This window comes from Kribbella pittospori, from assembly GCF_004331465.1.
Lineage (GTDB): Bacteria > Actinomycetota > Actinomycetes > Propionibacteriales > Kribbellaceae > Kribbella > Kribbella pittospori.
Genome location: NZ_SJKB01000012.1, coordinates 1 through 225,570 on the forward strand (window position 1 = coordinate 1; position 225,570 = coordinate 225,570).

Sequence of the window (225,570 nt, forward strand, 5' to 3'; positions counted from 1 at the left end):
CTCAATCACCTGACGCTCCCGCACGTCCAACCGCCTACCCGGCATCACTACCTCCAGTCACCACACAAAGATCATGTGCAACAACCGGTTGAGGCCAAGGGCGATGTGGCGACCAACCGGTGCACAAGGTCGGCTTGTCGGACTACGGGGTGAGGTGGGGGGATAGGCGGTCGGCGATCAGGTGGTAGCCGTCGGGGCCGGGGTGGAGGTCGTCGGCGTACAGGGCGAGGGCCTCGGTCCTGGTGAGGATGTCGCGGCCCTCGATGAGGCGTACGCCGGGATCGACCCGGGCGCCGCGCTCGACGCAGTCGCGGATGTCGTCGAGGGTCAGGCCGACCGCATTGGGTTTGCCCTCGAGGTTGGGGGCGAGCAGGGGAGTGATGACGACGATCGGCGTCTTCGGGTGACCCGCACGGACGGTCGAGACGAACGACTCGACCTGGCCGGGCAGCGTGCGGCCGCTGAAGGTCCCGCCGCCGTAGATGTTGACGCCGAGGCACATCGAGATCAGTCGCGCCGGAGTGTCCCGGATCGTGCGGGCCGCGATCGGATCCAGGTGGCACTCCCCGGCGAAGCCAAGGGCCACCAGGTCCCAGCCGTGCCGACGGGCGACCAAGGCCGGCCAAGTCTCCGAGGGGCCGTAGGCGCCGCTGCACTGAGTGATCGAACTGCCGTAGGTGATCCAGCGCGGTCCGCTGGGGGCCACCGGCTCGGCATCGCCGTCGAACGTGAGCCCGCGGAAGCCGATCATCCCGGCCTGGGGCAGCCAGATCTCCACCTCGGCAGGCCGTCCCGGCAGGTCGGCAGTCAGAGTCTGCTCGCCCTCCCGGACCTCGCAGCGCCGATGCAGCTCACCGTCGACCAGGACGTCCACCGGTGCCAGATTCGCGTAGATGCCGAGCGCCGCCCGGATCTCCAGTCGCACCGAGGAGGCCGTCGTACTCCAAGAGGCCCGGACGCCCGCGGGCGTGGCAGCGCGGTCCCAGAGGCGGTGGCCCTCGCGGTCCGGATACCCGGTCCAGTCGGTCAGGTGGAAGTCGTGGCCGCGCGGGTCGAGGCGCCAGAACGTCGTCCAGCCGTCGGAGTCGGCCTCACGATGCTGGTACCCGGTCCAGAGGGCCTCGGTCATGTTCGCGCTCCTCGGATGCCCCGGAGTGACCGGGCGACAGGCTGTGCGGCGGCGGACGTGAGGCGGGCGACGGCGCGCGCACCGAGGCTGGCGTCGACGTGGGCGAGCATGACCGCGGCGGCCGTGGCGGCGTCTCCGGCCGCGATCGCGTCGACCATCGCGAGATGCTCGGCGTGGGTGCGGTCGAGGTCCTCCTCGGTCCGGCCGTCCTCGAGGGCCAGCCTGCGGTACCGGTCCGCTTTGTCCCACAGCCCGTCCAGCGTCTGGACCAGCAACTGGTTGTGCGAGGCCGTGTAGATCGCGATGTGGAACTGCCGGTGCGTCGCCAGCTCGGACGACTCCGGGTCGGTACGCAGCGGCAACAGCTTGTCGGCCGTCTCCCGGATCCGGTCCAGATCCTGCCGGGTACGACGCTCCGCCGCGAGGCCGGCCGCCAACGGATCCAGCGACCGCCGGATCTCGACCAGGTCGCGCGCCTCCTCGGCGGTCAGCCGGGTGACCCGGGCGTCCCGGTGTGCGTCGAGCTCCACCAGGCCCTCGGTCATCAACCGGCGCAGCGCCTCGCGCAGCGGCGTCGTACTGATGCCGAGATCGCGGGCCAGCGCAGCCTGCTGGATGACCGATCCGGGCACCAGGTCGCCGCGCAGGAGTTGGTCGCGGACGAGCTCGTAGGCGACCTCGGCCTTGGTGGCCGTCTTGACCTCGGACACAGGCGAACCTCCGTGGTTATAACAGGGCTGAGGCAGAGAATACCTTGAGATCAAGCCTTGAGACGATCCCTCAGGAGATCTTGACGTAGAAGGTTATAACGACTCACACTCCTTCTCATGGCTGATCACTACCGGCTGGGCGTGCTGCCCGGCGACGGCATCGGACCCGAGATCGTTCCCGCGGCCGTCCAGGTGCTCGACGCGGCGCTGGCCGCCACCGGTGCCGAACCCGTCGAATGGGTTCCGCTCCCGGTCGGTGCGGCGGCGATCGAGACGCACGGCAGCGCGCTGCCCGACGTCACGGTCGAGACGCTCGACAAGCTCGACGGCTGGCTGCTCGGCCCGCACGACAGTGCGGCGTACCCGGCCGAGCACCGGGCCAAGCTGAACCCGAGCGGGTTCCTGCGCAAGCACTTCGACCTGTTCGCGAACATCCGCCCGGCCAAGGCCTTCGAGGGGACGCCCGCGCTGGTGCCCGGCCTCGACCTGGTCGTGGTCCGGGAGAACACCGAGGGTTTCTACGCGGACCGCAGTACCTATCGCGGCACCGGCGAGTTCATGCCGACCGCCGACGTGGCGATCGCGATGGGCATCTTCACCCGCCCGGCGATCGAGCGGATCGCGCGCCAGGCCCTCGAACTGGCGAGCCGCCGGCGCCGGCACCTGACGATCGTGCACAAGGCCAACGTGCTGCGCACCAGCACCGGCTTCTTCCTGGAGATCTGCCGCGAGCTCGCCGCCGGGTACCCCGAGGTCGAGGTGGACGACTTCCACATCGATGCGATGACCGTGCACCTGGTCCGGCACGGCGCCGACTTCGACGTGCTGGTGACCGAGAACATGTTCGGCGACATCCTGTCCGACCTGACCGGCGAACTGGCCGGCTCGCTCGGCATCGCGCCGTCGATCAACGCATCCAACGACCGCGCGATGGCCCAGGCCGCGCACGGCTCGGCGCCCGACATCGCCGGCCGCGGCCTCGCCAACCCGACCGCGATGATCGCGTCCGGCGCGATGCTGCTGGACTGGCTCGGCAGCGAGCACGCCAAGCAGGCGGCGACGCTGGTCGATCGCGGACTCCGTACGGCGGTCGCGAGCGGCGTCCGTACCGCGGATCTCGGCGGCACGGCCGGTACGGCGGAGTTCACCAACGCTGTCGTTGCTGCCATCAACGAGTCGGCATGACCGCCCGGACCCAGTCCCTGCGGGGCGTCGCTCCCGATCACCTGCCGCGGACTCTGCGCATCCTGCTGGAGAACGCACTGCGGCACGGCACCGCGAGCGACGTACTGCGGAACTGGGAACCGGGTGCGGTCGGTGAGCTCGAGGTGTTCCCGTCCAGGGTCTTCCTGCACGACACGAACGGCGTTCCCGTGCTGGCCGATCTGGCCGCGATGCGGGACGCGATGGTGGCTAGCGGCAACGATCCGGCGCTGGTCGATCCGCTGATCCCCGCTGAGTTGGTGGTCGACCATTCGGTGATCGCGGATACGTTCGGCCGGCCGGACGCCCTGTCGTTGAACGTCGCGCTGGAGTACGAGCGGAACGCCGAGCGGTATCGCTTCCTGCGCTGGGGTCAGCGCACGTTCCAGCAGCTGAAGGTGGTCCCGCCCGGCGCCGGGATCATGCACCAGATCAATCTCGAGCACCTGGCCCGCGTGGTCGAGGAGCGCGACGGCTGGGTGTTCCCGGATCTTTGCCTGGGCACGGATTCGCACACCACGATGGTCAACGGGCTCGGCGTACTCGGCTGGGGGATCGGCGGCATCGAGGCCGAGGCCGCGATGCTCGGTCAGTCCGTGTCGATGGTGCTGCCACCGGTTGTCGGCGTCCGGTTGTCCGGCGCGCTGCCGATCGGGACGACCGCGACCGACCTGGTGCTGACGATCACCGAGACGCTGCGTGCGCACGGCGTGGTCGGCAAGCTGGTCGAGTTCGGCGGTCCCGCGCTCGCCGGTCTCCCGGTGCCGGACCGGGCCACGATCGCGAACATGAGCCCGGAGTTCGGCTCGACCGCGGCGTACTTCCCGATCGACGACCGCACGCTGGAGTACCTGCGCTTCACCGGCCGCCCGCCGGAGAAGGTCGCGCTCGTCGAGTCCTACGCCAAGGAGCAAGGCCTCTGGCACGACCCTTCCGTTGAGCTCCGATACGACGAGTACGTCGACATCGACCTCGGCTCCGTGGTCCCGTCGATCGCTGGACCGCGCCGGCCGCAGCAGCGCGTCGCCCTGGTTGACGCCAAGCAGGCAGCGGCCTTGGAACTCCCCGTCGGTCCGCGTACGACGGACGTCCCGGGTCACGGCGCTGTCGTCGTCGCGGCGATCACCTCGTGCACGAACACGTCCAACCCCTCGGTGATGGTCGCCGCCGGGTTGCTGGCCCGGAACGCCGTGGAGCGCGGTCTCACCAGCAAGCCCTGGGTGAAGACGACCCTGTCGCCTGGTTCGCGGGTCGTGATGGAGTACCTCGGCGCGGCCGGACTCACGCCGTACCTGGAGAAGCTGGGGTTCCACCTGGCCGGGTTTGGCTGCATGACTTGCATCGGCGCCTCGGGTGCGCTGATCGACGAGGTCGGCGAGGCGGTTCGCTCGCAGGATCTCACCGTCGCGGCCGTGCTGTCGGGGAACCGCAACTTCGAGGGCCGGATCCAGTCCGACGTCCGATTGAACTACCTCGCTTCGCCGCCGCTCGTGATCGCCTACGCACTCGCGGGCCGGATGGACATCGACCTGCTCACCGAACCACTCGGCACCGACCCGTCGGGACAGCCCGTCTACCTGAAGGACATCTGGCCGACCGGCATCGACGAGGTGATCGGCGCGACCGTGACTCCCGACCTCTTCGACCACGCGTACGACGACCTGTTCGCGGGCGACGAGCGGTGGCAGGGACTGGACGCGCCGGCTGGGGAGACCTTTGCGTGGGGCTCCTCGACTTACCTACAGCAGCCGCCGTACTTCGGTATGGAAGCGAGTCCTGGTGACCTGATCGGTGCCCGTGCACTCGTGCGGTTGGGTGACTCGGTCACGACGGATCACATCTCGCCCGCTGGGGCGATCCCGCCGGACAGCGTTGCCGGTCGATATCTAGGGGTGCCGCGACACCAGCTGAACACCTACGCGTCGCGGCGCGGCAATCACCTGGTGATGATGCGTGGTGCCTTCGGCAACGTCCGGCTCCGCAACCAGCTTGCCGAGGGCGCCGAAGGTCCCGTCACCCGTGGACCCGACGGCGAGCTGACCTCGATCTACGACGCTGCCGAGGCCTACCGTGCGGCCGGCGTACCGATCGTCGTTGTCGCCGGCAAGGAGTACGGCACCGGATCGTCTCGCGACTGGGCGGCGAAGGGTCCGGCGCTCCTAGGCGTCCGGGCGGTGCTGGCGCAGTCGTTCGAACGCATCCATCGGTCGAACCTGGTCGGCCTCGGCATCCTGCCGCTGGAGTTCCTGCCGGGCGAGGGTGACGACCTGACCGGCGACGACCCGATCGACATCCGCCTCGGCGAGGACGGCTTCGCCACCGCGTCCTCCGCGGGCAAGACCTACCGGCTGCGGATCCGTCTCGACACGCCGCGTGAACACGACTACTACCTCCACGGCGGCGTGCTGCCGTACGTGCTGCACCGCCTGAGCGAAGGACAAGCCCAGTGATCGTCTCGATCAACCCTGCCAGCGGCGAGCAACTCGCCACCTTCGACCCGTACGACGCGGACCGTGTCGACCGGATGCTCACCGCCGCGGTGGTTGCCCAGAGCAACTGGCGGTGGGCCGAGGTTCAGCGGCGTACCGAACTGCTGGAGTCCCTGGCCGCGACGCTGCGGGACCGCAAGGCCGAGCTGGCCGCGCTGATCACCAGCGAGATGGGCAAGCCGTTGGCCGAGGCGGCCGCCGAGATCGAGAAGTGTGCGATCAACTGCGAGTACTACGCGACCAACGCCCAGGGGTTCCTGGCCGCGGAGACGATCACCGCGGAAGGCCGGGTCGAGGCCGACCCGCTGGGCGTCGTACTCGCGATGATGCCGTGGAACTACCCGTTCTGGCAGTTCTTCCGGTTCGTCGCTCCGGCACTGGCCGCGGGCAACGGCGCGATCCTCAAGCACGCCAATTCGGTCCCACGCTGTGCGCTGGCGATCGAGTCGGTACTGCGGGATGCCGGAGTACCGGATGGTCTGGTCGGGGTGCTCCTGGTCGAGACCGACCAGGTGGCCGGTCTGATCGCGGACGACCGGATCGCGGCGGTGACGTTCACCGGTTCGACCGAGGTCGGCAGCATGATCGCCGAGCAGGCTGGTCGGGCGCTGAAGAAGCAGGTGCTCGAACTCGGCGGCTCGGATCCGTTCATTGTCCTGGCCGACGCCGATCTGGAGCTTGCCGCGACCACCGCGGTGACCGCGCGCTTCCTGAACACCGGCCAGAGCTGCGTCAACGCGAAGCGGTTCATCGTCGAGGAGTCTGTCGCCGACGAGTTCGTCGCCCGCTTCTCTGCCGCCGTCGGGCGGCTGGTCCTCGGTGATCCGGTCGACGATGGGACCACGATCGGCCCGCTGGCTCGGGCTGGCCTCCGTGACACGTTGCACGACCAGGTACGCCGTACCGTCGACGCCGGAGCGACTCTCGTGCGTGGCGGGGAAGTAGCCGATCGGGCTGGCTTCTACTACCAGCCGACCGTGCTCGACCATGTGCTGCCGGGGATGGCGGCGTTCGACGAGGAGACGTTCGGCCCGGTCGCGGCGATCACGCGGGTGCGCGACGCCGACGAGGCGATCCGGCTGGCCAACCAGACCGAGTTCGGGCTGGGCGCGTCGTTGTGGACCACGCAGGAACGGGCGTCCGAGTTGGTCCGTCGCCTGGATGCGGGCGCGGTGTTCGTGAATGCGATGGTCGCGTCGGATCCGCGGCTGCCGTTCGGCGGGACCAAGCGGTCCGGCTACGGCCGCGAGCTCGGCGCGCACGGGATGCGCGAGTTCATGAACCTCAAGACCGTCTGGTCGGCCGACCCGGCGCCGCGGCTGGTGATCAAGCCGGACGACGTCGAGGTCTTCGACCGTGGCAGCGGCGTACGGACCGTCCCGTACGTCGGCGCCTGGAACAGCGAGTCGAACAAGATCACCACCGGTACGACGGTCTTCGCGGTCGGCACCCGGATCCCGCTGCACTCGCACAACGTCGAGGAGTCCGTGCTGGTGTTCTCCGGTCAGGCGACCGCGGTGATCGGCGACGAGCGGATCGACCTGGAGGCCGGCGACGCGACCTGGGTGCCGGCCGGCGTACCGCACCAGTTCACCAACCGCGGCGACGGCGAACTGACCATCTACTGGGTGTACGGCGGCCGCGCGGTGACCCGGACGATGACCGCGACCGGCGTCACGGTGGCGCATCTCTCAGCGGCCGACCGCGGAGCCGTTGCCGCTTCAGGAAAGTAACGAATAGACTCATGTAACAGGTGATGCAGATTAACCAAGGTTACGCTCACCTTACCCGGAAGGACGTATGGAGATGACCGCGGAAGTTGCGGAGACACCGTCGGAGATCCACCACTCGCACCGCGACGTGACCGGTGGCTGGCTGCGGCCGGCGACGTTCGGCGTGATGGACGGCCTGGTGTCGAACTTCGCCCTGGTCGCCGGTGTGGTCGGCGGCGGGGCGACCGGCAAGGTCGTGATCATGACCGGGCTGGCCGGCCTGGTCGCCGGGGCCTGTTCGATGGCCTCCGGTGAGTTCACCTCGGTCTCGTCGCAGACCGAGCTGATGAAGGCCGAGATCGAGGTGGAACGGCGCGAGCTGCGGATCCACCCGGAGGAAGAAGAGCGCGAGCTCGCGATGATGTACGAGGCGAAGGGTCTGCGCCCGGAGCTCGCCGCCCAGGTGGCGCGCGAGCTGACCGTCAACGCGGATGTGGCGCTCGACGTCCACGTGCGCGAAGAGCTCGGCGTCGACCCCAACGACCTGCCGTCGCCGTGGGTGGCGGCAGGGTCCTCGTTCGCCGCGTTCGCCCTTGGTGCGCTGGTTCCGCTGATCCCGTTCCTCTTCGGCGCCGCATCCGTCCTGCCCGCGCTGGTGCTGAGTGCGATCGGTCTGGTCGTCACCGGCGGGATCGTCGGCAAGATCACCGCCCGCCCGTTCTGGTACGGCGGTGGGCGGCAGCTGCTCCTGGGTGGCTTGTCGGCCGCGGTCACGTTCGCGATCGGACTGGCGGTTGGGACCGGGTTGTCATGAACCTGCTCGTCACGGCCCTGGTGAAGCAGGTGCCGAAGGGTGATCACAGTGGGCGCCTCGACGCCGACGGCCGGCTCGATCGGGCCGGCGCGATCACCGAGATGAACCCCTGGTGCCGCCGGGCCGTCGCTCAGGCGGTCCGGCTGGCCCGGGAGTCCGGCGGGCGCAGTACTGCGGTCACCATGGGTCCGCCCGTGGCGGCCGACGTACTGCGTGAGGCTCTGGCCTGGGGAATCGACGACGCCGTGCATCTGACGGATCCTGCCTTGGCCGGATCGGACTGTCTTGTCACGGCTCGCGCGCTCGCGTCGACTGTTGCGCTGCTCGATGAACCGCCGGACCTGATTCTCGTTGGCGCCAGCTCGGTCGACGGCAGCACCGGAGCGGTCGGTGCGATGCTCGCGGAGATCCTTGGTCTGCCCTTCACTGGCCCGGTCCTGACTCTAGAGCCGGACTCCAGTGGTAAGCAGCTGCGGACCACTGTCCAATACGACACCGGCACTGAGTCCGTCGTAGTAGACCTGCCTGCCGTTGTCGCGGTCGCTGAACGCTCCTGCGATCCCTGCAAGGCGCCGCCCGAGACCTGGTCGCCGACGGCCGTGATCCGCCAGGTCACCACCGCCGACCTCGCCCCAGCCGACTGGGGCCTCACCGGCAGCCCGACCAAGGTCGCCCAGGTCCACCCCGCCCCCCTTACCCGCGACCCCGTCATCTTCCGAGGCAACCCCCAAACCCAAGCCACCCGAGCCATCACAGAACTCCTCTCCCGAGGCTCCTTCACCCCCAAAACCGCCGCCCCGTCCGCTTCCGCAACCGTCCCCGACGCACCCCACCAGGCGGGAGCTGAGGTGGTGGTGTTGGTCGGGCCGGGACCGGAGGCGGGGACTCGGGCGTTGCTGGGCGCGGCGGCGGCTCTTGCAGCTGAGGTCGGTGGAACTGTCACCGCAGTAAGAACAGCCGACAGCACCGACGACCTCGCGCGGTGGGGAGCTGACTCGGTGGTCATGCTCACCGGCGACGAGCCCCGACCTGTCGCCGCAGCACTCGCGAACTGGATCGCGGACCGTGAGCCATGGGCGGTACTCGGCGCCGCGCTCCCGTGGGACCGCGAAGTGCTCGCCCGACTCGCGGTCGCCTCCGAGGCCGGGCTGATGTCGGACCTGATCAGCCTGAGCGTCACCAGTGGTACGACGCCACGCCTGGCCGGACTGAAGCCGTCAGGCGGCGGCACCCTCGCCGAGATCATCAGCCACGGCTCACCCCAGATCGCCACCCTCCGGACCGGCCTGCTCCCACTGCGCACCCCGCGAGCCGACCGCACACTCAAGGAACACACGCTCCCCGTAGCCGAGGACCCCGCGCTGCGCCGAGCAGAACGCCGTACCGGCAACGAAGGTGACGCGCTGGACCGGGCCGAGGTCGTCATCAGCGTCGGCCGAGGCGTCTCACCCGACACGTACGCCGAACTGGAGCCGATGCGCGTCCTCCTAGGAGCCGAGCTCGCCGCCACCCGGAAGGTCACCGACCAAGGCTGGATGGCGCACGGCCGGCAGATCGGCATCACCGGACGCAGCGTCGCACCACGGATGTACGTCGCGGTCGGACTGTCCGGAAACCTGAACCACCTGGCCGGCGCAAGCCGGGCCGGGACAGTAGTGGCCATCAACACCGATCCGGCGGCGGAGGTCTTCGCGCACTGCGACGTCGGTCTGGTCGCGGACTGGCGGGAGGTGATGCCGTTTCTCGTCGAGGGGATCCGGAGTCGTGTCAGCGGATAACCTGTCCGGCATGGCAACCCGTCGTACCAAGCCCAAGAGTCCCGCAGCGGAGAGCTGGCTGCTGCTCATCTACAAGGTGCCGAGCGAGTCCTCGCGGGCGCGGGTGGCGGTGTGGCGGGAGCTGAAGCGGCTGGGCGGGTTCTATGTGCAGCAGGCGGTGTGCGTGCTGCCGGACCGCGACGAGCTGCGTGCCGGCATGGAGAAGGTGCGGGAGAAGGTGACCGAGCTGGGTGGCTCGAGCGTCTTCCTCACCCTGACCGATGTCGACGACGACGCCCGCGAGCAGTTCGTGGACGGCTTCCGCGGCCAGTCCGCGAAGGAGTACGCCGAGATCGTCGAGGAGTGCGAGACCAAGTTCGTCAAGGAGATCGAGTTCGAGCGGTTCCGGGAGAACTACACCTTCGAGGAGGCCGAGGAGATCCGGCAGGACCTGGAGAAGCTCCGCCGCTGGCTGACCAAGGTGGAGGGCCGGGACTGGATGGATGCCGAGGGCAAGGACCTGGCCCGGGCCAAGGTGGCCGACTGTGAACGTCTGCTGGAGGAGTTCGAGGCGGACGTCTACGAACGCACCGAGGGCACGGTCTAGGCGCTCTCGGTCCGGTTGGTGCGCTTGCGGGCGCGCCGTTGGGCCGGCAGGTTCAGGGCCACCTCGTCGGCACGGGAGAAGCCCATCAGCTCCTCACGCAACTGGTTCATCCGGTCGGTCGTCTCCAGCGAACGGTTCTGGTCCCGTGCCGCCACGGCGATCACCAGTGCCTCGAGCAGGATCAGCACGGTCGCCTGGCTGGTGAACGTCCCCGGACGGCTCATCGGCGCCGACAGCACAGCGTCGACCTGCTCGCGCAATGCCTCACCGAGAGTGTCGGTGATGAGGATCGCGCGGGCACCGACCTCGGCGCACAGGTCGAGGATGACGCGGGTCTCCACGATGATCCGGTTGTGCGCGATCACGATCACCACGTCCTCCGGGCCGAGCATCAGCAACCGGTCGGCCAACCGGTAGCCGGTGTCGGTCGCGGTCCGTGCGCGGCGGCCGATGCGGGTCAGGTGCGTCGCGGTGTACGCCGAGATCCCGTCCAGGCCGGCGAAGCCGCAGATCACCGTCTCGCGGGCCCGGTCGATCAGCTCGACGGCGTGCTCGAACGCCTGCGGGTCGATCGAACGTTCGGCTTGCTGGAGCCGCTCGACGTGGTCGCGCAGGGTCGCGGTGAGGATCCCTTCGGCGCCGTCGTCGAACGACTCGAGGCTGTTGCTGAGCCGGTTGGCGGGCGTCAGCAGGGCCTGCAGTTCGCCCTGTAGCGATCGCTTCAGGCCCGGTAGGCCGTCGAAACCCAGCGCCTTGGCGGTCCGGACGACGCTGGCGTCGCTGGTGCCGGTGGCTCGCCCGAGCTCCTCGGCCGAGGAGAACGCGGCCTCCTGGGGATGGGCCGACAGGTACTCGGCGATCCTGCGCTCGGTCGCCGTCAGTGCGTTGATTCGGCTCGCCACCCGCTCCGGCAGGGTGGGTGCCTTGGTCTTGGCCACGGTGGTCCTCCGGCTCCCAGTTGTGCCTGTCAGTACGCAGATCATGTCACCCGGATCGGTTTGTCACCGCCAGGTAAACGATGACGCGACCCGTTGACAGCGATTGTAGCAATCACTACCGTCAGACGAATATTCGTAGTGAACACAACGAACAAACGGTTCGAGTCAAGTTCCGTCCACTCCCTGGAGCGACTTCCGTGTCACAGCTTCCGACGATCGACATCTCCGGCGCCGACGCCCGCGACCGCGGCCGGCAGTACGGCGAGGGCGCGCGTTCGCTGATCGAGCGCTCGCTGGCGTTCTACGCCGAGTCCGTCCCCCGCGCCACCGGGCTGCCCTGGGCCGAGGTGCTGGAGCGGGCGCCGCGCTGGGTCCCGGTGATCGAACCGATCGCGCCCGACCTGCTGGACGAGGTCCGTGGCATCGCCGAGGGGTCCGGACGCACCTTCGCGGAGATCCTCGCGCTGAACAGCCGCGGCGAACTGACCCGGGGCAACCCGTTCGAGGACAGCGCCGCGACGGAAGAGCGTGACGATGGCTGTACGTCGTTCGCGATCCTCCAGCAGGCCAACCCGCTCGGACACGTCTGGGCCGGACAGAACTGGGACCTGTGGGCCGGAGTAGCGGACACCGTCGTGCTGCTGCGGGTCTCGCAACCGGGCAAGCCGACCGTGATCGGTCACGTCGAAGCCGGCCAGCTGGCCCGGCACGGTGCGAACTCGGCCGGCCTCGCACTGAACGCCAACGGTCTCGGCGCCGGCTTCGGCTCGGGCCTCAACGTCCCCGGCACGTTCGTACGCCGGATGGTGCTGGAGAGCTGGGACATGTACGACGCACTGCAGGTGGTCTTCAACGCCAAGCAGAGTCTGTCCAGCAACCTGCTCCTCACCCACCGCGACGGGTTCGCCATCGACGTGGAGACGACACCCGGCCGAAACGGATGGATGTATCCGACCGACGGGTTGCTGGTGCACGGCAACCACTTCCAGGCCTTCGTCCCGCCCCAGATCAATGAGACCTACAAACCGTTCTCGGTGGATTCGCTCTACCGGGTGCCGCGCGTCGAGGAGGGCCTGCGTCAGGTCCGCACCGACGGCACCACCGAGAAGGCTGTCGAGACCATCGTGCAAACGACGATGAGCGACCACTTCAGTCACCCCAACGCCGTCTGCCAGCACGTCGATCCGCGCCGGCACGAGCTCGACCGTTACGCCACGATCGTGTCCAGCCTGGTCGATCTGACCACTGGCGCCTACCGGCTGACCCCCGGCCTGCCCTGCAGCAACAGCTACCAGCAGGCTCCCTGGAACCTCTACGACGGACCCGGTCTCTCCGACCGGCCGGACGTCGACGACCCGGCGCTGTCCCTCGCCGTGGCCGGATGAAACCCACCCCTGCAAGGCATTGTCGACATCAGGAGCGAATGCCATGGTCCACCGATCCTCGAGCTTGCGGCGCATCCTCGCCGCCGCCACTCTGACCGCTGCTGCTGCCGCGGTCGCCCTGTCCGGCTGCGGCGCCGCGGCCTCACCCTCCACCGGCGCGGCGCCGAACGCCGACCGCGCCGCGGCTGCCGAAGGCGTCAGCCCGGATGTCAACCTGGAGCAGTGCGGGAAAGCGACCCGTACCGTCAAGCACGACCTCGGCACCACCACGATCACGGGCAACCCGGTCAGGGTGGTGGCGCTGGAGTACTCCTTCGTCGACGCCTTGGTCGCAGTTGGTATGTCGCCCGTCGGTGTCGCCGACGACGACCAGCCGAAGCGGATCATTCCCGCCCTGCGTGACAAGGTCGGCGAGTACAAGTCGGTCGGCCTCCGGGCGACACCGAACATCCAGGTGATCACCGCGCTGAAGCCGGATCTGATCGTCGCCGACAGCGGTCGGCACAAGGCGATCTACGCCCAGCTGTCCAAGATCGCGCCGACCATCGCCTACGCCAGCCTGAACGGCAACTACCAGCAGGTGCTGGACAGCGAGATGTCGACCGCCATCGCGCTGAACAAGTGTGACGAGATGAAGACCCGGCTCGCCGAGCACGCCAAGTTGATGACCGACCTGAAGGCCAAGGCGCCCGAGGGCGAGAGCCGCAAGGCGCTGTTCGTCCGCGCCTCGGAGAAGGGCTTCACCGGGTTCCCGCCGAAGGGCTACACGCCGGGCGTTCTGTCGGTGATCGGGATCAACTCGTCGCTGCCGGACGACTCCGGTGACGCCTCGGTCTCGCTGACCCTCGAGACGCTGGTCGCGAACAAGCCGGACGTCATGTTCATCGCCGCCAACGACGGACCGACGCTGCGGGACCAGTGGACCAAGAGCCCGCTGTGGAAGGAGATCCCCGCGGTGAAGAACAACGCGACCTTCGACGTCGACCCGAACGAGTGGTCCCGGTCGCGCGGTCTGATCGCCTCTGAAGTGGTCGCTCAGGAAGCCGTCAAACTCCTCTACGGGAAGTGACATGTCCTTGTCCGTGGGCACTGCGCCCAAACCTTCCGAGGACGCCGTCCACAAGCGTCCGAAGATCGTCACCAACAAGCAGCGAGTCACCTGGGTGACCCTGGTGCTGCTGGTGGTGGTCGCGGCCGGCGTCGCGTGGGGACTGTCGATCGGCAGTCAGCACATCTCGCTGGCGCGGCTGCCGGGGGCGCTCATCAAGGCCGACCAGCCCGATGAGCTGATCCTCCAGTCGATCCGGCTGCCGCGGGTGGTGCTGGCGCTCTGCGTCGGCGCCGCCCTGGCGGTGGCGGGCGCGTTGATGCAGGCCGTCGCGGCGAACCCGCTCGCGGCGCCGGAGATCATGGGCGTCAACGCCGGTGCGGTCTTCGTCGTCGTCCTGGCGATCACCGTGGTGCCGTCGCTGAGTGGTGCGCCGACGATCCTGCTGGCGTTCGGCGGTGCGGGCGTGGCCGGTGTGTCGGTGATGTTGCTGGCCGGTTCGGGCAGTGGCCGGGTCAGTCCGGTCCGGCTCGCGCTGGCCGGTGTCACGGCCAGCAGCCTGTTGATCTCGCTGACGCAGGTGCTGATCATCTTCGACGAGAACTCGACCGACAGCGTGCTGTTCTGGCTGGTCGGCGGCGTCAACTTCGGTACCTGGCAGGACGTTCGCAACCTGCTGCCGTGGTTGGTGCTGGGCTTGATCGGTGCGTTCGCGATGGCACGGCCGCTGAACCTGCTGGCGCTGGGCGATGACATGGCGCGTGGTCTCGGCCAGAACGTCGAGCGGACCCGGATGCTCGGGTCGGCGCTGGTGATCGTGTTGTGTGGCGCGGCGGTGTCGGTGGCCGGCCCGGTGGCCTTCATCGGACTGATCGTGCCGCACATCATGCGCCGGATCGTGGGTTCCAGCTACACCGTTCTGCTGCCGCTGTGTGCGGTCGGCGGCGGCGTGCTGGTCCTGTACGCCGACATCCTGTCCCGCTACGTCAAGCCGCCGTTCGAAGTACCGGCGGGTGTGGTGACCGCCCTGATCGGCGCACCGATCTTCGTGTACCTGGCCCGTCGGCAGAAGGTGACGACCTCATGAGCAGCACGGCGATTCTGGCGCAGCACGTACGCCGTACCTCGCTGGCCAAGCGGCATCCGGCTGTCCTGATGGGGTCGCTCGGTGTGCTGGCGATCGTGCTGAGCTTCTACAGCCTCAGCGTCGGTGCCACCGACGTCTCCATGGGTGACGTCTTCAACGCGGTCATCGGTAACACGAGTGACCAGGCAGCGCAGATCGTGGTGCAGTTCCAGCTGCCGCGAGTGTTGCTGGCGTGGCTGGTCGGCATCGCGCTGGCCGTGTCCGGCGGCGTCATGCAAGGCGTCATCCGCAACCCGCTCGCCGCACCCGATGTCGTCGGTGTCACCAAGGGAGCCGGCTTCGCGGGCATGCTGTTGCTGCTGGCGATTCCCGGTCTCCCGGTGTTCGCAGTCGTCCCGGCCGCCTTCGTGGGTGGCCTGGTCGCAGCGGCGTTGGTGTACCTGCTGGCGTATCGCCGCGGGGCGACGCCGGTGCGGATCGCGCTGGTCGGTATCGCGGTCAGCGCCGCTTTCGAGGCCGGTATCCGGTTCCTGCTGGTGCGGAACCCACTGGATGTGAGTGCCGCGTTGATCTGGCTGACCGGCAGCTTGTTCGGACGGTCGATGAGCTCGGTGCTGCAGATCCTCCCGTGGGTGCTGGTACTGGTGCCGCTGATCGTGATCTGGGCGCGCAAGCTCGACGTCCTCGGCCTCGGCGACGATCTGGCCGCCGGACTCGGCGAACCGGTCGAGAAGACGCGCCGGGTCTTGCTGCTGTTCGCGGTCGCGCTGGCCTCGGCCGCGGTGGCGGTGTCCGGCACGATCGGCTTCGTCGGACTGATTGCTCCGCACATGGCTCGCCGCGTGTTCGGCGGCCGGCACCTGGCGTCGATCCCGTCCGCCGCGTTGTTCGGCGTACTGCTGATGCTGGTCGCGGACATGATCGGCCGCGGCCTCGCACCGCCCCTCGAGATCCCGGCCGGCCTGGTGACAGCGGTCGTCGGTGGCCCGTACTTCCTCTACCTGCTCGTGAAGACCGGAAAGTAGGAACCGCCATGCGTCTGCAGGCACAAGGCGTCCAGCTCGCCTATGACCAGAAGGTCATCGCCCAGGACCTGACCCTGACCATCCCGGACGGGAAGGTCAGCGTGCTGATCGGTCCCAACGGCTCCGGCAAGAGCACCGCGCTGCGGGCCCTGGCCCGGTTGCTGCCACCGGCCAAGGGGAGTGTGATCCTGGACGGGAAGTCGATCCAGGACACACCGACGAAGGAGGTGGCCCGGCTGCTCGCGATCCTGCCGCAGGTGCTGGTCACGCCCGAGTCGATCTCGGTCGAGGACCTGGTCTGGTTCGGCCGCCACCCGCACCGCACGTCACTCAAGGTGCCCAGTCAGGCCGACAAGGAGACCGTCGAGTGGGCGATGGAGGTGACCAGTACGGCGGAACTGCGGCACCAGCACGTGGACCAGTTGTCCGGTGGTCAGCGCCAGCGCGTCTGGATCGCGCTCTGCCTCGCGCAGGGCACGGACCTGATCCTGCTCGACGAGCCCACGACGTACCTGGATGTTGCCTACCAGCTCGAGGTGCTGGACCTGTTGCACCAGCTCAATCAGGAGCAGGGTAAGACGGTGGCGATGGTGCTGCACGACTTCAACATGGCGGCGGAGTACGCCGACCACGTGTTCGTGATGAAGTCCGGGAGCCTCGTCACCCAGGGCACGCCGGAGGACGTGTTCACCTGCGACACCATCCGGGACGTGTTCGGGGTGGAGTCGAAGGTGGTCCCGCACCCGGTCAGTGGCAAGCCGATGTGTATCCCGCTGCGAGCCGGCCTCCGGGCCCAGCTCTCAGTGGCAACCGGATAAGGAGTACTGCATGACGTTGAGCCCCGCGGAAGCGGCCGAGCGGTCGGAACGGGTCGCACCGAAGCTGCGTGAGCACCTGCCGCTCACGCCGTTCGTCCGCTACGGCGCGTTCAGTGACGAGCTCGGCGCCGAGGTGCTGGTGAAGTCCGAGCACCTGCAGCGCACCGGCTCGTTCAAGGCACGCGGTTCGATGGCGAAGATCCTGACGCTCACCGACGAGCAGCGCCAGGCCGGTGTGGTGACCGCCTCGACCGGGAACCACGGACTCGGTGTCGGCAACGCGCTCGCGACCCTCGGCGGGCACGGCATCGTCTACCTGCCGGAGAACGCGTCGCCGAGCAAAGTTGCCGCGCTACGCCGGCTCGGCCTGGAACTACGGGCCGAGGGCAACGATTCGGGCGTGCTCGAACCGAAGGCCCGGGCGTACGCGGACGAGCACGGCCTGACCTACGTGCCGCCGTACAACGACCCGGACATCATCGCCGGGCAGGGCACGGTCGCGGTGGAGATCCTCGAGCAACTCGGCGGTGAACCGCTCGACGCGGTGGTGGTCGCGGTCGGTGGCGGCGGACTGATCAGCGGCGTCGCGTCGGTGCTCAAGAAGCACCTGCCCGGCATCCGCGTGTACGGCGCTTCGCCGGTCCGCGACGACGCGATGGCGGCGTCGGTCCGAGCCGGCGAGATCATCCAGGTTGACGCCCAGGACACGCTATCCGACGGTACGGCGGGCAGCGTCGAGCCGGGCAGCATCACGTTCGAGCTGTGCCGCGAACTGGTCGACGACTGGGTGCTGGTCAGTGAGGACGCGATCAGCGCGGCGCTGCGGATGGTGATCGACACCGAGCACCAGCTGATCGAAGGCTCCGCCGCGATGGCCTTCGCCGCCACCCGGGCCCGGCGTACCGAACTCGAGGGCAAGCGCGTCGCCGTGGTGTCCTGCGGCGGCAACATCTCCGCGTCCACGCTGGTGGCCGCGCTGGCCTGACCCTCCCCGCCGATGCACCCGAGGTGACTCCCTGATCACCTCGGGTGCTTCGGCATGCCCGCGGCCGGGTGCAGCCCGACGGACGAGACGTTCCGTTGACACTCCCGGATCTGTGTAACTATCGTTTCGTGCAACAGATGTTGCAACTGACTGAGGGATGGTGAGAGATGGACGCGGCAACGTGGGGGTTGATCGTCGCGACGTTCGTCGCGTGTTTCGTGGAGATGGTGGAAGCCACCACGATCGTCATGGCGATGGGCTACACGCGGAGCTGGAAGTCGGCGCTGGTCGGTACGTTCGCAGCGCTCGGTGCGCTCGCGGTGGTGACCGTGGCGGCCGGCTACGCGCTGGCGAACTGGCTGCCGGAGTCGGCGCTGCAGTTGGCGATCGGCGGCCTGCTGCTGATCTTCGGCCTGCAGTGGTTGCGCAAGGCGATCCTCAGATCGTCCGGGCGCAAGGCGGTCCACGACGAGGACGCGATCTACCGCGAAGAGGTCGAGGCGGCGAAGGCGGCCGGTGAGAGCAAGGGCGGCCTGGATCTGTTCGCCTTCATGGTCTCGTTCAAGGGCGTCTTCCTGGAGGGCATGGAGGTCGTGTTCATCGTGCTCACCTTCGGCCTGAACGCGGACAACATCCCCGGCGCCAGCCTGGGTGCGGCCGCGGCCGTGGTGATCGTGCTCGGCATCGCGATCGCGCTGCGCCGGCCGCTGTCGATGATCAACGAGAACCTGCTCAAGTACGGCGTCGGCCTGCTGCTCGCGTCGTTCGGGACCTACTGGGCGGTCGAGGGCATCGGCATCTTCCGTGACGGCCGCGAGAGCCTCGACTGGCCGGGTCACGACCTGATGATCCTGGTCCTGCTGGCCGCCTGGCTGCTGCTCAGCCGGATCTTCGTGAGCGTACTGCGCAAGCCCGCCGTACCGGCGCCGGTCGTGGCCGGCGACATCCCTGTGGAGGTGAAGAAATGAAGTTCCTGAAGGCCTTCGGCCAGTTCTGGTACGACTTCATCATCGGTGACGACTGGAAGATCGCGGTCGCTGTCGTGCTGTCGCTCGTCGTCCTGTTCGCGGCCATGACGGCCGGACTGTTCGGTGACACCGGCCTGACCCTGCTCGGCGGCGCACTGATCGTCGTCGCGTTCAGCATCAGCCTGGCCATCGACGTACGACCGAAGAAGCGCTGAAAACCCAAGCCCTGTTGACGATCGGCCCCGGCCGCGCCTGTGCGCGACCGGGGCCGTCGTACGTCCGAAAGCAGTGCTCTGTAGCAATCACAACACCTATTCAAAATCTCGTAGTATCTGCTACGGTGAGGCGAGGCGCCGATCCATCCGTCCCCGAACCGGAGGTCCGACCGTGACTCCTTCCCAACCTGAGCAGGTGAGCGTGCCGTGATGCGCGACACCGCCGAGACCGTGCTGGCGCTGCTGCCCGCGGACGTGCAGTACGGCGACATCCGGGTGGTCCGGCGCACCCACGAGCAGGTCCTCGTCGAGCTGGACGGTCCGGGCGAGGTCGGGTACGACGACTCGCTCGGCCTCGGGCTCCGGGTCCTGATCGGCGGCCAGTGGGGCTTCGCCGCCACCCACCGGCTGGACCCCCGCGGCCTCGACGCCGTGATCGCGCAGGCGGTCGGCCAGGCGCGGGCGACCGGCGGAGGCGGCCACGTGAACCTCGGTGAACCGGTGACGACCCGGGCCACCTGGTCGTCGCCGATGCGGATCGACCCCTTCGAGGTCCCGCTGAGCACCAAGCTCGACCTGCTGTCCGCCACCGTGAAGGAGGCGTCGACCGCGGGTCCGCTGGTCCAGCAGATCGAGGCCTCGATCGACTTGTACCGCGACGAGAAGGTGTTCGCGAACACCGACGGCGCCCTGATCGAGCAGACCCTGACCGAGAGTGGCGGCGGCCTGATGGTGAACGCCGGCAACGGCGACGACCTGCAGCGCCGGTCCTTCCCGCAGGGCGTCCCGCGACAGATCCGCGGCCAGCGTGGCGACTTCGCCACCGCCGGCTGGGAGCACGTCGAGTCGCTCGGCCTGGTGGAGAACGCGGCCCGGGTCGCGTCCGAGGCGGTCGCGCTGCTGACCGCTCCGCAGTGCCCGGACGAGGTCACCACACTCATTGCTGGAGGCAACCAGTTGGCCATGGTGCTGCACGAGTGCGCCGGCCACCCGATGGAGGCCGACCGCGCGCTCGGCACCGAGGCCAGTCTGGCCGGCGGTACATACGCGACGCCCGAACGCCGGGGCAATTTCCGCTGGGGCTCGCCGATCGTCTCGGCGTACGCGGACGCGACCATCCCCGGTGGCCTCGGCTCCTTCGGGTACGACGACGAGGGCGTGCCGGCGCAGCGCACCCAGTTGGTCAAGGACGGCATCTTCCTCGGCTACATGTCCGGCCGGGAGTCCGCGGCGGCGCTTGGCGATCAGCCGACCGGAGCGTCCCGGGCCGACGGCTGGCAGCGGCTGCCGCTGGTGCGGATGACGAACATCTGCCTGGAGCCGGGGGAGTCCTCGCTCGAGGAGATGATCGCGGGCACCAAGCGCGGCATCCTGGTCGACACCAACCGCGGCTTCTCGATCGATGACCAGCGGATGTCGTTCCGCTTCACCACCGAACTCGGCTGGGAGATCCGCGACGGCAAGCTCGGTCGGCTGCTGAAGAACTGCAGCTACCAGAGCGTGACCCCGGAGTTCTGGGCCGGACTCGACGCACTCGGCGGACCGGACGAGTGGAAGGTGCACGGCGTCCCGTCGTGCAACAAGGGCGAGCCGCTGCAGGTGGCTCATGTCGGTCACGGCACCGTGCCGGGACGTTTCCAGAACGTGCAGGTGGGACGATGAGCATCGAGCGGACAGACATCGAGCAGGCCCTGGAGATCCTCGGCCCCGGCAGCCGGCTGGACGTGCTTGGCGAGAACGCCGACCTGCTCCGGTACGCCGAGTCCGAGATCACCGCACAACACAGCGAACGCAGGCTCCGCGTCCGGGTGAAGGTGAACCGGGACGGCCGGATCGCCGGTGGCACGCTGGAAACCCTCGACCCGGAAGCCGTGCGTGTCCTCGCCGATCGGCTGAACGCCGCCCTCGCCGAGCTCCCGCCGTCCGACTCGACGGACAGCGCGTCCGATCAGCCGGTAGCGGATGGTGAGCAGGTGCCGGTCGAGCCGGCGAAGTCCATTGTCGACTGCGACCCCGCCGTACGGCATGAGTGGTTCAGCACCGTGCGCGACGGTCTGGATCCGGCCGCGCGCCTCGGCGGTGCGATCCGGTACGACGTACTGGACCGTGTCGTTGCCGACTCGACCGGGCTGTTCCGGTCCGAGACGTTGACCAAGGCATCGATCCAGGCGATCGCCAAGCAGGACGGGCAGTCCGCGAGCGTCAAACTGGTGCACCGCGATGCCGACCTGATCCCGGTCGGCGACATCCCCGGTCGGCTGCGTGAGGCGTTGCGCCCCTTGCCGGTGCGCGAGAAGTTCCAGGGCAGCTGCCGCGTGCTGCTCAAGCCGTCGGCAGTGAACACGCTGATCGCGACCTTCGGACTGTGGGCGCTAGGTGCGCAGCACTACGCGAGTGGGCGGTCGGTGCTGACCGGGCGGTTGGGCGAGCAGGTGGTGAGTGAGAACCTCACACTGGTCGACGATGCCACTGATGCATCCGGGCTGCTCAGCGGGTTCGATGCTGAGGGCAACGTTCGCCGCCGGACGCCGCTGATCGAGCGCGGGGTGCTGACCGGACTGGTATCTGACCGGCGGCGCGCTGGCCTGACCGGGGGAGTTCCGACTGGTCACGCCGTACCGGATGGTTGGCGGTTCGGCGGTGACCCGGTTCCGTCACACCTACTCCTTGACGCCGGTGACGCGACCGAGGACGAGTTGCTTGCCGAGTGCGGTAGCGGACTGGTGGTGAACCGGCTCGACTACCTACGGGTGCTGCACCCGAAGCAGACCCTCGTCACCGGTACGACGCGAGACGCGACCTACTGGGCCGAGGACGGCAAGGTCGTCGCATGGCATCCGCAGTTGCGGTTCACCTTCCGCATGGACGAGGTGCTGAACGCCGTACTGGCTGTCGGCGCCGTCCGCGAGATCGGCGACCAGACCTTCATGGACAGCGTGGTAACCCCGTCTCTGCTGATCGAGGCCGGACCGCTCGTCCTCACCTGATCCAGCAGCGCCCCGTGTGTGTACGTGCTCAAACCGCGGGGCGCTGCTGCTCCACCTCCTGGAGGCTTCATGCCGACGGTGACCACGCTTCTGACCGGTCACTTACTGACCTCGAACCAGGGCAACCCGGCGTTCTGCTCGGTGCTTCTGGTCGAGGACGGAAACCAGCGCGTCCTGTTCGACTTCGGGCACGTCGGCCGTCGCCGGCACCTGCTCGAGGCGCTGGCGAACCGGGGCCTGGCGCCAGGCGACCTCGACCAGGTGGTGCTGTCGCACGCGCACTGGGACCACGCGCAGAACGTCGACCTCTTCGCCGGTGCGCAGGTCTTCGTCCATCCTGCCGAGCTGAACCATCTGCCCGACGCTCCGATCGTTCCGCGCTGGACGAAGGCGATGTTCGATGGTCTGGAGCTCCGCGAGGCGGTCGAAGGGCATCAGGTGATGCCGGGCGTCGAGATCGTGGAGCTGCCGGGGCACACTCCGGGCTCGATCGGGCTGTCGGTCTCCACCGCCGAAGGAACCGCCGTACTCGCGGCTGATGCGGTTCCGACTCTGGCCGTCCTCCGAGCCTGCCGGGCATCGGGCAGACCGTACGATCAAGAGCGCGCGGATGCTTCCGTCGAACGCGTCGCGGCGCTGGCCGACATCGTGTACCCGGGTCATGATCAGGCGATCCGCGTCGACGAGAGCGGCGAGTTCTCCTACGCGGAGGAGCCGATGCCGTTGGAATTCAGGGTCCCGTGAGCAGAGGAGTTGCCGTGGACACCATCCCCGAGCGGACGCCGAGCATGCTCGAGGATCCGCCTGAGCTCGACCTCGGTACGGCGGCGCGACTGCTGCGGTCCGAGTACGGCCTCGACGCCGAGGTGACCGAGCTGCGCAGTGAGCGCGACCGGAACTTCCTCGCCGACGCCGACGGGCAGCGGCTCGTGGTCAAGGTGTCGAACTCCGGCGACGATCCGGAGCAGATCGCGATGGAGTGCGCGGCGATGGACCACGTCGCGGTGGTCGATCCCGGTCTGCCGATCCCGCGCGTGGTGCCCAGCATCGACGGCCGCGCGGTGGTGATGGTCGACGCCGCTGACGGCCGCAAGCATCAGGTCCGCGTGATGACGGTGATGCCTGGCCAGGTCGCCGATCTCGCCGCGCTGCCCGAGTGGTTCGCGGCCGACTTCGGGGCCGTGGCTGCTCGGCTGACCCGCGCGTTGCAGGGCTTCGGACATCCAGCGGCGTACCGGCGGCTGGACTGGGATCCGCGGATCGTCACCAGCCTTCGCGCGTACGCCGATCGGCTGCCGGAGGAGCATCGCCGTGAACCGATGCTGAGACTGCTCGATCGCTTCGACGGACTCGATGCGGCGACGCGGGCGCTGCCCGGATCGGTGCTGCACGGCGACGTGACGTTGAGCAATGTGCTGATGCAGGACGGCGGCATCACGGGCGTGATCGACTTCGGCGACATGCACCACACCGCACGTGTCGCCGAGTTGGCGATCAGCCTGACCTCGTTGCTGCGGGAATCCAACGATCTGTGGGCGGACGCCGGCCGCTTCCTGGACGGGTATCAGCGAGTGCTTCCGCTCGAGCCGGCAGAGGTGGAGCTGATCGGTGAGCTGGTGCTCGCCCGGTCCGCAGCCAGCGTGCTCATCTCGGCTTGGCGTGCGCCGCTCTATCCGGCCAACGAGGAGTATCTGACCAGCTTGGTAGCAGGAAGCTGGCGGATCCTCGACCTGTTGAGCGCTGTGGAGCCAGCCGAACTCGCGCAGCGCTTCCATCGCCTGTGCGGCACCTCGCGGGTCGCTTCCGCACAGGCCGCCGATCCCACCTTGCAGGTGCGACGCGAGGCCGCGCTCGGCGGTGAGTTGTCGCCGCTGTTCTACCGGCAGCCGTTGCAGGTCGTGCGGGGTGAGGGCGCGTGGATCCACACTGCCGACGGACGGCGGTATCTCGATGCCTACAACAACGTTCCCGTCGTCGGGCATGCGCATCCGGCCGTCGTACAGGCGCTTTCGCGGCAGGCCGCCGTACTGAATCTGAACTCGCGGTACCTGCATCCGAACGTGGTCGAGCTGGCGGAACGGTTGGTCGCGTCGATGCCTGCCGGGTTGGACACCTGTGTGTTCGCGAACTCGGGGAGCGAGGCGAACGACCTGGCCTGGAGGATGGCGCGAGTGGTGACCGGTCGTGACGGTGCGATCGTCGCGGATCTCTCGTACCACGGGGTCAGTGAGGCGACGGCGGCGTTCTCGACGAACACCTATCCGGCGTCTGCGCGGCCGGCCCATGTGGCTGTGTTCGAAGCGCCTCGGGATCCTGCGGATGACGGAATGGCGGCTGCACAGCGAGTCCGGAGCGCGCGCGGTGAGCTGGGGCGGGCGGGCCACGACCTGGCGTTGCTTGCGGTGGACAGTGTGTTCAGTGGTGCGGGGATTCTGATGCCGGGGTCGTCGTTCATGCGGGGGTTGCAGGACGAGGCGCGGGCGTCCGGCGGGTTGTTCCTCGCCGACGAGGTGCAGGCCGGATTCGGTCGCGGCGGGCAGAACCTGTGGCGGTTCCAGGACTTCGGGCTGACGCCGGACTTCGTCACGCTCGGCAAGCCGATGGGCAACGGGCATCCGGTCGCGGCGCTGATCACCCGGCGCGAGATCGCGGAGGCGTTCGTCGAGGTGGACGAGTACTTCAGCACCTTCGGGGGAAACCCGGTGTCATGCGTCGCCGCGCTGACCGTGCTGGACGTGATCGAGCAGACCGGCCTGGTTGCTCGCTCCGGTGAAGTCGGTGCGCAGTTGCGGGCCGGGTTGGAGTCATTGGTGCCGGATCTGCCGGTGCGCGGGCAGGGGCTGATGGTCGGAGTGGAGATGCCGGGTGCCGGCGACTTCGCCGAGCGCTTGCGGGACAACGGCGTACTCGTCGGGACCACGGGGCCTGGCGGGGGAGTGCTGAAGATCCGGCCGCCGCTGATCTGGGAGTCGTCGCACGTGGAGGTATTCCTGTCGGCATTCGAGGCGGCGCTGCGTTAGCTTGGGCGGGTGCGTGAACTCGTTGTGCTGGGCACCGGAAGCCAGGTGCCGTCTCGCGAACGCACGCAGAACGGGTACTTCCTGCGCTGGGACGACGAGGGATTCCTCTTCGACCCGGGCGAGGGGACCCAACGGCAGATGCTGTACGCCGGGGTCTCGGCCGGTGCGATCACGCGGCTGTGCGTCACGCACTTCCACGGCGATCACTGCCTCGGCGTACCGGGGATCGTGCAGCGGCTGTCACTCGACGGGGTGTCCCATGCGGTCCACGCGCACTATCCGGCGTCCGGGCAGACGTACTTCACCAGGCTCCGGTACGCCGCTTCGTTCTTCGAGCGGGCCGAGTTGCTCGAGGAACCGGTCGAGGACGACGGGCTGCTGTCGGTCGGGTCGTTCGGTCAGCTCTGGGCGCGGCGTCTGGAGCATCCGATCGAGTCCTTCGGCTACCAGTTGATCGAGCCTGATGGGCGCCGGATGCTTCCCGACAAGCTCGCTGCTGTTGGCATCGCAGGCCCCGCCATCGGCCAATTGCAGCAGGCCGGTTCGCTGGACGTCGACGGACGGGTGATCCGGATTGAGGACGTCAGCGAACCTCGCCCGGGCCAGCGCTTCGCGTTCGTCATGGACACCCGGCTCTGCGACAACGTCCTCCGCCTCGCGGACGGCGCGGACCTTCTGGTGATCGAGTCGACGTACCTGTCGTCGGAGACAGAACTGGCCCGGCGCTTCGGCCACCTGACTGCGCGTCAGGCCGCCCGGGTCGCAGCCGAATGTGGTGTGCGGAAGCTGGTCCTCACCCACTTCTCCCAGCGCTACCTGGAACCCGAACGCTTCCACGAGGAAGCCGCCGCCGAGTTTTCCGGCGAGATCGTGGTCGCCTCCGACCTCAGCCGGACCGTGGTCCCGTCCCGCCGCTAGCTCGGGCTTGGGCGAACAGTGCGTGACGAGCTGGCAAACAGGGCTCGGCTCCGGTGACGGCGGTCCTAGCATTGCCCGCGAAGCATTGCTCACCAATGGAAATTGCCGATCACCCAGGAGCGACCCCTCGTGCGCACTCCCCGTCCACTGCCGGCGGCGATCGCACTGGTCGTTGTTGGCGCGGTGGTGGCGGTGGCGGTGTGGCGGCCCTGGTCAGGCTCCGCCGACGCGGCCGGTGGCCCGCCCCAGATCACCGTGTCCCGCAGTCAGTGCGGGCAGGGCTGGAGCGGCGCGAAGACCGGCCGGCAGACGATCGTCGTACACAACACTGGCGACGCGGCCGCAGAGGTCGACCTCGTCGAGGTCCGCAGCAACAAGGTGTACGGCGAGGTGGAGGGCCTGGGCCCGAACACGAGCGCGCCGATGGACGTGCAGCTCGCCGCCGGGCAGTACGCGATCCGCTGCCTGATCGAGGACACCGACGCCATCACCGGTCCGACGGTCACTGTCGCGGGCGACGCGAAGGGCGGTCCGGCCGTGGTCGCCGTCACCAAGAACGACATGTTGCCGCTGGTGAAGCAGTACGAGGCCGCGGTCGCCGGCGGCGTCGCCGATCTGGCCGTCAAGACGGACAAGCTGCGCGCCGATGTGGATGCGGGCAACCTGGCCGCCGCCCGGGTCGACTGGCTGCCTGCGCACCTGGCGTACAACTCGCTCGGCGCGGCCTACGACGCGTTCGGCGACTTCGCCGACAAGATCGACGGATCCGCCGGCTTCCATCCGTTGGAGAAAGGCCTGTGGCGCAACGCTTCCGCCGCCTCTCTGAAGCCGATCGCGGACCAGTTGGCCGCCGACGTCCACGGCTTGCAGCATGACCTGCCCAACGAACAGGTCGATCCGAACGATCTCGGGCTGCGCGCCCACGAAATTATGGAGAACGCCCTCCAGTTCGAGCTGACGGGCGAGAACGACCAGGGCAGCGGTACGTCGCTGAACACCGCGCTGGCCAACCTGAACGGTACGGCGAAGGTGCTGGCCATCCTCGACCCGGTGCTCGAGCCTCGTGACCCGGACCTACCCCAGGTGCAGAAGTGGGAGGGGCGGGTGCGCGCGCTGCTGACCGCGCACCGGAGCACGGCGGTCGCTCAGCTGGACCAGACCACCCGGGAACAGCTCAACGGTGCGGTTGGCGAGCTGCTGGAGCTACTCGCGCCCGTCGCCGCCCTCTGCGAAGTACGGAGAAGTTCATGACCGGCGTCGGCCGTCGATCCTTCCTGCGTGGCGCGCTTGCCGGGGCCGGCGCGGCTGCGGTGACCGGGCTGACGGTGTCCGCCGACGCGGCGACGTCGACTTCCGTGGCGTTCCACGGCGTACACCAGGCCGGTATCACCACCGACCCGCAGAAGCAGGCGATCTTCGCGTCGTTCGACGTGATCGCCGCCAACAAGGGCGAGCTCACCGACATGTTCACGATATTGACCGACCGGGCGCGCCTGCTCACCGCGGGCGGTGCGCTGCCGCCGCTGGGGATCACCGCCCCGCCGGCCGACTCCGGCGTACTCGGCCCGGACATGCCCGGCGACGACCTGACGATCACCGTCGGCGTCGGGGCGTCGCTGTTCGACGAGCGGTACGGCCTCAAGGATCGCAAGCCGGCGAGGCTGACGGCGATGAAGGAGTTCCCCAATGACAGCCTGGACGACAGCCAGTGCCACGGGGATCTGAGCCTGCAGTTGTGCGCGTCGGAGACCGACACCGTGCTGCACGCGCTGCGGGACATCGCCCGGCACACCCGCGGCGCGATGCAGTTGCGCTGGCGGGTCGACGGTTTCCAGAGCCCGCCGCGGCCGTCCGGCACGCAGCGCAACCTGATGGGCTTCAAGGACGGCATCGTCAAGCCTTCGTTGGCCGACCATGACAAGCTCGTGTGGGTCGGCAAGGCCAACACTGAGCCGGCGTGGACCGAGGGCGGCAGTTATCAGGTACTGCGCCAGATCCGGATGCTGGTCGAGTTCTGGGATCGGGTGTCGGTCGGCGAGCAGGAGAACATGTTCGGCCGGCGGCGGGATTCCGGCGCGCCGCTGGACGGCAACAGCGAGAGCGACATCCCCAACTACCCGGCCGACCCGACCGGCGGCGCGATCCCGTTGACCAGCCACATCCGGATGGCCAACCCCCGCACCGCGGACACGGCGGCCAGCCAGTTCCTGCGCCGCGGCTACAACTACGACAAGGGCACCGACTCGGTCGGGGACCTGGACATGGGACTGCTGTTCTGCGCGTACCAGCAGGACATCGCCCGGCAGTTCGAGGCCGTGCAGACCCGGCTGATCGACGAACCCCTCGTCGACTACATCCGGCCGGTCGGCGGCGGGTACTTCTTCGCGCTTCCCGGTGTACGGGACAGCAACGACCACTTCGGGCGGTCGTTGCTCGCATGAGTTACTCAGGAGGAGAAGGCATGCGTGCAAGACTTCGTGTCGCAGCCACGGCCACTGTGGCCGCGGCCAGCGTGTTGCTGGCCGGCTGTAGCGGCGGCGACACCAACCAGGTGGCCAACGCCGCCTATTCGTACAAGCCGGCCCAGCCGGCCACTCCGATCCAGCACGTGGTGGTGATCTTCGGCGAGAACATCTCGTTCGACCACTACTTCGGCACCTACCCGAACGCGACGAACTCCGACGGTACGCCGTTCAAGGCCGACCGGCACACGCCCAAGGTGAACGGCCTGTCCAAGCAACTGCTGACGCACAACCCGAACGCCTACGACCCGAAGCGGTTGGCTCCGTCGCAGGCGCTGACCTGCGACCAGAACCACGGCTACGGTCCGGAGCAGAAGGCCGTCGACGGCCGCAAGATGGACAAGTTCGTCGAGAACACCGAGACCGACAAGTGCACCGGCCAGCCCGTGCTGTTCGGCGAGCCGGGCCTGGTGATGGACTACTACGACGGCAACACCGTCACCGCGATGTGGAACTACGCCCAGCACTACGCGCTGAGCGACAACTCGTTCGACACGGTGTACGGCCCGTCCACCCCGGGTGCGCTGAACCTGATCTCCGGCCAGACCCACGGCGTCCAGGCGATGGACCCGAAGACCGGCAAGCCCACCACGGACGCGTACGCCGTACAGTCGCCGGACAAGAACGGCATCGGCACCGTCACCAACGACCCCGACCCGTTCTACGACGACTGCTCCAACAGCAACGGCAAGTCGACGAACAACCTGGCCGCGATGCACGGGCAGAACATCGGCGACCTGCTCAACCAGAAGCACGTCACCTGGGGCTGGTTCCAGGGCGGCTTCAAGCCGACCAGCACCGCCAACGGTAAGGCCGTCTGCGGCGCACAGCACACCAACGTCGGCGGTATCGCGGCGCTGGACTACAGCCCGCACCACAACCCGTTCGAGTACTACAAGTCGACGGCGAACCCGAAGCACCTGCCGCCGACCTCGGTGCAGGCCATCGGTCGCACCGACCAGGCCAACCACCAGTACGACACGTCGGACTTCGACGCGGCCGTGGCGGCGAACAACCTGCCGGCAGTCAGCTTCCTGAAGGCCGGCGAGTACCAGGACGGTCACGCCGGCTACTCCGACCCGCTGGACGAGCAGGCGTTCATCGTCAAGGAGATCAACCAGCTGCAGAAGTCCAAGGAGTGGTCGTCGACCGCGGTCGTCCTGGCCTATGACGACTCCGACGGCTGGTATGACCACGTGAAGTCGCCGACGGTGAACGGCTCCAAGGACGCCGCGCTCGACCAGTCGGCGCTGTGTGGCAAGGCTCCGGTGTCCGGCGGCTACGCCGACCGCTGCGGCTACGGCCCGCGCCTGCCGCTGCTGGTGATCTCGCCGTACGCGAAGACCAACCACGTCGACCACTCGCTGACCGACCAGACCTCGATCCTGAAGTTCATCGAGGACAACTGGCGGACCGGCCAGATCGGCGACCACTCGTTCGACCAGCGCGCCGGCAGCCTGAACGGCATGTTCGACTTCCGGCACCCGAGCAGGCAGAAGCTGATCCTGGACCCGAAGACCGGAGCAGTCGTTCACTAAAGGTGATCGGCGAGGAAGTCGTCGATCAGGCCGTTGACCTCCCTGGGGGATTCGAGGGCGGCCAAGTGTGCCGACTGTTCTAGAACGACGAAGCGGGCGCCGGGGATGGAGTCGGCCATCTCCTCCGTCTCGAGGACCGGGAAGGTTGCGTCCTCGGCGCCCGCGACGACCAGAACCGGCGTGCGGATCTGCGCGAACAACTCCCGTTGGTCCGGCCGCCGCGGGACCACGCTGGTGACCGCGTGCCTCCCGGAGGTGATGTCCACCCGTCGCGCCAGCTCGTTGACCGTGGCAACAACATCTGGCTTCTCGCGTTTCGTCGTCGGACCGAGAAACGCGTCGCGGACCGGGTTCTTCAGCGGTCCGCGGATCCCGCCGAGGAGCTGAGCCGTCCGCGTCAGTACGCCGTACTCGAACTTCTGCCTGAGGCCGGCCGGTGACGCGGTCGCATTCATGAGTACGGCGATGCCGGTCCGATCCGGGTGGAGTGCGGCGAACGTGCCGCCGATCATGCCGCCCCAACTGTTGCCGATGACATGTACTCGGTCGACGCCGAGCTCGTCGATGATCGCGCGGATCACCTCGGCGCACTGCTCGAAGCTGAACGGTCCGGTCAGTGCCGAGCTCCCACCATGTCCCGGTGGATCGACGAGCACGACCTGAAACCGGTCGATGAAGTGCGCTGCCTGAGCCGACCACAGCGTGCCGTCCATCAACAGGCTCGGCCAGAACAGCATCGCCGGCCCCTCGCCGCCGACTCGCAACCGGATCCGCCCCAGCACGGTCTCGACGTACCGATCCTCCACCCCAGCGAGCAGCATGACTGAACGCTACCGCTCAGTCCGGCGGGACCGCGGCACTCAGGCGAGTCGTCAACTCTTTGACGTGGGCAATGAGTTCCGGCGGTGACTGGACCTGGAACGGATAGCCGAGCAGGCCGATGTGCAGGACCAGTTCGTCCAGCGAGTTGGCGCCGGTGTCGACCTGCGTCGTACTCGCGTTGATCGGTGTCACCGTCGCGACGCTCGGCGCGAGCCGATCCGCGATGACCTCCACCGGCGCCTCGATGATGAAGCGTGCCTGGTAGCGATAACCACCCGACGCGACTCCACGCGCGGTCGCGTCCAGATCGGGAACCTCGCGTGCCGTGAACCGCGGCCCGGTCGGGATCCGCGGCTCCAGCCGATCGAGCCGGAACGTACGCCAGTCGTCCCGGTCGAGATCCCAGGCAACCAGATACCACCGTCTCCCGGTGTGCACCATCCGATGCGGCTCCGTCGTACGACGTCCCGCCGTACCGTCATGGCTGCGGTAGTCGAACCGCAGCCGCTGCCGATCGCGACAGGCCTCTGCCACCGCGAGCAACACCTCCGGCCGCACAGTCGCTCCGCCCGACGGCATGACCGCGACTGCCTGTAGCAACTTGACCCGATGCCGCAACCGAGATGGCAGCACCTGTTCGAGCTTGGTCAGCGCGCGGACCGACGACTCCTCGATCCCGGCGACGCTGCCGGTCGCGGCCGCTCTGAGTCCGATCGCGACCGCCACCGCCTCGTCGTCGTCGAGCAGCAACGGCGGCAGCGCAGCGCCGGCCCCGAGCCGATAGCCGGCCACCCCCGGTACTGCGTCGACCGGGTATCCGAGGTTGCGCAGCTTGTCCACGTCCCGGCGGACGGTCCGGACGCCGACGCCGAGCTCGGTGGCCAGGTCGGCTCCACTCCAGTCCCGTGGGGACTGCAGCAGCGACAGCAGCTTGAGCAGTCGAGCGGAGGTTTCCAGCATGCTCAGATTCTCTCATCCAGTTAGGACTGAAGCTGTCCTAACTGGATGAGAGAGTTGAAGCATGATCAAGCCATTCAGCATCGACATCCCGCAGAGCACCCTCGACGACCTCGCTACTCGCCTCGAGAACACCCGGCTGCCGGCCGCGCTCCCGGGGGACGACTGGGACACCGGCGTACCGGTGTCCTGGCTGGCCGAACTGGTCGACTACTGGCGAACCGGCTACGACTGGCGCGCGGCGGAGGCGGAGCTCAACGCGTATCCGCAGTTCACGACCGTGATCGACGATCAGCAGATCCACTTCCTGCACGTGAAGTCGCCGGAGCCGGACGCGCTTCCGCTGATCCTGACGCACGGCTGGCCCGGGTCGGTCGTCGAGTTCCTCGACCTGATCGGGCCGCTCACCGACCCCGTGTCTTTTGGTGGGGTGGCTTCGGACGCGTTCGATCTGGTGATCCCGTCGCTGCCCGGCTTCGGCTTCTCCGGACCGGTTTCGAAGCGCGGGTGGACGCGCGAGCAGATCGGCCGCACCTGGGCCAAGTTGATGGATCGCCTCGGCTACGAACGGTACGGCGTACAGGGCGGTGACATCGGGGGTGCGGTATCACCTGAGGTGGCACGGGCGGCCAGCGAGCACGTCGTCGGCGTACACACCAACGGTGGGCCCTCGTTGCCGCCGTTCCCGCTGAGCGACGACGAGCTGAAGACGCTGACGCCGCTGGAGCAGGACCGGATCGCGCGGATCGGCGAGTTCATGCAGAAGGAGTTCGGCTACATCGCCATCCAGTCGACCAGGCCGCAGACGTTGGCCTACGGCCTGGTGGACTCGCCGGTGGGGCAGCTCGCCTGGATCATGGACAAGTTCCGTGCCTGGACCCACCCGATGGAAACGTTGCCTGACGCAATCATCAGCAGGGACCGGCTGCTGACCAACGTGATGTTCTACTGGCTCACTGGTACAGCGGGCTCCGCGGCGCTGGTCGGGTACGCGGAGCAGGAGCCGTGGGGAGCGCACAAGGAGAACTCCGGCGTCCCGACCGCAGTCCTGGCCACCGCCCATGACGTAGCAATCCGCCGCTACGCCGAACGCGACAACACCATCACCCGCTGGACCGACCTAGACCACGGCGGCCACTTCGCCGCCCTGGAAATCCCCGACGTCCTACTCACCGACGTCCGCGACTTCTTCCGAGACCTCCGCTAACCCCGCCAACCCCCCCCCCCCCCCAACCCCAACCCCAGCCCCCAGCCCTCGCCGGCCCCGCCCACCTAGGCGGCCCGGCCGGGCCGGCTGGCCTCCCGCCCCCGGCCCCGCAGCTTCCCGCCGCACCGGCCCCAGCACCGCCTTCGCGCCCCCAGTTCCGGCTCCGGCTTCGCGGCGCACCGGCCTCCCGGGTCAGGCGGCTTCCCGGCGTACCTGCTTCCCGGCCTCTCGGCCCGGCGGCTTGCCGGCGTACCGGCTTCCCGTCCCCGGCTTCGCGGCTTCCCGGCCTCGGCGCCGGCTTCCCGTCCCCGCCCCCGGCTTCCCGTCCCCGCCCCCGGCTTCCCGTCCCCGCCCCCGGCTTCCCGGCGTACCGGCTTCCCGCCTCCCGGCTCCGGCTTCCCGCAGCCGCGCCGGCGGCTTCCCGGCCCACTGCGGCAGCCCGGCGTCACTGCGCCTGCTCGGCTCCTTCGGAGCGAGGCTGATCGGCGCCAAGCTCGAGCTTCTGGTTCATCGCTCCACCCCTCCCCTGGTCCATGCACAGTAGGGCCGCAGGGGAGTTCTGTGATGGTCCTGGAGGCTTCCCAGAGGTACGGTGCGACGGTGCGCAACGATGTTCTCGACGACTTCGTCCGCGCGGATCGCGAGCGGGGCCTGGGTGTCTACGGGATCCACCTTTACCGCGAAGGCGAACCGCCGGTCGAGCATCGGGTTCGATCCGATGACCGGGTGAACCTCTACTCCATCGCGAAGACGTTCACCGCGGTCGCGGTCGGGCTCGCGGAGGCTGAGGGGCGCCTCACTCTCGACGACCGCCTCCTCGATCACTTCCCCGACCTCCGGACCATGGCTGCCGACGGGGTCGAGAACGTCACCTTGCGGCAACTGATGACGATGACCAGTGGCACGAGTCATGAGTGGACCGCCGACGAGCGTATCGACGCTGCGGATCTGCTTGAGGAGATCGTTGCCGCGCCGCTCGACGCTGTGCCCGGGAGCCGGTTCGCCTACACCGGTTCGGGTGTGTACGCGGTCGGCCGGGTCGTCGAGCGCGCGACCGGCGCCGACGTGCGTGCCTATCTCCTGCCACGCCTGTTCGCACCGCTGGACCTGCACAACCCGCCGTGGCACACCTGTCCCCGCGGTTATCCGTTCGCCGAAAGCGACCTCTTCCTTCGCACTGAGGAGCTCGCGCGCTTCGCCCGGCTGCTGCTGCAGGAAGGTGAATGGGAGGGCGCACAGATCGTGCCGGCAACCTACGTCCAACGGATGGCTGCCGAGCGCGTCGACACAAGCACTCTCGACTGGGGCGAGCGGTTCACCCTCGGCTACGGGCTGGGGGTCTGGATCGATCGAGCCGGTGTCTACCGGATGGACGGCAGCTACGGCCAATACGCTCTCATCAGCCCCGAGGCACGGACCACCGTCACGGTCACCGCACACTCCGAACTGGAGGTGGAGCTACTCGACGCGATCCACGAGCTGATCCTCGACCGGCTCAAGTGATCGAGCTGCGAGGTAGTGGGGTCAACGCGTCGAAGGCGCGCAGGGTGTCTTGTAGGTGGGCTGGACGCTGGGGGTCGGGCCAGTTCGAGAGTTTGACGCAGACGGTGCGGGTACGGCGGCAGACGTACAGCATCTTGGCGTGGATCCCCAAGCAGAGCAGGACATTGCCCTGGGCGGAGGGACGGAACCAGAACTGATTGCGGTACCAACCGCCGGGGAAGGCTTGCGAAGTCTCGGTGACGTCGGGGGTGGTCGAGAATCGATCCTTTCTCGACACCTCCGACAGGTGGCCGGCCAGGACCTCGACATGCCGGGGGCGGACTGTCGAAAACGTATTGCAAAGTCGGAGTGTCCAACAACTCCCTGCAGGCCCTTTTCCATTCACTCCAGGCGTGACGGCCACCGATCTCGACTACCGCGCCGCGCTGCTGTCATCCGTCTGCGGCCTACGTCGACCTCGCCGCCCCTACCGGCGCACCGAGGCTGCCGGCCCCACAGCTTCCGACGGCGTACGACGGACGGTCTGAGCCCGCCGAGTCTCCGCCATCTTTACCACCCGTTTGTCAGTCCGAGGATGCGGCTCCCGGGTGGTCGCGGTGATCGCCCTTCAGGGTCTCGACCGCGCCGAGCAGGCTGCCCAGGTCGGTCTCCTCCAGCTGGACCTCCTCGGGGTCGACCAGCCACTGGCTGGGCGGTTCGGGATCGGTGTCGTCGCCTCTGCTCTTAACGATCAGGTCCAAGTCGGCCTCGACCTCGACCTCCAGCTCGTCCAGCACCGGGTCATCCTCCTCGGCTACCCAGAACTGATCTTCGCTGCTCATCGACTCACCCTCCAACGTGTAGTTACGCCGCGTGCTCGGGTAAGACCAGGCGGACTCCGTTAACCGTGGCTCTCAAGATCTGCCCCGAGCCGGTTGCCTTCGCCAACCTCTGTGTCTGTGAGCGGCGTGGTCCTTACCTGAGGCCCGGTGGACCATTGGCTGGCGAAACGACGAGTACGCCGACCTCACCCTGCTGCGAGAGAAGAAGGCCTGGAGCGGCCGGCTCGCCTGGCGGCGTTGTCGAAGGGACGTCTCGGCATGGCAAGGATCACCACCCAAGACGAGATCCGACGCATGTCCCGCGTTCGTCTTCGCCTCGGCAACCTGCACGATGGAGGGAAGCAGCAGCAATGCCATCGCTGTCACCCTCGTCACCGCTGCTCGTTCGAGGGGCGTGGGGTGTCCGCCTCGAAACTGGACGTGGAGCTCGGTGTCGCCCTTGCCGGCCGGGGTCCCCGGGCGACCTGCAGGCGGCATCTGGTCGGCCCTGTCGACGTCGAGCTGGCAAGCGCAGTCGAGTCGATTCCGCCAGCATCAGGCATGCCGGGCGGGAGCCGGTACGAACCCAAGTGGGACGGCTACCTTCACTGAACTAGTCGAGCTCCCCTCGTTATAGTTCGGCGGCCTGGCCGTCTTTTCCTACAGCCCAGCAACTGCCATCTGCGCAGGCCAGCGGACCGCTACTGGCTGATCCTGCGCCACCCGCGGCCGGAACTCTGCAGCCGCCCCAGCGGGTACTCGGAAGACGTCGTGTGCCGCACCGACTCAAATACTCTCGTCGACCTACACCTGAACCGACTGACCTACGCCGCCGCGATCCGCGCCAACCACCTTGAGCTGCTCGGCCCGCCCCATCTCACCCGTCAGTGCCGAAGCTGGTTCGTCACGAGCCCCTTCGCGCCCTTCATCCCGCCAATGCCGACGAAAGTCCTGCGGACACGGCCGGCCGGGCCGCCCTCGAGCTAGATCGGCGGCAAGCAGGCCGATCCACTCGGCCGGCCATGTCACGTCTTTCGCGCGGTGGCGCGCTCGCGGTAGGTGATCCAAGACGCAAACGCGGCGGACAGTGGTAGCACGATGACCGCGGCGAGCCAACTGTCGACGTAACCGGACACCAGAAATACCGGCACTGCCACCCAGGACAAGGAAGAGCAGATGTGCAGAGAATCTTTGCTCCGACCGTCAGGTCCTTCGCCCAGAACTGGAGCAGGCCCCAGCGAAACGCCCGGAGCGCCCGTACCGGGTCAGCGTTCTCGCCGGGTGGTGTGCAGCGGGACGACGCGCCGATCCCGGCCGGTCCGGACGGCGAGACACCTGGCGCAGCCTGGTCGCGTGTCCCCGGGTCGTTGGCGATGACGACCGGGTTGTCCTTCGTCGGGGTGACGTTGAAGTCCTGGCCTCGCAGCTCGTCGGCGTTGCTCTCGTCCACGGCGAACGGTCCGCCGGCTCCCCGGCGTACCTGCTTCCCGGCCTCTCGGCCCGGCGGCTTGCCGGCGTACCGGCTCCCACCCTGGGCGCCGCGGCTTCGGGGTGCACCAGCTTCCCGCCCCCGGCTCCGGCACCGGCGGCGCACCGGCTTCTCGGCCTCGGCCTCCGGTCGGGCGGGGGGCAGCGGGTAGTGGTCAGTCGAAGTCGGTTGAGGTGGTGAGGTGGGACCAGGTGGCGGCTTCTTCGGCTCGGGATTGGGAGGCTCGGTCTGCGTGGGTGAGGGCGTCTTTGCCGAGGAGGAGGCGGAGGGGCGGGGTGTCGAGGGCGACGATGTCGAGGATGGCTCGGGCGGCCTTGGCTGGGTCGCCAGCTTGTTTGCCGTCGGTTTCCAGCCGGAAGCGGTTCATCTCGCCCACCGTCGCGTCGTAGTCGGCTCCGACGGGTGCGATCGCCATCGACGAACCGCCCCAGTCGGTCCGGAACGCGCCCGGTTCGACGATCGTCACCTTCACCCCGAAAGGCTTCACCTCGTTGTTCAGCACCTCCGAGAACCCTTCGACCGCGAACTTCGCGGTCTGATACGCTCCCATCCCCGGCGTACCACCAACCCGACCACCGATTGACGAGAACTGCAGGAAGTGCCCGCTCCGCTGCCCACGGAACACCGGCAGCGCAGCCTTGGTCACATTGACGACCCCGAAGAGATTCGTCTCGATCTGCGCCCGGAAGTCCTCGTCGGGCGTCTCCTCGATCGCGGCGCTGTTCGCATAGCCGGCGTTGTTCGCCACCACATCGAGCCCACCGAACTGGTCCAGCGCGGCCTGTACGGCGTCCCGCGCCGCAGCCGCGTCCGTCACATCCAGGGCAATCGCCCGCACTTGATCGCCGTACTTCGCGACCAGATCGTCAAGCTGCTCGGGCTTGCGGGCGGTGGCGACGACTCGATCGCCGGCGGCGAGGACTGCCTCGGTGAGGGCGCGCCCGAGCCCGCGGGAACTGCCGGTGATCAGCCAAATCGTGCTCATGCTCGTTCCTAACTAACCAAACGGTTGGATACTTCATTAAGCTAACCTCGCGATCTCGAAGAAATCAACTAACCGGTTGGTTGGTACGCTGGACGCATGCAACAACGGAACGCCGATCGGACCAGGACGCGAATCCTGGCCGCCGCCACCGAGGAGTTCGCCGCGCGTGGGATCGCCGGGGCGCGAGTCCAGCGAATCGCCGAGGTCGCCGGGTGCAACAAGGCGATGCTCTACGCGTACTTCGGCAGCAAGGACGGGTTGTTCGACGCGGTGTTCACCGTGTTCGTGGAGGCCTACCTCGAGGAGGTGGGGTTCGATGTGATGGATCTGCCGGCGTACGCGGGGCGGGTGTTCGACTACTTCGAGGAGCACCCCGAGCACCTGCGGTTGTCGGTCTGGTACCGGTTGGAGCGGCCGGAAGGGCAACCGTTGGACGCGATTCTCGCGGTCAATCGAAGCCGGCTGGACGATCTCGTGCGGGCTCAGCGGCGACGGGCCGTGCCGGGGCAGTTCGCTGCGGTCAGTCTGCTGTCGCTGATCCAGGCGATCGCGACGAGTTGGTCGTCGATGAATCCGGAGTACGGCACCGGCGTACCGAGCCGGGCGTTGCGGCGCCGGGCGGTCGTGGAGGCGGTGGAAAAGATTCTTAGCTGATTCATTGGCTGGCCCGATGGTCTTCTCAGTCTGGCGCGCTCTACTCGATTGCAGAGAGAACTGGCTGAGGAGGGCAAGGGGAATGAACGAGGGCGCGGAACGGCAGCAAGCTGGACAAGAGCCTACGCAGCAACCGGACAGCTGGCAGGCCAGTCCGCACCAAGCGGCACCACAGGCCCCGCACCAGATGGAACCACAGGGTCCGCAGCAGGCAGCAGCGCAGCACGTCGCCCAGGAGGTCGGACCGCAGGGTCCGCAGCAGGCGGGCGCACAGCAGGCACCGCATCAGCAGGCAGAGGCGCAGGGGCCCTACCAGGACGTGGTGCAGCAGCAGGTAGAGGCGCAGGGGCCCTACCAGGACGTGGTGCAGCAGCAAGGCTCGGGACAGCAGGGCGCGCAGCAGCAAATGCCGCAGGCGGGGCAGGGGTATCAGGGGCAGCAGCAGCCGGCGCAGCAGTATGCCGGGCCGCAGCAGGCCGGACAGCAGCAGCCGGGGCAGCAGTACGCCGGGCCGCAGCAGTACCCGGGACAGCAGAATGCGCAGCAGCAGGCGGGACCGCAGTACGCGGGCCAGCAGAGCGCGCCGCAGCAGGCGGGACAGTCTGCGGGGCAGCCGCCGTTTGGGCAGCAGCACGTGGGACAGCAGTACCCCGGGCAGCCGCCGTATGGGCAGCACATGGGACAGCAGCATGCGGGGCAGCCGGCGTACGGGCAGCAGCATGGTGGGCAGCAGTACCCCGGACCTCACTACGCGGGGCAGCCGCCTTATGGGCAGCCGCCGTACTACCCGTTCGGGCCGCAGGCTCCGCGGCCGGGGCGGCGGGGGCGTCGGTTGCTGGGGGCGGGCGCGCTCGGGCTGGCCGCCGTACTGGTTGCCGGATCTGTTGCCTGGGGCATCGGTCGGCAGGCGGGCGGGAACGGGTCGCAGCTCTCGCAGCAGCAGTTCAGTGCATCGGCGGTCGCAGCGAAGGTCTCGCCCGGGCTGGTGGATGTGAACACGGTGCTCGGGTTCGAAGGTGCTCGCGCCGCCGGGACCGGGATCGTGCTGAGCTCCGATGGTGAGGTGCTGACAAACCATCACGTGATCGAGGGTGCAACGTCCATCACCGTGACCGACATCGGGAACGGCAAGACGTACCAGGCGGGTGTTGTCGGGTACGACGACCAGCACGACATCGCCGTACTCAAGCTGAAGGATGCGTCCGGGCTCGAGACCGCGAAGATCGGCAACTCGGACAAGGTGGCGCTCGGCGACCAGGTGGTCGGGATCGGGAACGCGGGTGGTACCGGCGGTACGCCGAGCTACGCGGCCGGCAAGGTGACCGGTCTGAACCAGGCGATCACCGCGACCGACGAGAACGGGCAGGACCCGGAGAACCTCACCGGGCTGATCCAGACCGACGCGAACATCCAGGCCGGCGACTCGGGTGGACCGCTGGCGAACGCGTCTGGCGAGGTCATCGGTGTCGACACTGCTGGGTCCGGTGGAAACAACGGCGGGCAAGGGCGGCCCGGCCAGGCGGCTGCGACCACTGGCGGCTCCACGATTGCAGTTCAGGCGGCGAGTACCAGTGGCTCGGCAACCGCGACTCAGGCGGCGGATGGCAACGGGACCGGGAACGACAATCCGTTCGGCGACGGCTCGCAGGACCCGTTCGGCAACGGGAACGGCGGCAGCTTCGGTGACGGGTCCGGCGGCAACGGGTTCGGCGACGGCTCGGGTGGCAATGGCTTCGGCGATGGTTCGGGCAACGGCAACGGCTTCGGCGATGGCTCGGGCGGCAACGGTTCGGGCAATGGCAACGGTGGTTCCGGGAACGGGCAGGGCCAGAGCACGACTGAGGGCTTCGCGATCCCGATCAACCAGGCGATGGACATCGCGGACCAGATCCAGGACGGCAAGGCGTCGGACGCCGTACACATCGGTGACTCGCCGATGCTGGGCATCTCGGTGGTTTCGAACGCCGACGTCACCGGCGCGGCAGTCGGCGACGTGATCGCGGACGGCAAGGCCGACGACGCCGGCATCGCCGCCGGCGACGTGATCACCTCCTTCGCCGGCCACGCGGTCGACTCGGCCGACGCCCTGTCGAGCCTGCTGAACAAGCAGCACCCCGGCGACAAGGTCGAGGTCGGCTGGACCGACCAGTCCGGTCAGCAGCACAAGGCCACGATCGAACTGATCACCGGCCCGGTCCGCTGACCAACCCCCAATCCGGTCCGCCCGCAGTGCACCCCTAGCTGCCGGGCGGACCACCCCGATCGGGCCCGGAGCACCTCCCTCTCCCCCAGAGGACCCGGGCCCGATCCCCCTCCACAAGACCCCGATCCCGCAACGGGACCGGGGTCTTTGCTGTGTACGACGGAAGGCCCGCCCGGGCGCACGGTTGGCGGCGGTGGACCCGGCGAGCCCCACCCACTCCTCACTCCACGCACAGATATGCCTGAGGGGTGGTGTGGCTCCCGGCGACCGGACTCCGGGCTGAGGTGCCGGGTCGTTGGTGGGTGTACGAACCCGCCCGGCACACAGGTGGCGCGGTGGGGTGCTGCGAGACCGGCACCCCACGAGACCTCCCCATTCCTCACCCAGCGGAGATGTGCAGGGGAGTGGTGTGTGGAACCCCACGCGCGTCATTGCCTACAGATGCCCGGGTGCCCGGCATGTGTGCAACCCACCTCTCACGCCACCGGACTTCATCACCCGTCTCATCAGTCCGAGCGGGATGCCGGGGGCGGCGACCGCACTCCGGGCTGAGGTGCCGGGGTGTTGGTGGTGTGTGCGGTCCCGCACGCTTGACCCGAGCGCACGGCTGCCTCCCGTGGGGTGTGGAGCCCGCACTCTCGGCTCTCGGCCGAGCTGCCTCCAGGGGCCTCACTCCGTGCGCAGTTGCGTGGGGGCTTGGAGTGCGGAACCTGGCAGACCTCATCCGGCGCCGTGTGCCGGGGGAGGGTGATTGGTGTGGGACCGGCATCCGGTCTGCTACTGCGCGGTGGCGTGTGGGGGTTGGTGTGAGCGAGGTCATAGGTCAGACGTGGGGATGGGTGTTTGGGGAAAACAACTTTCGGTGGGGGCGGGGTTTCGTTAGTCTTGCTAAGTAAACATGCGTTCACTGCTGTGAGGATGTGTTTTGAGCGTTCGTCCTGCCGCCCGTCCGCGGCTGATTCTTGCCGCGCTCGCTTCGTGTGGCGTTCTTGTTTCCGTCAGCCAGACCATCGTCGTACCGCTGCTGCCCGAGCTCCCGGGGATCACCCACAGTCCGGTGTCGGATGTGAGTTGGCTGATCACCGTGACTCTGCTCACCGGGGCGGTGTTCACCCCGTTGCTCGGCCGGGCCGGTGACATGTACGGCAAGCGCCGGGTGCTGCTGATCGCGCTGGGCTCGATGGTGATCGGTTCGTTGCTCTGTGCAAGTAGTTCGGACCTGACGGTGCTGATCGTCGGCCGCGCGTTCCAGGGGGCCGCGGTCGCCGTCGTACCGCTCGGCATCAGCATCCTGCGCGACGAGCTGCCACCGAGCCGCGTGATCCCGTCCATCGCGCTGATGAGCTCGACCCTCGGCGTCGGCGCGGCCTTCGGGATCCCGGCCGCGACCCTGGTCGTGCAGTACTCGAACTGGCACACCATGTTCTGGATCTGCGTCGGCATCGGCCTGTTCGACGTCCTCCTGGTCCTGCTGATCGTCCCCGAGTCCGCGGTCCGGACCAGCGGCCGCTTCGACGTACCCGGTGCCCTCGGACTGAGCGCGTTCCTCGTCTGCCTCCTGCTCGCCGTGTCGAAGAGCAGCACCTGGAGTACGACGACCATCGTCGCCCTGTACGCCGTCGCCGTACTGCTCGTCCCGTTGTGGGGATTCTTCGAACTCCGCACCCGCAGCCCGCTGGTCGACCTCCGAGTGTCCGCGCGCCCCGCCGTACTGTTCACCAACCTCGGCGCCCTGCTGATCGGCTTCTCGTTCTACGCCAACTCGCTGTCGACCGCGCAGCTCGTGCAGGAGCCGAAGTGGACCGGGTACGGCCTCGGCGCGTCGATCGTCGTCAGCGGCCTGTGCCTGCTGCCGGGTGGTGTCGCGATGGTGCTGCTGTCGCCAGTCTCGGCCCGGATCTCGTCCGCCCGCGGACCGCGGTTCACCCTGATCGTCGCGTCGATCCTGATGGCGCTCGGGTACGTCGTCCGGTTCTTCACCAGCAGCAACATCGCGGGAATCGTCATCGGCGCGACGGTCGTCTCAGCCGGTACCGCGGTCGCGTACTCGGCACTTCCGGCCCTCATCATGCATGCTGTGCCCGTGACCGAAACCGCCGCGGCGAACGGCCTCAACACCCTGATGCGCACGATCGGCTCCGCGATCTGCAGCACGATCGTGGCGACCGTGCTGGCGAGCGTGACGATCGCCAGGGACGGCCAGGTCGCGCCCGCGTTGTCGGCGTACCTGATCGTGTTCGTCATCGCCGGAGTGGCCGCGGTGATCGCGGCCGGTCTGGTGACGCTCATCCCGGCCCGGCGGCAAACGCCGGTCCATCTAGAGGCAACAGCCAGTACGACGGCGAGTACGACGTGACCGACCCGGGGCGGATCGCGATCCTGCGGGCGGCGCGCCGGGCGTTCGCGCTGCAGGACTACAACGCGGTCACGCTCCGCGGGATCGCCGCCGACGCGAACGTGAGCGCCGCGCTGATCGTCAAGCACTTCGGCAGCAAGGAAGCACTGTTCGACCGCGTCGCCGACTTCAGCGAGGCCGCCGAATTGCTGCTCGCCGCGCCCGACGAGGAACTCGGCCGACATGCCGTCCTGACGCTGGTGAACTACCGCCGTACGAATGGCCTCGACCTGCTGGTCCGGGTCGTGTTCGCGGCCGGCAGCGGCAACGAGCGCGCCCTGATCCGCGAGCACTTCCGCGACCAGGTCACCCGCGGCTTCGCGGCCCGGCTCACCGGCGAGGACATCGACATCCGCGCCGGCCTGATCACCGGCCAGCTCCTCGGCCTGGGTGCCGCCATGTCGATCGACAAGACCGGCCCGGTCGCCGCCGCCGACCCGGACACAATCGCCGACCTCTACGCTCCCGGTATCCAGGCCCTGATCCACTGAGCGCTGCAGAATCATTTCCCGGACAGGAATCTCACTATCTGGGCAAACGTCCTGAATTCTGTGACCGACGCCGCTAACATGGTGCGGCCAGTCCGAGAGGCGCTGCAACGGACCGCCGGGTCCGCCACGCTCGACTGGTGGCTTCGACTGCAAGGGCGCCTCCGGAGTCACTCTGGAGGGGACGGCAGATGACGGAAACTGCGCTACGGGAACTGCTGGATCAGCGGATCGCAGTACTCGACGGCGCCTGGGGCACGATGCTGCAGGGCGCCAAGCTGAAGCCCGAGGATTTCCAGGGCGACCGGTTCGGCAACCACACCCACGACGTCACCGGTGACCCGGACGTGCTCGCCCTGACGCGGCCCGACGTCATCCTCGACGTGCACCGTCAGTACCTCGCGGCCGGCGCCGACATCACCACCACGAACACCTTCACCGCGACGAGCATCGGGCAGGCCGACTACGGCCTGCAGGAGTACGTGCGCGAGATGAACATCGCCGCCGCCCGCCTCGCCCGCCAGGCCGCGGACGAGGCCGGTGGCCGGTTTGTGGCCGGCTCGATCGGCCCGCTGAACGTCACCTTGTCGCTGTCGCCGCGGGTCGAGGACCCGTCGTACCGGGCGGTGACGTTCGAGCAGGTGAAGGCCGCGTACGCCGAGCAGATCGCCGCGCTGGCCGAGGGCGGCGTGGACCTGCTGCTGATCGAGACCATCTTCGACACCCTGAATGCCAAGGCCGCCGTGACCGCGGCCCGCGAGGTCGCGCCGGACCTGCCGCTGTGGATCTCGGTGACGATCGTCGACCTGAGCGGCCGGACCCTGTCGGGCCAGACGGTCGAGGCGTTCTGGAGTTCGGTCGAGCACGCCAAGCCGCTGGTCGTCGGCGTCAACTGCTCGCTGGGCGCCGCCGAGATGCGCCCGCACGTGGTGGACCTGGCGCGGTTCGCCGACACGTACGTCGCCTCGCACCCGAACGCCGGCCTGCCGAACGCGTTCGGTGGGTACGACGAGACGCCCGAAGAGACCGCCGGGATGCTGCAGGAGTTCACGCAGGCCGGGCTGGTCAACATCGTCGGCGGCTGCTGCGGTACGACGCCCGCCCACATCGCGAAGATCGCCGAGGCGGTGCGCGACCTCCCGCCGCGGACCGTCGTACCGGCCGATCACACGACGCGGTTCTCCGGGCTGGAGCCGTTCAAGATCGGTGCGGACACCGGGTTCGTGATGATCGGCGAGCGGACCAACGTCACCGGCTCGGCGAAGTTCCGCCGGCTGATCGAGGGCGACAACCACCAGGCCGCGGTCGACGTGGCGCTGGAGCAGGTGCGCGGCGGCGCGAACCTGCTGGACGTGAACATGGACGCCGACCTGCTCGACAGCGAGCAGGCGATGACCACGTTCCTGAACCTGATCGCGACCGAGCCCGAGGTGGCCCGGATCCCGATCATGATCGACAGCTCGAAGTGGTCGGTGCTGGAGACCGGGCTGAAGTGCGTGCAGGGCAAGGGCGTGGTCAACTCGATCAGCCTGAAGGAGGGCGAGGAGGAGTTCCTCGAGCGGGCCCGGCGGATCCGTGACTACGGCGCCGGTGCGGTGGTGATGGCCTTCGACGAGCAGGGCCAGGCCGACACCGTCGAGCGCAAGGTCGCGATCTGCGGCCGAGCGTACGACCTGCTCACCGGGATCGGCTTCCCGGCCGAGGACATCATCTTCGACCCGAACGTGCTCGCCGTCGCCACCGGCATGTCCGAGCACAACGGCTACGCGAAGAACTTCATCGACGCCCTGCCTTTGATCAAGGAACGCTGTCCGGGCGTGCACATCAGCGGCGGGATCTCGAACCTGTCGTTCTCGTTCCGTGGCAACGACATCGTCCGCGAGGCGATGCACTCGGCCTTCCTGTACCACGCCGGCAAGGTCGGCCTGGACATGGGAATCGTGAACGCCGGCCAGTTGGCCGTCTACGAGGACATCCCGAAGGACCTGCTCGAGCTGGTCGAGGACGTCATCTTCAACCGGCGCGACGACGCCACCGACCGGCTGGTCAGCTTCGCCGAGAACGTGAAGGGCAAGGGCACCAAGCGCGAGGTCGACCTGACCTGGCGCGAGGGCACCGTGCAGGAGCGGCTGTCGCACGCGCTCGTGCACGGCATCGTCGACTTCATCGAGGAGGACACCGAGGAGGCGCGCAAGCAGCTGCCCCGTCCGCTCGAGGTGATCGAGGGTCCGCTGATGGCCGGTATGAAGATCGTCGGCGACCTGTTCGGCGCCGGCAAGATGTTCCTGCCGCAGGTGGTGAAGAGCGCCCGGGTGATGAAGCGCTCGGTCGCCTACCTGGAGCCGTTCATGGAGGCGGAGAAGGAGCAGGCCCGGCGCGAGGGCCGCGCCGAGATGGTGCGCGGCCAGGGCAAGGTCGTGCTGGCCACGGTCAAGGGCGACGTCCACGACATCGGCAAGAACATCGTCGGCGTGGTGCTGGGCTGCAACAACTACGAGGTGATCGACCTCGGCGTGATGGTGCCAGCGGCAAGGATCCTCGACACGGCCGTTGCCGAGGGCGCCGATGCGGTCGGGCTGTCCGGCCTGATCACGCCGTCACTGGACGAGATGGTTGCCGTCGCCGCTGAAATGGAGCGGCGCGGACTGAAGCTCCCGTTGCTGATCGGTGGCGCGACCACGTCGAAGCAGCACACCGCGGTCCGGATCGCCCCGGCGTACGAGCGGACCACCGTGCACGTGCTGGACGCGTCGCGGGTGGTCGGTGTGGTCTCGGACCTGCTCGACGACGAGCGTTCGCTAGAGCTTGCCCGTAGCAACAGTATTGAGCAGGAGCGGCTGCGCGAGCAGCACGCGAACAAGCAGCGCAGCCCGTTGCTCACGCTCGCCCAGGCCCGCGCGAACGCCGAGCCGGTCGAGTACGGCGAGCTCCCGGTGCCCGCGTTCACCGGCCTGCGCCGGGTGTCACCGGACCTGGAGACGCTGCGCGCGATGATCGACTGGCAGTTCCTCTTCCTGGCTTGGGAGTTGAAGGGCAAGTACCCCGCGATCCTGGACCAGCCGGTGGCGCGCGAACTGTTCGACGACGCGAACACGCTGCTGGACGAGATCGTTGCCAACGGCTCCTTCACGGCCGAAGGTGTGTACGGGTTCTGGCCGGCACACAGCGAGGGCGACGACATCATCCTCGACGGCTTGGACGTGTCGTTCCCGATGCTGCGTCAGCAGACCGAGAAGCCGGCCGGGCGGCACAACCGTTGCCTGGCCGACTACGTCGCGCCGTCCGGCGACCACCTCGGTGGATTCGGGGTCGCGATCCACGGCGCCGAGGCGCTCGCGGCGTCGTACGAGGCGAACAACGACGACTACCGGGCGATCATGGTGAAGGCGCTGGCCGACCGGCTGGCCGAGGCGTTCGCGGAGTGGATCCACCTGGAGGCGCGGCGGGCGTGGTTCGAGCCGGACGCCGAGCCGGTGCTGGAGGACCTGCACGCCGAGCGGTTCCGGGGCATCCGGCCGGCCCTCGGGTATCCGGCGAGCCCGGACCACACCGAGAAGCAGGAGCTGTTCCACTTGCTCGAGGCGGAGAAGCTCGGCTTGGGCCTGACCGAGTCGTTCGCGATGACTCCGGCCGCCGCCGTCAGCGGTCTGATCTTCGCCAACCCGGCGTCGCGCTACTTCAGCGTCGGCCGCCTCGGCCGCGACCAGATCGAGGACTACGCCGTACGCCGCGGCCTGTCTGTCACCGAGATCGAACGCTGGCTCCGCCCGAACCTGGCCTACGACCCGGAGTGACGGGATGACGGTCACCCTGCGCCCCGCCACCTCCCGCGACGTCGAGGCCGTTGCCGCGGTCTGGTACGCCGGGTGGGGCGACGGGCATCTGGGGCATGTCCCGGACGAACTGGTTGCGGTGCGGACCAAGGAGTCGTTCTGGAGCCGTGCCGCGGAACGGGTGGCCGACACCACGGTCGCGGTCGTGGGTGACGACGTCGCGGGACTCGTGATGGTGGCGGGCGACGAGGTCGAGCAGGTGTACGTCTCGCGCGACCACCGTGGATCGGGAGTAGCCGGGACGCTACTCAGTGAAGCCGAGCGGCAGGTGAAAGCCAACGGACACAGCGAAGCGTGGCTTGCCGTGGCCACCGGCAACGCTCGGGCGCGACGCTTCTACGAGCGCAGTGGCTGGAGCGATGGTGGTGCGTTCGACTATCCGGCGAGCGTCGGGTCGGGGACAGTGCCGGTGCCGTGTCATCGGTACGTCAAGCCGGTCTGACGCGGAGGATTCCCCTGCACTTGGGGTGTACGGCGGGTGTATCGGCTCCGAATGGAGTTAGTTTGCCTTGGCAAGCGTTCCCGTTCCTGGAGAGGTCACCATGGCAATCCGTTCCTGGCGCCGGCCGTCGCGCCGGCTGGTTCTCACCGGCGTCGCCGCCGTCGCCCTCGCGTCGGTCGTCGGCGGGGTCGCGTACTCGGCCGGGGCCGCCTCGCAGCAGCCGGCGATTCAGACGTCGACGCCGCGCACCGAGCGGCAGGTCACCAACATCGACGTCCTGCGGCAGCAGTTGCGCAACTACTACGGCGACCCGCTCGGCACCGGTACGTTCGCGGCGGACAGCAACTACGCCAAGGAGGCCAAGTCGGCGGCCGCGTCCGGCAAGCGCTGGATCTCCGCGCCGCACCACACCAAGAAGACCAAGGCGATCCTGCTGGACGTCGACGACACCTCGCTGGCGACCTGGAACTACGAGATCTTCAGCAACTGGGCGTTCAACCCGGCCACCAACGCGGACTACGTGCTGAACCAGCGCTTCCCCGCCGTACCGGGAATGGTCGACCTGGTGAAGACCGCGGAGCGGGAGGGCTACGCGATCTTCTTCCTGACCGGTCGCGGTGCCGCGCAGGAGCAGGCGACGCTGGGCAACCTGACCGAGGACGGGATCGGCGTCGACGCCGGCTTCCCGAAGCCGACGGCGTTGCGCGACGGTGAGGACGGCCTGTTCACCAAGCCGGCCGTGGCCGACTACCCGGACTACCTGCAGAAGGCGTGCGCGAATGACCCGAACGGATCCTGTACGACGATTCACTACAAGTCCGCGACCCGGGCCCACATTGAGTCACTCGGCTACGACATCGTCGCGAACTTCGGCGACCAGTTCTCCGACCTGAAGGGCGGCTTCGCCGACCGCACTTTCAAACTGCCGAACCCGAACTACTACCTGCCGTAAATCAGCGGGGGAGAACGCCTTGCAAGAGCGTTGTGACGTGCTCGCGCAGGGTGGGTTCGAACTCCATCCGCAGCGCCGAGATCGAGGGATCCGCCTCGAAGGCGGCGAGCAGGGCCGGGGTGGGATGGGCGTGCGTCCAGACCGCCCCGGCCAGCATGCTCGCCGGCGGGATGAAGCGCCGCGCGCCCTCTTCGCCCATCTCCGGTAGCGCGCCGACGGCCAGCTCGACCATCCGTTCGTAGCCGACCGCCGCCGCGCGCTTGAACGCGATCGCGGTGTCGGTCGAGATGTTGCGCTCCAGCACTGACGCCTGCGTGCTGATCAGATCGCAGAACACCGGACGCCCGGCCAGCGTGCTCACCACAGCGTCCACCAAGAGCTCCGCCCGCTTGTCGACGGACGCGTCCGGCGGTACGGCGGCGAGCGCGGTCGCGAGGTCCTCCACCCAGGCCGCGAGCTCGGAGCTGTTGAGCTCGAGCAGGACAGCCTCCCGCGACTCGAAGTACTTCAGTACGTTCGACTTCGCCAGGCCGACGCGACGGCTCAGCTCGTTCAGGCTGACGTCGCTGACCGGCATCTCCGCCAGCATCGCCGCCGCGGTCGCCAGGATCGCCTCCCGCCGGACGGCTCGCTGCTCCTCGCTCCGGGCCCGCTGGAATGTCGTCACGCTCACAGTCTACAGACCGCTGGTCTGTTGTTATCGTACCGCCGGTCTGATAACGTCAAAGCCATAACAGACCATCAGTCTTTTATGGAGGAACCGATGTACGTCGTACCCGACCAGACCGGCAAGCTCGCTGTCGTCACCGGCGCCAACAGCGGCACCGGCAAGGAGGCCACCAAGCGCCTCGCCGCCGCCGGTGCGCGGGTGGTGATGGCGGTCCGGACCGTTGCGAAGGGCGAGGTCGCTCGGGCCGAGATCCTGGCCGAGCACCCGGACGCCCAGCTCGAGGTACGGCGGATCGACCTCGCGGACCTGGCGTCGGTCCAGGAGTTCGCCGACGGCCTGAGCGCAGACGAGTCGCACCTCGACCTGCTGGTGAACAACGCCGGCGTGATGACTCCGCCGACCCGCAACGTCACCAAGGACGGGTTCGAGCTGCAGTTCGGCTCCAACTTCCTCGGCCCGTTCGCGCTGACCGTGCGGCTGCTGCCGCTGGTGCTGGCCGCACCGACGCCGCGGATCGCGACCATGAGCAGCGGGACGGCGAACTACGGCCGGATCCATTTCGACGACCTGCAGTGGGAACGTCGCTACCGCTCGAACCTGGCGTACGCGCAGTCGAAGCTCGCCGACCTGATGATGAGCAACCACCTGGCCAAGCTCGCCGCCGACCGCGGATGGAACCTGCTCAGCGCAGCCGCGCACCCAGGCTTCACGCGCACCAACCTGCTCACGGCCGGCGCCTCGCTGGGTCGTGACCACCTTCCGCTCGCCACCCGGATCGTGCACCGCCTCAACGCGCTCCCGTCGCAAGGTGTCGAGATCGGCACTGAGCCGCTTCTGTTCGCCGCAACCAGCCCCGACGCCCAGTCCGGCGCGTACTACGGCCCGTCCAACTTCTTCGGCCTCGTCGGACCCACCAAACTGGCCGCCGCGCCCAAGCGTTCCCTCGACGTCGAGGACAACGCCAGGCTCTGGTCCGCCGCCGAGCAGCTCACAGGTGTTGCGCTCCCGCAGTCCGGTCCTATCCTGCGCAAATGACCCAGTGGTCGAGCGGTGAGATCTACGAGTCCTACGTGGGCCGATGGAGCCGGCTGGTCGCGGCCGACTTCGTGAGCTGGCTGGACCAGCCCGCCGGCCTGCGCTGGCTCGACGTCGGCTGCGGCACCGGGGCGTTGACCAGCACGATCCTGCGTACGGCGGATCCGGCCTCGGTGCTCGGCGTCGACTCGTCGGCCGGCTTCCTCGAGTACGCCAAGCAGAACGTCCGCGACGAGCGAGCGAACTTCGAGGTCAGGTCGGCCGCCGAACTGCCGGATGGTCCGTACGACGCGGTGGTCGCCGGGCTCGTCCTCAACTTCGTCCCCGAGCGGGTCGAGGCGCTGCGCCGGATGCGGGAGATCGGGTCGACGGTCGGCGCATACGTCTGGGACTACGCCGACGGCATGCAGCTGATGCGGAACTTCTTCGACGCGATGATCGAAGTCCGTCCACAGGATCGCGAACACGACGAGGCGGTCCGCTTCCCGTTCTGTACGGCGGAGGGCCTCGAAGGACTGTTCACCGAGGCCGGGTTCACCACGGTCAGCACGCGGGCGATCGTCGTACCGACGGAGTTCGCGTCGTTCGACGGTTACTGGCAGCCGTTCCTGGGTGGTCAGGGGCCGGCGCCGGCGTACCTGCGCAGCCTGGCCGAGCCGGATCAGGAGACGCTGCGGGAGGCGGTGCGTGCGCGGTTGCCGATCGAGACGGATGGCTCGATTCGGCTGACAGCGCGGGCGTGGGCCGCGAAGGCGGTCAGCTGAGGTAGTCGGACCGGCGCAGGCCGAAGAGGAGGTCGTCGGTCCACTCGCCCTTGAACCAACTGTTCGACGGTCGAAGGCCTTCCTGCCGGAAGCCGAGGCGTTCGAGTAGCCGGGCCGACGCAGTGTTGCGGGCGTCGCACTCGGCTGAGACCCGATGCAGCTTGCGCTCGATGAACAGCTGATCGAGGAGTCCGCGGACAGCCTCGGTCGCGTAGCCGTTGCCCTGGTGCTCGGGTGCCAGGGTGAAGCCGAGTTGGGCCTGCCTGAGGTTCTCGTGCAGGTTGAGGCCGATGTCGCCGATCAGTACGCCGTCCAGGTCGACGGCGTACTGGAACCAGCCGGGCTCCAGCGGATCGCCGTTCGCGAAGTCGTCGACCATCTTGAGCGCCTCGGCCAGGGGGAGTGGCGCGTCCCACGACTGGTAGCGCGCAACGTCCGGATCTGACCGGTACGCCGCGAACGCCTCCGCGTCCTCGGGGGTGAAGCGACGCAGGCCCAGCCGCTCGGTGCGCACCAACATCGGGCCATCATGTCAAAACCGCGCCCTCGGCTCCGTCGTACCAGTGAGAGAGGGGAGCGCCGATGAAGTTCCTACTGATCCTTCAGGGCGACGGCGAGCGGCCGCTGCGCCGCGACGAGTTCGAACGGGCCGCGTACGACGCCGGCGAACTGGTCTGTGGCGAGGTGCTGGCCGACCCACAACTGGCCGTGTACATGCCCGATCGAGTGGCTCCGGCCGCCATCGACGCCTACTACTTGATCGACGTGGAGAGTCGCGAGCGGGCGGTCGAGCTCGCGCGTCTGCTGCCGGACTGCCGGCGTGCCGGGCGATCCGTCGAGATCCGTGCAGTGATGCACTCGACCGCCGCGGATTTCTAGCGCACGACCTTGAACCAGAGGTTGGTGGCGAGCTCGTTGTCCGTCACGCTCAGGCGTTCGAGGGCGACGGTCCGGCCGCCCGGCTGGTCGAACAGGCGTGTGCCGTCGCCGAGCATGACGGGGACGAAGAGCAGCAGTACTTCGTCCAGTTCGCCGGCTTCGATGCACTGCTTGGCGACGTTCGCGCCGATCACGTTGACGTACTTGTCTCCGGCTGCCTCCTTCGCCATCGCGATCGCCTTCGCGAACTCGTCGACGTACGTGACGCCTGACTCGGGACTAGTGGGCGGGCGGTGCGTGAGTACGAAGAGCGGGCCACTCCAGCCGCCGCCGAACGCGTGGCCCTCGCCGGCTTCGCCCTTGTGCGGGTCGTCCCCGTCGTGCGACCGGCGCCCGGCCAGGATCGAGCCGATCCGGCGGATCAGATCGTCGACCTCCGGGTTCGGACCGAGGTACGGGCGCATCCACTGCATGTCGCCGTCCGGGCCGGTGATGAAGCCGTCCACCGACATCGTCACCGAATACAGCACCTTCGCCATGAGTCCTCCTGCTCGCTCGTTGGTTGGTTCTTGTTGAGACGAGCGAGCAGGAGAAAACTCATCGGGACGCGGGGCCGACGTCCGACGGAGTGAGCGGGCGGTTGATCGGAGCGGCCTTGCTGTACTCGTCGGCGCCGACATCCGCCGTGCCGGTGCGCGGCTGACCGTCGACGTCCTTCGGCACGTTCGGGTAGCTGTTGCTTGCGGCGTTGATCGCGGGACTGGAGGACGTCAGGCGGCGGATGCCGTCGGCGCCGGCCGCGAGCTTCGGGTCCTTGCGGGAGAATCCATCGACCGGGATGTTGCCGTCGGCAGCGGCGCCCCAGCAGAGGTTGCCGGACCACGCGATGCCGTCCAGGTAGGGCATCGACACCAGTTGCTTGCCGGAGTCACCGACCAGCAGGTTGTCGGTGATCGAGCAGCCCAGTGGCGGCAGGGTCCGCTGTGATTCCCCGCTGATCGCCGTACCGCAGGACAGAACGGTGTTGAGCGCAATCGTCACCCGGTCCGGAGCGTCGTTTCCCTGGCGGCTCTCCGGTGAGTCCTCCGGCTTGTGGTCGCGCACGTTGCCGCTGCCGAGCACGATGCCGGAGCCGCCGATCTGCTCGGTGTAGTTGTTCACGATCAGGTGATCGTTGCCGTAGATCCGGATTCCGTTGCTCCCGGCAAGGATGAAGTTGCCTTCGACCCGGGATCGGTTGCCGTGCCGGAGCACGATGCCGCCGAGGCTGTCGCGGATGGTGTTCTGCCGGATCGTGTTGCCGGACGACTTGACCGAGATCGCCTCCGGGTCGCCGTTCGCACGCTCGAACAGGTTCTGCTCGACGAGTGCGCCGGCGTCGCTCAGCGAGCGGCCACTAAGACCAAGCCGGATCGGTTCGCCGCCGTTGTCGCCGGCGAAGGTGTGGTCGGAGAAGTAGTTGCGGACGATCCGCACACCGCGCGCCATCCCGTCCGACCCAGGTCCCTCGACTCCGAGGAAGATCCCCAGCGTCGACTTCCCGTGGAAGTGGTTGCGCTCGACGGTGGTCGAGTCGCCGCGGACCATCAGCCAGTGCATCCCCTCGATGTCGGCGAGTTGAAGGTCGTTGCGGCTGATCGTCACGTGCTGACAGGTGGTCGGGACCTCGAACGTGGTCCGTTGCTTCAGCGTGAACCCGTTGACGGTCACGTACGACGAGTCGCCGAACACGAACCCGCGGTTCCCGGTCAGCATCACGCCACCTACCGTTTCGGCGCGGATCACGATCGGGGCGCCGGCGCTACCGCGCTTGCCCTGGATCGCGATGGTCTCGTCGCCGGGAACGTCGTACGTGCCGTTGGCGACGACGATCTCGCTGCCGGGACGGGCTGCCGCGATCGCCTTCCGGAGCTCGTCGAGCGTCCGGGCGCGGACAGGGCGGACCTGGGTAGTTGCAGTGGCTGTCGCGGGCAGCGCGGTGGCGGTGAGGCCGGCGCCGAGGGCGGTGGCCAGGAAGGTACGGCGATGCATGGCGTCCTCCGGGGGTGACTCGGGGCGGGGTCCGGATCTGGCTGCCCAGTCTGTGGTCGATCGGCGGACGCTGGCAAGCGTTTACCAACGAAGCTGCGCGGATCTCCCGTGGGGCGGGACGGATGGGTGCCGGGTTCCGCGACACAGCCCCGGTGCGATCACGTCAGGTAGCGCCGGTAGCCTTCCGGCAATCGGCCTTTTCGGATTCGGGAACGAGGTGGATCGGGGCGATGCCGGAGCGGAACGAGTCGCGCCAGGCGCTGCCCGACGTCGAGCTCCACCGGCCTTCGGAAGCCCGGCTCTACGACCTGTTTCTCGGCGGCAAGAACAGCTACGAGGTGGACCGCCGGCTGTTCCAGGAAGTCCTGGAGATCGCGCCCGAGGCACCGGACCTGGCCCGGGAGAACCGGCGCTGGCTGGGCGACGCGATCCGCTGGATGATCAGCGACGACGTCCATCAGTTCCTCGATCTCGGGTGCGGCCTGCCGGCTGCGCCGAACACCCACGAGGTCGCGCTGAAGGCCGATCCGCGGGCCAGGGTCGTGTACGTCGACAACGACCTGATGGCGATCTCGCACGGTCAGGCGCTGCTCGCGGACGACCGCAGCACGTTCTTCGCGGGCGCCGACCTGACCGACCCGGAGTCCGTGCTCGAGCATCCGGTCGTCACCGAGGCGCTCGACCTGAATCGGCCGGTCGGCATCATTCTCGGGCTGGTGCTGCACAGGATCCCGGACACCAAGCAGGTCCGGCGGTTGGTCGCCGACTACCTGGCCGCGGTGCCGCCCGGGTCGTACCTGGCGATCACGCATCCGGTGAACTCCCGGGACGGCAGCCGGCTGGGCGAGTTCGCGACCGCGGTCGAGGAGAAACTGAAGGAGTCCTTCCCGGCCCTCAGCTTCCGCGCTCCCGTCGAACTCGCCGAGATCGTGGCTGGTCTCGAGCTGATCGAGCCGGGTCTGGTCGACCTGAGCGGCTGGTGGCCACCCGCCGAGCAGAAGCTCAGTCCGACCGGCGCTGCCCTGCTGCTGTACGTCGCTCTCGCGCGCAAGCCCTGACAATTCGCTGGTGGATCGACCCGGGTCGCACCGATGATGGGTCACATGTCTGCTCAGGCTGCTGCTGCCGCTCACTGATCACGCGGTTCCCCGCCTGATCACGCCCGTCCAGGTGGCGGGCCCCTTCAGCGTGCAGTCCACCAGCCTTGGAGCTCTTCTCATGCACCCCACGTCATCATCGGCGGCGGTCGAGATCGCGTGCGACGAATCGGGGTTCTCCGGGAGCAATCTCCTGGATCCCGAGTCGCCCGTGATCACCCACGCCAGTGTGGATCTCGACGTACCGGAGGCGGCCGAACTGGTCGCCGTACTGCAATCCCGGTTCCGCCGTCGGGGCACCACCGAGTACAAGTCCAACCTGCTGCTCCGGCCCGAGCAGCGACCCGCGCTCGAGTGGTTCCTCACCACGCTGCGCGGGCACGCCCATGTCCACGTCATCGACAAGACGTCGTACGTCGCGAGTCGGGTGATCGAGTTGCTCGTCGACGAGCCGTCGTACGGCGATGGCACCCGGATGGGACGGGATCACGGGGATGCCGTGGCGGCGTTCCGGGATCGGACCGACTTCCTGGACGCGTTCCTCATCATGACGCGGACCAAGCGATTGCGGCTGCTCGACCATGCCGCGATCGACCGGTTCTTCGCGTTGCTGCCGACTGATGTGCCCGTCCTCCGCGAGGTCACGCGGGCGAGGGTCGAGGAGGTGCTGCTGCGGTTGATCGACGACGATCGTTCGATCCCGCCTCCGCTCGAACCGATGGTGCCCGCGGTGGCCGACACGGTGTTGTTCTGGAGCGCCGGGCAGCGGTCGGTCGCGGTGGTGCACGACGAGCAGAGCGCGCTCACGCGAGGTCGGATGGCGCGGCTCGGTGCCTTCCTTGCCGATGCCGTCGCGCCGGCACCGCCTCCGCTCCTCAGCCTGAAGCAGGTCGACTCCAGGCACGATCCTCGAGTGCAGGCGGCAGACTTCCTGGCAGGCATTGCCCGCTGGCTCGCTACCGACCCGACGCCGGTCCCGGCCCTGACCGAGCTACTCGATCCGTATCTGCCGGTCTGACGCCCGCGCGGTCGTCGGCGGATGGCGGGTTGTTTGCTGGCTGGCGGGTTGTTGGGCGCCAGCGGTGAAACAACCCGCTAGTGAGGGCTGGAAACCCGCGACCTTTGCTCGGCGAGGAAGGCTTCCCAGGTGCGGTGGCCGGTGGTGGCGCCGGTCAGGGTGAGGTTTCCGCCGGCGCGGTAGACCTTGCCGGCCTTGCCTGGAACGCGAACCGGCATCGACAGCCGGTGCTTTCCGGTGGTGCGCAGGTAGTCGCGGGCGAGCTCGCCCAAGCTGTAGACCTTCGGGCCGACCAGGTCCGGGACGAGGCCGGCGGGCTCGCCCAGCGCCAGCTCGACGAGCCGCGCCGCGACGTCGCGCCCGTCCACCGGCTGGAACCGCACGCCACCGGGGATCGGCAGCACCGGGAGCTTCGCCATCATGCGCGCGGTGTTCCAGGCGAAGTCGTGGACCTGTGCGACCCGCAGTACCGTCCACGGCACCGAGGACTCCCGCACGGCTTGCTCCGCGCCGAGCTTGGACTTGAAGTACGTCAGCGGGAGTTGGTCCACCGCGGTCACCGAGATGTGCACCAAATGCTTCACTCCGGCCCGCTCGGCCGCCCGCACCAGATTCCGCGTGCCGACATCGTCCCCCTTCGGCCCACCCGCGAGATGGATCACCACCTCCACGCCGTTCAGAGCGTCATCGATTCCGTCCCCCTGCAACAGGTCCGCCACCACATGCTCGACCCCGTCCCCAACCTCCTTCGGATGCCGACTCAGCACCCTGACCGTCCACCCCGCTTCCACGACCAGCGGCACCACCAGCCGTCCCAACGTCCCAGTCCCACCCGTCACCAACATCACGCCCACAATTCCTCCACTCATCACGACCCACCTCCGGGCCCCACCCCTCTGACGTAGCCCACGAGACAGATGTGACTGGACGATGACCGCACAGCCATTCGCAGCCTGTGGTGTCGGTAACACTCGGGACGCCCGGAGCGATGGTGCCCGTGACGAGGGGGGAACCATGGGCTTACTCGATCGACTGATCGGACGCCGGACCGTCGTACACCCGACAGAGGTGCGGTTCACGGTGTTCGGCGGAGATGACGACCTCGAGGTCGTGGGGGAGAGCCACTATCAGGATGCTTTGTGGGCCATCTGTGGTGCCCGCGTAGGTCAACGGGTTCGCGAACCGATTGTCGCGGTCCTTGTGCCCGAGCCGCAGAATCCGTACGACGAGAATGCCATTGCGGTGTACATCGGCCAGCACGTGGTGGGCTACCTGGACCGGGAGACGGCCGCGCAGTACGTCGCGGACATCCATCGATTGATGACCCTGCACGGCACGCACATCGCCTTGGAAGGCGTGGTCGTCGGAGGTGGCTATCGGGACCACGGACCGGGATTCCTTGGCGTCTGGCTCGAGCATGACCGGCGAGACTTCGGCGGTCAGCGTGCACCCCGAGGCAACGCGGAACATCCGGCGATGCGCACAGGTTTCACCGAAGCCTGGCTCACGGACGCCGCCGACGACTCCTACGACTTGTCCTGGTACGACGACCTGCCTGACGCGGACCGGCCGGCGATCGCGATGCTCCGCGACCTCCTGGCATCGGATCCGGATCCGATCGATCGGCACTTCCAGTTCGCCGAGTTGGAGTCCCGGCTCTACCGCTGCCGCGACCTCTATACGTCCGCGCTGGACGAGTTCGACGAAGTCTGCCGTGCCCACGACGCCGAGATGGAAGGCATCTGCCGGGCCTTCATGACGAAATGGAACAAGATCCCGCTGCTCGAGACCTATCGGCAGATGGCGATTCGCCAGCAGAAGAAGAAGGACTGGCAGGAGTGTTTGGCGTGGACGGAGCGCGGCCTGAGTCTGTACGGCGAGGCGGCGGCGCGGGAGGACGCCGTCGAAGATCTCCAGAAGCGCCGCAACCGGGCCTTGACCAAACTAGAGCAGGCTGCGCGGCCCGAGAAGCCGAAAGTTGTAGCCCGGCTCGGTGAGATCACGCTTCTGCCATCTGCTGTCGATGCTCCGGCTCCGGCTCGGTCGGCTGACTTGGAAGTCCTGGTCTGCACTCGGTGCGGATCCGAGTTCGAGAGACTCCGGGTGCGCGGCCGCAAACCCCGGTTCTGTCCACACTGCAGCGCGTCCTGACGGAATACTCGCCGTACGGACCTAGCTGGATGCCGGTCCGCAGCAAAATGTCGAGGGGTGATTTGGGGTTCCGACGTTGGTGGTGATGGCGCATCGTGCGTCGTACGCGAGGAGGTTGTGATGAAGTACCTGATCCTGATCTATTCGAATCCGGAGCCGTGGGGGCATCCGACGATCGACTTCACCGAGGTGGGGCGGGCGATTCCGGATGATGAGCGGGCGGCGATGCACAAGGAGTTCGAGGAGATGCTGGCGGAGATCTCGGAGTCGGGGGAGTTCGTGACGGCGCAGGCGCTGGGAGCGCCGGCCGAGTCGACGATCTACCGCGTCGGCTCGAAGGGCCGCCGGGTGGCGACGGACGGGCCGTACGCCGAAGCCAAGGAGCAACTGGCCGGCTTCTTCCTGATCGACGTCGCGTCCCGGGAACGGGCCGAGGAGCTGGCGTCCCGCTTCGCCGGTCCCGGAGACACTGTCGAGTTGCGTCCGGTGATGTGACGGTGCCCGGGATCCGCCTCTGCTCGCCGACGATCAGCTGCCCGAATGCGCTCGAACTGGCGGCGTTCTACGCAGACATCACCGGTGGACGGATCGCGTACTCCGACGACGTCTGGGCGACTGTGGACGGACCCGGGGGCCGGATCGACTTCCAAAGCGATCCGGCCTATGTCCCGCCGACCTGGCCGGAGCCGACGGTTCCGATCCAGTTCCATCTCGACTTCGACGTCGACGACCTGAATGCCGCGGCGTCCCAGGTCCTGGCTGCGGGCGCCACCAAGTACACGCACCAGCCCAACGCCGACCACTGCCTGGTCTTCGCCGACCCGGCCGGTCACCCCTTCTGTCTGTCCACCTGGGACCCGCTCAGCCCGTGACTCCGGTCACGGCCGCAGGTATGGCTCCGGTCTCTGTCAGGTCTCGCCCAGCGAGACGTGACGTACGACGTACCGCCAGGCGTCCGGCTCGCCTACCCTGATTGAACTTACCGAGAGTCAGGAGGGGCGAGCTGTGACGACTGTCGTCCTGATGGGTCCACCGGGTGCCGGCAAGGGCACGCACGCCGACAGGCTCGCCGAGCAAGCCGCCGTACCGGCCATCTCGACCGGCGACATCTTCCGCGCCCAGGTCGCCGCCGGGACGGATCTCGGCCGGAGAGCCCAGCAGTACCTCGACTCCGGTGCGTACGTACCCGACGACGTCACGATCGCGATGGTCCGCGAGCGGCTGGCCGAGGACGACGCCCGATCGGGCTTCCTGCTGGACGGCTACCCCCGCACCCTCGAACAGGCCGCCGTGCTCGACGAACTCCTCACCGCGCAGGAACGCCGCCTCGACGCGGTCGTCGTCCTGCGGGTCGACCAGGAGGTCCTGGTCCGCCGCCTGCTCCGGCGAGCCGAGATCGAGCATCGCTCCGACGACACCGAGGACGTGATCCGGCGCCGCCTCAAGGTGTACGCCGACCACACCGTCCCGCTGATCGAGCTGTACGGCGACCGCGGCCTGGTGCACGAGGTCGACGGCGACGGCGAGGTCGCCGAGGTCCGCGAACGAGTCCTCCAGGTCGCCTACCGCCTCACCCTCGCCGAACGCCCCATCCCCGGCGCCTGAACAGCCGCGCCTGTCCGAGCGCGCGGCTGTCCTGTCTTGGTGACGTCAGTTGCGCCAGACCGGGGCGACTGACTTGCGGTAGTTGCGGCCGAAGATGCCGTTGATGATGGTGAGGACGGGCTTGGGGACGGTGCCGGTGATGGCGGCGGATGCCTCGGGGTCGGCGCCGTCGAGGGCCCAGGCGAAGAACGTGCCGCCCTGCGCCGGGCTGACCTTGGAGAACTGCCGGCCCATCGCCTTCATCTCGGCGGTGTCCTTCTTCGCCAGGTACACCCCCTCGATCTCCGTCTCCTCGTGATCCAGGTGCAGCACGGTCACCCGCTGCAGCTCCTGCATCGCGGCCAGTGCGGTCGCCGCGTCCTCGGCGCTCGCAGTACGGCGAAGGGACGCGATCGCGTCGCGGGTCTTCGCCAGCGCGGCCGCCATCGTGTCGTGCTCGGCATCCATCTGGGTCAGCACGTCCCGGCTCACCCCGATCGATTCCAGGGCCGGCCAGGCGATGTCGTGCTCACCTTCGTGGTGCCGTACCAACTGCTCGTCGAAGTTGGCCCATGCGGTCGCGAGCTGCTCGGCCCGCACCTGATCCCCCGCGGAGAACGCCCCCAGCGCGTCGACGAACCGCTGCAGATCCCGGCGGAACGCCGCGTGAATCGCTTTGTTCATGCTCATCTCAGCCATAGCTCGGAGTGTAGGCTGAAGGACGCTTGAAGTGGGGGTGTCCGGATGGGTACGACGGTCGAATTCTCCGGGACCGTACGCCGCTGGAACCCTGACAAACCGGGTGGTCTGGCCGTGGTCGACGTACCAGATGATTGCGTGACGCAACTAGGCGGCCGCAAGCAGCGACGGGTGACCGGGACGCTGAACGGTGCGGAGTTCGCCGGCAGCACGATGCTGGTCGCCGGTGGTGGATTCTGTGTCGGGGTCAGCAAGGCTGCGCTGAAGGCGGCGAACGCCGCGGTCGGCGACGACGTCGAGGTCGTCCTGCAGCGGGAACAACCGTAGGCCGGCGCCGGTTGTCGCTGAATATGCATGGTGAGTACAAGGTTCCGGGCGGCAAGCTCGTTGTTGCCGATCTGGATGTGATCGATGATCACATCCGGCAGGCGCAGATCAGTGGGGACTTCTTCCTCGAGCCCGACGACGCGCTGGAGCGGATCAATGGTGCTCTTGCCGGTCTCCCCATTGCCACGCCCGCGGCGCAGGTTGCTGCCCGCGTGCGTGCCGTATTGGGGGACGGAGTCGAGATGCTCGGGTTCTCGCCCGAGGCCGTGGCCGTTGCCGTACGGCGGGCGCTGACCGGGGCGACCGGTTGGCGCGATCACGAGTGGGAGTTCGTGCACGACGTACCGCGGGAGCCCGCGCTGCAGATGGCGCTCGACGAGGTGCTGGCCGAGCAGGTCGGTTCCGGTGAGCGGCCGCCGACGCTGCGGGTCTGGGAGTGGGCGTCGAACGCGGTCATCATCGGCAGCTTCCAGTCCCTGCGCAACGAGGTCGACCTGGAGGGCGCCGCCAAGCACGACGTGACAGTGGTACGGCGGATCAGCGGTGGCGGAGCCATGTTCGTTGAACCAGGCAACACCATCACGTACTCGCTTTACGTCCCCGAGTCACTCGTCTCCGGGCTGTCGTTCATCGAGTCGTACGCATTCCTCGACGACTGGGTGATCGGCGCGCTGAACGATCTCGGCATCGCGGCGACGTACCAGCCGATCAACGACATCACCTCGCCCGCCGGCAAGATCGCCGGCGCCGCGCAGAAACGGTTCGCCGGTGGAGCCGTCCTGCATCACGTCACGATGGCCTACGACATGGACGCCGGGAAGATGCTCGAGGTACTGCGGATCGGCCGCGAGAAGCTGTCCGACAAGGGAACGACGAGCGCCAACAAGCGGGTCGATCCGCTGCGCAGCCAGACCGGCCTCGATCGCGCCGAGGTGATCGACCGGATGGCCGCGTCGTTCGGCAACCGCTACGGCCTTAAGTCAGGCACGATCGACAAGGCCACCGTGGATCTCGCCGAAGAGCGCGTCACCACCAAGTTCGGCACCGAGGAGTGGCTCACTCGCGTCCCGTGATCGGTACGGCGTTTCCACTCACGCGGACTCTGGTGTCGTCGGCACGCAGTTCGACCTGGATGCGGCTCGGGCGACCCAGATCGTCACCCTGGTGCAGTGTCAGCACGACCGGCGGTTCGACGAGCCGGCGCTCGCGTAGATAGGCGCCGAACGCCGCAGCCGCGGCGCCGGTTGCCGGATCCTCGACCACACCGCCGACCGGGAACGGATCGCGCACGTGGAACACAGTCGGGGACTCGCGCCACACCAACTGCAAGGTCGTCAGATCCCGCTGCAGCATGTAGGCGAGCAGCCGATCGAAGTCGTAGTTCAGGTCGGCCAGTCGTTGCCTGGTCGACGTACTCACGATGAGATGCCGCGCCCCGGCGTACCCGATGGCCGGCGGCAACTCAGGATCGAGCTCGTCCTCATGCCAGTCGAGGATCTCGAGTACGTCGCTGATGTCGTCGATCTCCTCGACGTGCGGCTCGACGCTGGTCAGCGTGGCCCGCAGTCCGTCCGGTGATTCCTCGACCACGACGGGCACGAGCCCGGCCTGGGTCGAGAAGACGAGCTCACCGGGACCGATCCGCTCGGCCAGCGCGACCGCGGTGGCCACGGTCGCGTGCCCGCAGAACGGCACCTCGGCCCTGGGGGAGAAGTAGCGCACCGGGATCACCCCGTCGCGACCTCCGGGACCGCTGGTCAGGAAGGCGGATTCGGAGTACCCGACGTCGGCGGCGATCGCCTGCATCTCGGCGTACGTGAGCCGGCTCGCGTCGAGCACCACTCCGGCCGGGTTGCCGCCGGCCGGGTCGGACGTGAACGCCGTGTACCGCAGCACTGTCATCCGGTCATCCAATCATTGCCGCTCCAACCGGACGAAGGTCGCGCTCGGATCACTGACCATCTCGGTCACCTGGAACGCCCCCAGCGCGTTGGCCACGTCGTCGAACAGATGCTCGCCGCTGCCTGCCAGGATCGGCGCGATCACGAGGTTGAGCTCATCGATCAGACCGGCCCGCAGGTACTGCTGGACGGTGTGGGCGCCACCGGCGATGACCACGTCCCGGCCACCGGCGGCCTTCAGCGCGCGCTCCAGCACGGCCTCGATCGGCTCGTCGGTGAAGTGGAACGTCGTACCGCCCTCCATCGGGATCGACGGCCGCAGGTGGTGGGTGAGAACGAAGGTGTCGTGGTGGTACGGCGGGTTGTCGCCCCACCAGCCCGTCCACGACTCGTCCTCCCACGCACCACGCTGCGGGCCGAACATGTTCCGTCCCATGATCGTGGCGCCGACACCTTCGGCGTACCCGTCGATCCGGTCCGCCCCGAGCCCGCTCTTGCCGGCGGCCCTGTCTGCCTGCGCGACCTCCATCCAGTCGTGCACCTTGTCCATGCCGTCGCCGAACGGCGCGTCCAGCCGCTGACCGGGACCGGCCGCGATCCCATCGAGAGTGATCGTGAAGTTGTGGACCCGAACCCTTGCCATGACAATCCCCTCAGTCTCTGTGCGGTCCTGCGTACACCCCCAGGTCGGAACCGCCCCGACCGCCTTGACATGGGTCAGTCTGTCCAATCCAACTGCCCCTCCGGAATCCCCAACCCCCGCCCAAACTCCTGCGCCTCGGCCCGCGCCGCCGTGTCACCGCGCTCGTATCGGAACACTCGGCCCGGGAACACGACGAAGACCTCCCGCGCGTCATGGAAGTCGGCGTACCACCCCGGCTGGTCCAACGCCCCGGCCAGCGTCTCCGCCAGCACCTCGGCCCCCTCGTCCTCGACGCCGAACTCCAGCACCGACCACACCGCCGCCTGACTCGGCGTCGCACTCGCCACGGCGTACCGACTGATCTTCCGCACCACCAACGGCACGTCCGAAATCTCCACCCCAACCCGCAAACTCTCCAAAATCAACGCACCCTCAAACACCCAGCCTCCTCTCGACTTCTGCAGAGGAGGCTAGGGGTGCCCGCCGACAGTTACGCGAAGAGTGGGATCTGGGCGTTTTGCGGGGTGGCGCCGTAGGAGGCGATCACCTTGTTGAGTTCGGACTGGTAGTACAGCGTGCCGAGGCCGAAGACGAACATCAGCAGCAGGCCGACACCCGCGCTGCAGGTGACCGGCAGGCCCGCGGCCCGCTGGGTGTTGGCGATCCGGTTGCCGGTGTTGAAGTACGACACGAGCGGCGCGACGAACGTCCAGCCGAGCAGCAGCAACACCAGCATCGGCCCGGCCACCGGAACCACCCGGCGACGGTCGAACTGCGCCATCTCGGCGTGGATCTTGTAGTACCACACGAGGTGATAGATGCCGAGCGTGATCAGCGGCAGCCCGAGCCACACCCCGACCGGGTTGCGCTGCTTCATCTGAAGTCCTTGTGCCACCGGTGCACCGGCGCGTCCGGGCAGCACGATTTCCTGCGACATGATTCCCCCTCCGAAGAAAACTTCTGGCAGCTGGTTCCCCCCGGCTGCCGGAAGTCGGTCAAGGCCGCTCAGACTAGTGGTCCTCACGCATCGTGACTACCGGCGCGGTCAGTTTGTTATCTCCGGCCGGCCGGGACCCGTTTAGCGTGGGGTGGTGGAGCGGATCGGGTATGTCATTTTGTATGTCGAGGATCTCGGGGCGTCGGTGGAGTTCTATCGGGATGTGGTCGGGTTGCCGTACAAGTTCACCGATGCGGGGTATGCGGAGTTCGGGACCGAGGGGACGCGGTTCGCGTTGTTCGAGCGGCGGCGGGCGGAGTGGTTGACCGGGCGGACGGTCTCGCCGGGGGCGGCCGGCGAGGTGGTGGTGATGGTCGACGACGTGGACGCGTGGGCCGATCGGCTCGCGGCCCGCGGAGTCGAGGTGCTCAGCGGGCCGGCCGATCGGCCGTGGGGACATCGGACCGCGCATGTCGCGGATCCGGACGGCTTCGTGGTCGAGTTCGCCCAGGAGATCCCGCGGCTGCGCGGCCGCCGCGTGTGAAGTTGGTTGTCAGAGGCAACTGTGTCAGCGGTGCCGGTTCTGGTACTGCCAGCGACGACGGTGCGCACCGCTGATCAGGAGGATCCAGAACATGCCCCACACCAGCCACGGCGCGGCCAAGGTGATCGCGGTGATCACCAGCGCGATCATCAGGATCGGAGCGAGCATCACGAACGGCGGTGGGCCTTGGCGCCGCCGCGGCTTGGCGGTCCGCGGCGACCACGGTCCCTGCGCGCCCTGGAGGTCGGCCGGGTCCGGGAGGTCGTCGAACAGTGGCTCGAGGTCGTCGGAGTACCGCGCCCTGGTCGCCTGCTCGCTGCGCTCCTCGAACTCGGTCTGCGTCAGCCGGCCCGCGACGAAGTGGTCGCTGAGTACGGCGACGGCCTGGTCGCGTTCGGTGTCGCCGATCCGCAGTGGGCCGCGGCGCCGCTCCGGCGTGCGGTCAGCGGCATCGTCCTCGCGGGGATCCAGCTTGCGCCAGTCCGGCCCGCCCCAGTCGGGTCCACGCCAATCGCGACCGTGCCAGTCGCGGTCCTGCCAGTCGTGGTTGTGCCAGTCGTGGCGGCGGCGGCGGCCGCGTCGGTCGGCGTCGCGCGAGTCGGGGTCGCGCCATTCCGGCAGGGGCGAGCTCATGACCGGTCCTGCTCGTCGTCCGGTCGCTCGTCCGCGAGGATCCCGTACAGCTTCCGCCGCAGTTCGGCCAGCGCGTCCTTCGCGCGCGCCTGCTGCTCCGGCGTGCCGGTCGCGAGGATCTGCCACATCGCCGTCGCCACCTGGCCGAGCAGCGGCTTCAGCCCGTTCTCGTCGTCATCGCTCGGTGCGCTCATCGCCTCCCACGGCGCGGACACCTCGTCGGAGTGCTCGGCGACGTACGCGCGTCCCTCGTCGGTCAGCGTGAAGGTACGGCGGCCGACCTCGGCGTCGGCGGTGACCAGGCCCTCGTCCTCGAGCTGCTGCAGGGTCGGGTAGATCGACCCCGGGCTGGGCTTCCACACGCCGCCGCTGCGCTCGGCGATCTCCTGGATGATCTGGTAGCCGTTCATCGGCTGCTCGGCCAGTACGGCGAGGATCGCCGCGCGCACGTCACCGCGCCGAGCCTTCGGCCCACGCCAGCGCGGCGGCGGACCCCACGGCGGGCCGAACATCTGGCCGCCACCGCCGAACATCCCCCACTGCCCGGAGAACGGCTGGTGGTGTCCCCGGTGACCGCGCCGCCCGGTCATGGCCGCGTGCAGTTCGTCCTTGATGTCGTCGACAACTGAGTCGAAGGCTGAGCAGTGCTGTGCGAGTTTCTGCCACGGCCAGCCCGCGGCGTACGTCGATCCGGTCATCCCGACCACCCGTCTCTCAGGAGAATGCGATACGTCGACGATATATCGCGACACATCGCAACCCAAGGGGATCGTGCCCAGGGACTTCGGCTCAGGACGTCAGCTTTCAGGACGTGAGCTTGAGGTCCGCCACCGTGGCGACCAGCAGCAGCGAGTCACCCTCGACGGACACCTGCTTCAATGCTGCGTCGAACGGAAGCTGTGGAAAAGCCAATCCACGGGCCAGTTGGGACTTCACCGCGTTGCGCACCACCGACGGGATGGAGTCGGACATGCCGTCGACGCCCAGGGCGATCCGGCGGCCCTTCACCTGCGGGGTGACGGCCACCTCCGTGTTCAGACCGCCGACGGACAGCCGCGCGTGCAGTTTGCCGTCGACGATGCGGAAGCTCAGACCCTTGATGCTGGTGGTGCTGGCGGCCAGCTTGGTCAGCTCGTCCGGCGACAGGCGCACCCGCATGGCGGTCGAGTCGACCGTGACCGCCGTACCGGGCTTCTGCTCGAGCAGAGCTCGGGGCACGTGTACGCCGGACATCTCCACCACGAGATCCTGAGCGGCGACGTCGTTCGAGAAGGTCGGTTGCTTCATCGTCAGCGTGACCGATGAGAACTTCTCCTTGGCCAACTGCGGGAGGAACCCGAAGCCGCCCACCTCGACGGATGTGTCGGTGGCCTCCACGTCGTACTTCGCCGCCTGGTTCTCGGCCATCGTGGCCAGCCGGTTCTCGGCCGCCCACTCCGCCGCTCGGTCGACCGCGACCGCCAGTACGCCCAGCACGATCACCGTCACCACCAACCGCCGCAACCAGCGGCCCGATCCTCTGGATCTCATTCCTGCCCTTCCGACAACGGCGGATCCGTCGATCCGCACAGCCTAGGGCTCAGACGTTCGGGACACGGATTCAGTTGGCGACGGCTGCGCGAAAGCCGGCGATGGTTTCGCGCAGTGCGTCGTCGGTCGCTGTGGGTTTGATGCTGAAGGCAACAGTTGTGGCGGTGGAGTCGACGACGAACGGGCGACGCCACTGGTACTGCGTCTCGATCATCTCGCGAGCGTCCGGGTTGAAGAGTCCGCCGATGCGCAGCGCGACGGCGGGCATCGCGGAGATCCGGGCCGCTGGTGCTCCGGCGAGCTCGGCCGTGCGGGTGGCGAGAGCGCGGATCGACATCGGGTCCGGTGTCGGTACGTGCCACGCTCGTCCCCAGGCGGTCTCGTCTGCGGCTGCCGCGACGAGGGTCTGGGCGACGTCGCCGACGTACGTCCAACTGTGGAGCGCATCCAGATCGGCGGGCGCCGAAGCGCGCTTGCCTCGCAGCACCTTGGGCAGCACCAGAATGGTGAACGGCGAGACCGCGCCGGCACCCAGGTAGTCCGAACCGCGCACCTCGGCCGTCCGGATCCGGCCCGCCTGATGTGCCGCCAACGCGTCGGTCCAGAGCTTGGCCCGGACCTGTCCCTTGACGGAGTTGGGCTGCAGGGGAGTGTCCTCGGTGATCGGCCCGTCAACCTGGCCGTAGGCGTACAGGTTGCCGGTCGTCACCAGCACAGCCCCGCTGACCTCGGCCGCATGCACCAGTGCGGCTCCCAGTGGAGGCCAGTCGGTCGGCCATCGGTGGTACGCCGGACCTGCGCACGAGTACAGCGCCGCTGCGCCTTCGGCGTGGCGCGCCAAGGCTTCGGCGTCGCTAGCGTCCGCCGCAACTCGCTCGATCTCGCCGTTCTCTTGAGAAGGTCCGGGCTGGGGAGCGCTGCCGCTGCGGGTGATGAGGCGGACCTGCTCACCCCGGGCAGCGAGCAACCGAGCCGTGGCTGAGCCGACCGGACCGGCGCCGACAACGACGTGCAGGGACATGGCGGACAACCCTTCGTGACTGATGTTCTTGATCGAGAACAGTGTTCTCTAATGAGTTCACTGTACTCCATCCTGTGTCAGACTGATCCCATGTCCGCACCGTCCCTGCGCGCCCGGGTCCGCTCGGAGATGAGCCAGGAGATCAAGGACGTCGCCCGTCGGCACCTCGCCACGGACGGCGCCAACCTCTCCCTACGCGCCGTCGCCAGGGACCTCGACATCGTCGCGTCGGCCCTCTACCGCTACTTCCCGAGCCGCGATGCCCTGCTCACCGCGCTGATCATCGATGCGTACGACGCTCTCGCCGCCGCCGCGACCACCGCCGAGTCCGCCGTACCGCGTGACGACCTCCGCGGCCGCTGGCTCGCCGTCTGCCGCGGCGTCCGCACCTGGGCGCTGGCCCACCCGGCCGAGTACGGCCTGATCTACGGCAGCCCGGTCCCCGGGTACGCCGCTCCCCAGGACACCGTCGAGCCGGCAACCAAAGTGATCCTGCTCCTCGCCGCCATCGTCACCGACGCCGGCGACCGCCTCCGCTCGCTGACCGCATCACCACTCACAGCACCGCTCCGCGCCGACCTCCGTCGCCTGATCCGCGAACGCAAGGGCGACATGCTCGAGGAACGACTCGACCGCGTCCTGGTCGCCTGGACGCACCTGTACGGCGTACTCAACTTCGAAGTCTTCGGTCGCCTCGACGAGATGATCGAGGCCCGCGCGCAGTACTTCGATCACCACATGATCCTGATGGCCGACCTGACCGGCCTCCCCGCGTGACCGCCGAGACCTTCGCCGACTACCGCGGCCTCCTGTACGCCGTCGCCTATCGCGTGCTCGGCAGCGTCGCCGAGGCCGAGGACGTCGTACAGGACTCCTGGCTGCGCTGGAGTCGCGTCGACCCGGCCACTGTCGACGATCCCGAGGGCTACCTGGTCCGAGTCGCGACCCGCCTCGCCATCGACCGTCTCCGCAGTGCAGCGGTACGCCGTGAGTCCTACGTCGGACCGTGGTTGCCGGAGCCGATGCTCACCAGTCCGGACGCGGCCGACGACGTCGTACGCAACGACTCGGTGTCCACGGCGATGCTGCTCGTCCTGGAAGCACTGTCGCCGACCGAACGCGCCGTCTTCGTTCTGAACGAGGCGTTCGGCTACAGCCACAACGAGATCGCCCGCATCCTCGGTCGCCAGGACGCCGACGTACGGCAAGTCGCGCACCGCGCGCGCAAGGCGGTCGCAGCCCGCCGGCGCCGCTACGACACCGACCAGTCCACGCAGCGGCAGGTGACGGAGAAGTTCCTGGCAGCCTGCCTCGACGGTGACGTGAAGGCATTGATGGAGGTGCTCGCGCCCGACGTGACCTTGATCAGCGACGGCGGCGGACTCACCGGCGCGCCACGCAAGCCGATCCACGGCCCGGAGTACGTCGCGCAGGCGTTCATCGTGCTGTCGCGGCGGCGCCCCGAGGGTTCCCGCGTCGAGCTCCGTCAGGTCAACGGAGCACCGGGCTTCGTGATCACTTCAGGAGGTACGGCGGTCGTCGCGGCGACGTTCTACCTGGTGGATGGCGCGATCGACACCATCCACGTCGTCAGCAACCCGGAGAAGCTGACCGGCGTGAGCTGATTCACTGTCACGTCTCGGCACGCTGTCTCGTCCGTGGGGCGCACCAATCACCCCACGGAACGGAGCCATCGTGTTCGCCGCCTACCTCGCCGCCACGCTTCTCGCCGCCGCCCTGACCGGCAGCGCGGCCATCGCCAACCTCATCGGCCACGACTACCCGAAGTCCCAGGCCGACGTGGTCGGCGTGCCGTACTCCTGGATGCTCCCGCTCGGATCACTCCTCGCGGCCGGCGCCCTCGGCTTGCTGGCCGGCTTCGTCGTACCGACCCTTGGCACCCTCGCAGCCGCGGGCCTCGTCCTGTACTTCGTCGGCGCCTTCGCAGCCCACCTCCGAGCGCACGACCGCCACTTCGGCCCGTGGTCGCTTTACTTCCTCAGCTCCCTGGCCGCCCTGGCCACCGGCCTCATCTACCACTGAGCGCCGGTCATCCCTCGACCTTGAAGGGATCGTGCTCGGCCAGCAGTTTGTCGAGTCGCGCCTGGTCGACCCGGGTGGTGACCTCGGACAGTTCGTGCCGATCCCGCACCACCTTGCACAAGGTCACCGTCGACGTGACGACGTACAGCAGGCCGATCGCGAGGAAAGCCCGGATCCACCCGGGCGCGGGCAGGTAGACGACCCCGAGCCCCATCGCCGTCAACGAGGCGCCGAACGAGAGAAGTGCCTGCCCGTAGAACGCGGCAGTCTGCGAAGGCTGAATTGTTTTCGTCATGCGGCAATCGTCAGCGCATCCCGCCCGCGCCACATGCGCTGAACTACTCAACCGCGAACGGCATCAGGGTATGGCGCGGAGCAGGCGAAGCTCGTCGCGAATGGCCGGCGGCACAGGCAGCCGGTACGACTCCAGCGCTCTGGCGTAGGCGGTCAGCGACGCGGCCAGGCGGCTGGCGTCGCTGCTGGGCGCGCTGCCGCGGCGTGGAGCGCCTCGAGTCACCTGATTGGCCGCCCGAGCGGACCTGACTTCGGCGAGGAGGTGCAAAAGGTCGTGATCCTCGGCCGTACGGCGCGAGATCCCGGCGAGCACAGGTCCTGATCGAGTCGTCATCGGCATCGCCTCATCGCCCGCCGGTTCCTGACATGCCGCCTGGAATGCCATCGTTCCGGAGTCCCGCCAGCCTACCCCTCTGGACTGAACGCGCTGGTGGGGGTAACTTACAACGTAAGCATACAACGTAAGTATGCGGCGAGCCGGCGGAACCGGCGTCTTCAGCAGGGGGAATCACATGTTGGCCATCACTCAGGCGGTGTACGGCGAGACCGATGTTCTCGAGCTGCGCGACATCGGGCAGCCCGCCATCGCCGCTGACGAGGTGTTGATCCGCGTCCGCGCGGCCGGCGTGGATCGTGGCGTGTGGCACGTCATGGCCGGCCTGCCGTACCCGGTTCGCCTTGCTGGGTACGGCGTTCGGGCGCCGAAGAACCAGGTCCTCGGCATGGACGTGGCGGGGATCGTGGAGGCGGTCGGCGCCGACGTGACCAGATTCCAGCCGGGTGACGAGGTGTTCGGCGTCGGCAAGGGTGCCTTCGCGGAGTACACCGCTGCCTTCGAGCGCAAGCTCGCGCCGAAGCCGGCGAACCTGACCTTCGAGCAGGCGGCCGTCGTACCCATCTCCGGGATGACTGCCCTGCAGGGCGTGCGTGATCAGGGCGAGGTCGCGTCGGGTCAGCAGGTGCTGGTCACCGGTGCATCGGGCGGCGTCGGTTCCTATGCGGTGCAGCTGGCCAAGGCGTTCGGGGCCGAGGTCACCGGCGTCTCCAGTGCCAGCAAGCTGGATCTGGTGCGGTCTCTCGGCGCGGATCACGTGCTCGACTACCGGTGCGACGACTTCGCGGCGGGACTGCAGCGGTACGACGTGATCCTGGACATCGCCGGAAACGCTTCCCTGTCACGGCTTCGGCGTGCTCTCACCCCGAAGGGGACTGTCGTCATCATGGGTGGCGAGAACGGTGGACGCTGGCTCGGCGGCACCGATCGCCAGATGCGCGCGGTGCTGCTGTCGCCGTTCGTCAGTCAGCGGCTGCGGACGTTCATCAACTCGGAGAAGGCCCAGCACCTGCTCGACCTCACACCGCTGCTCGAATCCGGCGCGGTAGTCCCACCGATCGACCAGCGTTTCCCGCTGAGTGAGGTCCCGAAGGCCATTCAGTACCTGCTCGACGGCCACGCCCGCGGAAAGGTCGTCATCACTCTGCCGTAGGTGTTTCCGCAGGGGTGGGGAGTCCAACGAGTTCGGCGCTGACCTGCCAGAGTCTCGTGGCGGTGGCTTCGTCGTAGCTGCGGTCGGAGGACTTCGTGGTCGCAGACTTGGCGAAGTACCGGCCTGTCACGTGCTCCAGTTGCGGATCGGATGCGACGTAGATCGAAGTGGCGGCGCCTTGAGCAGGGCGCTTCATGAAGGGTCGCAGCAGCGGCACCAACAGTTGCTGGGCGCGGCCGGGATCCTCGCCGCCGAACCCCGTGCTCACCAACCCCGGGTGCAGTGCGTTCGCCGTCACGGAGGTGCCCTGCAATCTCCTGGCCAACTCGTAGCTGAACAAGACGTTTGCGAGCTTCGACTGGTTGTAGGCGCGTGACCCTGAATAGTCCCGCTCATTCTGCAGATCGTCGAAGTCGATGCGGCCCATCGACTGAGCGTTCGACGCCACCGTGACGACGCGGGCCGGTGCGCTCTGCCGCAGCCGGTCGAGGAGCAGATTGGTGAGCAGGAACGGCGCGAGGTGGTTCAGGGCGAAGGTGTGCTCGAGTCCGTCGGCAGTGACGTGCCGGGTCTTCCAGTAGCCGCCGACGTTGTTCACCAGTACGTCGAGCCGCGGCAGCTTCCGCAGTACTTCGTCGGCCACTCGCCGTACCTCCGCTTGCGCGGACAGGTCCGCGACGAACCCGTCCGCTTGGCCTACTGCGCGGATCTCCCGTACTGCGTCGTCAGTCCGCGCACTGTCCCGGCCGATGATCGCGACGTGCGCCCCCATTGTCGCCAGGCCGAGCGCGGTCGCCTTTCCGATGCCTCCGGTAGCGCCGGTGACCAGTACGGTCTTGCCAACCATCGATGTGGCCATGCGACTCCGCCCTCGCTGCAATGCGCTCAGCATGTGCCCCTGGCGCCGGCCTGTCCATCGACAGGCGACAATCGGGAGATGGCCAAACGTCGCGACCGCCAGCCCGTGGTGTCTCAGTCGTCGCCCTGCCCCTGCGGTCTGGATGCCACGTACGGCGACTGCTGCGGCGCGCTCCACCAAGGGAAAGCAGCAGCCACCGCCGAGCAGCTGATGCGATCCCGCTACACCGCCTTCGTCGTACGCGACGCCCGCTACCTGCTCCACACCTGGTCAGCCGACACCCGACCACCAACACTCAACTTCGCCGACGACATCCAATGGACCGGCCTCGAAATCCTCACCACCACCGCCGGCACCCCCTTCCACACCGAAGGCACCGTAGAATTCCAAGCCCACTTCACCCACAACGGCATCCCAGAAACCCAACAAGAAAACAGCCATTTCACCCGCGAGAACGGCCTCTGGGTCTACCTGAAGCCGCTACCGGCGTGATGATCATGGCCACGAGTCACGGATCCGGCGACGAGGGGCCGGCGGCCATGGAGCCCGCCGGCTGTCTGCGGCGGAGCATACGGAAGACAGCGATGCTGATGTAGGCCAGGATCACCGCCAACACCAGACCCATCCAGAAACCAGTCGCCGCCGAATAGACACCCACCAGAATCCAGCCGACGAACTGGACCATGAACACCGCAGAAGTCTGCCGGTTGGCCTCCGCGTTCGACGGCCGATCGGCATCCTCGGCCGCGAAGAATCCCATCCGGTCAAGCCGAATCAGGACAATGACGCGCGTGGCCAGGCCGCAGGTCGGCACCGCCCAAATTGCTGCCGCAGGCCACAGTCTCAACACGAGAAGCCATGCGGTGAGCCCTGCGAATGACACGGCGAGCGCCAACCGCACCGCAAGCTGCACACGGAAACTCGACCGCCTGGTCATCCCTCGCCACCAACCCACATCGCCGGGCCTCCGTCGAGAAGCAACTTCTCCGCAGCAGGTACCCGGCAGGACGTACAGCAATCCCGGTCGATACGGCGCGAAGTAGTTGACGTCAGCCGTCGGAAGTTCGAACCCCGAGGGACCACAAGCGAGTCGTGAGTTGGTGGGTCAGATCTCGCGCCAGGTTTCGGCAAGGGCTAGGGCGGCGGAGCTGCCGAACCAGCCTTCTGGGTGGTGGGGTTCGCCTTGGGCGGGGATGCCGTTGACGTGGACTGAGGCGGCGGCGCAGGGGCGGGCTATGGCTGAGGTTTCGAAGCCGGTCAGGTGGGTGACTACCTGGAAGGTGTCCAGTACGTCGCGCCATTCGAGGTCGATCGTGGTGGTGGCGGTGACGCAGGTGATGCGGTAGAAGCGGTCGCCGTCGGAGACCTCGACGAATCGGGCCGGGATCGGTGGGTTGGTCTCGATGCCGCGGCCGCGGATCGTGTCGTAGTCGTGGTAGAAGTGCTCCCAGACGTATTCGGCCATTTCCGGGTTGTCGGCGTACATCCCGATCGGTGCGTCGGAGCCGAGTCCTGACCCGACGGGATCGGCCCAGATCAGCAGCGCGCGGCCCGAACCGACGGGGGAGTAGCGCGCTGTCCACATGCTCACCAGTACGACGATGTCGTCGCCGCCGGGGCGATACAGGATGATCATCGGGTTCTCGCCGGCGATCTTGATGCCGCGCTGGATGATGGGCTCGACCATGCTGCCTCCTGACCTGCGGTGCGTCTCCGGTCGCCTCGAATGCTCCCACGGCGCGGACCGGGCGACGCCCGCGTCCGATACGCTAGGCTCCGCGCGGTTGGCCCCCGTAGCTCAGGGGATAGAGCAGTGGTTTCCTAAACCATGTGCCGCAGGTTCGAATCCTGCCGGGGGCACCCACCAAACGTGCAGGTCAGGGGATGATTGGGCGCGCAGAGGCCCATGAAGGACTGGCGATCGTGGGGCCAAACGTGGGGCCGAAGTCGTGGCGACCTTTGTTGCCTGCAGTGGATACGGCTCGAAGTCGCTCCTTCCTTGTCCGTGGTGAAGGTGAAGTTTTCCGATGCTGTGGCCTCGCTGCGGCAGCGTCGCTCGCCACCTGACGCGGGTCCGGAGCTGGTCGACCAGCGGTGATGCTGGCGATGGCAGGGAGGCGATCAGCGATGTCGGCGTCATGCGCGGGACACGTGACACGCCCTGGGGGTTCGGCGTCCGCCGCTTGCGGGGGGACGCCGAACCCGGTGGGTGGTTCAGGCGCAGGAGAAGGTGTCGCGGGATACGACGACCCTGCCGTTGGCGTTCATCGTGAGTTTGCCGGCGAGCCGGAGGTCGAGGACGGATCCGTCGGTGCCACGGAGGGTGCTGCGGAGGCGGTACTGCGCGACGCGGTCGACCTCGCTCTCCTCGGTGAACGCGGTCACCACAGCGTTCACCTTCTCCCGGTAGGTACCTGCGAACGTCGGCAGACTGGCATTGTCCGGAATCAGCTCGACCCGGCCGTCGATGACGCCGTTGACGTGGAACTCGCCCTCCCGCTGACCGCCCGGCGGGATCACCAGCCGATACCCGCCCGCCCGGACTTCGTGGAAGGTGCCCGGCCAGGAGACGCACGGGCCCTCACCGGGGGCGAAGTGCTCGTAGGCGTCGTAGTCCTCGATGACGAACGCGTGCTCGGCTCCGCCCGCGGACGCGGGAGCGGCGGTGCCGCCGATGAGGGCGAGGGCGCCCAGCGCGATGGCCAGCTTCTGCTTCATGGTGGCCCCTTCAGCCGAGTACACAGGTGATGGCGGCAGCGACCAGGGCGGCCGCACCGAGGATGAGCGCGATCACCGTGACGGGGCCGAAGGAACCGACCCGCCGCCGATGCTCGACAGCCAGGGCGACGGTGACCGCGCCGAACACCAGCGGCCACCCCGACCAGAAGACCGCGTACGTCGCGGCTGCCGCGATGCCGAGGCCGAGCGCGGTCCCGGCGAGCCGGCCGGGAGAGCCCGCGCGGGCCCGCAGGCCCAGCCATACCGCGATGACGCCGGCAGCAACCACGATCCCGACGTACAGGGCGATCTCGGCCATGCTTGTTTGTGGGCCGTTGTCCGGGTCAGCATTGAGGTTGAAGACCTCGCCGGCCGTCATCGCGAGGCCGTAGATCGCTGCGCCGGTCAACGCGGCCCACAGCGGATTGAGCACGTCGAGTCTGTGTGACGCGCTCGTGGTGGTAGTCATGGGAACCCCCTCGGGTCTCGGAAGTGCTTGCTCCGAGCGCACCACCATCGACCGGCGGGACGGATCTGTCACGGGACGCGGGCAGGCCGGGAGAGTTGCCCGGATCGACCGGGACCGCCGTCCCAGGACATCCGGCCCGATCGGGCGCACACTTTGGCCATGGGGACGGTGCGTGACGACGATCGAGTACGCCGACTGGGCGGCTGGTTGCTGGCCGGGCTGACCCTCGTCCTCTTCGGGACGGTCCCGCTGTCGCTGTCCGGCGGTGTCATGTCTCGTCCGAACGTCGTCTCTCCTGGTCCTGATTGGTGGGCCGGTTTGATCGTCGCGTGTTTCGCACTCTCCGGCGCCGCGCTGATCCAGCTGCGGCCGGGGAACTGGATCGGCTGGATCCTGGTCGCCTCCGGGCTGCTCCAGGTGACCAACGTGGCGCTCGACGCCTACGCGACCCGCGCGCTCACCGATCCCGACCACTCGCTGCCGCTGGGCCTTGCGGCGGCGTGGTTCGCGTCCTGGACGTGGATCCCGTCGCTGCTCCTGCCAGTCATCGTGCTCCCGCCGCTGTACCCCACCGGCCGGCCGGCCTCCATCTTCTGGTCGTGGCACCTGCGGGTGGCGCTCGTCGGTATCGGGCTCATCGTTCTGGCGGCTGCGACCGGCCAAGGTGGCGTCGATGACACCGTGCGCGGGACACGGCTGCCGTGGGATGCGCCAGCGTGGTGGGCGTGGATCGTCGGATTGTCGGCAGCCGGACTCCTGATTTCGACGGCCGCCGTCACGATGGTCGGGACCTTGGTGCGGGCGATCCGGGCGAAGAGCCCGGAGCGGCAACAGTTGTTGTGGCTGCTGAGCGTCGTCGCGGCCATGATGGCCACGGTCTTCACCGACTACAGGGTGCTGTTCGCCGTCGCCTATGGGCTCGTCCCGGTCGCGGTGACGATCGGCGTGCTGCGCTACCGGCTGCTCGGCATCGAGGTCGCCCTTCGTCGGACCTTGCTCTACGTCCCGCTGACCCTCCTGGTCGCCCTGGTCATCGGCGGACTCACCACGGCTCTTGCCCGGCTGGTCCCCGAGGGACCGCTTCCGCTGCTCGCCGCGTCGGCCGTCGTGGCCGTTCTGGTGATCCCTGTGGCCGCCCGGCTGCGGCCGCTCGTCGATCGCCTGGTACTGGGCGACCGGGCCGATCCGCTCGCACTCGTGGATCGGGTTGGCGCCGGACTCGAAGTCGAGCATGACGATCCGGTCGCTTCCATGCTCGAGGCAGTCGCCTCAGCCGTCGGTACGTCGTACGCGGTGGTCCGAGACCTTCACGGTCGACTGGTCGCTGAGGTGGGGTCGTCGGAGGGCGCCGGACTGGACGTGCCGCTGCGGCACAGGGGAGCCCAGCTCGGCACGCTCACCGTTGGACCGCGGCGTGGAGCGACGCAGGTGACCGAGCAGGACGCGCGGTTGGTGACAGCCTTGGCGCCGCATCTGGCCGTCGTCTTCCGCTCAGCACGACTCGCCGAGGAACTCGCCGTGGAACGGACCCGCGTGACCGCGGCAACCCTCGCCGAACGCGACCGGCTGCGCAGGGATCTTCACGACGGGCTCGGCCCTTCGCTCGCCGGTATCGCACTCGGTCTCCAGGCGGCCGGCACCGCACATCGGACCCGACCCGATGCCGTGCCCGACCTGCTCGAGCGGACTCGCGCGGAGGCCGAGCTCGCGGTCGGTGAGATCCGCCGCGTGCTCGATGGGCTGCGACCCACCTCGCTCGATCTGCACGGACTCGAGGGCGCAGTGCGCGACACCGCGTCGTCCCTCGGTATGGGACAGCCCGGCGGTCTCGCCTTCGACCTCCAGACGGACGCGTTGCCTCTCCTGTCGCCGCGGGTCGAGGAGGCGGCGTTTCGCATCGTCGCCGAGTCTCTGACGAACGTGGCGCGCCACTCGGCTGCCTCGCACTGCACGGTTCGGCTCAACAGGTCGAACGGCGACCTGCGGGTGCGGGTCTTCGACGACGGCTGCGGACTGGCCGCCGGAGTCGGCTCGGGGCATGGGCTCGACTCGATGCGACAACGTGCGGCCGACATCGGGGGAGAGGTGTGCGTGGAACTGGCGAAGCCGCGCGGGACGCTCGTGACCGCAGTACTGCCGCTGGAGGCACCATGACGATCCGCGTGGTTCTGGCCGACGACCACCCGATGTACCGCTATGGGCTGACCGCGGTGCTCGAGCAGGCCGACGGGATCGACGTCGTGGCCAGCGTTAGAGACGGTGCCGCGTTGGTCGATACGGTCCGGGACCTGTCGCCCGACGTGGTACTCACGGATCTGTCGATGCCCGGTCTCGACGGAGTTGCCGCGATCACGCAGCTACTGGGTTTGCAGCCCGAGCTACCGATCCTTGTACTCACGATGCACGAGGACGACGCGCACGTCTTCGCGGCCTTGCGTGCGGGCGCCCGAGGCTACCTGGTCAAAGGCGCAGACGGTGCCGAGATCGTCCGCGCGGTGTACTCCGTCGCCGCCGGCGAGGCGGTGTACGGCGGGGCCGTGGCCCGGCGGATCGTTGCCTTCTACTCCGGCCGCGAGGTCGAGTCGCCGGTCGCGCGCGCCTTCCCGGACCTGACGCCCCGCGAACGGGAGGTGCTGGAGCTGTTGGCGACCGGCTGCCGCAACCACGAGATCGCCCGACGCCTGGGCATGTCCGACAAGACCGTCCGCAACCACGTCTCCCAGGTCCTCACCAAACTCCAGGTCCCCGACCGCACCGCCGCCGCCCTGAAAGCCCACGAATCGGGCATTGGCGGCTAGTTCAGCTCGAGCAGTTGCGTGCGATGATGCCAAGGGAGTGGTGGGCAAGCCGCACTGGCTTGCCCAAGGGGCTCACGTGTGGTCAGTCGTTCACCGTCTCCGCGTTGAAAGGTAGCCCGCCGATCGATTAATGGTTGGCCAGCGAGAACGATCCCCCGACATCAACCGCAGCTCCCGGTGCACCCATGTCCGGGGTCGACGCGACCAGGTCCGCCGAGGCGCTGGCGGGATAATCGTTCGTCTGGCGGGGCCGCCGGGGCTGAGGATGAGTGCGATGACTACTACTTCCTCCCGATCGGTTCGCTTCGTCGAGATGACCAGTACCGCGCTGAGCGCGTTGCTGGCCGACGACCGCCCCGCGGCACAGACCGAGCTCGGCTTCCTACTCGGCGACGAGTTCCTCACCAACAGGGCCAAGTGGCTCTGGCAGTACCGCCTCGATCAGCTGACACGGGATCCCAGCACTTTCGGGTGGCTCGTCAAGCTGGTCGTAGCGGACGGGATCGTGGTCGGCTATGCCGGTTTCCACGGTCCACCGGACGAGGCCGGCATGGTGGAGATCGGCTACACAGTCGACCCGTCGTACCGGCGACAGGGTTTCGCCAAGGCGATCGTGACCGCGCTCCTGGAACGTGCGGCGTCCGAACCCGCGGTACGGACCGTGCGGGCCACGATCAGCCCGACCAACCAAGCATCGCTGGCCACCATCGCCGGCTTCGGCTTTGTCGAGAACGGCGAACAGTGGGACGAGCAGGACGGCCTGGAGCTCATCTTCGAACGCCCCAGCGGCTGACACGACCTTGGCCAGCAGGCCTGACCGAGGCCCTCTCGTCGCGGCTTTGAGCTGGGGGTCATTGTCTGGCCATGCCCAGACCATCGTGTTTAGGCGAGTGCTCGGAAGCGCTCGCTGGCTAGGAGAGGTCGGGGACGTTCGGGTTCTCGAAGGTGAGGATGTAGCGACCGCAGCCGCAGTAGAGTTTGCCGTTCACGATCGTGCGCGGGAACCCGCACTTCCGGCGCCAGTCACGAGGCGTGTCATCTCCGGGTCGTCGTGAATCTCCCATACCGTCCCTGGACTGTCGGCCGCCCCTTCGGCCCGAGCTGCACCGGGTGATACGGCCTCGGTCGATACACGGCCAGCTCGACGGCGCGCAGCTTTCGACCGGAGGCCGGCTGCTCGCGAGGATCACCTTCACTTCCTGCACCACTCCGCCTTGCTTGCAGTCCTCCCGGTGCTCCAGAGAATCTCTTGTTGGCGGCGCTGTCCGCCAATTAGCAGACAGCTGGCGGCCCCGCTCGAGCGATCGACACGCTCCGGCTGGCACGTGATGATGTTGGGGGGCGAGGTCGATGGCGCGTGTTTGTGATCGTTTCCGGCAGCGCGGCTTGTGGGCTGCTGTAGCGGTGCTGGCTGTTGTGGTGCTTGCGGTCCTTGGCGTGGTTGTGTGGTCGACGCGGCCGGAGCCAGTCGGCTCGCCGGCGCCGTCTGGGCCGTCTGGGTCGGGTGTGACGGCCGCGGATGGGTCCCGCATCGTCGCGGTGCACAGGGTGTCGCAGCGGATGGTGGATCTGACGATCGACTCCGTGGCGGTCGGTCGGGAGGTCGCGGTGCGACTGTTGCTGCCGGCACGGTACGACGCTGATCCGGGGAACCGTTGGCCGTGCTGTACCTGCTGCACGGGTGCTGCGACGGTTATGCCAGCTGGACCCGATCCACCGATGTCGAGGCGCTGTCCGCGGGCAGCGACATCCTGGTGGTGATGCCGGACGGTGGTCGAGTCGGCTTCTACTCCAACTGGGTGCACGGTCCGCGATGGGAAACCTTCCATCTGATCGAGCTGCGCCAGTTGCTCGAGCAGGCATTTCGGGCCGGGACTCGGCGGGCAGTGGCAGGTGTGTCGATGGGTGGCCTCGGCGCGATCGACTACGCGACATATCAGCCGCGCCTGTTCTGCGCGGCAGCTTCGTACAGTGGTCTGCTCAACACCTTGGGCGATGGCGGCCAAAACGCGCGGGACCTGCTTGGCCTGATCGCGAGTGAAGGTGAGAACCCGACAGCGCTGTGGGGTGACCCGCGGGCCGATGCGGCCCGGTGGGCCGCGCACAACCCGTACGACGTCGCCGAAGGGCTGCGCGGTACTGCGCTGTTCGTTGCTGGCGGCAATGGTCAGCCAGGCGCATTCGACCCGGCCAGCGCGGGGCCTGACGGGGTCGAGCAGTTCGTACATCGCCAGACGGCCGATTTCGTGCGGCGGATCATCGACCTGCGCATTCCCGCCACGATCGACTTGTACGGGCTCGGCACTCACACCTGGCCGTACTGGCAGCGGGAGCTGCACCGCAGCTGGCCCCTCTTGACCACCGCCCTCGGCATCCGTGCGTCCGGGGCTGGCACGGCCACGCCCGTCGATCCGGCGACCAGGCGAGCCGGTGCCCCTGGATGCGGTACCAGCTGACCGATCGATCCTGCGAATCGAACGCGCGCTGCACCAGCGACTCGGTCGAGGACGCCGACCGATCTGGCCGGACCGGTCGAGGTAGCGCTGACGCGCTCGGTGGACGATCCTGGGACCGCGCGCTGCCTGGCGGTTCGCGCTACGAGGTGAAGTGGGATGGCTACCTTCACTGAACCTGTCGAATGCCGGTCCCTCTCAGGCGCCAGTTGCCTACTCGGCGGCCGCACCCATCCATGTTCGGCTCGCACTGACTGCGGCAGCGTTGCCGCGTTCATCAGGCGGTTGCGCGTACTGCGGGCGCCCCGGCCGGTAGACCTGGAGCGCTCTGCCCTTCGGGACGCGCGCGATTCGACCAGGTCAAGCGCCTCCCCGGGCCGCCGTGGGGGAACGGCCGCGTGCCCTGGAGGACGACCACCGGGAGGACGAGGAGATTCTCGTCGACGAGGTCGTCCGGCTCGAGTGGTGTACATGACGCGCGCCAGGGGATTTGCTGGTCTTGGGACCACCGGCAGATGTCCGCCCGGGTCGGTGATCCCGCATCGGGGCAAAGATGCCGCTGGCTGGCATCAATCCAGGCAGAGTCGCCCGGTCCGCGCTCTGCTCGAGAGGGGGTACCCGTGCTGCCGGGGCATTCGGTGTCACCGAACGTCGTCCCGTGGCCGGGGCACAGAATGGAGGGGACCAATGCGTAGGTTCACACTGGTGGTCGGCATCGTTGTCGCAATCGCGTTGGGCGGAATGCCGTCAGCGGTCGCCGCCGATCCTGAGGTCAGCCGCTTCAGCTTCACCGAGTCGTTCACCGACGGCGACTTCTGCGGCACCGGCGAGGCGGTGGAGGTCTCCGTCACCGTCAAGGGAACGGAGTTCCTGGCACCCAACCAACCGGTCGACTATCGCAACGTCACGGTGGTGAAAGTCGTCTACACGAACCCGCAGAACGGCGCCACCGTCGTACGACACGCAGCCGGACCGCTGTCCCAAACGATCGTCTCGGGTGACCCGGCGGGTGTGCACACGGTCGAGCTCATCCTCGGCGGGCTGTCCGGGCTGCTCCGTACCGCCGACGGCGCCGTCGTGCTGGGCGCCGGCTACATCGTCTTCCGCGAGACCTTCAACGGCGACGAGTTCATCAGCAGGGAGATCCTCGTCAACAGGGGACCGCACCCCAACCTCGAAAGCGACTTGGCGCTGTTCTGCGAGGTCACGACAGAAGCCTTAGGCCTGGCCTAACGGCCCGCCTGCGCACCCACAAGCTCCGCCCAGCGACGCAGCGGGCTGCAGCGCTGGTGCGGCCCGCTCGGATGTCACCGCAGGCGGGGCAATGCCACCTGTCGTCAACCACTCGGTCAACCGGGCTGTGGCCGGCGGCGCCCGGTGCGGCGACAGCAACCCGATCGAAGGCCGGCCGGTCGTTACGGGGTGACGATCGCGAAGGCGTGGTCAGGTTGGTCGAGGACACCGAGTAGGCGTTTGAGGGCGCGGGGTCGCCGCTGTGGTCGATGCCGTCGAGTCCGCCGCCTGCGAGCATGCCGAGTAGCTGTGCCTTGGTGAGGGTGGCCGTGAGGTCCACTTTCGCGGTGGTCTTCGGGTCGCGTGTCTGGATGAACGCGCCGTTGGACAAGGTGGTGCGGATCGTCTTGCCCAGGTCGGTGAACTGCCAGTCGATGGTGAGGGACTCACCGGCGGCACGTGGACCGTCGACGCGAATGGCGATGGTGTCGAACAGCTGCTCGACGGCAAGTGAGGCGGCCATGCCAGCGCCTGGGTCCATGGCCGGTGGAGTGATGCCTTCGCGCAGTTCGAGCGCTCCGGCGAGGCAGAAGTTGCGCCAGGTCGGGTTCTCGGATCCGAAGCCGAGGTGCTGGTAGACGTCTGCGAGGGCGTGCTTGGCGCTGCTGACCATCAGGTGCGGCGGCTCGGGTGGCCGCCCAGGGCGTCTCGGATTCGGTTCCAGCGTTTGTCGTAGGTGGGGCCGAAGCGTTTGCGGGCTCGTCCCTCCTTGCGCTCGCCGTACCGGCGTACTGCCCAGGTCGAGCCGGGTTTGGCCAAGCGGAGCGCCCCGGCAAAAGCCACAAAGGGTACGACGATGCCGATCAGGCCGGTGGCCAGTTTGCCTTTGAGGAAGCAGAGGATCGCCATCACGAGGTGGACGCCGACGGTCGCGAAGTAGGTCCAGCGCGCGAGCTCGCCGCCGGCACGTTCGGGCTCGGCTCCGATCGGGCTGGTCTGCATCAGGAGAACGACACCCAGCGCCCCGCCCAGCAGGATTGCGTCGATGGACTTGCGTCCCTCCGGTCCCCAGTACACGTCGTCGAGATGAAGCCACAGCGCGAACTCGTCGAGCGTCAACGCCGCCCCCGCCCCGAACATCACCGCGAGCACCTCGGCCCAGGGAGACGCCGGGGCGTAGCGGAACTGCAGGAGCCCGGAGAGCAGCACCAGCAGGATTCCCCAGACCTGGTGGTGGATGTGGATACCACCGATGTGTACGTCGGACAGGCCACCGTCATCAGGCTGCGCCGAAGCCTGCTTGGCGCGGATGCGTCGGGTGATGGCCCGGGCGACGGTGAACGTGAGGAGGAAGGCGAACAGCGCCCAGGCGGCCTGCGCCCGGCCAGTGTCGACAAGTTCCCGATACCAGTGCACCTACATCACCCGTCATACATCGCTGGAGCCAGTCGCGAGCAGTACGACGCCGACCACCGCCGCGACGATCAGCACCACGCACGCCACGGCCTCGGCCCGGTTGAACGCCCGCAGGCCTTCTTCGCGGCGGGCCAGGAGGTACAACAACGTCCCTGGCGCGTACACGATGGATGCCAGGAGCAAGTACTTCGGGCCCGCGGCGTACAGCATGAAGATCGAGTAGAGGACCGCGACGGCTGCGATCACCCGTTGCTTGCGCCGCTCCGGCTCGTCGGCCGCTGTGTAGGTCTCCCTGGTGATGGTCAGCTTGAGCGCGTACGCCGCCGCCAGCAGGTACGGCACCAACGACAACGCGGTGTCGAGCTTCAGCATGAAGTCCAGCGCATCGTTGACGAACAAGACCAGGATGAGCACCAACTGAACGGCGAGGGTCGTCGTGAGCAGCGCGGTGATCGGGGTCGCGTGCACGTTGTCACGGGTCAGGAACTTCGGCATCACCCCGCCGCGCGCCGGCATGTACAGAACCTCCGCGTTGATCAACGTCCACGCCAGGTACGCGCCCTGGACGGAGATGATTACGCCGATGCTGATGAAGTCCGATCCCCACGATCCGGCGACGGACTCGAGCACGCCGCCCATCGACGGCTGCTTGGCCTTGGCCAGATCGGCTTGCGGGAGTACGCCGTACGAGACCAGCGTGACCGACGCGAAAACGGCCAGCACACTGACGAAACCGAGGATCGTGGCCCGCCCGACATCCTGGCGACGGCGGGCGAACCGTGAGTACACGCTCGCCCCCTCGATCCCGAGGAAGACGAACGTGGTGACCAGCATCGTCTGTTTGACCTGGTCGAACACCGCGCCGACCGACCGCTCGTCACCGCCCCAGAAGTTGTCCGCGAACGTCCCGGCTTCGAAGGCGACGGCAACGATCACGATGAACGTGAGGATCGGCAGAAGCTTCGCGATCGTGACGATCCGGTTGACGACGGTCGCCTGCCGTACGCCGCGCGCGATCAGGAAATGGAACAACCAGACGAGCGCCGACGCCAGCACGACGGCGAGGAAGGTGTTTCCTTGCCCGAGGCCCGGGAAGAAGGTGCCGAGCGTGGTCATCGTGAAGACCATGAAGAAGACGTTGCCCGCCACATTGCTGGCCCAGTAGCCGAAGGCCGCGTTGAACCCGGCATACGCACCGAACCCGGTCTTCGCGTAGACGTACACGCCGCTGTCCAGGTCGGGCCGGCGTACGGCGAGCGACTGGAAGACGAGGCCCAGCATGAGCATGCCCGTACCGGCGATGATCCACGCGATCACGGCGCCCAGTACGCCGGTCGCCTCGCCGAATTCGCCGGGGAGCGTGAAGACCCCACCACCGACCATCGAGCCGACGACCATGCCGGTCAGGGTGAGGACCGAGACCTTCTGGACTGCGCTTGTGTGGCGGGTGGTCACAACGGCCTCACGCCCTAGCCGCTCGGCCGGACGAGCGGGAACAGGATGGTGTCGCGGATCGAGAGCCCGGTCAGGTTCATCACGAGACGGTCGATGCCCATCCCCATCCCACCGGTCGGCGGCATGCCGTACTCCAGCGCCTCGAGGAAGTCCTCGTCGACCTGCATCGCTTCCGGATCGCCGGCGGCGGCCAGCAGGGACTGGGCGACGAGCCGTGCACGCTGGTCCACCGGATCGACCAGTTCGGAGTACGCCGTACCTTGCTCAGCCGCGAAGATCACCAGATCCCACTTCTCCGCCAGCCGCGGGTCCGACCTGTGCGGCCGGGTCAGTGGCGCGTTCTCCTTCGGGAAGTCCTTGTAGAACACAGGTGTCGTCGTCGTGCTTTCACACAGTTCTTCGTAGATCTCTTCGAGCAGGGGTCCCCACGTGGTGTCGCCGGCGTACTCGAGTCCGAGCTTGTCCGCGTGTCCGCGCAGCTTCTCGATCGGTGTGTCCGCGGTGACTTCCTCACCGAGTGCTTCCGACACCGCTTCACAGATGCTCTTGACCGGCCAGTCCCCGGACAGGTCGTACTCGACCGTCTTCCCATCGGCATCGGTACGGCGTGCGAGCGGCGAACCGTACACGGCGGTCGCCGCCTCCTGGATGAGCTCCTGGGTCAGGATCCGCATCGTGTTGTAGTCGCCGTACGTCTCGTAGACCTCGAGCGAGGTGAACTCCGGATTGTGCTTGAAATCCACGCCCTCGTTGCGGAACTGCCGGCCCACCTCGAAGACCTTCTCCATTCCACCGACCAGCAGTCGTTTCAGGTGCAGTTCGGTGGCGATCCGCAAATACAGATCGAGGTCGTAGGCATTGATGTGGGTCTCGAACGGACGTGCGTTCGCGCCGCCGTGGATCGACTGCAGGACAGGCGTCTCCACCTCCGTGAACCCGCGCGCATGCAGGGATTCACGCACACTCCGTACGACGGTCGCCCGCGTGTATGCGATGTCGCGCGCGGCCGGGCGAACGATCAGGTCGACATAGCGAGCCCGGATCCGGGCGTCCGGATCGGTCAGTCCCTTGAACTTGTCCGGCAGCGGGCGGATCGCCTTGCTCGTCAGTCGCAGGGACTCGGCCCGGACCGAGAGCTCGCCGCGCAAGGTCGTGATCACCTCGCCGGTGGCGCCCACATGATCACCGAGGTCGATCTCGTGACGCCAGAAGTCGAAGGTCTCCTGGCCGACGGCGGCCAGGTCGACCATGAGTTGCAGGTCACCGCTTCCGTCGCGCAGCTTGGCGAAACCCAGCCGTCCGTGGTCGCGTTTGAGGATGACTCGCCCCGCCACCGATACGCGGGTACCCGTCGATGTCCCCGGCGGAAGCTCTCCCGCTTCGGCCTCGACCTCCGCCATCGTGTGCGTCCGCGGGTACGTCACCGGGTAGGGATCGATGCCACTGGCCCGGATCCGCTCGAGCTTCTCCCGGCGTACCCGCACCTGTTCGGGCAGTTTCTGCAGAGACATCGCCTCGGCCAGCGGATCCGGCGGCGCGGGGATCAGAGCGGCGACTGCGGCGGCGTGGTCGGCATCGGCGGTGTCCAGAGCGGCCTCGCCGTTCTGCCCGGACTTGCCGCGCAGCATCGTGAGGCTGGGACGAGTGAGGAACCCTTCCGCACTGCCCGCGGCCGTCCCCACCCGTGGCAGATCCGAGGTGTACTCGAAGCACATGAACCGTGGCTGCCAGACGGGGAGGTACTTCGCGTTGGAGCGGTACAGCGACTCCAGCTGCCAGTTGCGGCTCGCCAGCAGGAGCGCCTGACGCCACAGCCGGGCAACCGGTCCGGCACCGAGCTCCTCGCCTCGCTCGAACGCCTCCCGGAACATCGCGAAGTTGAGCGACAGCCGGCCGATACCGAGCGCGGCGCCCTGCTCGGCGAGCCCCGCGACCATCAGCTCGACGAGGCCGTTGTCGGCGGTCGGGTCGCGACGCATCAGGTCGAGGGAGAGGCCGGTCCGGCCCCATGGGACGAAGCTGAGGAATCCGCGCAGGTTCCCGTCCGCGTCATCCGCACGCACCAGAACGCAGTCACCGTCGAGTGAGTCCTCCAGACGGCCGAGCGCCATCGAGAACCCCCGCTCGTCCCCGCCGTCGCCGCGCCATGAGCCGGCCGCCACACTGAGGGCCGCGAACTCGTCGGCGGTCAGAGCGGAATGTCGCATGACTCTCGTGGTGTAGCCGCGACGCTGCAAACGGGACACCGACTGCCGGACCGCCTTCATGCCCGGCCCGTTCAGCGAGAACGTCCGCAGGTCGAGGACCGCCTCGTCGCCGATCTCGTACGCCGACAGCCCGGCCTCCGCGTACGCGGCCGCACCCTCCTCACCCGCGCCCATCACCGCCAGCGACAAGCCGTTCGACCTCGCGTTCTCGCGCCACTGCGCGATGGCCGCCGGCCAGTGCTCGGGATCGCCCACCGGATTACCGCTGCCGAGGCTGACCGATCCGATCGAGCGGTAGGACACACCCGCCCGAGCAGTCGCCGGACTGCCGGTGTCCCAGATGACCGACTTGTCCCGGCGGGTCGCGAAGTACCCGAGGGAATCGGTGTCGCCGAAGTCTCGCAGCAGAGTGCGGATCCTGGCCTCGTCGGCGACGTCCAGCGTCCGGGTCTGCTTGGGCGCCCGAAACAGCAGTTGCGCCGAGATCAGTACGACGCAGGCGCCCGAGATCCCGATCACCCCGTGCACCCAGAACGGTGCGGTCACCGCATCGTCGGGATCCGCCCAGCCGACGTCGGTCAGCATCTCGGAGAAGACGAACTGTGCAGCGCTCGCGAAGTCGCTCGCGTTGCCGAACCGGTGCACCAGAGCGGCGCCGCCGATCAGCACCACCGCGCCACCGACCAGGAACGAGACGATCGCCAGCAGCAGGCTGCCCGGCACCCGCCTGGCCGCGAACTGGGGCCGGGCTCGCCACGCGATGACGAGCACTCCGGCGATCAGCACGAAGCCGGCGAGCTGGATCAGCGAGCCGCCGTCGATCAGGGAGGCGATCCTCGCGAGCTCCGGGAGGACCAGCCACCACAGCACCAGCAGCCACCACGCGGCGAGCAGCCTGCGTCGCAGCGCGACACCCATAGCTGTGAGTAATGCGGCGTAAACTAGGCTCGGCACAATGGGAATCGTGAGCATCGAAACGATGTCCTCGGCCCCCGCGAAGTAATTCCGCCACGGCGGTACGAGCGCGACAATTGCGGCCAGCGCGGCGAATACGAACATGGCGGCCGCGAAACGGTCCGGCCAGCGATCGTCGAGCGGTTTGAGAACACCAACCGAGCGAGTCCGGGCACGCGATTCTGCTGGCAGCGCAGCAGTATCCACCGTTGTGCTCATGCCCACCCCTGTGCAACGCAGCAATGCGACAGCGCACATCGCTTCCCCGATCACGACGGTACACGAGACCGTTGGTGACGTATACCTACGTGAACGACTCGCCCGGGCACGTTTGGTGACGGTGCTTTTAGTCAAACGTATTGACCCGCGGAATTCCGGCGTAGCCTCGGCACATGATTGCCGGTCTGCTGGGAGCCTTTGCAGCAGCCGTTTGCTACGGGGTGGCATCGGTACTGCAGGCAGTCGCCGCACGCCGTACCGAGACCGTGGAGGGCCTCGACCCGCGGCTGGCGCTCCGGCTGTTCCGCTCCTGGCCGTACCTGCTGGGAACCGCGCTCGACGCCTTCGCGTTCCTGCTGTCCATCGCAGCGCTGAGATCGCTGCCGCTGTTCGTCGTGCAGTCGATCGTGGCGAGCTTCCTGGCGGTCACCGCCGTTCTCGGCGCGATCTTCCTGCACATGCCGCTGACCCGGTCCGACTGGATCGCCCTGCTGGTTGTACTCACCGGACTGGTGCTGGTCGGCCTGTCCGCAGCAGAGGACCGCTCGGTCTCGGTCAGTGAGGCGGAACGCTGGGGTGTGCTGGTTGCGGCCGTCGTTCTCGGAGTACTGGCGGTGCCGCTGGCCCAGATCAAGGGCGCCCCGGGTGCAGCCGCCCTCGGCGCGCTGGCCGGCCTCGCCTTCGGGGCGGTTGCGGTGGCCGCCCGGATCCTGCCCGGCTCGCTCCATCTCGACACGTTCGTCAGCGATCTCGGCACGTTGTTCACCGATCCGTCGATCTATGCGCTGGTCCTGGCCGGCGGGATCGCGCTCCTCACGTATTCGACGGCCCTGCAACGCGGCAGCGTGACACAGGCGACGGCGCCGCTGGTGGTCGGTGAGACGGTCGCACCTGCTCTGGTCGGGCTGCTCATGCTGGGCGACATGCCCAGGCCCGGCTGGGGGTGGGTCGCGACACTGGGGTTCGTCCTCGCCGTGGGCGGCGCTGTCGGCCTGTCGAGGAACGGTGACTTGGCCCAGCACGAGCCCCGGCGGCTAGCCGGTGAGGGCGCGGACGCCTAGGTGTCCGGCGATCGAGGCGTAGCGCTCGGCGTACAGGGTGGTGCAGCGGGACGAGGCGCAGCCGGAGCCGGCGAAGGTGATGCCGCGGATGGTCGCGGTGGTGCGGCCGGGCGCGGTGTAGACGGGGCCGCCGGAATCGCCGCCGATGATCGCGATCTGGCCGCCTCGGGTGGCGCGGATGACGTACGTCGTACAGCCGTCGGTGTCGCAGTACTTCGCTGACTTCGAGAGGACTCTGAGGCCGCACAGCGACGTACTGAAGCTGCCGGACTGACACACGGCCGTGCCGACACCCGGGTCGGCGCCGCCGGTGACGGTACGGGTGTCGACCGGGTCGCCGGGGCCGTCGGTCCAGATCTTCGGTCCGTACGTGCTGCCGGTGAGCAGGGACTGATCGTAGTCGGGGTAGTTCGTCCGCACGGATGTGGTGCCGTAGTAGTTGCTGCCCGACTTCCACACTGTGCCGACCCCGCCGCAGTGGCCGGCGGTGACCGAGCCGCGTTGCCCGTTGGAGCGTCGTACGACGGAGAATCCGGCCGAGCAGTTCTTCAGGGCCGAGGTGATCCGGGCACCGCCCCAGTGGCCGCCCTTCGGCGTGTCACTCAGCCGAGTCGTCCGCTCCAGCGAGCTGGCGACGGCTTGTACGCCGTTCAGTCCGCGCAAATCGTCGAGTGACGCGGGCGAGGTGCTGGCCTGGTCGTACTCGACGACGATGTCCTCGGTAACCGGGTCCAGATCGGCGGCGAACGTCGTACGGCTCGCGTCGGAGGACCACGAGCGGGCGCCGACCGCGTTCCAGGCGTCGGAGATCGCGCGGACCGAGCGGCAGCTGCGCTCGAGGCCGACCATCTGCTTGCCGGCCGTGGGGACGCTGCGGGCGATCGCGGCCTGGTACTTCTTCGAGTCCAGCACGGAGCTGTCGACCACGACCTTGTAGCCGGTCGTGGCGGAGCCGACCACGCCGATGACGCCGGCGCTGAGCCCGTACGGCAGGCCCGACTTGGGCCGGCCAGTGGCGTCCAGGGGCTCCAGGGACTGCACGGCGACCGAGATGCCGTCGCCGAGCGCCTCGCCGAGCGGGCGGGCGTCGGTCGAGGATGTCGGCTGTGCCAAGCGCTTGGACTCGACCGAACTCACGCTCGGCTGAGCGTGCGAGCAGGCTACCGCTGCCGTCGCCGCATCAGGCGTGGCTGTAGCGGTGAGACCGACTGCGAGGAATGAAACGGAGCCAAGCGCGAGCAGCGGGACGGTTGCTGTGAGTCGCACAGAGCTCCCCAATCGGTGGACGGCCTCGGTAAATCGTCCGGTCCGGGACTCCGTTCAGTCAATAGCCGATCACCGTCCGCAAGCAAATTCGACTACCGTGTGCGAGCGTAACTCGCAAGTTGACGCCCGTCGGGGGCGAAGAACCGGAGCGTGTCGGCGTCCAGGGCGACCCGCTTGGCCGCCTTCAGTACGCCGGTGTGCGGCACGTTCTCGCAGCCGACCATGCGCTGCGGACCGACCGTGGCGGTGAACTCGCCGCGCTGACCGATCGTGTACGTCCCCTGGAGTCCGTTGCAGCCGTCGGACCCGGTCCAGGTCCCGTCCGGCACGAGCACGAGCACCGGATCCTCGGGTCGCGCCGCCTTCAGCGTCTTGAGTCCGTCCATCTCGACCGGTCGCCAGGTCCCGGCCACGCTCTGGGCCGAGAGTTGCGACTGGACCTTCGCGCTCGGCGTCGCCGAGGCCGTGCCGGCCGCGACCGGCGACTGCGAAGGCGCGTCCCGGCCGGCCAGGTTGAAGCCGACGACGGCGATCGCGGCCACCGCGACGGCGGCGGCTCCGGAGGCGATCCAGGTCCGGCGCTGGGCCTGCCGGGCGCCGGTGGTCGCGCGCTCGGTCAGGTCGGTGACCGGCGGCACCGAGGCCGCGGCACGGTCGAGGGTTGCCCGCAGGTCATCCTCGAGATCGGTGTTGCTCACGACAACCTCTCATCAACACGGTGGGACTGCCTGGTCCGTCGCAGCGTGGCCAGCGCCCGGCTGGCGGTCGCGCGGACGGAGGACGGTTTGATGCCGAGCAGGTCGGCGATCGTGTGGTCGTCCAGGTCCTGGTAGTAGCGCAGGACCAGCACGACCCTCTCCCGGGCCGACAACCTGGCCAGCGAGCGCCAGAGGTCGTCGGAGTTCACGATGTCGGTGGCGGGGTCGGGCACTGTGCGTTCGGCGTCGATCTCCGCCGTCGGCGCCTCGGCGAACGAGCGCCGCCGCGTCATCGACAGGTACGCGTTGATCAGGATCCGCCGGACGTAGTTGTGCGGATCGTCCGCCGTCCGGACCTTCCGCCAGGCCCGGAACGCCTGCATCAGCGCGATCTGCGCCAGATCCTCCGCTCGCTGGTAGTCGCCGGAAACGGTGAAACCGAGCCGCACCAGTTCCTGTCCGCGGGCGGACACGTACTCCTCGAACTCCACTCGCCGCTCCCTGGCCGGGCGTACAACACCTCACACCTATTAGACGCATCGAGTGGCTCAGGGTGCTGCAACCATTCACACACAGTTGGATCTCACCGCGGCTGCTGGACTAGACCGCCTAGCCCAGCAAGAACTTGCGGGCCTCGTCCTGCCCGCGCGGATCGCGTTGCACACCGTGCCCACTACCCGGTACGACGACCAGCTGGGCCGAGCGCGCGTTCGCCTGCTCCCAGCGAGCCCACTCGACCGGACAGAACAAGTCGTTGCTGCCTTGGAGGATCAGCGTGCGTGGGGTCAGTTGTTGCGCCTTCGGGTACGTGGAAGTCCTCGCTGCCGGCCAGCGCAGGCAGCCCTGGATCATCTGCTGTTCGCATACGGTGCGCAGGTCGTACGGATACAGCTGCTTCGGATCCAGACGGCGTAGAGCTGTCTCGAGTGCTTGGCTGCGGGCGGACTGGCTGCGCGTCGACTGGCCGGTCCACGGGAAGCGCAGGTCCGAGCAGAGTGTGGCCATGTGCAGTCCGGCGGACAGAGTGTCGTACGAGAGGCCACTGCTGGTCGCCTGCTGGAGGAAGTCCTTCAAGCCGGAATCGTCGCCGTTGCGGGCGGCGTGCAGGATCGCCGGGATGCCTTTCAACGAAGGGTTGACGGTGTTGAGGCTGGAGACGGACAAGCTCTCCATCAGGTCGGTGCCACTCACACCGTGCTGCACCAACCAGGCCAGGTCGGTGACGGGATCCGTCGTACAGGCAGGATCTTGGCGGCACGCGGCCTTCAGGACCGTGCCGGTTGTTGCCATCAGGTCGACGGCGAGTGGGTCGAAGCCCTTGTGCGGGACGATGGAGTCCAGCACGAGCGACCGCACACGGTCCGGGTACTTCAGTCCGTACTGCGCCGCCGTGAAGCTCCCGTACGACGTACCGTCCAGCGTGAGGCGATCGACCTCGAGGTGCTGCCGGAGGATCTCGATGTCCTCGACGGTGTCCGGGGTGCCGTAGTACCCGAGTCCAGGGCCGATCCGTTGTGCGCACTCGTCCACAGCCTCAGCGGGTGCTGTCAGGAAGTCCGAGCCGCCCACAGCTCTTTGCAGAGCAGGGCAATTGATGCCTGGCGTACCCGTGCCGCGTTGGTCGAACATGACCAGCCTGTACTCGCGTAGCACCTCAGGAGCGAGGTACGCGCGGACGCGAGCCAGGAGCGGGACGCCCGGTTGGCCGGGGCCGCCGGTGAGCATCAGGAGCACGCCACGCGGCGCGTCCACGTTGTCCGCGGCCGCTACGGCCAAGTCGAGCGACGGACCGTCCGGCCGTTGATGGTCCAGCGGTACGCGGAGCGTCGTACACGTGAAGCCGGAAACCCCTGCGCAGGAAGGGGTTTCCGACGAGCAGGCTGTGCACACGAGGAGCAGCGCGCACAGCAGTCGTAGCAGTCGCATGCACCCCTCCCGGAACGAACAGCGTGCAGGTTCGGGAGAGCGCTGACAAGCCGCCGCTGCCTGCCTTGCGGGTCGACCCCAGGGAGGGACCCGCAAGGCAGGCGCGGGTTGACCCCGGTCCGGACGGCTTCGGGGTGCACGTCCGGCGCAGGGTCAGCGCAGGCCGAGCGACTTGATCAGCTCGGGTGTCACTTGGCGTGGAGCCGGCAGCACGCCCGGCTTGCCCTGGCCCTCCAGAGAGGTCGCCACCAGGCGACGGCAGCCGAAGGCCTCCGCGGTGTAGGACAGGACGCCACGGTCGTTGTCGGTGAACCGCAGGACGTAGGTCGGGCCGAGCTCCTTCGTGCAGAAGGTCGGCTTCTTGGCCACGGGCTTCGGCGCGTTCACCAAGGCGAACAGTTCTGTCGCCTGCTTGGCGGTGCGCTTGGTGGTGCCGGTCGCGTAGGCCTGCCCGGACGCCTTCGCGTCGTACTGGCAGATCGTCACGCTGACCGGCTGGAACAGTGACGTCGCCGCGCCCTTGCCCCACACGACCTTGTCGGCGGCCGCGCGGACGGCTGCGATCATGTCGGGGCAGTCGGTGCTGGGTGTGCCGCTGGAGGTGGGCGACGGGGTTGGGCTGCCGGGGGTGGTCGGCGTATCGCTGGGCTGGGCGGCGGGCGGGGACGTGGAGCTCTCGTCACCGCAGGCGGCGGTGATGCCGAGGACAGCCACGACGAGCGTCGCACCGATCAGGCCCCGTGTCCGTAATGCACTCACGACTCGGTCCTTCCGGGTTGGCAAGGTCACCCATGATGGTCGACCGGGGCCACGTCATGCGTGCCGGAACATCACGGCGGCGCGTCGTTCCGGTCACGCCGCCGGATCGTTCGGCAACCGAGGCAGACCTGTAACGTGCACGCGCTGGTCGCCCGTCCCGGGTTGGGGACTGCCCCGGAATACCAAGGGGCCCGGTGTGCACAGGCCCGGTAATCTTGGGGGCATGACGAGCCCGTACGAAGACGACGAGCCGCTGCTGCCGGACCAGACCCGTGACGACGATCCGCGCACCTGGGGCGACAACGACTTCGGCAGCGACGACGACGAGCGCATCCTCCGCGAGGTCCCGCCCCACCACGAATGAACACCGTCCTGCTGATCCACGGCGGCCTGTGGGACGCCATGGACGCGAAAGCCTTCTGGGGTACGACGGGGGTCATCGACGGACTGGCGTCGCACGGGGTGACCGTGCTGGCGCCGGACCGTTTGAAGCGGCCGAGTGGATGGGACGCCGAGGTCACAGCGCTGGGTGAACATCTCCAGAACCTCCGATTGCCGCCGGGGGACAGCAGACTGACGGTCGTTGGCGCATCCAACGGATGTGCGGTCGCCGCGCGGCTCGCGATCGAACATCCGCATCTCGTCGACCGGTTGCTGCTGGCCTGGCCGGCGACCGGTGGGGATGCGGTCGTGGATGCGCGCACACGGGCGGGGCTGATCGAGGTCGGCTGCCCTCCTGAGGTCGTGGACGGATTGCTGGCCGGCGAGACTCTGCGCGGTGTGACCGACGCCGAACTCACCGGGCTCGCGCGAATCCCGGTGGCGGTGCTTCCGTCAGTGCCGGAGAATCCCTCGCATCAGCGCAAGACGGTCGACGCATTGCTGCGGTTGATCCAGGGGAGTCGTGAGCTGGCCGGTAGCGCGGAACCGCCGCTGCCCACCTTCCCGCCGTACCTGGACCAACTGGTGCGAACGATCGTGGAGTTCGTGAACTGAGGGGACGGGCGTGGAGCTTCGGGGGTTCACCAGCGGGTACGACGGTCTGGTCGCGAGCTGGGCTGTGGATGCGAGCGAAGTGGGGTTACTGTCCGGGCGGGCCGAGTACCCGTTCCCGGCGGAGTTGACGTCGAGTTGGCGCAAGGCCGACCCGGACATCGAGTCGTACCTGCTCTTCGACGGAGATCGACCGGTCGGCTACGGGGAGGTCTGGCTCGACGAGGAGGAGGACGAGGTCGAGCTGGCGCGGATCATCGTGGACCCGGAGGTCCGCGGTCGGGGGTTCGGTCTGGAGTTGGTGCGGGCGTTGCTCGAGCCGGCCGGCAAAGCCGGGTTCTCCGAGGTGTTTCTGCGGGTGCGGCCGGAGAACGCAGTCGCGATCGCGACCTACCAGCGGTCGGGGTTCGTGGACGTGCCGGCGGGCTTGATGGACGAGTGGAACGCGGAACAGCCGGTGGCCTACCGCTGGATGCGGTACGCCGGGGACTGACGACGCGGGACTGACGGCACCGGGGACTGACGACCCGGGGAGAAGGTAGGCGCCTGGCGAGCTCAGGGGCTGAGGTTTGTGCGCCTACCCGCTCCCGCAGAGATCAGAGCGAACGGGAACGCAGCAGGTCGCGGATCTCGGTCAGCAGCTCCTGGTCGGTGGTCAGCGGGTCCGGCTCCGGCTCCTCACCGCGGGCCCGCCGCTCGGCGAGCTTGTTCAGCGGCATCACGATGACGAAGTACACGGCCGCGGCCACGAACAGGAAGTTGAGCGCCGCCTGCAGGATCAGGCCGATCGAGAACTCCGCGTCGTTGATGGTGAAAGCCCAGACACCGCTGATGTCCGGCTTGCCGAAGATCGCGGCGATCAACGGATTGATCAGGCCCTCGACGACCGCCTTGATGACCGCGCCGAACGCTGCGCCGATGACGACGGCGACCGCGAGGTCGACGACGTTCCCGCGCATGATGAATTCCTTGAAGCCCTTGAGCATGTGGGTGCCTCCACGAAGCAGGTGATGTACCCGAGACAAGGTAGGACCGCACAGCCGCGAGGGCGAGGGAGCGCGCCGGGGCGACCACGCATCGTGTCGGCACATGTTCGACTGGTGATCAGCTCGTGTCGGGTGTCAGCGCGACCGTGATGCGCGAATTGGTTGTGGCCTGGGCCAGTCTGGTCGCAACGTCCGGTGTGGTGGCGACGACGATCAGAGCGCCGGAGGACGTCGTACGCGGGTTCGGTAGCGCGACCACTCGCACGGCTCGAGCAAGCAGATCCGCCGACTCGGCTGCGCTGCTCGTCGCGGCGTACAGGTTCAGGTGATCGCCGACGCGGAGGAGTGCGGTGATGTCGGCGTCGTCGATGCGGAACGGGTAGGCCAGTGATCCCGGTGGCACCGAAACAGGGCCGAGGAAGCGCGCGTCGGTCAACGGCTCACCGGATCTGACCGGTCCGCTCAGAACGCGCGCGGTCAGATCCGTGCCGGGTTTGAGCGCACCATCGGGCACCGCGCCGATGGGCAGGTCGAGTGTTCGGAGATCGCCGTCGGACGGCACGGCTCCGCCGGTCAGGTCGCGCGCTGCGGCCAGCACGGCGACGGTCGGCGGTGGTGGAGGGGACAGGGCGACAAGGCCGAAATACACAGCAGCCGCGGCAGCCGCGCCGGCGAGAAGCCGGCGATGCCACCGAGCGGCGCGCAACAGGTCACGAAGGAGCGAAGGGAGTTTCATGCCGGAGAAGGTACGAGTTTCGCCGGCGGCCGCCCTTCAGTTGTCCACAGGCAGCAGGTCAGGCAGCGCTGGTGCTCGTCGAGGACGAGGACGACGAACCGTTGGACGACGAACCACCCGACGACGAGCTGCCCGAGGAGCCACCCGACGACGAAGAGCTCGACTCCGACGAGGAGGACGAAGACGAGGACGACGAAGAGGACGTCGAGGACTCGGACTTGGCGGCCGGGACGCTGCTCTTGCCGGACGAGCGGCTGTCGTTGCGGTAGAAGCCGGAACCCTTGAAGACGACACCGACGGCGTTGAAGACCTTCCGCAGCGTGCCCTGGCACGCCGGGCAAACGGTCAGCGCGTCGTCCGTGAAGCTCTGTCGCACCTCGAGCGCCTCACCACAGTCGGTGCACTGGTACTGATACGTCGGCACGTTCGGTTCCCTTCAGGCCGCTGGCACTCCTACTACTCGACTGCTAATAATGCGCCAGCGGCCCGAAGTATTCCAACTCAGGCCTGTCGGCGGACCGTGAAGTTCCAGCAGCCGGCGATCACGTTCCGCACCTGGACGGTGTCCACCGCCGGGTCGGCGAACAGCTGTTTGAGCTCGACCTCAGCGGTCCCCGCCGCGGCCAGCACCCCGTCGAGCATCTGCCCCGAGGCGTCGTACGGGCGCAGTACCGACCGCCGGTCCCGGAAGTCGGCCGGGTAGCCGTCGGACGCGGGACCCCCACAGTCGGACAGGTGGACGAAGACCGGTCCGACCTCGGCGTACGGTCCGCCGGCCGTCATCGGCCGGTGCGAGACCAGCGCGATCCGGTCGCCGGCCGGAGCGATCGTCAGGCAGCACCGCAGCGGTTCACCGCCGCCGGAGGTCAGCGGAATGATCGGATTGCCGAAGTCGTCGTGGTCGTTGCAGCGGATCCGGTCCAGGTCGGCGGCCGGGACGGCGACGTATTCCAACTCTGTGTTCATGCCGATGGAACGCAGAGCAACGCAAAGTTGTGAGGGACCCCATTTGGGGTGGACGGCGGCATTCTCTACGGTTGGGTCCGTGCGTCGCCTGCTTCGAGTCCTCGTCATCAGCGGAATCGCCCTCGCCACGGTCCTCCTGGTGATCGCCGGGACCGTCGTCTTCGTCGTGCGCCATTCCTTCCCGACCTACGACGGAACGATCGAGCTGGACGGTCTCGATGCGGAGGTCGAGGTCGTCCGCGATGCCCAGGGCATCCCGCAGATCTACGCCGACAACCCGTCCGATCTGTTCGCCGCGCAGGGGTACGTGGCCGCGCAGGACCGCTTCTTCGAGATGGACTTCCGCCGGCATGTCACCGCCGGGCGGCTGTCCGAACTGTTCGGCGAGAGCGCTCTGGAGACCGACAAGTTCATCCGCACCCTGGGCTGGCGCCGGGTCGCCGAGAAGGAGCTGGGTCTGCTCAGCCCGTCCACCCGGCAGTACCTCGACGACTACGCCCGCGGAGTGAACTCGTACCTCTCGACGCACAGTGGTTCCGGTCTGAGCCTGGAGTACGCCGTACTGTCGCTGAAGGGCACCGACTATCGCCCGGAGCCGTGGACGGCGGCCGACTCGCTGGCCTGGCTGAAGGCGATGGCGTGGGATCTCGGCGGCAACATGGACGACGAGATCACCAAGACCAAGCTGCTCGCGTCGTTCCCGGCGCAGAACGTCGAGAGCCTGTATCCGGACTACCCGTTCGACCGGAACCGGCCGATCCTCGCGACCGGTGCGGTAGACCGCGACGGCCAGTTCAGCACCGCGCCGGTCGACTCCGAGCTACGCCGCGGGATGCTGACCAAGGACCTGCTGAAGTCCCTGGACTCCGTGGACAAGGTGGCCAAGGGACTCCCGCAGTTGCTCGGCCAGGGCGACGGGATCGGATCGAACTCCTGGGTCGTCTCCGGCGACCACACCACCACCGGCAAGCCGCTGCTGGCCAACGATCCGCACCTCGGCGCGACCATGCCGGGGATCTGGACCCAGGTCGGCCTGCACTGCAACAACGTCAGCCGCGCCTGTCCGTACGACGTCTCGGGCTTCAGCTTCTCGGGTCTGCCCGGCGTGGTGATCGGCCACAACAACGCGATCTCCTGGGGCTTCACCAACCTCGACCCCGACGTCCAGGACCTGTACCTGGAGCGCGTCGAGGGGAACAAGGTGCTCTACAACAAGCGGTGGAGTGCGATGGCGACACGCGAGGAGACGTTCAAGGTCGCCGGCGAGGACGAACCGGTGAAGATCACCGTCCGGGAGACCCGGCACGGTCCGCTCATCTCCGACGTCGGCGACGACCAGCGCGAGATCGGGGAGATCGTCGCCAAGCGAGGCAAACAGCCGCAGGCGTACGCCGTCTCACTGCAGTGGACCGCACTGACTCCGGGCCGCACCGCCGACGCGCTGTTCGCGATCAACCGGGCCCAGAACTGGACCCAGTTCCGGGCCGCGGCGAAGTCGTTCCAGGTCCCCTCGCAGAACCTGGTGTACGCCGACACCGACGGCCACATCGGCTACCAGGCGCCCGGGCTGATCCCGATCCGCAACTCCGGCCGCGGCGACTGGCCGGTGCCGGGCTGGGATCCGAAGTACCACTGGAAGGGGTACATCCCGTTCGACTCGCTGCCGACCGAGTTCGATCCGGCGGACGGCGTGATCGTCACCGCGAACCAGGCGGTGGTGCCGCCGACGTACAAGTACTTCCTGACCGACAACTGGGACTACGGCTACCGGTCGCAGCAGATCACCGACCGGATCAAGGCAGCCGGGAAGCTGGACGCGAACGCGATGGCGTCGATCCAGTTGGACACCAAGAACCGGGTGGCCGAGATGCTGGTGCCGTATCTGCTCCGGATCGGCATCGACGACAGCTTCGACCGGCAGGGCCAGGACACCCTGAAGAACTGGGACTTCACCCAGCCGGCGGACTCCGCGGCAGCGGCCTACTTCAACGTGGTGTGGCGCAACATCCTCGCGCTGACCTTCCACGACCAGCTCCCGGAGAGCACCTGGCCGGACGGCGGTTCGCGCTGGTTCGAAGTGATCCACACACTGCTCGCTCACCCGAACAGCAAGTGGTGGGACAAGATCGGGACGCCCCAGTTGGAGAGCCGCGACGACATCCTGCGCGAGGCGCTGGTCGAGGCCCGATCCGAGATCACGCAGAAGATGGCGCGGGAGCCGGCGAACTGGCAGTGGGGCAAGCTGCACAAGCTGACGCTCACCAACCAGACGCTCGGTACGTCGGGCATCGGTGTCATCGAGCGGATCTTCAACCGTGGCCCGTACGAGCTCGGCGGCGGTACGTCGCTCGTGGACGCGACCTCCTGGGATGCCGCCGAGGGCTACACGGTGACGTCGACGCCGTCGATGCGGATGGTGGTCGACCTGGCCGACTTCGACAAGTCTCGCTGGATCAACCTGACCGGTGTGTCCGGGCACGCGTTCTCGTCCCACTACACCGACCAGACCGAGCTGTGGGCACGTGGTGAGACATTGCCCTGGGCCTACACCAAGGGCGCCGTCGAGGAGAGCCGGAAGGATCTCCTGACCTTCACCAAGCCGGAGCGTTAGCCTCGGCGAACAGTGCCTCCGGCCAGGTCCACAGGGCACGCTGGGTCAGCAGGATCGAGATGGTCCCGTCGGCCGGCGTGGTCGACCACAGCGTCCCCAGACCGCCGGCCCAGCCGTACCGCCCGCCGCCGACGGACAGCCCGTAGCCCCATCCGGTGTCCGGTCCGAGGAAGTCGGCAGCGGCAGTGCGCTGCGCCGGCGTGAGCTGATCGGTTGTCATCTCCGCGACCGCAGCAGGAGACAGCACACCGTCGCCGTCGGCCAGCAGCATCCGGGCGAACGCATGGAAGTCGTCGACCGTGGAGATCAGCCCACCACTCGCATCCGGGAAGGACGGCGGCACCAGCCACTGGCTGTCCGCCGCCGCGTCCAGAACGTCCTCCCCGAGGTACGCCGTCGTCAGCCGCGCCGGGTCCGACGCGGTGAACCCGGTGTCCCGCATGCCGAGCGGTTCGAATATCCGCGCCCGTAGGAACGTCTCCAAGGGCTCTCGGGTCGCCCGCGCGATCAGTACGCCGAGCACGTGTGAGCCGGTCGAGTACATCCACCGCTCACCCGGCTGATACTGCAACGGCAGCGTCCCCAGTCGCCGCATCCACTCGTCCGGCTCGAGCCGAGTACGCGGTACCGGCGGTCCGAACGTGCGCAGCTCCAGTTCCTGCTCGCGTTCCCGCAGCGCCGGATGGTCCGACTCGCCCAGTCCGTGCCGGAAGGTGAGCAGGTCCCGCAGAGTGATCGGCCGCTCCGCCGGGACCGTGTCGTCGAGTGGTCCGTCCGGCTGCCGCAGTACGACAGGATGCGCCAGCTCCGGCAGTAGCTCGTCGACCGGTGCGTCCATGGACAGCCGGAGTTCGTCGACCAGGATCATCGCCGCCGCGGCGACGATCGGCTTGGTGAACGACGCGACCCGGAACAGGCTCTCCCGCTGCATCTCCGGACCGTCGAACGCGAGCTTGCCGAGTACGTCGACCCGGGTCTCGTCGCCGCGACTCACCAGCGAGATGAGACCTGGGAGGACACCGGTGTCGACGTACTCGCTGAGCATCAGCCCAGTCCACCAGCGAACGGCATGTCCCGCCACTGTGTTGCGAACATCCGGATGCCGTCCGCCAGGTCCGGCAGTCGCGGCACCAGCGGAGTACACACGAGGACCTGCATGACCCGGGCGGTGTCCATCACCCGCTGCACAGCTTCATCGAGCTGGGGGCGTCCCAGTCCGGCCGCCGCCTTGTTGTACACCTGGCCGAGCTCCGGGCCGAAGCCCGCCTGGTCCCACTCGATCGGGCCGAGCGTCGTGTCCTCGAAGTCGGCCCACAGCACTCCGTCCTTCGTCGGGATTCGGTTGTACGACGGAGCGTCGCCGTGGATCGTCTGGATCGTGGCCGACGGGAAGACCGCCTCGAACGCGGCTCGGCTCGACAGCACCGGTCCCAGCACGGCCCACTCGGCCCGTGCCCGGTCCACGTCGTCCTGCTCGAGCAGCCCAGGCACCGCCTCCAGCGTCTCGATGCCCGACGGCACTGCGAGCAGGGGAGTCAGCCACGGCAGCTCCCGCGGGTAGTCCGCGAGGATGGCGTGCAGTTCGGCGGCCCGGACCGTCCCCGCGATGTAGTCGGGTTCGACCGACTTGTCCTCCTCGACGTACTGCCAGAACGTCATGGACAGCCCGTCCTTCTCCACTGGCTTCCGTGGCACGAGCGGGCTCGGGGCGGTCACCGGCTTGCCCTGGTCCACCAGCCACCCGGACACGTCCAGCTCACGCTGCTGACGTACTGCGGTGGCCTCTCTTTCCATCAGGTAGTCCGGCAGGTTCATCGGCACGCGTGCGACCACAGGGGACGGCTTGAGGTGCACTACCACCGAGAAGGCGCTGTACAGGACTGTCGGGTCGGTGACCGTCAGGCCGAGGTCACGTCCGGCTGTGGCTGCGGCTTCTACCGCGGTCTCAGTCATCCAGAGATCCTCGCAGCGGGATCAAGTGGTTTGGCGTGAGCGCAGCGTGCACCGGATGGTCGTGGTCGTCGGCTGGAAGCTTGTCGACGACTTCGACGTCGTACACCGCGGCCCAGATCGGCGTACCGGGTCTCACTCGCGCCAGTGCCCGGTCGTAGGAGCCACCACCGCGTCCGAGGCGCACGCCGTCGCGGGCGACCGCCACAGCGGGGCAGATCACCAGATCGGCGGTGGCGATGGCGTCCGGGCCCAGGTCCACAGGCGGCTCGGACAGACCAAGCCGGCCGGGGACCAGATCGGCCGCTCCCGGGGCGACACCCCATCCGAGGTCGTTGTCGGCGTACAGGATCGGCAGCAGGACGTCACGGTCGGTAGCCAGCAGCCAGTCGATCAGGGCACCGGTCTGCGGTTCGAGGCCCCTGGACACGTACAGAGCCACCCGCCGGGCGCTGTGCACAGCCTGCAACGAGCGGGCACCGGCCAGCAGGTCCCCTGCGGACGATCGAGTGCTGCGGGCAGCGAGGAAATGGGACCGCGCAGCGGCCTTGGACGCGAACACCTACTGATCGTAGGCGGCGTGACGCGGTTAACACTGTGATCACCACGCGTCCCCTAGTGTTGGGACATGAGTGAGGCAGGTCTACGACAGGCGCAGGAGAAGATGCGCGCGGCCGGCACTGCCGACGTCGCGATCCGGGTCTTCACCCACTACTACCGGTTACTCGAGTCCGGTCAGCACGGCACGATCCGCGAGGACGACATCGAGCCGGTGGGGGACCTGCCGCATCTGGACCACCTGGACACCGACCCGGCGGCGCTGCGGGCCGCACTGGCCGAGACGGTGGTGATCAAGCTCAACGGCGGCCTCGGTACGTCGATGGGTGTCACCGGCCCGAAGTCCGCACTGCCGGTCAAGGACGGACTGAGCTTCCTCGACATCATCGCCCGGCAGATCCTCAGCACCCGGCGCAAGTACGACGTACCGCTGCCGCTGGTGCTGATGAACTCGTTCCGCACCACCGAGGAGTCGCGCCAGATCCTCAGCGAGTACGACGGTCTGGCGATCGACGGACTGCCGCTGGACTTCCAGCAGAACATGGAACCGAAGCTGCTCGCCGACGATCTGACGCCGGCCGAGTGGGAGCCGGACCCAGAGCTGGCCTGGTGCCCGCCGGGTCACGGCGACCTGTTCACCGCACTGGTTGCCTCCGGCACCCTTGACGCCCTGCGGGAACACGGTTTCCGGCATGCGTTCATCTCCAACGCCGACAACCTCGGCGCCACCGCGGACCCTCGGATCGCGGCCTGGATGGCGGAGCACGACGTACCGTTCGGGATGGAGGTCTGCCGCCGGACCCGATCCGACCGCAAGGGCGGACACGTCGCGGTGCGCAAGTCCGACGGGCGGCTGATCCTGCGCGACAGCGCGCAGGTCGCGGCCGAGGACACGAAGTACTTCCAGGACGTCACCCGGCACAGGACCTTCAACACCAACAACCTGTGGATCGACCTGGACCGGCTGGCCGAGCTGATGGAGGGGCACGACGGGATCCTCGGGCTGCCGATCATCGTGAACCGCAAGACCGTCGACCCGGCCGACCCGTCCTCGCCCAAGGTGATCCAGCTGGAGACCGGGATGGGGACCGCGATCGAGACCTTCGAGGGCTCGCAGGCGGTGCTGGTCGACCGCAGCCGGTTCAAGCCGGTGAAGACCACGAACGATCTGCTGGTCCTGCGCTCCGACGTCTACGAGCTGGACGAGGCGGGCGACCTGACCACCACGCACGAAGGCGACGAGCCGTACGTCGACCTGGATCCGGAGTACTTCAAGATCCTGGCCGACTTCGACGTCCGGTTCCCGGCCGGGCCGCCGTCGCTGGTCCGCGCGGACCGGCTCGAGGTGCGCGGTGACGTTGCCTTCGGCAAGGATGTGGTGGTGGTCGGCGACGTCGAGCTGGAGGCGCCGGCCGGGGAACGCCGGGTGATCCCGGACGGGGCCGAACTCCGCGCCTGACACCACGAGCTGGGGGGAACTGGATGGACGACCTGCTGATCCGGCCGCTGGAGCCGTACGACACGGACGAGGCCGCGCAGGTCTGGTGGCGATCGCGGCACGCGGAGCCCTCGCTGTTGCCGCCGGCGATCCACACCTCGACGCAGGTCGCGGTCTGGTTCGCCGAGGTGTTGCTGCCGGACGCGCAGACCTGGGTGGGGCTCGACGACGGCCGGATCGTCGCGGTCCTGACACTGGACGGTGACGACCTCGACCAGTTGTACGTCGACCCGGACGCGGCCGGTCAGGGCGTCGGGTCGACGCTCGTCGAGCTCGCGAAGGATCTCCGGCCGGGCGGTCTGGCGCTGTGGACCTTCCAGACCAACACCCGGGCGCAGTCGTTCTACGCCCGGCACGGTTTCACCGAAGTACGCCGTACTGACGGCGCGGCGAACGAGGAGCGAGCACCCGACATCCGGATGACCTGGGGTCGTCATCCCGAGGCCCTCACCTAGCCCTCAGTCGGCATTCTCACGGCATCCTTCCGGAACTGGCCGCGGAATCGCGGCACCCGTGGATTAGGGTCGGGCTCGTGAGACGGAGTGTGGATGAGCATCTCGAGGCCGTGCTCGGCAGGGTGACGGCCCTACCGGCGTTCGATCAGCCGCTGATGGAGGCGCTGGGGCTGGTGCTCTGCGAGGACGTCGTCTCGGGGGTGAGCCTGCCCGGATTCGACAACTCAGCGATGGATGGGTACGCCGTTCAGGCTGCCGACCTGGCCGGGGCATCGCAGGACAACCCGATCATGCTGCCGGTGGTCGGTGAGATCAGGGCCGGCCGGAGCGAGCCGATCGTGGTCACGCCGGGGACGTGTGTGCGCATCATGACCGGCGCACCGATGCCGCGGGGTGCGGACAGCGTCGTCCAGGTGGAGTGGACCGACGGCGGGACCGTGAATGTGCGGATCGCGAAGCAGCCGACGCTCGGCATGTCTGTCCGTCGGGCCGGTGAGGACGTGCAGGCGGGCGAGCAGGTTCTGGAGCGCGACACCGTGCTCGGGCCGCGGCAGATCGCCGTATTGGCCGCTGTCGGCCGGGCGCGGGTGAAGGCGCGGCCGCGGCCGCGAGTGGTTGTGGTCTCGACCGGAGCGGAGCTGAAGGAGCCGGGGAGCAGGCTGGGCGAGGGCCAGATCTACGACTCGAACAGCTACACGCTGGCTGCTGCGGCGCGCGAGGCCGGAGCTGTCGTCTACCGCGTCGGCATCGTCGACGACGACCCGAAGAAAATCATGGACACGTTGTCCGACCAGCTGGTTCGCGCCGACCTGGTGATGACCACCGGCGGCGTGAGCATGGGCGCGTACGACATCGTCAAGGAGATTCTCAGCAAGACCGGCACGGTCGATTTCCCGCAGGTCGCGATGCAGCCGGGCAAGCCGCAGGGGTTCGGTGTGCTCGGTGAGGACGAGGTGCCGATCTTCACGCTGCCGGGCAACCCGGTGTCGGCGTACGTGTCGTTCGAGGTGTTCGTCCGGCCGGCGCTGCGCAAGCTGATGGGCCAGATGCCGTACCGGCGGTCCACGGTGCAGGGCGTGTCGCTGGACGCGTTCAGCTCGCCGTCGGGACGGCGGCAGTTCGTCCGCGCCGCGGCCAGGTCGGGCGACCAGGGCTGGATGGCCAGTACAGTCGGCGGGCACGGTTCACACCTGCTCGGTGGGCTGAGCCGTGCGAACGCGCTGATCGTGGTGCCGGAGGACGTGACGTCGGTCCGGGCCGGCGATCAGGTCGAGCTGTTGCTGCTGGACGAGGAGACCGGATGACGGAGGACCCGACGGGGCTGACCCACGTCGACGAGACCGGGGCCGCCCGGATGGTCGACGTCTCGGCCAAGGACGTGGGGAGCCGCCGGGCAGTTGCCAGCGGCAAGGTTCTTGTCTCGGCCGAGGTGGTGACCGCGCTACGCGGTGACGGCGTACCGAAGGGTGACGCACTCGGCGTCGCCCGGATCGCCGGGATCATGGGCGCGAAGCGGACTCCTGACCTGGTTCCGCTCTGCCACCCGATCGCGATCACCGGAGCCAAGGTCGACCTCGAGGTGGTGGACGACGCCGTACTGATCACCGCGGCGGTCAAGACGACCGACCGCACCGGGGTGGAGATGGAGGCGCTGACCGCGGTCGCCGTCGCCGGGCTCGCCGTGATCGACATGGTGAAGGCGATCGACCCGGCCGCCGTTCTGTCCGACGTCCGCGTCGAGCTCAAAGAAGGCGGTAAGACCGGGCACTGGGAGCGGCCGTGAGGGCTCTCGTCATCAGCATCTCGAACCGCGCCGCCGCCGGCGTCTACACCGACACCACGGGTCCGGTCATCGCGGAGCGCCTGGCGGAGTGGGGCTTTGAGGTTTCCGGTCCGCAGATCGTGCCGGACGGTCCGCCGGTCGGTGATGCGCTGCGTGCCGCGGTCGAAGCGTCGTACGACGTGGTGCTGACGACCGGCGGCACCGGAATCTCGCCGACCGACGAGACACCCGAGCAGACCGCCGCTGTGATCGAGAAGGTTGTGCCCGGCATCGCCGAATCGATCCGGGCGTATGGCGTCGCGAACGGCGTACCCACTGCTGCTCTGTCGCGTGGGCTCGCCGGAGTCGCTGGTGCGACGGTCATCGTGAATCTGCCAGGGTCCCGGGGCGGTGTGAAGGACGGACTCGCCGTACTGCAGCCGCTGCTGCGGCACGCCGTCGACCAGGTGCACGGCGGCGACCATGTCAGGACGGACACCGACTGATGGCGATCGTGCACTGGCCTGTGGAGCTCCAGCACGGGCAGGTCGCGCTCCGTCCGTTGCGCGCAGGCGATGGCGGCGAGTGGGCGGCCGCACGCCAGCGCAACGTCAGCTGGCTACGCCCGTGGGACGCCACCCAACCGCCTGGTGCGGAGGACGGTGCGCGGACGTTCCGGGCGATGGCGCGCGACTGGAACCGGCAAGCGCGGTACGGGCGGATGCTCCCGTTCGTCATCACGTACGGCGGCGCCGCGGGCGTCGGACCGCGGTCGAAGTGGCCGCTGGTCGGGCAGTTGACCGTCTCCGGGATCACCTACGGCTCGGCGCGCTGGGCGAACCTCGGCTACTGGGTCGACGAGCAGTACGCCGGCCGCGGCATCGTGCCGACCGCCGTCGCGCTCGCCGCCGACCACTGCTGGTTCACCCTCGGGCTGCACCGCATCGAAGTGGCGATCCGCCCCGAGAACAAGGCAAGTCTGCGCGTCGTGGAGAAGCTCGGCTTCCGGTACGAAGGGGAGCGGCCGCGGTTCCTGCACATCGACGGGGACTGGCGCGACCACCGCATCTTCGCGTTGAACATCGAGGAAGTCGGGCCCGGTCTCGTATCGCGTTTGCCCTGACTACGCTGCGTACTATTCACATCAGTCACACGAGTCTTCTTGCGACACACCGTCTCACGTACCTCATCTGGCCCCCCGTGCACCTTAGCGTCGTCGCATGGGGACGACAGGGCTGATCTATGTGGCGATCGTCGCCGCGTGGGCCGCTTACCTCGTCCCCATGATCCTCAAGCGCGGCGACGAGGCGCGGCGCCGCCCGGTGTCGTCGTCCGCCGATGCACGCGTGCTCTCGCGAGACCCGTCCCGGCCGCGGTACGTCGTACGTCCCGCAGGTGCCGTGGACGACAAGGGATCGGCTTCGGCCGAGGACCTGCCGCCACCGACGCGGTACGTCCCGAACCGAGCCCGCCGGGTGGCCGCCATGCGCCGCCGGCGGGTGCTGTCGATCCTGACCCTTTCGCTGTTGTCGGTCACCGCGCTGGCGGGTCTGCAAATGCTGCTGTGGTGGACCGTCGCGATCCCGGGTGCGCTGATCGTCGGGTTCGTCGTACTCACCCGGATCCAGCTGCGGCGGCAGGCGCGGTCGCGGGCCCGACTGGCCGAGAAGCGGCGGGCACGGGCCCAGGCGCGGCACGACCGTGGGCCGGCCGGGAAGCCGGCGCCCACTCCGTCTCCCGACCAGGAGCCGACGATCGAGGTCAAGCTGCCCGAGCCGCCGGTCGAGAAGCCCGCACCGGCCGAAGGTCTGTGGGATCCGGTGCCGGTGACGCTGCCGACGTACGTCATGAAGGAGAAGGCGCCGGACCGCACCGTCCGCACCATCTCCCTGTCCGACGACGAGGTCTTCTCCTCCGCCCGCACCACCGACCCGGCCGACAAGCCCGCCCTCCCCGAGCCCGTCGAGAAGCCCCTCGAACCCGAGGTCAAGCGCGCGGTCGGAGACTGAAACCCACTCGACAACCTCGGTTTTAACCCGCGACCATAGGCGTGTTAGAGTTTCGCGGTCGCCAGGAAACCGGCGACCAACTCGGGGCTGTGGCGCAGTTGGTAGCGCGCTTCGTTCGCAACGAAGAGGCCAGGGGTTCGAATCCCCTCAGCTCCACGAAGTCGATGGGCGAGGTGTGCGGCGCTTACAGCGCTCGCCGCCTCGCCTTCGTCATTTGTGCGGCAGCGCTCCGCCCGCCGCAAGCGGGGGCTCCGCCACCCGCACCCCGCACGCCTTCGCTCCGCTCGGCTCCGTGGTTGATCGCCGCGGTTCAGGGGGCGTCAACTGTCCGACCTCCACGCAGCCGCTATGCGGGCTCCTACGTTGCGTGCACGCCGGCTGCTGTAGCTGGGGTAGGGACATCAGTGAGGCGTCACGGGTCAAGGGGCGAATTGTCGTGGGTGGTGAAGCCAAGGTCTGCGACGGAAGGTGGACCCTCGGTATCCCAGACTCTGGCGTAGGCCCCTGCAACGAGTGGCCAGATCTGTTGGAGGCCGTCTTCGACCGACTCGATCTCATCGGCCAAGTCTCCGGACACGACGAACTCGTGGGGGATGACGCGACCGGCCGCATCTTTCCGCTCCAACGGATCGGGAAAGCGCAGCGCGACCTGCCCGGCGGCACGGCGCCACGTCGTCGGCTCGTCCTTGAGATCCGCGAAGCTGCGTTCGTAGTCGAGAAGTGGGTCGGACCGCCCTCCATTGAGGAGGAACCGGAACCCCCAGAAGCGCCCTCGAGTAGCCCAGATGAGGCTCCCGGGTAGGTCCTGAACGCTCACTTGAGGCTCCTGATGAGCAGCTTGTCCTTGACGCCTTGGTCGAGGTCCAACTTGAACTGAGTGAGCGTTGCGGTCAGGAAGTCGTGGTGCTCCCGGGCCTGGGCATTGATCTGCCTGAGTTGCGCCCCGGCGATCTTGGCGGCCGCAGTCAGGGCAGGGAGCGCGGCCATGCTCGCGAGGGGGCCGACCTTCGGCAGCTTCGCCACCAGCTTGTCGACGCCAAAGGACTTGCCGCCCACCAGGACCGCAGCCAGGGTCTCCGCGCCGTCCGCCAGGGTGTCCAGCACCTTCCTCGGGATCTCCATCCGCTCGTTCCACTGAACCCGGCGCTCCAGGGGAAGCATCGAAGCCACCGGCAGGATGAGGTCAAGCCCGACCCGTTGGGTCACGTCGATCTCCACCGGCTCCGCACCAGCCGCGGAGAGTTCGAACTTGGCCGAGGAGAGCAGCATGAAGTCCTCGCCCACCGACAGCGCGTCAGGCGTGTCCACGAGGTCCTTGAGTGTCGAGCGCAGGTCGTCGATGTGATCGGCGGCCTTCTCGATGACGAGGTCGCGGAAGGAGTAGATGTCCCAGTCCGGAAAGAGATCCGCCTTCGAGAGTGCCATGATCCAGATGCGCGGGAACTCCACCAGGCGGTCCTCGTCGGCCAGCAGGTCGTCCTTGAGTCGCAGCAGGCCTTGGCGGAAGTTCGTCAGGAGCGACTTGAGGTACCGCTCTTCTTCGCCCGGGTAGTCCAGTAACTTCTGGCCGTCCACCAGCAAGAGCGCGACATCGGAACCCAGCAGTGACCGGAACGTGTCGACACGGCGATTGGCCTCTTCCTCGCTGCTCGGCGACTCCTCGAACCAATCCCCCGGATAGTCGTGCCATGCGAGTCGCAGGGTGTCGAAGGGTCGCGTCCTCGCTTCGGCGTTGTCACCGCCCTTGAGCTTCACCGAGAAGTAGTAGGTCGTGGCCGCGAACCGGGTCGCCAACGGCGCCCTCCCGCGGTCTCTCATGCCGAGGTAGTTCCGGTAGAGCCGGTTGCCCTGCCCGGTGTCGTCTGCGACGAGGTCCCAGAGGTCGTTCGAATATGAACCCTCCTGAGTCGGGCCGAAGAACGATGAAACAAGCACCGTCTTCCCGGAGCCGCTCTCTCCGAAAACGGCGATGTGCTGCTCGCGGATCCTGGGGTATTTCGCCATGGCGCGAAGGTACCTCACCCCTTCGCCCACACCCGGATCTGGAAGGCCCGTCGGCCCGCGGGGTGTTGAGGGTGGTGACGGTTAGCCGCGTGGGGTCGTGTGTGCATCGACGTGGTGGAAATGCCGCGCGTGAGGTGCGGGTGGCGTTTAGGGTCTGGGGATGGTTGATGGGTGTGCTACGCATGGGTCGTTGGCGGGGGATCTTCGGGGATTGGGGGTTCGGGCCGGCGGGGTGGTGTTGATGCATTCGTCTTTGCGGAGTTTGGGGTTTGTGGCTGGGGGGCCTCAGGCCGTGGTGGAGGCGTTGGTGGAGGTGCTGGGGCCGGAGGGGACGCTGGTGGTGCCTACGCATACGCCGGACAACACGGATCCGGCGCATTGGGTTAATCCGCCGGTGCCGGAGGCATGGTGGTCGGTGATTCGGGAGGAGGCGCCGGGGTTTGATCCGGCGTTGACGCCGGCTGGGCGTGCGTTGGGGCGGTTGGCGGAGTTGGTGCGTACCTGGCCGGGGGCGCGGCGGAGTAGTCATCCGCAGGTTTCGTTTGCTGCGTTGGGGGCGCGGGCTGATGAAGTCGTCGAGGGGCATCGGCTTGATGATGGGCTGGGGGAGTCTTCGCCGTTGGGCGCGGTGTATCGGTTGGATGGATCGGTGCTCTTGCTCGGGTGTGGGCATGAGCGCAACACGTCCATGCACTTGTCCGAATGGCGCAGTCCGAAAGCGCCTCGGCACGTCGTCGGATCAGCGATCAAGCTGGCGGACGGGACTGCTGTGTGGCGGGAGTGGGAGGACGTCGACGAGGACGAGGGTGACTTCGGTCAGATCGGGGCAGCGTTCGAGGCCGCCGGCGGAGCACGGGTTGGCAAGGTTGGAGCGGCTACGGCACGGCTGATGTCGCAGCGAGCAGTCGTCGACTTCGCGACGGACTGGATGGCCGAGCACCGCGCCTGATTATCCTGGCGCCTGGACCGTTTGGCCGATGGGGACGCTGTTCAGGGCGTAGCCGTACGCGGCGTCGCCGACTCGGGGCATCTTGTTGTTGTCGAGGAGGTACAGGATGTCCTCGCCGACAGGCCAGTAGCGCCGGAGGTGCTCGGGAGCACCCGTGTCGAGTTGGTAGACGGTGGCGCGTGGGTCCAGTCCGGTGCCGCGGGCGACGGTCCAGGTTCCTTCGTGGGTCTCGCGGTCGTTGCCTACGCCGACCCGGAGTACGGAGATGAGGTACGTCGACGGTGCGCCCGCGGCGTCGCGGTACAGGACAACGCCCAGCTTCACCCGTTGGCACTCGGCCACAGGCGGTTCGTCTATCGCGCACGGGACGTGGTTCTCGAAGTCTGCGACGGCCGGATCGCCGCTCTGGTTGGTCAACGGATACCACGGGCCGAAGGTCTGCGGCGCTTCAGGTCCACGACTGACCAGCGCGATCACCACGGCTACGACAGCAGCGAGTGCGACCGCGCCGACGCCGATCGACACCCTCGGATGCTTCCAAAGCAGCCCACCCACAGGCATGCATTCACTGTACCGACGTCAAGACGTCAGTCGTGGGTCGTTCGTACGGCGCATGAGGAGGGACTGGCCTACTTCGGTGGTGAAGCCCCAGCGGCGGTAGAAGGGGATGAGGTCCGGTTGGCAGACCAGCTCGAGGCTGCGGACGGTTTGCAATCGGGGGTGGTTGACGATGGCGTTCATCAGGGTGGTGCCGTGGCCGGCGGTGCGGTGATGCGGAGAAACGACCACGTCGAGGATCAGGGCGATGTGGGTGTAGTCGGTGAGGACCCGGGCGAAGCCGGTCAGACGGGGATCGGCGAGGGCGAAGACGATGTCGGACTCGCGCAGGATGCATTCGGTGTCCGGCAGGGTCCGGTCCGACATCCACCAGGCGGAGTGGAAGAGGGTCAGCAGCTCGGGCAGGCGGTCGGGCTCGACCTTGTGCAGTACGTCGACCATCGTCTCATTCTGCGACAGCAACTAATCTTGACTCATTCCAGAAAAGGCGCAAGACTGCTCAACGTGCCGACGACCGACGAGCTCCAGCAACTGTTGCGGGGTGTCTCGTTGCGGGTGACCCGGCCGCGGGTGGCGGTGCTGACCGCGGTGTACGCGCATCCGCACTCCGACACGGACTCGATCATAGGGGCCGTGCGCAACGAACTGCCCGAGGTGTCGCACCAGGCGGTGTACGACTCGCTGCACACGTTGACGGCGGCGGGCCTGGTACGGCGGATCCAGCCGCTCGGGTCGGTCGCGCGGTACGAGTCGCGGGTAGGGGACAACCACCACCATGCCGTCTGCCGGTCGTGCGGGGCGATCGCCGACGTCGACTGTGCGGTCGGGCATGCGCCGTGCCTGACCGCGGCCGATGATCGCGGGTTCGTCATCGACGAGGCCGAGGTCATCTACTGGGGCCTGTGCGCCGACTGCTCGTCCATACGCAGTACCTGACTTCCTGTTGAAAACGTCCAGTCCTGGAAGGAATCCGATGTCCGAGAACCACGAGCCACTGCCCGGCGAGGCCACCGAGGAGAGCCGCGGCGCCGAGACCGCGGGCGGCTGCCCGGTCGCGCACGGCCAGGGCACGCACCCGACCCGGGGCAACGCCAACCGCGGTTGGTGGCCGAACCAGCTGAACCTGAAGATCCTGGCCAAGAACCCGGCGGTGGCCAACCCGCTGGGCGAGGAGTTCGACTACGCCGCGGCGTTCAAGACCCTGGACCTGGCCGCGGTGAAGTCGGACATCGCCGAGGTGCTGACGACCTCGCAGGACTGGTGGCCGGCCGACTTCGGGAACTACGGCCCGTTCATGATCCGGATGGCCTGGCACAGCGCCGGCACGTACCGGATCAGCGACGGCCGCGGTGGCGCCGGCGCCGGTCAGCAGCGGTTCGCGCCGCTGAACAGCTGGCCGGACAACGGCAACCTGGACAAGGCCCGCCGGCTGCTCTGGCCGGTGAAGAAGAAGTACGGCCAGAGCCTGTCCTGGGCCGACCTGATGATCCTGACCGGGAACGTCGCGCTGGAGACGATGGGCTTCAAGACCTTCGGGTACGCCGGTGGCCGCCCGGACGTCTGGGAGCCGGAGGACGACGTCTACTGGGGTCCGGAGACGACCTGGCTGGGCGACGAGCGCTACAGCGGTGACCGCGACCTGGAGAAGCCGCTCGGTGCGGTCCAGATGGGTCTCATCTACGTGAACCCGGAAGGCCCGAACGGCAACCCGGACCCGATCGCCGCGGCCCGCGACATCCGCGAGACCTTCGGCCGGATGGCGATGAACGACGAGGAGACCGTCGCGCTGATCGCCGGCGGCCACACGTTCGGCAAGACCCACGGCGCCGGCCCGGCCGAGAACGTCGGCGCGGAGCCCGAGGGCGCACCGATCGAGCAGCTGGGCCTGGGCTGGAAGAGCACCTACGGCACCGGCAAGGGCGCGGACGCGATCACCAGCGGCCTCGAGGTCACCTGGACCACGAAGCCGACCCAGTGGAGCAACGACTTCTTCGAGATCCTGTTCCGCTACGAGTGGGAGCTGACCGCGAGCCCGGCCGGCGCGCATCAGTGGGTGGCGAAGGACTCCGAGGAGATCATCCCGGACGCGTACGACGCGTCGAAGAAGATCAGGCCGACGATGCTGACGACCGACCTGTCGCTGCGCTTCGATCCGACCTACGAGCCGATCTCGCGTCGCTTCAAGGACAACCCGGAGGAGTTCGCGGACGCGTTCGCGCGCGCCTGGTTCAAGCTGACCCACCGCGACATGGGCCCGATCGCGCGGTACCTCGGCCCCGAGGTTCCGACCGAGACACTGATCTGGCAGGACCCGGTCCCGGCCGTCGACCACGAGCTCGTCGGTGCGGACGACATCACCGCGCTGAAGGCGCAGATCGCGGCCTCCGGGCTGTCGGTCGGCCAGCTGGTCTCGACCGCGTGGGCGTCGGCGTCGACGTACCGCGGCAGTGACAAGCGGGGTGGCGCCAACGGTGCCCGCATCCGCCTGCAGCCGCAGAGCGGCTGGGAGGTCAACAACCCCGACCAGCTCGCGCAGGTACTGCGGACGCTCGAGGGCATCCAGGAGAGCTTCAACTCCGCGCAGACCGGCGGCAAGAAGATCTCGCTGGCCGACCTGATCGTGCTCGCCGGTGGCGTGGGTGTCGAGGTGGCAGCGAAGAATGCGGGCCACGACGTCGCCGTACCGTTCACTCCGGGCCGCACGGACGCGTCGCTGGAGCAGACGGATGTCGACTCGTTCGCCGCGCTCGAGCCGGCCGCGGACGGCTTCCGCAACTACTACGGCAAGGGCAACCGGCTCCCGGCCGAGTACCTGCTGCTGGACAAGGCGAACCTGCTCACCCTGAGCGCGCCCGAGCTGACTGTCCTGGTCGGCGGACTGCGCGTCCTCGGGGCGAACTACAACGGTTCGTCGTACGGCGTACTCACCGAGACTCCTGGTGTGCTGACCAACGACTTCTTCGCGAACCTGCTCGACCTGGGCACGGAGTGGAAGCCGGTCGACGACAGCCAGGAGACCTTCGAGGCCACCGTCAACGGCGAGACCAAGTGGACCGGGACCCGGGCCGACCTGGTCTTCGGCTCGAACTCCGAGCTCCGGGCGGTCGCCGAGGTCTACGCCAGCGACGACGCCAAGGCGAAGTTCGTCCAGGACTTCGTCGCCGCCTGGGCCAAGGTGATGGACCTGGACCGCTTCGACGTCGCCTGATCCGCAACTGAACGACAAGACCGGCTCCCACCGCGACGATGGGAGCCGGTCTTCTGCTGTCCAGCCGGGAAGAGCTGCCTTGTGAGGGGTGTGGGGGCGTGTCAGGCTGGCGGGGTTGTTGTCGGGCGGAAGGGGTCTGTCATGCGGTTTCATCATGATCGGGAGCCTGCGGGGGACCTGACGTTCAGTGACGTGTTCCTGGTGCCGAACCGGTCCAGAGTCACGTCCCGGCTGGATGTCGACCTGTCCACGAGTGACGGCAGCGGTACGTCGATTCCCGTCGTCGCGGCGAACATGACGGCGGTGTCGGGGCGGCGGATGGCGGAGACGATCGCGCGCTGTGGCGGGCTGGCCGTGATTCCGCAGGACATCCCGGTCGACGTCGTCGCCGAGGTGGTTGCCTGGATCAAGGAACGGCACACCGTGCACGACACCGCGCTGGTGCTGCCGCCGACCGGGACCGTGGGCGAGGCGCTCAACCTGTTGCCCAAGCGCGGTCATGGTGCGGTGATCGTGGTCGACGACGGCCGTCCGGTCGGCGTGGTGACCGAGGCCGACTGCGCCGGCGTGGACCGGTTCAGCCAGCTCGACGGGATCATGTCGCGGGAGCTGCTGACCCTGCCGGCCGGCACCGATGCGGAGGCCGCCTTCGATCAGCTGCACGACGGCCGGCACCGGCTCGCGCCTGTCGTCGATGCGAACGGCAACATCGTCGGCATCCTCACCCGCCAGCGCGCGCTCCGCGCCACCCTCTACCAGCCGGCTGTCGACGCGAACGGGAAGCTCCGGGTGGCGGCGGCCATCGGGATCAACGGCGACGCCGAGCAGAAGGCGAAAGCCCTGCTCGACGTCGGGATCGACGTGCTGGTCATCGATACCGCGCATGGTCACCAGGAGCGGATGCTCGAGGTCCTCGAGCAGGTGCGCGCCCTCGGTCCCGACGTACCGATCGTCGCCGGGAACGTTGTCACCGCAGAGGGTGTCAGCGATCTCGTCGCGGCCGGCGCGGACATCGTGAAGGTCGGCGTCGGACCGGGTGCGATGTGTACCACGCGCATGCAGACGGCGGTCGGTCGTCCGCAGTTCTCCGCCGTACTCGAGTGCTCCGAAAGGGCCCGTGAGCTCGGCAAGCACGTCTGGGCGGACGGCGGCGTACGGCATCCGCGCGATGTCGCGCTGGCGCTGGCCGCGGGTGCCTCGAGCGTGATGATCGGCTCCTGGTTCGCCGGGACGTACGAATCGCCCGGCGATCCGCACCGGGACAGCGACGGCCGGATCTACAAGGAGAGCTTCGGGATGGCGTCGGCTCGCGCGGTCCGCTCCCGGACCGCCGACGACACGCCGTTCCAACGGGCTCGCAAGGGCTTCTTCGGCGAGGGCATCTCGACCGCGCGGATGTACCTGGACCCGGAGCGGCCGAGCGTGGAGGACCTGCTCGACTCGATCGTGTCCGGCATCCGCAGTTCCTGCACGTACGTCGGCGCCGCGAACCTGGCTGAGTTCCACGAGCGCGCGGTCGTCGGTCTGCAGACGGCGGCCGGGTACGCCGAGGGCAAGCCCCTCGACACCAGTTGGTGACCGACGCACCGAATCCCGTCTCCCTGGCCGACGGAACGGTGGATACTCGGTGACCTGACGTCAATGCGATGTCCTGGGGTGAGTTGCAGATGCCAGTCGACGGGGAGGACAGGTCGCCGGGGGTCCTGCGGGTGGACGCGGAGACGGCGATCATCCTGCGGGAGGCGTACCACAAGATCGAGTCGCTCTACCGGGCGTCGCACTACGGCCTGTTCGACTACGTCCGCGCGGTGGCCGGGAAGATCACCACGGTCGACACCTTCTACGTGGGCTTCCTGCACGGATCCAACCGGGTCCGGTACCCGTACGGCTACGACAGCGGACAGTACGACGATCCCGCCAGCCACATCTACGGCCCGAACGGGCAGACCGCCTGGCTGCTGCGCCAGCGTCAGACCTACCGGTTCGCCTACGACAACGGCGCCGCACTACAGGCTGGTGTGCCGGCCGGCGACGTGACCAAGCGGTCTGAGGATGCGGTGACCGTGCCGATGTTCCGGCCGGGCCGCGCCGGTGGACCGGACGAGCTGTTCGGCATGATGTCGATGCACAGCTATCGCCCGAACAGCTACGACGACAACGCCGTACGGGCGTTCGAATGGCTCGCTGGAATGACTGCCCGCGTGCTCACCCGGGAGGCGGAGGACCGGGAGGCGCTGCGGCTGCTTCCGGCCGGGGCCGAGTCCCCGAATGTGCTCACGTCGGACTCGGTGATGGAGTACCTGTCGAACCGGATCGCGATCCTGAGAGCGCTTGCGCACGAGGCGATGGCGTCGACCGACGTGGCCGATCCGGCCCGGGACTCGCTCGGAAAGCTGATCAAGGAGGCCGAGCAGACGCAGTCCGAGCTGATCGAGATGATGCTCGACGCGGACGACGGACCCGAGCAGCGGTTCGGGCTGCTGACGCCGACCCAGCAGAGTGTTGCGCTGCTCCTCGCCGACGACCCTGGCAACACCCGGATCGCGACCGAACTGGGCATCTCCGTCAACACGGTCAAGTCCCACCTCAGAACGATCCTGAGCAAGTACGAGCTGGCGAGCCGCGCCGAGGTGGCCGCCGACGTACGCCGCTATTTGGCCCGCTGACCAGGCAGGACCGCAAGTTTCTGACCGCGGCCCAGGACTCGTAAACGACTACATCATCCCCGGGATGAGATTGAGGGCACAACAACCTCATGCCGTGGGCGATAGGCAGGTCCTGACACGAAATGGCACGGTGTAGTCAACGGGGGGAGGGAGAGGACGCCAGAAGAACTGCCGGGGGGTCGCCGATCTCAGAGGGGGCTGTGGGATCGGCAACGCGGGGGCTCACAGGAATTGGCGTCCTGATCTGGTCGCGGGTGGTGAGGAGAGTTCGGCCGAGGCTTGGGAGGGCGACTCGGGAACTCGGACCCCACCACCCGCGACTTCTCTGTGTAATCGGCGTGCGCGGTCTTGCGCGCGGTGAGAGAGTCGGGGCGTGCCGAGCACCGCGCCAACGGAACCCAGGGCCGTCGAGATCGCGTGTGACGAGTCCGGGTACGAGGGCGAGAAACTCGTCGGTGGCGTGACCGACGTGTTCGCGCACGCGAGCGTGCGGCTGGACGAGCAGACCGCGGCGGCGTGTGTCGCCGAACTCCGGGCCCGGATCAAGTCGCCGGCGACCATGTACAAGGCCGGCCACCTGCTCCGGTCGAAGCATCGCGCGGTCCTGCTGTGGTTCCTCGGACCGGACGGCCCGCTGGAGGGCAACGCGCACGTGTTCCTGGTCGACAAGACCTACTTCCTCGTCTCCGGGCTGGTCGACTTCCTCGGCGCCCGATCCGAGACGATCCGGTTCCTGTACGACGCCGGCCGTCGTACCGAGGAGGCGCGGGGCTTCCTGGAAGCGGCCAACGACTTCGTCCGGGCCGCCGACGAGTCGCCGATCCCCCGGCTGGACCCGTTGATGCCGGCGATCGTCCGGGCGGTCGAGTTCTGGACCGACGGCGGGCAGGCGGTCGCGATCGCGCACGATCGGCAGACCACGTTGTCGGCCGAGCGGGTCGGCCGGTTGCAGGAGTCGACCGAGGGATTCGTCGCGCTGGAGCAGGTCGACTCGTTCAGCGACCATCGCATCCAGATCGCCGACTTCCTGGCCGGGATCACCCGCAAGATGGCCTCCGACCAGTTGCGGGGCGCCGACGACGCTGAGGTGAGTGCCCTGCTGACGCCGTACCTGGACAAGGCGTCGGTCTGGCCCGCCTGGGTCCGCCTGGCGGACTAGCACCTGGCAATATCCCGGCGGCGGCGTCATAGTCGAGTGATCGATTGAAGGGTCGACATCGTGGAGGCAGACAAGTCCGCCCCGCTGAGGGTCGACGCGGAGACCGCGATCATCCTGCGCGAGGCATATCACAAGATCGAGGCGCTGTTCCGGGCCGACCACTACGGCCTGTACGACTACGTGCGGGTGGTGGCCGGCAAGATCGCGCGGGTCGACACGTTCTTCGTCGGCTTCCTCCAGGGCAGCAGCCGGGTCCGCTATCCCTACGGCCACGACGACGGCCGGTACGTCGACCCGGACACGCACAACTTCGGGCCGAACGGCCAGACCGCGTGGCTGCTGAAACGGCGGACGACGTACCGGTACGCCTACGACAACGGTGCCGCGCTGCATGCCGGCGTACCGATCGGTGACATCGGGCGGCAGTCCGAGGACGCGGTGACGGTGCCGATCTTCCGGCCGTCCAAGGATGGTCCGGACCAGTTGTTCGGGATGCTGTCGATGCAGAGCTACGAGCCGGACAGCTACGACGACAACGCCGTCCGGGCGTTCGAGTGGCTGGGCGGCGTGGTGGAGCGGGTGCTGACCCGCGAGGGCGAGGACCGGGAGGCGCTGCGGATGCTGCCGGCCGGCGACGCCGGACCCAACCTGCTCACCTCCGACCACGTGATGGAGTACCTGACCCACCGGGTCGCGTCGATCCGCGAGATCGCGGCGGAGGCGCTGAGCGAGTCCGAGCTGGCCGCGGCGGTGGAGGGTTATCTGCACCGCATCGTCGACGCGACCGAGCACATCCAGTCCGAGCTGATCGAGATGCTGATGGACACCGACGAGGGTCCTGAGCGCCGGTTCACCAGCCTGACCAAGGCCCAGCAGAACGTCGCGGTCCTGCTCGTCGACGGCCTCGACAACGACCAGCTCGCGGCCGAGCTCGGGATCAGCCTCAACACGGTCAAGACCCACCTCAGCGCGATCCTGCGCAAGTACGGCATGGTCCATCGCGCCCAGGTCGCCGACGACGTCCGCAAGTACCTCGCGCGGTGACCTCTCGACATAATTGATGACATGAAGTAACTTCCGGCTGCCGGTTAATTCCGAATTCTTCCGCCGCCCCTGGGAGGGTCTCGTGGTGTCTGATCCCGTGTCGCGTCGTACGTTTCTGGCCTCGAGCGGGGGATTGCTGGCGAGCCTGACGCTGCCGGCGGTACTGCCGGACCAGGCCGCCGCGGCGCCGGCGGCCCCGACGGATCTGGCGCGCTACCGGCCGGTGCGGGCTTCGTCGAGTACGTACGCCGCGACGCCGCCGCAGTTCGCGGTGGACGGACTGGCCGTGCCGGGAGTACGCGGGTCCGGGTGGCGGGCTGCGGGGTCAGATCCGCAATGGATCGTGGTGGATCTGGAGGACCGTTGCCGGGTGCAGGCGGTGCGGCTGACGTTCGAGGCGACCGCGCAGGACCCGGCGTTCGATTTCTCGGGTGGTAACCCGTACGGGAACACCACCGGGCAGGAACTGCTGTCCAGCTCGCCGTTGGACTTCCGCGTCGACACCTCGACCGACGGCTCCTCCTGGCAAACCGTCCACCAAGCGACCAACAGCCCAGGCGGCACTGTCGACATCACGCTGGATTCCGCGGTCACAGCGCAGTACGTCCGCCTGACCGGGACCCGGCAGGCGAACACGAACTCCCTTGGTTTGAACGGTTTCCAGGTGTACGGCACCACCGATGGACACCGCCCGCCGGCGACGGGCTGGACCGACTGGGGCCGGCATACGGACCGGCCGCCGGCGTTGCGCAAGGCCGCGGACGGCACGTTCCCGATCGAGTCCGGCTGGAACCTGACGATGGACGACTTCGCAGGTACGACGGACGGCGCCGCGCTCGCGCAACCCGGGGTCGACACGTCCACGTGGCTGCCCGCGACCGTGCCGGGCACCGTGCTCGGATCACTCGTGGAACAAAGGCATTTCCCCGATCCGGTCGAGGGGATGAACAACCTCGAGATCCCGGACGCGCTCAGCCGGCACGGGTGGTGGTACCACCGCAAGTTTGACCGGCCGTCCGGCTCCGGGCAGCGGGCCTGGCTCGAGTTCGACGGGATCAACCACCAGGCCGACGTCTGGCTGAACGGGACCCAGGTCGGCACGGTGAAGCATCCGTTCGCTCGAGCGGCGTTCGACGTCACCACGGCGCTGAAGGCGAAGAACGCGCTGGCCGTGAAGATCACGCCGATGCCGCACCCCGGAACCGCTGGTGACAAAGGCGATGCGGGCCAGGCGTTCGTGCAGTCCGCCACGTTGTACCTGGATTCGCCGACGCTGCTTGCAGCGTCGGGCTGGGACTGGATGCCCGCCGTCCGCGACCGCGCCGCCGGGATCTGGAACCACGTCCGCCTCCGCTTCACCGGTGACGTCGTACTCGGCGACGCGCGCGTGGTGACCAAGGTACCGAGCGTCGACCGCGCGAGCGTCGCGATCACGATCCCGGTCCGCAACGCGGCGGCCGCCGCCCGAACCGTCACGGTGAAGACCGCGTTCGACGGCCGGACGGCGAGCAAGACCGTCACCCTCCAGGCCGGCGCCGCCATGAACGTTGCCTTCGACACCGTTACGGTCGAGAACGCCAAGCTCTGGTGGCCCAACGGGTACGGCGATCCGACCCTGCACGAACTGTCCGTCACCGCGACGATCGGTGGCAGCACCAGCGACAGCCGGACGACGACGTTCGGCATCCGCGAGTTCGACTACAGCTACGACCTGCCGATCGTGATCGATCCCGCGACCAACAGTGCGGCGCAGACGGTGGGCCTTCCCCGCCAGACCGCTCGCTACCTGCGGATCCAGGGACGGCGCCGGGCCACCGGCTGGGGCTACTCGCTGTGGACCCTGGCGATCAAGGACTCGTCGAACCCCGACATCGACCTGGCTCGGGCCGGTACGGCGACCGCCTCGTCCGACGACGGCAGTCCGGCTGCGCAGGCGATCGATGGCAACGACCGCAGCCGGTGGTCCTCGCAGTACACCGACGACCAGTGGATCCAGGTCGACCTCGGTACGTCGAAGAGCTTCGACCGGATCGAGTTGCTGTGGGAGACGGCGTACGCGCTGCTGTTCACGATCCAGGTGTCCGACGACGGTTCGGAGTGGACCGACGTACAGGACGTCAGCAATGCACCGGTGCCTTTGAAGATCAGCGTGAACGGCGTGCGGGTGTTCTGCCGCGGCGGCAACTGGGGCTGGGACGAACTGCTCCGCCGGATGCCCGAGGACAAGCTGCGTGCGGTGATCGGCATGCACCGGGACATGAACTTCACCATGATCCGCAACTGGATCGGCTCCAGCACCCGCGAGGAGTTCTACCAGGCCTGCGACGAGAACGGGATCCTGGTCTGGAACGACTTCTGGGAGGCCGGTCCGTTCACCGACGACCTGCCCGGGTACGTCGACATCGCGCGGGACACGATCGTCCGGTACCGGACCCATCCGTGCATCGTGATCTGGTGTGGTGCCAACGAGCAGCACCCGCCGGCAGCGATCGACGCGGGCATCGCCGCGGCGGTACGCGAGGAGGACGACGAGATCCTCTACCTGCCGGACTCGGCCGCCGGGTTCGTCTCCGGGCACGGTCCGTACCACTGGGTCGATCCGGCCAAGTACTTCGATCCGAACACCTACGACACGTTCAACTTCGGCTTCCACACCGAGATCGGGATGCCGACGATCCCGGTGGTCGAGTCGATGCGCAACCTGGTCGGTCCTGACGATCCCGGCTGGCCGATCGGTACGCCGTGGTACCACCACGACTGGTCGACCCATGGCAACCAGCGGCCGGAGACGTACCTGGGCGCGATCGACGAGCGACTCGGATCGTCGAGCGGGCTGGAGGAATTCACCCGCAAGGCGCAGTTCGTGAACTACGAGAACATGCGGGCGATGTTCGAGGCCTGGAACGCGCATCTTTGGACGGACGCGTCCGCGCTGCTGCTGTGGATGTCGCACCCGGCCTGGCACTCGACTGTTTGGCAGACCTACGACTACGACCTCGACGTCAACGGCAGCTACTACGGTGCCCGGAAGGGCTGCGAGGCGATCCATGTCCAGGCGAATCAGATCGATTGGTCGGTCGTGGCGGTCAACCACACGACGAAGCCGGTGACAGCGAAGGTTGTCGCCGAGTTGTACGACCTCACGGGTGCGCGACTCGCCACTCACACCGACGATGTGGTGGTTGCTGCCAGCAACAAGACCGAGAGCTTCGAGGTCGCGTTCGGTGCTGAGCTTCCGGACCTGCATTTGCTCCGGCTCACGCTGTCCGACCCGCAGGGCAAGGTGTTGTCCGAGAACACGTACTGGCGGTATCGCAAGGCCACGGACGTCCAGCAGATGAACGCGCTGTCGGTCGCGAAGCTCGACGTGCGGTCGACGACAAGCCGCGGCAAGCTCACTGCGACCGTCCGCAACACTGGTCGGACGGTGGCCGCGATGACCCGGCTGTCGCTCCGGGATCGCTCCGGCAACCGCGTACTGCCCGCGATCTACTCCGACAACTACCTTTGGTTGCTGCCAGGGGAGTCCCGGACGATCACGGTGACCACTCCGAGCTCGGCCTCCGGCCTGAAGCTGGAGGCCGAGCCCTTCAACGACTAATAGGAGCGGGCGACGAATGCGGTCAGGCCGCGTTCGTCGTCTTCAGTCGGGAGCGTGCCGTCTGGGCGCTGCAGGCAGCGGACCGTGATCCCTGCCGTGGCGAGTCTGTCCTCGCCGTCTTCACCGACGACGTCGTACGGCAGGCTCGCCCAGCCGGTCGTCGCCACCTCCAATGCCTCGTCCACGGTGGAGACCGCCGTGGTCCGTGCGATCTGGCGCGCGGTCGCGTCCGCCAGCAGTTGAGCCTGGTCCGCTTGCATCGCCGCAACCATGGTCGAGGTGAGGTCCGGCAGACTGACGGTCTCCTTGCCGGAGCCCCGCAGCCGGCGTGCGACCGTTGCCACGTTGCCGTCCAGGTCGCGGGGTCCGAGCTCGATCCGGACCGGGACGCCTTTCAGTTCCCAGTTCACCGCGCGCCGGCCGAACGGCTGGTCGGTGCGATCGTCCACCTCGACGCGCAGGCCGGACGCCGTCAGCTCGTCCGCGATCCGTCGAGCGGCCGAGACTGTCTCGTCTCGGACGGCGAGTACGACGACCTGGGTCGGCGCGACGACGGGCGGGACACGCAGCCCCGCGTCGTCACCGTGCACCATGATCATCCCGCCGACCAGGCGCGTGGTGCTGCCCCACGAGGTGGTCCAGGCGAGCTCGCGCTGCCCGTCGCTCGACAGGAAGCCGATGTCGAAGGCACGGGCGAAGTTCTGGCCGAGTTCGTGGGACGTGCCCATCTGCAGGGCCTTCCCATCACCGGTCATGGCTTCCAGCGTCATCGTGTTGATCGCCCCGGCGAACCGCTCCCTCCGCGTCTTCCGGCCGGGCAGCACCGGGATCGCCAGCACGTTCACCATCACGTCGCGGTAGACGTCGTGCAGGATCCTGGTGGCGAACGCGCGGGCATCCTCGGCGGTCGCATGCGCGGTGTGGCCCTCCTGCCACAGGAACTCCGTCGTCCGCAGGAACAACCGTGGCCGCAGCTCCCAACGGACCGCGTTGGCCCACTGGTTCAGCAGCAGCGGTAGATCGCGATAGCTCTGGATCCACTTCGCCATGTACTCACCGATGACGGTCTCCGAGGTCGGGCGGACCACCGCCGGCTCCTCGAGTTGCTTGCCTCCGGCATGCGTCACCACGGCGAGCTCGGGACTGAAGCCCTCCACGTGCTCGGCCTCGCGGCGCAGGTAACTCTCGGGGATCAGCAGCGGGAAGTACGCGTTGGCCGCGCCGGCCGCCTTGATCCGCTCGTCCAGTGCCGCCTGCAGCCGCTCCCAGATCCCGTACCCGTACGGTCGGATGACCATGGTCCCCCGCACCGGCCCGTTGTCGGCGAGCTCGGCTTTGGCAATCACATCCTGGAACCATCGGGGAAAGTCCGTTGCCTGAGTAGCAAGCACGGATCGGGTTGCGGTCATGTGTCGTGAGTTTAGGAGCAGTAGCCGAACGCCGCCGCCCAATTACAGCTGAGCGCCCGGTGACCGATGGGTCACCGGGCGCTCAGAACTTCAGATCAGAGCGAGGCCAGTGCGTCGTTCCAGGTCTTTGACGGGCGCATGACGGCGGCGGCCTTGGCTGGGTCTGGCTGGTAGTAGCCGCCGAGGTCGACCGGGCTGCCCTGGACGGCGATCAGTTCGTCGACGATCGTCTGCTCGCTCGCCGTGAGCACCTCGGCGAGCGGGCCGAACGCCTTGGCCAGATCGGCGTCGTCGGTCTGCTTGGCCAGCTCCTGCGCCCAGTACAGGGACAGGTAGAAGTGGCTGCCGCGGTTGTCGATGCCGCCGACGCGACGGGTCGGCGACTTGTCCTCGTTCAGGAACGTCGCAGTCGCCCGGTCCAGGGTGTCGGCGAGGATCTGGGCGCGCCCATTGCCGGTTGCCTGGGCCAGGTGCTCGAAGCTCGCGGCCAGGGCGAAGAACTCACCCAGGCTGTCCCAGCGCAGGTAGTTCTCCTTGACCAGCTGCTGCACGTGCTTCGGCGCCGAGCCGCCCGCGCCGGTCTCGAACAGCCCGCCACCGGCCATCAGCGGCACGACCGACAGCATCTTCGCGCTGGTGCCGAGCTCGAGGATCGGGAACAGGTCGGTCAGGTAGTCACGCAGTACGTTGCCAGTCACGGAGATGGTGTTCTCACCGCGGCGGATCCGCTCCAGCGAGAACTTGATCGCGTCCACCGGCGCGAGGATGCGCAGGTCCAGACCCTCGGTGTCGTGGTCGAACAGGTACTTCTGGACCTTGGCGATGATCTGAGCGTCGTGAGCGCGGGTCTCGTCCAGCCAGAACACCGCCGGGTCGCCGGTGGCCCGGGCCCGGTTGACGGCCAGCTTGACCCAGTCCTGGATCGGCGCGTCCTTGGTCTGGCAGGCGCGGAAGATGTCGCCGGCCGAGACGGTCTGCTCCAGTACGGCGTTGCCGGCCTCGTCGACGAGCCGGACGGTGCCGGTGGTCTGGATCTCGAAGGTCTTGTCGTGCGAGCCGTACTCCTCGGCCTTCTGCGCCATCAGGCCGACGTTCGGGACCGAGCCCATGGTGGACGGGTCGAAGGCGCCGTTCGCGCGGCAGTCGTCGAGCACGACCTGGTAGATCCCGGCGTAGCTGCTGTCCGGCAGGACCGCGAGCGTGTCGTGCTCCTGGCCGTCCGGGCCCCACATGTGGCCGGAGGTGCGGATCATGGCCGGCATCGACGCGTCGACGATGACGTCCGACGGGACGTGCAGGTTCGTGATGCCCTTGTCGGAGTCGACCATCGCCAGGGCCGGTCCGGCGGCCAGCTCGGCGTCGAAGGACGCCTTGATCTCGGCGCCCTCGGGCAGCGAGGCGATGCCGTTGAGGATGCCGCCGAGCCCGTCGTTCGGGGTCAGGCCGGCCTTGGCCAGTACGTCGCCGTACTGCGCGAACGTGTTCGGGAAGAACGCGCGGACCACGTGGCCGAAGACGATCGGGTCGGAGACCTTCATCATCGTGGCCTTCAGGTGGATCGAGAACAGCACGTCGTCGGCCTTGGCCCGGGCGACCTGCGCGGTGAGGAACTCGCGCAGCGCGGCGACGTGCATCACCGACGCGTCGACGACCTCATTGGCCAGCACCGGCACCGACTCGCGCAGGACGGTCGTGGTGCCGTCGTCGCCGACCAGCTCGATCCGCAGCGAGCCGTCGGCCTCGATCACGGCCGACTTCTCGGTGGAACGGAAGTCGTCCTGACCCATGGTGGCGACGTTGGTCTTGGAGTCGGCCGACCAGGCGCCCATCCGGTGCGGGTGGGTCTTGGCGTAGTTCTTCACCGAGGCAGGGGCGCGGCGGTCCGAGTTGCCCTCGCGCAGCACCGGGTTCACCGCGGAGCCCTTGACCTTGTCGTAGCGGGCCTGGATCTCCCGCTCCGCGTCGGTCTTCGGCTCGTCCGGGTAGTCCGGCAGCGCGTAGCCCTGCGCCTGCAGCTCCGTGATCGCGGCCTTCAGCTGTGGGATCGAGGCCGAGACGTTCGGCAGCTTGATGATGTTGGCTTCCGGCGTCCGGGCCAGCTCGCCGAGCTCGGCCAGCGCGTCCGCGATCCGCTGGTCGTCCTTCAGGTACTCCGGAAAGAGGGCGATGATCCGGCCCGCCAGCGAGATGTCCCGGGTCTCCACCCCGACCCCGGCCTGACCGGCGTACGCCTGGATCACCGGGAGGAACGAGTACGTGGCGAGCGCCGGAGCCTCGTCGGTGTGGGTGTAGATGATGGTCGAGTCGGTCACCACGTGCTCCACTTCAGGTCGGCAAGCTCCGCCCCCACCCTAATAGGCGGTTCGCCCGACCCAGACCGGACGTGTCCATGCTCACGCTCCGTCGAGGTCATCGGGATGCGCGAGCTTGATTCCGGCCGCCGTGGTGACCGCGCTGGTGAAGGTCAGGGTGTCGATCGGGGAAGAGGCGGCCACGGTCGCGCCGGTCAGGGCGGTCAAGCCGCGGGCGGCGTCCCAGGTGCAGTCGACGAAGACCGCCCCGGACGCCTTGACCTGGGAGAACTCGGCCCCGGTCAGGTCGCAGGAGCGGAACACGGCGCCGGTCAGGTCTGCGGAGACGAAGTCCGCGTTCTGCAGTCGGCAGTCGGAGAACTCCACCTTCACGAACTTCGCGAACCGGAACGAGCCGAAGTCGAGCACACTGTCACGGATCGTGGCGTGCTGGATGCTCATCCCCGGCCCGGCGAACCCGGTCAGCCGGGACGACGTGATCGCGACCCGGGTGAGGGCGGCATCGGACCAGCGCGCGTTCGCGACGTCGCACTGGGACAGCTCCGCGTCGACCAGGATCAGCTTGTCCAGGTCCGACCCGGCCAGCTTGGCGCGGGTCAGCCGGCACCCGCTCAGCTCGAGATGCTCGGCGACGAGATCGCTCAGATCCACGTCCTCCAGCGACAGGTCGAGCAGCCTGTCCTCGTCGTCGAGGTCCTCCGGCGTGGGCGAGGCGGACTCGAGCTGGGTGCGCAGCCGGGGCGCGGCGATCTTCATGGAGTGACCGTAGCCAGAGCCGTGGACAATTCAGTTCGAGCGCAGGTAGTGCGCCGCCGCGCCGATCAGTGCCGAGTGCTCGGTGTCCTTGGTGGGCGCGACGTCGAAGCTGAATACCTCCGCCACGATGTCGAAAGCTCCCGAGATCGAGCCACCCAGCACGGTCTTCGTCACCCCGAAGCGGTCCAACCAAGGGGTGAGTGCGGTCGCAAGGTCACTGAAGGATGTGAGCAGGGCGTCCTTCGCGGCGGCGTCATCGGCTCGCGCCTGGTCAGCGATCTCCTTGACCCCATGCGCTTCGGTACCCGTGCTTGCGAAGTACCTGCGCAGGATCGCCCGCCCCGAGATCGAGTCCTCCAGCGGCTTGCCGTCGTACTCCGTCTTGTAGAGCTCACCGCCGGGCGGGACGGTGTCGCCCTCGCGGACCACGTGGCCGTCGGCCAGGAACGCCGTACCGACGCCGGTGCCGATGGTGACGCCGACGCAGCGCTCGACGCCGCGGACCTCGCCCGCGGTCCATTCACCGACCGCGAACGCCTCGGCGTCGTTCATGAACATCAGCCGGTCCAGGGCGAGCTCCGCGCGCAGGCTGTCGCCCAGGTTGTACCCGTACAGCTGGTCGAACTTGTCCTGGCCGCGATACCAGGCGACGCCGGTGGCGAAGTCGAACGGACCGGGCAGTGCCACCGCCAGACCGTTTGCCAGCGGCAACTTCCGGGCCGCCGCCGCCAACTGGGCGACGACCACCTCGGCCGCCTGCTGCGACTCGAGCTTGGCTCGCTCCACCACGTTCACAGACCAGTCGTCCGGCGACACGACTGCCGCCGTCACGTGACTGCCCCCGATCTCCAGCACCGCTACGTCCATCCGGTCATCTTGACAGCAGCGGGGTGTCGATCGAACCGGAAGGACTCCCGCTGGGACATCCGCGGCCGGCTCGGCGAGATCGCCGTACCGTGCACTGAGGGGAACCAGTCGGCAGTCCTGTCCGTAGAGTGTCTGGTACGAGTGACACTCGAGGGGATCGGGAATGCACGCCGAGAGCAGTGCGACGCCCGTGGTCGCGGCGCTGAGCGTCGTGGTCGCGGTGGGCGGTCATGCGCTCGCAGGTGGCACCGTCGCGTTGCAGTTGGTCTCGCCGCTGCTCGCCCTGACCGCGGTCTGCTGGCTGCTAGGTGAGTACCTCGCCGGCGAACGCGCACTGTCCGTGGTCGTTCTCGCGGCGATCCAGCTGTTCGTCCACGTCACCCTCGACGCGGCCCACGAGCCGATGGCCATGCCGATGCACCACGGAGGGATGCCACAGGGGATCGGCGGCAGTCTCGTCATGACCGCCGCACACCTGACCGTCCTGGTAGCCGGCGTCGTCGCGATCACCGGCGCACATCGCTGGGTCCACCGGGTGCTGCGGATCTTCGCGCGTCTCCTGCCCCAGCTGCCGATCCTGACCCCAGTACGCCGGTACGCCGCCGTACTGCTCGTCGTGCCGGCATCACCGCGACTGGCTCAGCGGTGGCTCACCTCGAACGTCTCGCGGCGCGGGCCGCCGGTCATCGCTGTGGTTTCAGCGATGTCCTGACCGGCCGCGTCTGCTTTCGCGGCCGGGTTGTCCCGCGTGTTTCCGCGAAAGGTTCTCATGTCCAAGAAGTTCGCCCTGCGTGCTGTCGCGATCGCGGCGGCATCCACGCTTGTTCTGGCCGGCGCCGCCACCTCGGCGTCGGCCCACGTCACGGTGTCGTCGCCGGACGCCAAGCCCGGTGGGTACGCGAAGCTGGTCTTCCGCGTGCCGACCGAGTCCGATACGGCCGCCACCACGAAGCTCGTCGTCTCGTTGCCCAAGGACCACCCGTTCGCCAGCGTCGGCGCGCAGGTCAAGCCCGGCTGGACGGCGGTGAAGACGACCGAGCAGTTGCCCGCGCCGGTCAAGGTCGGCGACGTCACGCTGACCAAGGCGATCACCACCGTGACCTGGACCGCCACAGCCGGAGGAGTCCCGGCAGGCAACTTCGACGAGTTCTCCTTGTCCGTCGGGCGCATTCCGGACGGCGTCGACGCGTTGAGCTTCCCCGCAGTGCAGTCCTACAGCGACGGTGAGGTGGTCAAGTGGGACCAACTCGCCAAGGAGGGTGCTGAGGAGCCGGAGCACCCGGCGCCGACGCTCAAGCTGGCAGCCGCGATCACACCGGTCGCGGCAACGACGTCGGAGACCGAGGACTCGTCGGATCCGCTGGCTCGGATCCTCGGTGGCGCCGGCCTTCTGCTGGGCCTGATCGGCCTGGGCCTGGGGCTCCGGTCCCGCAAGCCGGCCGGATCCGAGAAGGCGTAGTCGTGCGCCGACTGATCGCAGTACTGGTGGCGTCGCTGCTCGCTCTGGTGGTTTCCACCGGGGTGGCGGCGGCGCACGCCAAACTCGAGTCGATGACCCCGGCCGACGGTTCGTCCATGGCCGCACCGCCGACCAAGGTGGTGCTGACCTTCAACGAGCCGGTCGGCAGCAACGGCACGCAGGTGCAGGTCAAGTCGCCGTCCGGGAAGAATGTGGCCACCGGCGACGTGCAGGTGATCGACAACACCGTGACCCAGCCGGTCGGCGCGATGGTCGACGCCGGTAGGTACCAGGTCGACGCCCGCGTGGTGTCGGCCGACGGCCACCCGATCACCGTCAGCGGATCGTTCTCCGTCACCCACGCCGGCCACCCGGCCACCCAGCCGGGCGGTACGCCGACCGCCAGCCAGGACAGTGGTTCGAACACGGTCACGATCGTTGCCCTGTGCCTGGTGATGCTGGTCGTGGTGGCGCTCGCGATCGTCATCGTGCGCCGTCGGCCTGCCTCGCAATGAGGTCGGCGCGACTGACCGTCGCGGGCGGGATGGTTGCCGCTGGCATCGTGGTGATGGTGGTCGCCCTGGTCGCGGCCGGCGGTGCGCCGCAACAGTTGCCGGATGGTCTCATCGGTGCCGGAATGTCTTTGTCCTGGTCGGTTCCGGTACTGCGCTTCGTCGCCGACGCTGCCGCGATAGCAACGGGCGGTGCGCTGGTCGCCGTCGTACTATTGCTTCCAGCAACTGATGGGGTGTTGGGCCCGAAGGCGTTGCGGGCCTGCCAGGACGCGGCGATCGCGGCCGCGGTCTGGGCGGTGGCGAGCATCGGCGGGCTGATCACCTCGGCCGCGGTGATCCTGGGGATCCCGTTGTCGCACCTTGCCGAACACGCGTCCGTGGCGGGGGAGCTCTTACAGGTCAGGGCTCTGGCGGTGGCCGTCGTACTGACGGCGATTCTCGCGGTGGTCCTGAGCGGCTGCCGGACGGTCCGTGGCGCGTGGTTCGCGGTGCTGCTCACCGCAGCGGCACTGACCGGTCCGCTGCTCACCGGGCACGGCGCGATCGAGCGGACGAACGTCTGGTCCGTGCTCGCGACCACCTCGCTGGTCGTCCACGTCTTCGCGGCGACTGCCTGGATCGGCGGCCTGGGCGCCGTACTGCGGTATGCCCGGGATCGGCAGGCCGTCGAGCGCTTCAGTCGGCTCGCGCTGGTCTGTGCGATCGCGATGGGCGTCACCGGATTGCTCACCGCGGAGATCCATCTCGGCGGGCGGGAGGACGGCTGGGCGCTGATCACGCAGTGGGTCACCAGCGGGTACGGCGCTCTGGTTTTCGCGAAGACCGTGGCGTTCGCGATTCTCGTGGCGGTCGGGTGGTGGCATCGGCGTACGACGCTCCCGGAGCTGGCGGCCGGGGATCCGGCGGCGTTCCGGCGGCTGGCGGTCGTCGAGCTGCTGATCATGGCCGGGACCGTGGGCTTGGCGGTTGCCCTTTCGCGCACGCCGTGACGTGCGGACTCGGTGATATGTCAACAGCTGTCCGTACAATGGGTGGATGACGGAACCACGGTGGCTGGATGCGCGTGAGTCGCGCCTCTGGGAGTCGTACCGGGACGCGCATCGCGAACTGATGCGCGCCCTCGAGGCCCGGCTGATCGCGAACTCCGGGCTCTCCGGCGCCGACTACGCCCTGCTGCATCCGCTGTCCGTCGCGGAGGACGGCGTACTGCGCACCCGCGACCTGGGTAAGTCCGTCGGCTGGGAGCGCAGCCGGTTGTCGCACCAGGTCAGCCGGATGGAGAAGCGTGGGCTGGTCACTCGCGAGGAGTGCGAGTCGGACGCACGTGGCTCGATGGTCCGGCTCACCGGCCTCGGCCGGAAGGCGATCGAGGCGGCTGCACCGGACCACGTCGAGGCCGTCCGCAGCTACTTCTTCGACCACCTGAGTCCCGAGGAACAGAGCCAGCTCAGTGTCCTCCTCGAACGCGTCCTCACCGCGGTGCCGGCGAATCCGTGCGCGACACCGGACTGCGACGAATAGATCACATCCGACCGTCTCGTGAACCCTTGGGTTGACATGTCATCTCGATTGGGTATTTTGGTGATGCATCACCAAAGAGCCTTCGGGCGCCCCTCTCTTCGTGAAGGAACAGTCATGCCCAAGATCGCGATCATCCTCGGCAGCACCCGCCCGGGCCGCAACGGCGAAGCCGTGGCGCAGTGGGTGCTGGATCTCGCCAAGCAGCGCAGCGACGCCGAGTTCGAGCTGGTCGACATCGCCGACTACAAGCTGCCGCACCTCGACGAGGCCGTGCCGCCGTCGATGGGTCAGTACAGCCAGCCGCACACGCACGCCTGGGCCGAGAAGATCGGGTCGTTCGACGGGTTCGTCTTCGTCACCCCGGAGTACAACCACTCGACGTCCGGCGCGCTGAAGAACGCGATCGACTTCCTGTTCAAGGAGTGGAACGACAAGGCGGCCGGCTTCGTCAGCTACGGCGCCGTCGGCGGCGCCCGCGCGGTCGAGCACCTGCGCCTGGTGATGGGCGAGCTCAAGGTCGCCGACGTCCGCAACCAGGTCACGCTGTCGCTGGCCACCGACTTCAAGAACTACTCCGAGTTCGCCCCGGCCGACTTCCACGAGCCCGAGGTCCACGCCATGCTCGACCAGGTGATCAGCTGGAGCAACGCCCTCGCCAGCGTGCGAGTCCCCGCCGCTGCCTGATCGTCCTGCTTCTCCAGCCCGTCCCGGTGCTCTCTGCGCCGGGGCGGGCTTTCTGGTGGTGACTCCCGGTATTCAGACGTGACACGCCGTCACGGAGAGCAGTCGGGGGACGGGGTCGGAAGAATGATGGCGTCGGGTTCGGATGCGCGCTGGATTTGACAATCGTTTTCACTAACGTGAGGATGTGGCGCGTGTCCGATGCTCTGAACAGACGCGGGTTCCTGGGGCTGGCCGGTGCGTCGGCACTGGCCGGACTGACCGGTTGCGGCGCCGATGGCGAGGCCGCGGCCCAACCGAAGAACGGCGGCCGGCTGCGGGCCGTGTACGCCGGTGGCGGTGCCAAGGAGGTCCTCGATCCGCACGTCCAGAGCCTGTTCGTGGACATCGCGCGGCACAAGGCGACGTACGAGAAGCTGGTCGAGCTCGGGCCTGATCTGAAGCCGGTTGGGCGGCTGGCCGAGAAGTGGGAGCACGACGGCGAGGCGACGACCTGGCGGTTCAGTCTCCGGGATGCGACCTTTCACGACGGCGGGAAGCTGACCAGCGAGGACGTGCTCTACAGCCTCGCCCGGATCGCCGACCCGGCCGTGCCGGAACGCGTCGCTCAGTCGTCGCTCGCGACCCTGGACCTGCGGCGCAGCCGGGCCGTCGATGCGCGCACGGTCGAGCTGACGCTGACCGCGCCGAACGCGGAATTCCCTGCCCTGCTGGCGGGAATCGGGACCCAGATCGTGCGGGACGGCTTCAAGGATCCGGCGAAACCGGTCGGGACCGGCCCGTTCCGGTTCGTCTCGTTCGCGGCCGGCCGGTCGATGATCGCGAACCGGTACGACGACTACTGGGACGAGCCGGCCCGGATCGAGGAACTGCACATCCTCTCCGCCGACTCCGAGGCTCGGGCGAACGCCGTACAGGGTGGACAGGCGGAGTACGCGAATGACATGACTGCGACGTTTGCGCGGACCGCGTCGGCCGGTCGGACGGTGCGGATCGTGGCGGCGAAGGCCAGCACGATGCAGGCGTTTGTGATGAAGGTGGATCGGCCGCCGTTCGACAATCCGGATGTGCGGATGGCGTTCAAGCTGCTCGCCGACCGGCAGCGGTTGGTCGACGTGGTGCTCGCGGGTCGTGGTGAGGTCGGAAATGACCTGTTCGGCAAGGGGTATCAGTACTATCCGGCCGACCTGGCGCAGCGGGAGCGCAACGTGTCGGAGGCCAAGGACCTTCTGCGGAAGACCGGGTTGGTGAACAAGGAGATCGAGTTCCTGACCGCGGATGCATCGGCTGGGTTTGTCGAGTCGGCCACGCTGTTCGCGGAGCAGGTTGCTGAGGCTGGGGTGAAGCTCAAGATCGTTCCGGGGAGTGCGCAGACGTACGCGAAGGACCTGCTGACGAAGGGGGGCATTGGCAACCATCGGTCCGGTGCGATGCCGATTCCGCAGTACGTCACTGATCGGCTGCTGAGCAAGTCGCCGTTCAATGTGACGCATTGGCGCCGGGCTGGTTTTGACGCTGGGTTTGCGGCTGCGCAGCGGTTGACGGATGAGGGTGCGCGGTCGGCGAAGTACGGCGAGCTGCAGGGGACGCTGCGGGACGAGGGCGGCATTCTTGCGTGGGGGCTGCCGGATTATCTGGTCGCGGTGTCGGCGACGGTGCAGGGGGTGCAGGCGGTGCCGCCGAACACGCTGGACTCCGGCCGGTTCGACAAGGTGTGGCTGGCCTGAATGCGGTCGTACGCCGGACAGCGGGCGCTGCTCGCCGTCCTTCAGCTAGGTGTGCTGTCGGTGTTGGTGTTCGTGCTGACTGCGTTGCTGCCGGGGGATGCGGCGGACATGCGGTTCACCGAGACGCTGACGCCGGATCAGGTGTCGCGGCTGCGTGCTGAGCTGGGGCTCGACCAGCCTTTGGTGGAACGGTTTGTTGGTTGGTTCGGCGGCGTGGTCAGGGGTGATCTGGGTACGTCGTTGATCAGCGGGGGGCCGGTGGTCGACATCGTGAAGAGCTCGGTCGGGGCGACGCTGGTGCTCACGCTGGCCACGCTCGCGGTCGTCGTGCCACTGGCTGTTGCCCTCGGCATTCTTATGGGGACGCGGGAGGGCGGGCGGCTCGATCGGGCGATCACGTCGGTGACGCTGGCGTTGAGTGCGATCCCGGACTTCGTGATCTCGGTGCTGCTGGTGGCGGTGTTCTCGCTGAAGCTCGGGTGGTTGCCGGCGACCTGGATCGGCGGGTCGCTGCTCGCTTCGCCGGTGTTGCTGGTCCTGCCAGTTGCGGTGCTTCTTGGGCGCACGGTCTGCTTGCTGTCACGCCAGGTGCGCGCGGGGACGATCACGGCGCTGACCGCGGAGTACGTCGTACAGGCGCGGAGGCTTGGGGTCCCCCGACGACGGTTGCTGCTCCGGCACGTGCTGCCGAACGCCGCGGTCCCCGGCGTACAGGAGCTGGCTCGAACTGGCGACACGTTGCTGGGTGGGGTCCTCGTGGTCGAGGCGATCTTCGCCATCCCCGGCTTCGCCACCGCCTTGGTAGACGGCGTCGAAACCCGCGACGTCCCAGTGGTCCAGGGCCTGACCCTCGTCCTAGCAGTAGCCGCCCTCCTCCTCAACCTAGCCGCCGACCTCCTCTGCAACCGCCTGGTCCCCCGAACGGAACTCCTCCGATGAACCGCACACCTGAACGACGGGTCGTCGCGTCTGACCCGGGTGACGTCGCCAGCGGTCGGCGGCGCCTGCGTGCCGGGGTGCTCGGACGTTTGCGAGCGCTCGGTGGGCGGCGCGCGGGTTCTGGGAGGGCGGGGGGTGACGGACGGCTTCGGGTGGTCCGTGGTCGGGTTTCGGGTGTTGTGGGGGTGGGGTTGGTTGGGGTTCCTGTGGGAGTGGCGGTGTTCGGGCCTCTGGTGCGGGTTGGGGTGGGGGCGGGGTTGCCTTATGCGTCGGATGGGGTTTTGGGGACGGATGGGTTGGGGCGGGATGTGCTGCAACTCCTGCTGGTGGGTGGGAGGACGGCTCTGGGGATGGCGATCGGGGCTGTGGTGATCGCGTACGTGATCGGTGGGTTGATTGGGTTGGTGGCTGCGTCGACGCGGCACCGGTGGTTGGACGAGGGGTTGATCCGGCCGCTCGACGTACTGCTGCCGTTGCCTTCGCTTCTCGTGATCAGCGTGGTCGCGGTCGGGTGGCGGGCGTCGGCGCTCGCGATCACGTTGGCGGTTGCCTTGGTCAACGTCCCGACGGTTGCCCGGTTGGTCCGGGCGGCTGCGCTGGACGCTGCGAGCAGTCCGGTGGTCGAAGCCCTTCGGATGCAGCGCGAGTCCTGGTTCGCCATCCACCTCGGGTACGTCGGGCGGTCTGTCCTCGCCCCGGTCGCCGCCGACCTCGGCACCCGCATCACCCTCGGCGTGTTCCTGGTTGCCTCCGTCAACTTCCTCGGCTTGGGCCTCAGCCCCACCGCCCCCGACTGGGCGGTCAGCATCTCCCGCAACCGCGAAGGCCTCCTCCTCCAACCCTGGTCCGTCCTGGCGCCGGCCCTCCTCCTGGTCTCGTTCACCCTAGGTTTCAACCTCCTGGCCGACCGCCTCCTCCACCACACCCGCCGCCCGACCGAGGCCACCCGATGACCACCCCACCCCCCGATCCCCCATCTGCTGGGCTGACCCATCCGTCGGTGGGTTGGCCCATGGGATTCCGGTTGGCCAACCCACCGTCTGCTGGGTCGACCCAGCAGACGCCGCAGGAGTCGGGTGGGACCGGGCGGCGGGACGTGGTCGTGCGGGTGAGGGGGCTGGGGGCTTTTGCTGGGCATGCCGTTCTGGTGGATGGGGTTTCGTTTGTGGTGGGGGTGGGGGAGGTTACGGCGTTGGTGGGGGCTTCGGGGTCGGGGAAGACTACTTCGGCCTTGGCGTTGTTGGGGGAGGTTGGGGAAGGGGTTCGGCTGGAGGGGAGGGTGGAGGTCGGGGGAGAGGTCATTGTTGATGGCAACGGAGTGACGGAGGCGGCGGCGGGGGTTCGGGGGCGGGTGGTGGCGTATATGCCTCAGCATCCGGGGAGTGCGCTCAATCCGGCGCGGCGGATCGGTACGACGTTGCGTGAGCTCGAGGGGCTGCATCACCGTGGGGAGTCGGTGGTCCCGGGAGCCCTTAGGGCGGCGCAGTTGCCGGCGGATCGGGAGACGTTGCGGAGGTTTCCGCATCAGTTCTCGGGTGGGCAGCGGCAGCGGGTCGCGCTTGCGCAGGCGTTGACGTGCCGCCCGAAGGTACTGGTGCTGGACGAGCCGAGCACCGGCCTCGACTCGATCACCCGCCTGCAGTTGGTCCACGAGCTGAGAGAGCTGGCCGCCGACGGGCTCGGGATCTTGTTGCTGAGTCACGATCTCGACCTGGTCCGCGCGCTCGCCACCCGCGTCGTGGTGCTGTCCGCCGGCCGAGTGATCGACTCCGGCGGTCCCGACGTACTCCCAGAAGCACCCGACCTCGAGCGATCGGGAACCACTGCCGCCGGGCATCCGTTGCTCCAGGCAATGAAGCTGTCCGCGTCGCTGCGTCCCCGCGGCCGCGACCCCATCCTGCACGAGATCGACCTCGCCGTCCGCCCGGGCGCGTGCGTGGGCGTCGTCGGCCGTTCCGGTAGTGGCAAGACCACGTTGGCCCGCTGCCTGGCCGGCCTGCACGAGCGCTACACCGGCGGCCTCCTCCTGGACGACGAACCGCTACCCGTCCTACGCAAGCGATCACGCCCCCAGAACCGCCGCGTCCAGTACGTCTGGCAAGAGGTCCGCGGCTCGTTCGACGAGCGCCGCCCGGTCGATCAGCAAGTCGCCCGGACAGCCCAACGCCTCCGGGGCCTCGACCCCAAGCAGGCCCACGCCGAAGCCGTCGCGACCCTCGCCCGCCTCGGCGTCTCCGCGATGACAGCAGCCCGTACGCCGAGCCGCCTCTCCGGTGGTGAGCTGCAACGGGCCGCCCTCGCCCGGGCCGTCCTGGCGCACCCCGACGTACTGATCTGCGACGAGATCACCACCGCGCTCGACGACCGCGGTACGGCGCTCGTCGTCGAACTGCTGACCGAGCTGAAGGACCGCGGTACCGCGCTGATCTGGATCGGCCACGACCTCGGCCTGGTCGCGGCGGTCTCCGACCACGTCCTGGTGATCGATGCCGGCCGCGTGGTCGAGCAAGGACGACCCGCGACCGTCATGACCGAACCGCACCACGAACTGACCCGGCGGCTGGTGAGGGCCGCCTCGATCGGTCACCCACAATCTCCGCCCGTGCTGACAATCGACACGAGGAGCGAACCGCGCCGATGACGCGACTGCACGACCACCTGGCGGAGGCGATCAAGGACCCGGATCCGATCCGGGTCGGCGATCATCTGATCTGCCTGCGGTTCGAGACGATGAAGGTGTACTCCGCGCTCGGCGCCGTCCGGCACCTGCTGGAGACCGGCGCGGTCCGGCCCGGCGACACGCTGATCGACAGCTCGAGCGGGATCTACGCGCATGCGCTGGCGCTGGCCTGTCACCGGTACGGGATGAGGTGCCACATCGTTGGCTCGACCACCGTTGACCGGACGCTCAAGATCCAGCTGGAGATCCTCGGCGCGACCGTCGAGCAGGTGCCGTCGTCGAACAACCTGCAGCTCGACCAGAACCTCCGGGTCCGCCGGATCGGCGAGATCCTGCGCGACAACCCGTCGTACCACTGGATGCAGCAGTACCACGACGACATCCACTACCTCGGGTACGGCGCGGTCGCGGATCTCGTGGCCGAACTCGTGCCGGCCGGCCCGCTGTGTCTCGTCGGAGGGGTCGGGACCGGCGCGTCGACGGGTGCGATCGCGGAGTACCTGCGCGATCGCGGCCGGGACGTGAACCTGGTCGGCGTACAGCCGTTCGGCAGCATCACCTTCGGCGCCGGGCACACCCAGGATCCGGAGATGATCATCGCGGGGATCGGCAGCTCGATCGAGTTCCGCAACGTCCGGCACGAGCTGTACGACCGGCTGCACTGGGTGTCGTTCGACTACGCGATGTCGGCCGCGGTGGACCTGCTACGGACGTCCGGGGTGTTCGCGGGCCTGTCCGCGGGAGCGGCGTACCTCTCGGCGCTGTGGGAACACAACTGCGACAGCAGCCGTAAGCATGTGTTCCTGGCCGCCGACACCGGGACGCGGTACGTCGAGTCCGCGTTCGCCCGGCACGCCGACGCCCGGCCGATGGAGTCGATGCGACCGCGCGAGATCGACTCGCTGGACCAGCTCGCGGTGCCGTGGTCGGCCATGTCGTGGGACCGCCGGGAATCTGCCTGGACACGGCGCGAGGAGTTTCCATCTGCGACTCCGTCGCATTAGTGTTTGGCCTGACCGACGACCGAAAGGCTGGCCGATGACCGCTTCCGTGGCTGCGCTCACCTCGTCTGTCCTCGCTGGTTCCCGAGGTCCGGCTCCGTCGACGCTGTCCGTGACGAGCGCGTTCTGGCTGCATCACACGACTCGGCTGCCGGGCGCCGAGGTGACGTACCGGAACTACTACGTCCTGCTCCGCGTCGGCGAAGTCTTCGGCGCGTGCTCGTTCGAGGCCGGCGAGCTCGATCCGTCGTACTGCGCGGATGCGTCCGGCGTGTCGCTGGACGAGTTGATCGCGGATGGTCCGTTGCCGGTGAGGATCGCGGCACTGGACGCGTATCTCGCGTCGGTGGAGCCGCATCATTCGGCAGCCGGAGCCGAGGAGATCGTGCTTCCCGCCGGTGCGCCGGACGTCCGCGCACGGGCCCGGGATGCGGCGGTCGCCGGGCTGCTCGACGTTCGACCCGGCTGGAAGGTCGCGCTGATCGGGGTGGTGAACCCACTCGTCGACGCGATCACCGAGCGGGGTGGGATCTGCTTGCCCTGCGACTTCAACCTGCGCGAGACCGCGTCCGGGCTGCCAGTTTCTCGTGACATGACTGAGGTCATCGACGCCGCCGACGCCGTCGTGGCGACCGGGATGACCTTGTCCAACGGGAGTTTCGACGTACTCCTCGATCGTTGCCGCCAGCAATCGAAGCCACTGGCGATCTATGCGCAGACCGGGAGTGCTGTGGTCCGCGCCTTCCTCGGCTCCGGAGTCACGGCCCTCTCCGCCGAGCCCTTCCCCTTCTCCCAGTTCAGTGCCCGCTCCACCTCCCTCTACCGCTACCCCACCAGGACGGACGCATGAGCAGTGTCGTCGGCCGGCGGCCGACAGAGGTGCCTGGGGATCTGTGGATGGTACGGCGGTTGTGGCCGTTCCTGGTGGCGTCGGCGGTGAGTTTGATTCCGTTCACGGTGTTCGGGATGTACCTGGTGCCGATCGCGGCCGCGGCTGGTGGGGATGTGGCGGAGATCGGCGGGTTGCGGGGGCTGGGTGGATTGGCCGCGTTGGTGGTCGGATTCTTGGTGGCGCCGTTGATCGATCGGTTGGCGCGGGAGTTGGTGGCTGCGGGTGGGCTGGCGTTGCTGGGGGTCTCGGCGGCGCTTGGTGCTGTGGGCAACGTGTTTGCGCTGGCGGCGTTCTGTTTGTTGATCGGGGCATCCACCTCGATCCTTGCGCCGTCGATCGGTGCGGCCGCGGCCGACCGGTTCACGTCCGCGGCGGCGGCAGGGCGGGCCGCGACGCTGGTGTCCGCGACCACCTCGATGATGGCGATGCTGGCTGCACCGGTTCTCGCCGTACCAGGACTGCTGTGGGGTTGGCGAGGCAACCTGCTCGCCGCGTCGACCGTCTCGTTGGCGTTGTCGGCTGCGTTCTTCTGGCGTGGCCGCGGCCGGAAGGCGCCGCTGCGGGTGGGCGGCAACCAACGGATCAGCTACCTCACGACGTACCGCGAGTTGGCCCGGATCCCCGGCGCCCTTCCGCTGCTCGTCGTCGCGATGCTCCGGACGGCCGCCTTCATGGGATACCTGGCGTACCTCGCTGCCTTCTACGACGAGAAGTTCGACCTTGCACCAGGCTGGTTCGCACTCGTCTGGTCGCTGAGCGGCGCGTCGTTCTTCCTCGGCAACCTCCTGGCCGGCCGCCACATCGCGCTCGAACGTCCGTGGATCGGCCCGGAGAAGATGTTGCTTATCGGGCTCAGCGTCGCGCTGACCAGCGTTGTCCTCTTCTACTTCTCACCGACGCTTCCGCTGACTCTCGTCCTGACCGCACTCCTCGGTGCCAGCCACGCGACCGTCGCCGCCTGCGTCACCACTCTTCTGGTCCGCCGCAGTGGAGATCTCCGCGGCTCGGCCCTCAGCGTCAACGCCGCCGGGATGAGCCTCGGCACGTTCCTCGGCGCGGCCATCGGCGGTCTCGGCCTGGGCCTCGGCGGGTACCCGGGCACCGCGCTGGCGTTCTCCGCGATCACGCTGCTCGCGGTCCTGTTCGCGGTCCGAGTACGCCGTACACCGAGCCTGACCTGACCCCCGGCGGTCAGGGAATCGATCCGGAAGATTCAGGCTCCGTTTCGGGCCTGTCTCGATATATCGTTCGGTCTTATGGAGAACCTGCCCGACCGCCAGAACCCGCATGCGCGCCTGCGTGCGTCCGACACCGATCGCGACCAGGTCGTCGACGTACTGCGGGAAGCCTTGATGTCGGGGCGGTTGACTCAGGACGAGCATGCCGAGCGGCTGGAGCAGACGCTGCAGGCCAAGACCCTCGGTGAACTGGAGCCGATCACCAGTGACCTGGTCATCCCGGGTGGGACGACGCCGCTGCCGAGCCCGATGGCCCAGCCGGTCACGTCGAACAGCCCGGTCCCGATCGAGGAGCCGGCGAACCCGCAGGACAGCTTCGACACCATGCTGGCGATCTTCGGCGGCGGTGAGCGGACGGGCCGCTGGCGGGTGAAGCGGCGTACCAATGCGGTCGCGGTGTTCGGTGGGCACGACCTGGACATGACCGACGCGGTCTTCGAGGGCCGCGAGGTGACGATCTGGGCGTTCGCGGTGTTCGGCGGGATCGACATCACCGTCCCCGAGGGGGTCACCGTCCGCAACGAGGGCGTCGGCATCTTCGGCGGTTTCGGAGCCCGCGGGAGCGACGACCCGCACCCCGACGCGCCCGTCGTGGTGGTCAAGGGCCTGGCTCTCTTCGGCGGCGTCGGCGGCCAGTCGTCCGCCAAGCGTCACAAGAAACGCTTCAAGAACCACGGCGAACTCGGCCATTAGTCCCCAACCACACCGCTTCACTCGAGCGGAGATCCCCTGGTGTTGTGAGTTGTCCACCGGTATGCGAGGGGAGAACCCAGAACCGCTGGGGATGTCTGCCGGTTGCGGCTGAATCTGTGAGCGGGCAAGGAGCGGCGTACCGATCGACAGGTAGTGCACCTGCGGTACGCCGTACACCGGACGCCGCGTTCGCTCAGCTGCACCGCGAGTCGCCAGGTACTACCTGTCCAGCTGTACGCCGGCTCAGATCCAGGATTTGAACCACATTCGGCTGAGCCAGTCGGAGTGGGGGAGGACCTTGTCGGTGAGGATCGGCCAGATGTAGGCGAAGTTCAGCACGACCAGTACGACGAAGGCGCCGACCACCGCGCTGCCGATCAGGCGGCGTGGTGTGGCGTTGCCGAACGCCGATCTGGCCGGTCCGAGGATCTTGCCGAGGACCAGCGCCAGCGCCATCACCGTGAACGGGATCATCGTGACGGCGTAGAAGAAGAAGATCGGTCTGTCGTCGAACGCGAACCACGGCACCCAGCAGGTGACATAGCCGACGATCGGTATCCCGAATCTCCAGTCCCGCGAGCCTATCCACAGCACCAGGGCCGCGATCAGCGCGAGTGCTCCGCCCCACCACAGGATCGGCGTACCCAGCGCAGAGATCACCGACAGGCAGTTCTGGCCGGCCGGCGGGTTGCAGCCCGGCGTCCCGGGCTTGATGTCGTTGACCGCGTCGAACCCGATCGGGCGGGCGATGATCGGCCAGCCGGCCGGGTTCGAGGCGTACGGGTGGGTGGCGTTCTTGATGTAGTCACCGGTGTGGAACGCGAGCACTTCCTGGTGGTAGTGCAGCAGCGATCTGAAGTCGTCCGGGACGATCTTCATCACGCCGGTCGCCGGATTCTTGGACGCGTAGTCGTGGTCGTAGGCGTTGTCGTGCAGCAGCCAGCCGGTCCAGGTGGCCAGATACGTGACGCCCGCGACCAGCACGATGCTGATGAACGCCGGGATGCCGTCGACCAGCACGGACTTCAGAAACGCCAGCCGTACGCCGAGCGCGCGCCGGGCGCCGTAGTCCCAGGCGAAGACGAGAATGCCGAAGCCGGCCAGCACCCAGATCGCCGACCACTTGGTGCCGAGCGCGAGGCCGAAGCAGACACCGGCCAGGATCCGCCAGGGCCGGAACAGCAGCCAGCGGCCGAGTCCGCGGCGCTCGCCGTCGGGGACCGGGGTGTCGAGGGACCTCGCGTGCCGGCGCCGGGTCCAGTCCCGGTCGGCGACCAGGCAGGAGACCGCGGCCACCAGCCAGAACGCCAGGAAGATGTCGAGCAGCGCGACCCGGGACATCACGAAGTGCAGGCCGTCGACCGCGAGCAGGATGCCCGCGATGCTGCCGATCAGGGTCGACCGGGTCATCCGCCGTACGGTCCGGATCACCAGCAGCACGGTCAGCGCGCCGAACAGGGCCGGCATGAAGCGCCAGCCGAACGTGTTCATCCCGAACAGTTGTTCACCGGCCGCGATCATCCACTTGCCGACCTCGGGGTGCACGGTCAGGCTTGGGGTGTCCTTGAAGACGTCCAGGTTGCCGGCCAGGATCGCCTTGTCCGCGGCGCCCTCCGGCTGGTCGATGAACTGCCGGGCGTACCCGAACTTCAGCAGGCTGAAGGCGTCCTTGGCGTAGTACGTCTCGTCGAAGACGAACTTGGCCGGGTCGCCGAGGTGCCAGAACCGGATGAACGCGGCCAGCGCGGTGATCGCCAGGGTGGCGATCCAGCCGCCCTCGAAGTCGCGCGGCATCGGCGAGTACAGGCGTTCCTTCAGCGGTGGCAACCGTCTCCCGAGTACGTCGCGCCCCAGCGTCTCCCGCCCGGTGGCAGCGTCCGCACGGCGCGCGGTTCCGTCCTCGATCACAGCAGTCACGCCCGCCATGGTACGGACGCCCCGGTCACTCCGCCTCAAGGACTGTGCATCTCGACAGGACGTCTCGGCTGGAGAGGCCCCGCCTGAGCGGTGCTCAGGCGGGGATCGGACCTCCCGGAACCGACACCTCCTGTCGAGATGCACGCGCCCTAGACTCGGCGGCATGACCGGGCGATTGGTGTTGGCGGGGACTCCTATCGGGGACGTGCTGGACGCCTCGCCGCGGCTGGGGCGGGTGCTGGGCGAGGCGGATGTGGTGGCCGCCGAGGACACGCGGCGGTTGCGGCGGCTGACTTCGGAGCTGGGGGTCGTGGTCGCCGGCCGGGTGGTCAGCTACTTCGAGGGGAACGAGCGGGAGCGGACGCCCGAGCTGCTGGACGCGCTGACCTCGGGGCAGACCGTCGTGGTGGTGACCGACGCGGGGATGCCGAGCGTCTCGGATCCCGGATACCGGCTGGTGGCCGCCGCGATCGACGTCGGCGTGGAGGTGACCGCCGTACCGGGGCCGTCGGCGGTGCTGACTGCGCTGGCGCTGTCCGGTCTCCCGGTGGACCGGTTCACGTTCGAGGGGTTCCTGCCGCGGAAACCCGGGGAGCGGGCCCGGCGGCTGGCGGACCTGGCGGACGAGCCGCGGACGATGGTGTTCTTCGAGGCGCCGCACCGGCTGACCGCGTCACTCGAGGCGATGGCGGAGGCCTTCGGCGCGGATCGTCGTACGGCGGTCTGCCGGGAACTCACCAAGACGTATGAAGAGGTCAAACGCGGCCCGCTGGACGAGCTCGTGACCTGGTCCAAGGACGGCGTCCGGGGCGAGATCACGGTCGTCGTGTCCGGCGCGGACCCGAACAAGGTCCTCACCCCGGCCGAGCTCGCCGCGGAGGTCGCCACCGACGAGGAGGCGGGTACGCCGCGTAAGCAGGCCATCTCGGACGTCGCCAAGCGCTTCAACGTCCCGAAACGCACCGTGTACGACGCCGTACTGGCCGCACGAGACCCTGGTAAATAGCCCTGGCCCGCGGCACTACCCTTTTACCTATGTCCGAGAAGGCCTATTACGTCACCACCCCGATCTACTACGTCACGGCACCGCCGCACATCGGCAGCGCCTACACGACGGTGGCCGGGGACGTCCTGACCCGTTGGCACGCCCAGCGTGGCGAGCAGAAGTGGTACCTGACCGGTACCGACGAGCACGGCGAGAAGGTGATGCGCAGCGCCGAGGCGCAGGGCATGTCCCCGCAGGCCTGGACGGACAAGCTGGTCGAGGAGTCCTGGAAGCCGGCCTGGGTCGACGTCGACATCGCGTACGACGACTTCATCCGGACCACCGAGCAGCACCACACCGAGCGGGTCCGGGAGTTCTGGCAGAAGCTCTACGACAAGGGCGACGTCTACAAGGGCGAGTACGAGGGCCTGTACTGCGTCGGCTGCGAGGAGTTCAAGCTGCCGACCGACATCCGCACCGACGAGGACGGCACCCAGCGGTGCATGATCCACGGCACCGAGCTGGAGAAGGTCTCCGAGACCAACTACTTCTTCCGGCTCTCGGCGTACGCCGACAAGCTGCTGGAGCTGTACGAATCCCAGCCGGACTTCGTCGCGCCCGCCAGCGCCCGGAACGAGGTGATCGCGTTCGTCAAGCAGGGCCTGCAGGACCTGTCGATCACCCGGTCCACCTTCGACTGGGGCATCCCGGTGCCGTGGGACGAGGACCACGTCCTGTACGTCTGGATCGACGCGCTGCTGAACTACGTGACGGCGGCGGGCTACGGCACCGACCCGGAGCGGTTCGAGCGGCTGTGGCCGGCGAACGTCCACCTCGTCGGCAAGGACATCCTCCGGTTCCACGCGGTGATCTGGCCGGCCATGCTGATGGCCGCGGAGGTCGCCGTACCGAGGCAGGTGTTCGCGCACGGCTGGCTGCTGGTCGGCGGCGAGAAGATGAGCAAGTCCAAGCTGACCGCGATCGCGCCGCACGAGATCACCGACCACTTCGGGTCGGACGCGTTCCGGTACTACTTCCTGCGCACGATCCAGTTCGGGTCGGACGGGTCGTTCTCCTGGGAGCACCTGAGCGCTGTCTACACCTCCGAGCTCGCCAACGGCCTGGGCAACCTGGCCAGCCGGATCGCGGCGATGGTCGGGAAGTACTTCGACGGCGCGCTGCCGGAGCCGACGGACCACGGACCGGCCGAGCAGGCGCTGGCCGACAAGCTCGCGCAGACCGTCGCGACCGCGGACAAGGCGATGGACACGCTCGCGTTCCAGGACGCCCTGGCCGCGATCAACGAGCTGGTCGGCGCGATCAACGGCTACGTGACCGAGCAGGAGCCGTGGAAGGTCGCGAAGGACGAGTCCCAGCGGGACCGCCTGGCGACGATCCTGTACTCCGCCGCCGAGGCGCTGCGGGCGGTCGCCGTACTGCACAACCCGACGATGCCGAAGTCGGCCGCGAAGCTGTGGACCCTGCTCGGCGCCGAGGAGAAGCTCGGCCAGCTCAAGGACCAGCGCGTCCAGGACGCCGCCACCTGGGGCCAACTCCCCGCCGGCGCCACCCTGACCAAGGGCGACGCCCTGTTCCCGCGTCTCGAGGAGAGCTAGGCGGTCGCCGTCGCGTGGTAGAGGGCGGCGGCCTGGGTCCGGGTGGTCACGGCCAGTTTGGTCAGGATGTTCGCGACGTGGAACTTCACCGTGGACTCGCTGATGTGCAGGTCGTCGGCGATCGAGCGGTTGCGGTGTCCCTGGGCCAGCCGCTCCAGCACCTCCAGCTCGCGTGACCCGAGCGCGATCAGCGGATCCGAGGTGGTGGTCCGGGCCTCCGGGTGGGTCCGGAGGGTGATGCGAGCAGTGATGCCCCAGCCGGGTACGGCGTCCAGGTCCAGGTCGCCCTCGTGCAGGCGGAGGCGCTCGGCCAGCTGCCCGAGATCGAGGACGTCCTCGATCCGGCCGGGTCCGTCGTCGCGGACGGTCGAGCGGAGCTCGGTCCCGGTCCACTGCCAGCCGACCCGGATCCGCCGTACGCCGTCCTGGGTGAGCATCGCCAGGATGACGGCGCGGACCGCGACCCGAGCGGTATGGGCGACGCCGGCCGGGATCAGCTGATCGTTGCCAGGGGCATCCAGTTCGAGGTCGATCGGGCCGTGCCGGAGCAGGGCGCGCAGAGACTCCGCGAGCCGGTCGAACGCCTTGCCGGCCGGCTCCTCGCCGCTGTACACGAGGTCGCGTTGGGTGTCGGTCCGTAGGTCCGCCAGGCCGTTCAGCGCGAGCTCCACCACCATCGTGCGGGCCGAGGTGTCGTCGATCCGCTGGTTCCGCAGTACGCCGAGGAAGGTGGCCAGCGATGCCGCGTGCGCCTCACCGAGCTCGGCGGCGACGTCGGCGCGGGCCTCGGCCACGGCGCGGTTCTGGGCCAGTACGCCGGGCTCGCGCTCGAGGGTCAGCTGGTACATGTGCGCGGTGACGACGTCCCACAGCGCCTGCAGCGTGGTGCCCGCGGTCGTCGGCGTCTCGTCGTCCCGGATGAAGACGACCACCGATCCGCGTGGTGCCCGGTCGCTGGCGACGGCCAGGACGTAGTGCTTCGAGCCTGCGATCGGTACGACGCCCTGCCACGGGTGGCCCGCGGTCACGGTGCCGAGCAGGCCGGCCAGGTCCGCGCCGGTGACCGCCTCGGCCAGGCCGGGTTCGCCGTACGCCGTGACAGGTGTGGATGCACACTGGGAGGCGAGCTGGGCGACCGCGCGGTGCGGGATCAGTTCCGTGGTCGCCGCGGACAGTCGCTCGAGGATCTCCGCCGCCGGTCCGTCGATGATCTGCGCCGCGGTGGTCAGCAGTTGCGCCGGGTCTGCCGTCTGCATGCCGATCAGCCTACGTCGGTTGATGCATCCACCCGAGCCCGTCTTTCGGCCGGTGGACAACTACCCGAACGGCCAGTCGGCGTTACCGCGGCCTGCCGGAGGCTTCGTTCGAAGCCATTACATCGACGAGTGGAGGCAGGGATATGCAAGCGGTGGTCTTCGAGGAGTTCGGGGGTCCCGAGGTACTGCGGGTCCGGGACGTGGCCGAGCCGCACGCCGGCCCGGGACAGGTGCGGGTCAGGGTCCGCGCGGCCGGAGTGAATCCGCTCGACTACAAGGTCCGCAGCGGCTGGGCGAAGGACTTCATGGAGGTCACGTTCCCGGCCATCCCAGGGCTCGAGGTCGCCGGGGTCGTTGACGAAGCCGGGGACGGCTTTGCCATTGGGGACGAGGTGGTCGGATGGTCCTCGACCGGCTCGTACGCCGAGCACGCGGTCGTCGCGAATGTCGCCCGCAAACCGGCCGATGTGAGCTGGGAACAGGCGGTCGGTGTCCCGATCGCGGGTCAGACCGCGCAGGGAGTCCTCGACGAACTTGGCGTCAAGGCCGGCGAGACGCTATTGCTGCACGGTGCCGCGGGTGCGGTCGGTTCGGTCGCTGTCCAGCTCGCCGAGGCCGCGGGCGTCACCGTGATCGGTACGGCGTCGCTCGGCAACCACGACTTCCTCCGCTCGCTCGGGGCGATCCCGATCGAGTACGGCGACGGTCTGCTTGACCGGGTGCGCGCGGTCGCCCCGGACGGCATCGACGCGGTCTTCGACTGCGCCGGCCTGGGTGGTCTGCAGGAGTCGATCGAGCTGCGCGGCAGCACCGATCGCATCGTCACGATCGCCGACTTCGCCGCCGGGCAGCTCGGCGTCACGGTCTGGATGGGCAGCACGGCCACGCCCGAGGCAGCGCGCGCCGTCCTGGCCGATCAGCTCCAAGCCGTCGCGGACGGCACGCTCACAGTCCGGATCGCCGAGACCTTCGCCCTGGCCGACGCCGCCAAGGCCCAGGAACTCAGCGAATCCGGCCACGCCCCCGGCAAAGTCGTCGTACTCCTGTAGCCCGGACCTGCGGCACTCACCAACCTCAGCAGGCAGCTCGCCGCTCCGCGTGCGCAGGCACGCTCCCGGCCGGCAATCGCAGGTTGGTGAGTGTCGGGGATCCGCGATCCGCGCTGCCAAACCGGTCGCCGGTGACGTGGCCCGGGCTCTACAGTCGGCCGCATGACCAGCATCCTGTCCGCCGTGGCCTGGCCGTACGTGAACGGTCCCAGGCACATCGGCCATGTCTCCGGCTTCGGTGTTCCGTCCGATGTGTTCAGCCGGTACCAACGGATGGCTGGGAACGACGTACTGATGGTGTCCGGGACCGACGAGCACGGTACGCCGATCCTCGTCCAGGCGGAGCGGGAAGGCGTCACCCCGCGGGAGCTGGCCGATCGGTACAACCGGGTCATCGTCGAGGACCTGCAGGCGCTCGGGCTGTCGTACGACCTGTTCACCCGGACGACCACGCGCAACCACTACGCCGTCGCGCAGGAGTTGTTCAGAACCGTTCACCGCAACGGATATCTTGTTCCGCGGACCGGGATGGGCGCGATCTCGCCGTCGACCGGCCGCACGCTGCCGGACCGCTACATCGAGGGCACCTGCCCGATCTGCGGGTACGACGGTGCGCGCGGCGACCAGTGCGACAACTGCGGCAACCAGCTGGACGCGATCGACCTGCGGAACCCGCGCAGCCGGATCAACGGTGAGACGCCGGTGTTCGTGGAGACCGAGCACATCTACCTGGATCTCCCGGCTCTGGCCGATGCCCTCGGAGCCTGGCTGCGGACCCGGACCGGCTGGCGGCCGAACGTTCTCAAGTTCGCGCTGAACTTGCTGGACGACGTACGCCCGCGACCGATGACGCGGGACATCGACTGGGGTATCCCGGTGCCGCTGCCGGGCTGGGAGGACAACCCGAACAAGCGGCTGTACGTCTGGTTCGACGCGGTGATCGGCTACCTCTCGGCGAGTATCGAGTGGGCCCGGCGCAGCGGTGATCCGGAGGCCTGGCGGAAGTGGTGGTCCGATCCGGAGGCGCTGTCGTACTACTTCATGGGCAAGGACAACATCACCTTCCACGCGCAGATCTGGCCGGCCGAACTACTCGGCTACAACGCGTCGCCGGGACCGTACGGCGTACTGAACCTGCCGACCGAGGTGGTCAGCAGCGAGTACTTGACCCAGGAAGGACGGAAGTTCTCCTCCTCGCGGTCGGTGGTGATCTACGTCCGCGACGTACTGGAGCGGTACGGGCCGGACGCGTTGCGGTACTTCATCGCCGTGGCCGGGCCGGAGACGCACGACTCCGACTTCACCTGGTCGGAGTTCGTCCGCCGGAACAACGACGAACTGGTCGGCACCTGGGGCAACCTGGTGAACCGGACCGCGTCGATGATCGCGAAGAACTTCGGCGCGATCCCGGCGGCCGGCGAGCTGACCCCGGCCGATCGCGAACTGCTTGCCAGCAGCAAGGAAGCGTTCGGGACGGTCGGCGATCACCTCGGGCACCATCGGCTCCGGCTCGGGATCAGTGCGGCGATGAAGAACGCCGCGGACGCCAATCAGTACCTCTCCCAGCAGGCGCCCTGGAAGGAGACGGATCAGGAGCGGAAGGCAACGATCCTGCACGTCGCTGCCCAGGTGGTGGCCGACAGCAACCGGCTGCTCGCGCCGTTCCTGCCGCACTCGGCGCAGCAGGTGCACGAGACGCTGGGCGGAACCGGGACGTTTCAGCCGCAGCCGGAGGTTCGCGACGTCGACGACCTCGACGGCGGGCCGTCGTACCCGATCATCACCGGCGACTACTCCGCGCAACCACGCTGGGAATCGGAGCCGGTCGTACCGGGAACTCCGGTACGGCCGCCGACGCCGGTGTTCGCGAAGCTGGGGCCGGAAGTGGTCGACGAGGAGCTGGCGCGACTCGGGTGACGCTTTTCTACAAGACCGTAAGGAGCGACGGTCGTACGGTCGAAGCAGAAAGGAGCTGATGACCAATGACCGGCTACCTGGCGACTGCCGAGACCGACATCGCGGCGACTCCTGCGCAGGTCTGGGAGGTGCTGACCGATCCGAAGCAACTGAAGCAGCTGTGGTTCGGTGCCGAGGTGGACACGGACTGGCAGGTGGGCAGCCCGATCACCTGGACCGGTGAGTTCGAGGGCAAGGCCTACCAGGACAAGGGCGAGATCCTCGAGGTCGAGTCCGGCCGCCTGCTGCGGCTGACGCATTTCAGCCCGTTGACCGGACAGCCCGACGTACCCGAGAACTACCACACGCTCACCTATGAGCTGACCGGCGACGACGCGACCCACCTCAAGCTCTCGCAGGACAACAACGCGAGCGAGGAGGAGGCGAAGCACTCCCAGGGCATGTGGGAGATGCTCGTGGCCAAGGTCAAAGAGGCTGCCGAGGGTCAGTAACCTGGGCAACATGTCTGCTGATGGTGTGGAGGTCGACCGGCCGACCCGGGAGCGCGCAGCGATCGGGGAGGACGGCCGGTCGCGCGACCGGCGTCGCCCGGCGCTGCCCGACCCGCTGCCGATGAGCGTGGTCGACGCGCACTGCCATCTCGACATCGCCGACGGCGAGGACGGCGCGTGGCTGAGCCCGGCCGAAGCGATCCGGATGGCGTCGTCCGTCGGCGTCACGCGGATCGTCCAGGTCGGCTGTGACCTGCCGGGCGCGGTCTGGGCGGTCGAGGCCGCGGAGCAGTACCCGAACCTCATCGCCGGCGTCGCACTGCACCCCAACGAAGCGCCGAAACTCAAGGCAGCAGGGGAGTTGGACAGCGCGCTGGCCGAGATCGAGCGGCTGGCGCAGACCTCGGACAAGGTCCGGGTGATCGGCGAGACCGGGCTGGACTACTTCCGCACCGGCGAGGACGGGCGGGCCGCGCAGCACGAGTCGTTTGCCGCGCACATCGAAATGGCGAAGCGGCTGGACAAGACACTGATGATCCATGACCGTGACGCGCACGACGACATCCTGAAGATCCTGGACCGTGAGGGCGTGCCGGACCGGCTGGTGATGCACTGCTTCTCCGGCGACACGGAGTTCGCCCGCAAATGCGTCGAGCGGGGTGCGTTCCTGAGCTTCGCGGGAGTGGTGACGTTCAAGAACGCCCAGTCCCTGCGTGACGCGCTCGCCGTGACCCCGCTCGACCGCGTCCTGGTCGAGACCGACGCGCCGTACCTGACGCCGTCTCCACATCGCGGCCAGCCGAACGCGTCGTACCTGATCCCGCACACGGCCCGAAAGATGGCCGGCGTACTGAACATCTCGGTCGCCGAACTCTGCGGCGCCCTGAGCAACAACGCCGACCGAGCCTTCGGCGGCTCGTGGTAGCCGGTGATCTTCTGCTCGGTTGGGCGGCTGGTAGACAGTGCTCATGGAGTTCAGTGAGGTAGTGCGGCGGCGCCGGATGGTGCGGAACTTCGACCCGGACCGGCCGGTGCCGGCAGAGGTCCGGGAACGGATCCTCGAGAACGGTCTGCACGCCCCGTCCGGTGGCTTCAGCCAGGGGTGGGCGTTCCTGACGCTGGAGGGCGACGATCGCGAGCGGTACTGGGGAATCGCGGCCGCCGACGCCGACGAGAAGTATGTGGGATGGCTCACAGGATTGCGCCGGGCGCCGCTGCTGATCCTCGCCTTCGCCCACAAGGACGCGTACCTCGATCGGTACGCCGAAGCGGACAAGGGCTGGACCGACCGCGACGAGTCCCACTGGACGGCGCCGTACTGGTACGTCGACACCGGGATGGCGGTCCTGCTGATGCTGCAGACGGTCGTCGACGAAGGCCTGGGAGCGTGCTTTTTCGGGCCTCCTGCGGACAAGGTGGCCAAGCTGTACGACGAGTTCGGGGTGCCTGCCGGGTTCGATCTGATCGGCCTGCTGGCGGTCGGCCACCGGGCCCCGGACAAGCGCTCCCCGTCGCTCAAACGAGGCCGCCGCAACACCGCGGAAGTAGTGCATCGAGGGCACTGGGGCAATCACCTGGCGTAACTGGCCCATTACACTATTTTGCGACTCGCCGACGAGAGGATTGGCGCTTCCGGGACATCTTCGTTACTGTCTCGTGATATTGGCCGGGATCGGGGAAGGTTCCGGGCAGCGCGCCCCTCGGCGATGACCGTGGTCCCCGGGCCCTGAATTACCCGGAGTTTGCGGCCTTACGCCAGCGCTGTCCGACCCCGTGCCCGGGTGGCCCTACCTGGGAGCGTTAGTGCGTAAGTCCATCATCGCGGCCGTCGGTGCGACGGCTGCGTTCGCTGTTGCGGGCGGTTCCGTGGCGTATGCCGCGAAAAGCAAGACCGTGAGCCTCTCCGTCGACGGCCAGGTGCAGAAGGTGCACACCTTCGGTTCCACCGTGGCAGACGCCCTGAAGGCCGAGAAGGTTCAGATCGGCGAGCACGACGTCGTCGCCCCGTCGCCGGATTCGAAGTTGAAGGACGGCCAGGAGATCGCGGTGCAGTACGGCCGCCAGCTGGTCGTCAATGCCGACGGCACCAAGAAGGCGTTCTGGACCACGGCCGACAGCGTGAACGAGGCGCTGGCCGACCTGGGTCTGCGCTACGACAGCGCAGCGGTGTTCTCCACCAGCCGGAGCGCGCCGATCGGGCGCCAGGGCCTGGAGCTCGTGGTGAAGACCCCGAAGACCGTGCAGATCGTGCGGCAGGGCAAGGTCGCGACCGTCAAGTCGATGGCGTCGACCGTCGGTGAGGCTCTCACCGGCGCCAAGATCGCCTGGGACTCCGACGACCGGATCAGCCCGGCGTCGACCACCGCCCTCAAGCCCGGTGTGAACCGGGTCGGGTACGTGAAGGTCGACGTCAAGAAGGTCACCAAGACCCTCGCGATCGCGCACGGGACCGACCAGACCAAGTCGGCCACGATGCTCGAAGGCACCAAGAAGACCACCACGAAGGGGACCGACGGCTCGAAGGCGGTCACCTACGTGTACACCTACCTGGACGGCAAGCTGACGACCAGCAAGGTGCTCACGACCAAGGTGGTCACCGCGCCGGTCGACGAGAAGGTCCTCGTCGGCACCAAGGCGAAGCCCGAAGAGCCGACGCCGACCACGGACACCGATCCGCCGGCGAGCGGCAACACCGGTGCCTGGGACCGGATCGCCGAGTGCGAGTCCGGTGGCAACTGGTCGATCAACTCCGGCAACGGGTACTACGGCGGACTGCAGTTCGACCACGGCACCTGGGCGGCGTATGGCGGTACTGCGTACGCCTACAACGCGAACGGTGCGTCGAAGGCGCAGCAGATCGCGATCGCGGAGAAGGTCAAGGCCGACCGCGGTGGGTACGGCGCCTGGCCGGTGTGTGGCAAGCGAGCCTGACACACTGACGGGGTGACCTCGTCTGATTCATCCACTTCCGCCGGACCGAGACTTCTCGGTCCGGCGGAAGTGCGTTCACTGGCCGCCGCGCTCGGCGTCCGCCCGACCAAGCAGCGCGGCCAGAACTTCGTCATCGACCCCAACACGGTCCGCCGGATCGTCCGCGCGGCTGAACTGTCCGACGGAGAGACGGTGCTCGAGGTCGGTCCCGGACTCGGGTCGCTGACGCTGGCATTGCTCGCTGAAGGGCATCCGGTCACCGCGGTCGAGATCGATCCGGTGCTCGCGTCCGCGTTGCCGTCGACGATCGCGACGTACGCCCCGCACCAGGCCGGCGACTTCACGGTGATCGAGGCCGACGCGATGACGGTCGGTCCCGAGCAGATCGGGTCGCCGACGGCGTGTGTCGCCAATCTGCCGTACAACGTCGCCGTACCGGTGCTGCTGCACCTGCTCGAGGTGTCGCCGTCGCTACGGCACGGGCTCGTGATGGTCCAGTCCGAGGTGGCCGATCGGCTCGCCGCACCGCCCGGTTCGCGGACGTACGGCGTACCGTCCGCGAAGGCCGCCTGGTACGCCGAGGTCCGCCGGGCCGGCCCGGTCGGGCGGAACGTGTTCTGGCCGGCGCCGAACGTCGACTCGGGGCTGGTCGCGTTCGAACGACGGGAGCCGCCGGCGACGAGCGCGAGCCGGGAGGAGGTGTTCGCGGTGATCGAGGCGGCGTTCTCGCAGCGGCGCAAGACCGTCCGCTCGGCGCTCGCGCGGTGGATGCCAGACCGCGAGCGCCTCGACGAGGTGTTCCGGGTCACAGGCATCGATCCGGGCCTGCGCGGCGAGATGCTCGGAATCACCGAGTTCGCCGCCCTCGCGGGTGCAGGTCGCGGGCAGTCACCTGTATGAGGCACCTAGGGCATGTCGCGGTCTCCCGCGCGTGCTGCGCGGCACTCGGCGGGCACCTCGCGGCACTGGTGCAAAGGTCACGATGCTGGAGCATCGCAACCTTCGCCCCAGCACCCCGAGGCACTCCGCCGAGCACCTGCTCGCGACTGCGCGGGAGACCGCGACATGCCCTAGCCTGTCCGCGTGTCACCTTCTGCTGAGGTCACGGTGCGGTCGCCGGCCAAGATCAATCTCGGTCTGTCGGTCGGTCCGCCGCGCCCGGACGGGTATCACCCCGTCGCCACGGTCTACCAGGCCGTTGCCCTGTACGACGATGTGACCGCGGTGGTGCGGGACGACGACGCGGCGGTCTCGGTCGAGGCGGTCGGTGACTTCGCGGCCGACGTACCGACCGACGAGACGAACCTCGCGGTCCGCGCGGCGCGGTTGCTGCAGGCGGAGTACGACGTCGAGGAAGGCGTCGCGCTGACGATCCGGAAGACCATCCCGGTCGCCGGTGGGATGGCCGGTGGATCCACTGACGCGGCAGCGACTCTGGTGGCGTGCAATCGGCTGTGGGGCTTGCAGTTGTCGCAGACCGAGTTGCAGAATCTCGCGGCCGAACTCGGCAGCGACGTACCGTTCTGCCTGGTCGGCCACACCGCGCTCGGCCACGGTCGCGGCGAGCAGGTCACCGAGGTGATGTCGCGCGGCACGTTCCACTGGGTCTTCGCGATCGCCGAGGGCGGACTGTCGACGCCGGCCGTGTACGGCGAACTGGACCGGCTGCGTCCGCTCCGCCGGGTCGAGTCGCCCGAGGTACGCCCCGAGCTCCTCACCGCACTGCTCTCCGGCCGGGCCGACGCACTCGCAGTTGCCCTCAGCAATGACCTCCAGGCGGCCGCTCTCTCCCTCCGCCCCGAGCTCGGCGACACCCTCCAGTTCGGCCTCGACCAGGGCGCCCTCGCCGCCCAGATCTCCGGCTCCGGTCCCACCTGCCTGTTCCTCGCCGCCGACAGCCGCAGCGCCGTCGACCTCGCCGTAGAACTCGCCGAATCCGGCCTCTGCCGCATGGTCCGCCAAGCCGAAGCCCCCGTCCCCGGAGCCCGAATCCTCCCCGCCCCCGCCAACCGCTAGGCACATTCATGGACGAACTGCAGGAAGAGAATCCTGGCTGGACGCAGCCTGCCGGTCGTGGGTCGCTCGCCGGCCGGATCGAGTTCGCGGATGACTGGGACGCCGCGGAGACCAATCAAGCGATCGCCGAAGACTTCCATCGCTTGACGTGACACCGCCCTCGGCCTGGTGCTCAGCCGCGGAGGGAGTCTGGTGGGGGTGGCGCCAATGACGGGTGTACTTCTTCTATTACTGAGGTGCCGGTGGCGCCGTCGAGGCGGTGGTAGTGCTCGGTGAGGGTGAGGGTGCCGGCGGGGGTGTAGGCGGGGGTGCTGGTGACCTGGCCGGCGGTGACGGTGCCGTCGGTGGCTAGTTGGCAGTAGGTGGCGGTGATGACTCCGTCGTCGTCGCACATGCCAACGAGGCGGCCGAAGTACAGGCGGCCGCCGCCGAACTCGGCCCAGATCAGCTTGCCGTTCTGGTGGTAGCGGCCGGTCGGCGCGTCCGGCGGGTTGCCGAGCGGGCGGAAGATCCGGCCGTCGTAGTTCGGGACGTCCATGTCATCGCCCGATCAGGATCGACAGCAACTGTTCGACTCCGGGCGCACTCGCGGCCAGCCCGGTCAGCGCAGCCCGGACCGCGAGCGCGGGATCGAACCCGCGCGGCCGCAACGCCGCCGCACCCCGCTTCACGTCTTCCTCGGCCAGTACGGCGGGCACCGGCGACGTCTTGACCGCACCGTCGAGCAACGGACGCACGTACGCCTCGAACTCCCGGTACGACGCCACCGTGAAGTCACTGGCGTAGCGGTCCGGCCGATCCCACGCGAGGTAGAGCCGCACGATGTCGACGTCCTCGTCGTGCAGGAAGTCGTTCGCCCAGATCGCGTGGTTCCGGCTGGTCGAGAACTTCGAGCCGTCCAGCGTGTAGAACTCGTTCACCTGTGCCCCGCCGATCGCTTCCGGCGGCACCCCGCACGCCAGGTACACCGCCGGCCAGAACAACGCGAAGTAGAACCCGTTGTCGATCCCGTTGAAGTGCCACAACGCCCCGACCTCGGACCAGGCCCGCGAGGTCTCCTCCAGCCCCAACGCCCCAGGTTGCAGCGACTGCGCGACGCCGTACACGGTCGACAACCCGACCTCGGCGTACACCTCGAGCCGCAGACCCTCGTGCGGGCCGGTGCCTCTCAGTCCCCAGTTGGTCGGATACGCGATGGGTACGTCGGGCAGCCGGTGCTCGAGGTAGTGCGTGACGATCCGGCGGGCGCGCTCCGGGAGCTCCGCGCGCAACCAGATGTCGATCAGTTCCTGGCGGTAGTCCTCCATCGACAGCACCGGCACGTTCGCCTGGAAGGGTTTCGGCGCTCCACCGCAGCGGTTGCAGACCGGGTCCACGAGGTTCTCCGCCGAGGTGTAGCCGCCGCAACCCTCGCAGCCGCCACCCGCTGCCTCCGATCCACACCAGTTGCAGGTGCCGACGACGTACGACTGATGCAGGGTGCGTCCGCAGTCCTCGCAGGCGAGCAATGTCAGCCTGCGCATGGGGAACCGGCCGGCCTCGGTGAGGTCGGCCGCGAGAGTGGTGACGCCGTGCTGGTACGCCGTACTTTGCGGGTCGAGGAACACGTCGTACCGGATTCTGGCGGCATCCAGTGCTTCGACGATCTCGTCCCGGTACTCGGCGGCCAGCTTCTCGACGTCGACGCCCTCCTTCTCGGCGCGGGTCAGCACCCAGTTCTGGTGGACGTCGAATCCGGCGGTCGTCACCACCCGCTCGCCGCGCGCTCGCGCCGCCCGGGCCGCGATGTCCGCGGCCAGGTACGGCCCGGACAGGTGCCCGACGTGCAGCGGCCCGTTGGCCGTGGCCGGCGGCACGACGACAACGGTCACACCGGTGGAGGTGATCATGCGGCGGCTCCTACCTCGGGGCGGCAGTGGCTGCGGCAGACCCCGATCACTCTCCTCACAGGGCCGGTCGCAGTCCGCGAGATTACTCCCCGGAGCCGTCACCCGCCAGCCTGAAAACCCTTGAAAACAAGGGGCTTTCAGACCGGCGGGCGAAGCGAACGTTTGACTACGGCGTCTGGAAGAAGCAGCAGCCGCCGGTCGCGCCGGTGGACATGCCGACCACACCACCGTCGAGATCACGCGATCCGCGGATCAGGAACCCGCCCAGACCGCCGGCGACCAGGAATGCACCCCAGGTCAGCAACCACTGCTCGTCCCCGTCATCGGTCAGGAACGTCTCCGGCACCGGATGGATCCGGCGCTGCAGCACCCACGGGTTGCCCATCGCGCTGTCGAGCCGGTCGGCCCACGTCGCCGCGTCGGTCTGCCAGCCGAGCAGTACGCCGTCCCCGCCGTGCAACGAGGTGGGCTTGAGGACGAGCTCGTGCTGGTTGGCGATCGCGTACTCCCGCAGATCGGTCTGCTGCCCATCGACGGTGACCTCACCGGCACGGACCATCCGCGTCCACGGCAGGATGCGGTCGAGGACGGCGAGTTCGTCGGCCGGGTAGCGATCGCGGTACGCCTCGTCGGACAGCAGCGCGAGCGATCCCTTGCTGCCGTACAGCTCGGCGTCGAGTGGGGTGAAGATCGCGACGTGCCCGCGTTCGGCCGCCTGCAGGACAGGCTCGAGCATCTCGACCGTACCCGGCTTCAGCAGGTCCTCGATCATGAACAACCGGAACACCACGTCGATCGCCTGATCGCCCAGCCACACCCGGTCGTCCCGATACGTCAGCGCGTCCACCGGGCAGGGCACTGCGTCGATCCCCATCGGCGCCAGCATCGCGGCGCTCTTGTGCAGCTGCCGCTCGAGGTCGGGGTAGCTGTCCGGGAAGTCGGCGATCGCCATCACCGGCCGTACGCCGGTCGGCACCTTCGCCTCGGTCAGGATGGTCCGGACGACCTCCTCCATCGTCTCGGTGAAGGTGAGTCGATGCTCGTCGGTGAACTCGGCGAAGAACGGCAGCTCCAGCAGCGCCCGGTTCAGCACCGGGTTGTCCACCCCGCCGACGGTGCTGCCCATGTTGATCTCGAGCAGGTGGAAGCCCTGCTCGTCCTTGTACAGATCCGCACGACCCATCCGGCTCGGCGCGGGCCCGCGACCACGTACGACGGCCTCGGTCTGCGTCTCAGTCAGGCCGACCGCGCGAGCGAACGCCCCGAGGTCGCCGTTGAACACGCGTTCCGGCAGCCGGGTGAGCGCAGAGTGCAGTAGATCCAGGTCGGTGGTCAGCCGGCTGTACTCGGCGGCGTCCAGGAAGGCCGGGCGGCTCAGGGACCGGCCGAGGAACGTGGTGGCGTCGAGCTTCGGGTCGACCGCCGCGCGGATCGCGCTCGGCGTGGGACCCCGGTTGATGGCGGCGGCGAGATAGTCGTCCGTCAGAGACATGAGAACTCCTTGTCCTCCCAAGTGTCCTGAGTCGGAGGTGCGGCGGCGCTTTCAGCGCCCAGGCACGCACCTCGCGGCACTTGCCCAGCGCCCACGATGCTCCGCATCGAGGCCGCTGCTCAAGCACCCCGATGCACGCACCTGAACACCGAAATCTCTCGCCGCACCTCCGACTCAGGACACTGGCACCCGCCCTGGAAGTCCCGTTCCGCGAAGTATGTAACGGGACCTGGGCGGCTGCGTGGGCGGCAGGTTAATCGGCGCCGATCGCCTTCTGAAAGGGCTGACGGGAAAATCGCTCGCGACGTGCCGGGCCCGGGGTTACCATCCAAGCGTTTGCCATCGAAGGTCCTCATCGACCAGGACCAGTGACAGGAGACCGGGATGCGCCGCGCAGTGATCTACCTCGACAGGACTGATCACTTCGACGTATTCGCGAGGACCCTTGAACTCTCTGACGATGGGCATTGTGGCGCATGTCGACGCCGGTAAGACGAGCCTGACCGAGCGGCTGCTGTACGCCGCCGGTGTGATCGACCGGGTCGGCCGGGTCGATGCGGGGGACACCCAGACCGACTCGATGGACCTCGAGCGCAAGCGCGGCATCACCATCCGCTCGGCGGTGGTGTCGTTCGAGCTGGGTGACCTGAGTGTCAACCTGATCGACACCCCGGGCCACTCCGACTTCATCGCCGAGGTCGAGCGGGCGCTGTCCGTGCTGGACGGCGCGGTGCTGGTGATCTCGGCGGTCGAAGGTGTGCAGGTCCAGACCCGGCTGCTGATGCGGACGCTGGGCCGGCTGCGCATCCCGACCTGCCTGTTCGTGAACAAGATCGACCGGGTCGGCGCCCGGTACGACGAGTTGCTCGCGGACATCGCGCGGTTGCTGACGACGTCCGCCGTACCGATGGGATCGGTGGACGAGCTTGGGACGCGGGCGGCGCGGTTCTCGCCGTTCTCCCTGCAGAACAAGGGACTTGGGGAGCTGCTTGCTGAGAGCAACGATGAATTCTTGGCGCGGTATCTAGAGGACTCGTTGTCTGCGCACGACTATGCGGTCGAGTTGCGGCGGCAGGTGGGGGCGGCGCAGGTTCATCCGGTGTACTTCGGGTCGGCGATGACCGGCGACGGGGTGCCGGACCTGATCGAGGGCATTCGGTCGTGGTTGCCGCGGGCAACGGCTGGCGCGTCGGACCAGCTGCGGGCTCGGGTGTTCAAGGTCGAGCGGGGTGCGGCCGGGCAGAAGATCGCGTCGGCTCGGGTGTTCGCGGGGTCGCTGTCGTCCCGGGCGTACGTCGACGTACACCCTGCGGACGGGCCGTCGTACCAGGCTCGGCCGACGGCTGTGGATGTGTTCGAGCACGGCTCGCGGCGGTCCGTCGAGCGTGCCGAGGCTGGGCAGATCGTGGCGTTGCGTGGGCTGAAGGAGGTCCGGATCGGTGATCAGCTCGGCGTACGGTCGTCCGGGGTCGGGCAACTGTTTGCACCGCCGACGCTCGAGACCGTTGTCTCTGCACGGGATCGGATGAGGCTCTACCAGGCGCTCACTCAGCTGGCCGAGCAGGATCCGCTGATCCGTGTGCGCAAGGCAGACGACCTCACGGTGAGCCTGTACGGCGAGGTGCAGAAGGAGGTGATCGCCTCGTTGCTGGAGAGCGAGTACGGGTTGGAGGTCACCTTCAGCGAGACCAGCCCGATCTACGTTGAACGGGTGGACGGCGTCGGTACGTCGTACCGGGAGATCGGTGCCCCCGACAATCCTTGGGTGGCCGGCGTTGGTTTCCGCATGTCACCGGTTGCTGAGGGCATCGATTATCAGCTGGTGGTCGAGCTTGGGGCGCTGCCGCGGGCGTTCCACACGGCGATCGAGGAGACGGCTCGCCTGACGTTGCAGCAGGGCTTGTCCGGCTGGGAGATTCCGAATTGCCGGATCGAGCTCACGTACACCGACTACTTCAGCGCGGGCACGGTCGCCGCCGACTTCCGCCGTCTCGTCCCGCCGGTCCTGATGCAGGCGATCCACGACGCCGGCACCACGGTGATGGAGCCCATCAACCACTTCGAGCTCGACATCCCACCCGACTCGATCTCCCGCGTCCTCGGCCACCTCGCCGAGGCCCGCGGCCTGGTCGAGCACACCGCCCTGCACCCCGACCACGCCCACCTCGAAGGCACCATCCCCGCCGCCACCACCCACCCCTTCGAGTCCCACCTCCCCACCCTCACCCACGGCGAAGCCCTCCTCACCACCACCTTCCACACCCACCACCCCGTCCCCACCCCACCCCCCACGCGCCCCAGAACCGACGGAAACCCCCTCAACCACAACGAATACCTGGTCCACCTCAACCGCCAATGAACGCTGATCTACGGGTGCTGGCGACCCTCGCCGATGTGCCCGACGCTGACCTGACGGACGAGCATGTCCGCTGGGAGATCTATCAACGAGTGCTCGTGCAGCCAGAGGCCCGGCGCCACCTCCGCGCGGTCCTGCCCACCGAGCCGGTCCCGTCCCTGGCGTCGTCGGTCGTGATCGAACTCTTCAACCACATCCCACCAACCGACCGCGCAGCATGGCTCGAAGTCCTACCGGCATCCACCCGCCCGTTCGCGACCCAGCGCCTCGCCGACCTGGAACTCCTGGAGTCCCACCAAGACCTCGAGGTGTTCGACCCCGCTCCACACACGCCCTGGCTCCAACGCCAGTTGGCGGCCAACTCCATCAACCCAACGCTCCTCACGGTCCTAGCCACCACCGGCACCACCAGACGCATCCGAGCACTCGCACGCGTCCGATTGCAGGACCTGACGAAGCACTGATTCAGAAGGGTTGGAGGGTGGTGTGGATCTCGGTGAGGGTGTTGGGACTGGATAGTGCGTGGGCGTGGGCCAGGACGCAGAGTTGTTCTCTGAGGTGGAGGAGGGGGATGCGACTGCGCCAGTCGGGAGCGAGCGGGTGGAGGTCCTGGTACGCGCCGAGGAAGGCGTCGTCGTCGAGGTGGCCGTAGGTGATGAGGGTGGCAAGTTCGGCTTCGGGCCAGCCGTAGTGGACGGCGGGGTCGATCAGGGCTGGGGCGGGGAGGAGGTTGCCGTGCCAGAGGTCGCCGTGGAGGAGGGACGCGGGCTGGGGAGGGATGAGGTCGGGCAGGCGGTTGGCGAGGCGTTCCAGGCGGTGGCGGTCGTCGGGGGAGAGGGCGTTGTAGCAGTTGGGCACTTCCAGGTAGCGGAGCAGGCGGTGCTCGGCGAAGAAGGCGTGGCCGTCGTCGGTCCACGGATTGCGTTGCGGGAGGACACCCAGGTAGTTGTCCAGGTGGTAGCCGAACTTGTCCGCGGTCTGCTGGTGCTGCACGGCCAAGCGACGCCCGGCGTCACGCCAGAAATCGTCAGAGTCCGAGGGCAACGACGACGACCCGAGGTCGGACAGCACGATGAACGTCGGAGTCACCCGCAGAACCTCCGGTACGACGAACGCCCCGGGAACACCCAGCGCCTCGAGCCCATCCGCCTCCAGCGCATACAGGTCAACCGGTACGTCGTCGTGCGTCTTCACGATCGCCGACCGGCCCAGCGTCGTACTCACGCGATAGGTCTTACTCGCATACCCGCCGTCCACCGGTGAGGCGCTCACGGCGTCGCCGAGGGACAGGCCGTCGAGCCAAGCGGGATTCAGCACGTGGACGATCCTGGCACGTGCGGAGAGGTCGGCTACCCTGGGGCGCGTTATGGCGGCACCTAACTTGGTCAATCTGGAAGCTGTTTCGAAGGGCTTCGGGACCCGGACACTGCTCGACTCGCTAAGTCTTGGCGTAGGCCGGGGCGAGCGCGTCGGCGTGGTCGGGCGCAACGGCGACGGTAAATCGACGCTGCTCCGGCTCCTGGCCCGGCGGGAGGAGCCCGACAGCGGCCGGATCACTCACAATCGCGACCTCCGGCTCGGGTACCTCGGTCAGAGTGACGATCTCGACCCGGAGCAGACCGTGCTGCACGCGGTGCTCGGTGATGTCGAGACCTACACCTGGGCCGCCGATCCGCGAGCGCGGTCGGTGATGGAGCACTTGCTCGGCGGAGTGGACCACGGCGCGTTCGTCGGCACCCTGAGCGGTGGTGAACGCCGCCGCGCATCGCTGGCGAGGCTGCTGCTGACCGAGGTCGACCTGCTGATCCTCGACGAGCCGACCAACCACCTCGACATCGAGGCGGTCAACTGGCTGGCCGATCACGTGGTCGACCGCGCCGGTGCGCTGATCGTCGTCACCCACGACCGCTGGTTCCTCGACGCGGTCTGCACCGACACGTGGGAGGTGCAGGGCGGCCGCGTCACGTCGTACGACGGTGGGTACGCAGCCTACGTACTCGCGAAGGCGGAACGCTCCCGGAGCGCCCAGGTCAGCGAGACGAAGCGGCAGAACCTGCTGAAGAAGGAACTCGCCTGGCTGCGGCGCGGTGCTCCGGCCCGGACCAGCAAGCCGAAGTTCCGGATCGACGCCGCCAACGCCCTGATCGAGAACGAGCCGCCGCCGCGCGACAAGCTGGCGCTGTCCCAGTTGGCGACCGCGCGCCTCGGCAAGGACGTGTTCGACGCCGAGGACGTGAGCCTCAGCTTCGGCGACCGGCTGATGTTCGACCACGTCACGTTCCGCCTCGGCCCGGCCGACCGGATCGGGCTGCTCGGACCGAACGGTGCCGGCAAGACGACGTTCCTGAGGCTGCTGACCGGTCAGCTCGCGCCGGACCACGGCAGGGTCAAGCAGGGCAAGACGGTCCGGACCGCCAACCTGTCGCAGAACCTCGAAGAGGTCGATGGTGCGGCGACTGTTCTCGACCACATCACGGCAATCCGGCGTACGGCGGCCCTCGCCGGGCGCGGCGGCGAACTCACGTCGTCGCAACTGCTGGAGCGGTTCGGGTTCACCGGCGACAAGCTGACGACCCGGGTCTCGGACCTGTCCGGTGGTGAACGGCGCCGCCTGCAACTGCTGCGCATCCTGCTCGACGAGCCGAACGTGCTGATCCTCGACGAGCCGACCAACGACCTCGATGTCGAGACGCTCACCGTGCTCGAGGACTTCCTCGACAGCTGGCCGGGCGTCGTCGTCACCGTCACCCACGACCGGTACTTCCTCGAGCGCGTCAGCGACATGGTCTACGCGATCATGGGCGATGCCCGCGTCCGGCATTTGCCCCGTGGCGTCGACCAGTACATCGAGGAGCTCGCCGACCGAGGCCCTCGCCGTACGACGTACACGTCGTCGGCATCCGAGCCGGTGGTGTCCAACGAAGCGACGCCGGCGGACGAGCCGGTCGTTGACGCGGCAGTGGCCCGCGCGGCGAAGAAGGAACTCAACCGGATCGAACGCCAGCTCGCGAAGCTCGCCGAGGCGGAGACCAAGTTGCACGACCAGATCGCCACGCACGCGAGCGACTACGAGCGGCTGGCCGAGCTGGACACGGAGTTGCGCAAGTTGGCCGAGGAACGCGGCGAACTGGAAACCGCGTGGTTCGAGGCGGCCGAACGCGCCGAATGAGCGCGGATTCCGTTTGGTTTTCAACCGCGAAATGGCGGCGTGATCAAATCCCACCGAGTCGCGGCGCGTCCTCCGATCCCCTGTTCTTCGGAGGGCGCGCCGCGCCTACCGGGTGAGCGGGCCCCGTGCCGGCCGGCGTTGTTCGGGCCCCGAGCCCCGGACACCGCGCGGCCACTTTCGGCGGACCACCTCTTGCCGCCGAAGTCACCGTATTCTTGACGTTTCGTGGTCGGTTCGACACCGACAGTGAGGACCCTAGTGCGGGTGCTCACTCAGTGTCGATAGCCGTCCGCTACAGCAGCCTCTCGATCTCGTTGCAACTAGCAACGATCGGGACCCCGGTGAAGTGACGGGTCGTCTTTTCGGATTATTCCGGCACAATTCCCGGGCTTTCTCCGCGGCCAGAAAAAATCACGCGTGAATGTATACAAAACGGCGCCGGTCAGTGCTTTTCCAGGTCGAACGGACGGACCAGTTCGCGCAGTACCCGGGCGATCTTGGCCTGGTCGCGCTCGCTGATCGTGCCGAGCAGGGAGCGCTCGTGCGCGAGCAGATCGGCCATCGCGGCGTCGACCGCGTCGCGGCCGGTGGTGGTGAGTTGGACCAGCACACCGCGCCGGTCGCCCGGGTCCGGAAGTCGCTCGACCAGTCCGCGCGCGGCCAGCCGATCGACCCGGTTCGTCATGGTGCCGGAGGTGACCAGGGTTTCCTTGAGCAGCTTCCCCGGCGACAGTTGGTACGGCGCTCCCGCGCGGCGAAGGGCGGCGAGTACGTCGAACTCCCACGACTCCAGGCCGTGGGTCTCGAAGGCCTGGCTTCGGGCGCGGTCCAGGTGCCGGGCCAGCCGGCTGACCCGCGACAGCACCTCCATCGGCGCGACGTCGAGGTCGGGTCGTTCCCTGCGCCAGGCCTCGATCAGCCGGTCGACCTCGTCATCCATGCTTCGAGATTACGTCATCAAGAGTCTTGACATCAAGACAAGTAACAGGACTAGAGTATCTCGACATCAAGATAAATGCGTCAGAGAGGTGCTCGCCATGCGCACGTCACCGGTGTGGAATCCAGTCCAGTACGGCACGTACGCCGACGAACGCGGGCGGCCGTACGGGGATCTGGTCGGCCGGGTCCGGGCCGACTACGTCCGCACGGTCGTCGATCTCGGCTGTGGTCCGGGCGGCCTGACCGTCACGCTGCGAGAGGTGTGGCCGGAGGCAACCATCGTCGGTGTCGACAACTCGCCGCCGATGCTCGAGGCAGCACAGCAGTACGCCGATGACCGGCTGACCTTCGAGCTCGGCGACGTACGCGAATGGTCCGCGCCGGAAGGTTCGATCGATGTCATCGTGACCAACGCGACCCTGCAGTGGATCCCTGAGCAGGTGGACCTGCTGCCCGGGTTCGTGAAGGCGCTGCGGCCGGGTGGTTGGCTGGCGATCCAGATCCCCGGCAACGGCAACGCCCCGTCGCACTCGATCCTGCGCGACCTCGCCGCCACCGAGCCGTACGCGGAGTACGCGAAGGACACGTCACTGCGGCCTGACGTCCCCGGTCCGGCGGAGTACATCGACGTACTGAGTGCTGAAGGGTGTGTCGTCGATGCGTGGGAGACGACGTACTTCCACGTTCTGCAGGGCGACAACGCCGTGCTCGAATGGGTGAAGGGGACTGGTGCGCGGCCGGTATTGCAGTCGCTGCCGGACGACCTGCGGGTGCAGTTCGAGGCGGAGTACGGCGCTCGGCTGGCGGAGGCGTATCCGCAGCGGGACTACGGGACTCTGCTGCCGTTCCGGCGGATCTTCGCCGTGGCTCAGAAGAAGGAGAGCTGAGGATGCGGCTCGATCATGTGCAGGTGTCCTGTCCGCCAGACGGGGAGGACGTCGCGCGGGCCTTCTACGGGGACGCGCTCGGGATGACCGAGGTGGAGAAGCCGGAGCTGCTGAAGGCTCGGGGCGGCTGCTGGTTCAAGGAAGGTGCCGCGGAGGTGCACGTCGGCGTGGAGCAGGACTTCCGGCCGGCGAAGAAGGCGCACCCGGCGCTGGCCGTGGACGACCTGGATGCGCTCGCCGCGAAGCTCACCGAGCTCGGCTACCCGGTGACCTGGGACAACGAGACGATCCCGGGCCGCCGGCGGTTCCACACCGCCGACGGCCACGGGAATCGGGTCGAGATCGTCTGACTACTCGGTGGCCAAGGCGCCGGCGGGAGCGACCTTGGCAGCTCGCCGGGCGGGCAGGACGGACGCGAGCAGACCGGCCACCGCAGCGACCGCGGCGATCGCGACGAGCAGCGTGCCGGGTACGGCGTACTCCACGCCACCGTCGACGGTCTGACCGCCCATGAGGGCGCTGGTCCCGGTCCAGCCGTAGATCAGGCCTAGGACGATGCCCAGTGCGGCCGCGACCAGTGCCATCAGCAACGACTCGACCGCGAGCATGCCGCGCAACTGGCGCCGGGTCAGACCCATGGCCCGGAGCAGTGCGTTCTCGCGGGTCCGTTCCAGCACCGACAGGCTGAGCGTGTTGCCTACACCGACCAGTGCGATCAGGACCGAGACCCCGAGCAGACCGATGCCGACGAGCAGCAGGACGTCGAAGATCTTCGTGTAGCTGGTCCGTTCGGCCAGGCCGCCGCTGACCGACAGATCCTTGACCGTCGGGATCGACTGCTCCACCGAGTCGATCACCTGCGATCCGTCCGCCTTCGGGTCGGACGCCACCCAGAACCCGTTCACTGCGGCGTTCGGGACGAGCTTCGAGAGGTCGGCGGCCGTGATCGTCATCGGGTCCAGCCCGGTCGCGCCCTGCGCGGTGAGCGTCAACTTGTGCTTGCCGGAGACGAGCGTGATCGGCGTACCGCTCTTGATGTCCAACCCGTTCATGGTCTGGTAGTCGAGCAGCGCCGTCCCCGGCTTCAGTTGACCGACCAGCGTCGGGTCGTGGATGACCGTCCCGGTCCCGGCCTGGTCGATCCCGGTCACAGGCACCTGCTGTGCGCCGGCCTTGAGCGTCACCTGGCTCACCGGGACCACCTGCGTGATGCCCTTGATGTCACGCAGTTGCTGCTCGGCACTGGCCGGCATCTTGTCGTTGTACGCCCGCACCACCAGGTCGACCGGGTACTGGCTGTCCATCGACACGTCGAACGTCTTGCGCACCGACGCGATTCCGACACAGGTCAGGCTGATCAGGGTCACACCGATCAGCAGCGCCGACGTGGTGGCCGCCGTACGCTTCGGGTTGCGGACCGCGTTCGCGACGGCGATCCGGGACGGTACGCCGGTCCGGGCCGGCAGGGCGCCAAGCACCCGGATCAGCGCCGGCACCAGCAGCGAACCGACCGCGAGTACGCCGAGGAACGACAGCACACCGCCGGCCACACCGACGATCACCTGGCTGTCCCCTGCCCCGACGGCCAGCAGCAGGCCACCACCCGCGAGCAACAGGAAGCCGAGGACCAACCGAACCACACCGGCCTTGGACCCGGCGGCCGGAGCGGCCTCGGGACGAAGCGCGGCGAGCGGCGCGACCCGGGTCGCCCGGCGAGCCGGTACGACGGCGGCCACGATGGTCGCCGCGGTCCCGAGCAGCAGCGGCAGGAGCACCGACCACACGTCCAGGTGCAGCGGCACCGGCGGGATGCCCCATTCGAACTCGCGGGCAAGCGCCAGTGCCAACGCCGAGAGCGCGACTCCGAACACGACCCCGATCGCGGACGCGACCACGCCGACCACGCTCGCCTCCGCGAGCACTGAGGAGAACACCTGCCGGCGGGACGCGCCGACGCAGCGCAGCAGCGCCATCTCCCGGGTGCGCTGGGCGATCACGATCGTGAAGGTGTTGCCGATCACCAGGCAGGCGACGAACAGCGCGATCACCGCGAACATGCCGAACACACCGCCGAGAACGTCGATGCCGTTCGTGAAGCCCTTCACCTCGTGGTCGATCCACTCCTCACCGGTGTAGACCTTCAGATCATGCGGTACGACGTTCTGGACGGTGGCGGCGAGCGCCTCCTGGTCCACGCCGGGCTTCGCCGCGATCGCGACCGCCCGGGTGAAGCCGTCCGGCTCGAAGATTTTCACCGCGGCCGGGGTGGCGACGCCATGTGCCTGGCCGACCGAGTTCGAGTCGTCCAGCAGGCCGACCACGGTGACGTCGAACGACTTGTTGTTCCACGTGTTGAGCCGGAGCTTCTGACCGACCGCGACCTTGTGCTTGTCCGCCAGCTTGGCCGGAAGCGCGATCTCGTTCGTTGCGGTCGGCAACCGGCCGGACGACGTACCGGGCCCGGCGATCTTCGTGGTGTCGTAGAGCGCGTCGATCTCGAGAGCCTCGTCCCGGACCAGCCCGGGGTACGACGCATCCAGGTAGGCGGTGGTCAGTGAGACCACGGACGCGGCCTGCGGGACCTTGTTGACCTTCGCGACATCGGCCGCGGTGATCTCGGCGTTCTCCGGGTACACCAGGGCGTCGACGCCGCGGTACTGCGCTCCGATCGTCGTGTCGACGCCGTGTGCCGCGGACCCGTGCGCGGTCATCGCCAGGGTGCCGAAACCGACACCCAGCACGATCGCCAGACAGGCGGCGACCAGGCGGCCCAGGTGGGCGCGCAGCGAGGAGAGAATCGAACGGCGCACGTCAGGCCCCCAGCTGCCGCAGCGCGTCCAGCACAGTCTCCGGCTTCGGGTTGTGCAGCTCACCCGCGAGCTTGCCGTCGGCAAGCATCACGACGCGGTCGGCGTACGACGCGGCGAGCGGGTCGTGAGTGACCATCACCACGGTCTGGCCGAACTCACGGACCGAGCGGCGCAGGAACCCGAGCACCTCGGCCCCGGACCGCGAGTCCAGGTTGCCAGTCGGCTCGTCCGCGAACACGACCTCCGGCCGTCCGACCAACGCGCGAGCGACCGCGACGCGCTGCTGCTGACCGCCGGACAGCTCCGACGGGCGGTGCGTGAGCCGGTCCTGCAGTCCGAGTACGTCGACCAGCGTGGTGAGCCACTGCTGGTCGGGCTTGCGGTTGCCGAGCTCGAGCGGGAGCAGGATGTTGTCCTTCGCCGACAGCATCGGCAGCAGGTTGAACGACTGGAAGACGAAGCCGACCCGGTCCCGGCGGATCTTGGTCAGCTCGGCGTCCGGCAGCTGGGTCAGCTCGGTCTCGCCGAGCAGGACCTGACCGCTGGTCGGGGTGTCGAGGCCGGCCAGGCAGTGCATCAGCGTCGACTTGCCCGAGCCGGACGGGCCCATGATCGCGGTGAACCGGCCGACACCGAAGTCGACCGAGACGCCGTCGAGCGCGGCGACCGCGGTGTCGCCCTGTCCGTACACCTTGCGCAACTCGTGCGCCCGGATCGCGGTCCGCGGCGTCCCGTCCTGCGGCAACCGCCCGACCGCAAGCTCACCGGTCTGCAAAGTCATGTCACTCCTTGATTCAACTGAACCTGACGTTGGTCAAGAAGTTAGTGATTCCGCCGCCGGATCTCGTCGGACCGCAGACTGGAGTCGGAGTACTACCTGGGTATTACTTGGTCGGCCGGACCAGTCCCGTTTCGTAGCCCAGGACCACCAGGGCGACCCGGTCGCGCAGGCCGGTCTTGGCCAGGATCCGGCCGATATGCGTCTTGACCGTTGCCTCGGACAACGTGAACAGCTGGGCGATCTCGGTGTTCGACAGACCGCGGGCGACCTCGAGCAGGACCTCGCGTTCCCGGGCGGTCAGCTCGGCCAGATCCGGCCGTTCGGTCTCGGTGTCGGGCAGGGCGCCGGCGAAGTGCTCCAGCAGCCGCTTCGTCGTACTGGGGGAGACCACCGCGTCACCGGAGTACACCTGGCGGATCGCCGACAGCAGGTCCGCGGGCGGCGTGTTCTTGAGCAGGAAGCCGGCCGCGCCGGCCTTGATCGCGGCGAACGCGTACTCGTCCAGGTCGAACGTGGTCAGCACGATCACCTTCGGTGCCTGCGGCAACGACTGGATCCGCTGGGTGGCCTCCACGCCGTCCAGGCGGGGCATCCGGACGTCCATCAGTACGACGTCGCACGCGGTCACCTGGATCTTCTCCACCGCCTCGCCGCCGTCGCCGGCCTGGCCGACCACCCGCATGTCCGGCTGGGAGTCCACCAGCATGGTGAACCCGGCCCTGACGAGCTCCTGGTCGTCCACGAGGAAGACCCTGATCACGTCGTCGGTCACTGCTCGCCTCCAGTGGGAAGGTGGTACGGGAGTTTGGCGATCACCTCGTAACCACCACCCGCCTTCGGTCCGGCGCTCACCGTACCGCCCGAGATCGAGGCGCGTTGCCGCATCCCCACCAGGCCGTGGCCCGGATCCGCGCTCGGCGCGACCCCGGCACCCCGGCCGTCGTCGGTGACCACCACGGTCAGCATCTCGCGACCGAAGTCCAGCAGGACGGAGGTCCGCGCTCCCGGCCCGGCGTGTTTCAGCGTGTTGGTCAGGCCCTCCTGCACGATCCGGTACGCCGTCAGGCCCAGCAGCGCCTCCAGGTCGCGCGGCTCGCCGGTCACCTCGTAGTCGACGGTCAGCCCGGCGTCGCGGACGTTGTCGATCAGCTCGGGCAGGGACGAAACGCCCGGCTGCGGGCGGGGCTGGTTCGGGTCGAGCTCGGGCTGCTCGTCCTGCTTGAGCAGGCCGAGCATCTTGCGCATCTCGGTCAGACTCGCGCGTCCGGTGTCGCCGATCGTGGCCAGCGCCTTCTTCGCCTGCTCCGGTGACTTGTCCGCGGCGTACAGTCCGCCGTCGGCCTGGACGATCATGATCGACAGGCCGTGCGCGACGACGTCGTGGATCTCGCGGGCGATCCGGGTCCGCTCGTTGGACACGGCCAGTTTGGCCTCACGGTCGCGGTCACGTTCCAGTTGCTCCGCGCGTTCCTCGAGCTGGGCGACGTACAGGCCACGGGTACGGCGGCGTTCGCCGAACGCCCAGACGCCGAAGATCAGCGCGCCGAGGGCAACCATCATGGTCACCTGCTGGCGCCAGTCGGAGTTCGACCAGTACCGCGAGGTCGCCATCAGGACGCCGAGGCCGCCGACTCCGAGCGCGATCCGGCTGTAGCGGACCTCGCCGTACACGGAGATCGTGTACAGGGCGACGAGCAGGCCGACGTTGGCCGGCATCAACTGGGCGCCGAACAGCCACTGCACCGAGGCGACCGCGGAGACGCCGAAGAAGACAAGCTCGGGATGGCTGCGGCGCCAGATCAGCGGGACCAGCATGCCGAAGCCGAGGATGCCTTCGAACCCGGCCTGCGCGATCGACAGCAGGCCGAAGACCATGCACAGGCTGCCGGTCAGCAGCAGGTCGAACGCCTTGCTGCGGGCAGGCACGGGCCGCGCGGTCAGGATCCCCGTCATGCGGGCCAGGGTACGGCCCGGTCGCGGCCCGAGGGGTCATGCCACGGGCGGATCTCGGCGTACGACCAGAGGTTGTTACTTGTGCGGGCGGGTCGACAGCGTCGGCTTGGCTTCGAGGCCGGAGAGGCCGTTCCAGGCGAGGTTGACCAGGTGGGCGGCGACGTCCGGCTTCTTCGGGCGACGGGCGTCCAGCCACCACTGACCGGTGAGCGCGACCATGCCGACCAGCATCTGGGCGTACATCGGGGCGTTCTTCGGGTCCAGGCCACGGCGCTTGAACTCCTCGGCCAGGATGTGCTCGACCCTGGTCGCGACGTCGCTGAGGATCGAGATGAACGAGCCGGTGGACGACCCCACCGGCGAGTCCCGGACCAGGATCCGGAAGCCGTCGGAGTTGTTCTCGATGTAGTCCAGCAGCGCGAGCGCGGCCTGCTCGACCAGTTCGTGCGCGCGGCCGGCCGTCAGAGATTGGGTCACGCCGTCGAGCAGCGCCCGTACCTCGCGGTCCACGACCACGGCGTACAGGCCTTCCTTGCCGCCGAAGTGTTCGTAGACGACCGGCTTGGAGACCTCGGCGCGCGCCGCGATCTCCTCCACCGACGTCGCCTCGTACCCCTTCTGGGCGAACAGGCCGCGGGCGATGGTGATGAGTTGTTCGCGACGCTCGGCACTCGTCATCCGGATCCGGCCGGACCGCCGCGGTTTGGGTTCCGTCACGTCGAGATCACGTCAGCATCATGCCGTACTTCGGTGTTGCCGGTGGCCGAATAACCGCTGCGCACTGTTTCAGGCGGCAGCTTTCAATGGGGTCTTCGCGGTCGTGTCGACGCGGCGGGCCTCCAGGCGTTCGCGCACCGGCCAGCGGACGTCGCTGACCCAGCCCATCCGCTCGAAGAACCAGATGCACCGGGCCGACGTGTCGAGTTGGCCCTTCAGTACGCCGTGCCGCGCGCAGGTCGGGTCCGAGTGGTGCAGGTTGTGCCACGACTCGCCCTGGCTCAGGATCGCCAGCCACCACACGTTGCCGGACTTGTCCCGGCTCTTGAACGGCCGGTCGCCGATCGTGTGGCAGATCGAGTTGATCGACCAGGTGACGTGGTGCAGCAGCGCGATCCGGACCAGGCTGGCCCAGAAGAATGCGGTCAGCGCGCCCTCGATCGACCACGACCACAGGCCGCCGATGACGGCCGGCGCGAGCAGCGAGACGGCGACGAGCATCGGGAACATCCGGGACACGTGGACGACGTCCTTGTCCTTCAGCAGATCCGGCGCGTACTGGCGCTGAGGGGTCTGCTCGGTGTCGAACAGCCAGCCGATGTGCGCATGCAGGAAGCCCTTGGTGAGCGCGCCGAGGCTCGTGCCGTACTTCCAGGGGCTGTGCGGGTCGCCATCGCGGTCGGAGAACTTGTGGTGCTTGCGGTGGTCGGCCACCCAGCGGATCACCGGACCCTCGATCGCCAGCGAGCCGGCGATGGCCAGCGCGTACTTCATCGGGCGGTTCGGCTTGAACGACTTGTGCGTGAACAGCCGGTGGAAACCGATCGAGATGCCGTGGCCGGCGACCGTGTAGAAGATGACCGCCAGCACCACGTCGCGCCAGCCCAGGAATCCGCCCCAGGCGATCGGTACGGCGGCCAGCACGGCGAGGAACGGGATCCCGATGAACAACGCCAGCGCCACCTGCTCCCACGGCCGCTTCTGCTCCCCACCCAGCGTCCCGGTGTGCACGTCGAGGTCGTCGGCCTGTGCAGGGCGGGTGGGCGCCTCGGGCGCGGCAACGGGGGGTGGAGTCATGGTGGTTTCCCTCGGCTGGAGGACAGCTTACCTACGCTACCGTAACCTACGGACCCGTAGGTAAGGAACCCCTCAGCGTGTCGTCCACCCCACTCCATGGCAAACTGTCCCGGCGACCACGATCCCCCGTGGGGTAATCGGCAGCCCGCGAGACTTTGAATCTCGAAGACCAGGATCGAAACCTGGCGGGGGAGCAACCAACCTGCGGGTTCTTGTATGAACACGGACTGTGGCCCACCCCACGCGGAGCCACGCGCGCTCCTGCGTCACGTGCTCGCCACCGCCGGGAGTCGGACTTACGGGCGGGTAAGCGCGCCGGTTCGGTCGACCCACCACACCTCGACTCCCGCGGCTGCTCTTGGGAGTTCCTTCGAGCTGCTCTCCTGCAACCATGCGCGTCGTACCTCGGATGCGGATCGATCCTTCTCGAAGTCCATGTTCGATCAGCGCAGGAACAGCAGCTCGCCCCGACGGGCACCGGAGTACGCGACGGCCGGCGCAGACGACTGATGCTCGGCTGTCGCTAGCATCGTCGGCATGGCGACGCGGCTTGTTCAAATCAACATGAAGGCTCGGGACGATTCCGCGCTGGGCGGGTTCTGGGCGGACGCGCTCGGCTGGGGAGTGTCGAGCGAGGGACCCGGCGTGACCAACCTCGAACCCGAGGGTTTCGTCTACCCCGACCCCGTCGCCGTCTGTCTCGACCTCGTCGCCTCCGCGGAACCCAAGACGGTCAAGAACCGCGTGCACGTCGACCTCGCCACCACCTCGGCGGCCCATCAGGCGGAGCTGGTGGCGCGCTTGAAGGATCTCGGCGCAACACTCGCCGACGTGGGCCAGGGCGACGTCCCCTGGACGGTCATGGCCGACCCGGAGGGCAACGAGTTCTGCGTGCTGGACTGGCACGACCCGATCCGAGACACCGGACCGATCGCCACGGTCGTCGTTGACTGCGCGGATCCGCGAGCTATGGCCCGCTTCTGGTGCAACGCCATGGACTGGACCCTGCACAAGGTGACCGATCACAACGCCGTACTGCGCTCCGCCAAGGGCGTCGGCCCATACCTGCAGTTCCTCCGTACGCCCGACGTAAAGACCGGGTGGAATCGAGTGCATCTCGACCTCCGCCCGTACCCAGGTGACGAGGTGGAGGCGGAGGCGGCCAGACTGCGGACTCTCGGCGCCACGACCATCGACCTCGATGTCACGTGGACGGTCCTCGCCGACCCGGAAGGCAACGAGTTCTGCCTCCTCGCCCCAGGCTGACCCCAACCTTCTTCATCCGCCCACTACGGCCACGAGCGGTCCGATTCGGCCGGCCATTCGGTCGGGGGTCGGGGTGCTTGGAGCCTCATCGCGGAAGGGTGGACCGCTTCGCTAGCATCGCGCCGTGGCAGTGACAGCCTCTGGGGTGTTCCGACGAACCGCGATCGAGCGGGCAGATCAACGAGTCTCCTGGGAACGAACGGATCAGGCCTTCTTCTCGAGTGGGGCATGCCACGTGCTGGCCTGGACGTGCAGGGATTTCTATCCCGATCAGGGGATCGCTTTGGCGGCGATGTACTTGGGTGACTACGAGCATCCACTGCACACGTACGCGAGGTGGGGCACGTGGGCGTTCGATGCGTCGGGTTGGAACCCTGAGTCCGAACTCCTGCAGGTCAACAGCGACTTCGAGGGTCGCCCCGTCCGTCAGGTGGAGACGATCAGAAGTGACCTTCGGGAGTTCTGCGAAGAGCATGTGCACCGGCAACCGCACCAGTACTGGGCAGATCCGACAGAACGCGCACGCGCCTACGTGGCCCGATACGACCCACCCTGGCTGTAGGCCCTTCGCTCGCAGCAGACTGGGCTCTGTCAAGGATCTTGGACGGTTGGTGTGGCAGTCCTCGGCTGGACCTGAGTTCCGTTGTCGATAAGCCTTGGCCCAAGCGTCCGATCACGCCGCGGCGAGTGCGCGTAGTGGGCTTTCACGGGCACTCGGCGGTGATGAACTCGCTCAACGGGGTGACTCGGAACTTCGGGGGAACGGCGTCGTACGGCGGGGTCTCGTCGGCGGGTGGGGAGTCGTGGCGGACCTGGCCGGGCTTGACGGTCTTGAGGTCTCCTAGGGTGAACTCGGTGCCGCGGCCCGACCACTCGTGTCGTTCGCCCCAGGCGTGGATCACGTACTTGCCATCAGCGCGCAAGGCCGGCGCATCTCCCATGACCTGCCAGCCGTTCCCACCGGTCCGGATGGGGATCTGGACCACCGACTTGTCCGGGTGCTGGTTCACGTACGTCGTCCCGAGCGCGGGTGCGGTTTCCTCCGTTCGCGGCCAAGTCTGGTCGTAGAACTCGAGCTCGGCGATGTCGCCGTCGCAGTTCTGCAGCACGATCACCGGCACGCCCGCGTCGTCGACCGACATGCCGACCACACCGCGGGACTTCCGCGGTCCGCAACCGGTGATGAGGCTCGCCGCGCAGACAACCACCACCGCGGCGAGCAGAGTCGATCTGCGCATCCCGTCAGGGTAGGGCAGTGGAAGTCTGCACCCATGGATCGACAGCGCGCCGCCGAGCCGGCGGTTAAGCGGGATCTACCTGGCCGATGCTGTGGTTCAGCAATTCCAGATCGATCATCACCATCGCGATCCTGTCAGCGGCATCGCGCCCGATTCGGATCGGATAGAACCCGTCGCCCATGCCGCAGGCGACGAATACAGCGGCTGTTCCGCCCGGGGCGTCGGGAATGGCAGCGAATCCGGCATCGCCGGCCGCATCGAGCGCGGCGTCGACCCGGTCCTCGTCGTCACTGAGCAGTGCGAGCAACTCTCGCTGGGAAGCGTCGTAGAAACAGGCCGTACCGGCGTCGACGCCGACTCCAAGGACCTTGCCGTCCGATCGCTCGTCGACCCAGCTCCACGTGGCGACTGGCTCATCGCTGATCTTGAGCGTGGCCGCCGTCACGACACGGCTGTACCGGTGACTCTCCTCGGTCGAGGGCCACGTAACGACGGAGAGCAATACCGGGTAGGTGCCCGGAGGTACCTCGGCCACGACGGGCGTCGCGTCGTCGAAATGGTGAGGATAAGCCGGATCTACGGCGACGACCTGCCCCGTGGCAAGGTCCAGCTGGCAAACCTCGACAACCTCCAGCGTGGACACGTCCCGATCGGGCCATCGATGCTGCGCGCCGTGTTCCAACAGTGCCCCGGCATTCAGCCACTCATCAAAACCCATCGATCCAACCTCTCCTAGAGGCGCCTGAAGGTATCAAGGAACTGCGGATGTAACACCGGACGCGCCCCGGACAGCCGCCGTGGCATGCGATTGGGCGGGTCAGCCGAGGTCAAGTGGAGTCACCCGGCGGGCATCGCTTCAGACTCAGCACCAGATCGTGGGCGTGCCGTCGGTCGAACTTTGAGACTGGCTAGTTGTTAATGCTGGTTGATGGTCAAGACACAAGGATGCGTTCTACGAAGGCCTCTTTGCCTGCTATGTAGGGATCTCGCGATTGATGTTGCGCTGGAGCGGGTTCTGGAGGCCGGTTTCTGTCCGGGGGCGGTGGTTGAATGCGGGGATGGACGTGACGGTTCGGGCGGTTGACCAGGGGCGGTGGGACGACCTGGTTGAGTTGTTCGGGCCCAGTGGGGGGACGCGGGGGTGTTGGTGTATGGCTCGGCGGTTGCCGAGTTCGGTGGTTGCGGTAAATGGCAGCGCGGAGAATCGGGCTGCCTTGGAAGGGTTTGTGCACGACGGATCGCCGGTTGGGCTGATCGGGTATGTGGATGAGCGGCCGGCTGCTTGGTGTGCGGTTGCGCCGCGGACGGAGTACTACGCGATCGTTCACTCGCGGGCGTTGCCGATCGACGAACCGGACGATGAGTCGATCTGGGCGATCAACTGTCTGTTCGTGAAGAGTGGATATCGCGGGCGTGGTACGACGCTGCCGATGGTGGAGGCGGCGGTCGAATACGCTCGCGGTTCGGGCGCGCGGATGGTGGAGGCTTATCCGGTCAAGGCGATGCCGGGTGATCCTGGGCGCGGGGTGCTGAGCACGTTTCTCGCCGCCGGGTTCACGGTGTACGGCGAGGAACGCACCACGGCGAAACGCAACGTCGTCGTACGGCGGAGTCTGTGAACCAGCGGCCTGAGGGTCTGGGGCCGACGGCGGCTGAGGTGGCTGAAGCGGCGTACTGGGCTCGGCTTTATGGGCGCTGGGAGGCGATGGATCTGGCTGGAGTTGCCGGGTTCATGGAGGGGTTCGACCGGCCGTGGTGGGTGGTCGGTGGGTGGGCTGTCGATGCGTTCACGGGAGTGGCGCGCGGGCATGACGATGTCGATGTCTCGATCTTTGCTTCTGATGTGCCTGCGCTTCGTGCGCATGTCGGGGATCGGTGGCACCTGTGGAGTCTTGCCGGGGAGGACATGCGGCCGCTGACCGATCGGCATCCGGAGGTGTTTCATCCGGCGAGTCAGATCTGGGTGCGGGAACATGGCGATGCGCCCTGGGTGATCGACCTGCCGTTGACGCCGGATCGCGACGGTCTGTGGACGAACAAGTTCATTGCGGATCACGTTGCCCCGCTAGAAGAAGTCACGTGGGTTGCGGACGACGGGATCCGGTACCTCAATCCCGAGATCGTTCTGCTGTTCAAGGCACGAAAGCGGCGTACGAAGGACGAGCGCGATCTGGCGTGCGTCTGGCCGCTGCTGAGCGAGGACAAGCAGCGCTGGCTCCGCGACATGATCCGTCGTACCGACAACAACCACCCCTGGCTGCACCAACTCATCCAGTAGCCCAACCGGTCTAGGGGGACTCGAGGAACTTTCGGATGTGGTTGGACCAGGTGGTGGGGGTTTCGAAGTGGCACATGTGGGCGGTGTTGGGGATGACAGCCAGTTGGCTGGTGGGGAGGGCGGCGTGGAGGCGGCGGGCCAACTGGACGGGGAAGCCCATGTCTTGCTCGCCGTGCAGGATGAGGATGGGCTTGCCGGAGTCGCGGAGGATGCGTTCGGGGTCGCCGGGGCACCACGGGTGCATGTCGCCGTTGATGGCGCGTTCCTCGCTCCAGTCACCGGTGTCGGAACCTAGGCTTTCCAGCAGTTCCAGGTACGCCGGTGCGTGGTCGAGGTCCCAGACGAAGACGGTGGAGTTCCGCAGCCTCCCGCCGGCCGCGTCCTCCGCGCGCTGGCGCCGCTGGTACTCCTCCCAGCCCACCAGGTATTGCTCCGCATCGGTGTACGCCGTCGTCGACGCGAGGACGAGCCGCCGTACCTGCTCGGGATGCTTGTCCACGAACTGCATCGCCGCCCTGCCGCCGGTGGAGAAGCCCAGCAGATCCACCTGCCCGAGGCCGAGCTTGTCGATCAGCCGATACGTGTCCCGTACGACGTACTCCGGTTGAAGGTCCTCGTCGGGAAGGCCTCGAGTGCTCCGGCCGCAACCACGGAAGTCGAACAGTACGACGTGATGGTCGCGAGCCAGCGGTTCGAACCCCGGCACCAGGTAGCCGTACCCGACATCCGGCCCGCCATGCATCACCACCAACGAAGGCTTGTGTCCACGCTCGCCGAGTTCCCGAACGAACAACGTGACATCCCCGACGTCGACCAGCGCTCCGTCACCCATGCCGCCGAGCATGCCAAACCTCAGGGCCGGACTGTTGCTCGTCGGTGCGTCAGATGCTCCCGTTCGGCCGCGTTGTCGCAGGCTGCGAGGGCGACGTCGTACGCCGTCACAGCCTCCTCGGGGCGGCCGGCGCGCGCCAGGAGTTCGGCACGTACCGTGGGGAGGCGGTGGCCTGGCATCTGCAGTCCGTCGAGCAGCCACAGCCCGGCGGCCGGACCTTCGGCCTCTGCGACGGCGACGGCGCGGTTGATCCGAACGACCGGCGATCCCGTCAGGATCTCGAGTTCTTCGTACCACTCGGCGATGCGCGTCCAGTCGGTGTCGGCGGCGGTCGGCGCGATCGAGTGCTCTGCGGCGATGAGTGCCTGCAGCAAGTACGGCGCGGATGGCGCTCGCTCGGCCAACGGGGTCAGGAGGGCAAGCGCTTCGGCGATCTCGGTGGTGCGCCAGCGGCTGCGATCCTGATCGGGGAGGAGTACCAGCTTGCCGTTGTCGACGCGCGCGTCACGGCGAGAGTGCTGGAGCATCATCAACGCCAGCAGCGCGTCGAGGTCGTGGCTCTCCGGGCTGACCTCGCGAAGTACCCGAACCAACCGGATCGCCTCGCCTGCTTCACTCGCGCGTACGACGTCTCGACCGGACCCGGGCGCGTACGCCGCGGTGAACGCCAGACAGGCGATGTCGGCGACTGTCGAGATCCTTGCCTCTAGCACCGATCCTGTTGGCACCTCGAACGCGGCGCCGGCGAGGCTCTTCCGGGCACGCGTAAGCCGCGCGGCCATGGTGGTGGTCGGGACCAGGAACAGGCGTGCGATATCGCTGGTCGGCACGCCGAGTACGAGCCGAAGCGTGAGGGCGGCAGCGGCCTCCTGGGTCAGCGACGGATGTGCGGACAGCAGGATCAGTCGCAGACGTTCGTCGACTGCGCCGATCTCACCTGGTGCCGAGCCGTCGGCGATCACCCGTCGTGCGTTCTCGGTGATGCCGGCCTCGACGGCCAGCAGCGGGAGGGACTTGGCGGCGATTGCCTCGGCTCGCAACCGGTTGAGGGCTCGGCGGCGAGCCGCGGTGAGCAGCCAGGCTGGTGGGTTGGCCGGCGCGCCTCGGTCAGGCCAAGTTCGTGCCGCCGACTCGAACGCCTCGGCCAGCGAGTCCTCGGCCAGATCGAGGCGCCGGAACTGCGCGACGAGCAGAGCCAGCAGCCGGCCCCAGTCGTCACGCAGCGCTGTTTCCAACGGGGTCATTCGTCTGGTACTCCCACGTCGAGGCACTCGCGTACCTCGACGTCGTAGTCGCGGGGGAGCAACGACGCCACGTCGATGGCGGTGGCGAGGTCCGGCAGTTCCACAAGGTAGAAGCCGCCGAGTTGCTCTACTGTCTCGGCATACGGGCCTTCGGTCACCCGCTTTCCCTCGCCGTCGGGCCGCAGCGTGCGCGCATCCTTCGGTTGGACCAGCGCCTCACCACCCCGAAACCGTCCACGCGCGCGCACCGCGGCCGTGAACGCCCGGAAGTCGGCGAACACCTGCTCCCGCGTCGCGTCGTCAGCCGCATCCCACCGGGCGAAGTGATCCTCCTCGGCCATCAGGATCAGGAACCGCGCCATCAGCTCACCTTCCGTCGCCTCCAGAACAACTCTGTCACCACGATGACCCGCACCGATCCCCGAAATCGACAGCCGCTCCGTGAATACTGAGCTGGTGCATGCGGCATCGGGTCTGGAGAAGGCGACGTGGACGGACGTGGACTTCGAGGTGATGGGCTGGCACGACTGCCGGATTCACGCCCTGAGCATCGGTGAACACGAGGACGGCACGCTCCCGCCGGCGCGGGTGCTGCTCGACCTCGACTACATCGTGCGCTGGGTGGATCCGGCGTACGGGCAGGAGCATTTCAGCTTCTGGATCGCTCCGGCGACGCTGGTGTTCGACCACGCGTGGGACGTGTCCGGCGACCTCGGCCCGCTGCACGAGTTGCTGGAGATCGACGCACTCCACCGCCTCGCATCACCCGACCGAGACCCGGCTCCGCTGTGGCACCTCGAAGGCCACAACTTCGACCTCCGCCTCCGCGCCGCGACGTACAGGCAGTACTTGCGCATGCCGCCGCAACACGTCGATCGGCAGATGCTCACCGCGCTGGAGCGCGGTGGTCTCAGCTTCGCGGAGCGGTCGTTCGGTTGATCAACCCGCCCTGGCCTGAACAAACCCGAGTTCGTTGCCGTCGGGGTCTCTGATGGGCAGGTCGCGCACGTTCGCGCGGACATGCGTCAAGCGAGGAACGTCTCCGGACATCTTTGTCCCCTTTCTCCGATCCAACGGGGACAGCATCACACCGGCCGCCGACAGTTCCAGAACGTGCGGAGCATGGGGGTTTTCGAGGTGTGGCGGTGGACGAAGTTCGGGAAGGGGAAGTCGATCGGGCTTACTGGGTTGAGGTTGACCCGTTGGCCGGAGCGGGGGACGACGTACGCGGGAGCCCGAATGCCTTCAGCAGCAGGGCAATCCCGCGGGTGGGACCGTTCACCCGATGACGCAGAAGATGGTGTCGTCGGGAGCGGCCAGTACGACGAAGTCCGCGTTCGGTGGGTAGGTCCAGTCCTCGACGCGGCGGGCGCCGAGCGCGATGAGGCGGTCGATCTCGGCCTCGACGGTGGAGGTGTTGCGGTCGACCCAGAGGTCCAGGTGGGTGCGGTCGGTTTCGTCGAGGTGGAGTTCGGTAGGCCGGCCGCCTGGCGGGACGAGGAAGTCGGGGTTGTCGGGTGCAGCGCCGTACCTGAGGGCCTGGCGCCAGAACTCGGCCGCGGGGCCGATGTCCTTCACGTTGAGAACGATTGCTCCGAGAGTGAGTCCCATGGTTCGCTCCTGGTCATCCGCCGGTTCGGCCGTCGAGTGCTTCACGGATCAGGTCGGCATGGCTGTTATGGCGGGCCCTACTCGCCGACCAGTTTCAGCGCCATCCTCTCCCTCCAGGGGTCACTCCCACAGAAGCTGCGGATCCTGTCGGGTGTGAGGACGTGGCGACTGGGCGGGCCTGAGCCAGCCGCGACTGGAGTGCGCTATGCGCGGACCACTGACAGATCAGGTGTGACGGGAGGTGGAGGTCAAGGCGTCTAGAGATGTGGTGCCTGCGATTCGCGTGGGGACCAGACAGTGACTTGGAGGGGTTCTGTGCGGGAGAACAATCGGGGGACGCGCAGGCTTGCGGCGGTTCTTGGGGTCGTTGCGTGCGTGTTCACAGGCAGTTCGATCACCGCGGAAGCACAGCCGGCCGTCGTGCAGGCGGCGTTGCAGTGGACGGTGACTCCGACCGGGCGGCAGCCGGCGAACCTTGATGACATCGACAGCCGGGCGGGGGAGACCTGGGCGGTGGGTGGTGACCAGATCGACGGGTTCCAGGACCAGCGGCCGCTCGCGCTGCGCTGGGACGGCAAGGGCTGGAAGGCCACCGCGCAGCCGGTGCGTACGAACGCGACGCTTCAGAGCGTGGCAGTGGCCGGCGCCGAGAACGTTTGGGCGGTCGGCGAGGACCGTGCCGATCCCGCGACGCCCAAGCCGCTGGTCATGCACTGGAACGGCACTCGCTGGCGCGTCGTACCGGGGCCGTCTGTGCCGACTGGATCGTTCGGCACCGTCGCCATCGGTCCGAACGGCGCCGTCTGGGCGGCCGGCTGGGCCAACGTCGGTGGGCAGGAGCACGCCGTTGTCTACCGGTACTCCGGCGGATCGTGGCAGCCGCTGACGACAGGACTCGAGGGATCCATCAACGGCAACACCCTCGCCGTCATCTCCGCCAAGGACGCCTGGCTCGGGCTGAACGGCGGACTGGCGCACTTCGACGGCAATCGGTGGACGCTGGTGGACGACGTACCGGCCGACGGCTCCCAGATCCCGACCGGCATCGCGGTGGCCGGGCCGAAGAACATCTGGCTCGTCGGTGTGGAGCATGCCGCCCAGGACCGTCCGCTGGTCCTGCACTACGACGGCGTCTCCTGGACCCGGGTGCCGGCCCCGACCGGATGGTCGCAGCTGTACGACGTCGCACTGCGCAACAACCGTCCGGTCGCCGTGGGGGAGCGGTTCGAGGAGTCGGGGAACAGCATCTTCGCGAAGCCTTACGTGCTGGAGTACCGCGGTTCGAAGTTCGTCGAAGCACCGAGCCCGAAGGCCGCCTACGGCACCCTGACCGGAGCCGCCGCAGACAATGACCGGCTGTGGACGGCCGGGCTCACCAGCACCACTCCGGACGCTCCGTTCTCGGCCTTCACCGCGTTCGCCCGCTGACAATGCCGTGAGACGAGTCACGTGATCCCGCACGGCCGCGCGGAGGCCGTGCGGGAACCGGTCTGAGGAGCAAGTAGGCTTGCGCGGGCACAGTTTCGAGTGTCCGTGCCGATACTTGTTCCAGAAACTCGCAGGGAACTCGAGGAGTAGACCGCGTGACTTCCCATCGTCCCGCGGCGGTCGTCATCATGGCCGCCGGTCTGGGAACCAGGATGAAATCGGCGATCCCGAAGGTGTTGCACGAGATCGGCGGGCGCAGTCTCGTCGGGCACGCGGTGGTCACCGCCCGTGCACTCGACCCCGAACACCTGGTGGTCGTGGTCGGCAGCGGCCGGGAGTTGGTCGAGGCTCATCTGCAGGAGATCGACCCCGGAGCCAGGACCGCCGTCCAGGAGCAGCAACTCGGCACCGGTGACGCCGTACGCGCCGGCCTGACCGCCGTACCGGCCGACTTCGACGGCTCGGTCGTCGTCACGTCAGGCGACGTACCGCTGCTGGAGGCGGAGACGCTCCAGGAGCTGATCGCCGAGCACGACAAGCAGGGGAACGCGATCACCGTGCTGACCGCGCGGGTGCCCGACCCGACCGGGTACGGACGGATCATCCCGGGGGACGACGGCACCGTCGCCGGGATCGTCGAGCACAAGGACGCGACGCCCCAGCAGCGGCAGATCGACGAGATCAACGCCGGCATCTACGCCTTCGACGCGGCCACGCTGCGTGACGGACTGAGCCGGCTGACCACCGACAACGCGCAGGGCGAGCTGTACCTGACCGACGTCCTGGCCATCGCGAAGAGCGACGGCAAGCGGGTCGGCGCGTACGCGACCGAGGATGCGATGCAGACCGAGGGCGTGAACGACCGCGTCCAGCTGGCCACGCTGCGGGCCGAGCTGAACCGCCGGTACCTCGACAAGCTGATGCGTGCCGGCGTCACGATCGTCGACCCGAACACCACCTGGGTCGACCAGACGGTCCGGATCGAGCGCGACGCCACCCTCTTGCCGAACACCCAGTTGCACGGCGCGACCACGGTCGGGTCCGGTACGACGATCGGCCCGGACACGACGCTGAGCGACGTACAGATCGGTTCCGGCGCCACGATCATCCGCGCGCACGGGTCGAGCTCGGAGATCGGCGACGGCGCGAACGTCGGACCGTTCGCCTACCTCCGCCCCGGGACCAAGCTGGGCGTGAAGGCCAAGATCGGGACGTTCGTCGAGACCAAGAACAGCACCATCGGGGACGGCGCCAAGGTGCCGCACCTGTCGTACGCCGGTGACGCGACGATCGGCGAGGGCGCGAACATCGGCGCCGGCACGATCTTCGCCAACTACGACGGCGTCGCGAAGCACCCGACGCAGGTCGGCAAGCACTCGTTCATCGGCAGCAACTCGGTGCTGGTCGCGCCTCGGACCATCGCCGACGGCGCGTACCTGGCCGCCGGCACGGCGCTGACCGAGGACGTCGGCCCGGGCGAGATCGCGGTCGCTCGCGGGCGGCAGCGCAACATCAAGGGCTGGGTCGCGCGCAAGCGCGCCGGCACCAAGACAGCGAAGGCGGCGGAAGAGGCGCTGTCGGCCGATGCCGGACAGGCACCGGCGGATCACGCGGCGTTGAGCGACACTGGCGAGAAGAAGTAACGGGAGGCCGGGCCATGAGCGGGATGAAGCGAACCACCGAGAAGAACCTGATGGTGTTCTCCGGCCGGGCCCATCCCGGTCTGGCCGAGGAGGTCGTCGAGCAGCTCGGCACCGGCCTGGTCCCGACCGCGGCGTACGACTTCGCCAACGGCGAGATCTACGTCCGGTTCGAGGAGTCGGTCCGGGGCAGCGACGCGTTCGTGATCCAGAGCCACACCTCGCCGATCAACGAGTGGATCATGGAGCAGCTGATCATGGTCGACGCGCTGAAGCGGGCGTCGGCCAAGCGGATCACTGTGGTGCTGCCGTTCTACGGCTACGCCCGGCAGGACAAGAAGCACCGTGGCCGGGAACCGATCTCGGCCCGGCTGATGGCCGACCTGTTCAAGACCGCCGGCGCGGACCGGCTGATCTGCGTCGACCTGCACACCTCGCAGATCCAGGGCTTCTTCGACGGCCCGGTGGACCACCTGATGGCGCTGCCGATCCTGAGCGAGTACGTCCGGACCAAGTACGGCGACCAGAAGCTGGCCGTGGTGTCGCCGGACGCGGGCCGGATCAAGGTGGCCGAGCAGTGGTCGGCCCGGCTGAACAACGCGCCGCTGGCCTTCATCCACAAGACCCGCGACATCGAGCGGCCGAACGAGACGGTCGCGAACCGGGTCGTCGGTGAGGTCAAGAACCGGGTCTGCATCCTGGTCGACGACATGATCGACACCGCCGGCACCATCACCAAGGCCGCCGACGCGCTGTACGCCGAGGGCGCCGCGGGCGTGGTGATCGCCGCGACGCACGCGATCTTGTCCGGCCCGGCGGTGGACCGGTTGAAGAACTGCCAGGCCAGCGAGGTGATCGTCACCAACACGCTGCCGATCGCCGAGGACCGCCGGTTCGACAAGCTCACCGAACTGTCGATCGCACCCCTGATCAGCCGAGCCATCCGCGAAGTCTTCGAGGACGGCTCGGTGACCAGCCTGTTCGACGGCCGCGCCTGACGGTCAGGCGTTGATCCGCCGGCCGGACAGCTTCCCGCTGCCCGACTCCACCACCTGGGTGTCGCTGCCGGGAGCGAACACGGTGAACCGGTAGGTGGCGGTGAGCGTGCCACCGGACACCTTGCCCTTCAGCCGCACCCGGGCTGTCGGCCCGACGGAGTCCGGCCCCTGCTCGCCCGGGAACCCGGTCCAGAACGTTGCCTGGAACCACTTGCCGTGCCGCGACCAGGTCCCGGTGAACGGCGGTCCGGCCGGGCTGATGTCGTGGGTCACGATCACGCCGCCGTCGGCGAAACTCACCACCACCCGGATCTTGTCGGGCGTGCCGTCGTCCTGCCGCACGCACATCCAACTGCCGAGCAACCCGTTGTCGGCCATGGCCGGCGTTGCCGTCGCCAGTCCGGCGATCGCCACACCACCCGCCGCGATACCCGCACCCCTCAGCGCCTGGCGGCGCCCCATTGCGTTCTCACCCATTGGAGTCCCCTCCCCAGAGATCCGCTGTTCCTTCCACGCTGCACCCGGCACCGGTCTATGACAACGGTTCGGCAGGCCTGACGACGAGGGGTAGCGCGCCGCCTCCTCGCTGTACTAAACGGCAGCGGCACGACGCCACGCGTAGTAGGCGATCGCAATCGCACCGGCAGCCATCGGGATCTGCACGGTCAGCCCGATCCATCCGTTGCCTGGGACGACGAAGCTGATCACGACGAACAGCACCAGCACCGGGACCCAGCGGGGTACGGCGTGCGACCGCCACAGCCCGACGACCTGGACGACGGTGCCGAGGGCAGCCAGCAGTGCGCCGCCGAGCATCGGCCCGAACAGGTGCAGCAGGTCGTCGTTGGCGGCGACCATGACCGGCGTACCGGCTGTGGCGTCCACTCCGGTGGCGACGTAGTACGCCGCGGCGAGCCCGCCGACACCGACTGCTTGGAACGCGATGCCGATCCACATCATCAGTCCGCCCGCGGTGGCCCAAGCGGCCCCTCGGGCGCGGACGAGGTAGGCGGTGAGGAACGCCTGGGCCGGCACACCCAGCAGCGCGCCCACCGCGAGGAGCACCAGCAGTCCCCACCAGCGGTCCCGTAGCGGCTGGATGTCGGTATAGGCGTAGGTCTCGCCGCCGGCGGCCGGGTCGGGCCACAGCACACCGCCAGGCATCGCGATGAGGTTGCTGATGGTGAGCACCAGGCCGACGAGGCCGATACGGCGGCGGAGTACTGGTGAGGCTGCCGGAGCGATATCCGGGCGGACTGTTTCGGTGGACATGCGGACCCCCTGCGAGAGAAATCGGACAGTTCCAGCGAACGTCCGGGGCCTGGGGTGACACATCGGAGCGGGTACGGACCCTGGCCTCCGTGCTGGCTCGGAGCCGTCCGGCGGTCCGCAGCCTTACTCTGACGACATGCGGTGGCCGCGGTGGGTCGCGCTCGGTACCTTCCTGCTCGTCCTGACGATGGTGGCGGGGAGCTCCTGGCTGCTGATCGTGTACCGCACCGGTCCGCACACGGTCCGGAACTTCGTCGGCCTGGCCGCGATCGGGACCGCGATCGCCGTTCTCGGACTCGCGGTCAGCCGGCGTGAACCGATCAACCCGGTCGGGGCGATCCTCGGCTGGATGGGCGCGATCGCGGTCTTCCTGACCGGACGCGATGTCTACTACAACGCCGTGGTCCACGATCCCGGCCGGCTGCCGTTGGACACTCAGGTCGTCGCCTGGCTCGAGGAGAGCGGCTGGTGGCTGCTGGTCGCGGTCGCGTTCCTGCTGCTCTACTTCCCGACCGGGCACCTGGTGAGCCGTAGATGGAGGCCGGTCCCGCCGGCCTTGCTGCTGCTCGGTGTGGGACAACAAGTCTTCGGTGTCTTCGCTGCAGAGCCCTTCCTGCCACCTCTGCAGGACCTGCCCCGACCGTACGAACCGCTGTCCGGAGTACTGCGGATCGTCAGCGACGTGGTGTTCTTCGGCTTCCTGGCCGTGTGCCTGGCCACCGCGGTCGCCGTGCTGATCCGGGCCCGCCGGCCGACCGGCAAGGAGCGTGCGCAGCTCAAGTGGCTGTCACTGGCCGGACTGGCCGCTGTGCTCTACCCGGTGGTCTGCGGAGCCGAGATCGTCGTCACCGGACACACCGGCATCGTCGCGACGGTCTTCGGCATCGTCGCGCTGGTCAGCCTCCCGGCGTCTGTCGCGGTCGCGATGCTCCGGCACGACCTGTACGACGTCGACCGGGTGCTGGCCGACACCGTCACCTACGGCATCGCCACGGTCGTCCTTCTCGGCATGTACGCCGTGGCCGCGGGCGCACTGGGCCTCGTACTCGGCCGCGACTCTGCGGTGGTTGCGGCGGCCGCGACCGCGGTCTGCGCGCTGGCGTTGTCTCCACTGCGCTCTCGCTTGCAGCGCTCGGTGGACCGGCGGCTCTACCCGCCGCGTCGTGCTGCTCTGCTGGCGATCGAGGACCTGCAGCGGCGGATCCACACCGAGCAGGCGCAGCCGGAGGAGCTGGAGTCCGCACTGCGCACCGCACTGCGCGATCCGGCGCTGCGGGTGGGTCTGCTCGTCCCCGGAGCATCCGGCTTCGTCGATGCGGCGGGTACGCCGGTCAGCGGACCACAGCTGGTTCCGGTGACGCTGGGTGGTGCGCAGATCGGCGTACTGGCGTCTGAGGCGACCAGTCCCGCCGTACTGAAGGCTGTGGCGGCTGGGGCAGCCAGTCTGGTCGAGGTGACGCGGTTGCGGGCCGAGTTGGCTGGTGCGTTGCGTGAGGTCGCGGCGAGCCGGGCGCGGCTGGTGCAGGCGGGCGATGCTGAGCGGCGGCGGCTTGAGCGGGATCTGCACGACGGGGCGCAACAACGGCTGGTGTCGCTGGGCATGGCACTGCGGTTGGCGCAGCGGCATCTGGACGACGGATCGGTCGATGTCGACGGGCTGCTCGATCAGGGAGTCGCGGAGCTGACCACAGCGGTCGCCGAGTTGCGGCAGATCGCGCACGGGCTGCGTCCGGGGAGCCTCGACGACGGGTTGCACGCGGCCTTGAGCGCGATCACGCAATCGCTGCCGATCCCGGTCCGGCTGCAGATCCCGTCCGACCTGCCCGAGGAGTTGGCCACCACGGCGTACTTCGTGGCAGCGGAGGCCGTGACGAACGCCGCGAAGTACGCGAACGCGACGTCGATCGCGGTTCGGGTGGCGCGGTCGACCGGCGAGGTGCGGGTGCGGATCGAGGACAACGGGTGTGGGGGAGCGGCACCTCGGCCGGGTTCGGGACTGAGTGGACTGCTCGATCGGGTCGCGGCGGTCGGCGGGTCGCTGGAGCTGCGGAGTCCTGTTGGCAGCGGTACGACGGTTGAGGCGGTGCTGCCATGCGGATCGTGATCGGAGAGGACTCGGCGTTGTTCCGGGAGGGGCTGGCGCGGTTGCTGGCCGACGCCGGGCACGAGATCGCCGGCCTGGCCGTGGACGCACCCAGTCTGCTGACCACAGTCGCCGAGACGACGCCGGACCTCGCGGTCATCGACATCCGGATGCCGCCGGACCACACCGACGACGGTGCACGCGCCGCCCGCCGGCTCCGGATGCAGAACCCCGAGCTGGGCATCGTGCTGCTGTCTCAGCACGTCGAGACCCGGCACTCCGTCGAGCTCGTCGCGACGGGCCGCTTCGGTTATCTGCTGAAGGACCGCGTGCTCGCGGTGGATCAGTTCCTCGACGCGTTGGACCGGGTCGCGTCCGGCGGATCGGCGCTCGACCCCGAGGTGGTCGCCCGGTTGATCGGACGCCAGCGCGCCGACGACCGGCTCGCGCCGCTGACCCCGCGTGAGCGCGAGGTGCTCGCGTTGATGGCCGAGGGATGCACCAACGTCGGCATCGGTCGCCGCCTGTTCCTGACCGAGCGAACCGTGGAGACGCACATCGGCAGCATCATGGCGAAGCTCGGGCTGATCACCAACGACGAACAGCACCGCCGGGTGCTCGCCGTACTGGCCTATCTTGGTGGGCACTGACCGCTCTCCCAGAGGACTGGCCCATGCGAATCGCTGTCTTCCATCCCGGTGCGATGGGCTCGAAACTCGCGGCCCAGTTGGTCGCTGCCGGGCACGAGGTGCACTGGGTGCCGGAGGGACGGAGCGAGGCTTCCGCTGCGCGCGCCGCAGAAGCCGGCCTGATCGGTACGCCGTTCGCCGATGCAGTGGGTGAGGCCGAAGTGGTGCTCTGCTCGAGCGCTCCCCAAGGCGCGGTGGACATCGCCAAGCAGGTCGGCAGTGCGGGCTTCGGCGGTCTCTACATCGAGGCGAACCCGCTGTCGCCGATGTCATTGCGCGAGGCGCAGTCCGCCGTGCCGGAGGCGACGTTCGTGGACGCCGGTGTGGTTGGCCCACCGCCGACCGGTGGACCGAGTCCGACACATCTGATGCTGTCCGGTGCTGCTGCTGATCAAGCGGCCACGCTGTGGGCCGGTACTGCGGTCACCGCAATGGTGGTCGGCGCGGAGCCAGGTGCAGCCAGCGCAGCCAAGTCGTCGTACGCCCTCTACAACAAAGGCAAGGCAGCGCTCGCGGTGCTGGCCTTCCAGTTGGCCGAGAAGCACGGTGTCACGGAGGCACTGACGGCGCAGCAGGTCCGCGCGGACGCGGGCTCGCTCAAGGACCCCGGGCTACCGGAGCAGTTGCGGAGCGTCGCCTGGCGCTGGGGACCCGAGTTCGACGAACTCGCTGCGACGCTGGACGCCGCCGGTCTCGAAGGCGATGCGGCCCGAGCACTCCGTCAGGTCTGGACCAACCTCACTTAAGCCTTCGGAAAAGGGTCACCGGGAGTGGTGGCGGAGTCGGAGCAAAGTGCCTGGGGGAACGGATTTCCCGTCTGGGCGCAGTGGTGGGTAGACTGTTTTGGTTGCCTCGGCGAGGGACGCCCCCCGAGAACTGTTGGGCGCGGCTCCGTGATCGACGCGGTGGTTCGTTGCCTGACGCCTTCTCCGGGGTCACAAAGCGCCCGCTGAGGCCGCAGCCGAGTTCCACCTAGTCAACTGATCACCGCAACGCATTTGAGGAGTTCATCTCGTGGCCGAGGTCAAGATCCAAGCCGAAGCGCGCACGGAGTTCGGCAAGGGTGCTGCCCGCCGAATCCGCCGGGACAACAAGGTTCCCGCCGTCCTGTACGGCCACGGCAGTGACCCGGTGCACATCACGCTGCCCGGTCACGACACCATGCTGGCCCTGAAGACGGCCAACGCCCTGCTGCTGATCGAGGTCGCCGGTGGCGAGAGCCACCTGGCGCTGCCGAAGCAGGTTCAGCGCGACCCGATCAAGGGCTTCATCGAGCACGTCGACCTGGTCATGGTCCGGCGCGGTGAGAAGGTCCAGGTCGACATCGCCGTGCACCTCGAGGGCGAGGCCGTCAGCGACACGCTGGTCGTGCTGGAGCAGCCGAGCGTGCTGGTCGAGGCCGAGGCGACCCACATCCCCGACGGGGTCACCGTCTCCATCGAGGGCCTCGATGTCGGCGCCCAGATCCACGCCTCCGACCTGCCGCTGCCGGCCGGTACGACGCTGGCGATCGAGCCCGACACCCTGATCGTGAACATCACCCAGGCGCAGACCGCCGAGCAGCTCGACGCCGAGCTGGCCGACGCCGAGGCCGAGGCCGGTATCGAGCGCGACGAGCCGGAGGCCCCGGCCGAGACCGAGGAGCCCGTCTCCGCTGCCGCGGAGTAAGGTCCTCACTGCACACAGCAAGATTTCTGGAGGGCCGGGATCCGTGGCGGACGACGTGTGGTTGGTCGTCGGACTGGGGAATCCCGGCCCTTCGTATGCGCGCACCCGGCACAACATCGGTCACCTGGTGGCCGACGAGCTGGCCGCCCGGACCGGCGGCAAGTGGAAGCAGCACAAGCAGGTCAAGTCCGAGGTGATCGAGACCCGGATCAGCGGGATCCGGACCGTGCTGGCCAGACCCCGGTCGTACACGAACGAGTCCGGTGGGCCGGTGTCCGGGCTGCTGAAGTTCTTCAAGGTCGAGCCGGCCAACCTGGTCGTGGTCCACGACGAGCTGGACATCGACTTCGGCGTACTGCGGTGCAAGTTCGGCGGTGGGGACAACGGGCACAACGGACTGAAGTCGATCCGGAAATCGCTTGGCACCGGTGAGTACTATCGAGTCCGGTTCGGTGTGGGTCGTCCGCCGGGCCGGCAGAACCCCGCCGACTTCGTCCTGAACGAGTTCTCCTCGACCGAACGCAAGGACCTCCCCTTCGCGGTCGACCGGACCGCGGACGCGGTCGAGTCGCTGCTCACCGACGGCCTCGATGTAACCCAAGGGCGGTATAACTCGTGAAGCTGAGCGGTCTGGTCGACACCCTGATCACCGATCCGGTGGTGGCCCAGGCCGTTCGTGATGCCCGGAGTTCCACCCAGCCCGACGGCGTCACGACGCTGGACCTGAGCGCACCGGGCCCGATCCGGCCGGTTCTGCTGGCTGCGATCGCGTCCGAGCAGAAGGGCGCCGACCGTCCGGTGCTCGCTGTCACTGCGACGTTCCGGGAGGCCGAGGAGCTCACCGAGGCGCTGCAGTGCCTCGTCGAGCCCGGCACGGTCGCCTACTACCCGGCCTGGGAGACCCTCCCGCACGAGCGGCTCTCGCCCAGGTCGGACACGGTCGGCCGTCGGCTCGCCGTACTGCGTCGGCTGGTGCACCCGGATCCGTCGGACGAGACCACCGGGCCGATCAAGATCCTGGTCGCGCCGGTTCGATCGGTGCTGCAGCCGCAGGTCGCCGGACTGGCCGACCTGAAGCCAGTGCAGTTGCATGTCGGCGACTCGGTCGAGCTCGAGGACGTCGTCGAGCAGCTGGCCGGGGCGGCGTACCACCGGGTGGACCTGGTCGAGCGGCGCGGCGAGTTCGCGGTCCGCGGCGGCATCATCGACGTCTTCCCACCGACCGAGGAGCACCCGCTGCGGGTCGACTTCTTCGGCGACGACATCGAGGAGATCCGGTACTTCGCGGTCGCCGACCAGCGGTCCCTGGAGATCGCCGAGCACGGACTGTGGGCTCCTCCGTGCCGTGAGTTGCTGCTGACCGACGAGGTTCGCGCCCGGGCCGCCGTACTGGCGAAGGAGCACCCGGAGCTGGCCGAGCTATTCGAGAAGCTGGCCGAAGGACATGCCGTCGAGGGCATGGAGTCGCTGGCTCCGGTGCTGGTCGACGAGATGGAGCTCTTGGTCGACTTGATGCCGGCCGGTACGCACGTCGTGGTCAGCGACCCGGAGCGCGTGCGGGCTCGGGCGCACGACCTGGTCGCGACCAGCCAGGAGTTCCTGGAGGCGTCGTGGGCGGCCGCTGCCGGTGGTGGCGAGGCCCCGATCGACCTGGGCGCGGCGGCGTACATGGCGCTCGGCGACGTCCGGGAGCATGCGCTGGCCAAGGGCCTGGCCTGGTGGAGCCTGTCGCCGTTCGCGGCCGCTCCGACCGACGCGCCGGAGCTGCGGGACTCGATGGGCGAGCGGATCTCGTTCGACATCGACCTGGACGCCGGTGCGGTCCGGAGCCGGGTGATCGCGGCGCACGAGGTCGACCCGTACCGCGGTGAGACTGCGGCCGCGGTCGAGGACGTCCGCGCCTGGCTGCGCGACGGCTGGCGGGTCGTCTGCGTCACCGAGGGCCATGGTCCCGCGCAGCGCCTGGCCGAGGTCTTCTCCGAGGCTGAGCTGCCGGCCCGCGCGGTCGACGGGATCGAGGAGATCCCGGCGCCAGGCGTCGTACTGATCTCGCAGGGTCAGCTGGACCACGGATTCATTGCCGAGGGCATCAAGTTCGCCGTACTCACCGAGAACGACCTGGCCGGTCAGCGCTCGGCGGCCGAACGGCGTTCGCAGCAGCGGATGCCTTCGCGCCGGAAGAAGACGATCGACCCGCTGGAGCTGCAGCCCGGCGACTACGTCGTGCACGAGCAGCACGGCGTCGGCCGGTACGTCGAGATGATGCAGCGGACCGTCGGCACCGGTGCCCAGCGCGCCACCCGCGAGTACGTCGTGATCGAGTTCGCGCCGAGCAAGCGCGGCCAACCCGGCGACCGGCTGTACGTGCCGACCGACCAGCTCGACCAGGTCACCCGGTACGTCGGTGGCGAGCAGCCGTCCCTCGACAAGATGGGTGGCGGCGACTGGGCCAAGCGCAAGGGCCGTGCGCGCAAGGCGGTCCGGCAGATCGCCGGCGAGCTGATCAAGCTGTACGCCGCCCGCCAGGCGACCAAGGGCCATGCGTTCGCCAAGGACACCCCGTGGCAGCGCGAGCTCGAGGACGCGTTCCCGTTCGTCGAGACACCGGATCAGCTGGCCACCATCGACGACGTCAAGCACGACATGGAACGCATCACGCCGATGGACCGGATCGTGTGTGGCGACGTCGGCTACGGCAAGACCGAGATCGCCGTACGTGCTGCCTTCAAGGCGGTGCAGGACGGCAAGCAGGTCGCCGTACTGGTGCCGACAACGCTGCTGGTGCAGCAGCACTACGCGACCTTCGCCGAGCGGTACGCCGCCTTCCCGGTCAACGTGGCTCCGCTGTCGCGGTTCCAGACCGACAAGGAGGCCAAGGCCACGCTGGACGGGCTGGCCGACGGGTCGATCGACGTCGTGATCGGCACGCACCGGTTGCTGTCGGGTGAGGTGAACTTCAAGGACCTCGGGCTGGTCGTCGTCGACGAGGAGCAGCGGTTCGGCGTCGAGGCCAAGGAGCAGCTGAAGCGGCTGCGGACGGCGGTCGACGTACTGACGATGTCGGCGACGCCGATCCCGCGGACCCTGGAGATGTCGATCACCGGGATCCGGGAGATGTCCACGATCGCGACGCCGCCGGAGGAGCGGCACCCGGTGCTGACGTTCGTCGGCGCGTACGAGGAGGGCCAGGTCACCGCCGCGATCCGGCGCGAGCTGCTCCGCGAGGGCCAGGTCTTCGTCGTCCACAACCGGGTCAACACGATCGAGAAGGCAGCCGCCCGGATCCGCCAGCTGGTCCCCGAGGCCCGCGTTTCGGTGGCCCACGGCCAGATGAACGAGCACACGCTCGAGAACGTGATCCAGGGCTTCTGGGAGAAGCAGTCCGACGTGATCGTCTGTACGACGATCGTCGAGTCCGGCATCGACATCTCGAACGCCAACACGATGATCGTGGAGCGGTCCGACCTGCTCGGCCTGTCCCAGCTGCACCAGCTCCGCGGCCGGGTCGGCCGTGGCCGCGAACGCGCGTACGCGTACTTCTTCTTCCCGCCGGAGAAGCCGCTCACCGAGACCGCGCACGACCGGCTGGCCACGATCGCGCAGCACGCCGATCTGGGCGGTGGGATGGCGGTCGCGATGAAGGACCTGGAGATCCGCGGCGCCGGGAACCTGCTCGGCGGCGAACAGTCCGGGCACATCGCCGACGTCGGCTTCGACCTGTACGTCCGGCTGGTCGGCGAAGCGGTCGCGGAGTACCGCGGTGACACCCAGGTCGAGGAGCCCGAGGTCAAGATCGAGCTGCCGATCGATGCGCACCTGCCGCACGACTACATCCCGTCGCAGCGGCTGCGGCTGGAGATGTACCAGCGGCTCGCGGCGGTCCGAGACGACGAGGGCATCGCCGAGCTGGTCGAGGAACTGCATGACCGGTACGGCGACATCCCGCAGCCGGTGCTGAACCTGATCGAGGTGGCGAAGTTCCGCAACCACGCCCGCCGGGCAGGGCTGCACGACGTCACCCTGCAGGGGAATCTGATCCGGTTCGGACCGGTCGAGCTGCCCGATTCGAAGGTGCTGCGGCTGAACAGGCTGTACCCGAAGAGTCTGGTGAAGCCGCAACTGCGTACGATCCTGGTGCCGAGACCTGCCACCCGGCCGGTCGCCGGTCAGCCGCTCCGTGACCAGGAGTTGCTGCAATGGTGCACCCGGTTGATCGATGACGTGATCGCCGAGCCGATCGGGGTGCCGGCGTGAACCTGGACGGAAGACACGAGGAGATTCGGTGAGTACATCGCGACGGCTTCGGGCGATCGGTGTGGCAGCGGCCATGGTGCTGCTGGCCGGCGGCTGCGCGGCGGGAACGCACCCGGGTGCGGCGGCTGTGGTCGGCGGGACCGAGATCAGCGTCGGCGACGTCGACGAGACCTCGCGCGCGGTCACCAATGCTCTCGGCCAGGACTTCACCGCCGGCGTCACGCTGAGCGAGATGGTCAACTCGGTGCTGGTGTCCAAGGTCAGCGAAGAGAAGTCGATCTCGGTCAGCGACGCCGAGACCGCCCAGGCCGCGAAGCTCGTTGTCGGCGACGAGACGGCGTTCCAGAAGTTCCAGGCGAATCCGGTGTCGCGCGACTTCCTGAATGATGTCGCCAAGGCGGCGGTCGCCACCATCAAGCTCGGCGGCGGCTCCGGCGTGAACGACCCGCAGGCGCAGCAGAAGCAGCAGGACGGCATGGCGGTCGTCAAGGACGCGTCGAAGAACATCGACGTCAGCATCGCGCCGCGGTTCGGCCAGTGGACCGACGGCGCCATCGACGGCAAGGTCTCCGGCTCGCTGTCCGAGGAGTCCGACCAGGCCAAGGCGAAGCGCCAGGCCCAGGAACAGCAGCAGCAACAGCAGCAGGGCCAGGGCTGAGGCTCCCGTATGACCACTGGTGGGATCAAGGTGGTCCTCACCAGCCCTCGGGTGGCGCCGGGCCTGCTGACTCGCGCCGCCTGGCAGGTGCTGGGCGACGCCGACGAGATCGGCGCCTCGGGCGGTCCGTCACGCCCTGACGTCCAGGCCGTGGTCGGCTCCGGGCTGGTCGTGACCCAGGTCGAAGGCGGCGTCGGCGAGGCGTGGACCTGGCTGTCAGCCGCGGCCTCCTCAGGCCGTCAGGTCGCCTGGCTCGTCGGTGAGGACGGCGAGCCAGGTCTACTGCGAGTCGTCGCCGACCAGGTCAGCCGTGAGCCGCGGCCGTCGTACGACGTGGAGATCCTGCACGGCTCGTACGACGTACCCGGCGCTCGACTCATCGACCTCGTCCGCGTGATGGACCGCCTCCGCCGCAACTGCCCCTGGGACCAGGAACAGACCCACGAGACGCTGGCGAAGTACCTCCTCGAGGAAACCTACGAAACCCTCGAAGCCATCGACACCGGCAACCGCCCCCACCTCCGCGAAGAACTGGGCGACCTGCTCCTCCAAGTAGCCTTCCACTCCCGCATCGCCGAGGAAGGTCTTCCCGACGATCCCGATGACGCCTGGACCGTCGACGACGTGGCCGGCGACATCGTCGAGAAGCTGATCCGGCGCCACCCGCACGTCTTCGGCGACGAGAAGAACAAGGACCTAGTCGCGGTCGAAGCCAACTGGGAGACCATCAAAGCCGCCGAGAAGCAGCGCACGTCCGTCCTGGAGGGTATCCCGTTGGCCCTCCCGGCCCTGGCCCTGGCCGACAAGATCCTCGGCCGAGCCGCCAAGCTCATCGCAGAAGACGCCTCCACCCCGCCCCCAACCACCGACGCCGATCGAATCGGCCAGCAGCTCCTCGCCCTGGTCCGCGAATCCCGCGCCCTGGGCGTAGACCCCGAACAAGCACTCCGCGGCGCGGTCCGGTCGCTGGCAGACCAAATCCGCACCGCGGAGCAAAGCTGACTATCTAAGAGACCGCTACTAGATCGGTCGCGGTCGCCTTGAGCATGGAAGCCGTGCTCAAGGTGCATAGCCCGTAGACGATCGGCGTCTCACCCTCGAATGACACACCGAGCAGCGAAGCGTCTCGCCGCTCAACCGCGAGCGCATGCCGCTCCTCGGACACGAAGCCGATCCACGAGTACGACGACGTACTGCGCGGAAAGATCTCAACCCCAGCCGGCACGGAGACATGCGCGTTAACCATCGTCAACGCCTCGGTCACCTTCTTCCCCCTGTCAATCCCGATCACGCTGTGAGCCTGCCAAACCTGGATGTGGTCCGGTGCCAGGCCCTCAGTAAGTCCACTGTCGGCCGCCAGCTTGCCCCCCAGCAGCTGATCGACATGGGCCGTCAGCCACAACGGTCCCACTCCCGCAACCCGCCCAGCAGGCAGGCTCGTCAAGTCGTCTACCCCATGAATTCGCACCGTTGGCGAACTCAGCACCCCCGGGTGCGTGCGGTTCTCCTGGGGAGAACGCACACAAGCCAGAACCTCCCGCGATCCATTCCACTCGCGAGTAATCGTCAGCGCCAACACGGGCTTGTATCTGACGACAGGTTCGGCAGACCCCGGCGTAAGCACGAGCGCATCGAGCCACTCACGCGGTACCCGCCCGAGGTCATGGTCAACACCAGTAGTGTCCATCACTCCTCAATCTCTAAGCGTTCAAGTTCTGAGAAGAACCATTTCTTCTCCTCTGTCACGGCAGTCACCAGGAAATCGTTGAGACCTCGGACCGAGCTCTGTAGGTCTCGCCGACTGAATGCCCTGCCAGCTGCATCGTCCTGGAGCGCCGCTTCCAAGAGACCGACGCTTGCGTCCCAGCCGTCGGGTTTCATGGATTTCTCCATCTCTTCGGCGCCTTCGATCGAGGCACCTGACGTCTCGTCCTGGTAGGCGCGAGGCGTCAGATCGAGATGGAACAGTCTGGGGACAACCGGCATCATCCGGCCGTGCTTGTCCGTCTTCTCAACGATCCAGAGTGATTCAGGCAACGGTATTTCCTGAATTGCACTGGCCGGCACATCGGCACCGTACTCGTCCAGAAGGCCGTGCCTGGCGGCACGGATGAATATGTCCGGCTTGATGATCGCGTCAGGATGGTCTGCGATGAACTTGCGTCGCGCCGACTGACTGTTCGAAGTCGATCGGGGACCGCGTTCTCCGGTTCCTGTAACGTCCTCGTCGGATATGTGAGTACTAAAGAGCTGAAACTTCTTCGATTTGGGATCCTTCGGCAAAAGGATCCTGCGCTCCAATGGGCGACCGGCGCGTTCTGCCACACCGTGGATCAACACCAATGCCACCCCAAAGCCGAAGCGGCCAGTAGTCTCGTCCCCAGCGGCGGCTTCCGACCGCTCGGAGTCGGTCCCGAGTTGGAAGTAGCTGGACAGCCTGTGCTCGGCAATAGGGGTGGCCGGAGTCGATTCGGTAGCTCGATCGACGACGACTACCGCCTTCAGGTGTGTCAGCGTCTGGTCGTCGGAAGTCAGCTTGCTGAAGTGATCTTGGATCAACCGGATGAAGGACTGATCTCGGGATACCGCGACAGGCAGTGCGCCGAAGTTCGGCTCGATGTTCGGCAGCGACGGCCAGACAGCGCACTGGATTCCATCGGCGGCTCCGACGAGTACGAAGGACTGCCGGATGTCGTCCGATTCGTAGAGTTTGATGTCGAACCCGAGGGCGGCGTCCGTCGGACGAAGACGCCCGCCGATTGCGAGAGCCTCGAAGATCCTGGTGATCTGATTCTGTACAGCCCAGGCGGGCACTCTGGTCCCAGCCGACCCACGTAGTTGCGCTTGACGCGCACGGGTCGGGAAGACGATGTTCACCCTTGATGGCAGATGCGGGCGTGCGTCGTGAAGGAGACCTAGGATGTCGAGCTCGTCAGCGACGACGATCTCGAGCCGGTCCAGCAATGGAGCCCTGAGGAGGGCCTGGAGACGGGCGTTTCGGGTGTTCGGGTGTACTTCCACTGGTGAGGACGTGAGCTGCGCCTGGGTGAGCATCTCGAGCTCGGGGAGATCCAGCGTTTCGGCGAGGTTAACGGCGAGATCCAGCGAGAGATCCTGATTCTCGCGCTCGATCCGGTTGATCACGTAACGGGTGACTCCGACTCGGACGCCGAGCGCTTCCTGGCTCATCTTCCGCTTCTTGCGAGCGACGCGGATCTGGTCGGCGATCGTGCGTCGGAGTTCGCGAGGATCGTCCGGGCCAACGGGTATCTCGGTCATCGTCGTCTCCTTCTGAGAATCCTCGAGTCCTGACCGCGCCCTCGCGCGTTGACACTAGGGGAGCCGTGAGACGGTGTGCAAGCGACGCGCTGGAGTGTGCATCAACCGTGACTCGCCTCGTTGCCGCATCATTCATGGCAGGCCGCAAGCGACTGTTTAACATTGTGCGCGAAGTGTGCGCCTGTGCATAGAGCATCCGCACGCCACGCACATTCTGGTTGACCCGTCTGCACAGGGCCTCTACTCTCAAGAGTGAGGCTCCAGCACGCAACGAAGCGTGCACGCAAAGAGAGGCGACCCGGTTGCAGCCGAGTCGCCTCGCATCACAGACAAGCCGTCGACTTCAGCAAAAGTGAGGGTCGAGCCAGTGATGACACACAAGCCTAACGCATGTCGCGCGATGTGCAACATAGTGCGCGCAAATCGATTCAACGAAGCGGCGGCGTCGGTCTCGGCGTTGCAGGCATCGGGTCGGCGGCTCTCGCTCCGCGGCTCCACACAGCACCTCCGGTCGCTGCCGACCGGAGGTGCGTGATGAGAAGCAGGCGACGTAGCGGTAGCGGAAGATATCGCACAGCGCGCCGGCGCCCACGCGGTCGTCGTGGCGAGCCGGCGGTCGTCGGCGGGGACGGCGGTGGTCACAGTCGTGGACTCTCGGTGTGGTGATCGGGCTGCTGGCCGCGATCGTCGCGGTTGGGGGCGCGATAGTGGCCGCGCGGAGAGACAAAGGCGTCGTGCCGCCATTGGGCGGGACGATCGTCTTTAGCGCGCCTACTGCCAACCAGGGGGCTGTGCGGATTGATGGGGTAGCTCGGGGGATGGTCGAGCAGGCCGGGGCTGCGCATCAGGGGGTGCGCTTGGTTCGGGTTGAGGGGGATGGGGCGATTAGTTCGCGGGTTGTGGATATGACTCCTCGGCTGGACGGGAAGCCGGATGGGGAGCCGTTGAAGGTTCGGGAGCGGGCGGCGGAGGAGATCGCACGGTCGGTCTCGAGGCTCGAGGTGGAGCTGAACGAGAAGAGTTCATTGGTTGGTGGGGAGGCGTTGTTCGCGGGGCTGTCTCGAGTCCGGATCGATACTTCTCGGCCGGTGATCGTGTTCTCGGCGGGGTTGGATACGGCGGATCCGGTCGATTTTCGGAAGCTTGCGTTTGATGTGGCGCCGGCGGGTCTCATCAAGGACTTGAAGGCCGCGGGTGAGTTACCTGCTCTGACAGGAGCCGTGATCACATTCGTGGTGCTGGCCCAGGTGGGGCGGCAGGAGGCGTTGCGGCGGCCGCAGGTGGTCTATCGGGAGAGCGTGTGGAGCGGATTGCTTCGCGCGGCCGGGGCGTCGACGGTCAAGTTCGAGTACCCGGATGCGGTGCCGTCCAGTTCGCGCCTGGTTGCGCCGACTGTCGCGGTCCCTCGGGCTCCGGACACGCCGGTGGCGGTGAAGAAGACGGGGAAGACGCGGGAGAGGACGTGCACGTTGAGTGCGGCGACCTACTTTGCACCGGACAAGGCGGTCCTGCTGGATCGTCAGGCGACGTTGCGGGCGCTCGGACCGTGTGCTCGCTCTATCGGGGCAACTACCCAGGTGTCGGTCGAGGGCCATACGTCCTCGACGGCCAAGCGGCCGAATAACCCGGTGGCGATCAAGCTCAGTACTCAGCGGGCGCAAGTTGTGGCCGGTTTGCTGGTTGAGCTCGGAGTGGCGCGGAACCGGATCGATGTCAAGGGTTACGGCAATGCGAGGCAGCCGTTCCCTGACCCCAGCGACCCCAGGAATCGCTGTGTGGTCGTTCGCTTCAACAGCACGAGATGACAGGAGACGGACATGGCCACTCAGGCGATTCCGTTGCCGGACCATCCACACGAGAACAACCAGGGACCGCAGTACACGCGACGCGAAGCCGTCCGGGCGGGCCTGTGCACGAAGGCGGAGTACGTCATCGCCGCCACCTACTACGAGTACGTCGTACGCAACCACCGGACTGCCGGGACACCGCCGAACGAGTGGGAGCCGCAGGCGGTGGTCGGCCGCCAGCTCAGCGCGCCGTACGAGCGTGATGCGCATGATCTGCTCGTCATGCGCCTGAAGAACCAGGCCGATCCCGGCCTGGACGCGATCGACCGGCTGTGCGACGACATACAGACCACGATCGATGCTGCTGGCAAGCTTCCGGAAGATGTGAGTACGCCGGAGACGAACAAGGTGTACAGCGGACGGGCAGCCGCAGCTCGGGTCGAGCAGCTGACCGATCGGGTCGAGGCGGACCGGGCCGATGGCTACCGCCACCATGACCGGGCGCCAGCGTGGCTGCGATTCATCTCGCATGTTGCGCCGTGGGCCGAGGCGCTCGGATTCCTTGCCTTCCTCACCTATTACCTGAACGTGCCGATCGTCAGCCCGTGGCGGGACTGGATGGGCTGGACGTTCTCGTTGATCCTCGTCGTGTACATCATGCTGGGCCAGACCTGGCTGGTGGACCACGCGGCCCGCGCTCACAACCACGCGCGGGAGGTCCAGGCCGACGGACAGAAGCACCAAGCGGAGATCAGCCGGCGCCACCGGCTCGGATACCTGCTGGTGACCGCGGCGATCGCGATCGGCATCACCACGGCCCTGATCGAACGCGGACTCGACACGCTCGGACGGGCCGAGACCGCGGTGACCGTCGTCATGGTCATGCTGGCCATCACAACCGGCCTCTTGATGCCTACCCTCGCGTTTCTGGGAAAGGCCCTCGATGGCAGCAAGGTGTCGCGTGAGCGGGACGCGCTGTCGGACGACCTCGACGCGGATCGAGAGCGGTACGACGTACTGGTCGATGAGGCCGAGTCCGACCTTGCAGTCGCGAGGAGCCTCGATCGAGAACTGGTCGAGAAGGTGGTCCCGGCCATCCTTCGCGACGTACAGAACGTGGTCGACGAGGCGTGGGCGCCGTACAACTTCCTTCGGCTGCAGCTCGGCGGATTGTCGAACGCGCCCATCCACAACTCGACTGCCACCGAAGTTGAGCTGGCTACCGGTTCTCGGACCCGGCCGCCGTTGTACAACGGCATCCCGGGCGCCGAACCGGTGAGCCTGCAGCCGGTGATCGACCGGGACAGCCAGCTCGCAGCGCTGCGGGTGCGGTTGGAAGAACTCACGCTGCGACTTCGGCAGCTTCCGCCACACCCGTGGGACCACTCGTCGGCGGATCGGATCACTGTCCTCGAGCCGTAATTGGAGTGCGGGTCATCGGCGCCACCTGGCAAGGTGGCGCCGGTGGATGTTGCTGGGGTGCTGGTGGAGCGTTGGGAGTTGAAGCCGACGCAGGTGGAGGGGCTGACCGGCGGGATGAATTCCGCTGTGTGGCTTGCTGCTGCGGATGGTTGGCGGGTGGTGGTGAAGTCCGTCGATGTGGGGGATGGCGCGTTTGAGCCGGGGCTGGAGTTGGCTGCGCGGCTTGGGGATGCGGGGCTGGTGACTGGGCGACCGGTGGTGAGTCGGGCGGGGCGCGCGGTTGAGCGGGTGGGGGATCGGCTGGTTGGGGTGCTGGAGTTTGTTGCCGGGGAGTCGCTGGCGGCGAGTGTTGAGGATCAGCGTGCGGTTGGGGAGTTGCTGGGGCGGGTGCATGGGGTGTCGGCTACGCCAGCGGGGGAGTTGGGCGACTGGCTTCGGCTGGTGACGCAGTTCGATGAGTACTTGGATCTGGAGGAGTGGATCCGGCCGGCGGTTGAAGGCGCGCTGGAGGGGGTGCAGGCGCTCGGTGGGTTGTCGTGGGCGTGGCTGCACGGGGATCCGGCGGCTGAGGCATTCCTGCGGCAGGCCGATGGTGAGGTCGCGTTGATCGACTGGGGTGGGGCGATGCACGGGCCGGTTCTGTACGACGTGGCGTCGGCGGTGATGTACGCCGGGACGTCGGACCACGTCGTACCGGCGTATCTCTAGCAGCGGCCCGAGCTCAAGGATCAGGTCGACACCGGCCTCGCGGCCTTCCTCCGACTCAGGTGGGCGGTCCAGGCCGCGTACTTCGCCTGGCGCTGCTCGACCGACGTCCGTACGGGCATCGCCGACCCGGCCGAGAACCGCAAGGGCCTCGCCGACGCCCGCCGCGCTTTCACCTCCGAGGAGCACTGACCGTGGACGCACAACAGGCTGGCTGGGCCGGACAGCCGGAGGACATCGCCTGCGTGGGGCCGGACGGCGACTTCAAGCTGCGGGCAGGGGCGATCGTTCGCGACCGCGACCGGATCCTGCTGTGCGCGGTCGATGACCTGGACGGCTGGTTCCTGCCCGGTGGGAAGGTCGCGTACGGCGAGACGGCGGCGGACGCGGCGGTCCGCGAACTCCGTGAGGAGATGCAGCTCGAGCTGACCGTCGGTGAGCTGCGCCTGGTCACCGAAGACATGCTGACTCTGAACGGCACGCTGCATCAGGAGGTCTGCTTCTACTACGAGTTCGCCTGGCCGGACAGCCTCTCGCCGGACGCCGCGCAGGACACCGTGGAGCTCGCGCACAGCTTCCGCTGGGTTCGCCGCGCCGACCTGGGCGGCGTGGATCTCCTGCCGCCACAGATCCGGGACCACCTGATGGAGGACCCGACCGAGCTCCGCCACCTGTCCATCGATCGCAGGAGCTCAGACGCCGGCTAGATCCCGCCGGATAGCGGTCTCGGTCGCAACCCAGTTCTTGAACAGATAGCGGTGAGCCACCACGGGCTTGATCGCCGCGATCACGTCGGGCTTGTCGTCGACGAAGTGGGTGATGGCGAGGTCGGCGCAGTGGATCGCCTTGTCCGGGCGGCGCAAGCAGAAGCGAACGTTGCCGTCGGCAATCCCGGTCCGCTCGAAGAAGCGGTGATGCCGCAACCATTCCAGCGACCGCTGCTGCACCCGCGGCCCGCACTTCGACACCAGCCATGCTTCGTCGAACAACGGCACCAACCGCGCGATCGCCTCGAACCATCCGGTACGGCGGGAGTCCGCAGCATCGCCGCGGTGTCGCCGGAGAAGAACGAGGTATCCCCGGATCCCGACGATCCGTCGATGATCACTCGTCCGATATCAATCCCCAATCTCTTCATACCTCAAGGCTCGCTCGCCACAGCACTTCAGCAGAACTAGTAATCGGTACAGCAGCTATAGTTTCTGTCAATGGCTCTGGTGGCTGAGGATCTCGAGGCGTTCGCGGTGTTCGCGCGGCACCGCAACTTCACCCGCGCCGCGGAGGAGCTGCACGTCAGCCAGCCGGCGCTCCACACCCGCATCCGCAAACTCGAGCAGCGCCTGGGCAAATCCCTGTACGTCAAGCAAGGACGGCAGCTGCACCTGACGGACACCGGCGAGCGGCTGGCCGCGTTCGCGAACGACACGAACGACCGGGCCGCAGACTTTCTGCGTACGCTCGACGCGCTACCGCCACGCCCACTCGTGCTGATGGCCGGCTCGGGCGCCTACCTCTATCTCCTCGGTGATCCGATCCGGCGGATCCTTGCCAAAGGCCACGAGTTGCGGCTGCGCACCGGCGATGCGGCCGCCACCTTGGCCGCGGTCCGTGACGGGTCGGCTGACGTCGGAGTCACCGCGCTCACGGTCCCGCCCGACGACGTCGACTGCGACCTGCTCCAGCAGTTCCCGCAGACCCTGATCACCCGCTCCGATCATCGCCTGGCCGGCCGGCGGAGCGTCCGGCTGAAGGACCTGCAGGACGAGGCGCTCGTCGTACCGCCGAAGGATCGGCCGCACCGGCAGCAGTTGGAGCGGAGCATGCTCGACCAGGGACTGCGGTGGTCCGTGGCGGTCGAGGCCGAAGGATGGGAACTGCTGGTCCACTTCGTGCGTCTCGGGATAGGACCGGCCGTCGTCAACGGTTCGGTCCGTACGACGGGTGCCGTCCGGAAGATCCCGGTCAAGGATCTGCCGCCGGTCCGGTACTACATCGTCACGCGAGCCGACCGGAGCGAGAGGGTGCACGAGCTCAAGCGGATGTTGTCGTGAGCAGGGACAGCCGGAGGATCTCCAGGCTGCTCAGGCACACAGCAGGTGAGCGCGGTCTCACGATGAGTGCGGACGGGTGGTCGGCGATCGCCGACGTACTGGCTGTGCTCGAACTTACCCGCAGTAAGTTGGATGCCGCGGTGCGGGACAACGACAAACAGCGATTGCAGGTCGACGGCGAGCGGATCCGGGCCTGTCAGGGGCACTCACGCGCAGGGATGCCGGTGACACGTGAAGCCTTGGAGAACAGTTGGGAACGGGTGTACCCCGACGACCTGCTCTGGCATGGGACCAATCGGCAAGCGCTGCCGGCGATCCAGCGCGAGGGTCTCAAGCCGGGACGACGTACGCACGTCCATCTCGCGCCGTCCAGCGACAGCCAGGTCGGACGGCGGACGAGCGTAGAAGTCTTGCTGGGCGTGGATCCACGCAATCTGGCGGTCTATCGGGCGCCCAACGGAGTGTTACTGCCACGGGAGGTACCGCCGGATGCGATCGTTAGGGTCGACGCGGTCCACTAGGGTCGGTGGTCTGACGGCTAGGCTCGGGACCGATTCGTCATCGAGAACTTGGGAGTCAATGTGGCCACCATCGAGGCCGTCGGCGCCCGCGAGATCCTCGACTCGCGCGGCAACCCCACTGTCGAGGTCGAGGTTCTTCTCGACGACGACACCGTCGCCCGGGCGGCCGTCCCGTCGGGCGCGTCCACCGGCCAGTTCGAGGCCGTCGAACTGCGTGACGGCGACAAGGCCCGGTACGGCGGCAAGGGCGTCCTGAAGGCCGTCACGGCCATCCTGGAGGACATCGACAAGGAGATCGTCGGGTACGACGTCCACGAGCAGCGGCTGATCGACCACGCGCTGCTGGACCTCGACGGCACCCCGAACAAGGCCAAGCTGGGCGCGAACGCCATCCTCGGCGTCAGCCTCGCGGTGGCCAAGGCCGCCGCGGACAGCGCCGGCCTGCCGCTGTTCCGCTACGTCGGCGGCCCGAACGCGCACGTCCTGCCGGTGCCGATGATGAACATCCTGAACGGCGGCGCGCACGCGGACAGCAACGTCGACGTGCAGGAGTTCATGATCGCCCCGATCGGCGCGGCCACCTACGGCGAGGCGCTGATGCAGGGCGCGACCGTCTACCACGCGCTGAAGGCGGTGCTGAAGGAGCGTGGCCTGTCCACCGGCCTCGGCGACGAGGGCGGCTTCGCGCCGAACCTGGCCAGCAACCGCGAGGCGCTCGACCTGATCGCGGTCGCGGTCGAGAAGACCGGTCTGCAGCTCGGCAAGGACATCGCGCTGGCGATGGACGTGGCCGCGAGCGAGTTCCACACCGACGGGGTGTACGCGTTCGAGGGCGGCAAGAAGTCGGCCGACGAGATGATCGCGTACTACGCCGACCTGGTCGCGTCGTACCCGATCGTGTCGATCGAGGACCCGCTGAACGAGGAGGACTGGGACGGCTGGAAGGCCATCACCAGCGAGCTCGGCACCAAGACCCAGCTCGTCGGCGACGACCTGTTCGTCACCAACGTCGAGCGGCTGCAGCGCGGTATCACCGAGAAGGCGGCGAACAGCCTGCTGGTCAAGGTGAACCAGATCGGTTCGCTGACCGAGACCCTGGACGCGGTCGACCTGGCCCACCGCAGCGGCTTCACCTGCATGATGAGCCACCGCTCCGGCGAGACCGAGGACACCACGATCGCGGACCTCGCGGTCGCGACGAACTGTGGCCAGATCAAGTCCGGTGCCCCGGCCCGGTCCGACCGCACTGCGAAGTACAACCAGTTGCTGCGGATCGAGGAGGAGCTGGACGACGCCGCGGCGTACGCCGGTCGCTCCGCCTTCCCGCGGTACCAGGGCTGACCCAGGAGGAATCGAGACAGCATGCCGTCCCGTCGGGAATCCGGTGCACGACCCGGCTCGCGTCCGTCGAGCCGTACCCAGTCGCGTCCACCGGCCCGGCGGGGCGACCAGCCCAAACGCCGTACGACGGGAACTGCCGCGGGACCCGCCCGGACCCGGGGCTCTCGCAACCTGACCGGCCGGGCGGCCGTCGTACTGCTGGTGCTGGGTGCGCTGATCGTGTCGTACGCGCAGAGCCTGCGGGTCTGGTTCGACCAGCACCAGCAGATCACCGCGCTGCAGCAGGAGATCCGGGACCGGGAGAAGCGGGTCGGCGAGCTGAACGACGAGATCGCCCGCTGGAACGACGACGCGTACGTGAAGGCGCAGGCGCGGCAGCGGCTCGGTTGGGTGATGCCGGGCGAGGTCGGCTACCGGGTGATCGGCGCGGACGGGAAGCCGGTCGGTGCGCCGCCGGAGCCCAACACGCCGACGGACGGTACGGCGGACGCGCAGAAGCCGACCTGGTACACGAAGCTCTGGGGCAGTGTCGAAGGCGCCGGCAAACCGCCCGCCCTGCCGGCCGCAACCCCGGCCAAACCCACCCCGAAGCCGATCATCACACCCAAGGCGAACCGGTGAGCGTCAGTCCCGAGGACACCGAGGCGGTCAGCAAGCAGTTGGGCCGCACTGCCCGCGGCATCCGCTCGATCGCGCACCGCTGCAGTTGTGGCCTGCCCGATGTCGTCGAGACCGAGCCGCGACTGCCGGACGGTACGCCGTTCCCGACCACGTACTACGTGACCTGCCCACGACTGGCGTCCGCGATCGGGACGCTCGAGGCCGAGGGCATGATGAAGGAGATGACCGACCGGCTCGGCACCGACGCGGACCTGGCCGCTCGCTACCAGGCGGCTCACGAGTCGTACCTGGCTCATCGCGAGTCCATCGAGCATGTCGAGGAAATCGACGGCATCACCGCCGGTGGCATGCCGACTCGCGTCAAATGCCTCCACGTCCTTGTCGGCCACTCCCTGGCCGTCGGCCCCGGCGTGAACCCCCTCGGCGACGAGGCCCTAGCCGCCCTGGACGACTGGGGCCGCCGAGGTCCCTGTGTTTGAGCGGGTCGCCGCCGTTGACTGCGGGACCAATTCTCTCCGTCTGCTGATTGCGGACGTGGTGGATGGCGAACTGAAGCAGATCGATCGGCGGATGACGATCGTGCGGCTCGGACAGGGTGTGGATGCGACCGGTGCGTTCGCGCTCGAGGCGCTGGAGCGGGTGTTCAAAGCATCCGACGAGTACGCCGCCGTGATTCGATCCGCCGGCGCGACCCGGACCCGGTTCGTGGCGACCTCGGCCGCACGGGACGTGAGCAACCGCGACAAGTTCTTCGCCGGCATCTCGGATCGGTTCGGTGTCGAGCCCGAGATCATCTCAGGTGCCGAGGAGGCCGAGCTCAGCTTCCGCGGGGCAACCGGCGGTCTGGCGGCTCTCGCCGTACCCGGGCCGTACCTCGTCGCGGACATCGGCGGCGGATCCACCGAACTCGTCCTGGGCGACGCGAACGGCGTGATCGCGGCCGAGTCGCTCGACATGGGCTCGGTCCGGATGACCGAGCGGCACCTCGCCTCCGACCCCGCGACCGCCGCCGAACTGGCCGCCGCCACCAACGACGTCGACGCGCTCCTGGCCTCCACCATCGTTCCGATCACCGAGGCACGCGCCCTGATCGGGACCGCCGGCACGGTCACCACCGTCGCCGCGGTGGCGTCCAAGCTGACCGAGTACGACGCCGAGCGGATCCACCACTCGCGGATCTCGGGTTCACTGCTGCGCGAGACGACGTACTGGCTGATGCGGTCGACGCGCGCCGAGCGCAGCAGCGTCCCGGTGATCCACCCGGGCCGGGTGGACGTCATCGGCGCCGGCGCGCTCATCCTGCAGCGCCTGTACGACCGGATGGCCGTCGGCGAGGTGATCGTCTCCGAGCACGACATCCTCGACGGCGTCGCTCTCTCGATCGGCTAATCGGCCGCGCGGGCGCGTACACCGTCGAGCGCGATCCGGAGCACGCGTTCGCGCTGCTCGTCGTCGACGAACCCGGCGGCGGTCAGGCCGCTGATCATCCGGAGCAGGTCGTCGAAGGACACGTCCTTGCGCGCCTCGGCGGCCTCTTGCGCCCGCTCGAACAGCGGCGTGCCGGCGGCGTACATCGCGTCCCGCGCCTCACTGAACTCGGCGGCCTCCCGGTTCAGCGACTCGTGGATCGCGCGCTTGGTCGCGGCGTACTCGACGAATCGACGGACCCAGGTGGCCAGCGCGTCCCACGGCGGGAGGTCGGCGGCATCCTCGGCGGCGAGGCACAACTCCTCGATCTCGCCCAGGTACACCGCCCGCAGCAGATCCTGACGGGTCGGGAAGTTCCGGTACAGCGTGCCGATCCCGACGCCGGCCTGCCGCGCGATGTCCTCGAGCGACGCCTCGGTGCCCTTGGTGGAGAACGCGTCCCGGGCAGCGGCGAGCAGCGCGTCGAAGTTCCGTCGCGCGTCGGCGCGCTGCGGCCGTCGTACGTCGACCCGCAGGGCCGGCCTGGTCTCACTCACCATCCGATCACCCTATCCATCGTGCGGCATACCCGTTGCAAGCGGAGGCAACCCTCCGCTATAGTGGAGGCATACCTCGACTTTACCAGGCCGGGGAATTCCCGCGCCGCGGGTGCGGCGCGCTCACACCCTTTCGAAGGACTTCTGCATGCCTGGAAATATGTCCTCACCACGAGTGACGCTGGCGGTGCTGGCGTCGGTCGTGGCCGCTTTCTCGATGCTGCAGTCGCTGGTGAGCCCGGCACTGCCCGTCATCCAGCACGACCTGCACACCAGCCCGAGCACGGTCACCTGGGTCTTCACGGCGCTCCTGCTGTCCGTCTCCGTCGCGACGCCGCTGCTCGGCCGGATCGGCGACATGACCGGCAAGGAGCGCACTCTGTTCGGCGCGCTGATCGCTCTCGCGGTCGGCTGTCTGATCGCTGCGCTCGCCCCGAACATCGGCGTACTGATCGCGGCCCGGGTCGTCCAGGGCGTCGGCGGCGCGGTGTTCCCGCTGTCGTTCGGCATCATTCGCGACGAGTTCCCCAGCGAGCGCGTGCCGTCGGTGGTCGGCGTGGTCTCCGCGATCATCGCGGCCGGCGGCGGACTCGGCATCGTGCTGGCCGGCCCGATCGTGGAAGCGCTCGGCTGGCGCTGGCTGTTCTGGATCCCCCTGATCCTGATCACGGTCGCGTCGGTGCTGGTACGTCGCTATGTCCCGGAGTCGCCTGTTCGTGTGCCCGGCCGGATCGATTGGCTGGCCGCCGCGTTCCTGTCCGGCTGGCTGATCGCTCTGCTGCTGCCGTTGAGTGCTGGGCGGCAGTGGGGTTGGGGTTCGCCGCGGACCATCGTGCTGTTCGCCGCTGCCGCCGTACTGCTGGTCGGCTGGATCACCGTGGAGCTTCGGTCGCGGAACCCGCTGATCGACATGCGGATGATGCGGCTGCCGGCGGTCTGGACGACGAACCTGGTCGCACTGCTGTTCGGTGCGGCGATGTTCGCGGTGTATGCGTTCGTGCCGCAGTTCATGCAGATCCCGAAGGCTGCGGGATTCGGGTTCGGCTCCAGCGTGACGCAGGCCGGTCTGTTGATGCTGCCGATGCTGGTCACGATGGCCGTCACCGGGTCGCTCAGTGGTCCGATCACGCCGTACTTCGGTGTGAAGTCCCAGGTGGTCTGGGGATCGGCACTGATCCTGGTGGCCTCGCTCGCCTTCGCCGAACTCCACGACGAGCCGTGGCAGGTCGCGCTCTGGACCGCGGTGTTCGGGATCGGTCTCGGGATGGCCTATGCGTCGATGACGAGCCTGATCGTGCAGAACGTTCCACGCGAGCAGACCGGCGCGGCGACCGGCATGAATGCCAACATCCGCACCATCGGCGGCTCGATCGGCACAGCCCTGGCCAGCTCCATCATCACCGGCCACACCCAACCCTCCGGCCTCCCCACCGAAGCAGGCTTCACCGACACCTTCCTCCTCCTGGCCACCTTCGCCGCAGCCGCCGTCCTCCTGGCCCTAGCCATCCCCACCCACCATCGAACCCCCCGTCCCACCCCCACCCCCATCCTCGAAGAGGTCACCAGCTAACCCATCAACCGGCCCACGCGAGATACCTCGCGTGGGCCGGGGGCAGGAATCGGTCGGGGGTTAGCCTGAGCGGGTGAAGCTTCCGCACCCGTTGACGGGGGAGTTGTTCGAGAGCCCGGTTCCGCCGGGGACGGGGTGGCCGGAGGATCCCGCCGTACGTCGTACTCCGGTTGCGCGGGATGCGGACGAGGTGGTCGCGCTGACCGAGACGCAGGACCTCCGGGAGTTGGAGGCGCGGGTCTCGGTGTGCCGAGCCTGTCCGCGACTGGTGGAGTGGCGGGAAGAAGTTGCTATCGGCAAGCGAAAGTCCTTTGCCGGCCAGCCGTACTGGGGCCGGCCGATTCCTGGCTGGGGTGTCGCCGAGCCGCGGATCCTGATCGTCGGCCTCGCGCCTGCGGCCAACGGCGGCAACCGCACCGGTCGCGTCTTTACCGGCGACCGCTCGGGCGACTGGCTGTTCGCCGCGCTCCACCGTGTCGGCCTCGCCAACCAGGCGACCAGCGAACACGCCGGTGACGGTCTCCGCCTGATCGGCACCCGCATGATCGCCGCCGTCCGCTGCGCTCCGCCCGCCAACAAACCAACGCCGGAAGAACGCGACAACTGCGCGCCTTGGTACCGCAAGGAACTCGAGCTGGTCCTCCCGACCACCCAGGCCATCGTCTGCCTCGGCAAGTTCGGGTACGACGCCCTCCTGAACGGCCTGGCTGCCCTCGGCACCACCATCCCCAAACCCCGCCCCAAGTTCGGCCACGCCGTGGAACACGAACTCGAAACCCACCACGGCCAGGTCACCGTCCTGGGCTGCTTCCACCCCAGCCAGCAGAACACCTTCACCGGCCGCCTGACCGAAGCCATGCTCGACGCCGTCCTCGACCGCGCCCGCACCATCGCCGAACTCTGACCGGTCCTACACTGGCGCCGTGGATTTGGACGACTACCAGAAGGCCGCGCTCCGGACGGCTGCTCCCCGCGAGAAGAAGAACGAGTTTCTGCATCTCGTGCTCGGTCTGGTCGGGGAATCTGGTGAAATCGCCGAGAAGGTCAAGAAGATCATCCGTGACCACGACAGCGACCTGTCGGCCGTGGACGTCGAGGATCTGACCAAGGAACTCGGCGATGTCATGTGGTACGTCGCAGTGCTCGCCGACTACTTCGACATTCCGCTGAGTGAGGTCGGCGAGAAGAACATCGAGAAACTCGCCAGCCGTCAGAAACGCTCTGTGCTGGGCGGCAGCGGCGACAACCGCTGAACTTACCTGGAGGACGAACGTGTTCAGTGTCTACGGCAAGATGACGGCACACGACACCGGGACTCGTTCCGATCGGGTCGTGTCGGCCACCAAACACATCATGTCTCTGGTGGCCGGAACGCCAGCAGGTGCCTACGGCGATGTCGCTTACCTCTACAACGGCGGCAACGCGTCAGCCGCAGACAGCCTTGTTTAGGAAGTCGTCCACCGCAGCGTCGGGGTTGGTCTTGAAGGTGGGGGTGACGGCGATGGTGACCTGGTGCCGGCCGTCGCGGCTCGAGAAAGACCAGGACTGGTACGACAAGGCGTCGCCGTCGTTGCCGTAGAGGCGGATACCGCACGTCGTGTCTCGCCAGGACAAGCCGAGGCCGTAGGCCCTGGTCTCAGTGCCTGCGGTCTTCATCTCCTCGAAGAGGTGCGGTGGCAGCAGGCGACCGCCGAGGAGTGCGGTGAAGAAGCGGGTGAGGTCGGCCGTCGACGAAATCAGTTCGCCACCGGCGCCGAACAACGACGGGTTCATCTCGGTGAAGTCGACGAGCTCCACGTCGTTCTCGCTCCGCTGCACCGGTAGGTAGCCGTGCGGGTGCGGCCCGCGGATCCGGGTCGACGTACCCGGCATCTCGGTGTCCTTCAACCGCAGCGGCTTGATGATCCGGCGGTCGATCTCGTCGGCGTACGAGTGGCCCGTCGCCTTGCGGACGATCTCGCCGAGCAGCGTGTAGTTGGTGTTCGAGTACGAGAAGGCCGAGCCCGGCGGGTCGACCTGCGACGGCTGCGCGACGGCGCGCTCGATCAGCTCGCTCGCGCTCCAGGTCCGCCACCGATAGTTCAGGAACTCCGGACTTGGCGGCAGCGTCAAAGTCAGCCGGTAGTCGAACACCCCGCTGGTGTGGTTGAGCAGTTGCCGCAGGGTGATCCCGTCACCACCCGGTACGACGCCAGGCAGCCACGACTCGACCTTGTCGTCCAGCCGCAGTGACCCCTCATCGACCAGTTGCAGTACGACGGTCGCCAGGAACGTCTTCGTGATACTCCCAGCCCGGAACCGGCTGTTGACCGGGACTGACCGCGTCGTACCCAGCTCGGCCACACCGCTACTCCCACGCCACACGTGATTCCCGTCGCGCACCTCCGCAACCGCGCCCACCGCGACAGCATCCGCAACGTCATCCAGCTGCTTCTGCAGCCCAGCCGGATCCCGTTCCGCCGGCGCGGCAACGGCAGCGGCAGGCACCGCAACCACCGCCGACACAGTTGTAACCGCTACCAACGCCCGAAGTGCGCGCCTCATCCCCAGCCTCCTAGCTCAGCAATCCGTGCCCGCCACCCTTCCGGACCGGCGCAGGCCGAAGCACCCGGGAACGCCCCCGAATCTCTGCGGGTCGGCCCTGGTTCTAGGCGGGCTCGTCGTCCGGGAAGCCACCTAGTTGCTTGAGGACTTCCAGCCAGTCCATCACCACATCGGCTTCCACCATCACGCCGTTCGCGAACCGATTCATGCTGGTCCCGACGAACCGCACCCGCCGACCGGTCGGGGGTACGCCGAGCCACTCGCCCTGATGCGTGCCGTGATAGACGAACTGGCTCGCCATCCGGTCACCCTCGACCACCCGGCTGACCACGATGCCCGCGTAGTCGGGGAAGGCACTGCGGATCCGGCCGATGCCCTCGCGGAAGTCCGCCGCCAGCGCCGGCCCCATCAGCGTGTCGAAGGCGCCGGGATCACCCGCCCGATCGCATCGGTGATCGCGTCGTCGATCCGCACCATCTCTTCGCGATCCATGCCTGCTCCCACCCTGCCCCGATTCATCTGCTGTGCAGCTAGGACGCATCCCGGACTCCGGCAAGGCCGAACGCCGTCTCGGCGGCACGAGCTCTTGCGGTTCTGTGACGGGTGGCGTGAGGCCTCGGCGTACGGCGCGGACTGGGTCACCATGAGGGGGTGAGAGGTCGCTCGGACGAGGGATGTTTCGGTACGTGAGATCACTCTCCAGAGGGTTTGTGAAAGTTTTCACGAGCAGATAACCTGAAGTAGACATTAAGTCGGACGACACTCAGGGAGAGTGAGCCGCATGACAGCCCAGGTGCCGCACATCCTCGTTGTTGGAGGCGGTTACGTCGGGATGTACACCGCGTACGGCCTGCGCCGCGCGGCCAGGAAAGGCCGGATCCGGGTCACCGTGGTGGACCCGCGGTCGGTGATGACGTACCAGCCGTTCCTGCCGGAGGCGGCAGCCGGCTCGGTGGAGCCGCGGCACGTCGTGGTGCCGCTGCGCAAGACGCTCAAGGGCTGCCGGGTGGTGACCGGCCGGGTTACCGGAATCGACCACGCGAACAAGGTCGCCAAGGTGATGCCCGAGGAGGGACCGGAGTACGAACTGGCCTACGACCAGGTCGTGGTCGCACTCGGCTCGATCGCCCGGACGCTGCCGATCCCCGGGTTGGCCGAAGAGGCGACCGGGTTCAAGAACGTCGAGGAAGCGATCGCGCTGCGCAACAAGGTGCTGGACCGGCTGGACGTCGCGTCGTCCCAGCCCGACCCGGCGCTGCGCAAGTCCGCGCTGACCTTCGTCTTCGTCGGCGGCGGGTACGCCGGTGTCGAGGCGTTCGCGGAGCTGGAGGACATGGCCCGCTACGCCACCCGGTACTACGACAACATCAAGCCCGAGGACATGCGCTGGGTGCTGGTCGAGGCGACCGGCCGGATCCTGCCCGAGGTGGGCACGGATCTGGGCAAGTACACGGTCGACCAGCTGCGCAAGCGCAAGATGGACATCAAGCTGGAGACCCGGCTGGAGTCCTGCGAGAAGGGTCACGTGATCCTCAGCGACGGCGACGAGTTCGACGCCGACACGATCGTCTGGACCGCCGGTGTGAAGGCGAACCCGGCGCTGGCCGGCACCGACTTCCCGCTGGACGAGAGGGGCCGGGTCAAGTGCCTTGCCAACCTGCGGATCGAGGGCGTGGAGGACGCCTGGTCGGCCGGCGACAACGCCGCCGTACCTGACCTGACCTCGGAGACCGGTGCGTACTGCGCACCGAACGCGCAGCACGCGGTCCGCCAGGCGAACCGGCTCGCCGCGAACATCCTCCGGGTGGTCGACGGACAGCCGCCGCAGGACTACAAGCACAAGTACGTCGGTTCGGTCGCGAGCCTCGGCCTGCACAAGGGCGTCGCGCAGCTGTACGGCGTGAAGGTCAAGGGCTGGCCGGCCTGGTTCCTGCACCGGACGTACCACGTGTCGCGCGTCCCCACCTTCAACCGGAAGGCCCGCGTCGTCCTCGACTGGACGCTGGCGCTGTTCTTCCGCCGCGAGGTGATCTCGCTCGGCAGCCTCCAGATGCCCAACGAGGAGTTCCGCCGCGCGACCCGGTCCTGATCAGTCGTGACCTGGTCCTGATCAGTCGTGCAGTAGGCCGGCGTCGTGGACCAGGAGCGCGATCTGGACGCGGTTGTTCAGGTCGAGCTTGGTCAGGATCCGCGAGACGTGGGTCTTCACGGTCGGCACGCTCAGATAGAGCGTTGCGCTGATCTCGGCGTTGGACTTGCCCTCGCCGACCGCAACGGCGATCTCGCGTTCGCGGTCGTTCAGGTCGGAGAGGCGGTCCTGCGCCTTGGCCTTGCGCTGGTCCTGGCCGGACGCTGCGACCCGGGTGATCAGTCGTTTCGTGACGGCTGGTGACAACACCGGTTGCCCACCGGCCACCCGCCGTACCGAATCGACGATCTCGGCCGGCGGGGTGTCCTTGAGCACGAACCCGGCGGCCCCGGCGCGGAGCGCGCGCAATACGTGCTCGTCGGCGTCGAACGTGGTCAGGATGACGATTTCGGGCGCGCCCGGGCGGCGTCGTACCGCTTCCGTCGCGGTCAGGCCGTCGGTTCCGGGCATGCGGATATCCATCAGTACGACGTCCGGAGCCAGCCGATCGATCAGGCCCTGTACGCCGCTGCCGTCGCTGGCCTCACCGACTACACGAATGTCGGGAGCGCCGCCGAGCATCAGCTTCAGCCCGGCACGCAGCAGCGGATCATCGTCGACAATGAGGACCCGGATACTCATGCCGGCCACGGTAACCAGGCGAAGAGGCGGAACTCGCCGTCGGGGGTGCGGCCGTGCTCGATCCGTCCCTCGACCAGCGCCGCGCGTTCGGTCAGTCCGATCAAACCCTGTCCATCTCCTCGTCTCCGCTGCGGCGCCGGGTTGCGTACCTCCACCGACAGACCGTTGCCGGGGGCACCGATCACGCTGATGGTCAGCTTCTCACCCGGCGCGTGCTTCATCGCGTTGGTGAGACCTTCCTGGACGATCCGGTACGCCGTACGTCCGACGTGGTCAGGCAACGCGCCGGGAGCGTCGAGCGTGAGGTCGATGGGGACTCCCGCCGTACGGGACGCCTCGACCAGTTGGGGGAGATCGGCGAATGTCGGCTGCGGGAGCTCTCCGACGGGGGCCCGCAGTACGCCGATCACCTCGCGGAGGTCCTGCAATGCCTGATGGGCGCTGGCGCGGATGATCTCGGCGGCCCCGGCGACCTCTTCGGTGGATGCGTCGGGGCGGTAGGCGAGAGCCCCGGCGTGCACGCTCAGAAGCGAGAGCCGGTGGCCGAGTACGTCGTGCATCTCGCGGGCGATCTCTTCCCGGGCACGCATCTGGCCCTGCTCGGCCTGCAGCTTGGCGACGGTCTCGGCGCGATCGGCCCGATCGCGAAGCGTCTGGAGCAGCTGGCGGCGGGATCGGATGTAGAGACCCCAGCCGGCGACGGCGACGTAGATCGACGTCGCGGCGATGACGATCGCGGCGTCGTCGTTCTGGTTCTTGATCTGGATATAGGCGAACAGGGAGATCGAGTTCACGGCGAACACCAGCAGCGTGGCTCGCCACGGTTTGTACACGGCGACCGACAGGATCAGGATCAGCGTCGCTGCGCTGGCCGTGTCGGAGAAGATCGAGACCACGGCCGCGATCAGAGCCAATTGGACCGGCCAGCGCCTGCGGAACCACAGGGTCAGGCACAGCGCCATCCCCGCGTAGAAGTCCACCGCCAGCATGGCGGAGCTGATGCCTTCCTTCTGACTCTGGTCGTACAGGACCAGGCCGAGCAGGACCGCGACGACGAAGACGATGCTGTCCACGATCCATTCGCGCGTACTGCGACGATGGTTCGCGGACTCGGTCATGACACGAATGTAGCGGTGCGTAAGCGTTCTCCGGGCCGATGGCGGCTGTCCGGATACCGAAGTCGGTGTGATCGCCTACTTAGGTCGGCGGTAGGTTGCCGGGCATGAGTCAGCTCGCCGTCACCGTCATCGGCCCGGACCGCCCGGGCATCATCGCGGACGTCACCGAGGCCCTCGTCGGTACCGGGGTCAACCTCGAGGACTCCACCATGACGCTGCTGCGCGGCCACTTCGCCATGATGATCGTGTGCTCAGGCCCGTTCGACGAGGTCAAGGCCGCGCTCGAGCCGCTGCGGGGCGAGCTGGTGATCACGGTCCGCATCATGGGCCCGGAACACGAGCACGCACCGATCGGGCCGGCGTACATGCTGAGCGTGCACGGCGCCGACCGGCCTGGGATCGTTGCGGCGGTCACCCGGATGATCGCGTCCGCCGGCGGGACGATCACGGACCTCGCGACCCGGCTCAGCGGGGAGCTGTACGTGCTGACCGCCGAGGTCGAGATCCCGCCAACCGCCGAGCTGGCATGGCTCGACCGGGCGTTGGAGATCACCGCGGAGGAGCTCGGGGTCGGCGTCACGCTACGGCCCGCGGAGAGCGACGACCTGTGAGCGTGGCACATCTCAACCAGACCCTCGCCAGCTGGAGTCCTGCCCAGCTCGGTATCACCGGCGACATCCTGGAGGTCGTACGGGCGCCCCACCCGGTCCTCGCCACCGAAGGCGCGACCGTGGATCCGCTCGACCCCGTGATGGTCGCTCTCGCCTCTGACCTGGTCGCAACCATGCGTGTTTCACCCGGCTGCGTTGGGCTGGCGGCTCCGCAGGTCGGGATCGCGGCGCAGATGTTCGCGCTGGACGTGACCGGTCATCCGAAGACCCGCACTTGCCACGGCGTCTTCGTGCTGTGCAACGCGGTCGTGGTCGAGTCCACCCGCCAGGAGAAGGGCCGCGAGGGCTGCATGTCCGTCCCCGACTTCACCGGCGACGTCAAACGCGCCACCCGGCTGACCGTCACCGGCGTTCTCCCCGGTACGACGGATCACGTCACGATCTCCACCGACGCCTTCGAGGCCCGCGCCCTCCAGCACGAGATCGACCACTGCAACGGCCAACTCTTCCTCGACCGAGTCGCCGGCGCCCACGCCGTCTACCCGCGAAAGGTCTACCAGTAACTTGTAACCTCAGTCCCACACCGTGGCCCGGGTGGCGGAACGGCAGACGCAGCGAGCTTAAACCTCGCGGCCGAAAGGCATACGGGTTCGAATCCCGTCCCGGGCACTGTGGTCTGACCCACGCGTGCTCCGCAGGCGCTCTCTCGTCGCTCCGCTCCTCGTCGCACCTGCTACGCCCGCTCCCGCCCGCCCCCGGCTTGGCGCCGTCCTTTCCCTTGCCGGCTTGCGCCGGCACCTGCGGGCTGCCGCCCGCTACCTCCGGCTACCGCCGGGCCTGCGCGCTTCCGCGCGACCGACAGCCCCGGTGCTCCGCGTTTCTCGTTCCGAGCGAGCACCGGGCGTTTCGCGATCGAGCGACAGGACTCGCGCACCGGTCGGTTGACCAGATCTCAAGCCATCGAGGACCTCGACACCATCACACGAAGTCGTTGTCGGGAACGACCGACAAGCCGGTCTGGAGGCGGGTACGGCTCGACCGGCAGCAGCGAGTCGAACCCGAGCAAGCGCAGCGGGGGTCGTCGGGTCGATGCTCGCACTGCCCAGCCGCAGGACGGTTCGGATGTGTTCGCCGATGTGCCGCTCGAGCACCCGCCGTCGCGGCAAACCGGGCTTGGCGTGGGACCAGGTGAAGCTTGGGACGTCGAGGTACGGCGACAGCAGTTCAAGCCGAAGGTCAGTTGCGAGCCACCCGTGTGATCCGGGGCTAGAGCGGCGGTTCGTCGCCTCCTGACAAGTTTTCTTTGACTTCCAGACGGCCGCCCGGGGGCCGAAGTGCGCCGCCATGGGAGGTCGGGCCGCCTGCCCTCCGCTCCCGCTCGCTCAGCTCCGGGCGGGGCCCTTGGCTTAGCGCGCACGTGCCACCAGGGTGTTGGGTCGACGACAGTAGAACTCGCCATCAACGATCGACACCCTGTCGATGTGGTGCTCGCCGAAGCTGCCGGCGACCGCCTAGCCCAATGACCCGAGTCGCCCGGCTTCCCGTGGGCTCCCGCATCGCCCCGCTAGCAATCATGAAAGGGATGGTCCGACTCGGCGCGCGTCAAGAGCGCGCCTCCGGCGCGTCCCTCCGGGACCTTCGACCCTTGACCCACACCGCACCGAACCTCAGGTTGGCAGCTATCGGGGCGATGCGGGAGGTCTGCCCGTCCGGCTTGACGCGTAACCGTCATCATTTTGATGCCCGCCTCAAACAGCAGAATGGTCGCCTCATGGCGACATCAGCTGTCCCACAGCGGAGACAAGATCTCAATAGCAGCTGACGTCGTCGCCCACTTGGTCGGAACCCAATGGACCATCCAAATTCCGTGGCCGCGCTTCCACCACAGGATCCACCGATCGCATTCCAGTTGATCCCCCGAGGATGGCGGACACTCAAATCCGACCAGGACACTTCCATTCGGCAACGATCGCGTTTGGTCACCATCTGGCTCACGGCGCTGGGGATACTTGGCCCAGTAGTAGCCATTCCAGCCCGGAGAGAAGACCTTCGACGCAAGCCAAGCGCCCGATCTACTCGAATAATCCAAGGCTGTTATGCCGAGGTACCCGCCATCGGCAAGCTTGATTTCCAAGATGCCGGACTCGCGCTCATGCATTCGGTGAATTGGATCCGATGATCTCGGTCGAATAGTCGAACCTGGCCAAGCAGTCCGTGCAGCGGCGTCGCTCGGTAAGCAATCGATGGCCGACGAATCGGGCCCGCGGCGCGACACCAACCAGACGCCAGTGATAGCCACTACGACGATCCCGACAGTCGCAAGCGACACACAGCGTCGACTACAGCGACGCAAGGTATGAGGCAGATCTGTCCTGGTTGACGGCATGGCCCAACAGTAAACGGCATCAGGCCACCTCATCGGTCCACCTGAGGCGACCGTCTCCGAGGCACCTTCCTGGTGGGAGATTTGGGAGACCACAGCGCGTCAGAACGCCCAATAGCCGAATCAAACAGGCCGCAACCAGGAAGGCCAAAACGCGTTAGCCACAAGGGATCGAGCCGTGCGAGCGTGCACACCACGGCGCGACCCTCGCCCATGGCATGGAAGGGGTCGAACTTGTCATGCTGAACCGTCCAGGAGCTTCGCTACTGCGATCGTCAGCAGCTGTAGCAGCGCCGGCCAGACCAGGACGATGGTTATCGTCATCACCGCGACCATGCCGAACGCCCACGCCATGCGCACACGCCTCGCGGTACCAATCTCAGCCTGGATGGCATCGAACTGGGCGCGACGATCAACGTCTACGGACTCATCTGGCTGATAACGCCAGGTCGCGAGCTCTCCGATCACCGACACGATGTGTTCCACGGCCTCGGGACCGAGAACCGCCGGCCGCTTCTTCAGCCAACGAACCAGACGCCGAGCATCAACGACATCGACACCGGCCGGTGGCTTCTCGATGTGTAGCCGTTGCGGATCGTAGACCGCGATCACCGGCCGAATGGGCACCGGCCAGCCGAGCGCCTTGCCGAGCAGCTTCGCAGCCCGCCTTCCCTCGAACTCAGAGTTGCGAATGTGGTCTGTGCGGGAGCCGGAGACCAGGAATGTGTGCCCCGCGACCCATACGCGCTTGCCGGAGTGGTTCTTGGTGTTCACGGTGAAGACTCCGGACGGACCCACGACCACATGGTCGATATCTGCGCCCCGCCCAACAGGAACGGCGTGCAGTACAACCCACTTGGAGTCCAGGCGCGACAGCAAACGTCCGACCGCGATCTCACCGAGCGCACCGCGAAACCACGCATAGCCGTCCGTACTCAATGGCCGTACTCCGAAGAACCGAGCGACCCGACTACGCGATCGAATCGATCCCGGCTCCGTGCAAAGCATGTGAATCACCGCATGACCCGGTGCGCGCTCTCGCAGCCCGACCACCTGGCCCGTGGGAACGAACCTCTGCTTCGATGTCATCAATCCCAACCCCCGTTGTAGGACCTATCGCCCGTACGGCCGCACTCGTTACGGCTACCGGATCAGCCGCGCTCACTCTCGGTTGCTCCAGCGGTTGCAGTTCAGCTGCGTTCGCTCTCGTTCGGATGGCTCGCGCCGGAAGGCGGCCAAGGCGACGAGCTGCCGCCGACCTGGGCGCTAGCGCGACCAACGGCCTGTGCTGGAAGCGTGGCTACCGGACGTGGAACGTCCGGAATGTGGTGTACGTTCCGAGATATGTCCGAGTTCAGGATCAAGGCGCTGGCGCCGGAGACGTTCGATGACTTCGCCGCTCTTGTTGAGCGGAACAAGGGCATGTTCGCCAGCTGCTGGTGCACGTGGTTCCATCCTGACTGCGAGGAGAGGGGCCAGACCGCTGAGGGGAACCGGGCTCTCAAGCAACGTCTGGTCGAGGACGGGATCGCGCACGCGGCGCTGGTGTACGACGGCGACCGGGCCGTCGCCTGGGCGGAGTACGGATCACCCGAGGAGCTGCCCGAAATCCATCACCGCAAGGAGTACCTCGCCACTGCCGAACGCCTGCCCGACTACCGGGTCACCTGCATCCTGGTCGAGCGCGGCTTTCGCGGTCAGGGCCTGGCAGCGGTCGCACTGCGCGGAGCCGTCGAGCTGATCGCGCAGGCCGGCGGCGGCATGGTCGAGGGCTACCCGCACGACACCGGCGGGGTCCGGAAGAAGAACTCGTCGTTCCTCTACAACGGCACCCGCACGATGTACGAGCGCGAGGGCTTCACGTACGACCGGCCCAAGGGCCTGGGCAACTGCGTGATGGTGCGCGAGGTGGACCCGAGTACGCGCGACTGAACCACGACATTCGTCCGCCAGGTGATCTGCGACAGTCGAGAGCGAAGATCGTGGCAGGTGCGGGCGTTCTGCGGAGGTTGGCGAGACCTGGACGCGACGAGGGGGAGTGCGTGACGCTATGTGTCGGCTTCGATGAACTGGCGCAGCTTCACGAAGCTGTCCGTCCACCCGTTCTCGTGGAGCGTCAGTCGTGCCCGGGTCGCGAAGTCGCCTTGTGAGAGCGCCAGGTGCGTGGCGCCTTCGATGGCGTGTAGAGAAAGCCTTACGAGCGTCTCTTGGTCATCAGGGTCGGGTTCTTCCCAGCGGAAGGTGTAGGCGAGCACGCTCGGCGGGTCGATCTCAAGGAACTCACCCGCCAGGTGAAACAGCTCGCCGTCGGGTGGTTGCATGCCGAAGCGATAACCGCCGCCGACGTGGAGGTCTAGCTCGATCTCGGGTGTCGTGAACCCCGATGGTCCCCACCACTTCGACAATGCGGATGGATCGGTCAAGGCCCGGAAGATCTGGTCGCGCGGGGCGTCCAGACTGCACGTCAGCTCCAGGGCCAATCGGTCCGGTACACCTTCCATGGTTCCACTCTCCCATGGCCCTGCGCTGCTAGACCGGGGTTGGCGGTGAACACAGCCCGATGTTTGCCGAGCTCCTCCGATGGCTTGATGATCTGGTTGGCCGATCGGTGCGCGACTCCCGTCGCTCGATCGCGAACGGCCGGGTGCTCACGCGGAACTAGAATGCGGAGCACCTGGGTTGTCGGTCG

Annotated in this window: 221 protein-coding genes and 4 tRNA genes; 140 read left to right on the plus strand and 85 right to left on the minus strand. The window is 68.0% G+C overall.

Annotated elements, in window-relative coordinates; all coding sequences use genetic code 11:
- Positions 1-142: 142 nt before the first annotated feature.
- Positions 143-1,129, minus strand: a complete 987-nt coding sequence (locus E0H73_RS32150) for a GDSL-type esterase/lipase family protein (RefSeq protein ID WP_131362694.1) — start codon at positions 1,127-1,129, stop codon at positions 143-145.
- Positions 1,126-1,839 (minus strand): GntR family transcriptional regulator, encoded by a 714-nt coding sequence (locus E0H73_RS32155; protein ID WP_131362696.1) that lies wholly within the window; start codon positions 1,837-1,839, stop codon positions 1,126-1,128. Before E0H73_RS32155 ends, E0H73_RS32150 begins: the two co-directional genes overlap by 4 nt.
- Positions 1,840-1,956: 117 nt before the next feature.
- Here E0H73_RS32155 and E0H73_RS32160 point away from each other — a divergent pair, with 117 nt between their 5' ends.
- From E0H73_RS32160 to E0H73_RS32185, 6 genes are all read left to right on the plus strand, one after another.
- The gene (locus E0H73_RS32160; protein ID WP_131362698.1) at positions 1,957-3,024 is read left to right on the plus strand and encodes an isocitrate/isopropylmalate dehydrogenase family protein; all 1,068 of its coding nucleotides are present in this window, start codon (positions 1,957-1,959) and stop codon (positions 3,022-3,024) included.
- On the plus strand, positions 3,021-5,492 hold the full coding sequence (acnA, locus tag E0H73_RS32165) for an aconitate hydratase AcnA (RefSeq protein WP_131362700.1): 2,472 nt from the start codon (positions 3,021-3,023) through the stop codon (positions 5,490-5,492). The genes E0H73_RS32160 and acnA overlap by 4 nt, the downstream gene beginning before the upstream one ends.
- Positions 5,489-7,264 (plus strand): aldehyde dehydrogenase family protein, encoded by a 1,776-nt coding sequence (locus E0H73_RS32170; RefSeq protein ID WP_165555905.1) that lies wholly within the window; start codon positions 5,489-5,491, stop codon positions 7,262-7,264. The genes acnA and E0H73_RS32170 overlap by 4 nt, the downstream gene beginning before the upstream one ends.
- A 73-nt stretch (positions 7,265-7,337) precedes the next feature.
- Entirely contained in the window at positions 7,338-8,057 is a 720-nt protein-coding gene (locus E0H73_RS32175) for a VIT1/CCC1 transporter family protein (protein WP_131362702.1), read from the plus strand.
- On the plus strand, positions 8,054-9,835 hold the full coding sequence (locus E0H73_RS48075; RefSeq protein ID WP_131362704.1) for an FAD-binding protein: 1,782 nt from the start codon (positions 8,054-8,056) through the stop codon (positions 9,833-9,835). Before E0H73_RS32175 ends, E0H73_RS48075 begins: the two co-directional genes overlap by 4 nt.
- 10 nt (positions 9,836-9,845) lie before the next feature.
- Positions 9,846-10,421: a Chromate resistance protein ChrB gene (locus E0H73_RS32185; protein WP_131362706.1), complete on the plus strand. Its 576-nt coding sequence runs from the start codon at positions 9,846-9,848 to the stop codon at positions 10,419-10,421.
- On the opposite strand, the gene E0H73_RS32190 is transcribed toward E0H73_RS32185, so the two are convergent.
- Positions 10,418-11,359 carry a MurR/RpiR family transcriptional regulator gene (locus tag E0H73_RS32190; RefSeq protein WP_165555906.1) on the minus strand — a complete coding sequence of 314 codons (942 nt, stop codon included), beginning with the start codon at positions 11,357-11,359 and terminating at the stop codon, positions 10,418-10,420. The two genes, E0H73_RS32185 and E0H73_RS32190, sit on opposite strands and share 4 nt — an antisense overlap.
- Before the next feature lie 197 nt (positions 11,360-11,556).
- On the opposite strand from E0H73_RS32190, the gene E0H73_RS32195 reads away from it, so the two are divergent.
- From E0H73_RS32195 to E0H73_RS32270, 16 genes are all read left to right on the plus strand, one after another.
- A complete protein-coding gene (locus tag E0H73_RS32195) occupies positions 11,557-12,744 on the plus strand; it encodes a C45 family autoproteolytic acyltransferase/hydrolase (protein WP_202867663.1) in 1,188 nt (395 codons plus the stop codon).
- A gap of 43 nt (positions 12,745-12,787) precedes the next feature.
- A complete protein-coding gene (locus E0H73_RS32200) occupies positions 12,788-13,813 on the plus strand; it encodes an ABC transporter substrate-binding protein (RefSeq protein WP_131362712.1) in 1,026 nt (341 codons plus the stop codon).
- 1 nt (position 13,814) lies between these two features.
- Positions 13,815-14,879, plus strand: a complete 1,065-nt coding sequence (locus tag E0H73_RS32205; RefSeq protein ID WP_131362714.1) for a FecCD family ABC transporter permease — start codon at positions 13,815-13,817, stop codon at positions 14,877-14,879.
- Positions 14,876-15,904: a FecCD family ABC transporter permease gene (locus E0H73_RS32210; protein WP_131362715.1), complete on the plus strand. Its 1,029-nt coding sequence runs from the start codon at positions 14,876-14,878 to the stop codon at positions 15,902-15,904. The genes E0H73_RS32205 and E0H73_RS32210 overlap by 4 nt, the downstream gene beginning before the upstream one ends.
- An 8-nt stretch (positions 15,905-15,912) precedes the next feature.
- The gene (locus E0H73_RS32215) at positions 15,913-16,722 is read left to right on the plus strand and encodes an ABC transporter ATP-binding protein (protein ID WP_131362717.1); all 810 of its coding nucleotides are present in this window, start codon (positions 15,913-15,915) and stop codon (positions 16,720-16,722) included.
- Between the two features lie 10 nt (positions 16,723-16,732).
- Positions 16,733-17,707 carry a threonine/serine dehydratase gene (locus E0H73_RS32220; RefSeq protein WP_131362719.1) on the plus strand — a complete coding sequence of 325 codons (975 nt, stop codon included), beginning with the start codon at positions 16,733-16,735 and terminating at the stop codon, positions 17,705-17,707.
- Positions 17,708-17,874: 167 nt separating this feature from the next.
- Positions 17,875-18,675, plus strand: a complete 801-nt coding sequence (locus tag E0H73_RS32225) for a COG4280 domain-containing protein (RefSeq protein ID WP_131362721.1) — start codon at positions 17,875-17,877, stop codon at positions 18,673-18,675.
- On the plus strand, positions 18,672-18,890 hold the full coding sequence (locus E0H73_RS32230) for a hypothetical protein (protein WP_131362723.1): 219 nt from the start codon (positions 18,672-18,674) through the stop codon (positions 18,888-18,890). The genes E0H73_RS32225 and E0H73_RS32230 overlap by 4 nt, the downstream gene beginning before the upstream one ends.
- 210 nt (positions 18,891-19,100) lie before the next feature.
- Positions 19,101-20,552: a TldD/PmbA family protein gene (locus tag E0H73_RS32235; RefSeq protein WP_131362725.1), complete on the plus strand. Its 1,452-nt coding sequence runs from the start codon at positions 19,101-19,103 to the stop codon at positions 20,550-20,552.
- Positions 20,549-21,877 carry a TldD/PmbA family protein gene (locus E0H73_RS32240; RefSeq protein ID WP_131362727.1) on the plus strand — a complete coding sequence of 443 codons (1,329 nt, stop codon included), beginning with the start codon at positions 20,549-20,551 and terminating at the stop codon, positions 21,875-21,877. The genes E0H73_RS32235 and E0H73_RS32240 overlap by 4 nt, the downstream gene beginning before the upstream one ends.
- 69 nt (positions 21,878-21,946) lie before the next feature.
- Complete coding sequence (locus E0H73_RS32245) at positions 21,947-22,621, plus strand: MBL fold metallo-hydrolase (RefSeq protein ID WP_131362729.1); 675 nt, start codon at positions 21,947-21,949, stop codon at positions 22,619-22,621.
- Between the two features lie 14 nt (positions 22,622-22,635).
- Positions 22,636-24,897: an aminotransferase class III-fold pyridoxal phosphate-dependent enzyme gene (locus E0H73_RS32250; RefSeq protein WP_131362731.1), complete on the plus strand. Its 2,262-nt coding sequence runs from the start codon at positions 22,636-22,638 to the stop codon at positions 24,895-24,897.
- A gap of 9 nt (positions 24,898-24,906) precedes the next feature.
- Complete coding sequence (locus tag E0H73_RS32255; protein ID WP_131362733.1) at positions 24,907-25,815, plus strand: ribonuclease Z; 909 nt, start codon at positions 24,907-24,909, stop codon at positions 25,813-25,815.
- Between the two features lie 129 nt (positions 25,816-25,944).
- Complete coding sequence (locus E0H73_RS32260) at positions 25,945-27,066, plus strand: EfeM/EfeO family lipoprotein (protein WP_202867664.1); 1,122 nt, start codon at positions 25,945-25,947, stop codon at positions 27,064-27,066.
- Positions 27,063-28,256, plus strand: coding sequence for a Dyp-type peroxidase (locus E0H73_RS32265; RefSeq protein ID WP_131362735.1), 1,194 nt, complete (start codon positions 27,063-27,065; stop codon positions 28,254-28,256). Before E0H73_RS32260 ends, E0H73_RS32265 begins: the two co-directional genes overlap by 4 nt.
- Positions 28,257-28,276: 20 nt before the next feature.
- Positions 28,277-29,875 carry a phospholipase C gene (locus E0H73_RS32270; protein ID WP_131362737.1) on the plus strand — a complete coding sequence of 533 codons (1,599 nt, stop codon included), beginning with the start codon at positions 28,277-28,279 and terminating at the stop codon, positions 29,873-29,875.
- Here E0H73_RS32270 and E0H73_RS32275 read toward each other — a convergent pair.
- Together E0H73_RS32275 and E0H73_RS32280 are read right to left on the minus strand one after the other, a co-directional pair.
- The gene (locus E0H73_RS32275; RefSeq protein WP_131362739.1) at positions 29,872-30,696 is read right to left on the minus strand and encodes an alpha/beta fold hydrolase; all 825 of its coding nucleotides are present in this window, start codon (positions 30,694-30,696) and stop codon (positions 29,872-29,874) included. The genes E0H73_RS32270 and E0H73_RS32275 overlap by 4 nt on opposite strands.
- Before the next feature lie 16 nt (positions 30,697-30,712).
- A complete protein-coding gene (locus tag E0H73_RS32280) occupies positions 30,713-31,657 on the minus strand; it encodes a helix-turn-helix transcriptional regulator (protein ID WP_131362741.1) in 945 nt (314 codons plus the stop codon).
- Between the two features lie 61 nt (positions 31,658-31,718).
- Between E0H73_RS32280 and E0H73_RS32285 the strand changes: the two genes are divergently transcribed.
- Positions 31,719-32,861, plus strand: a complete 1,143-nt coding sequence (locus tag E0H73_RS32285; protein ID WP_131362743.1) for an epoxide hydrolase family protein — start codon at positions 31,719-31,721, stop codon at positions 32,859-32,861.
- A 600-nt stretch (positions 32,862-33,461) separates the two neighbouring features.
- Positions 33,462-34,364: a serine hydrolase domain-containing protein gene (locus tag E0H73_RS32290; RefSeq protein ID WP_131362745.1), complete on the plus strand. Its 903-nt coding sequence runs from the start codon at positions 33,462-33,464 to the stop codon at positions 34,362-34,364.
- Here the strand turns inward: E0H73_RS32290 and E0H73_RS32295 are convergent.
- Positions 34,357-34,641, minus strand: a complete 285-nt coding sequence (locus E0H73_RS32295; protein WP_131362747.1) for a hypothetical protein — start codon at positions 34,639-34,641, stop codon at positions 34,357-34,359. The genes E0H73_RS32290 and E0H73_RS32295 overlap by 8 nt on opposite strands.
- Positions 34,642-34,756: 115 nt before the next feature.
- Here E0H73_RS32295 and E0H73_RS48080 point away from each other — a divergent pair, with 115 nt between their 5' ends.
- A complete protein-coding gene (locus tag E0H73_RS48080) occupies positions 34,757-34,891 on the plus strand; it encodes a hypothetical protein (protein WP_272949167.1) in 135 nt (44 codons plus the stop codon).
- Between the two features lie 36 nt (positions 34,892-34,927).
- Here E0H73_RS48080 and E0H73_RS32300 read toward each other — a convergent pair whose 3' ends face one another.
- Together E0H73_RS32300 and E0H73_RS32305 are read right to left on the minus strand one after the other, a co-directional pair.
- Positions 34,928-35,185: a hypothetical protein gene (locus tag E0H73_RS32300; RefSeq protein ID WP_131362749.1), complete on the minus strand. Its 258-nt coding sequence runs from the start codon at positions 35,183-35,185 to the stop codon at positions 34,928-34,930.
- Between the two features lie 1,622 nt (positions 35,186-36,807).
- Positions 36,808-37,638, minus strand: a complete 831-nt coding sequence (locus E0H73_RS32305) for an oxidoreductase (RefSeq protein WP_131362751.1) — start codon at positions 37,636-37,638, stop codon at positions 36,808-36,810.
- Positions 37,639-37,734: 96 nt separating this feature from the next.
- Here E0H73_RS32305 and E0H73_RS32310 point away from each other — a divergent pair, with 96 nt between their 5' ends.
- Positions 37,735-38,292, plus strand: coding sequence for a TetR/AcrR family transcriptional regulator (locus tag E0H73_RS32310; protein ID WP_131362753.1), 558 nt, complete (start codon positions 37,735-37,737; stop codon positions 38,290-38,292).
- A 40-nt stretch (positions 38,293-38,332) separates the two neighbouring features.
- Here E0H73_RS32310 and E0H73_RS46665 read toward each other — a convergent pair whose 3' ends face one another.
- A complete protein-coding gene (locus E0H73_RS46665; RefSeq protein ID WP_202867665.1) occupies positions 38,333-38,983 on the minus strand; it encodes a hypothetical protein in 651 nt (216 codons plus the stop codon).
- Here E0H73_RS46665 and E0H73_RS32315 point away from each other — a divergent pair.
- The 6 genes from E0H73_RS32315 (at position 38,969) to E0H73_RS32340 (ending at position 48,605) form a co-directional block, all read left to right on the plus strand.
- Positions 38,969-40,495 (plus strand): S1C family serine protease, encoded by a 1,527-nt coding sequence (locus E0H73_RS32315; RefSeq protein ID WP_202867666.1) that lies wholly within the window; start codon positions 38,969-38,971, stop codon positions 40,493-40,495. The genes E0H73_RS46665 and E0H73_RS32315 overlap by 15 nt on opposite strands.
- Before the next feature lie 925 nt (positions 40,496-41,420).
- Positions 41,421-42,851, plus strand: coding sequence for an MFS transporter (locus E0H73_RS32320; protein WP_131362755.1), 1,431 nt, complete (start codon positions 41,421-41,423; stop codon positions 42,849-42,851).
- A complete protein-coding gene (locus tag E0H73_RS32325) occupies positions 42,848-43,381 on the plus strand; it encodes a TetR/AcrR family transcriptional regulator (RefSeq protein ID WP_131362757.1) in 534 nt (177 codons plus the stop codon). The genes E0H73_RS32320 and E0H73_RS32325 overlap by 4 nt, the downstream gene beginning before the upstream one ends.
- 188 nt (positions 43,382-43,569) lie before the next feature.
- A complete protein-coding gene (metH, locus tag E0H73_RS32330; protein ID WP_131362759.1) occupies positions 43,570-47,172 on the plus strand; it encodes a methionine synthase in 3,603 nt (1,200 codons plus the stop codon).
- Positions 47,173-47,176: 4 nt separating this feature from the next.
- Positions 47,177-47,653 carry a GNAT family N-acetyltransferase gene (locus tag E0H73_RS32335; protein ID WP_131362761.1) on the plus strand — a complete coding sequence of 159 codons (477 nt, stop codon included), beginning with the start codon at positions 47,177-47,179 and terminating at the stop codon, positions 47,651-47,653.
- A 100-nt stretch (positions 47,654-47,753) separates the two neighbouring features.
- A complete protein-coding gene (locus E0H73_RS32340) occupies positions 47,754-48,605 on the plus strand; it encodes an HAD family acid phosphatase (RefSeq protein WP_131362763.1) in 852 nt (283 codons plus the stop codon).
- 1 nt (position 48,606) lies between these two features.
- Here E0H73_RS32340 and E0H73_RS32345 read toward each other — a convergent pair whose 3' ends face one another.
- Positions 48,607-49,272, minus strand: a complete 666-nt coding sequence (locus E0H73_RS32345; RefSeq protein WP_131362765.1) for a TetR/AcrR family transcriptional regulator — start codon at positions 49,270-49,272, stop codon at positions 48,607-48,609.
- 84 nt (positions 49,273-49,356) lie between these two features.
- Between E0H73_RS32345 and E0H73_RS32350 the strand changes: the two genes are divergently transcribed.
- Positions 49,357-50,310, plus strand: coding sequence for an SDR family oxidoreductase (locus tag E0H73_RS32350; protein WP_238164410.1), 954 nt, complete (start codon positions 49,357-49,359; stop codon positions 50,308-50,310).
- Complete coding sequence (locus E0H73_RS32355) at positions 50,307-51,074, plus strand: class I SAM-dependent methyltransferase (protein ID WP_131362766.1); 768 nt, start codon at positions 50,307-50,309, stop codon at positions 51,072-51,074. Before E0H73_RS32350 ends, E0H73_RS32355 begins: the two co-directional genes overlap by 4 nt.
- On the opposite strand, the gene E0H73_RS32360 is transcribed toward E0H73_RS32355, so the two are convergent.
- Positions 51,067-51,594, minus strand: a complete 528-nt coding sequence (locus E0H73_RS32360; protein ID WP_131362768.1) for a GNAT family N-acetyltransferase — start codon at positions 51,592-51,594, stop codon at positions 51,067-51,069. The genes E0H73_RS32355 and E0H73_RS32360 overlap by 8 nt on opposite strands.
- Positions 51,595-51,656: 62 nt before the next feature.
- Here E0H73_RS32360 and E0H73_RS32365 point away from each other — a divergent pair, with 62 nt between their 5' ends.
- The gene (locus tag E0H73_RS32365) at positions 51,657-51,953 is read left to right on the plus strand and encodes a YciI family protein (protein WP_131362770.1); all 297 of its coding nucleotides are present in this window, start codon (positions 51,657-51,659) and stop codon (positions 51,951-51,953) included.
- Here E0H73_RS32365 and E0H73_RS32370 read toward each other — a convergent pair.
- Together E0H73_RS32370 and E0H73_RS32375 are read right to left on the minus strand one after the other, a co-directional pair.
- The gene (locus tag E0H73_RS32370) at positions 51,950-52,492 is read right to left on the minus strand and encodes a dihydrofolate reductase family protein (RefSeq protein ID WP_131362772.1); all 543 of its coding nucleotides are present in this window, start codon (positions 52,490-52,492) and stop codon (positions 51,950-51,952) included. The two genes, E0H73_RS32365 and E0H73_RS32370, sit on opposite strands and share 4 nt — an antisense overlap.
- A gap of 58 nt (positions 52,493-52,550) precedes the next feature.
- Positions 52,551-53,984 carry a polysaccharide lyase 6 family protein gene (locus E0H73_RS32375; RefSeq protein WP_131362774.1) on the minus strand — a complete coding sequence of 478 codons (1,434 nt, stop codon included), beginning with the start codon at positions 53,982-53,984 and terminating at the stop codon, positions 52,551-52,553.
- 230 nt (positions 53,985-54,214) lie between these two features.
- Here E0H73_RS32375 and E0H73_RS32380 point away from each other — a divergent pair, with 230 nt between their 5' ends.
- Together E0H73_RS32380 and E0H73_RS32385 are read left to right on the plus strand one after the other, a co-directional pair.
- Complete coding sequence (locus tag E0H73_RS32380; protein ID WP_131362776.1) at positions 54,215-55,042, plus strand: SAM-dependent methyltransferase; 828 nt, start codon at positions 54,215-54,217, stop codon at positions 55,040-55,042.
- Positions 55,043-55,202: 160 nt separating this feature from the next.
- Positions 55,203-56,099, plus strand: a complete 897-nt coding sequence (locus tag E0H73_RS32385) for a DUF3800 domain-containing protein (protein ID WP_131362778.1) — start codon at positions 55,203-55,205, stop codon at positions 56,097-56,099.
- Between the two features lie 77 nt (positions 56,100-56,176).
- Here the strand turns inward: E0H73_RS32385 and E0H73_RS32390 are convergent, their stop codons facing one another.
- Positions 56,177-56,968 (minus strand): SDR family oxidoreductase, encoded by a 792-nt coding sequence (locus tag E0H73_RS32390; RefSeq protein ID WP_238164411.1) that lies wholly within the window; start codon positions 56,966-56,968, stop codon positions 56,177-56,179.
- Between the two features lie 145 nt (positions 56,969-57,113).
- On the opposite strand from E0H73_RS32390, the gene E0H73_RS32395 reads away from it, so the two are divergent.
- From E0H73_RS32395 to E0H73_RS32410, 4 genes are all read left to right on the plus strand, one after another.
- Positions 57,114-58,250: an HIRAN domain-containing protein gene (locus tag E0H73_RS32395; RefSeq protein WP_165555907.1), complete on the plus strand. Its 1,137-nt coding sequence runs from the start codon at positions 57,114-57,116 to the stop codon at positions 58,248-58,250.
- A gap of 120 nt (positions 58,251-58,370) precedes the next feature.
- Positions 58,371-58,745 (plus strand): YciI family protein, encoded by a 375-nt coding sequence (locus E0H73_RS32400; protein WP_131362782.1) that lies wholly within the window; start codon positions 58,371-58,373, stop codon positions 58,743-58,745.
- A 2-nt stretch (positions 58,746-58,747) separates the two neighbouring features.
- Positions 58,748-59,122, plus strand: a complete 375-nt coding sequence (locus E0H73_RS32405) for a VOC family protein (protein WP_131363133.1) — start codon at positions 58,748-58,750, stop codon at positions 59,120-59,122.
- A 133-nt stretch (positions 59,123-59,255) separates the two neighbouring features.
- Positions 59,256-59,855, plus strand: coding sequence for an adenylate kinase (locus E0H73_RS32410; protein ID WP_272949168.1), 600 nt, complete (start codon positions 59,256-59,258; stop codon positions 59,853-59,855).
- A gap of 45 nt (positions 59,856-59,900) precedes the next feature.
- Here E0H73_RS32410 and E0H73_RS32415 read toward each other — a convergent pair whose 3' ends face one another.
- Entirely contained in the window at positions 59,901-60,533 is a 633-nt protein-coding gene (locus E0H73_RS32415; RefSeq protein ID WP_131362784.1) for a hemerythrin domain-containing protein, read from the minus strand.
- 45 nt (positions 60,534-60,578) lie between these two features.
- On the opposite strand from E0H73_RS32415, the gene E0H73_RS32420 reads away from it, so the two are divergent.
- Both E0H73_RS32420 and E0H73_RS32425 read left to right on the plus strand, forming a co-directional pair.
- Positions 60,579-60,860 (plus strand): DUF1905 domain-containing protein, encoded by a 282-nt coding sequence (locus E0H73_RS32420; RefSeq protein WP_131362786.1) that lies wholly within the window; start codon positions 60,579-60,581, stop codon positions 60,858-60,860.
- A 23-nt stretch (positions 60,861-60,883) separates the two neighbouring features.
- Positions 60,884-61,933 carry a lipoate-protein ligase LplAB gene (locus tag E0H73_RS32425; protein ID WP_131362787.1) on the plus strand — a complete coding sequence of 350 codons (1,050 nt, stop codon included), beginning with the start codon at positions 60,884-60,886 and terminating at the stop codon, positions 61,931-61,933.
- On the opposite strand, the gene E0H73_RS32430 is transcribed toward E0H73_RS32425, so the two are convergent.
- The 4 genes from E0H73_RS32430 to E0H73_RS32445 form a co-directional block, all read right to left on the minus strand.
- Positions 61,917-62,762: a PhzF family phenazine biosynthesis isomerase gene (locus E0H73_RS32430; RefSeq protein ID WP_131362789.1), complete on the minus strand. Its 846-nt coding sequence runs from the start codon at positions 62,760-62,762 to the stop codon at positions 61,917-61,919. The two genes, E0H73_RS32425 and E0H73_RS32430, sit on opposite strands and share 17 nt — an antisense overlap.
- Before the next feature lie 12 nt (positions 62,763-62,774).
- Positions 62,775-63,404, minus strand: coding sequence for a dihydrofolate reductase family protein (locus E0H73_RS32435; RefSeq protein ID WP_131362791.1), 630 nt, complete (start codon positions 63,402-63,404; stop codon positions 62,775-62,777).
- A 74-nt stretch (positions 63,405-63,478) separates the two neighbouring features.
- Entirely contained in the window at positions 63,479-63,787 is a 309-nt protein-coding gene (locus E0H73_RS32440; protein ID WP_238164412.1) for a hypothetical protein, read from the minus strand.
- Positions 63,788-63,894: 107 nt separating this feature from the next.
- Complete coding sequence (locus E0H73_RS32445) at positions 63,895-64,281, minus strand: DUF4234 domain-containing protein (protein ID WP_238164413.1); 387 nt, start codon at positions 64,279-64,281, stop codon at positions 63,895-63,897.
- Between the two features lie 214 nt (positions 64,282-64,495).
- Between E0H73_RS32445 and E0H73_RS32450 the strand changes: the two genes are divergently transcribed.
- Complete coding sequence (locus tag E0H73_RS32450) at positions 64,496-64,885, plus strand: VOC family protein (RefSeq protein ID WP_131362797.1); 390 nt, start codon at positions 64,496-64,498, stop codon at positions 64,883-64,885.
- 24 nt (positions 64,886-64,909) lie between these two features.
- Here the strand turns inward: E0H73_RS32450 and E0H73_RS32455 are convergent, their stop codons facing one another.
- The 4 genes from E0H73_RS32455 to E0H73_RS32470 form a co-directional block, all read right to left on the minus strand.
- Complete coding sequence (locus E0H73_RS32455) at positions 64,910-65,518, minus strand: DUF1707 SHOCT-like domain-containing protein (protein WP_202867667.1); 609 nt, start codon at positions 65,516-65,518, stop codon at positions 64,910-64,912.
- Positions 65,515-66,216 carry a PadR family transcriptional regulator gene (locus E0H73_RS32460; RefSeq protein ID WP_131362798.1) on the minus strand — a complete coding sequence of 234 codons (702 nt, stop codon included), beginning with the start codon at positions 66,214-66,216 and terminating at the stop codon, positions 65,515-65,517. The genes E0H73_RS32455 and E0H73_RS32460 overlap by 4 nt, the downstream gene beginning before the upstream one ends.
- 106 nt (positions 66,217-66,322) lie before the next feature.
- The gene (locus E0H73_RS32465) at positions 66,323-67,048 is read right to left on the minus strand and encodes an LmeA family phospholipid-binding protein (RefSeq protein WP_131362800.1); all 726 of its coding nucleotides are present in this window, start codon (positions 67,046-67,048) and stop codon (positions 66,323-66,325) included.
- Positions 67,049-67,118: 70 nt separating this feature from the next.
- Positions 67,119-68,069: an NAD-dependent epimerase/dehydratase family protein gene (locus E0H73_RS32470; protein WP_131362802.1), complete on the minus strand. Its 951-nt coding sequence runs from the start codon at positions 68,067-68,069 to the stop codon at positions 67,119-67,121.
- Between the two features lie 90 nt (positions 68,070-68,159).
- Between E0H73_RS32470 and E0H73_RS32475 the strand changes: the two genes are divergently transcribed.
- From E0H73_RS32475 to E0H73_RS32485, 3 genes are all read left to right on the plus strand, one after another.
- A complete protein-coding gene (locus E0H73_RS32475; RefSeq protein ID WP_131362804.1) occupies positions 68,160-68,846 on the plus strand; it encodes a TetR/AcrR family transcriptional regulator in 687 nt (228 codons plus the stop codon).
- Entirely contained in the window at positions 68,843-69,694 is an 852-nt protein-coding gene (locus E0H73_RS32480; RefSeq protein ID WP_131362806.1) for an RNA polymerase sigma-70 factor, read from the plus strand. Before E0H73_RS32475 ends, E0H73_RS32480 begins: the two co-directional genes overlap by 4 nt.
- A 70-nt stretch (positions 69,695-69,764) precedes the next feature.
- Complete coding sequence (locus E0H73_RS32485; protein ID WP_131362808.1) at positions 69,765-70,112, plus strand: DoxX family protein; 348 nt, start codon at positions 69,765-69,767, stop codon at positions 70,110-70,112.
- A 7-nt stretch (positions 70,113-70,119) separates the two neighbouring features.
- On the opposite strand, the gene E0H73_RS32490 is transcribed toward E0H73_RS32485, so the two are convergent.
- Positions 70,120-70,407 carry a YiaA/YiaB family inner membrane protein gene (locus E0H73_RS32490; RefSeq protein ID WP_131362809.1) on the minus strand — a complete coding sequence of 96 codons (288 nt, stop codon included), beginning with the start codon at positions 70,405-70,407 and terminating at the stop codon, positions 70,120-70,122.
- 63 nt (positions 70,408-70,470) lie between these two features.
- Complete coding sequence (locus tag E0H73_RS32495) at positions 70,471-70,740, minus strand: hypothetical protein (protein ID WP_131362811.1); 270 nt, start codon at positions 70,738-70,740, stop codon at positions 70,471-70,473.
- A 178-nt stretch (positions 70,741-70,918) separates the two neighbouring features.
- Between E0H73_RS32495 and E0H73_RS32500 the strand changes: the two genes are divergently transcribed.
- A complete protein-coding gene (locus tag E0H73_RS32500; RefSeq protein ID WP_131362813.1) occupies positions 70,919-71,893 on the plus strand; it encodes an NAD(P)-dependent alcohol dehydrogenase in 975 nt (324 codons plus the stop codon).
- Here the strand turns inward: E0H73_RS32500 and E0H73_RS32505 are convergent.
- Complete coding sequence (locus E0H73_RS32505) at positions 71,880-72,752, minus strand: SDR family oxidoreductase (protein WP_202867668.1); 873 nt, start codon at positions 72,750-72,752, stop codon at positions 71,880-71,882. The two genes, E0H73_RS32500 and E0H73_RS32505, sit on opposite strands and share 14 nt — an antisense overlap.
- 78 nt (positions 72,753-72,830) lie before the next feature.
- Here E0H73_RS32505 and E0H73_RS32510 point away from each other — a divergent pair, with 78 nt between their 5' ends.
- Positions 72,831-73,244 carry a YchJ family protein gene (locus E0H73_RS32510; protein ID WP_131362814.1) on the plus strand — a complete coding sequence of 138 codons (414 nt, stop codon included), beginning with the start codon at positions 72,831-72,833 and terminating at the stop codon, positions 73,242-73,244.
- Between the two features lie 16 nt (positions 73,245-73,260).
- Here the strand turns inward: E0H73_RS32510 and E0H73_RS32515 are convergent, their stop codons facing one another.
- Positions 73,261-73,665 (minus strand): hypothetical protein, encoded by a 405-nt coding sequence (locus tag E0H73_RS32515; protein ID WP_131362816.1) that lies wholly within the window; start codon positions 73,663-73,665, stop codon positions 73,261-73,263.
- A 192-nt stretch (positions 73,666-73,857) separates the two neighbouring features.
- Entirely contained in the window at positions 73,858-74,439 is a 582-nt protein-coding gene (locus E0H73_RS32520) for a phospholipase D-like domain-containing protein (RefSeq protein ID WP_131362818.1), read from the minus strand.
- Between the two features lie 100 nt (positions 74,440-74,539).
- Between E0H73_RS32520 and E0H73_RS32525 the strand changes: the two genes are divergently transcribed.
- Positions 74,540-74,612, plus strand: a tRNA-Arg gene (locus E0H73_RS32525).
- A gap of 354 nt (positions 74,613-74,966) precedes the next feature.
- Here E0H73_RS32525 and E0H73_RS32530 read toward each other — a convergent pair.
- Positions 74,967-75,470: a hypothetical protein gene (locus E0H73_RS32530; RefSeq protein ID WP_131362820.1), complete on the minus strand. Its 504-nt coding sequence runs from the start codon at positions 75,468-75,470 to the stop codon at positions 74,967-74,969.
- Positions 75,471-75,480: 10 nt separating this feature from the next.
- The gene (locus tag E0H73_RS32535) at positions 75,481-75,939 is read right to left on the minus strand and encodes a hypothetical protein (protein WP_131362821.1); all 459 of its coding nucleotides are present in this window, start codon (positions 75,937-75,939) and stop codon (positions 75,481-75,483) included.
- A 159-nt stretch (positions 75,940-76,098) separates the two neighbouring features.
- Here E0H73_RS32535 and E0H73_RS32540 point away from each other — a divergent pair, with 159 nt between their 5' ends.
- The 5 genes from E0H73_RS32540 (at position 76,099) to E0H73_RS32560 (ending at position 82,423) form a co-directional block, all read left to right on the plus strand.
- Entirely contained in the window at positions 76,099-78,093 is a 1,995-nt protein-coding gene (locus tag E0H73_RS32540) for a sensor histidine kinase (protein WP_131362823.1), read from the plus strand.
- A complete protein-coding gene (locus tag E0H73_RS32545) occupies positions 78,090-78,737 on the plus strand; it encodes a response regulator transcription factor (protein ID WP_131362825.1) in 648 nt (215 codons plus the stop codon). Before E0H73_RS32540 ends, E0H73_RS32545 begins: the two co-directional genes overlap by 4 nt.
- 274 nt (positions 78,738-79,011) lie before the next feature.
- The gene (locus tag E0H73_RS32550) at positions 79,012-79,530 is read left to right on the plus strand and encodes a GNAT family N-acetyltransferase (RefSeq protein ID WP_131362827.1); all 519 of its coding nucleotides are present in this window, start codon (positions 79,012-79,014) and stop codon (positions 79,528-79,530) included.
- Between the two features lie 862 nt (positions 79,531-80,392).
- Positions 80,393-81,193, plus strand: coding sequence for an alpha/beta hydrolase (locus E0H73_RS32555; RefSeq protein ID WP_131362829.1), 801 nt, complete (start codon positions 80,393-80,395; stop codon positions 81,191-81,193).
- Between the two features lie 684 nt (positions 81,194-81,877).
- Positions 81,878-82,423: a hypothetical protein gene (locus E0H73_RS32560; RefSeq protein ID WP_131362831.1), complete on the plus strand. Its 546-nt coding sequence runs from the start codon at positions 81,878-81,880 to the stop codon at positions 82,421-82,423.
- Here the strand turns inward: E0H73_RS32560 and E0H73_RS32565 are convergent.
- From E0H73_RS32565 to lysX, 4 genes are read right to left on the minus strand one after another with little or no spacing between them, the layout of a single operon-like run.
- Positions 82,395-83,096, minus strand: coding sequence for an alkyl sulfatase C-terminal domain-containing protein (locus E0H73_RS32565; protein WP_202867683.1), 702 nt, complete (start codon positions 83,094-83,096; stop codon positions 82,395-82,397). The two genes, E0H73_RS32560 and E0H73_RS32565, sit on opposite strands and share 29 nt — an antisense overlap.
- Positions 83,096-83,839 carry a hypothetical protein gene (locus tag E0H73_RS32570; RefSeq protein WP_131362833.1) on the minus strand — a complete coding sequence of 248 codons (744 nt, stop codon included), beginning with the start codon at positions 83,837-83,839 and terminating at the stop codon, positions 83,096-83,098. The genes E0H73_RS32565 and E0H73_RS32570 overlap by 1 nt, the downstream gene beginning before the upstream one ends.
- Positions 83,840-83,851: 12 nt before the next feature.
- A complete protein-coding gene (locus E0H73_RS32575) occupies positions 83,852-85,294 on the minus strand; it encodes a basic amino acid/polyamine antiporter (RefSeq protein ID WP_238164414.1) in 1,443 nt (480 codons plus the stop codon).
- A 14-nt stretch (positions 85,295-85,308) separates the two neighbouring features.
- The gene (gene lysX, locus E0H73_RS32580; protein WP_337590333.1) at positions 85,309-88,902 is read right to left on the minus strand and encodes a bifunctional lysylphosphatidylglycerol synthetase/lysine--tRNA ligase LysX; all 3,594 of its coding nucleotides are present in this window, start codon (positions 88,900-88,902) and stop codon (positions 85,309-85,311) included.
- Between lysX and E0H73_RS32585 the strand changes: the two genes are divergently transcribed.
- Complete coding sequence (locus E0H73_RS32585) at positions 88,848-89,735, plus strand: hypothetical protein (RefSeq protein ID WP_131362836.1); 888 nt, start codon at positions 88,848-88,850, stop codon at positions 89,733-89,735. The genes lysX and E0H73_RS32585 overlap by 55 nt on opposite strands.
- Here the strand turns inward: E0H73_RS32585 and E0H73_RS32590 are convergent.
- The 5 genes from E0H73_RS32590 to E0H73_RS32610 form a co-directional block, all read right to left on the minus strand.
- The gene (locus tag E0H73_RS32590) at positions 89,709-90,872 is read right to left on the minus strand and encodes a S1 family peptidase (RefSeq protein ID WP_238164415.1); all 1,164 of its coding nucleotides are present in this window, start codon (positions 90,870-90,872) and stop codon (positions 89,709-89,711) included. The genes E0H73_RS32585 and E0H73_RS32590 overlap by 27 nt on opposite strands.
- Before the next feature lie 221 nt (positions 90,873-91,093).
- Entirely contained in the window at positions 91,094-91,699 is a 606-nt protein-coding gene (locus E0H73_RS32595; RefSeq protein ID WP_131362838.1) for an META domain-containing protein, read from the minus strand.
- Complete coding sequence (locus E0H73_RS32600) at positions 91,696-92,190, minus strand: SigE family RNA polymerase sigma factor (RefSeq protein ID WP_131362840.1); 495 nt, start codon at positions 92,188-92,190, stop codon at positions 91,696-91,698. The genes E0H73_RS32595 and E0H73_RS32600 overlap by 4 nt, the downstream gene beginning before the upstream one ends.
- 118 nt (positions 92,191-92,308) lie before the next feature.
- Positions 92,309-93,625 (minus strand): alpha/beta fold hydrolase, encoded by a 1,317-nt coding sequence (locus E0H73_RS32605; protein ID WP_131362842.1) that lies wholly within the window; start codon positions 93,623-93,625, stop codon positions 92,309-92,311.
- A 153-nt stretch (positions 93,626-93,778) separates the two neighbouring features.
- On the minus strand, positions 93,779-94,384 hold the full coding sequence (locus tag E0H73_RS32610; RefSeq protein WP_238164416.1) for a hypothetical protein: 606 nt from the start codon (positions 94,382-94,384) through the stop codon (positions 93,779-93,781).
- A 223-nt stretch (positions 94,385-94,607) separates the two neighbouring features.
- Here E0H73_RS32610 and E0H73_RS46110 point away from each other — a divergent pair, with 223 nt between their 5' ends.
- The 3 genes from E0H73_RS46110 to E0H73_RS32620 are packed head-to-tail and all read left to right on the plus strand — an operon-like array spanning position 94,608 to position 95,870.
- Positions 94,608-94,748 (plus strand): hypothetical protein, encoded by a 141-nt coding sequence (locus E0H73_RS46110; protein ID WP_165554438.1) that lies wholly within the window; start codon positions 94,608-94,610, stop codon positions 94,746-94,748.
- On the plus strand, positions 94,745-95,380 hold the full coding sequence (locus tag E0H73_RS32615; RefSeq protein WP_131362846.1) for an alpha/beta hydrolase: 636 nt from the start codon (positions 94,745-94,747) through the stop codon (positions 95,378-95,380). Before E0H73_RS46110 ends, E0H73_RS32615 begins: the two co-directional genes overlap by 4 nt.
- Positions 95,381-95,390: 10 nt before the next feature.
- Positions 95,391-95,870, plus strand: a complete 480-nt coding sequence (locus E0H73_RS32620; protein WP_131362848.1) for a GNAT family N-acetyltransferase — start codon at positions 95,391-95,393, stop codon at positions 95,868-95,870.
- Between the two features lie 103 nt (positions 95,871-95,973).
- Here the strand turns inward: E0H73_RS32620 and mscL are convergent, their stop codons facing one another.
- The 4 genes from mscL to E0H73_RS32640 form a co-directional block, all read right to left on the minus strand.
- A complete protein-coding gene (gene mscL / locus E0H73_RS32625; RefSeq protein WP_131362849.1) occupies positions 95,974-96,363 on the minus strand; it encodes a large conductance mechanosensitive channel protein MscL in 390 nt (129 codons plus the stop codon).
- 118 nt (positions 96,364-96,481) lie between these two features.
- Complete coding sequence (locus E0H73_RS32630; protein WP_238164417.1) at positions 96,482-97,099, minus strand: CpaB family protein; 618 nt, start codon at positions 97,097-97,099, stop codon at positions 96,482-96,484.
- 58 nt (positions 97,100-97,157) lie between these two features.
- A complete protein-coding gene (locus tag E0H73_RS48265) occupies positions 97,158-97,523 on the minus strand; it encodes an FmdB family zinc ribbon protein (RefSeq protein WP_131362851.1) in 366 nt (121 codons plus the stop codon).
- A gap of 77 nt (positions 97,524-97,600) precedes the next feature.
- The gene (locus E0H73_RS32640; protein WP_165555909.1) at positions 97,601-98,065 is read right to left on the minus strand and encodes a DUF1203 domain-containing protein; all 465 of its coding nucleotides are present in this window, start codon (positions 98,063-98,065) and stop codon (positions 97,601-97,603) included.
- Between the two features lie 79 nt (positions 98,066-98,144).
- Here E0H73_RS32640 and E0H73_RS32645 point away from each other — a divergent pair, with 79 nt between their 5' ends.
- Positions 98,145-100,676: a penicillin acylase family protein gene (locus tag E0H73_RS32645; protein ID WP_131362854.1), complete on the plus strand. Its 2,532-nt coding sequence runs from the start codon at positions 98,145-98,147 to the stop codon at positions 100,674-100,676.
- On the opposite strand, the gene E0H73_RS32650 is transcribed toward E0H73_RS32645, so the two are convergent.
- From E0H73_RS32650 to E0H73_RS32660, 3 genes are read right to left on the minus strand one after another with little or no spacing between them, the layout of a single operon-like run.
- Positions 100,657-101,721 (minus strand): serine hydrolase domain-containing protein, encoded by a 1,065-nt coding sequence (locus tag E0H73_RS32650; RefSeq protein WP_131362856.1) that lies wholly within the window; start codon positions 101,719-101,721, stop codon positions 100,657-100,659. The genes E0H73_RS32645 and E0H73_RS32650 overlap by 20 nt on opposite strands.
- Entirely contained in the window at positions 101,721-102,629 is a 909-nt protein-coding gene (locus E0H73_RS32655; RefSeq protein WP_131362858.1) for an aminoglycoside phosphotransferase/kinase family protein, read from the minus strand. The genes E0H73_RS32650 and E0H73_RS32655 overlap by 1 nt, the downstream gene beginning before the upstream one ends.
- Positions 102,622-103,188 carry a 5-formyltetrahydrofolate cyclo-ligase gene (locus E0H73_RS32660; RefSeq protein ID WP_131362860.1) on the minus strand — a complete coding sequence of 189 codons (567 nt, stop codon included), beginning with the start codon at positions 103,186-103,188 and terminating at the stop codon, positions 102,622-102,624. The genes E0H73_RS32655 and E0H73_RS32660 overlap by 8 nt, the downstream gene beginning before the upstream one ends.
- A gap of 66 nt (positions 103,189-103,254) precedes the next feature.
- On the opposite strand from E0H73_RS32660, the gene E0H73_RS32665 reads away from it, so the two are divergent.
- The 8 genes from E0H73_RS32665 (at position 103,255) to E0H73_RS32700 (ending at position 109,064) form a co-directional block, all read left to right on the plus strand.
- Positions 103,255-104,643: a UTP--glucose-1-phosphate uridylyltransferase gene (locus tag E0H73_RS32665; protein ID WP_131362862.1), complete on the plus strand. Its 1,389-nt coding sequence runs from the start codon at positions 103,255-103,257 to the stop codon at positions 104,641-104,643.
- Positions 104,644-104,666: 23 nt separating this feature from the next.
- A complete protein-coding gene (locus tag E0H73_RS32670) occupies positions 104,667-105,137 on the plus strand; it encodes a GNAT family N-acetyltransferase (RefSeq protein ID WP_131362864.1) in 471 nt (156 codons plus the stop codon).
- 77 nt (positions 105,138-105,214) lie between these two features.
- Positions 105,215-106,441: a molybdotransferase-like divisome protein Glp gene (gene glp, locus E0H73_RS32675; RefSeq protein ID WP_131362866.1), complete on the plus strand. Its 1,227-nt coding sequence runs from the start codon at positions 105,215-105,217 to the stop codon at positions 106,439-106,441.
- A complete protein-coding gene (gene moaC / locus E0H73_RS32680) occupies positions 106,438-106,920 on the plus strand; it encodes a cyclic pyranopterin monophosphate synthase MoaC (protein WP_131362868.1) in 483 nt (160 codons plus the stop codon). Before glp ends, moaC begins: the two co-directional genes overlap by 4 nt.
- The gene (locus E0H73_RS32685) at positions 106,917-107,405 is read left to right on the plus strand and encodes a MogA/MoaB family molybdenum cofactor biosynthesis protein (protein WP_131362870.1); all 489 of its coding nucleotides are present in this window, start codon (positions 106,917-106,919) and stop codon (positions 107,403-107,405) included. The genes moaC and E0H73_RS32685 overlap by 4 nt, the downstream gene beginning before the upstream one ends.
- Complete coding sequence (locus E0H73_RS32690; protein WP_131362872.1) at positions 107,405-108,022, plus strand: GNAT family N-acetyltransferase; 618 nt, start codon at positions 107,405-107,407, stop codon at positions 108,020-108,022. Before E0H73_RS32685 ends, E0H73_RS32690 begins: the two co-directional genes overlap by 1 nt.
- 97 nt (positions 108,023-108,119) lie before the next feature.
- Positions 108,120-108,908 carry a divisome protein SepX/GlpR gene (gene sepX, locus E0H73_RS32695; protein ID WP_131362874.1) on the plus strand — a complete coding sequence of 263 codons (789 nt, stop codon included), beginning with the start codon at positions 108,120-108,122 and terminating at the stop codon, positions 108,906-108,908.
- Between the two features lie 83 nt (positions 108,909-108,991).
- A tRNA-Ala gene (locus E0H73_RS32700) sits at positions 108,992-109,064 on the plus strand.
- Positions 109,065-109,320: 256 nt separating this feature from the next.
- Here E0H73_RS32700 and E0H73_RS32705 read toward each other — a convergent pair.
- Together E0H73_RS32705 and E0H73_RS32710 are read right to left on the minus strand one after the other, a co-directional pair.
- Complete coding sequence (locus E0H73_RS32705) at positions 109,321-109,725, minus strand: hypothetical protein (protein ID WP_131362876.1); 405 nt, start codon at positions 109,723-109,725, stop codon at positions 109,321-109,323.
- Positions 109,722-110,912, minus strand: a complete 1,191-nt coding sequence (locus E0H73_RS32710) for an ATP/GTP-binding protein (protein WP_131362877.1) — start codon at positions 110,910-110,912, stop codon at positions 109,722-109,724. Before E0H73_RS32710 ends, E0H73_RS32705 begins: the two co-directional genes overlap by 4 nt.
- Positions 110,913-111,153: 241 nt before the next feature.
- On the opposite strand from E0H73_RS32710, the gene E0H73_RS32715 reads away from it, so the two are divergent.
- Positions 111,154-111,861 (plus strand): AAC(3) family N-acetyltransferase, encoded by a 708-nt coding sequence (locus tag E0H73_RS32715; RefSeq protein WP_238164418.1) that lies wholly within the window; start codon positions 111,154-111,156, stop codon positions 111,859-111,861.
- Here the strand turns inward: E0H73_RS32715 and E0H73_RS32720 are convergent, their stop codons facing one another.
- Both E0H73_RS32720 and E0H73_RS47485 read right to left on the minus strand, forming a co-directional pair.
- The gene (locus E0H73_RS32720) at positions 111,862-112,422 is read right to left on the minus strand and encodes a hypothetical protein (RefSeq protein ID WP_131362881.1); all 561 of its coding nucleotides are present in this window, start codon (positions 112,420-112,422) and stop codon (positions 111,862-111,864) included.
- An 18-nt stretch (positions 112,423-112,440) separates the two neighbouring features.
- Entirely contained in the window at positions 112,441-112,860 is a 420-nt protein-coding gene (locus E0H73_RS47485) for a GNAT family N-acetyltransferase (protein ID WP_165555910.1), read from the minus strand.
- Positions 112,861-112,923: 63 nt separating this feature from the next.
- On the opposite strand from E0H73_RS47485, the gene E0H73_RS47490 reads away from it, so the two are divergent.
- The 7 genes from E0H73_RS47490 (at position 112,924) to E0H73_RS32760 (ending at position 124,097) form a co-directional block, all read left to right on the plus strand.
- Entirely contained in the window at positions 112,924-113,355 is a 432-nt protein-coding gene (locus E0H73_RS47490) for a Fur family transcriptional regulator (protein ID WP_131362884.1), read from the plus strand.
- Positions 113,356-113,392: 37 nt separating this feature from the next.
- Positions 113,393-115,627: a catalase/peroxidase HPI gene (katG, locus tag E0H73_RS32735; protein ID WP_131362886.1), complete on the plus strand. Its 2,235-nt coding sequence runs from the start codon at positions 113,393-113,395 to the stop codon at positions 115,625-115,627.
- Positions 115,628-115,768: 141 nt separating this feature from the next.
- Complete coding sequence (locus E0H73_RS32740) at positions 115,769-117,205, plus strand: GuaB1 family IMP dehydrogenase-related protein (protein ID WP_131362888.1); 1,437 nt, start codon at positions 115,769-115,771, stop codon at positions 117,203-117,205.
- Positions 117,206-117,294: 89 nt separating this feature from the next.
- Positions 117,295-118,293, plus strand: coding sequence for a LuxR C-terminal-related transcriptional regulator (locus E0H73_RS32745; protein WP_131362889.1), 999 nt, complete (start codon positions 117,295-117,297; stop codon positions 118,291-118,293).
- 373 nt (positions 118,294-118,666) lie between these two features.
- Positions 118,667-119,452, plus strand: a complete 786-nt coding sequence (locus E0H73_RS32750) for an NAD-dependent protein deacetylase of SIR2 family (protein ID WP_131362891.1) — start codon at positions 118,667-118,669, stop codon at positions 119,450-119,452.
- A 60-nt stretch (positions 119,453-119,512) separates the two neighbouring features.
- Positions 119,513-120,496 carry a helix-turn-helix transcriptional regulator gene (locus tag E0H73_RS32755; RefSeq protein WP_131362893.1) on the plus strand — a complete coding sequence of 328 codons (984 nt, stop codon included), beginning with the start codon at positions 119,513-119,515 and terminating at the stop codon, positions 120,494-120,496.
- 85 nt (positions 120,497-120,581) lie between these two features.
- Positions 120,582-124,097 carry a discoidin domain-containing protein gene (locus tag E0H73_RS32760; RefSeq protein ID WP_202867671.1) on the plus strand — a complete coding sequence of 1,172 codons (3,516 nt, stop codon included), beginning with the start codon at positions 120,582-120,584 and terminating at the stop codon, positions 124,095-124,097.
- Here E0H73_RS32760 and proS read toward each other — a convergent pair.
- The 4 genes from proS to E0H73_RS32780 form a co-directional block, all read right to left on the minus strand.
- Positions 124,094-125,506 carry a proline--tRNA ligase gene (gene proS / locus E0H73_RS32765; RefSeq protein ID WP_131362897.1) on the minus strand — a complete coding sequence of 471 codons (1,413 nt, stop codon included), beginning with the start codon at positions 125,504-125,506 and terminating at the stop codon, positions 124,094-124,096. The genes E0H73_RS32760 and proS overlap by 4 nt on opposite strands.
- 95 nt (positions 125,507-125,601) lie before the next feature.
- A complete protein-coding gene (locus E0H73_RS32770) occupies positions 125,602-127,818 on the minus strand; it encodes an NADP-dependent isocitrate dehydrogenase (protein WP_131362899.1) in 2,217 nt (738 codons plus the stop codon).
- Between the two features lie 81 nt (positions 127,819-127,899).
- Positions 127,900-128,574 carry a pentapeptide repeat-containing protein gene (locus E0H73_RS32775; protein ID WP_131362901.1) on the minus strand — a complete coding sequence of 225 codons (675 nt, stop codon included), beginning with the start codon at positions 128,572-128,574 and terminating at the stop codon, positions 127,900-127,902.
- Between the two features lie 30 nt (positions 128,575-128,604).
- The gene (locus E0H73_RS32780; RefSeq protein ID WP_131362903.1) at positions 128,605-129,441 is read right to left on the minus strand and encodes an ROK family protein; all 837 of its coding nucleotides are present in this window, start codon (positions 129,439-129,441) and stop codon (positions 128,605-128,607) included.
- 163 nt (positions 129,442-129,604) lie between these two features.
- Between E0H73_RS32780 and E0H73_RS32785 the strand changes: the two genes are divergently transcribed.
- The 14 genes from E0H73_RS32785 to E0H73_RS32850 all read left to right on the plus strand — a co-directional run bounded on the left by E0H73_RS32785 (position 129,605) and on the right by E0H73_RS32850 (position 142,787).
- Complete coding sequence (locus E0H73_RS32785; protein ID WP_131362905.1) at positions 129,605-130,153, plus strand: hypothetical protein; 549 nt, start codon at positions 129,605-129,607, stop codon at positions 130,151-130,153.
- A gap of 57 nt (positions 130,154-130,210) precedes the next feature.
- Positions 130,211-130,900 carry a YcnI family copper-binding membrane protein gene (locus tag E0H73_RS32790; protein WP_131362907.1) on the plus strand — a complete coding sequence of 230 codons (690 nt, stop codon included), beginning with the start codon at positions 130,211-130,213 and terminating at the stop codon, positions 130,898-130,900.
- Positions 130,901-130,902: 2 nt separating this feature from the next.
- The gene (locus E0H73_RS32795) at positions 130,903-131,415 is read left to right on the plus strand and encodes a copper resistance CopC family protein (protein ID WP_238164419.1); all 513 of its coding nucleotides are present in this window, start codon (positions 130,903-130,905) and stop codon (positions 131,413-131,415) included.
- Complete coding sequence (locus E0H73_RS32800; protein WP_131362909.1) at positions 131,412-132,404, plus strand: copper resistance D family protein; 993 nt, start codon at positions 131,412-131,414, stop codon at positions 132,402-132,404. Before E0H73_RS32795 ends, E0H73_RS32800 begins: the two co-directional genes overlap by 4 nt.
- Positions 132,405-132,450: 46 nt before the next feature.
- On the plus strand, positions 132,451-132,936 hold the full coding sequence (locus tag E0H73_RS32805; RefSeq protein ID WP_131362911.1) for a MarR family winged helix-turn-helix transcriptional regulator: 486 nt from the start codon (positions 132,451-132,453) through the stop codon (positions 132,934-132,936).
- A gap of 114 nt (positions 132,937-133,050) precedes the next feature.
- The gene (locus tag E0H73_RS32810) at positions 133,051-133,620 is read left to right on the plus strand and encodes an NADPH-dependent FMN reductase (RefSeq protein ID WP_131362913.1); all 570 of its coding nucleotides are present in this window, start codon (positions 133,051-133,053) and stop codon (positions 133,618-133,620) included.
- Positions 133,621-133,802: 182 nt separating this feature from the next.
- Positions 133,803-135,344, plus strand: coding sequence for an ABC transporter substrate-binding protein (locus E0H73_RS32815; protein WP_131363149.1), 1,542 nt, complete (start codon positions 133,803-133,805; stop codon positions 135,342-135,344).
- Positions 135,345-136,283 carry an ABC transporter permease gene (locus E0H73_RS32820; RefSeq protein ID WP_131362915.1) on the plus strand — a complete coding sequence of 313 codons (939 nt, stop codon included), beginning with the start codon at positions 135,345-135,347 and terminating at the stop codon, positions 136,281-136,283. It abuts the gene before it with no gap.
- 350 nt (positions 136,284-136,633) lie between these two features.
- A complete protein-coding gene (locus tag E0H73_RS32825) occupies positions 136,634-137,236 on the plus strand; it encodes an ABC transporter permease subunit (protein ID WP_238164420.1) in 603 nt (200 codons plus the stop codon).
- Between the two features lie 194 nt (positions 137,237-137,430).
- Entirely contained in the window at positions 137,431-138,924 is a 1,494-nt protein-coding gene (locus E0H73_RS32830) for an ABC transporter ATP-binding protein (protein ID WP_238164432.1), read from the plus strand.
- Positions 138,921-139,967, plus strand: a complete 1,047-nt coding sequence (locus E0H73_RS32835; RefSeq protein WP_202867673.1) for a pyridoxal-phosphate dependent enzyme — start codon at positions 138,921-138,923, stop codon at positions 139,965-139,967. The genes E0H73_RS32830 and E0H73_RS32835 overlap by 4 nt, the downstream gene beginning before the upstream one ends.
- Positions 139,968-140,001: 34 nt before the next feature.
- The gene (locus E0H73_RS32840; protein WP_131362921.1) at positions 140,002-140,814 is read left to right on the plus strand and encodes a Rossmann-like domain-containing protein; all 813 of its coding nucleotides are present in this window, start codon (positions 140,002-140,004) and stop codon (positions 140,812-140,814) included.
- Positions 140,811-142,037, plus strand: coding sequence for an MFS transporter (locus E0H73_RS32845; RefSeq protein ID WP_238164421.1), 1,227 nt, complete (start codon positions 140,811-140,813; stop codon positions 142,035-142,037). The genes E0H73_RS32840 and E0H73_RS32845 overlap by 4 nt, the downstream gene beginning before the upstream one ends.
- A 75-nt stretch (positions 142,038-142,112) precedes the next feature.
- On the plus strand, positions 142,113-142,787 hold the full coding sequence (locus tag E0H73_RS32850; protein ID WP_131362923.1) for a DUF1707 SHOCT-like domain-containing protein: 675 nt from the start codon (positions 142,113-142,115) through the stop codon (positions 142,785-142,787).
- 243 nt (positions 142,788-143,030) lie between these two features.
- On the opposite strand, the gene E0H73_RS32855 is transcribed toward E0H73_RS32850, so the two are convergent.
- On the minus strand, positions 143,031-144,713 hold the full coding sequence (locus E0H73_RS32855; RefSeq protein WP_131362924.1) for a dolichyl-phosphate-mannose--protein mannosyltransferase: 1,683 nt from the start codon (positions 144,711-144,713) through the stop codon (positions 143,031-143,033).
- 154 nt (positions 144,714-144,867) lie between these two features.
- On the opposite strand from E0H73_RS32855, the gene rsmI reads away from it, so the two are divergent.
- Both rsmI and metG (E0H73_RS32865) read left to right on the plus strand, forming a co-directional pair.
- Positions 144,868-145,710 carry a 16S rRNA (cytidine(1402)-2'-O)-methyltransferase gene (gene rsmI / locus E0H73_RS32860; protein WP_131362926.1) on the plus strand — a complete coding sequence of 281 codons (843 nt, stop codon included), beginning with the start codon at positions 144,868-144,870 and terminating at the stop codon, positions 145,708-145,710.
- 29 nt (positions 145,711-145,739) lie between these two features.
- Positions 145,740-147,305: a methionine--tRNA ligase gene (gene metG / locus E0H73_RS32865; protein WP_131362928.1), complete on the plus strand. Its 1,566-nt coding sequence runs from the start codon at positions 145,740-145,742 to the stop codon at positions 147,303-147,305.
- Here metG (E0H73_RS32865) and E0H73_RS48090 read toward each other — a convergent pair.
- Positions 147,302-148,561 carry a helix-turn-helix transcriptional regulator gene (locus tag E0H73_RS48090; RefSeq protein ID WP_131362930.1) on the minus strand — a complete coding sequence of 420 codons (1,260 nt, stop codon included), beginning with the start codon at positions 148,559-148,561 and terminating at the stop codon, positions 147,302-147,304. The two genes, metG (E0H73_RS32865) and E0H73_RS48090, sit on opposite strands and share 4 nt — an antisense overlap.
- A 143-nt stretch (positions 148,562-148,704) precedes the next feature.
- On the opposite strand from E0H73_RS48090, the gene E0H73_RS32875 reads away from it, so the two are divergent.
- The 9 genes from E0H73_RS32875 (at position 148,705) to E0H73_RS46120 (ending at position 157,117) form a co-directional block, all read left to right on the plus strand.
- Entirely contained in the window at positions 148,705-149,610 is a 906-nt protein-coding gene (locus E0H73_RS32875) for an NADP-dependent oxidoreductase (RefSeq protein WP_131362933.1), read from the plus strand.
- A 162-nt stretch (positions 149,611-149,772) separates the two neighbouring features.
- Complete coding sequence (metG, locus tag E0H73_RS32880) at positions 149,773-151,527, plus strand: methionine--tRNA ligase (RefSeq protein WP_131362935.1); 1,755 nt, start codon at positions 149,773-149,775, stop codon at positions 151,525-151,527.
- Between the two features lie 65 nt (positions 151,528-151,592).
- Positions 151,593-152,018 carry an SRPBCC domain-containing protein gene (locus E0H73_RS32885; RefSeq protein ID WP_131362937.1) on the plus strand — a complete coding sequence of 142 codons (426 nt, stop codon included), beginning with the start codon at positions 151,593-151,595 and terminating at the stop codon, positions 152,016-152,018.
- A 10-nt stretch (positions 152,019-152,028) separates the two neighbouring features.
- The gene (locus tag E0H73_RS32890) at positions 152,029-152,943 is read left to right on the plus strand and encodes a TatD family hydrolase (RefSeq protein WP_131362939.1); all 915 of its coding nucleotides are present in this window, start codon (positions 152,029-152,031) and stop codon (positions 152,941-152,943) included.
- 43 nt (positions 152,944-152,986) lie between these two features.
- Entirely contained in the window at positions 152,987-153,601 is a 615-nt protein-coding gene (locus E0H73_RS32895; RefSeq protein WP_131362941.1) for a nitroreductase family protein, read from the plus strand.
- 220 nt (positions 153,602-153,821) lie between these two features.
- On the plus strand, positions 153,822-154,949 hold the full coding sequence (locus E0H73_RS48095; RefSeq protein ID WP_131362943.1) for a resuscitation-promoting factor: 1,128 nt from the start codon (positions 153,822-153,824) through the stop codon (positions 154,947-154,949).
- A 69-nt stretch (positions 154,950-155,018) separates the two neighbouring features.
- Positions 155,019-155,849, plus strand: coding sequence for a 16S rRNA (adenine(1518)-N(6)/adenine(1519)-N(6))-dimethyltransferase RsmA (gene rsmA / locus E0H73_RS32905; RefSeq protein ID WP_238164422.1), 831 nt, complete (start codon positions 155,019-155,021; stop codon positions 155,847-155,849).
- 183 nt (positions 155,850-156,032) lie between these two features.
- A complete protein-coding gene (locus E0H73_RS32910; protein ID WP_131362947.1) occupies positions 156,033-156,965 on the plus strand; it encodes a 4-(cytidine 5'-diphospho)-2-C-methyl-D-erythritol kinase in 933 nt (310 codons plus the stop codon).
- A gap of 8 nt (positions 156,966-156,973) precedes the next feature.
- Positions 156,974-157,117: a hypothetical protein gene (locus E0H73_RS46120; protein WP_165555911.1), complete on the plus strand. Its 144-nt coding sequence runs from the start codon at positions 156,974-156,976 to the stop codon at positions 157,115-157,117.
- 20 nt (positions 157,118-157,137) lie between these two features.
- Here the strand turns inward: E0H73_RS46120 and E0H73_RS32915 are convergent, their stop codons facing one another.
- The 3 genes from E0H73_RS32915 to E0H73_RS32925 all read right to left on the minus strand — a co-directional run bounded on the left by E0H73_RS32915 (position 157,138) and on the right by E0H73_RS32925 (position 160,346).
- Positions 157,138-157,503, minus strand: coding sequence for an avidin-fold protein (locus E0H73_RS32915; RefSeq protein ID WP_131362949.1), 366 nt, complete (start codon positions 157,501-157,503; stop codon positions 157,138-157,140).
- Between the two features lies 1 nt (position 157,504).
- Entirely contained in the window at positions 157,505-158,854 is a 1,350-nt protein-coding gene (locus E0H73_RS32920) for a class I tRNA ligase family protein (RefSeq protein ID WP_202867674.1), read from the minus strand.
- 166 nt (positions 158,855-159,020) lie between these two features.
- Positions 159,021-160,346 carry a glutathionylspermidine synthase family protein gene (locus tag E0H73_RS32925; RefSeq protein ID WP_131362951.1) on the minus strand — a complete coding sequence of 442 codons (1,326 nt, stop codon included), beginning with the start codon at positions 160,344-160,346 and terminating at the stop codon, positions 159,021-159,023.
- 460 nt (positions 160,347-160,806) lie between these two features.
- Here E0H73_RS32925 and E0H73_RS32930 point away from each other — a divergent pair, with 460 nt between their 5' ends.
- Positions 160,807-162,705: an elongation factor G gene (locus tag E0H73_RS32930; RefSeq protein WP_131362953.1), complete on the plus strand. Its 1,899-nt coding sequence runs from the start codon at positions 160,807-160,809 to the stop codon at positions 162,703-162,705.
- Positions 162,702-163,166 (plus strand): hypothetical protein, encoded by a 465-nt coding sequence (locus E0H73_RS32935; RefSeq protein ID WP_131362955.1) that lies wholly within the window; start codon positions 162,702-162,704, stop codon positions 163,164-163,166. Before E0H73_RS32930 ends, E0H73_RS32935 begins: the two co-directional genes overlap by 4 nt.
- 1 nt (position 163,167) lies before the next feature.
- Here the strand turns inward: E0H73_RS32935 and E0H73_RS32940 are convergent, their stop codons facing one another.
- A complete protein-coding gene (locus E0H73_RS32940; protein WP_165555912.1) occupies positions 163,168-164,019 on the minus strand; it encodes a fructosamine kinase family protein in 852 nt (283 codons plus the stop codon).
- A 49-nt stretch (positions 164,020-164,068) separates the two neighbouring features.
- Between E0H73_RS32940 and E0H73_RS32945 the strand changes: the two genes are divergently transcribed.
- Positions 164,069-165,871: an ABC-F family ATP-binding cassette domain-containing protein gene (locus E0H73_RS32945; protein WP_131362959.1), complete on the plus strand. Its 1,803-nt coding sequence runs from the start codon at positions 164,069-164,071 to the stop codon at positions 165,869-165,871.
- A gap of 442 nt (positions 165,872-166,313) precedes the next feature.
- Here E0H73_RS32945 and E0H73_RS32950 read toward each other — a convergent pair whose 3' ends face one another.
- Complete coding sequence (locus E0H73_RS32950; RefSeq protein ID WP_131362961.1) at positions 166,314-166,811, minus strand: MarR family winged helix-turn-helix transcriptional regulator; 498 nt, start codon at positions 166,809-166,811, stop codon at positions 166,314-166,316.
- 97 nt (positions 166,812-166,908) lie between these two features.
- Here E0H73_RS32950 and E0H73_RS32955 point away from each other — a divergent pair, with 97 nt between their 5' ends.
- The gene (locus tag E0H73_RS32955; RefSeq protein ID WP_131362963.1) at positions 166,909-167,697 is read left to right on the plus strand and encodes a methyltransferase domain-containing protein; all 789 of its coding nucleotides are present in this window, start codon (positions 166,909-166,911) and stop codon (positions 167,695-167,697) included.
- A gap of 2 nt (positions 167,698-167,699) precedes the next feature.
- Complete coding sequence (locus tag E0H73_RS32960; protein ID WP_202867675.1) at positions 167,700-168,047, plus strand: VOC family protein; 348 nt, start codon at positions 167,700-167,702, stop codon at positions 168,045-168,047.
- Here the strand turns inward: E0H73_RS32960 and E0H73_RS32965 are convergent, their stop codons facing one another.
- The 6 genes from E0H73_RS32965 to E0H73_RS32990 all read right to left on the minus strand — a co-directional run bounded on the left by E0H73_RS32965 (position 168,048) and on the right by E0H73_RS32990 (position 175,035).
- Positions 168,048-170,507 (minus strand): ABC transporter permease, encoded by a 2,460-nt coding sequence (locus E0H73_RS32965; RefSeq protein WP_131362965.1) that lies wholly within the window; start codon positions 170,505-170,507, stop codon positions 168,048-168,050.
- A 1-nt stretch (position 170,508) separates the two neighbouring features.
- Positions 170,509-171,288, minus strand: a complete 780-nt coding sequence (locus E0H73_RS32970) for an ABC transporter ATP-binding protein (protein WP_131362967.1) — start codon at positions 171,286-171,288, stop codon at positions 170,509-170,511.
- Positions 171,289-171,391: 103 nt separating this feature from the next.
- Positions 171,392-172,060, minus strand: coding sequence for a response regulator transcription factor (locus tag E0H73_RS32975; protein ID WP_131362969.1), 669 nt, complete (start codon positions 172,058-172,060; stop codon positions 171,392-171,394).
- Positions 172,057-173,241, minus strand: a complete 1,185-nt coding sequence (locus E0H73_RS32980) for a sensor histidine kinase (protein WP_131362971.1) — start codon at positions 173,239-173,241, stop codon at positions 172,057-172,059. The genes E0H73_RS32975 and E0H73_RS32980 overlap by 4 nt, the downstream gene beginning before the upstream one ends.
- A gap of 75 nt (positions 173,242-173,316) precedes the next feature.
- Entirely contained in the window at positions 173,317-173,958 is a 642-nt protein-coding gene (locus tag E0H73_RS32985; RefSeq protein ID WP_131362973.1) for a TetR/AcrR family transcriptional regulator, read from the minus strand.
- Between the two features lie 69 nt (positions 173,959-174,027).
- Complete coding sequence (locus E0H73_RS32990) at positions 174,028-175,035, minus strand: acyl-CoA desaturase (RefSeq protein ID WP_131362975.1); 1,008 nt, start codon at positions 175,033-175,035, stop codon at positions 174,028-174,030.
- 122 nt (positions 175,036-175,157) lie between these two features.
- On the opposite strand from E0H73_RS32990, the gene E0H73_RS46125 reads away from it, so the two are divergent.
- Positions 175,158-175,229, plus strand: a tRNA-Gln gene (locus tag E0H73_RS46125).
- Between the two features lie 343 nt (positions 175,230-175,572).
- A complete protein-coding gene (locus E0H73_RS47510) occupies positions 175,573-176,301 on the plus strand; it encodes a VOC family protein (protein WP_131362977.1) in 729 nt (242 codons plus the stop codon).
- Between the two features lie 704 nt (positions 176,302-177,005).
- Here E0H73_RS47510 and E0H73_RS33005 read toward each other — a convergent pair.
- Together E0H73_RS33005 and E0H73_RS33010 are read right to left on the minus strand one after the other, a co-directional pair.
- Positions 177,006-177,539: a hypothetical protein gene (locus E0H73_RS33005; protein WP_131362981.1), complete on the minus strand. Its 534-nt coding sequence runs from the start codon at positions 177,537-177,539 to the stop codon at positions 177,006-177,008.
- Between the two features lie 64 nt (positions 177,540-177,603).
- Positions 177,604-178,257, minus strand: a complete 654-nt coding sequence (locus E0H73_RS33010) for a DUF4241 domain-containing protein (protein WP_131362983.1) — start codon at positions 178,255-178,257, stop codon at positions 177,604-177,606.
- Between the two features lie 508 nt (positions 178,258-178,765).
- Here E0H73_RS33010 and E0H73_RS33015 point away from each other — a divergent pair.
- Complete coding sequence (locus tag E0H73_RS33015; protein ID WP_238164423.1) at positions 178,766-179,158, plus strand: GNAT family N-acetyltransferase; 393 nt, start codon at positions 178,766-178,768, stop codon at positions 179,156-179,158.
- Positions 179,155-179,817: a nucleotidyltransferase domain-containing protein gene (locus E0H73_RS33020; RefSeq protein WP_131362987.1), complete on the plus strand. Its 663-nt coding sequence runs from the start codon at positions 179,155-179,157 to the stop codon at positions 179,815-179,817. Before E0H73_RS33015 ends, E0H73_RS33020 begins: the two co-directional genes overlap by 4 nt.
- A 10-nt stretch (positions 179,818-179,827) precedes the next feature.
- Here the strand turns inward: E0H73_RS33020 and E0H73_RS33025 are convergent, their stop codons facing one another.
- Genes E0H73_RS33025 through E0H73_RS33035 form a run of 3 tightly spaced genes read right to left on the minus strand, consistent with a single transcriptional unit; the run spans position 179,828 to position 182,255 of the window.
- Entirely contained in the window at positions 179,828-180,649 is an 822-nt protein-coding gene (locus tag E0H73_RS33025) for an alpha/beta fold hydrolase (protein ID WP_165555914.1), read from the minus strand.
- A 20-nt stretch (positions 180,650-180,669) separates the two neighbouring features.
- Entirely contained in the window at positions 180,670-181,893 is a 1,224-nt protein-coding gene (locus tag E0H73_RS33030; protein WP_131362991.1) for an RNA polymerase sigma factor, read from the minus strand.
- Positions 181,890-182,255, minus strand: coding sequence for a YciI family protein (locus E0H73_RS33035; protein ID WP_131362993.1), 366 nt, complete (start codon positions 182,253-182,255; stop codon positions 181,890-181,892). Before E0H73_RS33035 ends, E0H73_RS33030 begins: the two co-directional genes overlap by 4 nt.
- A 79-nt stretch (positions 182,256-182,334) precedes the next feature.
- Here E0H73_RS33035 and E0H73_RS33040 point away from each other — a divergent pair, with 79 nt between their 5' ends.
- Positions 182,335-182,832, plus strand: a complete 498-nt coding sequence (locus tag E0H73_RS33040; RefSeq protein ID WP_202867676.1) for a hypothetical protein — start codon at positions 182,335-182,337, stop codon at positions 182,830-182,832.
- A 339-nt stretch (positions 182,833-183,171) separates the two neighbouring features.
- Here the strand turns inward: E0H73_RS33040 and E0H73_RS33045 are convergent, their stop codons facing one another.
- Positions 183,172-183,504, minus strand: coding sequence for a VOC family protein (locus E0H73_RS33045; RefSeq protein ID WP_131362995.1), 333 nt, complete (start codon positions 183,502-183,504; stop codon positions 183,172-183,174).
- Between the two features lie 375 nt (positions 183,505-183,879).
- On the opposite strand from E0H73_RS33045, the gene E0H73_RS33050 reads away from it, so the two are divergent.
- The 3 genes from E0H73_RS33050 to E0H73_RS33060 all read left to right on the plus strand — a co-directional run bounded on the left by E0H73_RS33050 (position 183,880) and on the right by E0H73_RS33060 (position 187,570).
- Complete coding sequence (locus tag E0H73_RS33050) at positions 183,880-184,932, plus strand: beta propeller repeat protein (protein WP_131363000.1); 1,053 nt, start codon at positions 183,880-183,882, stop codon at positions 184,930-184,932.
- Between the two features lie 155 nt (positions 184,933-185,087).
- Entirely contained in the window at positions 185,088-186,575 is a 1,488-nt protein-coding gene (gene glmU / locus E0H73_RS33055; RefSeq protein ID WP_131363002.1) for a bifunctional UDP-N-acetylglucosamine diphosphorylase/glucosamine-1-phosphate N-acetyltransferase GlmU, read from the plus strand.
- A gap of 14 nt (positions 186,576-186,589) precedes the next feature.
- Positions 186,590-187,570, plus strand: coding sequence for a ribose-phosphate diphosphokinase (locus E0H73_RS33060; RefSeq protein WP_131363004.1), 981 nt, complete (start codon positions 186,590-186,592; stop codon positions 187,568-187,570).
- A gap of 3 nt (positions 187,571-187,573) precedes the next feature.
- Here the strand turns inward: E0H73_RS33060 and E0H73_RS33065 are convergent, their stop codons facing one another.
- A complete protein-coding gene (locus E0H73_RS33065) occupies positions 187,574-188,047 on the minus strand; it encodes a hypothetical protein (RefSeq protein ID WP_131363006.1) in 474 nt (157 codons plus the stop codon).
- A gap of 114 nt (positions 188,048-188,161) precedes the next feature.
- Positions 188,162-188,842: a hypothetical protein gene (locus tag E0H73_RS33070; protein ID WP_131363008.1), complete on the minus strand. Its 681-nt coding sequence runs from the start codon at positions 188,840-188,842 to the stop codon at positions 188,162-188,164.
- Between the two features lie 136 nt (positions 188,843-188,978).
- Here E0H73_RS33070 and E0H73_RS33075 point away from each other — a divergent pair, with 136 nt between their 5' ends.
- The 8 genes from E0H73_RS33075 to E0H73_RS33110 all read left to right on the plus strand — a co-directional run bounded on the left by E0H73_RS33075 (position 188,979) and on the right by E0H73_RS33110 (position 199,196).
- On the plus strand, positions 188,979-190,946 hold the full coding sequence (locus E0H73_RS33075; RefSeq protein WP_131363010.1) for a sensor histidine kinase: 1,968 nt from the start codon (positions 188,979-188,981) through the stop codon (positions 190,944-190,946).
- Positions 190,934-191,575, plus strand: coding sequence for a response regulator transcription factor (locus E0H73_RS33080; RefSeq protein ID WP_131363012.1), 642 nt, complete (start codon positions 190,934-190,936; stop codon positions 191,573-191,575). Before E0H73_RS33075 ends, E0H73_RS33080 begins: the two co-directional genes overlap by 13 nt.
- A gap of 23 nt (positions 191,576-191,598) precedes the next feature.
- On the plus strand, positions 191,599-192,360 hold the full coding sequence (locus E0H73_RS33085) for a DUF1932 domain-containing protein (protein ID WP_131363013.1): 762 nt from the start codon (positions 191,599-191,601) through the stop codon (positions 192,358-192,360).
- A gap of 268 nt (positions 192,361-192,628) precedes the next feature.
- Positions 192,629-193,282 carry a 50S ribosomal protein L25/general stress protein Ctc gene (locus E0H73_RS33090; protein WP_131363015.1) on the plus strand — a complete coding sequence of 218 codons (654 nt, stop codon included), beginning with the start codon at positions 192,629-192,631 and terminating at the stop codon, positions 193,280-193,282.
- Between the two features lie 43 nt (positions 193,283-193,325).
- The gene (pth, locus tag E0H73_RS33095; RefSeq protein WP_131363017.1) at positions 193,326-193,901 is read left to right on the plus strand and encodes an aminoacyl-tRNA hydrolase; all 576 of its coding nucleotides are present in this window, start codon (positions 193,326-193,328) and stop codon (positions 193,899-193,901) included.
- A complete protein-coding gene (mfd, locus tag E0H73_RS33100; RefSeq protein WP_131363018.1) occupies positions 193,898-197,536 on the plus strand; it encodes a transcription-repair coupling factor in 3,639 nt (1,212 codons plus the stop codon). The genes pth and mfd overlap by 4 nt, the downstream gene beginning before the upstream one ends.
- 28 nt (positions 197,537-197,564) lie before the next feature.
- Positions 197,565-198,194, plus strand: coding sequence for a SurA N-terminal domain-containing protein (locus tag E0H73_RS33105; protein ID WP_238164424.1), 630 nt, complete (start codon positions 197,565-197,567; stop codon positions 198,192-198,194).
- Between the two features lie 9 nt (positions 198,195-198,203).
- Complete coding sequence (locus E0H73_RS33110) at positions 198,204-199,196, plus strand: MazG family protein (protein WP_131363020.1); 993 nt, start codon at positions 198,204-198,206, stop codon at positions 199,194-199,196.
- A gap of 4 nt (positions 199,197-199,200) precedes the next feature.
- Here the strand turns inward: E0H73_RS33110 and E0H73_RS33115 are convergent, their stop codons facing one another.
- Both E0H73_RS33115 and E0H73_RS33120 read right to left on the minus strand, forming a co-directional pair.
- Complete coding sequence (locus E0H73_RS33115; protein WP_131363022.1) at positions 199,201-199,485, minus strand: hypothetical protein; 285 nt, start codon at positions 199,483-199,485, stop codon at positions 199,201-199,203.
- Between the two features lie 395 nt (positions 199,486-199,880).
- Entirely contained in the window at positions 199,881-201,473 is a 1,593-nt protein-coding gene (locus tag E0H73_RS33120; RefSeq protein WP_131363024.1) for a helix-turn-helix transcriptional regulator, read from the minus strand.
- A 659-nt stretch (positions 201,474-202,132) separates the two neighbouring features.
- Here E0H73_RS33120 and E0H73_RS33125 point away from each other — a divergent pair.
- From E0H73_RS33125 to E0H73_RS46130, 4 genes are all read left to right on the plus strand, one after another.
- On the plus strand, positions 202,133-203,278 hold the full coding sequence (locus E0H73_RS33125; protein WP_131363026.1) for an OmpA family protein: 1,146 nt from the start codon (positions 202,133-202,135) through the stop codon (positions 203,276-203,278).
- A gap of 12 nt (positions 203,279-203,290) precedes the next feature.
- Positions 203,291-204,682 carry a hypothetical protein gene (locus tag E0H73_RS33130; RefSeq protein WP_131363028.1) on the plus strand — a complete coding sequence of 464 codons (1,392 nt, stop codon included), beginning with the start codon at positions 203,291-203,293 and terminating at the stop codon, positions 204,680-204,682.
- Between the two features lie 42 nt (positions 204,683-204,724).
- The gene (locus E0H73_RS33135) at positions 204,725-205,390 is read left to right on the plus strand and encodes a phosphotransferase enzyme family protein (protein ID WP_131363030.1); all 666 of its coding nucleotides are present in this window, start codon (positions 204,725-204,727) and stop codon (positions 205,388-205,390) included.
- A 191-nt stretch (positions 205,391-205,581) separates the two neighbouring features.
- Complete coding sequence (locus E0H73_RS46130; protein WP_272949169.1) at positions 205,582-206,094, plus strand: NUDIX hydrolase; 513 nt, start codon at positions 205,582-205,584, stop codon at positions 206,092-206,094.
- On the opposite strand, the gene E0H73_RS33145 is transcribed toward E0H73_RS46130, so the two are convergent.
- Positions 206,080-206,382 carry a hypothetical protein gene (locus E0H73_RS33145; protein ID WP_131363034.1) on the minus strand — a complete coding sequence of 101 codons (303 nt, stop codon included), beginning with the start codon at positions 206,380-206,382 and terminating at the stop codon, positions 206,080-206,082. The genes E0H73_RS46130 and E0H73_RS33145 overlap by 15 nt on opposite strands.
- 213 nt (positions 206,383-206,595) lie before the next feature.
- On the opposite strand from E0H73_RS33145, the gene E0H73_RS47515 reads away from it, so the two are divergent.
- Genes E0H73_RS47515 through E0H73_RS33175 form a run of 6 tightly spaced genes read left to right on the plus strand, consistent with a single transcriptional unit; the run spans position 206,596 to position 211,310 of the window.
- Positions 206,596-207,438 carry a LysR family transcriptional regulator gene (locus tag E0H73_RS47515; RefSeq protein ID WP_131363036.1) on the plus strand — a complete coding sequence of 281 codons (843 nt, stop codon included), beginning with the start codon at positions 206,596-206,598 and terminating at the stop codon, positions 207,436-207,438.
- Positions 207,435-207,959 (plus strand): RNA 2'-phosphotransferase, encoded by a 525-nt coding sequence (locus E0H73_RS33155; RefSeq protein WP_272949170.1) that lies wholly within the window; start codon positions 207,435-207,437, stop codon positions 207,957-207,959. The genes E0H73_RS47515 and E0H73_RS33155 overlap by 4 nt, the downstream gene beginning before the upstream one ends.
- Before the next feature lie 60 nt (positions 207,960-208,019).
- Positions 208,020-209,300, plus strand: a complete 1,281-nt coding sequence (eno, locus tag E0H73_RS33160; protein WP_131363040.1) for a phosphopyruvate hydratase — start codon at positions 208,020-208,022, stop codon at positions 209,298-209,300.
- A 21-nt stretch (positions 209,301-209,321) separates the two neighbouring features.
- Entirely contained in the window at positions 209,322-209,921 is a 600-nt protein-coding gene (locus E0H73_RS33165; RefSeq protein ID WP_131363042.1) for an FtsB family cell division protein, read from the plus strand.
- Entirely contained in the window at positions 209,918-210,400 is a 483-nt protein-coding gene (locus E0H73_RS33170; RefSeq protein WP_131363044.1) for a DUF501 domain-containing protein, read from the plus strand. Before E0H73_RS33165 ends, E0H73_RS33170 begins: the two co-directional genes overlap by 4 nt.
- 55 nt (positions 210,401-210,455) lie before the next feature.
- Positions 210,456-211,310, plus strand: coding sequence for a Ppx/GppA phosphatase family protein (locus E0H73_RS33175; protein WP_238164426.1), 855 nt, complete (start codon positions 210,456-210,458; stop codon positions 211,308-211,310).
- Here the strand turns inward: E0H73_RS33175 and E0H73_RS33180 are convergent.
- The gene (locus E0H73_RS33180) at positions 211,307-211,888 is read right to left on the minus strand and encodes a TetR/AcrR family transcriptional regulator (protein ID WP_131363048.1); all 582 of its coding nucleotides are present in this window, start codon (positions 211,886-211,888) and stop codon (positions 211,307-211,309) included. The two genes, E0H73_RS33175 and E0H73_RS33180, sit on opposite strands and share 4 nt — an antisense overlap.
- Positions 211,889-212,033: 145 nt before the next feature.
- On the opposite strand from E0H73_RS33180, the gene E0H73_RS33185 reads away from it, so the two are divergent.
- The 3 genes from E0H73_RS33185 to E0H73_RS33195 all read left to right on the plus strand — a co-directional run bounded on the left by E0H73_RS33185 (position 212,034) and on the right by E0H73_RS33195 (position 214,708).
- A complete protein-coding gene (locus E0H73_RS33185) occupies positions 212,034-213,455 on the plus strand; it encodes an MFS transporter (RefSeq protein WP_131363050.1) in 1,422 nt (473 codons plus the stop codon).
- Positions 213,456-213,528: 73 nt separating this feature from the next.
- Complete coding sequence (locus E0H73_RS33190; RefSeq protein ID WP_131363052.1) at positions 213,529-214,359, plus strand: uracil-DNA glycosylase; 831 nt, start codon at positions 213,529-213,531, stop codon at positions 214,357-214,359.
- Positions 214,360-214,378: 19 nt separating this feature from the next.
- Positions 214,379-214,708: a nucleoside triphosphate pyrophosphohydrolase family protein gene (locus E0H73_RS33195; RefSeq protein ID WP_131363054.1), complete on the plus strand. Its 330-nt coding sequence runs from the start codon at positions 214,379-214,381 to the stop codon at positions 214,706-214,708.
- Positions 214,709-214,880: 172 nt separating this feature from the next.
- Here E0H73_RS33195 and E0H73_RS33200 read toward each other — a convergent pair whose 3' ends face one another.
- Both E0H73_RS33200 and E0H73_RS46135 read right to left on the minus strand, forming a co-directional pair.
- Positions 214,881-215,951: a serine hydrolase domain-containing protein gene (locus E0H73_RS33200; RefSeq protein WP_420323441.1), complete on the minus strand. Its 1,071-nt coding sequence runs from the start codon at positions 215,949-215,951 to the stop codon at positions 214,881-214,883.
- A 151-nt stretch (positions 215,952-216,102) separates the two neighbouring features.
- Entirely contained in the window at positions 216,103-216,408 is a 306-nt protein-coding gene (locus E0H73_RS46135) for an ester cyclase (protein WP_165555915.1), read from the minus strand.
- Positions 216,409-216,780: 372 nt separating this feature from the next.
- Between E0H73_RS46135 and E0H73_RS33210 the strand changes: the two genes are divergently transcribed.
- Entirely contained in the window at positions 216,781-218,088 is a 1,308-nt protein-coding gene (locus E0H73_RS33210) for an NAD(P)/FAD-dependent oxidoreductase (RefSeq protein WP_131363060.1), read from the plus strand.
- A gap of 21 nt (positions 218,089-218,109) precedes the next feature.
- Here the strand turns inward: E0H73_RS33210 and E0H73_RS33215 are convergent, their stop codons facing one another.
- Complete coding sequence (locus E0H73_RS33215; RefSeq protein WP_131363062.1) at positions 218,110-218,769, minus strand: response regulator; 660 nt, start codon at positions 218,767-218,769, stop codon at positions 218,110-218,112.
- Complete coding sequence (locus E0H73_RS33220) at positions 218,766-219,887, minus strand: sensor histidine kinase (protein ID WP_131363063.1); 1,122 nt, start codon at positions 219,885-219,887, stop codon at positions 218,766-218,768. The genes E0H73_RS33215 and E0H73_RS33220 overlap by 4 nt, the downstream gene beginning before the upstream one ends.
- Positions 219,888-219,991: 104 nt before the next feature.
- Between E0H73_RS33220 and E0H73_RS33225 the strand changes: the two genes are divergently transcribed.
- From E0H73_RS33225 to E0H73_RS33235, 3 genes are all read left to right on the plus strand, one after another.
- Positions 219,992-220,498, plus strand: coding sequence for a glycine cleavage system transcriptional repressor (locus E0H73_RS33225; protein ID WP_131363065.1), 507 nt, complete (start codon positions 219,992-219,994; stop codon positions 220,496-220,498).
- A complete protein-coding gene (locus E0H73_RS33230; RefSeq protein WP_202867678.1) occupies positions 220,495-221,061 on the plus strand; it encodes a peptide deformylase in 567 nt (188 codons plus the stop codon). The genes E0H73_RS33225 and E0H73_RS33230 overlap by 4 nt, the downstream gene beginning before the upstream one ends.
- A 25-nt stretch (positions 221,062-221,086) precedes the next feature.
- Positions 221,087-221,167: transfer RNA gene (locus E0H73_RS33235), tRNA-Leu, on the plus strand.
- Between the two features lie 1,951 nt (positions 221,168-223,118).
- Here the strand turns inward: E0H73_RS33235 and E0H73_RS33240 are convergent.
- Positions 223,119-223,820: a nuclease-related domain-containing protein gene (locus E0H73_RS33240; protein ID WP_202867679.1), complete on the minus strand. Its 702-nt coding sequence runs from the start codon at positions 223,818-223,820 to the stop codon at positions 223,119-223,121.
- A 405-nt stretch (positions 223,821-224,225) separates the two neighbouring features.
- On the opposite strand from E0H73_RS33240, the gene E0H73_RS33245 reads away from it, so the two are divergent.
- The gene (locus E0H73_RS33245; protein WP_131363067.1) at positions 224,226-224,813 is read left to right on the plus strand and encodes a GNAT family N-acetyltransferase; all 588 of its coding nucleotides are present in this window, start codon (positions 224,226-224,228) and stop codon (positions 224,811-224,813) included.
- A gap of 116 nt (positions 224,814-224,929) precedes the next feature.
- On the opposite strand, the gene E0H73_RS33250 is transcribed toward E0H73_RS33245, so the two are convergent.
- Entirely contained in the window at positions 224,930-225,382 is a 453-nt protein-coding gene (locus E0H73_RS33250) for an SRPBCC family protein (RefSeq protein WP_131363069.1), read from the minus strand.
- Positions 225,383-225,570 lie beyond the last annotated feature (188 nt).

What these genes read in the sequence shown, in the direction of transcription:
- E0H73_RS32565 (WP_202867683.1), bottom strand. Translation starts at nt 83,096, where the DNA reads ATGGTCAGCAGCGCCAAGCACGCCCTCGCAGACGTCTACCAGCACCTC.
- E0H73_RS32305 (WP_131362751.1), bottom strand. Translation starts at nt 37,638, where the DNA reads ATGAGCACGATTTGGCTGATCACCGGCAGTTCCCGCGGGCTCGGGCGC.
- E0H73_RS32605 (WP_131362842.1), bottom strand. Translation starts at nt 93,625, where the DNA reads ATGCGACTGCTACGACTGCTGTGCGCGCTGCTCCTCGTGTGCACAGCC.
- E0H73_RS32425 (WP_131362787.1), top strand. Translation starts at nt 60,884, where the DNA reads ATGCATGGTGAGTACAAGGTTCCGGGCGGCAAGCTCGTTGTTGCCGAT.
- E0H73_RS32850 (WP_131362923.1), top strand. Translation starts at nt 142,113, where the DNA reads ATGGAGAACCTGCCCGACCGCCAGAACCCGCATGCGCGCCTGCGTGCG.
- E0H73_RS46135 (WP_165555915.1), bottom strand. Translation starts at nt 216,408, where the DNA reads ATGGGGCCGGCGCTGGCGGCGGACTTCCGCGAGGGCATCGGCCGGATC.
- E0H73_RS32875 (WP_131362933.1), top strand. Translation starts at nt 148,705, where the DNA reads ATGCAAGCGGTGGTCTTCGAGGAGTTCGGGGGTCCCGAGGTACTGCGG.
- E0H73_RS32300 (WP_131362749.1), bottom strand. Translation starts at nt 35,185, where the DNA reads ATGAGCAGCGAAGATCAGTTCTGGGTAGCCGAGGAGGATGACCCGGTG.
- E0H73_RS32970 (WP_131362967.1), bottom strand. Translation starts at nt 171,288, where the DNA reads ATGACTTTGCAGACCGGTGAGCTTGCGGTCGGGCGGTTGCCGCAGGAC.
- E0H73_RS32545 (WP_131362825.1), top strand. Translation starts at nt 78,090, where the DNA reads ATGACGATCCGCGTGGTTCTGGCCGACGACCACCCGATGTACCGCTAT.
- E0H73_RS32230 (WP_131362723.1), top strand. Translation starts at nt 18,672, where the DNA reads ATGAAGTTCCTGAAGGCCTTCGGCCAGTTCTGGTACGACTTCATCATC.
- E0H73_RS32215 (WP_131362717.1), top strand. Translation starts at nt 15,913, where the DNA reads ATGCGTCTGCAGGCACAAGGCGTCCAGCTCGCCTATGACCAGAAGGTC.
- E0H73_RS32785 (WP_131362905.1), top strand. Translation starts at nt 129,605, where the DNA reads ATGCACGCCGAGAGCAGTGCGACGCCCGTGGTCGCGGCGCTGAGCGTC.
- E0H73_RS32895 (WP_131362941.1), top strand. Translation starts at nt 152,987, where the DNA reads ATGGAGTTCAGTGAGGTAGTGCGGCGGCGCCGGATGGTGCGGAACTTC.
- E0H73_RS32630 (WP_238164417.1), bottom strand. Translation starts at nt 97,099, where the DNA reads ATGAAACTCCCTTCGCTCCTTCGTGACCTGTTGCGCGCCGCTCGGTGG.
- katG (WP_131362886.1), top strand. Translation starts at nt 113,393, where the DNA reads ATGTCCGAGAACCACGAGCCACTGCCCGGCGAGGCCACCGAGGAGAGC.
- E0H73_RS32745 (WP_131362889.1), top strand. Translation starts at nt 117,295, where the DNA reads ATGCCAGTCGACGGGGAGGACAGGTCGCCGGGGGTCCTGCGGGTGGAC.
- E0H73_RS32335 (WP_131362761.1), top strand. Translation starts at nt 47,177, where the DNA reads ATGACGGTCACCCTGCGCCCCGCCACCTCCCGCGACGTCGAGGCCGTT.
- E0H73_RS32950 (WP_131362961.1), bottom strand. Translation starts at nt 166,811, where the DNA reads ATGGATGACGAGGTCGACCGGCTGATCGAGGCCTGGCGCAGGGAACGA.
- E0H73_RS32980 (WP_131362971.1), bottom strand. Translation starts at nt 173,241, where the DNA reads ATGACGGGGATCCTGACCGCGCGGCCCGTGCCTGCCCGCAGCAAGGCG.
- E0H73_RS32380 (WP_131362776.1), top strand. Translation starts at nt 54,215, where the DNA reads ATGCCGGAGCGGAACGAGTCGCGCCAGGCGCTGCCCGACGTCGAGCTC.
- E0H73_RS32740 (WP_131362888.1), top strand. Translation starts at nt 115,769, where the DNA reads ATGCGGTTTCATCATGATCGGGAGCCTGCGGGGGACCTGACGTTCAGT.
- E0H73_RS32615 (WP_131362846.1), top strand. Translation starts at nt 94,745, where the DNA reads ATGAACACCGTCCTGCTGATCCACGGCGGCCTGTGGGACGCCATGGAC.
- E0H73_RS32350 (WP_238164410.1), top strand. Translation starts at nt 49,357, where the DNA reads ATGGAGGAACCGATGTACGTCGTACCCGACCAGACCGGCAAGCTCGCT.
- E0H73_RS47515 (WP_131363036.1), top strand. Translation starts at nt 206,596, where the DNA reads ATGGCTCTGGTGGCTGAGGATCTCGAGGCGTTCGCGGTGTTCGCGCGG.
- E0H73_RS32160 (WP_131362698.1), top strand. Translation starts at nt 1,957, where the DNA reads ATGGCTGATCACTACCGGCTGGGCGTGCTGCCCGGCGACGGCATCGGA.
- E0H73_RS32535 (WP_131362821.1), bottom strand. Translation starts at nt 75,939, where the DNA reads ATGACTACCACCACGAGCGCGTCACACAGACTCGACGTGCTCAATCCG.
- E0H73_RS32235 (WP_131362725.1), top strand. Translation starts at nt 19,101, where the DNA reads ATGCGCGACACCGCCGAGACCGTGCTGGCGCTGCTGCCCGCGGACGTG.
- E0H73_RS33080 (WP_131363012.1), top strand. Translation starts at nt 190,934, where the DNA reads ATGCGGATCGTGATCGGAGAGGACTCGGCGTTGTTCCGGGAGGGGCTG.
- E0H73_RS32720 (WP_131362881.1), bottom strand. Translation starts at nt 112,422, where the DNA reads ATGCCTGTGGGTGGGCTGCTTTGGAAGCATCCGAGGGTGTCGATCGGC.
- E0H73_RS32285 (WP_131362743.1), top strand. Translation starts at nt 31,719, where the DNA reads ATGATCAAGCCATTCAGCATCGACATCCCGCAGAGCACCCTCGACGAC.
- mscL (WP_131362849.1), bottom strand. Translation starts at nt 96,363, where the DNA reads ATGCTCAAGGGCTTCAAGGAATTCATCATGCGCGGGAACGTCGTCGAC.
- E0H73_RS33075 (WP_131363010.1), top strand. Translation starts at nt 188,979, where the DNA reads ATGCGGTGGCCGCGGTGGGTCGCGCTCGGTACCTTCCTGCTCGTCCTG.
- E0H73_RS32270 (WP_131362737.1), top strand. Translation starts at nt 28,277, where the DNA reads ATGCGTGCAAGACTTCGTGTCGCAGCCACGGCCACTGTGGCCGCGGCC.
- E0H73_RS32780 (WP_131362903.1), bottom strand. Translation starts at nt 129,441, where the DNA reads ATGGACGTAGCGGTGCTGGAGATCGGGGGCAGTCACGTGACGGCGGCA.
- E0H73_RS32655 (WP_131362858.1), bottom strand. Translation starts at nt 102,629, where the DNA reads ATGACTGAGACCGCGGTAGAAGCCGCAGCCACAGCCGGACGTGACCTC.
- E0H73_RS32445 (WP_238164413.1), bottom strand. Translation starts at nt 64,281, where the DNA reads ATGAAGCAGCGCAACCCGGTCGGGGTGTGGCTCGGGCTGCCGCTGATC.
- E0H73_RS32280 (WP_131362741.1), bottom strand. Translation starts at nt 31,657, where the DNA reads ATGCTGGAAACCTCCGCTCGACTGCTCAAGCTGCTGTCGCTGCTGCAG.
- E0H73_RS32955 (WP_131362963.1), top strand. Translation starts at nt 166,909, where the DNA reads ATGCGCACGTCACCGGTGTGGAATCCAGTCCAGTACGGCACGTACGCC.
- E0H73_RS32435 (WP_131362791.1), bottom strand. Translation starts at nt 63,404, where the DNA reads ATGGCAAGGGTTCGGGTCCACAACTTCACGATCACTCTCGATGGGATC.
- E0H73_RS32935 (WP_131362955.1), top strand. Translation starts at nt 162,702, where the DNA reads ATGAACGCTGATCTACGGGTGCTGGCGACCCTCGCCGATGTGCCCGAC.
- E0H73_RS33180 (WP_131363048.1), bottom strand. Translation starts at nt 211,888, where the DNA reads ATGGTGAGTGAGACCAGGCCGGCCCTGCGGGTCGACGTACGACGGCCG.
- E0H73_RS32455 (WP_202867667.1), bottom strand. Translation starts at nt 65,518, where the DNA reads ATGAGCTCGCCCCTGCCGGAATGGCGCGACCCCGACTCGCGCGACGCC.
- E0H73_RS33110 (WP_131363020.1), top strand. Translation starts at nt 198,204, where the DNA reads ATGACCACTGGTGGGATCAAGGTGGTCCTCACCAGCCCTCGGGTGGCG.
- E0H73_RS32460 (WP_131362798.1), bottom strand. Translation starts at nt 66,216, where the DNA reads ATGACCGGATCGACGTACGCCGCGGGCTGGCCGTGGCAGAAACTCGCA.
- E0H73_RS33045 (WP_131362995.1), bottom strand. Translation starts at nt 183,504, where the DNA reads ATGGGACTCACTCTCGGAGCAATCGTTCTCAACGTGAAGGACATCGGC.
- E0H73_RS32495 (WP_131362811.1), bottom strand. Translation starts at nt 70,740, where the DNA reads ATGACGACTCGATCAGGACCTGTGCTCGCCGGGATCTCGCGCCGTACG.
- E0H73_RS33225 (WP_131363065.1), top strand. Translation starts at nt 219,992, where the DNA reads ATGAGTCAGCTCGCCGTCACCGTCATCGGCCCGGACCGCCCGGGCATC.
- E0H73_RS32885 (WP_131362937.1), top strand. Translation starts at nt 151,593, where the DNA reads ATGACCGGCTACCTGGCGACTGCCGAGACCGACATCGCGGCGACTCCT.
- E0H73_RS32175 (WP_131362702.1), top strand. Translation starts at nt 7,338, where the DNA reads ATGACCGCGGAAGTTGCGGAGACACCGTCGGAGATCCACCACTCGCAC.
- E0H73_RS46110 (WP_165554438.1), top strand. Translation starts at nt 94,608, where the DNA reads ATGACGAGCCCGTACGAAGACGACGAGCCGCTGCTGCCGGACCAGACC.
- E0H73_RS33185 (WP_131363050.1), top strand. Translation starts at nt 212,034, where the DNA reads ATGCCTGGAAATATGTCCTCACCACGAGTGACGCTGGCGGTGCTGGCG.
- E0H73_RS33065 (WP_131363006.1), bottom strand. Translation starts at nt 188,047, where the DNA reads ATGGGTGAGAACGCAATGGGGCGCCGCCAGGCGCTGAGGGGTGCGGGT.
- E0H73_RS32820 (WP_131362915.1), top strand. Translation starts at nt 135,345, where the DNA reads ATGCGGTCGTACGCCGGACAGCGGGCGCTGCTCGCCGTCCTTCAGCTA.
- E0H73_RS46120 (WP_165555911.1), top strand. Translation starts at nt 156,974, where the DNA reads ATGGACGAACTGCAGGAAGAGAATCCTGGCTGGACGCAGCCTGCCGGT.
- E0H73_RS32240 (WP_131362727.1), top strand. Translation starts at nt 20,549, where the DNA reads ATGAGCATCGAGCGGACAGACATCGAGCAGGCCCTGGAGATCCTCGGC.
- E0H73_RS32400 (WP_131362782.1), top strand. Translation starts at nt 58,371, where the DNA reads ATGAAGTACCTGATCCTGATCTATTCGAATCCGGAGCCGTGGGGGCAT.
- E0H73_RS46665 (WP_202867665.1), bottom strand. Translation starts at nt 38,983, where the DNA reads ATGCTGCTGTCCCATGTGCTGCCCATACGGCGGCTGCCCGGGGTACTG.
- E0H73_RS33030 (WP_131362991.1), bottom strand. Translation starts at nt 181,893, where the DNA reads ATGACCCCGTTGGAAACAGCGCTGCGTGACGACTGGGGCCGGCTGCTG.
- E0H73_RS32265 (WP_131362735.1), top strand. Translation starts at nt 27,063, where the DNA reads ATGACCGGCGTCGGCCGTCGATCCTTCCTGCGTGGCGCGCTTGCCGGG.
- lysX (WP_337590333.1), bottom strand. Translation starts at nt 88,902, where the DNA reads ATGCCACCCCGTAGCAAACGGCTGCTGCAAAGGCTCCCAGCAGACCGG.
- E0H73_RS32275 (WP_131362739.1), bottom strand. Translation starts at nt 30,696, where the DNA reads ATGCTGCTCGCTGGGGTGGAGGATCGGTACGTCGAGACCGTGCTGGGG.
- E0H73_RS32665 (WP_131362862.1), top strand. Translation starts at nt 103,255, where the DNA reads ATGAGTGAGGCAGGTCTACGACAGGCGCAGGAGAAGATGCGCGCGGCC.
- E0H73_RS32220 (WP_131362719.1), top strand. Translation starts at nt 16,733, where the DNA reads ATGACGTTGAGCCCCGCGGAAGCGGCCGAGCGGTCGGAACGGGTCGCA.
- E0H73_RS32200 (WP_131362712.1), top strand. Translation starts at nt 12,788, where the DNA reads ATGGTCCACCGATCCTCGAGCTTGCGGCGCATCCTCGCCGCCGCCACT.
- E0H73_RS32530 (WP_131362820.1), bottom strand. Translation starts at nt 75,470, where the DNA reads ATGAAGCAGAAGCTGGCCATCGCGCTGGGCGCCCTCGCCCTCATCGGC.
- E0H73_RS33250 (WP_131363069.1), bottom strand. Translation starts at nt 225,382, where the DNA reads ATGGAAGGTGTACCGGACCGATTGGCCCTGGAGCTGACGTGCAGTCTG.
- E0H73_RS32420 (WP_131362786.1), top strand. Translation starts at nt 60,579, where the DNA reads ATGGGTACGACGGTCGAATTCTCCGGGACCGTACGCCGCTGGAACCCT.
- rsmI (WP_131362926.1), top strand. Translation starts at nt 144,868, where the DNA reads ATGACCGGGCGATTGGTGTTGGCGGGGACTCCTATCGGGGACGTGCTG.
- proS (WP_131362897.1), bottom strand. Translation starts at nt 125,506, where the DNA reads ATGACCGCAACCCGATCCGTGCTTGCTACTCAGGCAACGGACTTTCCC.
- E0H73_RS32690 (WP_131362872.1), top strand. Translation starts at nt 107,405, where the DNA reads ATGGCGATCGTGCACTGGCCTGTGGAGCTCCAGCACGGGCAGGTCGCG.
- E0H73_RS33220 (WP_131363063.1), bottom strand. Translation starts at nt 219,887, where the DNA reads ATGACCGAGTCCGCGAACCATCGTCGCAGTACGCGCGAATGGATCGTG.
- E0H73_RS32310 (WP_131362753.1), top strand. Translation starts at nt 37,735, where the DNA reads ATGCAACAACGGAACGCCGATCGGACCAGGACGCGAATCCTGGCCGCC.
- E0H73_RS32650 (WP_131362856.1), bottom strand. Translation starts at nt 101,721, where the DNA reads ATGCTCAGCGAGTACGTCGACACCGGTGTCCTCCCAGGTCTCATCTCG.
- E0H73_RS32510 (WP_131362814.1), top strand. Translation starts at nt 72,831, where the DNA reads ATGGCCAAACGTCGCGACCGCCAGCCCGTGGTGTCTCAGTCGTCGCCC.
- E0H73_RS32585 (WP_131362836.1), top strand. Translation starts at nt 88,848, where the DNA reads ATGATTGCCGGTCTGCTGGGAGCCTTTGCAGCAGCCGTTTGCTACGGG.
- E0H73_RS32520 (WP_131362818.1), bottom strand. Translation starts at nt 74,439, where the DNA reads ATGGTCGAGCCCATCATCCAGCGCGGCATCAAGATCGCCGGCGAGAAC.
- E0H73_RS32810 (WP_131362913.1), top strand. Translation starts at nt 133,051, where the DNA reads ATGCCCAAGATCGCGATCATCCTCGGCAGCACCCGCCCGGGCCGCAAC.
- E0H73_RS32205 (WP_131362714.1), top strand. Translation starts at nt 13,815, where the DNA reads ATGTCCTTGTCCGTGGGCACTGCGCCCAAACCTTCCGAGGACGCCGTC.
- E0H73_RS32715 (WP_238164418.1), top strand. Translation starts at nt 111,154, where the DNA reads ATGCATTCGTCTTTGCGGAGTTTGGGGTTTGTGGCTGGGGGGCCTCAG.
- E0H73_RS32415 (WP_131362784.1), bottom strand. Translation starts at nt 60,533, where the DNA reads ATGGCTGAGATGAGCATGAACAAAGCGATTCACGCGGCGTTCCGCCGG.
- E0H73_RS32245 (WP_131362729.1), top strand. Translation starts at nt 21,947, where the DNA reads ATGCCGACGGTGACCACGCTTCTGACCGGTCACTTACTGACCTCGAAC.
- E0H73_RS32150 (WP_131362694.1), bottom strand. Translation starts at nt 1,129, where the DNA reads ATGACCGAGGCCCTCTGGACCGGGTACCAGCATCGTGAGGCCGACTCC.
- E0H73_RS33085 (WP_131363013.1), top strand. Translation starts at nt 191,599, where the DNA reads ATGCGAATCGCTGTCTTCCATCCCGGTGCGATGGGCTCGAAACTCGCG.
- E0H73_RS32920 (WP_202867674.1), bottom strand. Translation starts at nt 158,854, where the DNA reads ATGATCACCTCCACCGGTGTGACCGTTGTCGTCGTGCCGCCGGCCACG.
- E0H73_RS32365 (WP_131362770.1), top strand. Translation starts at nt 51,657, where the DNA reads ATGAAGTTCCTACTGATCCTTCAGGGCGACGGCGAGCGGCCGCTGCGC.
- acnA (WP_131362700.1), top strand. Translation starts at nt 3,021, where the DNA reads ATGACCGCCCGGACCCAGTCCCTGCGGGGCGTCGCTCCCGATCACCTG.
- E0H73_RS33070 (WP_131363008.1), bottom strand. Translation starts at nt 188,842, where the DNA reads ATGTCCACCGAAACAGTCCGCCCGGATATCGCTCCGGCAGCCTCACCA.
- E0H73_RS32890 (WP_131362939.1), top strand. Translation starts at nt 152,029, where the DNA reads ATGTCTGCTGATGGTGTGGAGGTCGACCGGCCGACCCGGGAGCGCGCA.
- E0H73_RS33120 (WP_131363024.1), bottom strand. Translation starts at nt 201,473, where the DNA reads ATGACCGAGATACCCGTTGGCCCGGACGATCCTCGCGAACTCCGACGC.
- E0H73_RS32315 (WP_202867666.1), top strand. Translation starts at nt 38,969, where the DNA reads ATGGGACAGCAGCATGCGGGGCAGCCGGCGTACGGGCAGCAGCATGGT.
- E0H73_RS32500 (WP_131362813.1), top strand. Translation starts at nt 70,919, where the DNA reads ATGTTGGCCATCACTCAGGCGGTGTACGGCGAGACCGATGTTCTCGAG.
- E0H73_RS32710 (WP_131362877.1), bottom strand. Translation starts at nt 110,912, where the DNA reads ATGGCGAAATACCCCAGGATCCGCGAGCAGCACATCGCCGTTTTCGGA.
- E0H73_RS32790 (WP_131362907.1), top strand. Translation starts at nt 130,211, where the DNA reads ATGTCCAAGAAGTTCGCCCTGCGTGCTGTCGCGATCGCGGCGGCATCC.
- E0H73_RS32225 (WP_131362721.1), top strand. Translation starts at nt 17,875, where the DNA reads ATGGACGCGGCAACGTGGGGGTTGATCGTCGCGACGTTCGTCGCGTGT.
- E0H73_RS32210 (WP_131362715.1), top strand. Translation starts at nt 14,876, where the DNA reads ATGAGCAGCACGGCGATTCTGGCGCAGCACGTACGCCGTACCTCGCTG.
- E0H73_RS32430 (WP_131362789.1), bottom strand. Translation starts at nt 62,762, where the DNA reads ATGACAGTGCTGCGGTACACGGCGTTCACGTCCGACCCGGCCGGCGGC.
- E0H73_RS32640 (WP_165555909.1), bottom strand. Translation starts at nt 98,065, where the DNA reads ATGAACACAGAGTTGGAATACGTCGCCGTCCCGGCCGCCGACCTGGAC.
- metH (WP_131362759.1), top strand. Translation starts at nt 43,570, where the DNA reads ATGACGGAAACTGCGCTACGGGAACTGCTGGATCAGCGGATCGCAGTA.
- E0H73_RS32805 (WP_131362911.1), top strand. Translation starts at nt 132,451, where the DNA reads ATGACGGAACCACGGTGGCTGGATGCGCGTGAGTCGCGCCTCTGGGAG.
- E0H73_RS32375 (WP_131362774.1), bottom strand. Translation starts at nt 53,984, where the DNA reads ATGCATCGCCGTACCTTCCTGGCCACCGCCCTCGGCGCCGGCCTCACC.
- E0H73_RS32505 (WP_202867668.1), bottom strand. Translation starts at nt 72,752, where the DNA reads ATGGCCACATCGATGGTTGGCAAGACCGTACTGGTCACCGGCGCTACC.
- E0H73_RS32835 (WP_202867673.1), top strand. Translation starts at nt 138,921, where the DNA reads ATGACGCGACTGCACGACCACCTGGCGGAGGCGATCAAGGACCCGGAT.
- E0H73_RS32560 (WP_131362831.1), top strand. Translation starts at nt 81,878, where the DNA reads ATGCGTAGGTTCACACTGGTGGTCGGCATCGTTGTCGCAATCGCGTTG.
- E0H73_RS33035 (WP_131362993.1), bottom strand. Translation starts at nt 182,255, where the DNA reads ATGGCGCGGTTCCTGATCCTGATGGCCGAGGAGGATCACTTCGCCCGG.
- E0H73_RS32775 (WP_131362901.1), bottom strand. Translation starts at nt 128,574, where the DNA reads ATGAAGATCGCCGCGCCCCGGCTGCGCACCCAGCTCGAGTCCGCCTCG.
- E0H73_RS32840 (WP_131362921.1), top strand. Translation starts at nt 140,002, where the DNA reads ATGACCGCTTCCGTGGCTGCGCTCACCTCGTCTGTCCTCGCTGGTTCC.
- E0H73_RS32370 (WP_131362772.1), bottom strand. Translation starts at nt 52,492, where the DNA reads ATGGCGAAGGTGCTGTATTCGGTGACGATGTCGGTGGACGGCTTCATC.
- moaC (WP_131362868.1), top strand. Translation starts at nt 106,438, where the DNA reads ATGACGGAGGACCCGACGGGGCTGACCCACGTCGACGAGACCGGGGCC.
- E0H73_RS32385 (WP_131362778.1), top strand. Translation starts at nt 55,203, where the DNA reads ATGCACCCCACGTCATCATCGGCGGCGGTCGAGATCGCGTGCGACGAA.
- E0H73_RS32360 (WP_131362768.1), bottom strand. Translation starts at nt 51,594, where the DNA reads ATGTTGGTGCGCACCGAGCGGCTGGGCCTGCGTCGCTTCACCCCCGAG.
- E0H73_RS32800 (WP_131362909.1), top strand. Translation starts at nt 131,412, where the DNA reads ATGAGGTCGGCGCGACTGACCGTCGCGGGCGGGATGGTTGCCGCTGGC.
- E0H73_RS32670 (WP_131362864.1), top strand. Translation starts at nt 104,667, where the DNA reads ATGGACGACCTGCTGATCCGGCCGCTGGAGCCGTACGACACGGACGAG.
- E0H73_RS32845 (WP_238164421.1), top strand. Translation starts at nt 140,811, where the DNA reads ATGAGCAGTGTCGTCGGCCGGCGGCCGACAGAGGTGCCTGGGGATCTG.
- E0H73_RS32540 (WP_131362823.1), top strand. Translation starts at nt 76,099, where the DNA reads ATGGGGACGGTGCGTGACGACGATCGAGTACGCCGACTGGGCGGCTGG.
- E0H73_RS32465 (WP_131362800.1), bottom strand. Translation starts at nt 67,048, where the DNA reads ATGAGATCCAGAGGATCGGGCCGCTGGTTGCGGCGGTTGGTGGTGACG.
- E0H73_RS32990 (WP_131362975.1), bottom strand. Translation starts at nt 175,035, where the DNA reads ATGACTCCACCCCCCGTTGCCGCGCCCGAGGCGCCCACCCGCCCTGCA.
- E0H73_RS33130 (WP_131363028.1), top strand. Translation starts at nt 203,291, where the DNA reads ATGGCCACTCAGGCGATTCCGTTGCCGGACCATCCACACGAGAACAAC.
- E0H73_RS32915 (WP_131362949.1), bottom strand. Translation starts at nt 157,503, where the DNA reads ATGGACGTCCCGAACTACGACGGCCGGATCTTCCGCCCGCTCGGCAAC.
- E0H73_RS32355 (WP_131362766.1), top strand. Translation starts at nt 50,307, where the DNA reads ATGACCCAGTGGTCGAGCGGTGAGATCTACGAGTCCTACGTGGGCCGA.
- E0H73_RS32815 (WP_131363149.1), top strand. Translation starts at nt 133,803, where the DNA reads ATGTGGCGCGTGTCCGATGCTCTGAACAGACGCGGGTTCCTGGGGCTG.
- E0H73_RS48075 (WP_131362704.1), top strand. Translation starts at nt 8,054, where the DNA reads ATGAACCTGCTCGTCACGGCCCTGGTGAAGCAGGTGCCGAAGGGTGAT.
- E0H73_RS32185 (WP_131362706.1), top strand. Translation starts at nt 9,846, where the DNA reads ATGGCAACCCGTCGTACCAAGCCCAAGAGTCCCGCAGCGGAGAGCTGG.
- E0H73_RS32475 (WP_131362804.1), top strand. Translation starts at nt 68,160, where the DNA reads ATGTCCGCACCGTCCCTGCGCGCCCGGGTCCGCTCGGAGATGAGCCAG.
- E0H73_RS32960 (WP_202867675.1), top strand. Translation starts at nt 167,700, where the DNA reads ATGCGGCTCGATCATGTGCAGGTGTCCTGTCCGCCAGACGGGGAGGAC.
- sepX (WP_131362874.1), top strand. Translation starts at nt 108,120, where the DNA reads ATGGGGACGACAGGGCTGATCTATGTGGCGATCGTCGCCGCGTGGGCC.
- E0H73_RS32395 (WP_165555907.1), top strand. Translation starts at nt 57,114, where the DNA reads ATGGGCTTACTCGATCGACTGATCGGACGCCGGACCGTCGTACACCCG.
- E0H73_RS32470 (WP_131362802.1), bottom strand. Translation starts at nt 68,069, where the DNA reads ATGTCCCTGCACGTCGTTGTCGGCGCCGGTCCGGTCGGCTCAGCCACG.
- metG (WP_131362928.1), top strand. Translation starts at nt 145,740, where the DNA reads ATGTCCGAGAAGGCCTATTACGTCACCACCCCGATCTACTACGTCACG.
- E0H73_RS32340 (WP_131362763.1), top strand. Translation starts at nt 47,754, where the DNA reads ATGGCAATCCGTTCCTGGCGCCGGCCGTCGCGCCGGCTGGTTCTCACC.
- E0H73_RS47485 (WP_165555910.1), bottom strand. Translation starts at nt 112,860, where the DNA reads ATGGTCGACGTACTGCACAAGGTCGAGCCCGACCGCCTGCCCGAGCTG.
- E0H73_RS32490 (WP_131362809.1), bottom strand. Translation starts at nt 70,407, where the DNA reads ATGACGAAAACAATTCAGCCTTCGCAGACTGCCGCGTTCTACGGGCAG.
- E0H73_RS32855 (WP_131362924.1), bottom strand. Translation starts at nt 144,713, where the DNA reads ATGGCGGGCGTGACTGCTGTGATCGAGGACGGAACCGCGCGCCGTGCG.
- E0H73_RS32550 (WP_131362827.1), top strand. Translation starts at nt 79,012, where the DNA reads ATGACTACTACTTCCTCCCGATCGGTTCGCTTCGTCGAGATGACCAGT.
- E0H73_RS32925 (WP_131362951.1), bottom strand. Translation starts at nt 160,346, where the DNA reads ATGTCTCTGACGGACGACTATCTCGCCGCCGCCATCAACCGGGGTCCC.
- E0H73_RS47510 (WP_131362977.1), top strand. Translation starts at nt 175,573, where the DNA reads ATGGCGACGCGGCTTGTTCAAATCAACATGAAGGCTCGGGACGATTCC.
- E0H73_RS32930 (WP_131362953.1), top strand. Translation starts at nt 160,807, where the DNA reads ATGGGCATTGTGGCGCATGTCGACGCCGGTAAGACGAGCCTGACCGAG.
- E0H73_RS33005 (WP_131362981.1), bottom strand. Translation starts at nt 177,539, where the DNA reads ATGCGCAGATCGACTCTGCTCGCCGCGGTGGTGGTTGTCTGCGCGGCG.
- E0H73_RS33010 (WP_131362983.1), bottom strand. Translation starts at nt 178,257, where the DNA reads ATGGGTTTTGATGAGTGGCTGAATGCCGGGGCACTGTTGGAACACGGC.
- E0H73_RS33210 (WP_131363060.1), top strand. Translation starts at nt 216,781, where the DNA reads ATGACAGCCCAGGTGCCGCACATCCTCGTTGTTGGAGGCGGTTACGTC.
- E0H73_RS33215 (WP_131363062.1), bottom strand. Translation starts at nt 218,769, where the DNA reads ATGAGTATCCGGGTCCTCATTGTCGACGATGATCCGCTGCTGCGTGCC.
- E0H73_RS33060 (WP_131363004.1), top strand. Translation starts at nt 186,590, where the DNA reads ATGAGCGGGATGAAGCGAACCACCGAGAAGAACCTGATGGTGTTCTCC.
- E0H73_RS32945 (WP_131362959.1), top strand. Translation starts at nt 164,069, where the DNA reads ATGGCGGCACCTAACTTGGTCAATCTGGAAGCTGTTTCGAAGGGCTTC.
- E0H73_RS32825 (WP_238164420.1), top strand. Translation starts at nt 136,634, where the DNA reads ATGGCGATCGGGGCTGTGGTGATCGCGTACGTGATCGGTGGGTTGATT.
- metG (WP_131362935.1), top strand. Translation starts at nt 149,773, where the DNA reads ATGACCAGCATCCTGTCCGCCGTGGCCTGGCCGTACGTGAACGGTCCC.
- E0H73_RS33245 (WP_131363067.1), top strand. Translation starts at nt 224,226, where the DNA reads ATGTCCGAGTTCAGGATCAAGGCGCTGGCGCCGGAGACGTTCGATGAC.
- E0H73_RS32390 (WP_238164411.1), bottom strand. Translation starts at nt 56,968, where the DNA reads ATGAGTGGAGGAATTGTGGGCGTGATGTTGGTGACGGGTGGGACTGGG.
- E0H73_RS33165 (WP_131363042.1), top strand. Translation starts at nt 209,322, where the DNA reads ATGCCGTCCCGTCGGGAATCCGGTGCACGACCCGGCTCGCGTCCGTCG.
- E0H73_RS33025 (WP_165555914.1), bottom strand. Translation starts at nt 180,649, where the DNA reads ATGGGTGACGGAGCGCTGGTCGACGTCGGGGATGTCACGTTGTTCGTT.
- E0H73_RS48090 (WP_131362930.1), bottom strand. Translation starts at nt 148,561, where the DNA reads ATGCAGACGGCAGACCCGGCGCAACTGCTGACCACCGCGGCGCAGATC.